The organism is Streptomyces sp. NPDC090119 (genome assembly GCF_044747085.1).
GTDB lineage: Bacteria > Actinomycetota > Actinomycetes > Streptomycetales > Streptomycetaceae > Streptomyces.
In genome coordinates this window covers 112,251-340,881 of the sequence record NZ_JBIVDK010000002.1, presented here as the reverse complement: position 1 = coordinate 340,881, position 228,631 = coordinate 112,251, and the positions used below count along the sequence as shown (strand labels likewise).

The 228,631-nt window shown below is 72.3% G+C and carries 204 protein-coding genes, 1 tRNA gene, 2 pseudogenes and 2 riboswitches (2 of these 209 only partly in view); of the genes and pseudogenes, 129 read left to right on the top strand and 78 right to left on the bottom strand.

Annotation, left to right across the window (positions count from 1 at the left end; translation table 11 throughout):
* The 3 genes from ACIPPM_RS08910 to ACIPPM_RS08900 form a co-directional block, all read left to right on the top strand.
* Positions 1-978, top strand: partial view of a cytochrome bc complex cytochrome b subunit gene (locus tag ACIPPM_RS08910; RefSeq protein ID WP_401444858.1) — the 3' portion only. Its footprint begins 660 nt before the window's first position; 978 of the gene's 1,638 nt are visible here — the last part of the coding sequence; the start codon falls outside the window, past its left edge; its stop codon occupies positions 976-978.
* 151 nt (positions 979-1,129) lie between these two features.
* Entirely contained in the window at positions 1,130-2,194 is a 1,065-nt protein-coding gene (gene trpD / locus ACIPPM_RS08905) for an anthranilate phosphoribosyltransferase (protein WP_393597050.1), read from the top strand.
* Positions 2,195-2,302: 108 nt separating this feature from the next.
* Positions 2,303-2,419: riboswitch (SAM riboswitch) on the top strand.
* 181 nt (positions 2,420-2,600) lie between these two features.
* A complete protein-coding gene (locus ACIPPM_RS08900) occupies positions 2,601-3,956 on the top strand; it encodes an aminotransferase class V-fold PLP-dependent enzyme (RefSeq protein ID WP_401444856.1) in 1,356 nt (451 codons plus the stop codon).
* A gap of 23 nt (positions 3,957-3,979) precedes the next feature.
* Here the strand turns inward: ACIPPM_RS08900 and ACIPPM_RS08895 are convergent, their stop codons facing one another.
* On the bottom strand, positions 3,980-4,261 hold the full coding sequence (locus ACIPPM_RS08895) for an Lrp/AsnC family transcriptional regulator (protein WP_031179902.1): 282 nt from the start codon (positions 4,259-4,261) through the stop codon (positions 3,980-3,982).
* Complete coding sequence (locus ACIPPM_RS08890) at positions 4,258-5,028, bottom strand: rhomboid family intramembrane serine protease (RefSeq protein WP_393597054.1); 771 nt, start codon at positions 5,026-5,028, stop codon at positions 4,258-4,260. The genes ACIPPM_RS08895 and ACIPPM_RS08890 overlap by 4 nt, the downstream gene beginning before the upstream one ends.
* Before the next feature lie 162 nt (positions 5,029-5,190).
* Here ACIPPM_RS08890 and ACIPPM_RS08885 point away from each other — a divergent pair, with 162 nt between their 5' ends.
* The 5 genes from ACIPPM_RS08885 to ACIPPM_RS08865 all read left to right on the top strand — a co-directional run bounded on the left by ACIPPM_RS08885 (position 5,191) and on the right by ACIPPM_RS08865 (position 10,552).
* Positions 5,191-5,430: a hypothetical protein gene (locus ACIPPM_RS08885; RefSeq protein ID WP_361655176.1), complete on the top strand. Its 240-nt coding sequence runs from the start codon at positions 5,191-5,193 to the stop codon at positions 5,428-5,430.
* Between the two features lie 67 nt (positions 5,431-5,497).
* A complete protein-coding gene (locus ACIPPM_RS08880; protein WP_401446380.1) occupies positions 5,498-6,841 on the top strand; it encodes an NYN domain-containing protein in 1,344 nt (447 codons plus the stop codon).
* A gap of 210 nt (positions 6,842-7,051) precedes the next feature.
* Positions 7,052-8,092, top strand: coding sequence for an NlpC/P60 family protein (locus ACIPPM_RS08875; RefSeq protein ID WP_393597056.1), 1,041 nt, complete (start codon positions 7,052-7,054; stop codon positions 8,090-8,092).
* 238 nt (positions 8,093-8,330) lie between these two features.
* Entirely contained in the window at positions 8,331-9,335 is a 1,005-nt protein-coding gene (locus ACIPPM_RS08870) for an NlpC/P60 family protein (protein WP_401444852.1), read from the top strand.
* Between the two features lie 29 nt (positions 9,336-9,364).
* Positions 9,365-10,552, top strand: a complete 1,188-nt coding sequence (locus ACIPPM_RS08865; protein ID WP_401444850.1) for a hypothetical protein — start codon at positions 9,365-9,367, stop codon at positions 10,550-10,552.
* A 3-nt stretch (positions 10,553-10,555) separates the two neighbouring features.
* Here the strand turns inward: ACIPPM_RS08865 and ACIPPM_RS08860 are convergent, their stop codons facing one another.
* Positions 10,556-11,791: a glycosyltransferase 87 family protein gene (locus tag ACIPPM_RS08860; RefSeq protein ID WP_401444848.1), complete on the bottom strand. Its 1,236-nt coding sequence runs from the start codon at positions 11,789-11,791 to the stop codon at positions 10,556-10,558.
* 128 nt (positions 11,792-11,919) lie between these two features.
* Here ACIPPM_RS08860 and ACIPPM_RS08855 point away from each other — a divergent pair, with 128 nt between their 5' ends.
* Complete coding sequence (locus tag ACIPPM_RS08855) at positions 11,920-13,062, top strand: glycosyltransferase family 4 protein (protein WP_401444846.1); 1,143 nt, start codon at positions 11,920-11,922, stop codon at positions 13,060-13,062.
* Between the two features lie 50 nt (positions 13,063-13,112).
* Here the strand turns inward: ACIPPM_RS08855 and ACIPPM_RS08850 are convergent, their stop codons facing one another.
* Positions 13,113-14,921, bottom strand: a complete 1,809-nt coding sequence (locus ACIPPM_RS08850) for an AMP-dependent synthetase/ligase (RefSeq protein WP_401444844.1) — start codon at positions 14,919-14,921, stop codon at positions 13,113-13,115.
* Positions 14,922-15,172: 251 nt separating this feature from the next.
* Between ACIPPM_RS08850 and ACIPPM_RS08845 the strand changes: the two genes are divergently transcribed.
* The 6 genes from ACIPPM_RS08845 (at position 15,173) to ACIPPM_RS08820 (ending at position 20,235) form a co-directional block, all read left to right on the top strand.
* Positions 15,173-15,970, top strand: coding sequence for a metallophosphoesterase (locus tag ACIPPM_RS08845; protein ID WP_401444842.1), 798 nt, complete (start codon positions 15,173-15,175; stop codon positions 15,968-15,970).
* A gap of 138 nt (positions 15,971-16,108) precedes the next feature.
* A complete protein-coding gene (locus ACIPPM_RS08840; protein ID WP_388992523.1) occupies positions 16,109-16,549 on the top strand; it encodes an SRPBCC family protein in 441 nt (146 codons plus the stop codon).
* 49 nt (positions 16,550-16,598) lie between these two features.
* Positions 16,599-17,771 (top strand): ArsA family ATPase, encoded by a 1,173-nt coding sequence (locus tag ACIPPM_RS08835; RefSeq protein ID WP_401444839.1) that lies wholly within the window; start codon positions 16,599-16,601, stop codon positions 17,769-17,771.
* Between the two features lie 56 nt (positions 17,772-17,827).
* Entirely contained in the window at positions 17,828-18,334 is a 507-nt protein-coding gene (locus ACIPPM_RS08830) for a DUF5304 domain-containing protein (RefSeq protein WP_401444836.1), read from the top strand.
* A 67-nt stretch (positions 18,335-18,401) separates the two neighbouring features.
* Positions 18,402-19,355, top strand: coding sequence for an ROK family glucokinase (locus ACIPPM_RS08825; protein ID WP_401444834.1), 954 nt, complete (start codon positions 18,402-18,404; stop codon positions 19,353-19,355).
* A gap of 127 nt (positions 19,356-19,482) precedes the next feature.
* Positions 19,483-20,235, top strand: coding sequence for an endonuclease/exonuclease/phosphatase family protein (locus ACIPPM_RS08820; RefSeq protein ID WP_401444832.1), 753 nt, complete (start codon positions 19,483-19,485; stop codon positions 20,233-20,235).
* A 9-nt stretch (positions 20,236-20,244) separates the two neighbouring features.
* Here ACIPPM_RS08820 and ACIPPM_RS08815 read toward each other — a convergent pair whose 3' ends face one another.
* Both ACIPPM_RS08815 and ACIPPM_RS08810 read right to left on the bottom strand, forming a co-directional pair.
* A complete protein-coding gene (locus tag ACIPPM_RS08815; RefSeq protein ID WP_401444830.1) occupies positions 20,245-20,847 on the bottom strand; it encodes a hypothetical protein in 603 nt (200 codons plus the stop codon).
* Positions 20,840-21,619: an alpha/beta hydrolase gene (locus ACIPPM_RS08810; RefSeq protein WP_401444828.1), complete on the bottom strand. Its 780-nt coding sequence runs from the start codon at positions 21,617-21,619 to the stop codon at positions 20,840-20,842. The genes ACIPPM_RS08815 and ACIPPM_RS08810 overlap by 8 nt, the downstream gene beginning before the upstream one ends.
* A gap of 173 nt (positions 21,620-21,792) precedes the next feature.
* On the opposite strand from ACIPPM_RS08810, the gene ACIPPM_RS08805 reads away from it, so the two are divergent.
* The 4 genes from ACIPPM_RS08805 to ACIPPM_RS08790 all read left to right on the top strand — a co-directional run bounded on the left by ACIPPM_RS08805 (position 21,793) and on the right by ACIPPM_RS08790 (position 25,544).
* Positions 21,793-22,533 (top strand): lysophospholipid acyltransferase family protein, encoded by a 741-nt coding sequence (locus ACIPPM_RS08805; RefSeq protein ID WP_388994421.1) that lies wholly within the window; start codon positions 21,793-21,795, stop codon positions 22,531-22,533.
* Positions 22,534-22,590: 57 nt separating this feature from the next.
* Positions 22,591-23,757 carry a MacS family sensor histidine kinase gene (gene macS / locus ACIPPM_RS08800; RefSeq protein WP_401444826.1) on the top strand — a complete coding sequence of 389 codons (1,167 nt, stop codon included), beginning with the start codon at positions 22,591-22,593 and terminating at the stop codon, positions 23,755-23,757.
* The gene (locus ACIPPM_RS08795) at positions 23,754-24,428 is read left to right on the top strand and encodes a response regulator (protein WP_401444824.1); all 675 of its coding nucleotides are present in this window, start codon (positions 23,754-23,756) and stop codon (positions 24,426-24,428) included. Before macS ends, ACIPPM_RS08795 begins: the two co-directional genes overlap by 4 nt.
* 87 nt (positions 24,429-24,515) lie before the next feature.
* Entirely contained in the window at positions 24,516-25,544 is a 1,029-nt protein-coding gene (locus ACIPPM_RS08790) for a 6-phosphofructokinase (protein ID WP_401446376.1), read from the top strand.
* A 7-nt stretch (positions 25,545-25,551) separates the two neighbouring features.
* Here the strand turns inward: ACIPPM_RS08790 and ACIPPM_RS08785 are convergent, their stop codons facing one another.
* Both ACIPPM_RS08785 and ACIPPM_RS08780 read right to left on the bottom strand, forming a co-directional pair.
* A complete protein-coding gene (locus ACIPPM_RS08785) occupies positions 25,552-27,423 on the bottom strand; it encodes an anthranilate synthase family protein (protein WP_401444822.1) in 1,872 nt (623 codons plus the stop codon).
* Between the two features lie 128 nt (positions 27,424-27,551).
* Complete coding sequence (locus tag ACIPPM_RS08780) at positions 27,552-27,608, bottom strand: trp operon leader peptide (protein ID WP_350749699.1); 57 nt, start codon at positions 27,606-27,608, stop codon at positions 27,552-27,554.
* A 122-nt stretch (positions 27,609-27,730) separates the two neighbouring features.
* Between ACIPPM_RS08780 and ACIPPM_RS08775 the strand changes: the two genes are divergently transcribed.
* Together ACIPPM_RS08775 and ACIPPM_RS08770 are read left to right on the top strand one after the other, a co-directional pair.
* Positions 27,731-29,086 (top strand): class II 3-deoxy-7-phosphoheptulonate synthase, encoded by a 1,356-nt coding sequence (locus ACIPPM_RS08775; protein WP_401444819.1) that lies wholly within the window; start codon positions 27,731-27,733, stop codon positions 29,084-29,086.
* Between the two features lie 155 nt (positions 29,087-29,241).
* Positions 29,242-29,493: a bacterioferritin-associated ferredoxin gene (locus ACIPPM_RS08770; protein ID WP_393597088.1), complete on the top strand. Its 252-nt coding sequence runs from the start codon at positions 29,242-29,244 to the stop codon at positions 29,491-29,493.
* 9 nt (positions 29,494-29,502) lie between these two features.
* On the opposite strand, the gene bfr is transcribed toward ACIPPM_RS08770, so the two are convergent.
* Positions 29,503-29,997, bottom strand: a complete 495-nt coding sequence (bfr, locus tag ACIPPM_RS08765) for a bacterioferritin (protein ID WP_401444816.1) — start codon at positions 29,995-29,997, stop codon at positions 29,503-29,505.
* A gap of 171 nt (positions 29,998-30,168) precedes the next feature.
* Here bfr and ACIPPM_RS08760 point away from each other — a divergent pair, with 171 nt between their 5' ends.
* Entirely contained in the window at positions 30,169-30,801 is a 633-nt protein-coding gene (locus tag ACIPPM_RS08760) for a sulfite oxidase-like oxidoreductase (protein ID WP_401444814.1), read from the top strand.
* A gap of 2 nt (positions 30,802-30,803) precedes the next feature.
* Here the strand turns inward: ACIPPM_RS08760 and ACIPPM_RS08755 are convergent, their stop codons facing one another.
* The 5 genes and pseudogenes from ACIPPM_RS08755 to thiO all read right to left on the bottom strand — a co-directional run bounded on the left by ACIPPM_RS08755 (position 30,804) and on the right by thiO (position 35,992).
* Positions 30,804-31,706: a deoxyribonuclease IV gene (locus tag ACIPPM_RS08755; RefSeq protein WP_401444812.1), complete on the bottom strand. Its 903-nt coding sequence runs from the start codon at positions 31,704-31,706 to the stop codon at positions 30,804-30,806.
* Positions 31,707-31,763: 57 nt separating this feature from the next.
* A complete protein-coding gene (gene pknB, locus ACIPPM_RS08750; protein ID WP_401444809.1) occupies positions 31,764-33,716 on the bottom strand; it encodes a Stk1 family PASTA domain-containing Ser/Thr kinase in 1,953 nt (650 codons plus the stop codon).
* Between the two features lie 91 nt (positions 33,717-33,807).
* Positions 33,808-34,608: pseudogene (locus ACIPPM_RS08745) on the bottom strand (thiazole synthase); the annotation flags it as partial.
* Positions 34,609-34,610: 2 nt separating this feature from the next.
* Entirely contained in the window at positions 34,611-34,811 is a 201-nt protein-coding gene (gene thiS, locus ACIPPM_RS08740; RefSeq protein ID WP_030810212.1) for a sulfur carrier protein ThiS, read from the bottom strand.
* Positions 34,808-35,992 (bottom strand): glycine oxidase ThiO, encoded by a 1,185-nt coding sequence (gene thiO, locus ACIPPM_RS08735; RefSeq protein ID WP_401444806.1) that lies wholly within the window; start codon positions 35,990-35,992, stop codon positions 34,808-34,810. Before thiO ends, thiS begins: the two co-directional genes overlap by 4 nt.
* Positions 35,989-36,101, bottom strand: a riboswitch (TPP riboswitch). (Overlaps the previous gene by 4 nt.)
* 194 nt (positions 36,102-36,295) lie before the next feature.
* Here thiO and ACIPPM_RS08730 point away from each other — a divergent pair.
* The 5 genes from ACIPPM_RS08730 (at position 36,296) to ACIPPM_RS08710 (ending at position 40,681) form a co-directional block, all read left to right on the top strand.
* Entirely contained in the window at positions 36,296-37,483 is a 1,188-nt protein-coding gene (locus ACIPPM_RS08730) for an NAD(P)/FAD-dependent oxidoreductase (RefSeq protein ID WP_401446372.1), read from the top strand.
* A 66-nt stretch (positions 37,484-37,549) separates the two neighbouring features.
* The gene (locus tag ACIPPM_RS08725) at positions 37,550-37,915 is read left to right on the top strand and encodes an Rv2175c family DNA-binding protein (protein WP_401444803.1); all 366 of its coding nucleotides are present in this window, start codon (positions 37,550-37,552) and stop codon (positions 37,913-37,915) included.
* Positions 37,916-38,013: 98 nt separating this feature from the next.
* The gene (gene thiE / locus ACIPPM_RS08720) at positions 38,014-38,661 is read left to right on the top strand and encodes a thiamine phosphate synthase (RefSeq protein ID WP_401444800.1); all 648 of its coding nucleotides are present in this window, start codon (positions 38,014-38,016) and stop codon (positions 38,659-38,661) included.
* A 95-nt stretch (positions 38,662-38,756) separates the two neighbouring features.
* Positions 38,757-39,680: a methylenetetrahydrofolate reductase [NAD(P)H] gene (gene metF, locus ACIPPM_RS08715; RefSeq protein WP_401444799.1), complete on the top strand. Its 924-nt coding sequence runs from the start codon at positions 38,757-38,759 to the stop codon at positions 39,678-39,680.
* A 56-nt stretch (positions 39,681-39,736) separates the two neighbouring features.
* A complete protein-coding gene (locus ACIPPM_RS08710; protein WP_401444797.1) occupies positions 39,737-40,681 on the top strand; it encodes a hypothetical protein in 945 nt (314 codons plus the stop codon).
* Between the two features lie 7 nt (positions 40,682-40,688).
* Here ACIPPM_RS08710 and ACIPPM_RS08705 read toward each other — a convergent pair whose 3' ends face one another.
* From ACIPPM_RS08705 to ACIPPM_RS08690, 4 genes are all read right to left on the bottom strand, one after another.
* Positions 40,689-42,179 (bottom strand): phytoene desaturase family protein, encoded by a 1,491-nt coding sequence (locus ACIPPM_RS08705; RefSeq protein WP_401444795.1) that lies wholly within the window; start codon positions 42,177-42,179, stop codon positions 40,689-40,691.
* A 377-nt stretch (positions 42,180-42,556) separates the two neighbouring features.
* Positions 42,557-43,183 carry a TetR/AcrR family transcriptional regulator gene (locus ACIPPM_RS08700; protein WP_393603834.1) on the bottom strand — a complete coding sequence of 209 codons (627 nt, stop codon included), beginning with the start codon at positions 43,181-43,183 and terminating at the stop codon, positions 42,557-42,559.
* A 56-nt stretch (positions 43,184-43,239) separates the two neighbouring features.
* Positions 43,240-45,324, bottom strand: coding sequence for a YhgE/Pip family protein (locus ACIPPM_RS08695; protein ID WP_401444792.1), 2,085 nt, complete (start codon positions 45,322-45,324; stop codon positions 43,240-43,242).
* Positions 45,296-46,111 (bottom strand): ATP-binding cassette domain-containing protein, encoded by an 816-nt coding sequence (locus ACIPPM_RS08690; protein ID WP_401444789.1) that lies wholly within the window; start codon positions 46,109-46,111, stop codon positions 45,296-45,298. Before ACIPPM_RS08690 ends, ACIPPM_RS08695 begins: the two co-directional genes overlap by 29 nt.
* Positions 46,112-46,338: 227 nt before the next feature.
* Here ACIPPM_RS08690 and ACIPPM_RS08685 point away from each other — a divergent pair, with 227 nt between their 5' ends.
* The 3 genes from ACIPPM_RS08685 (at position 46,339) to ACIPPM_RS08675 (ending at position 48,478) form a co-directional block, all read left to right on the top strand.
* Positions 46,339-46,812: an SAV_6107 family HEPN domain-containing protein gene (locus ACIPPM_RS08685; protein WP_388992444.1), complete on the top strand. Its 474-nt coding sequence runs from the start codon at positions 46,339-46,341 to the stop codon at positions 46,810-46,812.
* A 214-nt stretch (positions 46,813-47,026) separates the two neighbouring features.
* Entirely contained in the window at positions 47,027-47,815 is a 789-nt protein-coding gene (locus tag ACIPPM_RS08680; RefSeq protein WP_401444787.1) for a methyltransferase, read from the top strand.
* 276 nt (positions 47,816-48,091) lie between these two features.
* Entirely contained in the window at positions 48,092-48,478 is a 387-nt protein-coding gene (locus ACIPPM_RS08675; RefSeq protein WP_401444784.1) for a DUF3040 domain-containing protein, read from the top strand.
* A gap of 79 nt (positions 48,479-48,557) precedes the next feature.
* Here the strand turns inward: ACIPPM_RS08675 and ACIPPM_RS08670 are convergent, their stop codons facing one another.
* The 4 genes from ACIPPM_RS08670 to ACIPPM_RS08655 all read right to left on the bottom strand — a co-directional run bounded on the left by ACIPPM_RS08670 (position 48,558) and on the right by ACIPPM_RS08655 (position 54,093).
* Positions 48,558-50,915, bottom strand: a complete 2,358-nt coding sequence (locus ACIPPM_RS08670; RefSeq protein WP_401444781.1) for a DUF3488 and DUF4129 domain-containing transglutaminase family protein — start codon at positions 50,913-50,915, stop codon at positions 48,558-48,560.
* Complete coding sequence (locus ACIPPM_RS08665; RefSeq protein ID WP_401444779.1) at positions 50,912-52,225, bottom strand: DUF58 domain-containing protein; 1,314 nt, start codon at positions 52,223-52,225, stop codon at positions 50,912-50,914. The genes ACIPPM_RS08670 and ACIPPM_RS08665 overlap by 4 nt, the downstream gene beginning before the upstream one ends.
* Positions 52,225-53,295, bottom strand: coding sequence for an AAA family ATPase (locus ACIPPM_RS08660; protein ID WP_401444777.1), 1,071 nt, complete (start codon positions 53,293-53,295; stop codon positions 52,225-52,227). Before ACIPPM_RS08660 ends, ACIPPM_RS08665 begins: the two co-directional genes overlap by 1 nt.
* Positions 53,296-53,520: 225 nt before the next feature.
* Positions 53,521-54,093 (bottom strand): beta-class carbonic anhydrase, encoded by a 573-nt coding sequence (locus ACIPPM_RS08655; RefSeq protein ID WP_401444774.1) that lies wholly within the window; start codon positions 54,091-54,093, stop codon positions 53,521-53,523.
* 419 nt (positions 54,094-54,512) lie between these two features.
* Here ACIPPM_RS08655 and rsmH point away from each other — a divergent pair, with 419 nt between their 5' ends.
* The 16 genes from rsmH (at position 54,513) to ACIPPM_RS08575 (ending at position 72,419) form a co-directional block, all read left to right on the top strand.
* A complete protein-coding gene (gene rsmH, locus ACIPPM_RS08650; RefSeq protein WP_401444771.1) occupies positions 54,513-55,469 on the top strand; it encodes a 16S rRNA (cytosine(1402)-N(4))-methyltransferase RsmH in 957 nt (318 codons plus the stop codon).
* A 43-nt stretch (positions 55,470-55,512) separates the two neighbouring features.
* Positions 55,513-56,097: a septum formation initiator family protein gene (locus ACIPPM_RS08645; RefSeq protein WP_401444769.1), complete on the top strand. Its 585-nt coding sequence runs from the start codon at positions 55,513-55,515 to the stop codon at positions 56,095-56,097.
* Positions 56,098-56,102: 5 nt separating this feature from the next.
* On the top strand, positions 56,103-58,052 hold the full coding sequence (locus ACIPPM_RS08640) for a peptidoglycan D,D-transpeptidase FtsI family protein (protein ID WP_401444767.1): 1,950 nt from the start codon (positions 56,103-56,105) through the stop codon (positions 58,050-58,052).
* Between the two features lie 46 nt (positions 58,053-58,098).
* A complete protein-coding gene (locus tag ACIPPM_RS08635; RefSeq protein WP_401444764.1) occupies positions 58,099-59,793 on the top strand; it encodes a UDP-N-acetylmuramoyl-L-alanyl-D-glutamate--2,6-diaminopimelate ligase in 1,695 nt (564 codons plus the stop codon).
* A gap of 4 nt (positions 59,794-59,797) precedes the next feature.
* Positions 59,798-61,213, top strand: coding sequence for a UDP-N-acetylmuramoyl-tripeptide--D-alanyl-D-alanine ligase (murF, locus tag ACIPPM_RS08630; protein ID WP_401444762.1), 1,416 nt, complete (start codon positions 59,798-59,800; stop codon positions 61,211-61,213).
* Positions 61,210-62,283 carry a phospho-N-acetylmuramoyl-pentapeptide-transferase gene (gene mraY, locus ACIPPM_RS08625; RefSeq protein ID WP_401444760.1) on the top strand — a complete coding sequence of 358 codons (1,074 nt, stop codon included), beginning with the start codon at positions 61,210-61,212 and terminating at the stop codon, positions 62,281-62,283. The genes murF and mraY overlap by 4 nt, the downstream gene beginning before the upstream one ends.
* Positions 62,265-63,707: a UDP-N-acetylmuramoyl-L-alanine--D-glutamate ligase gene (gene murD, locus ACIPPM_RS08620; protein WP_401444757.1), complete on the top strand. Its 1,443-nt coding sequence runs from the start codon at positions 62,265-62,267 to the stop codon at positions 63,705-63,707. The genes mraY and murD overlap by 19 nt, the downstream gene beginning before the upstream one ends.
* A 71-nt stretch (positions 63,708-63,778) precedes the next feature.
* Positions 63,779-65,137 carry a putative lipid II flippase FtsW gene (gene ftsW / locus ACIPPM_RS08615; protein ID WP_401444754.1) on the top strand — a complete coding sequence of 453 codons (1,359 nt, stop codon included), beginning with the start codon at positions 63,779-63,781 and terminating at the stop codon, positions 65,135-65,137.
* 6 nt (positions 65,138-65,143) lie between these two features.
* Positions 65,144-66,232, top strand: a complete 1,089-nt coding sequence (gene murG, locus ACIPPM_RS08610) for an undecaprenyldiphospho-muramoylpentapeptide beta-N-acetylglucosaminyltransferase (protein ID WP_393911201.1) — start codon at positions 65,144-65,146, stop codon at positions 66,230-66,232.
* 27 nt (positions 66,233-66,259) lie between these two features.
* Positions 66,260-67,054: a cell division protein FtsQ/DivIB gene (locus tag ACIPPM_RS08605; protein ID WP_401444750.1), complete on the top strand. Its 795-nt coding sequence runs from the start codon at positions 66,260-66,262 to the stop codon at positions 67,052-67,054.
* Between the two features lie 276 nt (positions 67,055-67,330).
* Positions 67,331-68,551: a cell division protein FtsZ gene (gene ftsZ, locus ACIPPM_RS08600; protein ID WP_401444747.1), complete on the top strand. Its 1,221-nt coding sequence runs from the start codon at positions 67,331-67,333 to the stop codon at positions 68,549-68,551.
* Positions 68,548-69,276: a peptidoglycan editing factor PgeF gene (gene pgeF, locus ACIPPM_RS08595; RefSeq protein ID WP_401444745.1), complete on the top strand. Its 729-nt coding sequence runs from the start codon at positions 68,548-68,550 to the stop codon at positions 69,274-69,276. The genes ftsZ and pgeF overlap by 4 nt, the downstream gene beginning before the upstream one ends.
* A gap of 6 nt (positions 69,277-69,282) precedes the next feature.
* Positions 69,283-70,002, top strand: a complete 720-nt coding sequence (locus ACIPPM_RS08590) for a YggS family pyridoxal phosphate-dependent enzyme (RefSeq protein WP_401444743.1) — start codon at positions 69,283-69,285, stop codon at positions 70,000-70,002.
* 129 nt (positions 70,003-70,131) lie between these two features.
* Positions 70,132-70,773 carry a cell division protein SepF gene (gene sepF, locus ACIPPM_RS08585; protein ID WP_161146522.1) on the top strand — a complete coding sequence of 214 codons (642 nt, stop codon included), beginning with the start codon at positions 70,132-70,134 and terminating at the stop codon, positions 70,771-70,773.
* A 49-nt stretch (positions 70,774-70,822) separates the two neighbouring features.
* On the top strand, positions 70,823-71,113 hold the full coding sequence (locus ACIPPM_RS08580; RefSeq protein WP_030347861.1) for a YggT family protein: 291 nt from the start codon (positions 70,823-70,825) through the stop codon (positions 71,111-71,113).
* Between the two features lie 52 nt (positions 71,114-71,165).
* A complete protein-coding gene (locus ACIPPM_RS08575) occupies positions 71,166-72,419 on the top strand; it encodes a DivIVA domain-containing protein (protein ID WP_401444739.1) in 1,254 nt (417 codons plus the stop codon).
* 264 nt (positions 72,420-72,683) lie between these two features.
* Here the strand turns inward: ACIPPM_RS08575 and ileS are convergent, their stop codons facing one another.
* Entirely contained in the window at positions 72,684-75,821 is a 3,138-nt protein-coding gene (gene ileS / locus ACIPPM_RS08570; RefSeq protein ID WP_401444736.1) for an isoleucine--tRNA ligase, read from the bottom strand.
* Positions 75,822-76,379: 558 nt separating this feature from the next.
* On the opposite strand from ileS, the gene ACIPPM_RS08565 reads away from it, so the two are divergent.
* The 5 genes from ACIPPM_RS08565 to ACIPPM_RS08545 all read left to right on the top strand — a co-directional run bounded on the left by ACIPPM_RS08565 (position 76,380) and on the right by ACIPPM_RS08545 (position 81,233).
* A complete protein-coding gene (locus tag ACIPPM_RS08565; protein WP_401444734.1) occupies positions 76,380-77,381 on the top strand; it encodes a TraR/DksA family transcriptional regulator in 1,002 nt (333 codons plus the stop codon).
* A gap of 112 nt (positions 77,382-77,493) precedes the next feature.
* The gene (lspA, locus tag ACIPPM_RS08560; protein ID WP_401444732.1) at positions 77,494-78,066 is read left to right on the top strand and encodes a signal peptidase II; all 573 of its coding nucleotides are present in this window, start codon (positions 77,494-77,496) and stop codon (positions 78,064-78,066) included.
* Between the two features lie 67 nt (positions 78,067-78,133).
* Entirely contained in the window at positions 78,134-79,078 is a 945-nt protein-coding gene (locus ACIPPM_RS08555) for an RluA family pseudouridine synthase (RefSeq protein ID WP_401444729.1), read from the top strand.
* Complete coding sequence (locus tag ACIPPM_RS08550; RefSeq protein ID WP_401444727.1) at positions 79,075-79,551, top strand: GNAT family N-acetyltransferase; 477 nt, start codon at positions 79,075-79,077, stop codon at positions 79,549-79,551. Before ACIPPM_RS08555 ends, ACIPPM_RS08550 begins: the two co-directional genes overlap by 4 nt.
* A gap of 95 nt (positions 79,552-79,646) precedes the next feature.
* Positions 79,647-81,233 carry a Na+/H+ antiporter gene (locus tag ACIPPM_RS08545; protein WP_401444725.1) on the top strand — a complete coding sequence of 529 codons (1,587 nt, stop codon included), beginning with the start codon at positions 79,647-79,649 and terminating at the stop codon, positions 81,231-81,233.
* Between the two features lie 26 nt (positions 81,234-81,259).
* On the opposite strand, the gene ACIPPM_RS08540 is transcribed toward ACIPPM_RS08545, so the two are convergent.
* On the bottom strand, positions 81,260-82,366 hold the full coding sequence (locus ACIPPM_RS08540; protein WP_393597165.1) for a mechanosensitive ion channel family protein: 1,107 nt from the start codon (positions 82,364-82,366) through the stop codon (positions 81,260-81,262).
* Between the two features lie 113 nt (positions 82,367-82,479).
* Between ACIPPM_RS08540 and ACIPPM_RS08535 the strand changes: the two genes are divergently transcribed.
* Complete coding sequence (locus ACIPPM_RS08535) at positions 82,480-83,049, top strand: dienelactone hydrolase family protein (protein ID WP_401444722.1); 570 nt, start codon at positions 82,480-82,482, stop codon at positions 83,047-83,049.
* A gap of 4 nt (positions 83,050-83,053) precedes the next feature.
* Here ACIPPM_RS08535 and ACIPPM_RS08530 read toward each other — a convergent pair whose 3' ends face one another.
* The 4 genes from ACIPPM_RS08530 to ACIPPM_RS08515 form a co-directional block, all read right to left on the bottom strand.
* Complete coding sequence (locus ACIPPM_RS08530; RefSeq protein WP_401444720.1) at positions 83,054-84,724, bottom strand: alkaline phosphatase D family protein; 1,671 nt, start codon at positions 84,722-84,724, stop codon at positions 83,054-83,056.
* Positions 84,725-84,818: 94 nt separating this feature from the next.
* On the bottom strand, positions 84,819-85,643 hold the full coding sequence (locus ACIPPM_RS08525) for a thioredoxin domain-containing protein (RefSeq protein ID WP_401444718.1): 825 nt from the start codon (positions 85,641-85,643) through the stop codon (positions 84,819-84,821).
* A gap of 81 nt (positions 85,644-85,724) precedes the next feature.
* On the bottom strand, positions 85,725-86,414 hold the full coding sequence (locus tag ACIPPM_RS08520; RefSeq protein WP_401444716.1) for a hypothetical protein: 690 nt from the start codon (positions 86,412-86,414) through the stop codon (positions 85,725-85,727).
* 82 nt (positions 86,415-86,496) lie between these two features.
* Entirely contained in the window at positions 86,497-87,825 is a 1,329-nt protein-coding gene (locus tag ACIPPM_RS08515) for a DUF2252 domain-containing protein (RefSeq protein ID WP_401444714.1), read from the bottom strand.
* A gap of 208 nt (positions 87,826-88,033) precedes the next feature.
* Between ACIPPM_RS08515 and dnaE the strand changes: the two genes are divergently transcribed.
* Entirely contained in the window at positions 88,034-91,573 is a 3,540-nt protein-coding gene (gene dnaE / locus ACIPPM_RS08510) for a DNA polymerase III subunit alpha (RefSeq protein WP_401444712.1), read from the top strand.
* 111 nt (positions 91,574-91,684) lie between these two features.
* On the opposite strand, the gene ACIPPM_RS08505 is transcribed toward dnaE, so the two are convergent.
* Positions 91,685-91,858, bottom strand: coding sequence for a hypothetical protein (locus ACIPPM_RS08505; protein ID WP_401444710.1), 174 nt, complete (start codon positions 91,856-91,858; stop codon positions 91,685-91,687).
* 226 nt (positions 91,859-92,084) lie between these two features.
* Between ACIPPM_RS08505 and ACIPPM_RS08500 the strand changes: the two genes are divergently transcribed.
* The 4 genes from ACIPPM_RS08500 (at position 92,085) to ACIPPM_RS08485 (ending at position 96,011) form a co-directional block, all read left to right on the top strand.
* A complete protein-coding gene (locus tag ACIPPM_RS08500) occupies positions 92,085-93,302 on the top strand; it encodes an NYN domain-containing protein (protein WP_401444707.1) in 1,218 nt (405 codons plus the stop codon).
* Between the two features lie 79 nt (positions 93,303-93,381).
* Positions 93,382-94,395 carry an ABC transporter ATP-binding protein gene (locus ACIPPM_RS08495; RefSeq protein WP_388992342.1) on the top strand — a complete coding sequence of 338 codons (1,014 nt, stop codon included), beginning with the start codon at positions 93,382-93,384 and terminating at the stop codon, positions 94,393-94,395.
* A gap of 76 nt (positions 94,396-94,471) precedes the next feature.
* Complete coding sequence (locus ACIPPM_RS08490) at positions 94,472-95,293, top strand: ABC transporter permease (protein ID WP_388992339.1); 822 nt, start codon at positions 94,472-94,474, stop codon at positions 95,291-95,293.
* A gap of 34 nt (positions 95,294-95,327) precedes the next feature.
* Positions 95,328-96,011, top strand: a complete 684-nt coding sequence (locus tag ACIPPM_RS08485) for an AAA family ATPase (protein WP_401444703.1) — start codon at positions 95,328-95,330, stop codon at positions 96,009-96,011.
* Between the two features lie 6 nt (positions 96,012-96,017).
* Here the strand turns inward: ACIPPM_RS08485 and ybaK are convergent, their stop codons facing one another.
* From ybaK to ACIPPM_RS08465, 4 genes are all read right to left on the bottom strand, one after another.
* Complete coding sequence (gene ybaK / locus ACIPPM_RS08480) at positions 96,018-96,527, bottom strand: Cys-tRNA(Pro) deacylase (protein ID WP_401444701.1); 510 nt, start codon at positions 96,525-96,527, stop codon at positions 96,018-96,020.
* Positions 96,528-96,550: 23 nt separating this feature from the next.
* Positions 96,551-97,291, bottom strand: a complete 741-nt coding sequence (locus ACIPPM_RS08475) for an LON peptidase substrate-binding domain-containing protein (RefSeq protein ID WP_401444698.1) — start codon at positions 97,289-97,291, stop codon at positions 96,551-96,553.
* Positions 97,292-97,402: 111 nt separating this feature from the next.
* Positions 97,403-98,419 (bottom strand): hypothetical protein, encoded by a 1,017-nt coding sequence (locus tag ACIPPM_RS08470; protein ID WP_401444696.1) that lies wholly within the window; start codon positions 98,417-98,419, stop codon positions 97,403-97,405.
* Positions 98,420-98,573: 154 nt separating this feature from the next.
* The gene (locus tag ACIPPM_RS08465) at positions 98,574-100,085 is read right to left on the bottom strand and encodes an oxidoreductase (RefSeq protein WP_401446369.1); all 1,512 of its coding nucleotides are present in this window, start codon (positions 100,083-100,085) and stop codon (positions 98,574-98,576) included.
* Between the two features lie 311 nt (positions 100,086-100,396).
* Here ACIPPM_RS08465 and hisD point away from each other — a divergent pair, with 311 nt between their 5' ends.
* From hisD to ACIPPM_RS08415, 10 genes are all read left to right on the top strand, one after another.
* Positions 100,397-101,722, top strand: a complete 1,326-nt coding sequence (hisD, locus tag ACIPPM_RS08460; protein ID WP_401444693.1) for a histidinol dehydrogenase — start codon at positions 100,397-100,399, stop codon at positions 101,720-101,722.
* The gene (locus ACIPPM_RS08455; protein WP_401444690.1) at positions 101,719-102,825 is read left to right on the top strand and encodes a histidinol-phosphate transaminase; all 1,107 of its coding nucleotides are present in this window, start codon (positions 101,719-101,721) and stop codon (positions 102,823-102,825) included. Before hisD ends, ACIPPM_RS08455 begins: the two co-directional genes overlap by 4 nt.
* Positions 102,822-103,415, top strand: coding sequence for an imidazoleglycerol-phosphate dehydratase HisB (gene hisB / locus ACIPPM_RS08450; RefSeq protein WP_393597194.1), 594 nt, complete (start codon positions 102,822-102,824; stop codon positions 103,413-103,415). Before ACIPPM_RS08455 ends, hisB begins: the two co-directional genes overlap by 4 nt.
* 5 nt (positions 103,416-103,420) lie before the next feature.
* Positions 103,421-103,585: a hypothetical protein gene (locus ACIPPM_RS08445; protein WP_401444687.1), complete on the top strand. Its 165-nt coding sequence runs from the start codon at positions 103,421-103,423 to the stop codon at positions 103,583-103,585.
* A complete protein-coding gene (hisH, locus tag ACIPPM_RS08440) occupies positions 103,576-104,223 on the top strand; it encodes an imidazole glycerol phosphate synthase subunit HisH (RefSeq protein ID WP_401444685.1) in 648 nt (215 codons plus the stop codon). The genes ACIPPM_RS08445 and hisH overlap by 10 nt, the downstream gene beginning before the upstream one ends.
* A 4-nt stretch (positions 104,224-104,227) precedes the next feature.
* On the top strand, positions 104,228-104,953 hold the full coding sequence (gene priA, locus ACIPPM_RS08435) for a bifunctional 1-(5-phosphoribosyl)-5-((5-phosphoribosylamino)methylideneamino)imidazole-4-carboxamide isomerase/phosphoribosylanthranilate isomerase PriA (RefSeq protein WP_401444682.1): 726 nt from the start codon (positions 104,228-104,230) through the stop codon (positions 104,951-104,953).
* Positions 104,950-105,345 (top strand): RidA family protein, encoded by a 396-nt coding sequence (locus ACIPPM_RS08430; protein ID WP_401444680.1) that lies wholly within the window; start codon positions 104,950-104,952, stop codon positions 105,343-105,345. The genes priA and ACIPPM_RS08430 overlap by 4 nt, the downstream gene beginning before the upstream one ends.
* Complete coding sequence (gene hisF / locus ACIPPM_RS08425) at positions 105,342-106,097, top strand: imidazole glycerol phosphate synthase subunit HisF (protein WP_401444678.1); 756 nt, start codon at positions 105,342-105,344, stop codon at positions 106,095-106,097. The genes ACIPPM_RS08430 and hisF overlap by 4 nt, the downstream gene beginning before the upstream one ends.
* 87 nt (positions 106,098-106,184) lie before the next feature.
* The gene (locus ACIPPM_RS08420; RefSeq protein ID WP_401444676.1) at positions 106,185-106,775 is read left to right on the top strand and encodes an ArsR/SmtB family transcription factor; all 591 of its coding nucleotides are present in this window, start codon (positions 106,185-106,187) and stop codon (positions 106,773-106,775) included.
* Between the two features lie 13 nt (positions 106,776-106,788).
* The gene (locus tag ACIPPM_RS08415) at positions 106,789-108,048 is read left to right on the top strand and encodes an MFS transporter (RefSeq protein WP_401444674.1); all 1,260 of its coding nucleotides are present in this window, start codon (positions 106,789-106,791) and stop codon (positions 108,046-108,048) included.
* Between the two features lie 7 nt (positions 108,049-108,055).
* Here ACIPPM_RS08415 and ACIPPM_RS08410 read toward each other — a convergent pair whose 3' ends face one another.
* On the bottom strand, positions 108,056-108,454 hold the full coding sequence (locus ACIPPM_RS08410) for a VOC family protein (protein WP_401444672.1): 399 nt from the start codon (positions 108,452-108,454) through the stop codon (positions 108,056-108,058).
* Between the two features lie 25 nt (positions 108,455-108,479).
* Entirely contained in the window at positions 108,480-109,115 is a 636-nt protein-coding gene (locus ACIPPM_RS08405; RefSeq protein WP_401444670.1) for a TIGR03085 family metal-binding protein, read from the bottom strand.
* An 82-nt stretch (positions 109,116-109,197) separates the two neighbouring features.
* On the opposite strand from ACIPPM_RS08405, the gene hisI reads away from it, so the two are divergent.
* The 11 genes from hisI (at position 109,198) to lgt (ending at position 118,116) form a co-directional block, all read left to right on the top strand.
* The gene (gene hisI, locus ACIPPM_RS08400; protein ID WP_401444667.1) at positions 109,198-109,578 is read left to right on the top strand and encodes a phosphoribosyl-AMP cyclohydrolase; all 381 of its coding nucleotides are present in this window, start codon (positions 109,198-109,200) and stop codon (positions 109,576-109,578) included.
* A gap of 5 nt (positions 109,579-109,583) precedes the next feature.
* Positions 109,584-111,065 (top strand): anthranilate synthase component I, encoded by a 1,482-nt coding sequence (locus ACIPPM_RS08395; RefSeq protein WP_401444664.1) that lies wholly within the window; start codon positions 109,584-109,586, stop codon positions 111,063-111,065.
* Positions 111,066-111,114: 49 nt separating this feature from the next.
* Positions 111,115-111,753 carry a TIGR02234 family membrane protein gene (locus ACIPPM_RS08390; RefSeq protein ID WP_401444662.1) on the top strand — a complete coding sequence of 213 codons (639 nt, stop codon included), beginning with the start codon at positions 111,115-111,117 and terminating at the stop codon, positions 111,751-111,753.
* A 188-nt stretch (positions 111,754-111,941) separates the two neighbouring features.
* The gene (locus ACIPPM_RS08385) at positions 111,942-112,199 is read left to right on the top strand and encodes an HGxxPAAW family protein (RefSeq protein ID WP_401444659.1); all 258 of its coding nucleotides are present in this window, start codon (positions 111,942-111,944) and stop codon (positions 112,197-112,199) included.
* Between the two features lie 92 nt (positions 112,200-112,291).
* Entirely contained in the window at positions 112,292-112,753 is a 462-nt protein-coding gene (locus ACIPPM_RS08380; protein WP_401444657.1) for a DUF2752 domain-containing protein, read from the top strand.
* 134 nt (positions 112,754-112,887) lie between these two features.
* The gene (gene trpC / locus ACIPPM_RS08375) at positions 112,888-113,697 is read left to right on the top strand and encodes an indole-3-glycerol phosphate synthase TrpC (RefSeq protein ID WP_401444655.1); all 810 of its coding nucleotides are present in this window, start codon (positions 112,888-112,890) and stop codon (positions 113,695-113,697) included.
* Positions 113,698-113,718: 21 nt separating this feature from the next.
* Complete coding sequence (gene trpM, locus ACIPPM_RS08370) at positions 113,719-113,922, top strand: tryptophan biosynthesis modulator TrpM (RefSeq protein WP_401444652.1); 204 nt, start codon at positions 113,719-113,721, stop codon at positions 113,920-113,922.
* A gap of 78 nt (positions 113,923-114,000) precedes the next feature.
* Positions 114,001-115,284, top strand: coding sequence for a tryptophan synthase subunit beta (gene trpB / locus ACIPPM_RS08365; protein ID WP_393597222.1), 1,284 nt, complete (start codon positions 114,001-114,003; stop codon positions 115,282-115,284).
* Complete coding sequence (gene trpA, locus ACIPPM_RS08360) at positions 115,281-116,099, top strand: tryptophan synthase subunit alpha (RefSeq protein ID WP_393597224.1); 819 nt, start codon at positions 115,281-115,283, stop codon at positions 116,097-116,099. The genes trpB and trpA overlap by 4 nt, the downstream gene beginning before the upstream one ends.
* Positions 116,100-116,190: 91 nt before the next feature.
* Positions 116,191-116,967 carry a DsbA family protein gene (locus ACIPPM_RS08355; RefSeq protein ID WP_388992269.1) on the top strand — a complete coding sequence of 259 codons (777 nt, stop codon included), beginning with the start codon at positions 116,191-116,193 and terminating at the stop codon, positions 116,965-116,967.
* Between the two features lie 84 nt (positions 116,968-117,051).
* Positions 117,052-118,116, top strand: coding sequence for a prolipoprotein diacylglyceryl transferase (lgt, locus tag ACIPPM_RS08350; protein WP_401444647.1), 1,065 nt, complete (start codon positions 117,052-117,054; stop codon positions 118,114-118,116).
* A 62-nt stretch (positions 118,117-118,178) separates the two neighbouring features.
* Here the strand turns inward: lgt and ACIPPM_RS08345 are convergent, their stop codons facing one another.
* The 7 genes from ACIPPM_RS08345 to ACIPPM_RS08315 are packed head-to-tail and all read right to left on the bottom strand — an operon-like array spanning position 118,179 to position 125,923.
* Positions 118,179-118,985, bottom strand: a complete 807-nt coding sequence (locus ACIPPM_RS08345) for an HpcH/HpaI aldolase/citrate lyase family protein (RefSeq protein ID WP_401444644.1) — start codon at positions 118,983-118,985, stop codon at positions 118,179-118,181.
* Entirely contained in the window at positions 118,982-120,196 is a 1,215-nt protein-coding gene (locus tag ACIPPM_RS08340; RefSeq protein ID WP_401444641.1) for a CaiB/BaiF CoA transferase family protein, read from the bottom strand. The genes ACIPPM_RS08345 and ACIPPM_RS08340 overlap by 4 nt, the downstream gene beginning before the upstream one ends.
* Positions 120,193-121,086: a ribokinase gene (rbsK, locus tag ACIPPM_RS08335; protein ID WP_401444639.1), complete on the bottom strand. Its 894-nt coding sequence runs from the start codon at positions 121,084-121,086 to the stop codon at positions 120,193-120,195. The genes ACIPPM_RS08340 and rbsK overlap by 4 nt, the downstream gene beginning before the upstream one ends.
* Positions 121,083-122,447 carry an ADP-ribosylglycohydrolase family protein gene (locus ACIPPM_RS08330; protein ID WP_401444636.1) on the bottom strand — a complete coding sequence of 455 codons (1,365 nt, stop codon included), beginning with the start codon at positions 122,445-122,447 and terminating at the stop codon, positions 121,083-121,085. The genes rbsK and ACIPPM_RS08330 overlap by 4 nt, the downstream gene beginning before the upstream one ends.
* Complete coding sequence (locus tag ACIPPM_RS08325) at positions 122,435-123,619, bottom strand: ADP-ribosylglycohydrolase family protein (RefSeq protein WP_401444634.1); 1,185 nt, start codon at positions 123,617-123,619, stop codon at positions 122,435-122,437. Before ACIPPM_RS08325 ends, ACIPPM_RS08330 begins: the two co-directional genes overlap by 13 nt.
* A 7-nt stretch (positions 123,620-123,626) precedes the next feature.
* Positions 123,627-124,739: an ADP-ribosylglycohydrolase family protein gene (locus ACIPPM_RS08320; protein ID WP_401444631.1), complete on the bottom strand. Its 1,113-nt coding sequence runs from the start codon at positions 124,737-124,739 to the stop codon at positions 123,627-123,629.
* A complete protein-coding gene (locus ACIPPM_RS08315) occupies positions 124,736-125,923 on the bottom strand; it encodes an ADP-ribosylglycohydrolase family protein (protein WP_401444628.1) in 1,188 nt (395 codons plus the stop codon). Before ACIPPM_RS08315 ends, ACIPPM_RS08320 begins: the two co-directional genes overlap by 4 nt.
* A gap of 263 nt (positions 125,924-126,186) precedes the next feature.
* On the opposite strand from ACIPPM_RS08315, the gene ACIPPM_RS08310 reads away from it, so the two are divergent.
* The 3 genes from ACIPPM_RS08310 (at position 126,187) to ACIPPM_RS08300 (ending at position 133,386) form a co-directional block, all read left to right on the top strand.
* On the top strand, positions 126,187-126,918 hold the full coding sequence (locus tag ACIPPM_RS08310) for a VIT1/CCC1 transporter family protein (RefSeq protein WP_401444625.1): 732 nt from the start codon (positions 126,187-126,189) through the stop codon (positions 126,916-126,918).
* Between the two features lie 416 nt (positions 126,919-127,334).
* Positions 127,335-131,930, top strand: a complete 4,596-nt coding sequence (gene gltB / locus ACIPPM_RS08305) for a glutamate synthase large subunit (RefSeq protein ID WP_401444623.1) — start codon at positions 127,335-127,337, stop codon at positions 131,928-131,930.
* Positions 131,923-133,386: a glutamate synthase subunit beta gene (locus ACIPPM_RS08300; RefSeq protein WP_401444621.1), complete on the top strand. Its 1,464-nt coding sequence runs from the start codon at positions 131,923-131,925 to the stop codon at positions 133,384-133,386. The genes gltB and ACIPPM_RS08300 overlap by 8 nt, the downstream gene beginning before the upstream one ends.
* A gap of 100 nt (positions 133,387-133,486) precedes the next feature.
* On the opposite strand, the gene ACIPPM_RS08295 is transcribed toward ACIPPM_RS08300, so the two are convergent.
* Positions 133,487-134,404 carry a rhomboid family intramembrane serine protease gene (locus ACIPPM_RS08295; protein WP_401444618.1) on the bottom strand — a complete coding sequence of 306 codons (918 nt, stop codon included), beginning with the start codon at positions 134,402-134,404 and terminating at the stop codon, positions 133,487-133,489.
* A 246-nt stretch (positions 134,405-134,650) separates the two neighbouring features.
* On the opposite strand from ACIPPM_RS08295, the gene ACIPPM_RS08290 reads away from it, so the two are divergent.
* Complete coding sequence (locus ACIPPM_RS08290; protein ID WP_401444615.1) at positions 134,651-135,862, top strand: esterase/lipase family protein; 1,212 nt, start codon at positions 134,651-134,653, stop codon at positions 135,860-135,862.
* A 24-nt stretch (positions 135,863-135,886) separates the two neighbouring features.
* On the opposite strand, the gene ACIPPM_RS08285 is transcribed toward ACIPPM_RS08290, so the two are convergent.
* Positions 135,887-136,795, bottom strand: coding sequence for a hypothetical protein (locus ACIPPM_RS08285; protein WP_401446366.1), 909 nt, complete (start codon positions 136,793-136,795; stop codon positions 135,887-135,889).
* Between the two features lie 95 nt (positions 136,796-136,890).
* On the opposite strand from ACIPPM_RS08285, the gene ACIPPM_RS08280 reads away from it, so the two are divergent.
* The 4 genes from ACIPPM_RS08280 to ACIPPM_RS08265 all read left to right on the top strand — a co-directional run bounded on the left by ACIPPM_RS08280 (position 136,891) and on the right by ACIPPM_RS08265 (position 142,795).
* Positions 136,891-137,229: a chorismate mutase gene (locus ACIPPM_RS08280; protein WP_388992228.1), complete on the top strand. Its 339-nt coding sequence runs from the start codon at positions 136,891-136,893 to the stop codon at positions 137,227-137,229.
* Positions 137,230-137,318: 89 nt separating this feature from the next.
* Positions 137,319-139,799 carry an aminopeptidase N gene (gene pepN, locus ACIPPM_RS08275; protein ID WP_401444611.1) on the top strand — a complete coding sequence of 827 codons (2,481 nt, stop codon included), beginning with the start codon at positions 137,319-137,321 and terminating at the stop codon, positions 139,797-139,799.
* A gap of 207 nt (positions 139,800-140,006) precedes the next feature.
* Positions 140,007-141,365, top strand: a complete 1,359-nt coding sequence (locus ACIPPM_RS08270; RefSeq protein ID WP_401444609.1) for a pyridoxal phosphate-dependent decarboxylase family protein — start codon at positions 140,007-140,009, stop codon at positions 141,363-141,365.
* Complete coding sequence (locus ACIPPM_RS08265) at positions 141,362-142,795, top strand: lysine N(6)-hydroxylase/L-ornithine N(5)-oxygenase family protein (RefSeq protein ID WP_401444607.1); 1,434 nt, start codon at positions 141,362-141,364, stop codon at positions 142,793-142,795. Before ACIPPM_RS08270 ends, ACIPPM_RS08265 begins: the two co-directional genes overlap by 4 nt.
* Here the strand turns inward: ACIPPM_RS08265 and ACIPPM_RS08260 are convergent.
* Positions 142,792-144,615 (bottom strand): bifunctional metallophosphatase/5'-nucleotidase, encoded by a 1,824-nt coding sequence (locus ACIPPM_RS08260; RefSeq protein ID WP_401444605.1) that lies wholly within the window; start codon positions 144,613-144,615, stop codon positions 142,792-142,794. The two genes, ACIPPM_RS08265 and ACIPPM_RS08260, sit on opposite strands and share 4 nt — an antisense overlap.
* 150 nt (positions 144,616-144,765) lie before the next feature.
* On the opposite strand from ACIPPM_RS08260, the gene ACIPPM_RS08255 reads away from it, so the two are divergent.
* Positions 144,766-145,449 (top strand): SIMPL domain-containing protein, encoded by a 684-nt coding sequence (locus ACIPPM_RS08255; RefSeq protein WP_401444602.1) that lies wholly within the window; start codon positions 144,766-144,768, stop codon positions 145,447-145,449.
* A gap of 159 nt (positions 145,450-145,608) precedes the next feature.
* A complete protein-coding gene (pyk, locus tag ACIPPM_RS08250) occupies positions 145,609-147,033 on the top strand; it encodes a pyruvate kinase (protein WP_401444600.1) in 1,425 nt (474 codons plus the stop codon).
* Positions 147,034-147,036: 3 nt separating this feature from the next.
* On the opposite strand, the gene ACIPPM_RS08245 is transcribed toward pyk, so the two are convergent.
* Entirely contained in the window at positions 147,037-147,681 is a 645-nt protein-coding gene (locus ACIPPM_RS08245) for a hypothetical protein (protein ID WP_401444597.1), read from the bottom strand.
* Between the two features lie 21 nt (positions 147,682-147,702).
* Positions 147,703-147,777: transfer RNA gene (locus ACIPPM_RS08240), tRNA-Leu, on the bottom strand.
* A 101-nt stretch (positions 147,778-147,878) separates the two neighbouring features.
* Here ACIPPM_RS08240 and ACIPPM_RS08235 point away from each other — a divergent pair.
* Positions 147,879-148,541, top strand: coding sequence for an ANTAR domain-containing response regulator (locus ACIPPM_RS08235; RefSeq protein ID WP_393597261.1), 663 nt, complete (start codon positions 147,879-147,881; stop codon positions 148,539-148,541).
* Between the two features lie 77 nt (positions 148,542-148,618).
* On the opposite strand, the gene ACIPPM_RS08230 is transcribed toward ACIPPM_RS08235, so the two are convergent.
* Entirely contained in the window at positions 148,619-149,035 is a 417-nt protein-coding gene (locus tag ACIPPM_RS08230; protein WP_401444595.1) for a carboxymuconolactone decarboxylase family protein, read from the bottom strand.
* Positions 149,036-149,087: 52 nt separating this feature from the next.
* Here ACIPPM_RS08230 and ACIPPM_RS08225 point away from each other — a divergent pair, with 52 nt between their 5' ends.
* Positions 149,088-149,639, top strand: a complete 552-nt coding sequence (locus ACIPPM_RS08225; protein ID WP_401446363.1) for a MarR family winged helix-turn-helix transcriptional regulator — start codon at positions 149,088-149,090, stop codon at positions 149,637-149,639.
* 73 nt (positions 149,640-149,712) lie between these two features.
* Here ACIPPM_RS08225 and ACIPPM_RS08220 read toward each other — a convergent pair whose 3' ends face one another.
* From ACIPPM_RS08220 to ACIPPM_RS08185, 8 genes are all read right to left on the bottom strand, one after another.
* Positions 149,713-150,429: an ABC transporter ATP-binding protein gene (locus ACIPPM_RS08220; protein ID WP_393597262.1), complete on the bottom strand. Its 717-nt coding sequence runs from the start codon at positions 150,427-150,429 to the stop codon at positions 149,713-149,715.
* Entirely contained in the window at positions 150,426-151,334 is a 909-nt protein-coding gene (locus ACIPPM_RS08215; protein ID WP_401444593.1) for an ABC transporter ATP-binding protein, read from the bottom strand. The genes ACIPPM_RS08220 and ACIPPM_RS08215 overlap by 4 nt, the downstream gene beginning before the upstream one ends.
* A 5-nt stretch (positions 151,335-151,339) precedes the next feature.
* Positions 151,340-153,172 (bottom strand): branched-chain amino acid ABC transporter permease, encoded by a 1,833-nt coding sequence (locus tag ACIPPM_RS08210; protein ID WP_401444591.1) that lies wholly within the window; start codon positions 153,170-153,172, stop codon positions 151,340-151,342.
* Between the two features lie 5 nt (positions 153,173-153,177).
* The gene (locus tag ACIPPM_RS08205; protein ID WP_350749461.1) at positions 153,178-154,110 is read right to left on the bottom strand and encodes a branched-chain amino acid ABC transporter permease; all 933 of its coding nucleotides are present in this window, start codon (positions 154,108-154,110) and stop codon (positions 153,178-153,180) included.
* Positions 154,111-154,225: 115 nt separating this feature from the next.
* Positions 154,226-155,458, bottom strand: coding sequence for a branched-chain amino acid ABC transporter substrate-binding protein (locus ACIPPM_RS08200; RefSeq protein ID WP_401444588.1), 1,233 nt, complete (start codon positions 155,456-155,458; stop codon positions 154,226-154,228).
* Between the two features lie 253 nt (positions 155,459-155,711).
* A complete protein-coding gene (locus tag ACIPPM_RS08195; protein ID WP_401444586.1) occupies positions 155,712-156,314 on the bottom strand; it encodes a Tat pathway signal sequence domain protein in 603 nt (200 codons plus the stop codon).
* A gap of 89 nt (positions 156,315-156,403) precedes the next feature.
* Complete coding sequence (locus ACIPPM_RS08190) at positions 156,404-156,883, bottom strand: PaaI family thioesterase (protein WP_401444584.1); 480 nt, start codon at positions 156,881-156,883, stop codon at positions 156,404-156,406.
* Positions 156,884-156,940: 57 nt separating this feature from the next.
* Complete coding sequence (locus ACIPPM_RS08185) at positions 156,941-159,241, bottom strand: FdhF/YdeP family oxidoreductase (RefSeq protein ID WP_401444581.1); 2,301 nt, start codon at positions 159,239-159,241, stop codon at positions 156,941-156,943.
* Between the two features lie 160 nt (positions 159,242-159,401).
* Between ACIPPM_RS08185 and polA the strand changes: the two genes are divergently transcribed.
* Positions 159,402-162,125 (top strand): DNA polymerase I, encoded by a 2,724-nt coding sequence (gene polA, locus ACIPPM_RS08180; protein ID WP_401444579.1) that lies wholly within the window; start codon positions 159,402-159,404, stop codon positions 162,123-162,125.
* A 102-nt stretch (positions 162,126-162,227) separates the two neighbouring features.
* A complete protein-coding gene (locus tag ACIPPM_RS08175) occupies positions 162,228-162,635 on the top strand; it encodes a hypothetical protein (RefSeq protein ID WP_401444577.1) in 408 nt (135 codons plus the stop codon).
* A 182-nt stretch (positions 162,636-162,817) separates the two neighbouring features.
* On the opposite strand, the gene ACIPPM_RS08170 is transcribed toward ACIPPM_RS08175, so the two are convergent.
* A complete protein-coding gene (locus ACIPPM_RS08170) occupies positions 162,818-163,699 on the bottom strand; it encodes a DUF4184 family protein (protein ID WP_401444575.1) in 882 nt (293 codons plus the stop codon).
* Positions 163,700-164,012: 313 nt separating this feature from the next.
* On the opposite strand from ACIPPM_RS08170, the gene ACIPPM_RS08165 reads away from it, so the two are divergent.
* Positions 164,013-165,767, top strand: a complete 1,755-nt coding sequence (locus tag ACIPPM_RS08165) for a lytic murein transglycosylase (protein WP_401444572.1) — start codon at positions 164,013-164,015, stop codon at positions 165,765-165,767.
* 40 nt (positions 165,768-165,807) lie between these two features.
* Here the strand turns inward: ACIPPM_RS08165 and hrpB are convergent, their stop codons facing one another.
* Positions 165,808-168,327 carry an ATP-dependent helicase HrpB gene (gene hrpB, locus ACIPPM_RS08160; RefSeq protein WP_401444569.1) on the bottom strand — a complete coding sequence of 840 codons (2,520 nt, stop codon included), beginning with the start codon at positions 168,325-168,327 and terminating at the stop codon, positions 165,808-165,810.
* Between the two features lie 26 nt (positions 168,328-168,353).
* The gene (locus ACIPPM_RS08155; protein WP_401444567.1) at positions 168,354-169,175 is read right to left on the bottom strand and encodes a class I SAM-dependent methyltransferase; all 822 of its coding nucleotides are present in this window, start codon (positions 169,173-169,175) and stop codon (positions 168,354-168,356) included.
* Between the two features lie 386 nt (positions 169,176-169,561).
* On the opposite strand from ACIPPM_RS08155, the gene rpsA reads away from it, so the two are divergent.
* The 4 genes from rpsA to ACIPPM_RS08135 all read left to right on the top strand — a co-directional run bounded on the left by rpsA (position 169,562) and on the right by ACIPPM_RS08135 (position 173,309).
* A complete protein-coding gene (gene rpsA, locus ACIPPM_RS08150; RefSeq protein ID WP_401444565.1) occupies positions 169,562-171,067 on the top strand; it encodes a 30S ribosomal protein S1 in 1,506 nt (501 codons plus the stop codon).
* A gap of 223 nt (positions 171,068-171,290) precedes the next feature.
* On the top strand, positions 171,291-172,229 hold the full coding sequence (locus tag ACIPPM_RS08145; protein WP_401444562.1) for a PAC2 family protein: 939 nt from the start codon (positions 171,291-171,293) through the stop codon (positions 172,227-172,229).
* Positions 172,230-172,260: 31 nt separating this feature from the next.
* A complete protein-coding gene (gene coaE, locus ACIPPM_RS08140; protein ID WP_401444559.1) occupies positions 172,261-172,878 on the top strand; it encodes a dephospho-CoA kinase in 618 nt (205 codons plus the stop codon).
* 50 nt (positions 172,879-172,928) lie between these two features.
* Positions 172,929-173,309: a tetratricopeptide repeat protein gene (locus ACIPPM_RS08135; RefSeq protein WP_388992158.1), complete on the top strand. Its 381-nt coding sequence runs from the start codon at positions 172,929-172,931 to the stop codon at positions 173,307-173,309.
* Positions 173,310-173,319: 10 nt separating this feature from the next.
* Here ACIPPM_RS08135 and ACIPPM_RS08130 read toward each other — a convergent pair whose 3' ends face one another.
* On the bottom strand, positions 173,320-173,646 hold the full coding sequence (locus ACIPPM_RS08130; RefSeq protein WP_401444555.1) for a DUF6343 family protein: 327 nt from the start codon (positions 173,644-173,646) through the stop codon (positions 173,320-173,322).
* Between the two features lie 128 nt (positions 173,647-173,774).
* On the opposite strand from ACIPPM_RS08130, the gene ACIPPM_RS08125 reads away from it, so the two are divergent.
* Positions 173,775-174,458 carry a class I SAM-dependent methyltransferase gene (locus ACIPPM_RS08125; RefSeq protein ID WP_401444552.1) on the top strand — a complete coding sequence of 228 codons (684 nt, stop codon included), beginning with the start codon at positions 173,775-173,777 and terminating at the stop codon, positions 174,456-174,458.
* A gap of 32 nt (positions 174,459-174,490) precedes the next feature.
* Here ACIPPM_RS08125 and ACIPPM_RS08120 read toward each other — a convergent pair whose 3' ends face one another.
* Entirely contained in the window at positions 174,491-175,042 is a 552-nt protein-coding gene (locus ACIPPM_RS08120; protein ID WP_401444550.1) for an RNA-binding S4 domain-containing protein, read from the bottom strand.
* 134 nt (positions 175,043-175,176) lie between these two features.
* Between ACIPPM_RS08120 and ACIPPM_RS08115 the strand changes: the two genes are divergently transcribed.
* Entirely contained in the window at positions 175,177-176,697 is a 1,521-nt protein-coding gene (locus ACIPPM_RS08115; RefSeq protein WP_401444547.1) for a YfcC family protein, read from the top strand.
* Positions 176,698-176,721: 24 nt separating this feature from the next.
* Complete coding sequence (locus ACIPPM_RS08110; protein WP_401444544.1) at positions 176,722-177,420, top strand: uracil-DNA glycosylase; 699 nt, start codon at positions 176,722-176,724, stop codon at positions 177,418-177,420.
* A 4-nt stretch (positions 177,421-177,424) separates the two neighbouring features.
* Here ACIPPM_RS08110 and ACIPPM_RS08105 read toward each other — a convergent pair.
* A pseudogene (locus ACIPPM_RS08105) lies at positions 177,425-177,586 on the bottom strand (histone acetyltransferase); the annotation flags it as partial.
* A gap of 47 nt (positions 177,587-177,633) precedes the next feature.
* A complete protein-coding gene (locus ACIPPM_RS08100) occupies positions 177,634-178,044 on the bottom strand; it encodes a RidA family protein (protein WP_401444542.1) in 411 nt (136 codons plus the stop codon).
* Between the two features lie 126 nt (positions 178,045-178,170).
* On the opposite strand from ACIPPM_RS08100, the gene ACIPPM_RS08095 reads away from it, so the two are divergent.
* The 4 genes from ACIPPM_RS08095 (at position 178,171) to ACIPPM_RS08080 (ending at position 182,004) form a co-directional block, all read left to right on the top strand.
* Positions 178,171-178,992, top strand: coding sequence for a nucleotidyltransferase domain-containing protein (locus ACIPPM_RS08095; protein WP_401444539.1), 822 nt, complete (start codon positions 178,171-178,173; stop codon positions 178,990-178,992).
* A gap of 56 nt (positions 178,993-179,048) precedes the next feature.
* Positions 179,049-180,908 (top strand): FUSC family protein, encoded by a 1,860-nt coding sequence (locus ACIPPM_RS08090; protein ID WP_401444536.1) that lies wholly within the window; start codon positions 179,049-179,051, stop codon positions 180,906-180,908.
* Positions 180,909-181,000: 92 nt separating this feature from the next.
* Positions 181,001-181,645, top strand: a complete 645-nt coding sequence (locus ACIPPM_RS08085) for a DUF899 family protein (RefSeq protein ID WP_401444534.1) — start codon at positions 181,001-181,003, stop codon at positions 181,643-181,645.
* Between the two features lie 140 nt (positions 181,646-181,785).
* Positions 181,786-182,004: a hypothetical protein gene (locus ACIPPM_RS08080; protein ID WP_401444532.1), complete on the top strand. Its 219-nt coding sequence runs from the start codon at positions 181,786-181,788 to the stop codon at positions 182,002-182,004.
* Here ACIPPM_RS08080 and ACIPPM_RS08075 read toward each other — a convergent pair.
* The 3 genes from ACIPPM_RS08075 to ACIPPM_RS08065 all read right to left on the bottom strand — a co-directional run bounded on the left by ACIPPM_RS08075 (position 181,970) and on the right by ACIPPM_RS08065 (position 185,220).
* Positions 181,970-183,931, bottom strand: coding sequence for an ABC transporter ATP-binding protein (locus ACIPPM_RS08075; protein WP_401444529.1), 1,962 nt, complete (start codon positions 183,929-183,931; stop codon positions 181,970-181,972). The genes ACIPPM_RS08080 and ACIPPM_RS08075 overlap by 35 nt on opposite strands.
* Positions 183,932-184,057: 126 nt before the next feature.
* Positions 184,058-184,480 (bottom strand): hypothetical protein, encoded by a 423-nt coding sequence (locus ACIPPM_RS08070; RefSeq protein WP_401444527.1) that lies wholly within the window; start codon positions 184,478-184,480, stop codon positions 184,058-184,060.
* Positions 184,477-185,220, bottom strand: a complete 744-nt coding sequence (locus ACIPPM_RS08065; RefSeq protein ID WP_401444525.1) for an ATP-binding protein — start codon at positions 185,218-185,220, stop codon at positions 184,477-184,479. Before ACIPPM_RS08065 ends, ACIPPM_RS08070 begins: the two co-directional genes overlap by 4 nt.
* Before the next feature lie 241 nt (positions 185,221-185,461).
* On the opposite strand from ACIPPM_RS08065, the gene ACIPPM_RS08060 reads away from it, so the two are divergent.
* Positions 185,462-186,322 (top strand): helix-turn-helix transcriptional regulator, encoded by an 861-nt coding sequence (locus ACIPPM_RS08060; RefSeq protein WP_393597317.1) that lies wholly within the window; start codon positions 185,462-185,464, stop codon positions 186,320-186,322.
* Entirely contained in the window at positions 186,322-186,576 is a 255-nt protein-coding gene (locus tag ACIPPM_RS08055) for a DUF397 domain-containing protein (RefSeq protein ID WP_388992113.1), read from the top strand. Before ACIPPM_RS08060 ends, ACIPPM_RS08055 begins: the two co-directional genes overlap by 1 nt.
* 88 nt (positions 186,577-186,664) lie before the next feature.
* On the opposite strand, the gene ACIPPM_RS08050 is transcribed toward ACIPPM_RS08055, so the two are convergent.
* Together ACIPPM_RS08050 and ACIPPM_RS08045 are read right to left on the bottom strand one after the other, a co-directional pair.
* Complete coding sequence (locus ACIPPM_RS08050; protein WP_401444523.1) at positions 186,665-188,152, bottom strand: glutamate synthase subunit beta; 1,488 nt, start codon at positions 188,150-188,152, stop codon at positions 186,665-186,667.
* Positions 188,153-188,431: 279 nt separating this feature from the next.
* The gene (locus ACIPPM_RS08045) at positions 188,432-189,193 is read right to left on the bottom strand and encodes a DUF2293 domain-containing protein (RefSeq protein ID WP_401444521.1); all 762 of its coding nucleotides are present in this window, start codon (positions 189,191-189,193) and stop codon (positions 188,432-188,434) included.
* Between the two features lie 122 nt (positions 189,194-189,315).
* Between ACIPPM_RS08045 and ACIPPM_RS08040 the strand changes: the two genes are divergently transcribed.
* A complete protein-coding gene (locus tag ACIPPM_RS08040; protein WP_401444519.1) occupies positions 189,316-189,948 on the top strand; it encodes a uridine kinase in 633 nt (210 codons plus the stop codon).
* A gap of 29 nt (positions 189,949-189,977) precedes the next feature.
* Here the strand turns inward: ACIPPM_RS08040 and ACIPPM_RS08035 are convergent, their stop codons facing one another.
* Entirely contained in the window at positions 189,978-191,105 is a 1,128-nt protein-coding gene (locus tag ACIPPM_RS08035; protein ID WP_401444517.1) for a magnesium and cobalt transport protein CorA, read from the bottom strand.
* 178 nt (positions 191,106-191,283) lie between these two features.
* Between ACIPPM_RS08035 and ACIPPM_RS08030 the strand changes: the two genes are divergently transcribed.
* Positions 191,284-192,078: a methyltransferase domain-containing protein gene (locus ACIPPM_RS08030; RefSeq protein WP_401444515.1), complete on the top strand. Its 795-nt coding sequence runs from the start codon at positions 191,284-191,286 to the stop codon at positions 192,076-192,078.
* A 12-nt stretch (positions 192,079-192,090) separates the two neighbouring features.
* On the opposite strand, the gene ACIPPM_RS08025 is transcribed toward ACIPPM_RS08030, so the two are convergent.
* The 4 genes from ACIPPM_RS08025 to ACIPPM_RS08010 form a co-directional block, all read right to left on the bottom strand.
* Entirely contained in the window at positions 192,091-193,074 is a 984-nt protein-coding gene (locus tag ACIPPM_RS08025) for a carbohydrate kinase family protein (protein WP_401444512.1), read from the bottom strand.
* The gene (locus ACIPPM_RS08020) at positions 193,059-193,967 is read right to left on the bottom strand and encodes a pseudouridine-5'-phosphate glycosidase (RefSeq protein ID WP_401444510.1); all 909 of its coding nucleotides are present in this window, start codon (positions 193,965-193,967) and stop codon (positions 193,059-193,061) included. The genes ACIPPM_RS08025 and ACIPPM_RS08020 overlap by 16 nt, the downstream gene beginning before the upstream one ends.
* A 90-nt stretch (positions 193,968-194,057) precedes the next feature.
* The gene (locus tag ACIPPM_RS08015) at positions 194,058-194,612 is read right to left on the bottom strand and encodes a methylated-DNA--[protein]-cysteine S-methyltransferase (protein WP_401444506.1); all 555 of its coding nucleotides are present in this window, start codon (positions 194,610-194,612) and stop codon (positions 194,058-194,060) included.
* 48 nt (positions 194,613-194,660) lie between these two features.
* Positions 194,661-195,530, bottom strand: coding sequence for a glycerophosphodiester phosphodiesterase (locus ACIPPM_RS08010; RefSeq protein WP_401444503.1), 870 nt, complete (start codon positions 195,528-195,530; stop codon positions 194,661-194,663).
* 278 nt (positions 195,531-195,808) lie between these two features.
* Between ACIPPM_RS08010 and ACIPPM_RS08005 the strand changes: the two genes are divergently transcribed.
* The 7 genes from ACIPPM_RS08005 (at position 195,809) to aroQ (ending at position 204,410) form a co-directional block, all read left to right on the top strand.
* Positions 195,809-196,684 carry an MHYT domain-containing protein gene (locus tag ACIPPM_RS08005; RefSeq protein ID WP_401444500.1) on the top strand — a complete coding sequence of 292 codons (876 nt, stop codon included), beginning with the start codon at positions 195,809-195,811 and terminating at the stop codon, positions 196,682-196,684.
* A gap of 41 nt (positions 196,685-196,725) precedes the next feature.
* Entirely contained in the window at positions 196,726-198,873 is a 2,148-nt protein-coding gene (uvrB, locus tag ACIPPM_RS08000; RefSeq protein ID WP_401444498.1) for an excinuclease ABC subunit UvrB, read from the top strand.
* Between the two features lie 155 nt (positions 198,874-199,028).
* Positions 199,029-199,607 (top strand): TerD family protein, encoded by a 579-nt coding sequence (locus ACIPPM_RS07995; RefSeq protein WP_393597337.1) that lies wholly within the window; start codon positions 199,029-199,031, stop codon positions 199,605-199,607.
* 78 nt (positions 199,608-199,685) lie between these two features.
* The gene (locus ACIPPM_RS07990; RefSeq protein WP_401444494.1) at positions 199,686-201,455 is read left to right on the top strand and encodes a TerD family protein; all 1,770 of its coding nucleotides are present in this window, start codon (positions 199,686-199,688) and stop codon (positions 201,453-201,455) included.
* A gap of 221 nt (positions 201,456-201,676) precedes the next feature.
* Positions 201,677-202,672, top strand: coding sequence for a TerC family protein (locus tag ACIPPM_RS07985; RefSeq protein ID WP_401444491.1), 996 nt, complete (start codon positions 201,677-201,679; stop codon positions 202,670-202,672).
* 50 nt (positions 202,673-202,722) lie between these two features.
* Positions 202,723-203,823: a calcium:proton antiporter gene (locus ACIPPM_RS07980; protein ID WP_401444488.1), complete on the top strand. Its 1,101-nt coding sequence runs from the start codon at positions 202,723-202,725 to the stop codon at positions 203,821-203,823.
* Positions 203,824-203,936: 113 nt separating this feature from the next.
* Positions 203,937-204,410 (top strand): type II 3-dehydroquinate dehydratase, encoded by a 474-nt coding sequence (aroQ, locus tag ACIPPM_RS07975; RefSeq protein ID WP_401444486.1) that lies wholly within the window; start codon positions 203,937-203,939, stop codon positions 204,408-204,410.
* A gap of 27 nt (positions 204,411-204,437) precedes the next feature.
* Here aroQ and ACIPPM_RS07970 read toward each other — a convergent pair whose 3' ends face one another.
* Both ACIPPM_RS07970 and ACIPPM_RS07965 read right to left on the bottom strand, forming a co-directional pair.
* Positions 204,438-205,094: an MBL fold metallo-hydrolase gene (locus ACIPPM_RS07970; protein WP_401444484.1), complete on the bottom strand. Its 657-nt coding sequence runs from the start codon at positions 205,092-205,094 to the stop codon at positions 204,438-204,440.
* A 46-nt stretch (positions 205,095-205,140) separates the two neighbouring features.
* On the bottom strand, positions 205,141-205,827 hold the full coding sequence (locus ACIPPM_RS07965) for a maleylpyruvate isomerase family mycothiol-dependent enzyme (RefSeq protein WP_401444481.1): 687 nt from the start codon (positions 205,825-205,827) through the stop codon (positions 205,141-205,143).
* A 225-nt stretch (positions 205,828-206,052) separates the two neighbouring features.
* Here ACIPPM_RS07965 and uvrA point away from each other — a divergent pair, with 225 nt between their 5' ends.
* Positions 206,053-209,094 (top strand): excinuclease ABC subunit UvrA, encoded by a 3,042-nt coding sequence (gene uvrA, locus ACIPPM_RS07960; RefSeq protein WP_401444478.1) that lies wholly within the window; start codon positions 206,053-206,055, stop codon positions 209,092-209,094.
* A 76-nt stretch (positions 209,095-209,170) separates the two neighbouring features.
* On the opposite strand, the gene ACIPPM_RS07955 is transcribed toward uvrA, so the two are convergent.
* A complete protein-coding gene (locus ACIPPM_RS07955; protein ID WP_401444476.1) occupies positions 209,171-210,082 on the bottom strand; it encodes a carbohydrate kinase in 912 nt (303 codons plus the stop codon).
* Entirely contained in the window at positions 210,079-211,194 is a 1,116-nt protein-coding gene (locus ACIPPM_RS07950) for a LacI family DNA-binding transcriptional regulator (protein ID WP_401444474.1), read from the bottom strand. The genes ACIPPM_RS07955 and ACIPPM_RS07950 overlap by 4 nt, the downstream gene beginning before the upstream one ends.
* A gap of 260 nt (positions 211,195-211,454) precedes the next feature.
* Between ACIPPM_RS07950 and ACIPPM_RS07945 the strand changes: the two genes are divergently transcribed.
* Entirely contained in the window at positions 211,455-211,880 is a 426-nt protein-coding gene (locus tag ACIPPM_RS07945; RefSeq protein WP_401444472.1) for a Rieske (2Fe-2S) protein, read from the top strand.
* Positions 211,881-211,950: 70 nt separating this feature from the next.
* Here the strand turns inward: ACIPPM_RS07945 and ACIPPM_RS07940 are convergent, their stop codons facing one another.
* Complete coding sequence (locus ACIPPM_RS07940; RefSeq protein ID WP_401444469.1) at positions 211,951-212,898, bottom strand: hypothetical protein; 948 nt, start codon at positions 212,896-212,898, stop codon at positions 211,951-211,953.
* A gap of 336 nt (positions 212,899-213,234) precedes the next feature.
* Between ACIPPM_RS07940 and uvrC the strand changes: the two genes are divergently transcribed.
* The 12 genes from uvrC to pgi all read left to right on the top strand — a co-directional run.
* Entirely contained in the window at positions 213,235-215,334 is a 2,100-nt protein-coding gene (gene uvrC, locus ACIPPM_RS07935; protein WP_401444466.1) for an excinuclease ABC subunit UvrC, read from the top strand.
* Positions 215,331-216,332 (top strand): RNase adapter RapZ, encoded by a 1,002-nt coding sequence (gene rapZ, locus ACIPPM_RS07930; protein WP_401444463.1) that lies wholly within the window; start codon positions 215,331-215,333, stop codon positions 216,330-216,332. Before uvrC ends, rapZ begins: the two co-directional genes overlap by 4 nt.
* A complete protein-coding gene (gene yvcK / locus ACIPPM_RS07925) occupies positions 216,329-217,423 on the top strand; it encodes a uridine diphosphate-N-acetylglucosamine-binding protein YvcK (RefSeq protein ID WP_401444461.1) in 1,095 nt (364 codons plus the stop codon). Before rapZ ends, yvcK begins: the two co-directional genes overlap by 4 nt.
* On the top strand, positions 217,414-218,403 hold the full coding sequence (gene whiA / locus ACIPPM_RS07920; RefSeq protein ID WP_388992036.1) for a DNA-binding protein WhiA: 990 nt from the start codon (positions 217,414-217,416) through the stop codon (positions 218,401-218,403). The genes yvcK and whiA overlap by 10 nt, the downstream gene beginning before the upstream one ends.
* 177 nt (positions 218,404-218,580) lie before the next feature.
* A complete protein-coding gene (locus ACIPPM_RS07915) occupies positions 218,581-221,559 on the top strand; it encodes a M14 family zinc carboxypeptidase (protein WP_401444458.1) in 2,979 nt (992 codons plus the stop codon).
* Between the two features lie 297 nt (positions 221,560-221,856).
* Positions 221,857-222,867: a type I glyceraldehyde-3-phosphate dehydrogenase gene (gene gap / locus ACIPPM_RS07910; RefSeq protein WP_388992030.1), complete on the top strand. Its 1,011-nt coding sequence runs from the start codon at positions 221,857-221,859 to the stop codon at positions 222,865-222,867.
* A gap of 144 nt (positions 222,868-223,011) precedes the next feature.
* Positions 223,012-224,223, top strand: coding sequence for a phosphoglycerate kinase (locus ACIPPM_RS07905; protein WP_401444455.1), 1,212 nt, complete (start codon positions 223,012-223,014; stop codon positions 224,221-224,223).
* 6 nt (positions 224,224-224,229) lie between these two features.
* Positions 224,230-225,006 (top strand): triose-phosphate isomerase, encoded by a 777-nt coding sequence (gene tpiA, locus ACIPPM_RS07900; RefSeq protein WP_401444453.1) that lies wholly within the window; start codon positions 224,230-224,232, stop codon positions 225,004-225,006.
* A gap of 122 nt (positions 225,007-225,128) precedes the next feature.
* Positions 225,129-225,365 carry a preprotein translocase subunit SecG gene (gene secG, locus ACIPPM_RS07895; protein WP_393597368.1) on the top strand — a complete coding sequence of 79 codons (237 nt, stop codon included), beginning with the start codon at positions 225,129-225,131 and terminating at the stop codon, positions 225,363-225,365.
* Positions 225,366-225,618: 253 nt separating this feature from the next.
* On the top strand, positions 225,619-225,954 hold the full coding sequence (locus ACIPPM_RS07890) for an RNA polymerase-binding protein RbpA (protein ID WP_003957010.1): 336 nt from the start codon (positions 225,619-225,621) through the stop codon (positions 225,952-225,954).
* A gap of 123 nt (positions 225,955-226,077) precedes the next feature.
* Complete coding sequence (locus ACIPPM_RS07885; protein ID WP_401444450.1) at positions 226,078-227,346, top strand: MFS transporter; 1,269 nt, start codon at positions 226,078-226,080, stop codon at positions 227,344-227,346.
* A 76-nt stretch (positions 227,347-227,422) separates the two neighbouring features.
* Positions 227,423-228,631, top strand: the 5' portion of a protein-coding gene (pgi, locus tag ACIPPM_RS07880; RefSeq protein ID WP_401444447.1) for a glucose-6-phosphate isomerase. Its footprint extends 438 nt past the window's final position; only the first 1,209 of its 1,647 coding nucleotides appear in the window; its start codon is at positions 227,423-227,425; the stop codon falls past the right edge of the window.

Sequence of the window (228,631 nt, the reverse complement as noted above, 5' to 3'; positions counted from 1 at the left end):
CTGCTGCTGCCGGGCATCATGCTCGGCCTGATGGTGGCGCACCTGATCCTGGTCTTCTACCACAAGCACACGCAGTTCGCGGGTCCGGGGAAGAAGGAGACCAACGTCGTCGGCATGCCGCTGCTGCCGGTGTACATGGCGAAGGCCGGAGGCTTCTTCTTCCTGGTCTTCGGTGTCATCGCGGCCATCGCGGCGATCGCGCAGATCAACCCGATCTGGGCGATGGGCCCGTACCGGCCCGACCAGGTCTCCACCGGCGCCCAGCCCGACTGGTACATGGGCTTCGCCGAGGGTCTGGTCCGCTACATGCCGGGCTGGGAGATCAACTTCTGGGGCCACACGCTGGTCCTGGGCGTGTTCATCCCGCTGGTCCTGTTCGGTCTCGTGCTGATGGCCATCGCCGTCTACCCGTTCATCGAGTCCTGGGTCACCGGCGACAAGAGCGAGCACCACATCCTGGACCGCCCGCGCAACGCCCCGACGCGTACCGCGTTCGGTGTCGCCTGGGTCACGGTGTACATGATCGGTCTGGTCGGCGGTGGCAACGACCTGTGGGCCACCCACTTCCACCTGTCGATCAACCAGGTCACCTGGTTCGTCCGGATCTTCTTCTTCGCCGGACCGGTGATCGCGTTCATCGTCACCAAGCGGATCTGCCTGGGCCTCCAGCGCCGGGACAAGGACAAGGTGCTGCACGGCCGCGAGACCGGCATCATCAAGCGCCTGCCGCACGGTGAGTTCATCGAGGTGCACGAGCCGCTCAGCCAGGAGCAGCTCCACACCCTGACGGCGCACCACCAGTACGAGCCCGCCGAGATCGGCCCCACGGTCGACGAGAACGGGGTCGAGCGCAAGGTCAAGCCCGCCGAGCGGCTCCGGGTCAAGCTGTCCAACGCCTACTACGGCGAGGACAACCAGATCCCGAAGGCGACCGTCGACGAGTACAAGGAGATCACGAGCGGCCACGGCCACCACTGATCCCCGCGTCGCCACACCACGGCCGAAGGGCCCCGTCCGGAACACCGGCGGGGCCCTTCGCCCTGTTCAGGCTGGATAAGGTGGGACCGGGCACCCCACGTGCCCGCAGGACGCGTACGACCTGTCTTTCTCACACACCCAGGAGCGGCTGATGAGCGCTGTGACCCCCGCTGGAGGCGACACCGCGGCGGGCCGTTCCTGGCCCGAGGTACTGAACGCCCTGCTGGAGGGCCGGGACCAGAGCGCGGACGCCACCGCCTGGGCGATGGACCGGATCATGCGCGGCGAGGCCACGGACGCCCAGATCGCGGGCTTCCTGGTGGCGCTGCGGGCCAAGGGCGAGACGGTCGAGGAGATCACCGGGATCGTCCGGGCGATGTATGAGCACGCCAACGTGATCGAGGTGCCCGGCCGGACCGTGGACATCGTCGGCACCGGCGGGGACGGCGCCAAGACGGTGAACATCTCCACGATGTCCTCCATCGTGGTGGCGGGCACAGGTGCCAAGGTCATCAAGCACGGCAACCGGGCCGCGTCCTCGGCCTCCGGTTCCTCGGACGTGCTGGAGCGGCTCGGGGTGAACCTGGAGCTGACGCCGAAGCGGGTGGCGGAGGTCGCGGAGGAGGCGGGGATCACCTTCTGCTTCGCGGTCAAGTTCCACCCGGCGCTGCGTCACGTCGGCGCCGCCCGCGGCCAGCTGGGCATCCGTACGGTCTTCAACGTCATCGGTCCGCTGACCAACCCGGCGCGGGTGCGGTCCCAGGCGGTCGGCGTGGCGAACCTCGCCATGGCACCGATCGTGGCGGGCGTCTTCGCCGAGCGCGGCAACTCCTCCCTCGTCTTCCGGGGCGAGGACGGCCTGGACGAGCTGACCACCACCGCGCCCTCGCGGGTGTGGATCGTGCGCGACGGCAAGGTCACCGAGGAGGTCTTCGACCCGCGGGACGTCGGCATCGAGCTGGTGCCGGTGGAGGCGCTGCGCGGCGGCGACCCGGCATACAACGCGATGGTGGCCCGGCAGGTGCTGGAGGGCGAGCGCGGGCCGGTGCGGGACGCGGTGCTGCTGAACTCGGCGGCCGCGCTGGTCGCGCTGGACCCGACCGGGGAGCCGCTGGCCGACCAGCTACGGGCGGGCATGGCGCGGGCCGCCGAGTCCATCGACTCCGGCGCCGCGGCGCGCACGCTGGAGCGCTGGGTGGCCGCGAGCAACCGGTAGCGGGTGTCGTTTCGGCGCGGCGGGGAGCGGTGGCTCTCCGCCGCGCCGGCGTTCCGGCATCCGGACGCCGGTTGCGCCGGGTGATCCGTCCGGATAACTTGCGTGTCAGGTCATGAGCGACAGCCATGCGGCCCCGGCCGGCTGTCCGGCAACCCTCCGTCCGTGGCGGGGTGCTCCGGGTGAGGACCAGGCCGTGGTCCAGAAGGTCCACGGCAAGCGCGGACCCCTCGAAGAGCCAGGGGTCCTGGTCGTACGAGGGAGCCTTCTTCCGTGAGCAAGCGAATGCGCTAGGGCCGCCGAGCCCCGCCTCCGCACACCCCTTTTCTCTCTTTTCCGCGCCTTCCGGTGCCGCGCCCGCATGCCCTGCGCCCGCGGTGACTCCGGCCTGCCTCACGGGAGTTCAGCCATGTCCGTCTCCACCGCCTTCGCCCCCGCCCCCGCCGCCACCGAGACCCTGCCCGCCCCGCTGCCGGTGCTCGGCCGGGACGTCACCGTGCCGCTCGTCACCGGCGGCGAGGTGGGCTACGCCGCGCTCGACTACGCCGCCAGCGCCCCCGCCCTCCAGCGGGTCTGGGACGACATCGCCGCCTACGTCCCCTACTACGGCAGCGTGCACCGGGGCGCCGGGCACCTCTCGCAGCTCTCCACCGAGCTGTTCGAGAACGCCCGCCGCACGGTCGCGGAGTTCCTCCACTGCCGGGACGACGACCAGGTGGTCTTCACCCGGTCCACCACGGACTCGCTGAACCTGCTGGCCCGCGCGCTGCCCGCCGGGTGCGAGGTGTACGTCTTCGAGACCGAGCACCACGCCGCGCTGCTGCCCTGGCGCGCGGCCGACGTGACCTTCCTGGACGCCCCGCGCACTCCCGAGGCGGCCGTGCGCACGCTGGAGCGGGCCCTCGCCGCCCGGGACACCGCGCGCCCCGCGCTGGTCTGCGTCACCGGCGCCTCCAACGTCACCGGCGAGCTGTGGCCGGTGCGTGAACTGGCGGCGGCCGCGCACGCGTCCGGCGCGCGGATCGTCCTGGACGCCGCCCAGCTGGTGCCGCACCGGCCGGTGAGCGTGCGGGAGCTGGACGTGGACTGGATCGCGTTCTCCGGGCACAAGCTGTACGCGCCCTTCGGCTCCGGGGTGCTGGCCGGGCGGGCCGACTGGCTCACGGCGGCCGAGCCGTACCTCGCGGGCGGCGGCGCCAGCCGCACGGTGGCCCGGCGCGCGGACGGCTCGGTGGAGGTGGAGTGGCACGAGGGCGCCGCCCGGCACGAGGCGGGTTCCCCCAACGTCATCGGCGCCTACGCGGTCGCCTCGGCCTGCCGGGCGCTCGCCGAGGCCGGTCCCGAGGCGCTGGCCGCCCGTGAGGAGCGGCTGCTCGGGCTGCTCCGCGCGGGTCTCACCGAGGTGCCCCAGGTGCGGGTGCTCTCCCTCTTCGGTGACGACGCCCCGCGGGTCGGTGTGCTGTCCTTCGTCGTCGACGGCTGGAACAGCTCCCATCTCGCCGCAGCGCTCTCCGCCGAGTACGGCATCGGCGTCCGCGACGGCCTGTTCTGCGCCCACCCCTTGGTGCACGCGCTCCTGGGCACCGGCCCCGCCGAGCAGAGCGGCTGCGGCACCGGGACCCTGAACGCCCTCCGCGTCAGCTTCGGCGCGGGCACCCCGGACGAGGACGTCACCCGCTTCGTGACGGCGGTACGCGAACTGGTCACCCAGGGTGCGAAGTGGACCTACCGCACGGAGAACGGCCGCTGCGTCCCGGAGAACTGAGGCTCGTCAGGAGTCCGGGCGGGTCAGGAGTCCAGGCCGATCGCGAAGGCCGCTTCCAGGTCGTGCTGGGAGTAGGTGCGGAAGGCGACGTGGGTGTCGGTGCCCTCCACGCCCTGGATCTTGCTGATGCGGCCGGGGATGACCTCGGCGAGATCCTCGTGGCGGGCCACGCGGACCATGGCGATCAGGTCGTAGGTACCGGTGACGGAGAAGACCTCGCTCACGCTCTCCAGCGCGGCGATCTGTTCGGCGATCTCCGGAATCCGGTCCACGCTGGTCTTGATCAGGACGATCGCGGTGATCACGGCTGGTTCTCTCCCTTGGACGCCGGAGCCGGGGCGGGCCCAACTCTAGCCTCGCCCGGACCGTCCTTCTCGCCCTGCTTGCGCCCGTACCGCAGCCAGGCGTAGCCGAAGCCCAGGCAGAAGCCGATCACATGGGCGAGGTAGGCGACGCCGGGGCCCTCGGGCGCGCGGCCCGCCGCGTACCACTGGAGGGCGGCCCAGAAGGGCAGCACCACCCAGGCCGGGAAGCGCAGCGGGAGGAAGAACAGGAACGGGAGGAGACTGGTGACACGGGCCCGCGGAAAGAGGTGGAGGAACGCGCCGAGGACCGCCGAGATGGCGCCCGAGGCACCGACCAGGGACTGCTCGGAGTCCGCGTTGGCGAGCGCGTACCCGAGCAGGGCGAGGTAGCCGCAGCCGACGTAGAACAGGGTGAACTCGACGCGGCCCATCCGTTCCTCGGTCAGCACGCCGAAGACGAAGAGGAAGAGCATGTTGCCGAGCAGATGCACCCAGCTGCCGTGCACGAACAGCGCGGTCACCGGGGTGAGCGCCTCGCGCACCGGCTCCGCGAAGAGCCCGGCCGGGATCACCCCCCAGTGCCGGAAGTACGCCCGCTGCGCCGCGAGCAGCGTCTCCCCGGTGCCGTACGCGCGGGTGAAGCCGGAGGCCGGGCCCAGCAGGAAGATCAGGCAGCACAGGGCGATGAGGCCGTACGTCAGCGGCGCCGGGGTGGTCCGGACCGCCCTGACGGTCCGGGCGGCGGTCGTGCTCCACTCTCTGATCATGAATACAGAGCATGACGTAACCGGACGCACTGGTACAGACCGCCTCGCCGCTTCGGACAGGCGGGCGGCGAACACCCGGCAGGCCGTAGGGTTACGGCCACACGCGCCGGGACCCGGCGCGCGACCGGCCACCCAAGCGACGAGAAGGAAGCGAGCTGCACCATGACGGTTCCTCCGCCGACCGCCACGACACGCTGGCGCTGCACCCTGTGCGGCAACCTCACCCGATTCGACGTGACCCGCTCCTCCAAGGCCGTCGAGTACGTCCACCTCGACCTGGCCGGAGAGCCGACCGTCGAGGAACGCGAGGTGGTCAGTGAGACCATCGAGTCGGTCCGCTGCCGCTGGTGCAACGCGGTGGACCAGGTGGAACTCGTGGACAGGCCGGGCACCGCCTCCTAGGAGAGCGGGGCGCGCCGCGCGGGACGGAACAGGTGGGTCGGGCATGTCGGGCATTGGGGTGTGACGGATTATGGAGACCGCGGACGGGGGGCCGGAGGACGGCACCGCCGAGGTGCTTGACCGTCCGCTGCCCGACGGCGTGCGCCGCCGGGTCGTGCAGATCGTCTCGGACGCCTTCGGAGCCCTGACCATGGCCGAACTGCCCGCCCAGCTGCGGCAGTACGCCCGGTTCACCCCGAACCGGCGGGCCAAGTTCGCCGGGACCGCGATGGCGGCCGCGCTGGAGACGGAACGCCTCTTCCGGCAGCGGATCGGCGAGCGCTACAAGGAGACCCAGCCGGAGCTGTGCGGCGCCCTGGAAGCGGGCTCCCCGCCCCCGGCCGCCGACCCGCTGGACGTCGCGGCCGCCGCCTATGTGCTGCGCCCGACGGGCTGGGCCAAGCTGGTCGCCGCGGCCGGTGAGGAGGCCCAGCGCGCGGACGCCGAACGCGCGGACGACGAGAGCCGGGCCGAGCTGGAGCGGCTGCGCGAGGAGCTGGCCCAGGCCCGCGAGCACGCCCGTACCGAGACCGGTCGGTTTCGCGCCGAACTGGACGCGGCCAAGAAGGAGACCGACGCGCTGCACCGCAAGCTGCGCTCGGCCCTGAGCGACGTCAAGCGCGGTGAGGCCGCGCTGCGCAAGGAGCGCGCCGAGACCGAGTCGGTGCGCGCCGAGGGGCAGGTGGCCGTGTCGGCCGCCGAGAGCGAGTCCCGTCGGCTGAAGACCCGCCTCGGCGAGTCGGAGGCCGCCCTGGAGGCGACCCGCCGCGCGGTCCGCGAGGGCCGCAGCGTGGAGGACATGCGGGTACGGCTGCTGCTCGACACCGTGCTGGAGGCGGCCCAGGGGCTGCGCCGCGAACTCGCGCTGCCGCCGGTGTCGGTGCGCCCGGCCGAGACCGTGGACGCGGTCGAGCCGGGCCGGATGAGCCCCAAGGACATCGCCGCCCGCGCCCTGTCCGAGCACGACCCCGCGATCCTGGACCAGTTGCTGGCCCTGCCGCAGGCTCATCTGGTGGTCGACGGCTACAACGTCACCAAGACCGGCTATCCGCAGATGCCGCTGGAGAAGCAGCGGCTCAGACTCCTCGGCCAGCTCTCCGCGCTCGCCGCGCAGACCGGCGCCGAGGTCACCTGTGTCTTCGACGGCGCCGAACTGGTCGCGCCGGTCCTGCTCGCGCCGCCGCGCGGGGTCAGGGTGCTGTTCTCCAAGCCCGGGGTGACGGCCGACGAGCTGATCCGTCAGCTGGTGCGCGCCGAACCGCCCGGCCGTCCGGTCATCGTGGCCTCCACCGACCGCGAGGTGGCGGACGGGGTCGCACGCGCCGGAGCGCGCCCGGTGGCCTCTGCGGTACTTCTCAAGCGCCTGTCCTGAACGCCCAACGGACGTGTCACATGCCCGGATTGATGGAGTCTGTGGACGACGGAGAGTCAACCTGACGTCACGTGTGGTGCGTTGAGTGCAAAATATGCAGCGAGTGACTGGATTTTTTGCTGTGAGGATTTGAACTGATCACAACTAGGTCACTAGGGTCGGTTCGAACCTCCGAGCGGGTGATCACTCACAAGAAGGAGTTCGTCCTCCGTGGCGTCCCATCGTCGACCCAAGCAGCCGAGCCGCACGCGTGTCACCGTGCTGACCACCGCGGCCGCCGCCGCCGTCGCGCTCAGCGCGAACGCGGCCAACGCAGCCCCGAGCGAGAAGCCCGGCAAGACCGAGGTCAAGGCGCAGGTCGACAAGCTCTACGAGCAGGCCGAGCAGGCCACCGAGAAGTACAACGGCGCCAAGGAGAAGCAGGAGAAGCTCCAGAAGGAGATCTCCACCATCCAGGACAACGTCGCCCGCGGCCAGCAGGACCTGAACAAGCTGCGCGACGGCCTCGGTTCGCTCGCCACCGCCCAGTACCGCAGCGGCGGCATCGACCCCTCGGTGCAGCTCTTCCTCTCCGCCGACCCGGACGACTACCTCGACAAGGCGTCCACGCTCGACCAGTTGAGCGGCCAGCAGGTCGAGGCGCTGAAGAAGATCCAGGACAAGCAGCGCGAACTCGCCCAGGACCGCGCCGAGGCCACCGAGAAGCTCAAGGACCTCGCCGCCACCCGCACCGAGCTGGGCAAGAAGAAGAAGGAGGTCCAGGGCAAGCTGGGCGAGGCGCAGCGCCTGCTCAACACCCTGACCGCCAAGGAGAAGCAGGCCCTGGCCGCCGAGCAGTCGCGCGCCGACCGCTCCTCCAGCGAGCGCGTCCAGCTCGGCAACGCCGTCCCCGCCTCGGGCCGCGCCGGAGCCGCGTTCTCCGCCGCCCAGAGCAAGATCGGCACCCCGTACGTCTACGGCGCCACCGGCCCCTCCTCGTACGACTGCTCGGGTCTGACCTCCTGGGCCTACGCCCAGGCCGGTGTCTCCATCCCGCGCACCTCCGAGTCCCAGGCCAACATCGGCACCCGGATCTACTCCCAGGGCGACCTCCAGGTCGGCGACCTCGTCTTCTTCTTCAACGACATCCACCACGTCGGTCTCTACGCGGGCAACGGCCAGATCCTGCACGCCCCGCGCACCGGCACGGTCGTCCGCTACGAGTCGATGAGCACCATCGGCGGCCCGTTCATGTTCGGCGTCCGCGTCTGACCGAGGCTCCGGCCCCCTCGCCACACCCGCCCGAACGGGCGAATCACGGCATCGCGCGACCCCTGGCGCCCCGCCGCTGACCTGCGTCGGCGCCGGGGCGTCACCGTGTGTGCGCACGGCGGTCGTTGGCCGGTGGGTGCCGCTGCGGCTACTGTCTGGCGCGTTTCCCCGGCACCGAGGGCCCCCGCCCGTCCGCGCGTCGGGGGGACGGTTCCCGTCGTCCAGGGGAAGGACCGCCGTGGCGTCCCATCGCCGTCCCGCAACATCCGGCTGCGACCGGGGTGCCGCCGCCCTGTGCGTGCTGTCGGCCGCGGCCGCCGCCCTCGGCGCCGTACCCGCCGCGCACGCGTCGCCCCGGGACGGCGCCCGCGCCGAACTGGACCGGCTCTACGCGGCGGCCGAGCGCGCCACCGAGGACTACGACCGGGCCGACGAGCACGCGGACCAGCTCCGCCGCGAGGTCCGCGACGCCCAGGACCACATCGCCCGCACCCAGCAGCGGGTCAACTCCCTGCGGGAGCGGCTCGGTTCGCTCGCCGGTGCCGAATACCGCTCCGGCGGCATCGACCCGGCCGTCGCCCTGCTCTTCTCCGCCGACCCCGACGACTACCTCGACAAGGCGTCCGTCGTCGACCGCATCGACACCCGCCAGGCCGGCCAGCTGCGCGAACTGAGCGGCGCGCTGCGCGACCTCGCCCAGGAGCGGGCCGAGGCGGAGGCCAAGCTCGGCGACCTGGAGCGCGGCCGCAAGGCGGTCGCCGCGCACAAGCGGAGCGTGCGGGAGAAACTCGCCCGCGCCCGCAGGCTGTTCGACTCGCTGCCCGGCGCCGACCGCGCCGACTACAACCGCGCCTCCCGCTCCGGCCGGGCCGACCTGACCGGCCTCACCGGCCTGGACCCCCGTGCCACGGCCGCGCTCGCCGCCGCCCGCTCCGCGCTCGGCCGACCCTATGTGTGGGGCGCCAACGGCCCCTCGGGGTTCGACTGCTCGGGCCTGATGCAGTGGTCGTACGCCCGGGCGGGCGTCCAGCTCCCGCGCACCTCGCAGGCCCAGCGGAACGCCGGGCACCACGTCCCGCTCTCCCAGGCCCGCCCCGGCGACCTGGTGATCTACCGCTCCGACGCCAGCCATGTCGCGATGTACGTCGGCAACGGCCAGGTCATCCACGCGCCCCACCCCGGCGCGCCGGTGCGCTACGACCGGGTCGGCATGCTCCCGATCTCCGCCGTGACCCGGCCCTGAGCCCTCCCCGCACCCCGTACGATCGGACGGTGGCCGGCCGGAGCGGAGCGTGGCGAGCAGCGGCGGCGGGACTCTGCCTGCTGCTCCTGCCGGCGTTCGCCGGATGCGGCCACCCGCCGCCCGGCACCGGCGCGCGCGCCGAGGTGCAGCGGGTCCTGGACCACCGGGCCGCCGCCCTGCTCGGCCACGACGAGGCCGCGTACGCCACCACCGGCACCCGGACCCCCTACACCCGGCTCCGGGCGCTCCCACTGGCCTCCTGGGCCTACCGGATCACCTCGCTGCGCGCCGACGGCACCAGCGCCGACGCCGAACTGCGCTACCGGGTCGCCGGTCAGGACACCGCCCCCGTCGTCGCCCGCCGCACTCTCACCCTGAGCCACACCGCCGACGGCGGCTGGTACGTCACCGCCGAGGGGCCCGCGCACGGCGCCGGACAGCAGCTCTGGGACCAGGGCACGGTCACCGCCGTCACCGGCGCGCACAGCCTGGTGCTGGGCACCGGGCGGAGCACCGACGAGCTGCGCGGCTACGCCCGGCTCGCCGACCGCGCCGTCCCCGCGGTCTCCCGCGCCTGGGGCGCCCGCTGGGCCCGGCGGGTGGTCGTCCTGGTGCCCCGCTCGCTGGACGGCATGGCCGCGCTGCTCGGCTCGCCCGCCGCCCAGTACCGGGGCATCGCCGCCGTCACCACCGCCGAGACACCGGGCGCCGACCGGGCCCCGGCGGACCGGGTGGTCGTCAACCCGGAGGCGTACGCCATCCTTGGTGACCTGGGCAAACAGGTCGTGCTCACCCATGAGACCACCCATGTCGCCACCCGCTCCGCGACCACCGCCGCCACCCCGCTGTGGCTCTCCGAGGGGTACGCGGACTGGACCGGCTACCTCGGCACCGGCCGTACCCCCAGCGAGGCCGCCCCCGAACTCACCCGCGCCGTCGCCGACGGGCACGTCCCGGCCGCGCTCCCCGCCGACAAGGACTTCGGCTTCACCGGCGACCCCGCCTCCCTGGCCCGGTCCTACGAGTCCGGCTGGCTGGCCTGCCGGATGATCGCCGACCGCTGGGGCGAGGAGGAGCTGCGCGCCTTCTACCGGGCCGTCGGCGCCCACCGCACCCGGGCTGGCGCGGTGGAGGGCGCGCTGAAGCAGGTACTGGACACCACCCCGGAGGAGTTCACCGCCCGGTGGCAGGACTACGTCCGGGACCAGCTGGGCTGAGCCTCAGCGCGACACGGGCGACTCGTCCGCGCGGCCCGCCGGAGCGGGGGCGGACGCGAGAGGCGCCGAGGACACGGTGGAGCGCCACAGGCGGCGGCCCGCCACCAGGGAGGCGGCGACCAGCAGGCCGTTGCGCACCACCATCAGCGTCACGCCGTACCAGTCGCTGGTCACCACGTGGATGAAGCCGATCGGGAACTCCAGCAGCGTGACCAGGGACGCCACCGCCACCATCAGCGCGGGTGCCGTCATCCGGGACGCGCGGTGGGTCAGGCACACCGCGGCCAGCCCGATCAGCCACACCAGGTACTGCGGGCTGATCACCCGGCTGGTCACCGTGAACAGCAGTATCGCCGTGAACGCGGCCTCGGGGAGCGTCAGTTCGTCGGTCCGGACCACCCGCAGCCGCCACAGCACCAGCCAGCCGAACGCGGCCCCGGTCAGCACCAGCGCGGCCGTGCTCACCACGTCGACGTACGGGCCGAGGAATTCGATCGAGCCGTAGTTCAGCAGCACCTGGCCCTCCCAGCCGAAGTGCCGGGCCACATGGAAGACCAGCGCGCCCAGCGACTCCACCTCGGTGCCCCGGTCCCGCTGGAAGGTCAGGAAGGCGAAGGCGCCCGGCATCGACACCGCGAACAGCGCCGCGAGCCCGGCCGCCGTCACGGCCGCCGACGCCCACGGGCGGCGCCGGAAGGACCCCGTCAGCAGCAGCGCGGGCCACACCTTCACCATCGCCCCGAGCGCGGTCAGCACCCCGAAGACGCGCGGGTGCCGGGCGGCCACCAGCAGGGCCGCCACGGCCAGGGCGGTCACCATCACGTCGTAGCGCGCGTACACCGTCGGCCCGAGCAGCGGGACGGCCGCCGTCCACAGCCACGCCCCGCGCGGGGACCGGCCCGCGCCCCGGCCGTGGCGCAGCAGCAGGCCGAGCACCGCGAGGTCGGTGAGGCAGCACAGGACGAAGAACGCGTGCGGGTAGTCCAGGAACGGCAGCAGGCCGGGGGAGAGGACCGCGAGCGCGGCGGCGGGCGGGTACTGCCAGGTCACGTCGTCCAGCGGAAACGTTCCTTGACGCAGGACCTCGTACCAGCCGCGGTAGATCACCGACACGTCCGAGGTGACGTCCGGGCCCGTGACGGTGATCACCTTGAACACGGTCAGCAGCAGCACGGCACGGCTCGCCGCCCACACCGCCGCGAGCCACGCCGGGGACCGCCCGGCGCCCTTCGTGTCCACGTGATCCCCTGCCGTTCGGTCGTGTCTCGTCCGCGTCGAAGTGCTCATGATGTCCTTTACGGCCGTGTCCCTGCCACCGACTCCGCCCGGCCGGGCCCGGGGCGGGCCACCCGGTAGGGTCGGCGGCGATGCACAAGACCCTGATCGTGACCAACGACTTTCCGCCCCGCCCCGGTGGCATCCAGGCGTTCCTGCACAACATGGCGCTGCGCCTGGACCCGGACCGGATCGTCGTGTACGCCTCCACCTGGAAGCGCGGCCGCGAGGGCGCCGAGGCCACCGCCGCCTTCGACGCCGAGCAGCCCTTCACCGTCGTACGCGACCGTACGACGATGCTGCTGCCCACCCCGGGGGCGACCCGGCGCGCGGTCGGGCTGCTGCGGGAACACGGCTGCACCTCGGTGTGGTTCGGGGCGGCGGCGCCGCTCGGGCTGATGGCACCCGCGCTGCGCCGGGCCGGTGCCGAGCGGCTGGTGGCCACCACCCACGGTCACGAGGCGGGCTGGGCCCAGCTGCCCGCCGCCCGCGGGCTGCTGCGCCGGATCGGGGAGTCCACGGACACCCTCACCTACCTCGGCGAGTACACCCGGTCGCGGATCGCCGCCGCGCTCACCCCGGAGGCGGCCGAACGGATGGTCCAGCTGCCGCCCGGCGTGGACGAGAAGACCTTTCACCCCGGCTCCGGCGGGGACGAGGTGCGCGCCCGGCTCGGGCTGACCGACCGGCCGGTCGTGGTGTGCGTCTCCCGGCTGGTGCCGAGGAAGGGCCAGGACACCCTGATCCGGGCCATGCCCCACATCCTCGCCGCCGAGCCGGACGCCGTGCTGCTCGTCGTCGGCGGCGGCCCCTACGAGGCCGACCTGCGCCGTCTGGCCGCCGAGACCGGCGTCGCGGACTCCGTACGGTTCACCGGCGCGGTGCCCTGGGCCGAGCTGCCCGCGCACTACGGCGCCGGGGACGTGTTCGCCATGCCGTGCCGCACCCGGCGCGGCGGTCTCGACGTGGAGGGGCTCGGCATCGTCTACCTGGAGGCGTCCGCGACCGGGCTGCCCGTCGTCGCCGGGGACTCCGGCGGCGCCCCGGACGCCGTGCTCGACGGCGAGACCGGCTGGGTGGTCCGGGGCGGCGAACCCGCCGAGGCCGCCGAGCGGATCACCGTCCTCCTCGCCGACGAGGCCCTGCGCCGCCGGATGGGCGAGCGCGGCAGGCAGTGGGTCGAGGAGAAATGGCGCTGGGACCTGCTGGCCGAACGGCTGAAGGTGCTGCTCTGACACGACGGCGCCGGGGAATCCCCGGCGCCGCTCGAATCTGTGACGGTGCGTCAGGAGACGGGCTGCTTGGCGTAGATGGCCTCGATGTCGGCCGCGTAGTCCTTCGCCACCACGTTCCGCTTCAGCTTCAGCGAGGGCGTCAGGTGCCCCGACTCCTCGGTGAACTGGATCGGCAGGATACGGAACTTGCGCACCGACTCCGCCTTGGAGACCGCCGCGTTGCCGTCGTCCACGGCCGCCTGGATCGCCGCGTTCAGCTCCGGGTCGTCGCGCAGCGAGTCGGCCGTCGCGCCCGCGGGCTTGCCGTTCTCCGCGGCCCACCGGCCGAGGAACTCCTCGTCGATGGTGACCAGCGCGCCCACGAACGGCCGCCCGTCGCCCACCACCATGCACTCCGCGACCAGCGCGTGCGCGCGGATACGGTCCTCGATCACCGCCGGGGCGACGTTCTTGCCGCCCGCCGTGACGATGATCTCCTTCTTGCGGCCGGTGATCCGGAGGTAGCCGTCCTCGTCCAGGGTGCCGATGTCCCCGGTGTGGAACCAGCCGTCGGCCAGCGCCTCGGCGGTCGCGTCCGGGTTGTTCCAGTACTCCTTGAACAGGTGCTCGCCGTGCAGCAGCACCTCGCCGTCGTCCGCGATCCGCACGACCGAGCCGGGCAGCGGCTGGCCGACCGTGCCGATCTTCTGCCGGTCCCACGGGTTGAACGCCGTCGCCGCGCAGGACTCGGTCAGGCCGTAGCCCTCCAGCACCGAGAAGCCGATGCCTCGGAAGAAGTGGCCGAGCCGCTCGCCCAGCGGGGCACCGCCGGAGATCGCGAACTCGCCCCGGCCGCCGAGCACCGCCCGCAGCTTGCCGTAGACCAGCTTGTCGAAGACCTTGTGCTTCAGCTTCAGCTTCAGCGATGGGCCCGCCGGGGTGTCCAGCGCCTTGCTGTACGCGATGGCGACGTCCGCGGCCTTGTCGAAGATCGCGCCCTTGCCGTCGGCCTGCGCCTTGGCCCGCGCGGTGTTGTAGACCTTCTCGAAGACGCGCGGGACGCCCAGGATCATCGTCGGCCGGAACGAGGACAGCTCGTCGGTGAGGTTCTTGATGTCCGGGACACAGCCCAGCTTGATCGGCGCCATCATCGGCGCGACCTGCACCAGCCGCCCGAAGACGTGCGCCAGCGGCAGGAACAGCAGCACCGAGCACTCACCGGTACGGAACAGCGGGCGCAGCCGCTCCACGATGTTCCCGCACTCCGCGAAGAAGCTGCGGTGGGTCAGCACACAGCCCTTGGGGCGGCCGGTGGTGCCGCTGGTGTAGACGATGGTCGCCGGGTCGTCCGCCTTGGCGAGCGAGCCGCGCTCCGCGACCGTCGCGTCGGAGACGTCCTGCCCGAGCCGCGTCAGCTCCTCCAGGCCCCCGGCCTCGATCTGCCACACGTGCTTCAGCGCGGGCAGCGACTCACGCACCGAGTCCACGGCGGCCGCGTGGCCGTCCAGCTCCACGAAGGCGGCGGTCGCACCCGAGTCCGACAGAATCCAGCGGACCTGCTCCGGCGAACTCGTCTCGTACACCGGCACGGTGACCGCGCCCGCGCTCCAGATGGCGAAGTCCAGCAGCGTCCACTCGTAGCGGGTGCGGGACATCAGGCCGACCCGGTCGCCCGGCTGCACACCGGCGGCGATGATGCCCTTGGCGGCGGTGTGCACCTCGGCGAGGAACTGCCGGGCCGTCACGTCCTGCCAGGCGCCGCCCACCTTGCGGGCGATGACGGCGACGTCCGGGTGCTGGGCGGCGTTTCTGCGGACGATGTCCGTCAGATTGCCGTCGGCGGGGACCTCGTACAAAGCCGGAAGGCTGAACTCGCGCAAAACTGCTGCTCCTCGGGGCGGGTGCTCGGGGGTCCCGCCTGCCGGGGTGTTCTCCGGAGCACGACCGGACTGCCCGGACGTTACCCGCCGGTATGACCTCTGGGACAGGGGGTCCGTGCCAGATGTTCGCTGCGTCACACGGGATAACCCGCTTGGGCGCACAGTAGTCCACCTCTTGACCAACGGGCGAGTAACCGCAGGCCAGACGGGCCACTGTTCACTTAGACCGCACACCTCTACCCTTGATCGCCATGGCTTCCACACCCACCCGGGGCACCCGGAACCGCGTACACGTGGTCAGCGACGTGCACGGGAACGCCCGTGACCTCGCGCGGGCCGGGGAAGGCGCCGACGCGCTGATCTGCCTCGGTGACCTCGTCCTCTTCCTCGACTACGCCGACCACTCGCGCGGCATCTTCCCCGACCTGTTCGGCGAGGAGAACGCCGACCGGATCGTCGAGCTGCGCACCGCCCGCCGCTTCGAGGAGGCCCGCGCCCTCGGACGGCGACTGTGGGCCGGGATCGGCGCCGACCGGGACGCCGCCATCGAGCAGGCGGTACGCCGCCAGTACGCCGAGCTGTTCGCCGCCTTCCCCACCCCGACCTACGCCACCTACGGCAACGTCGACATGCCGCCCCTCTGGCGGGAGTACGCCGGACCCGGCACCACCGTGCTGGACGGCGAGCGGGTGGAGATCGGCGGCCGCGTCTTCGGCTTCGTCGGCGGCGGCCTGCGCACCCCGATGCGCACCCCGTACGAGATCGACGACGAGGAGTACGCGGCCAAGATCGAGGCCGTCGGCGAGGTCGACGTGCTGTGCACCCACATCCCGCCCGAGGTGCCCGAACTGGTCTACGACACCGTCGCCCGCCGCTTCGAGCGCGGCAGCCGCGCCCTGCTGGCCGCCATCCGGCGCACCAAGCCCCGCTACTCCCTCTTCGGCCACGTCCACCAGCCGCTCGCCCCCCGGATGCGGATCGGCGCGACCGAGTGCGTGAACGTGGGCCACTTCGCCGGTACGGGCACGCCGTGGGCGCTGGAGTGGTGACCGGCGCGCGCGCAGCGGCCACGCACGCGGCACCGGGGTGACGGCGGGCCGGGAGCGGCGCGGTAGCCTTCACGCTGCACACACGTGCGCACCCCGCGCGTGAGAGAACGTCCGGCCGCATCTGGAGGAGCCACGGCGATGGCGGAACACACCAGTTCGAGCATCACGATCGAGGCGGCCCCGGCCGACGTCATGGCGGTGATCGCCGACTTCTCCCGCTACCCGGACTGGACCGGCGAGGTGAAGGAGGCCGAGGTCCTGGAGACCGACGGCCGCGGCCGCGCCGAGGAGGTCCGCCTCGTCATGGACGCGGGCGCCATCAAGGACGACCAGACCCTCGCCTACACCTGGACCGGCGAGCACGAGGTCTCCTGGACCCTGGTGAAGTCCCAGATGCTCCGCTCCCTGGACGGCAGCTACCTGCTCAAGCCCGCGGGCGCCGCGGCCACCGAGGTCACCTACCGCCTCACGGTCGACGTCAAGATCCCCATGCTCGGCATGATCAAGCGCAAGGCCGAGAAGGTCATCATCGACCGCGCGCTGGCGGGCCTGAAGAAGCGCGTCGAGACGGGTTCCTGACGCCGCGCACCGCTCCGGCCGCGCCACGGCTCCGTTACCGTTCAGCCTCATGCGCACCCTCCTGATCACCGGGCCGGGCGGCAGTGGCCGCACCAGCGTCGCCGCCGCCACCGGGCTCGCCGCCGCCCGCACCGGCGCCCGCGTGCTCGTGCTCGGCGCCGACCGGGCCGACACGCTCGGCGCGGCCCTCGGCACGGTGACGGGACCCACGCCCACCGAGGCCGCCGAGAACCTCACCGTCTGGCGTCCCGACGCCGGGGCCCGCTTCCGCGAGGACCTCACCGCCTTCCAGGACCGCGCCGCCACCGTCCTCGACCTGCTCGGCGCCTCCCGGCTGGACGCCGAGGAGGTCACCCCGCTGCCCGGCGCCGAGGAACTCTCCCTGCTGCGCGCCCTGCGCGACGCCGCTCTCTCCGAGCGCTACGACCTCCTCGTCGTGGACCTCCCCCCGCTGCCCCGCGCCCTCGACCTGCTCGCCCTCCCCGAGGAACTCCGCCGCTACCTGCGCCGCCTCCTGCCGCCCGAGCGCCAGGCCGCCCGCGCGCTGCGCCCGGTCCTCGGCCGCCTCGCCGGGGTCCCCATGCCCGCCGACTGGCTGTACGAGACGGCCGCCCGCTGGGACCTCGAACTCGCCGCCGTCGAAGCCGTCGTCGCCGACAAGGGCACCACCGTCCGCCTGGTCGCCGAACCCGGCCCGGCCGGGGACGACGCCGTCCGTACCGCCACCCTCGGCCTCGCCCTGCGCGGACTGCGCGCCGAGACCCTGATCGCCAACCGGGTGCTGCCCGAGTCCGCCGACGGCACCTGGCTCGCCGGACCCTTCGCCCAGCAGCGCAAGACCCTCGCCGACTGGGCCGAGGCGTACGACGTGCACAGCGTCCCCCACCTCGGCCGTGACCCGCGCGGTACCGACGACCTCACCGCGCTCGCCCCGCCCGGCGCCGACCCCGCGCCCGCTCCCGTCGAGTGGCCGGTCACCGACCGCCTCGCCGAGGACGGCACCCTCGTCTGGCGCCTCCCGCTGCCCGGCGCCGTACGCGGCGACCTCGACCTGATCCGGCGCGGCGACGAACTCCTCGTCACCGCCGGACCCTTCCACCGGATCGTCGCCCTCCCCTCCGCCCTGCGCCGCTGCACCGTCGCCGGAGCCGCGCTGGCCGACGGCGAACTGTGTGTCCGGTTCACGCCCGACCCCGCCCTGTGGCCCGGCACGGGACGGTGAACGGACACCCCCGTTCGGGTAACGTCGAAGACGCGAACCGTAGTCAGGAGCCCGCCATGAGCGAAGAGCGTCCCGCACCCCAGCCCCCCGAGGAGCCCGAAGCTCCCGAAGCGCCGCGCGTGGGCGACGCCGACGCCTGGGCCACCGCCACCGCCGAGGACCTGGCCGCCGAGAAGGCCCGCCGTCGCGGCACCAACCCCCCGCCCCCCGGCACCGCCGCGGAGGAGCTGCGTCGGCTCATGGACTCGGTGGCCGACCGGATCTCCGGGCTGCAGTCCCCGCTGCTCGGCGCGGTCGCCGGGCCCGCCGCCCAGCAGGCGGTGCGCCAGATGGTCCAGCAGGCCAAGGCCGCCGTCGAACCGGTCGTCGAGCGCAACCCCCAGGTCTTCGACCACCTCGCCGCCGCCGGGACCGAGCTGCTCGCCGCCTACCGCTCGGCCGTCCAGGCTCAGGAACGGCGCTGGACCACCGGCCCCACCCCGCCCCCGGCCGACACCCCGCCGCCCGGCCGCCGCGACCCAGGTGAGGGCACCGGACCGGGCGAGCGCATCGACCTGGACTGACCGTCTGTCCCGGTGGGGCCTCGGGTACCGTTGGCGGTAGCGGGGCTCGACCGGAACTGAGGGATTCATGGGACTCACCATCGGCGTCGACATCGGCGGCACCAAGATCGCGGCCGGCGTGGTCGACGAGGAAGGCAACATCCTCTCGACCTTCAAGGTGCCGACCCCCAACACGCCCGAGGCCATCGTGGACGCCATCGCCTCGGCCGTGGAGGGCGCGCGTGCCGGACACGACATCGTCGGCGTGGGCATCGGCGCGGCCGGTTACGTGAACCGGCAGCGCTCGACCGTGTACTTCGCGCCCAACATCGACTGGCGCCAGGAACCGCTAAAGGAGAAGGTCGAGGCCCGCGTGGGTCTCCCGGTCGTCGTGGAGAACGACGCCAACGCGGCCGCCTGGGGCGAGTACAAGTTCGGCGCGGGCAAGGGCCACCGCAACGTCATCTGCATCACGCTCGGCACCGGCCTGGGCGGCGGCATCATCATCGGCAACAAGCTGCGCCGGGGTCACTTCGGCGTGGCCGCCGAGTTCGGCCACATCCGGATGGTCCCGGACGGCCTGCTGTGCGGCTGCGGCTCGCAGGGCTGCTGGGAGCAGTACGCCTCCGGCCGCGCCCTGGTCCGCTACGCCAAGCAGCGCGCCAACGCCACCCCCGAGAACGCCGACATCCTGCTCGGTCTCGGCGACGGCACGCCCGACGGCATCGAGGGCAAGCACATCTCGGTGGCCGCCCGCCAGGGCGACCCGGTGGCCGTGGACTCCTACCGCGAGCTGGCCCGCTGGGCGGGCGCCGGTCTCGCGGACCTGGCCTCGCTGTTCGACCCGTCCGCGTTCATCGTGGGCGGCGGCCTCTCCGACGAGGGCGAACTGGTCCTCGACCCGATCCGCAAGTCGTACAAGCGCTGGCTGGTCGGCGGCAACTGGCGCCCGGTGGCCGACGTCATCGCGGCCCAGCTCGGCAACAAGGCGGGCCTGGTCGGCGCGGCCGACCTGGCACGGGAGCCCGACCCGGTCATGTAGACACGGGGTGCACCTACTCAGGGGCGCGGGGAACTGCGCGACAGACCACGACGGACCGGCAAGTCGCCCACGAATCCCGCGCCCCGAGTCATTAGGCGCCCCCGCCCGCCCCGCGTAGGTTGATCACATGCCAACCCCGTTCCCCAACTCCCGTACGGAGTCAGACGGTTCCGCGGTCATCAGGGTGCTCAGCTACAACGTCCGCTCGCTGCGGGACGACACCGAGGCCCTGGCGAGGATCATCACGGCCTGCGCCCCGGACGTCCTCCTCCTCCAGGAGGCCCCCCGCTTCTTCCGCTGGCGCAAGAAGCTGGCCCGCCTGGCCAACGCCACCGGCCTGGTCTATCTCACCGGTGGCGCCCCCGCGGCGGGTCCCGCCATCCTCTGCTCCATGAGGGCCACGGTCGAACGCGCCGAGGACACCCTGCTGCCCCTCACCCCCGGCCAGCACCGGCGTGGTCTCGCCACCGCGGTCGTCCGCTTCGGCACGGCCCGGCTGGGGCTCGTCAGCTGCCACCTCGGGCTCCAGAAGGCCGAACGGCGCGCGCACGGCGGCCTGCTCCTGGAGCGGCTCGGCGCGCTGGGCGTGGAGCACGCGGTGGTCGGCGGCGACCTGAACGAGGGCCCCGGCGGCCCCGCCTTCGCGCTGCTCGCCGACGCCCTCCAGGACGGCGCGGCCGTCGCACCCCGGGGCGGCACGGACACCTTCCCCGCCACCGGCCCCGACCGCCGTATCGACGCCGTGCTCGCCACCCGCGGCATCGAGGTACTGGCCTGCGGGGTCCCCACCGACCTGCCCGGCGTCACCGGGAGCGACCTGAGGGCGGCCACGGACCACCTTCCGGTCCTGGCCGCCCTCAGCATCCCGGCGAACTCCTGAGCGGGTGTCTCAGACGACGGCGCCCCGGCCCGGGTCGTCGTCGCCGTCGTCGTCCGGGCGCATCCGGGTCACCAGGGTGACGAAGCCGCCGAGGAAGCCGCCGATGGAGGCGGTCGTCAGCCACCAGGTCATCTCCCAGCCCAGCAGCACGGCGAGCAGCAGCAGGATGGGACCGCCGACCACCCCGAGCCAGGCGAACTTGGCGGTGGTGTCGGCGACGGGCAGCGGCGGCGGCTCGGGCGGTTCGAAATGGCCCTCGCCGTCGTCGTCGCCGTCGTCGGGCTCGGCCGGGGTGTGGTCGCGGGGGCCGATACCGGGCGCGAACGTGACCGAGCTGCCCAGAGGCCGTACGGGCGCGGCCTTCGGCGCCTCGTCCTCGGCGCGGTCCCCGGCGTCCTCGGCGTCACCGGCCTGTCCGGCGTGGTCGTCCGGCTCGGGGTCGTGTTCCGGCAGGGCGAGATCCTCGACGGACCGGAAGGGCCTGGCGCCCGGCGGGTCCGGCGGCTCGGCGCCGTACCCCGCGACGATGGCCCGCCAGACGGCGTCCTCGTCGAGGGGCACGCCCTGCTCGTCCGGCTCGCGACCCTCGCGACCGGAGTCCTGCTCAGCCAACGGAGGCCGTCCCTTCCTTGCCGACACGGGGAGCGAGCCGGTCGATGAAGGCGAGGCTCTCCTCGACGATCCGGTCCGCGTCATGGTCCAACGTCGCCACGTGGTAGCTCTGTTCCAGCACGCTCTCGGTCACGTCCGTGGAGGACACCCGGCTCAGCACCCGCGCCGAGTCGGCCGCCGGGACCACATGGTCCACGGCACTGCGCAGCAGCAGCAACGGCTGGGTGACCTGCGGCAGCTCGCCGTCCACCAGGCGCAGGAACTTCCGCAGGGAGTGCGCCGCGTGCAGCGGGACCCGGTCGTAGCCCAGCTCGGTGGTGGCGCCCTTCGCGATGTCGCTGGCGATGCCCTTGGTGGAGGGCACCAGGTGCCGGACCACGGGCAGGGCGTGCGCGGCGAGTCCGTGCACCCGGTTCGCCGGGTTGACGACGACCACTCCGGCGACGCGTTCGCCGTGCTTCGCCGCCAGCCTGAGCGCCAGCGCGCCGCCCATCGACAGACCCGCGACGAACACCCGCTCGCAGCGCTCGGAGAGCTGCCACAGCGCGCGGTCGAGGTGCGCGTACCAGTCCTGCCAGCCGGTGGCCCGCAGGTCCTCCCAGCGGGTGCCGTGACCGGGCAGCAGGGGCAGCGACACCGACAGGCCGTGCGCGGCGAGGTGCTCCGCCCACGGGCGCAGCGACTGGGGCGAGCCGGTGAAACCGTGGCAGAGGAGAACCCCCACCTCCCCGCCGTCATGGCGGTACGGCTCGGCTCCGGGAAGGACCGGCACCTTGGGTGCTCCTGTTCCGGTATGTGGATCTACGGGGAGTGCGGCACGGGCGGACGGGACGGGCGGATGTGCTTCACCGTACGCGACCGCACCGCCACCGACCAGGGTCGTCGGAGCCATTGGCGGCGGTCCGGGTTAAGGTCTGTTCGACGGAAACGGGAGGCACGCGGGTGTTGTACGGCACGATGAAGGTTGCCATCGGGGGGCCGCTGAAGGTCGCCTTCAGACCCTGGGTCGAGGGACTGGAGAACATCCCGGCCGAGGGGGCCGCCATTCTGGCGAGCAATCACCTGTCCTTCTCGGACTCGTTCTTCCTGCCCGTGATGCTGGACCGCAAGGTCACCTTCATCGCCAAGGCCGAGTACTTCACCACCCCTGGAGTCAAGGGACGGCTGACGGCCGCCTTCTTCAAGGGCGTCGGGCAGCTCCCCGTCGACCGCTCCGGCGCGCGCGGTGCGGGCGAGGCCGCGATCAAGAGCGGCATAGAGGTGCTGAAGCGCGGTGAGCTGTTCGGCATCTACCCCGAGGGCACCCGCTCGCCCGACGGCCGCCTCTACCGGGGCAAGCCCGGCGGTCTGGCCCGCGTGGCGCTCGCGACCGGGGCGCCGGTCATCCCGGTGGCGATGATCGACACCGAGAAGATCCAGCCGCCCGGCAAGGTGATGCCCAAGCTGATGCGGCCCGGCATCCGGATCGGCAAGCCGCTGGACTTCAGCCGCTACCAGGGCATGGACCACGACCGGTTCGTGCTGCGGGCGGTGACGGACGAGGTCATGTACGAGATCATGAAGCTCTCCGGCCAGGAGTACGTCGACATCTACGCGACCGCCGCCAAGCGGCAGTTGGCGGAGGCGGCGAAGGCGGCGAAGGAAGCCGGCAAGGCCGAGAAGGAAGCGGAGAAGACCGGGGCCTAGCGGACCCGGCTCGGGGGAGGCGGGGGCGCCGTGGCCAGGGGTGGACGAGTTCTGCGGATGTCGGTCGAGCTGCCGCTGTGGCGCGCGCTCACCGGCTACCGCGTCCTGACCATGCTGTACGCGATCGGCCTGGGCGCCACCGCGTACGGCCACTTCGTCCGCCCCTGGCTGGCCCTCGGCTACTACGCGCTGCTGGTCCTCTGGACGCTCGCCACCGTGACCCGGGTGACGAGCGCGGCCCGCTGCACCCGGTGGTTCCTCGCGGCCGACCTGGCCGTCGCGGTCCTCGGCATCCTGCTCACCCCGCTCGCCGACGACCCGCACCGGATCGCGGGCGGCGGTCCCACCCTGCCGTCGATATGGACGGCGGGCGCGGTGCTCGCCTTCGCCCTGAAGGGCGGCTGGCGCTGGGCGGCCGTCGCCTCCACGGCGGTCGCCGTGGCCAACCTGGTCGAGCGGGGCGCCCCGGCGCGGGACACCGTGCACAACGTGATCCTGGTCTGGGTCGCCGCCATCGCCATCGGCTACGTCGTGGAGGTCGCCCGCGCCTCCGAGCGCACCCTCGCCCGCGCCCTGGAGATCGAGGCCGCCACCCGCGAGCGGGAGCGCCTCGCCCGCGACATCCACGACAGCGTGCTCCAGGTGCTGGCCATGGTGCAGCGGCGCGGCGCGGTCATCGGCGGCGAGGCGGCCGAGCTGGGACGGCTCGCCGGGGAGCAGGAGATCGCCCTGCGCACCCTGGTCGCCGGTGGACTGCTCCCCGCCGCCCGCACCCCGGCCGGTTCCGTGCCGGACGACGACGGCCCGCTGGACCTGCGTACCCTGCTCGCCCCCTACGCCGGGTCCCGGGTGAGCCTGGCCGAACCGGGCGCGCCCGTACGGCTGGCCCCGGCCGCGGCACGCGAGCTGGCGGCCGCCGTCGGAGCCGCCCTGGACAATGTGCGTCGGCACGCGGGCGAGACGGCCCGCGCCTGGCTCCTGGTCGAGGACGAGCCCGACGAGATCATCGTCACCGTCCGCGACGACGGCCCCGGCATCCCCGAGGGCCGGCTCGCCGTCGCCGAGGGCGAGGGCAGGCTCGGGGTGGCCCAGTCGATCCGGGGACGGCTGCGCGACCTCGGCGGCAGCGCCGAGGTGATCTCGGTGCCCGGCCAGGGCACCGAGGTCGAGTTGAAGGTACCGAAGAGCGCCGACGCGGCGCGGGGGAAGGCGGAGCGGCGATGACCGAGCAGGACCCGATCAAGGTGATGGTGGTCGACGACCACCCCATGTGGCGCGACGCGGTCGCCCGCGACCTGGCCGAGTCCGGGCTGCGGGTGGTCGCCACCGCGGGCGACGGCGAGCAGGCGGTGCGCCGGGCCAAGGCCGCCGCCCCCGACGTGCTGGTGCTCGACCTGAACCTGCCCGCCAAGCCCGGTGTGCAGGTGTGCAAGGAACTCATCGCCCACGACCCGGCCCTGCGTGTCCTGGTGCTCTCCGCCAGCGGCGAGCACGCGGACGTGCTGGAGGCCGTGAAGTCGGGCGCCACCGGCTATCTGCTGAAGTCGGCGTCCACCGGCGAACTGCTGGACGCGGTCCGCCGTACCGCCGTCGGCGACCCGGTCTTCACCCCCGGCCTCGCCGGACTGGTCCTCGGCGAGTACCGGCGGCTCGCCGCCGAGCCCGCGCCCGCCCCGGAGGCCGGAGCACCCGGCGCGCCCCGGCTCACCGACCGGGAGACCGAGGTGCTGCGGCTGGTCGCCAAGGGCCTCAGCTACAAGCAGATCGCGGAACGCCTGGTCATCTCGCACCGCACGGTCCAGAACCACGTCCAGAACACCCTGGGCAAGCTCCAGCTGCACAACCGGGTGGAGCTGGTGCGGTACGCGATCGAGCGCGGCCTCGACGACGACTGATTCACCGGATTCGCCCTTCCACCTCGTTGTGTGACCTGTACCACCCTTACCGTGGCTGAGTCGGTCATCGCGGCGAAGGGACGGACCATGCGCGTCGGAGTACTGACCGGGGGCGGCGACTGCCCGGGCCTCAACGCCGTCATCCGGGCCATCGTCCGCAAGGGCGTCCAGGAGTACGGCTACGAATTCACCGGCTTCCGGGACGGCTGGCGCGGCCCCCTCGAAGGGCGCACCGTCCCGCTGGACATCCCCGCCGTGCGTGGCATCCTCCCGCGCGGCGGCACCATCCTCGGCTCCTCCCGCACCAACCCCCTCAAGGCCGAGGACGGGGTGCGCCGGGTCCGGGAGAACCTCGCCGAACAGGGCGTCGACGCGCTGATCGCCATCGGCGGCGAGGACACCCTCGGCGTCGCCGCCACCCTGTACGAGGAGCACGGCGTGCCCTGCGTGGGCGTGCCCAAGACCATCGACAACGACCTGTCCGGCACCGACTACACCTTCGGCTTCGACACCGCCGTCAACATCGCCACCGAGGCCATCGACCGGCTGCACACCACCGCCGAGTCCCACATGCGGGTGCTGGTCTGCGAGGTGATGGGCAGGCACGCGGGCTGGATCGCGCTGCACTCCGGGCTCGCCGGGGGCGCCAACGTCATCCTCATCCCCGAGCACCGCTTCGACCTCGACCAGGTGTGCGCCTGGATCACCTCCCGCTTCGAGGCGGCGTACGCCCCGATCGTCGTCGTCGCGGAGGGCGCGATGCCGCGGGAGGGCGAGATGGTGCTCAAGGACGAGTCGCACGACTCCTTCGGGCACGTCCGGCTGTCCGGGGTGGGGGAGTGGCTCGCCAAGCAGATCGAGCAGCGCACCGGCAAGGAGGCCCGCACCACCGTGCTCGGACACGTGCAGCGCGGCGGCACCCCGAGCGCCTTCGACCGCTGGCTCGCCACCCGCTTCGGACTGCACGCCATCGACTGCGTCCACGACAGTGACTACGGCAAGATGGTCGCCCTCCAGGGCACCCGCATCGTCCGCATCCCGATCTCCGAGGCGACCGCCGAGCTGAAGACGGTCGACCCGGAGCTGTACGCGGAGGCCGGGGTGTTCTTCGGCTAGCGCCCCGCTACGATCCGGTGGGCGCCGTGAGCAGGCCGGAGACCAACTCCCGCACCAGGTCCGCCCCGTTCACGGTCAGCACCGACTCCGGGTGGAACTGCACCGAGGCGAACCGGCCGGAGCGCAGCGCGTGCACCTCACCGTCCGGCGTGCGGCTCACCTCCACGCCGTGCGCGGCCAGTTCGCGCGCCGCCCCGTCGGCGCAGCGGGCCACGAAGCTGTTGTAGAAGCCGACCGTCTCCGCCCGCCCGAACAGGTCGATCACGGTCTGCGCCCCCTGGTACGGCACCCGCTTGCGGACGATGTCCAGCCCCAGCTCCGCCGCGATCAGCTCGTGGCCCAGGCACACCCCGAGCACCCCGTGCCGGTGCTCCCGCAGCACCGTGGCCGTCAGCTCGCGCAGCCGCCGCATCCTCGGGTCGGCCGCGTCGGAGGGGTCGCCGGGGCCGGGACCCAGCACCACCGGGCCCTCGTGCGCCCGCACCGCCCCGGTCAGCCCCGGCTCGTCGAAGCGCCGTACGGTCACCTCCAGGCCGCCCGAGCGCAGCACATGCGCCAGCATCGCGGTGAAGGTGTCCTCGCCGTCGACCACCAGCGCGTGCGCGCCCAGCGGAGCGGCGGGCTCCCGCATCCGCAGCCAGAACGGCGCCAGCGCCGCGCGACGGCCGTCCAGCGCGGCCCGCACCCGCGGATCGTCCGCCAGCCGGGGCCGCTCCCGCTCCGCACGCGGCCGGGCGGGCCGTACCCCGAGCGCGGCCAGCACGCCCGCCGCCTTCGCGTGGGTCTCGGCCACCTCACCGGCCGGGTCCGAGCCGCGCACCAGCGTCGCGCCGACCGGCACGCTCAGGTGTCCGTCGGCGGCGATGTCGGCGGTACGGATCAGGATGGGGGAGTCCAGGGTGCGAGCGCCCCCGGCGTCCCGGCCGAGCAGGGCCAGCGCGCCCGCGTAGTAGCCGCGCCCGGTGGGCTCGTACCGCTCGATCACCCGGCAGGCGTTCTGCACCGGGGAGCCGGTGACGGTCGCGGCGAACATGGTCTCGCGCAGCACGTCACGGACGTCCAGCGAGGTCTTCCCGCGCAGCTCGTACTCGGTGTGCGCGAGGTGGGCCATCTCCTTGAGCCGGGGGCCGACCACCACCCCGCCCCGGTCGCCGACGGTGCACATCATCTTCAGTTCCTCGTCGACCACCATGGACAGCTCCTCGGTCTCCTTGGCGTCGGCGAGGAAGTCCAGCAGATGGTCCGGGGTCGGCCCCTCGGCGGGATAGCGGTACGTCCCGCTGATCGGGTTCATCACCACCGTGCCGCCGGACATCCGCACATGGACCTCGGGACTCGCCCCGACCAGCACGCGGTCCCCGGTGTGCACCACGAACGTCCAGTACGCGCCCCGCTCGCCCGCCAGCAGCCGCCGGAACAGCGCGAGCGCGTCGGCCCGGGAGAAGCCGGGGATCTCGCCCCGGTAGGTCCGCCGGATCACGAAGTTGGCGCCCTCGCCCCGCCCGATCTCCTCGCGCAGCACCCGGCCGACGATCTCCCCGTACTCCTCGTCGGGCACGTCGAAGCCGCCGTCCGTCACCCGCACCGGGTGCGCGGGCAGGGTGTCCAGCGCCGTCGCGAGCGGGACCTCGTACGACTCCTCGGGGTGGAGGACCAGCAGCGGGGTGCCGTCGTCGCGGACGTCGAAGCCGCGCTCGCGGATCTGCCGGAACGGGATCAGCGCCAGGCCCTCGTCGGGCAGTTCGGCCAGTTCCCCGTGGGCGGTGACCGGGCCGAGCAGCACCTCCACCGAGGCGGTGTCCCGGCCGGGGGTGCGGCGGTGCAGCAGGGCGAAGGGGCGGTCGCCGTCGGCGAGACGGGCCAGGTCGGGCTGGTTCATGGGGGTCCTCTTGCGTCGGGCGGTCCGGAAGAGCGGGGGAGGCGGACGCCGGTCGTGGGACGGACCCCGGAAACACCGAAGGCCGCCCCTCGGGCGGCCTTCGCGGAAGTCTGGGTGGTGCGCGCGAATCAGTGGGCCGCCGGAAGAGCGGTCCACCACCAGTTCTGGATCTGCTGCGCGAACATGGCGCCGACCCTACCGCATCGGCGTGGCCCGGCGCGGGGAAAGGCGTCCAAGGGGCAGTCACCCCGTCTCATCTTTCGAGCGGGGCCGAGAGCACCCGGTACGACCCCGTAATGTTGAGAGCGTGACCGTGAACGCTGATTCCCGAGCCGTGGCCGCCGAGGCGACCTGGCGAGACCTGCCCGCGGCGCAGCAGCCCGAATACCCGGATACCGAGGCTCTGCGCGAAGTGATCGCGGAGCTTTCGACCTATCCGCCGCTCGTCTTCGCGGGCGAGTGCGACCAGCTGCGCGCCCGGCTGGCGGCCGTCGCCAAGGGGGAGGCGTTCCTGCTCCAGGGCGGCGACTGCGCCGAGTCCTTCGACGGCGTGGGCGCCGAACACATCCGGGCCAAGGTCAAGACGATCCTCCAGATGGGCGCCGTGCTGACGTACGCCGCGTCCGTCCCCGTCGTCAAGGTCGGCCGGATCGCGGGCCAGTACTCCAAGCCGCGCTCCAAGCCCACCGAGACCCGCGACGGCGTGACCCTGCCGGTGTACCGGGGCGACTCCGTCAACGGCTTCGACTTCACCGAGAAGAGCCGCTACCCGGACCCCGAGCGCCTGAAGCGGATGTACCACGCCTCCGCCTCCACCCTGAACCTGGTGCGCGCCTTCACCACCGGCGGTTACGCCGACCTGCGCCAGGTGCACGCCTGGAACCAGGACTTCGTGAAGTCGTCCCCCTCCGGCCAGCGCTACGAGCAGCTCGCCCGCGAGATCGACCAGGCGCTGAACTTCATGCGGGCCTGCGGCGCGGAGCCGGAGGAGTTCAAGACCGTCGAGTTCTTCGCCTCGCACGAGGCGCTGCTGCTGGACTACGAGTCGGCGCTGACCCGCGTCGACTCCCGCACCGGCAAGCTGTACGACGTCTCCGGGCACATGGTGTGGATCGGCGAGCGCACCCGGCAGATGGACGGCGCGCACATCGAGTTCGCGTCCAAGATCCGCAACCCGATCGGCATCAAGCTCGGCCCGACCACCACGGCCGAGGACGCGCTGCGCTACATCGACCGTCTCGACCCCGACCGGGAGCCGGGCCGGCTGACGTTCATCGTCCGCATGGGCGCCGACAAGATCCGTGACCGGCTGCCCGAGCTGGTCGAGAAGGTCACGGCGTCCGGCGCCACGGTGGCCTGGGTGACCGACCCGATGCACGGCAACACCTTCGAGGCGGCCTCCGGGCACAAGACCCGCCGCTTCGACGACGTGCTGGACGAGGTCAAGGGCTTCTTCGAGGTCCACAAGGGCCTGGGCACCCACCCCGGCGGCATCCACGTGGAGCTGACCGGCGACGACGTCACCGAGTGCGTGGGCGGCGGCGACGAGATCTTCGTCGACGACCTGCACCAGCGCTACGAGACGGCCTGCGACCCCCGGCTCAACCGCAGCCAGTCGCTGGACCTCGCCTTCCTGGTCGCGGAGATGTACCGGGACCAGTGAGGCCGAAGCGGCGTCGAGCGTGAAGTAGGGCGCGGATCACATGAGATCCGCGCCCTTCCGCTTTCCCGGCCCCCGACCACTGGGTTAGGTTAGGTTTGCCTCACCGAAATCCGGCGATGGCGGCAATACGGCGATCTCGTCGGGAGGTGGACCGGGTGTTCGTCTGCAGTTGCTTCGGCATCACCGAACAGCAGGTCAAGCAGCACGCCCAGGACGGCGCCTGCACCCCGCGCCAGATCGCCTCCGCCTGCAAGGCCGGCACCGACTGCGGCGGCTGTGTCCGCCGCATCCAGGCCCTGCTGGGCCGGGGCGCCTGCCCCCGCCGCGAGCAGATCGCGCAGCGCCCGCCGGTGCTGGTCACCGCCGCCGCCGAAGCGCCCGTACGACGGCTCGGCGACGCCGCCTGACGGTCCGGCTCAGCCGCCCGCCACGTCGGGCTGGACCTGCTCGATCGTGGTCGACAGGTAGAGCGCCTCGCCCAGCTTCTCGATCAGGTCGAGCTGGGTCTCCAGATAGTCGATGTGGTGCTCCTCGTCGGCGAGGATCGACTCGAAGACGTTCGCCGAGGTGATGTCACCCTTGGCGCGCATGATCTCCACGCCCCGGCGCAGCCGGTCGATGGCCTCGACCTCGATCTGCCGGTCCGCCCGGAACATCTCGGTCACCGTCTGGCCGACCGAGACATGGAAGAGCCGCTGGTAGTTGGGCAGGCCGTCCAGCATCAGGATGCGGTCGGTCAGCGCCTCCGCGTGCCGCATCTCGTCGAAGGACTCGGCCCTCGTGTACGTGGCGAGCTTCGTCCACCCCTTGTGGTCCTGGAGCTTGGCGTGCAGGAAGTACTGGTTGATCGCGGTGAGCTCGGCGGTGAGCTGTTCGTTGAGCAGCTCGATGACCTCGGGGTCGCCAGACATCGGAATGGACTCCTTCCGGGCGTTCTGCGCATGCTGCACATTCAGGGCTGATGCTGCCGCATGATTTCACCGGCGCCCCGAGCCGTCCAGTAAGCGCACACTTAGTAGTCAATGCCGGAAATGTCCCTGTGCTGGTCGGATGCACCCCGCCCGGTCTGTCAGGATGGAGTCATGGGTCATCCGGTGGAACGCGCGTCTGGAACGGGGGCAGCGGCAGATCTTCCGCCGGGGCAGCGGCTCCAGCGCGGCTGGCCGGTCACGCACTACGGGCCCGTGCCCAAGTTCCGCCCCGAGCGCTGGGACTTCCGGGTCTTCGGCGCCACCGCCGACGGCGACAAGCGGTCCTGGACCCACGAGGAGTTCACCGCGCTGCCGTACGCCACCGTCGTGGCCGACCTGCACTGCGTGACGAAGTTCAGCATGCTCGACGCCGAGTGGGGCGGCGTGCCCGCCCGCGCGATCCTCGACCTGGCACCGCCCGCGCCCGAGGTCACCCATGTGATGGTGTGGGCCGAGTACGGCTTCAGCGCCAACCTGCGGCTGGCCGACTTCGCCGACGACGGCGCGATCTTCGCCTTCCACAAGGACGGCGAACTCCTCACCGCCGAGCACGGCTTCCCGGCCCGCCTGGTCGTCCCGCACCTGTACGCCTGGAAGGGCCCCAAGTGGGTCCGGGGCGTGGAGTACATGACCGCCGACCGCAGGGGCTTCTGGGAGCAGCGCGGCTACCACAACGTCGGCGACCCCTGGAAGGAACAGCGCTACTCCTACCAGGAGGAGCCGGGCGACGGTCCGGAGCTGTAGCGCTAGCCGTCCCGCAGGCGCTTCAGCCGGGCCACGTCCGCCGCGTGGCCCTCCTTGCCGCCCGGGGTCTCGATGACCAGCGGCACGCCCGCCGTGGCCGGGTGAGCCATCAGCGCGCGGAACGGCTCCTCGCCGATGTGTCCCGAGCCAATGTTCTCGTGACGGTCCTTGTGTGCGCCGACCACATCCTTGGAGTCGTTGGCGTGGATCAGCTTCAGCCGTCCCTCGCCCACCGTCTCCACCAGCAGATCGAGGGTCTGCCGCATGCCCTCCGGGCCGGTCAGGTCGTGCCCGGCCGCGTAGATGTGGCAGGTGTCCAGGCAGACGCCGAGCTTCGGATGGGCGTCCAGCGCCTCGAAGTACGGCCCGAAGTCCCAGGTCCGCGAGCACAGCGAGGAGCCCTGCCCGGCCGTCGACTCCAGCAGCAGGAACGGGTCGTCGTCGTGGGTCAGCTCGTCCAGCAGCGGAAGCAGATGCTCGCGCACCTGCTTCAGGGCCACCTCGCGCGGGCGTCCGCCGGTCGCGCTGCCGGTGTGCACGACCACCCCGAGCGCGCCGATCTCCCGCCCGCGCCGCAGGGAGTGCCGCAGCGACTCCACCGACCGCTCCACCGTCGCCTCGGTGTGCGAACCGAAGTTGATCAGATAGGGCGCGTGCACGTACGCCGGTACCGACTCCGCCGCGCAGGCCGCCCGGAACGCCTCGTCCTGCGCCGGATTCCCCACCGGGGTGGCCCAGCCGCGCGGGTTGGCCACGAAGACCTGCACGGTCTCCGCCTTCAGCTCACGGGCGTACGGCAGTCCCGTCGTGTGCAGTCCGCCCGCGACCGGCACATGGGCGCCGACGGGGTTGCGGAGGGCACCGGGGAGGGTCGGGGAAGCTGCGGGGGACGGCTGGAGTGTCACCCGTTCAGGGTGTCACGCCGTCCCGCGCCCCCGGACCGGCGGCCGCGGTGAGACCGGTCACCGGATGGTGATCGTCACCTTCGAGCCCTTGGGCGCCTCGTCGCCGCCCTTCACCGACTGCTTCTTCACCTTGTCGCCGAACAGCCCCAGCAGTCCCCGGTCCTCGTGGACCTCGAACCCGGCCGCCTCCAGCTTCTGGTGCGCGTCGTCCACACTGGCCCCGACCACGTCCGGGACCTCGACCATCTCCGGGCCCTTGGACAGCGTCAGCGTCACCGTGTCGCCCTCCGCGCCCTGGCTGCCCGCCTCCGGCGACTGGAAGGCGACCTGACCCTTGTCGAAGTCGGATTCGACCCGCTCGGTGGCGATCTTCACCTTGAGTCCCGCGTCGGTCAGGTCCTGGCGCGCGCTCTCCGCGTCCTCGCCGCTGACGTCCGGGACGTCGACCGGGGCGCCCTTGCTGACGACCAGCGCGATCGCCGAACCGGCGTGCATCTCGGTGCCCGCCTCCGGTGTCGTACGGCTCACCGAGCCCCGGGCGACCTCGTCGCTGAACTCTCGGGTGACCATGCCCGGCTCCAGACCGGCCGACTTCAGCCGCTCCCGGGCCCGCTGCAGCGGCTGGCCCGTCACCCTGGGCACGGAGACCGTGCGCGGGCCGAGCGAGATCGTCAGCCCCACCGAGGCGTTGCCCCGGACCCGGGAACCGGACGACGGGTCGGAGCTGATGACCGTGCCCCGGTCCACCGTGTCGCTGTAGGCGCGCTTCACCTCGCCCACGTCGAGCCCCGCCGACCTCAGCCGCTGCTCGGCCTGGTCCTGGGTGCGCGACAGCACCGGCGGCACCTTGGTGAACTGGCCCGAGTTGATGTACCAGACCCCGCCGCCCACACCGAGGAACACCAGCAGCGCGGCCAGCAGGGTGAGCAGTCCGCGCCGGGGCCGCCGGGACCGTCCGGTGCCGCGCCGGGTGGGCGGGGGCTCGATGTCGGTCGTGTGCAGCACGCTCGTGACGTCGCGACCGTCCTCGCCGTCCCCGTTCACCGGGAGCGGCCGGACCATCGTCAGGGCGCGCGGCAGCACGCTCGTACGGTCGCCCGCGTTGTCGTGGTGCTCGTGGTGCCCGTGCGACAGCTCCTGCGGCGGCATCGCGTCGAGCTGCTCCTCGGTGAGCGAGCCACGGACCCGCAGCACCTCGCCGAGCAGCGCGGCCGCGTCCGCGGGCCGGACCGCCGGGGTGCGCGCGGTCGCGGCGGCCACCAGCTCGTCCAGCTCGTACGCCAGCCCCGGCACCAGCGCCGAGGGCGGGGGCACGTCGTCGTTGAGGTGCTTGTAGATGACCTGGGCGGGGGAGTCGCCGGAGTGCGGCTTGGCGCCGGTCAGCATCTCGTAGAGCACGACACCGCAGGCGTACACGTCCACCCGCGGGTCGGCGGTGCCCTGCTCGATCTGTTCCGGGGCCAGGTAGGAGACGGTGCCGAGGACCGAGCCGGTGGTGCTGGTGACCGTGTCGACCGAGCGGACCAGACCGAAGTCGGCGACCTTGACCCGGCCGTCGTCCCCGATCAGCACGTTCTCCGGCTTCATGTCCCGGTGCACGAACCCGGCCCGGTGGGCCGCGCCCAGCGCGGCGAGCACCGGCTCCAGGATGTCCAGGGCCGCCCTCGGCCGCAGTGCGCCCCGCTCCCGCAGCACGTCCCGCAGGGTGCACCCGGCGACGTACTCCATCGCCAGGTACACGTAACCGCCGTCGGTGCCCTGGTCGAAGACCTGCACCACGTTGGGGTGGGAGAGCCGGGCGACCGACTTGGCCTCGCGGATGAACCGGTCCACGAAGGCGCCGTCGGCGGCCAGCGCCGGATGCATCACCTTGAGCGCCAGGACCCGGTCCAGCCGGATGTCCAGGGCCCGGTAGACGGTCGCCATCCCGCCGACGGCGATCCGCGCCTCGACGCGATAGCGGCCGTCGAGCACCTGGCCGAGGAGGGGGTCCTGAAGCGTCGTATCCACGCGGGCGAGTCTACGAGGGGTGCGCGGGGGCGGCGCCCGCTGCGCCGTCCGGGTGAGCGACCGCAGCAGAGCTGTGACCGTCCCGCGAAGTGAACGCGGGGCGCTCCGGATCGAGGTCCGCGCGCCCCTCGGCGGGGGACGACGCCCGCGCGAAATGGCGGCGGGGGATGCGTCCGGCCCGCCGCGCCAGGTACCCCGCGTGCACGGCGTGCCGCATGGCCGTGGCCATCGTCTCGGGGTCCTGCGCCCGGGTGACGGCCGAGGCGAGCATCACACCCGCGCACCCCAGCTCCATCGCCAGCGCCACGTCGGACGCCGTACCGGCACCCGCGTCCAGGATCACCGGGACGTACGACTGCTCCATGATCAGCTCGAAGTTGTGCGGGTTGCGGATGCCGAGCCCGGAGCCGATCGGGGAGCCCAGCGGCATCACGGCCGCGCACCCCACGTCCTGGAGCCTGCGGGCCAGCACCGGGTCGTCGTTGGTGTACGGCAGCACGGTGAAGCCGTCGTCCACCAGGGTCTCGGCCGCGTCCAGCGTCTCCACCGGGTCGGGGAGCAGCGTCCGCTCGTCGGCCACCACCTCCAGCTTCACCAGGTCGGTGCCGAGCGCCTCGCGGGCCAGCCGGGCGGTCAGCACCGCCTCCCCGGCGGTGAAGCAGCCCGCGGTGTTGGGCAGTACGCGGATGCCCAGCTTCTCCAGCACCGACAGCACCGAGCCGTGCGCGCCGGGGTCGACGCGGCGCATCGCCACCGTGGTCAGCTCGGTGCCGGACGCGACCAGCGAGCGCTCCAGCACGTCCAGGCTGGGGGCGCCGCCGGTGCCCATGATCAGCCGGGAGTCCAGCGTCAGGTCGCCGAGGACCAGGGGTTCGGTGGTTCCGGTAGTCACGGTCAGCCTCCCTGCACGGCGGTGAGGACCTCGACCCGGTCGCCCTCGGCGAGGCCGGTCTCGGCCCACCGGGTGCGCGGGACCACGGTCTCGTTCACGGCGGCGGCCACCCCGGAGGGCGCCGGGGTGAGGACGCGTACGACCGCGTCCAGGGCGGTGCCCGGCGCCACCTCGCGGCGCTCGCCGTTGACGGAGATGTTCATGCGGAGTGCTCCAGGGTGGGGGAGGGGGCGGCGAACCGGTGCGGCGAGAACGGGCGGGCCACCTCGGGCAGCCCCGCGCCGCACAGCACGTCGGCCATGACGTCCCCGGTGACGGGCGTGAGCAGCACGCCATTGCGGAAGTGCCCGGTGGCCAGCAGCAGGCCGTCCAGGCCCGAGGGGCCGAGCAGCGGGGCGTTGTCGGGGGAGCCGGGGCGCAGTCCGGCCAGGGTCTCGGTGAGCGGCAGCTCGGTGATGCCGGGCACCAGCTCATGGGCGTCGCGCAGCAGCTCGTACACCCCGCCCGCGGTGACCGTGGTGTCGTACCCCAGCTCCTCGCTGGTCGCGCCGATCACCAGCTCGCCGTTCTCGCGCGGCACCAGGTACACCGGCCCGCCACGCACCACGGCCCGCACGGTACGGCTGAGGAACGGCCGGTACCGGGGTGGCACCGTCAGCCGCAGCACCTGCCCCTTCACCGGGCGCACCGGCGGTACGAGCGCCTCCGGCACCCCCTCCAGCCGCCCGCTCAGGCTGCCGCCCGCCAGCACCACCTGCCCGCCGGCCAGCGCGGTGCCGTCCGCCGTGGTGACCCCGGTGGCCCGGTCCCCTGTCGTGTCGAGCCGCGCGGCCCAGGAGCGATGGAGGACCACCCCGGCTCGCTCGCACGCGGTCAGCAGCGCGGCCGCCAGCCGCCGGGGGTCGATCTGATGGTCCCCGTCGGCCCGCAGCCCGCCCCGCACACCGGGCGCCAGCATCGGCTCCAACCGCCTGCACTCCCGCCCGGACAGCCACTCCGAGTCCAGTCCGCAGCGGAGCTGCAGCTCGTGCACCTCACGGAGCTGGGCGCGGTCGTCGGTGTCGAAGGCGACGGCCAGGGTGCCCGAGCGGCGGTAGCCCAGATCGTGACCGGTGGCCTCGGCCAGCTCGGCGGCGAAGTCGGGATAGCGGTGCGCGGAGGCCAGGTTGAGGGCGAGCAGCCCCTCCTCGCCGTGGTGCAGCTCGGTGACCGCGGCCAGCATCCCGGCCGCGACCCGCGCGGCCCCGCCACCGGGATCGGGGTCCACCACGGCCGCGGTGAGTCCCCGCCCGGCCGCGCGCCAGGCGGTGACCAGGCCGATGATCCCGCCCCCGACGACGAGGACGTCCGGGGCACCGGGTCGTTCGGACGTACGTGACGGCATGGGCGTCTCGCCCCTCCCTTCGCCGGCATGACCCGGATCAGGTTCGTACGGTCGGAGGCCGCCAGCCTCCCTCTCAGCCCGGTGCGTCCGGGCTCCCGCGAGTGCAGTTACGGTGGCCAGCCTAGCCGCCCGCCCAGCTCAGCCGTAAGGGAGCACCGGCCCCTCCGGTACGACGGCCGGGCGGGGGCATCAGCGTGGGTGAAGAGGTCGGTGCGACGCGCACTGACTGACGATGAGTCAGTGACCTAAGGTGACCATGTGACTGAGCAGAGATCTCCGGAGGCCGCGGGGCAGGAACGGCGCGTGGTCGTCGTCGGGGCGGGCATGGCCGGGGTGCAGACCGCCGTCGCCCTGCGCGAACAGGGCTTCACCGGGCCCGTCACCCTGATCGGCGCCGAGCCGCACCAGCCCTACGACCGGCCCCCGCTGTCCAAGGCCATCCTGCTGGGCACCGCCGAGGGTTCCGCCTTCGACGTGGACTTCGCCTCGCTCGACATCGACCTCCGGCTCGGCTGCGAGGCGCTCGGCGTCCGCCCCGCCGACCACGAACTGGACACCGCCGCCGGTCCCGTCCCGTACGACGTGCTGGTCCTCGCCACCGGCGCCGTACCCGTCCGGCTGCCCGGCACCGACGAGACGCCCGGTGTGCATCTGCTGCGCACCCTGGACGACGCCGAGCGGCTGCGCCCGGTGCTGGCCGCGCGGCACGACGTGGTGGTGGTCGGCGCGGGCTGGATCGGCGCCGAGTTCGCCACCGCCGCCCGGGAGGCGGGCTGCGCGGTGACCGTCGTCGAGGCCGCCGACCGCCCGCTGGCCGGTGCCCTGCCCGCCGAGGTCGCCGCCCCGATGGCCGCCTGGTACGCCGACGGCGGCGTCTCCCTGCGCACCGGCGTCCGCGTGGCCGCCGTCGAACCCGGCGCGGTCGTGCTGGACGACGGCGCCCGGCTGCCCTCCGACGCCGTCGTGGTCGGCATCGGCGCCCACCCCGCCACCGCCTGGCTGGCGGGCTCGGGCATCGCCCTCGGCCCGCACGGCGACGTCCTGGCCGACGACCGGCTGCGCACCTCCGCCGCGGACGTGTACGCGGTCGGCGACTGCACCTCCTTCCCCTCGGCCCGCTACGCCGAGCGGCTGCTCGTCCACCACTGGGACAACGCCCTCCAGGGCCCCCGTACGGTCGCCGCCGACATCCTGGGCGAGGAGGCGGCGCCCTACGACCCGGTGCCGTACTTCTGGTCCGAGCAGTTCGGGCGGTTCGTGCAGTACGCGGGCCACCACGCGGCCGCCGACCGCACGGTGTGGCGCGGGGACCCGGCCGACCCCGCCTGGACCGTGTGCTGGCTGCGCGAGGGCCGTCTGGTGGCCCTGCTGGCGGTGGGCCGCCCACGCGACCTCGCCCAGGGCAGGCGGCTGATCGAGGCGGGCCGCCTGATGGACGCCGAGGCCCTCACCGACCCCGCGCTCCCGCTGAAACAGGCCGTCGTCGAGTAGGCCGGGCACCCGCGCGCGGAGTGGCCCGACTACCGGCTGTCGGTGGGGGATGGCAGGCTAGGTGTCGTGACCGAGATTGACACCAAGATCGACGCTCTTGTCCCCGCCTGGCTCACCCTCCCCGACATCGCCGAAATGCTCGATGTCGAGGTGACGCGTGTGCGGCAGCTGGTCAAGGAGGGCCAAATCATCGCCGTACGCCGAGGTGAGAACCGGGCGCTGCACGTCCCCGCCGCCTTCATCGACGAGGACAAGGTCGTCAAGGGCCTCACCGGCACCCTGACGCTCCTGCGGGACAACGGGTTCACGGATGAAGAGATGATCGAATGGCTCTTCACCCCCGACGCCTCCCTGCCCGGCACCCCCGCGCAGGCCCTCAGCGAGAACCGCGGCACGGAGGTGAAGCGCCGGGCCCAGGCACTGGCCGGCTGACCCGACCGGGCCCGTGACAGGGCCCAGGGCGGCGCCCGGCCGGGCGCCGCCCCCACGCAAAGCCGACCCGCACACCGAACCACCGGGGGACCCACCGCATGCCCGACACCGCCCGCGCCCGCCTCGCCGACGCCCGGCTCTACCTCTGCACGGACGCCCGCAGGGAGCAGGGCGACCTCGCCGAGTTCCTGGACGCGGTCCTGGCCGGCGGTGTCGACATCGTCCAGCTGCGCGACAAGGGCATGGAGGCCGCCGAGGAGCTGGCCCACCTGGAGGTGTTCGCCGACGCCTGCGCCCGGCACGGCAAGCTGCTCGCGGTCAACGACCGGGCCGACGTGGCCCACGCCTCCGGAGCCGACGTGCTCCACCTCGGCCAGGGCGACCTGCCGGTGCCCGCCGCCCGGGCGATCCTCGGTGACCGCGTCCTCGTCGGCCGCTCCACCCACTCCGAGGCGGAGGCCGCCGCGGCCGCCGTCCAGGACGGCGTGGACTACTTCTGCACCGGCCCCTGCTGGCCCACCCCCACCAAGCCCGGCCGCCACGCCCCCGGCCTCGACCTGGTCCGGTACACCGCGGGCCTCGGCACCGAGCGGCCCTGGTTCGCCATCGGCGGCATCGACCGGACCAACCTGGACCAGGTGCTCGACGCGGGCGCCCGCCGGGTCGTCGTGGTCCGCGCGCTCACCGGGGCGGACGACCCCGGCGCGGCGGCGGCCGAGTTCGCCGAGCGGCTCCGGCAGATCTGAGCGGCCTGTCCCAAGGGATGGACAAGGGCCCGGCAATTCGGCCAAATCGCCGGTGCCCGGTTGGGCAGCCGCCCACCCGTGGCTAACCTGCGGGTATGGCCCTCGGAACCGCATCCACCAGGACTGATCGCGCCCGGACCGTCCGGGACATCCTCGCCACCGGCAAGACGGCGTACTCCTTCGAGTTCTACGCGCCGAAGACCCCGCAGGGTGAGCGCAGTCTGTGGAACGCGCTGCGCAGGGTCGAGGCCGTGGCTCCCGACTTCGTCTCCGTCACCTACGGCGCGGGCGGCACCACCCGTGCCACCACGGTCAAGGAGACCCAGCAGATCGTCGTCGACACGACGCTCACCCCGGTCGCCCACCTCACCGCCGTCGACCACTCGGTGGCCGAACTGCGCAACATCATCGGCCAGTACGCGGACGCGGGCATCCGCAACATGCTCGCCGTGCGCGGCGATCCGCCCGGCGACCCGATGGGCGACTGGGTCGCGCACCCCGAGGGGCTGACGTACGCGGCCGAACTGGTGCGCCTCATCAAGGAGTCGGGCGACTTCTGCGTGGGCGTCGCCGCCTTCCCGGAGATGCATCCGCGCTCCGCCGACTGGGACACCGACGTCGCCCACTTCGTGGACAAGTGCCGCGCGGGCGCCGACTACGCGGTCACCCAGATGTTCTTCCAGCCCGAGTCCTACCTCCGGCTGCGCGACCGGGTCGAGGCCGCGGGTTGCGAAACCCCCGTCATTCCGGAGATCCTTCCGGTCACCAGTGTGAAGATGCTGGAACGGCTGCCGAAGCTGAGCAACGCGCTGTTCCCGCCCGAGCTGAAAGACCGCATCCTCGCGGCGAAGGACGACCCGGCGGCGGTACGCTCCCTGGGCATCGACTTCGCCACGGAGTTCTGCGCTCGGCTGCTCGCCGAAGGAGTGCCCGGACTGCACTTCATCACGCTGAACAACTCCACGGCGACGCTGGAGATCTACGAGAACCTGGGCCTGCACCACCCCCCGCGGGCCTAGACCGGCCGCACCGCGATGCGACACACTGCGTAACGGTCATCGGGAGAGGGGCGTACATGGGCTGGACGGTCCTCTACATCGCGTTCGGCATCGTCGCGCTGTGGTTGCTGGGCGAGGTGCTGCTGCAGTACAAGGCACGGCTGCGCTGGCGGCTGCTCGCCTTCACCGGGTTCCTCGGTGTGGTGGTCGGCGTGCTGATGCCGTCGGTCGTCGTCATCGGGCTGGGCGCCATCGCGTTCGCCGTCGGGCAGACCTACGTCACGCTGTCGTTCCGCAAGGGCTTCGCGGCGGGCTGGGCGGTCAAGCGCCCCGAGGACGAGGAGGCGGGCCCGGTCACCCGGCGCCGCCGCAACCGCGCCGAGCGCCAGGACCCGGTCCTCGGCGCCCCCGACCCGGACGAGTCCGCCGACTTCGGCCAGGACCACCCCGGCCCGGAGACCGCGGCCTACACCACGGACGGCTACGACGCCTACGACGGGGACGACGCCTACGACCGCGACGACGTGTTCACCCCGGTCCGCCCCGACCCCACCACCGCCGAGACGACCTCGGTCTACGAACCCCAGCCCATGCCCGACGACACCGGCAGCTACGGCGTCTACGGCGACGGCACCCCCGCCCAGCCCCAGCCCCAGCAGACCGACCAGGCGTACGCCTACGACTACTCGGGCTACGACCAGCAGGGCTACGCCCAGAACGGCTACGACACCGGCGCCCAGCAGGCGTACCCCGCCTACGCGGACCCGTACGCCACGCAGAGCTACGAGGGCGGCTACCAGAACACCGGTTACGCGCAGCAGGGTTACGCCCAGCAGACCTACGGGCAGGACGCGTACGGCACCGGTGCCCAGGGCGAGACCCCTGCGGGCGGGGTGTGGGTGCCGCAGCAGCGCACCGACGAGACCTACGACGGCGAACTCCCGCCGGAACAGCAGCAGTACCCCTACCAGGGGCAGAACCAGCAGCAGAACACCGGCTACGACGAGCAGTACCGCTACTGAGAGCGGCTCACGTCGACCCCCGGAACTCCGGCCCCTCCACGATGAGTCCGGCCACCATCGCCCCCGACATCCCCGCGTGCGGCAGCCCGCCGCCGGGGTGGGACCAGCCACCGACCCGGTACAGGCCCGGCAGCCGGGTGGAGTTGGCCGGGTGCAGGAGGCCGCCGTCGGCCGCCGCGAGTGAGGGGGCCGGGACCGCGCCGTGACGGGCGCCCGTCTCGGCGGAGTTGTGGTCCGGGGTGCGGATCTCGTGCCAGAGCAGGCGGTCGCGCAGACCCGGGACCGCCTTGGCTGCCGCGTCGAGCAGGATCTCCGCGTGGCCCGCTGCCACGTCCGGCCCGGCGGGCAGGGTCGCCCACACCACGGCCGACTCATGGGCGTCGTCCGGGCGCAGCGCCGGGTCGTCGGGACGCAGCACGGTGACCGTCGGGACGGGCAGAGGATCGCCGCCCGGGTTCGCCAGGAAGTCCAACTCGGCCTCCGCGTCCGGGGCGTGGACGACCGTCCGGTGCGCGGCACCCGCCTCCCGGGCGCCCTTCAGCGCCAGCAGCAGGGTGAGCCGGGCGGCCCCGCGCTCACCGGGGCGCACATCGCCGGTGCCGTCCAGCGGGCGGTCCGTCAGGCGGGCCAGCAGCGCCGGGTCCACGTCGGCGACCACATGGTCGGCGTCCGCCACCGTGCCGTCGGCCAGCTCGACGCCCGCCGCTTGGCCGTCCTTCACCGTGATCCCGGTGACCTCGGCGCCGAACACGAACCTTACCCGGCGTTTCACACAGCGCTCGTACACCGCGCGGGCCAGCTCCCGGACGCCGCCGCGTACGTACCAGGTGCCGAAGGCGTGCTCCAGGTACGGCAGGACGGCCGCGCTCGCGGGGGCGGTGCGCGGGTCCAGGCCGTGGGCCAGGGCATGGCCGGTCAGCAGGGCCCCCAGGCGGTCGTCGCGCAGCTCCCGGTCGGCGACCTCGGCGAGGGTGGTGGCCCGGCGGGTGCGCAGCAGCCGCTTGTGCGGGACGGCCGGGTAGGGCTCGCGCTCCGCCAGCACCTGCCAGTTGGGCCACAGCGGCTCCTCCAGCAAGGGGCGCCGGGTGCGGTCCCAGGCTTCGCGGGCCCGCACCAGGAAGTCGCCCCAGCGGTGTCCCACCCCGGCGCCCAGTGCCTCGTCCAGCGCCGAGACGACGCCCGCGCGCGAGGCGTTGGGGACGGCGACCGAGGTGCCGTCCGCGAAGACGTGCCGGGCGGAGGGGTCGACCTGGACCAGCTCGACCAGGTCCTCCAGCGGCTCCTTGCCGGTCTTCAGGAACAGGTCCCGCCAGACCGCGGGCAGCGGCAGCAGACCGGGGCCGGTGTCGAAGGCGAACCCGTCCCGCTCGAAGCGGCGCACCGCGCCGCCGTACGTGTCCGTCCGCTCGTACACCGTCACCCGGTGGCCCGCGACGGCCAGCCGGGCGGCCGCCGCCAGCGCGCCCATCCCGGCGCCGATCACCGCAATCCGTGCCATGACCGCGACTTTACCGACCACCACCGACAGTGCTTCCCCGGGCCCGAACGCGGGGCGGTGAGTACCCGTACCTAGACGCACAGATGAGTAGCCGCGCGGATGGGCCGGGGGCGGCCCGGAGGAGAGAGTGGAGACACGGCCAGGGGGCGCGGCCCGGCACCGCCGACACGGGGCGGCGGAACGGGCCCGCCCGCCGGCCGCTCCTTCCGCCGATCCGTCGGCGGAAGCGAGACACGGGGCCCGTGGCCGAACGGTCACGGGGGACCGCGGTGGGAACCGTACGGGGGAGCACGGGGGAGTACGGGGGAGAGCGAGGGCGCCGGACCTGCTTGACGCGGTCCGGCGCCCTTCGCACGCCCGGTGTCCCGAACCTCGGGTCAGCCCCCGCTGACCCGCCCCTGGAGCAGCCGGGACAGCGCGGAGTGCACGTCGTCCAGCGAGCGCTCCGGCTGGAACGCCTTCCAGTCCAGCGCGGCCACCAGCACCATGCCGACCAGCGCGGCCGCCGTCAGCTGCACGTCGATCTCGTCGCTGAACTCCCCGGCCGCCACGCCCTCGCGCAGCACCTCCTCGACCACCGCCACGGCCTGCTGGCGTACCACCATCAGGGTCGACTGCCAGGCCCGGTTGGTGCGCCACAGCTCGGCCACGTACAGCTGGGTGAAGGCCGGGTAGCGGTCGATGAAGACCAGGCCCGCGCGGACCATCGCGTCCAGCGCGTCCACCCCGCCGCCGCCCTCGCGGGCGGTCCGCTCGGCGGCCTCCCGCAGCGAGGCGGTGAGCAGTCCGACGCCGTGCCGCAGCAGCTCCTCGAAGAGCACCGACTTGCTGGCGAAGTTGTAGTAGACGGTGCCCTTCGCCACCCCGGCGCGCTCGGCGATCTCGTCCACCGTGGTCGCGGAGAACCCCTGCTCGGCGATGAGGGTGACGGCCGCCTCGTAGAGCTTCTGCCGGGTGGCCTCGCGGCGCGTGCTGCCCGCGGGCGTGGCGCTGGTGCTTTCCATGGCACCGATTCTCACAGGTGCGCCGGGCCGCCGGGCCGCCTCCGCCGCCCCCGCGCTCACAGGCTCAGCTCCGGGTGCAGCCGCTGGAGCGTCCACACCTGGCGGCGCCGGGCCGTGAGCGCGGTCAGCGCGAGGGCGCCCGCGGTGAACGCCGTCAGCACCAGGCACGCCTGCCACACCGGGCCCAGGCCGCCGCCGGTGATCAGCCTGCGCAGCGCCGACACCACGTAACTCATCGGCAGATACGGGTGGATGGCGTTGAAGAAGCCCGGACTGGTCTGCACCGGGTAGGTGCCGCCCGCCGAGGTGAGCTGGAGCATCAGCAGGGCCAGCACGAGGATGCGGCCGGCCGCGCCGAAGCGGGCGTTGAGCCACTGCACGATCGCCGTGAAGCAGGCCGTGACCAGGAACAAAAACATGGTCGTCCCGGCCGCCCGGGCCATCTCCAGCCCGATGCCGAAGTGCAGTACGGACATCAGTGCCGCCGTCTGGAGCACGCCCACCGCCAGCACCGGCAGCCATCCGGCCAGCGCGATCCGCCAGGACGGGGCGCCCGCCGCCAGGGCACGCCGGTTCAGCGGCGGGATCAGCATGTAGGCCACCATCGCGCCGACCCACAGGGACAGCGGGATGAAGTACGGGGCGAACCCCGTGCCGTAGTTCGGCGCCTGGTGCAGGTCGGCGGAGGAGAGCCGGACCGGGTCGGCCATGACGCCGGTCCGCCGGTCGCGGGCCCGCTCGTCGTAGTCGGGGATCTTCCCGGCGCCCTCGTGCAGGCCGTCCGCCAGCCGCCCGGAGCCGTCCACCAGCTTGTACAGGCCGCTGTCCAGGGTCCGGGCGCCCGACTCGGCGGTGCCGATGCCCTGGTGCAGGGTGGCCGCGCCGGACCGGGCGGTGCCGAGCCCGGTGTGCAGCTTCTCCGCCCCGGTGGCGACGGCGTTCGCGCCCGCGTTCAGCTTGTCGATCCTGGCCACCGCGTCGGCGACGTCCTGGTGCAGGTGCGGGGCGCGCTCGGCCAGGGCGTCGGCCTGTTGGCGCAGGGTGGTGAGGTTCTTCCGCATGGTCGTCAGGTCACCGCCCTGGGCGGCGACGACCTTGTTCAGGTCGTCGGCCACTTCCGCCACGTCGTCCGCCGCCCGCTGGGCCTTCGCCAGGTCGGGGCAGGCCGGGTCGGGCACGGGCGGGGTCTCGCAGCGGGCCTTGTGGACCTGGTCCAGTACGGCGGCGGAGGCGTGCGCGGTGCGCGCGGCGCCGGGGGCGAGCCGGACCAGGGTGTCGAGGTTGTCCTGCACCGTGCGGGCCGAGTCGGAGACCAGGCGGGCGGTGGCGCCGATCGTCTTCCCGTTCTTCTCCAGGAAGGGCTCGGCCTTGGCATACGCCCCGTCGACCTTGTCCGCCAGGGTCTGAGTGCCGGCCGCGACCTGGCGTGAACCGTCCTCCAGGTCGCCCGCGCCCTTGTCGAGCCGGGTGAGGCCCTTGGCGAGCTTGCCGCTCCCGCTGTTCGCCTCCTTCAGCCCGTCCGCGAGCTTCCGGGCGCCCTTCTCCGCCTTGCCCAGGCCGTTCTTCAGCTTGTCGGCGCCCTGGGCGGCGGTCTCGGTCTTGTCGTGCAGCGTGGAGAAGTCGATGAAGATCCGGTCCAGGAAGGTCCGGGAGGTCTTGGTGGACGCGGCCGAGCGGACCTCGGCGAACACGGTCCGGGAGATCTGGCCGACGATGTAGTTGTTCGCGTCGTTGGTGCGCACCTGGAGCGCGCCGGTCTCCGGGGAGTCACCGGAACTGGAGGCGACACGGCGGCTGAAGTCGGCCGGGAGGGTCAGGGAGAGGTAGTAGGTGCCGTCCTCCACGCCCCGACGGGCCTCCGCGGCGTCGACCTCGTGCCATTCGAAGGTCCGCCGCCCGCGCAGGCCCTTGACGATGTCGGCACCGGCGTGGATCTTCTTCCCGCCCGCCGTCGCCCCCTGGTCCTCGTCGACGAGGGCCACGGGGACGCGGTCCAGGCGGCCGTACGGGTCCCAGAACGACCACAGGTACAGGGCGCCGTAGAGCAGGGGCAGCACCAGCAGCGCGACCAGCGCGGCGCGGGGCAGTCGGCCCCGGCCGAACCGGCGCAGCTCAAGCGCGGCCAGCCTCGGTGAGCGCATCGGGGGCCTCCTCTCGGGGGGCGTCCTGGGTGTCTTCGGCCGGCTGGTCCTCGGTGGGTCCGTCCTGCGTGGGCTGGTGGTCCTGGGTGGGTCCGGCCTCGGCGGGCTCCGTGGAGACGGTGACGCAGTCGCCGGGGGCGGTGCGGCACACGGCCAGGACGGTCGTCCCGGCGCGGGTCAGCGAGCGCAACAGGTCCCACACCTCGGCGCGTTCGGCCGCCGACAGCTTCAGCTCCACGTCGTCCACCGCCAGCAGCCGGGGCCTGCCGATCAGCGCCAGCGCCACGGACAGCCGCAGCGCCTCCAGCCGCTCCAGGTCCCGTACGGCCGTACGCGAGCCCTTCGGCAGCGCGTCCAGGTCGAGCCCGGCGGCGGCCAGGGCCGCGTCCGCGCGCAGCCGGGCCTCGTGCCTGCGCTGCGGACGCGGATGCAGCGCCTCGCGCAGCGAGTCGCCGAACCGGCGCTGCAGCAGGGCCCGTTCACGCAGGTGCTCGCCCACGGTCAGCGCGGGCTCCAGGTCGGTCACCCCCGCGACATTGGCCACCGCGCTGAACCGGCGCACCGCCCCCATGCGCCGGGGGAGCGGGAGACCGCCGACGGCCGCCTCGCCCCCGGTCGGCTTCATCCGCCCGGTGAGCGCCAGCAGCAGGCACGTACGGCCGGAGGCGGACGGTCCCTCCACGGCGATCAGCGAACCCGGCCCGGCCTCGAAGCCGATGTCCCGGAAGGCCCACCCCCGTGGCCCCTTGAGCCCGAACCCCCCGGCCGTGACGTCCACGCCGCGCACAAGCCCCCGCCTCTCCCCGGAACCGCTTTTGAACTGACTGGTCAGTTCAAAAGTATGCCCGAACAGGCGTGCGCGACCAAGCCCGGATGCCCCACAGGTGTTCCCCGATGCCCCCGAAACCGGCCGCAGTTGGGGTGAAACAGCAGGTCGGAACGGATTGTCAGTGGCATACCGCACGATGTGGGCATACGGCATCCGTGCCGTCACCGGACGACAGGAGGCTCGTCATGACCAGCACGTCAGCGGCTGCCGCCGCGAGCGACGTCCACCCCGTGCTCCGCCGGTCCACGGCACCGCCCGCCGCCGTCGCCCTGCTCGCCCAGGCCCACACCACGCTGGACGAGGCCACCGCCATGGAGACCGCGAACGAGCGGTACGCCCTGGCCCACCTCGCCGCCCTCCGCGCGGCCGCCGCCGTCCTCGCCGTCCGGGGGCGGCCCGAGGCCACCGCGCGCCGCCGGGCCCGCATCCGCCCCGCCTGGGAGGTGCTGCCCGAGCTGGCGCCCGAGCTGACCGAGTGGAGTGCCCTGTTCGCCTCCGGCGCCGACCGCCGCGCCCGCGCCGAGGCCGGCATCCGGGGCGCGGTGGGCGCCCGCGACGCCGACGACCTGATACGCGACGTGGGCATGTTCCTGCGCCTGGTCGAGCGGCTGCTCGCCCTCCGGCCGGTGGCGCCCCGGCCGCGGGCGGAGACCCCGTGACGCGCGCCGACAGGCGGCGGACCGCGGCGTTCCCGTCCGCTGGGCGAGACGCCAGGCGCCGCGACCGGCGGGGGTGACCGGGCGCGGCGGGCGAGGCCATAGGGTGGGAACGCCTTACGCCTCCACCCGCCGCGCACCTCCCCGTGACCGGCCGGGGGAGGCCCCCATCGCGCCGCCGGGCAACGGGCGGTGCCGTGCCGAGGAGTCAACAGCCGTGCCGGACCCGACGCGCCCCCGCGCCTCTCTCCGTACCGCCGTGGTGTGGGACGTCCTCCAGGACGCCCTGGACCGCCGCGTCAAGGCCACGGGGCGGGACTCGCTGGACGTGCTCGACACCGGCGGCGGCAGCGGCAACTTCGCCGTGCCCGTCGCCCGGCTCGGCCACCAGGTCACCGTCGTCGACCCCAGCCCCAACGCCCTCTTCGCCCTCGAGCGCCGGGCCGCCGAGGCAGGCGTCGCCGACCGGGTCCGGGGTGTCCAGGGCGACGCCCACGGCCTCTTCGACGTGGTCGAGCGCGGCGGCTTCGACGCGGTTCTGTGCCACGGGGTGCTGGAATACGTGGACGACCCCGCCGAGGGCGTCGGCAACGCGGTGGCCGCGCTGCGCCCCGACGGCGTGCTCAGCCTGCTCGCGGCGGGCCTCGGCGGCGCCGTGCTGGCCCGCGCCCTCGCCGGTCACTTCACCGAGGCCCGGCAGGCCCTGGCCGACCCGGACGGCCGCTGGGGCGACGGCGACCCGGTGCCGCACCGCTTCACCCCCGGACAGCTCACCGAGCTGGTGGAGAACGCGGGCCTGCGCGTCGGCGCCGTGCACGGCGTACGCGTCTTCGCCGACCTGGTGCCCGGCGTCCTGGTGGACACCGAGCCGGGCGCGCTGGACGCGCTGCTGCGGCTGGAGGCCGCCGTCGCGGAGCTGCCCGCCTTCCACTCCGTGGCCACCCAGGTCCATGTGCTCGGCGAGACCCGGGTGACCGAAGGGCCCGCCGAGGGCACCGGAGACTGAACCCGCCCCGTGGCACACGCCGCTGATCAGGGGCGCGGCGGCAGATGGAGTACGCCACAAGCCCCCCGATCGAGGGGTTTGCGCCGTATGATCGAGGTACACCGACCGGCATGACGGGTCGGCCGCCGGGGAATGACAGCCTCAGCGAGCCGGGACGCCCTGACGGACCGGTTGGCCAGATGGCGCAGAGGGGCGGGTTTCACGGGGGCGATTCCCTGCCTATCCTGAAAGGACCCCCCGGAGTCGCCCCGGCGACTGCACGATGAGGAGGACTCCGTGCCGCTCTCGGAGCACGAGCAGCGCATGCTCGAGCAGATGGAACGAGCGCTGTACGCCGAAGATCCCAAGTTCGCGTCGGCGCTCGAGGGAAACGGGCTGCGGACGTACACCCGGCGCCGGGTCTACCAGGCGGCCGCGGGCTTCCTCGTCGGTATCGCGCTCCTCATCGCCGGCATGGCCGTGCTGCAGATCTGGATCAGCGTCGTGGGTTTCCTGGTGATGCTCGGCTGTGCCGTGCTCGCCGTCACCGGCTGGCGCAAGGCACCCAAGCCGGGCGAGCATCCCAAGAGCCACACCAAGCGCCGCCCCGTCCGGCGGAAACGTACCGTCATGGAACGCATCGAGGACCGCTGGCAGCGCCGCCGCGACGAACAGGGCCACTGAGCCCCCGGACTCCCAAGGTTTCGTACGAGGGGGTGACCACCGATTCCGGTGGTCACCCCCTCGGCCGTGTCCGGCTCCGTCAAGCCTCCCCGCGCACCGGCCGCAGCGCCGCCGCCCGGACCCGTACGGCAGCCCAGCGGTCCTGGGCCGACCACAGCACCCGCCGGGCCGAGCGCGGCGCGAACAGGGCCCGCAGCCGGGTGCCCCGGCTCACCGGGACCGCCAGCCCGGCGATCACCCGGCGCACGTCCCTGCCGAGGTCCGGCGCCGGTCCCGGCTCCGGGGCGTACAGCACCTGCTCCAGGGCGGCCGCCACCCGGTGCACCGCGGCCCCGGCCTCCCCGTCCAGGCGGCCCAGCCGCACGATCCGGGCCGCCGAGCCGCGCGGGGTCAGTGAGTCGTCCGGTACCACCCCGAAGTCCCAGGCACTGTCGGTCAGCTCCCGCCAGGCCGCCAGCGTCCGCCCGGCCGGGGCGGGGGAGTGCCCGTCCAGCCGCCGCGCACGCACCCGCGTCCGCCACAGCATCGGCGCCAGCGGGAGCACCAGCAGTGCCAGCGCGCCCAGCACGACCAGCGCGGCCCACAGCCCGCCCGACGGGCCCCCGCCGCCGCCCGGCGCCGCCACGGCCGCCGACGGACCGGCACACGCGCCCGACCGGTCCCGCGCCGCGCAGCTCTCCCCCTGCGTCGCCGCCGCCGAAGGCTCCCTGGACGCCCCGCGCGAGGGCAGCTCCCGGTCCGGAAGCGCGCTGCTCGGTGTGTCCGACCGGGTGTACGCCGGGGTCGTGCCCCGCGTGGGCGTCGGCTCGAAACGGGTCCAGCCCACGCCCTGGAAGTACAGCTCCGGCCAGGCGTGCGCGTCCTTCAGGCTCACCGACACCGAACCGTCGCCCTGCGGAGTGCCCGGCGCGAAGCCGACCGCCACCCGGGCCGGAATCCCCAGCGTGCGGGCCATCGCCGCCATGGCGAAGGAGAAGTGGACGCAGAACCCCTCCTTCTTCTCGAGGAAGGTGGCGATCGCGTTCGCGCCCCGGCCCACCTGCACCTCGGTGTCGTACCGGAAGCCGCCCTCCACCGAGAACCAGTCCTGGAGCCGTACCGCCTCCTCGTAGTGGTTGCGCGCGCCGGAGGTGACCTCCTCGGCGGTCCGCGCCACCACGTCCGGCAGCCGGGCCGGTACCCGGGTGTACTCCCGCTCCAGCGCGGCCGGCGGCTTCGGGGCGTCGGCCAGCTGCCGCGCGGTCGGCCGCAGATCCAGGCTGGTCACCTGGTACGTCTTGCCCCGCGTGGTCTGGCCGTGGTCGCCCACCAGCGTCATCCCGACCGGCTCGTAACGCCAGTTGCCGTCGATCCTGACCCCGCTCGGCGGATACGGCATCGGCAGCCAGTCCTGCGCGTACCAGTCCGCGGCCGTGATCACCGTGCGCAGCGTGGTCCGCCGCACCTCGTCGCTCAGGCCCGCCGGGGCCGGGAAGACCCCCGGCACCTCCGCGATGTGCCGCTGGGACGGCTTCCAGTCGGTGCCGTCGAAGTCGTCCAGGGACACTATCCGCACATACATGTCCGGCACCTCGCCGGAGCTGGGCCGCAGGGAGAGCACCTGACGGTCGTCCTGCACGTTCAGGCTGTCCCGCAGCGACACCAGCGGGTTCACGGCCGAGATCGTGCCGCCCCGGCCGTTGCCCGCGCCGACGCCCGACCCCGCCTCGCCCAGCAGGCCGCCGTGCAGCGTCGGCAGGGCCAGCGGCACCACCAGGGCCACCCCCAGCGCCAGCGCGCCGATCCGGCGGCCGGTGCGCGCCGGAGCCGTCACCCCGGCCGCCGGGGCACCCGCGCGGGGGGCGCCGCCGAACACCCGGCCCCACTGCGCGAGCCGCTCCCGTCCCTCCGCGAGCAGCAGCATCAGATATCCGGCCGCCGCCACCAGGAACCACAGCCAGTCCGCGCCCCCGTCCGACAGCCCCGCCGCCACCGAGTACAGCGCCAGCAGCGGCAGCCCCGCCGGAGCCGCCCGCCGGAAGGTCACCGCGAGGGTGTCCACCAGCAGATGCACCAGCAGCACCCCGCCGACCAGCAGCAGCCGGATGCCGTCCGTGAGCGGCGCCGGGATCGCGTAGTGGTTCACATCGTCCGCGCCCTGCCCGAACAGCGCCCCGAACCGCCGGAACGCGTCCGGCCCCGGCAGCAGGCTGCCCAGCGCCGAGCCCCGCGCGAAGAGCAGCGTCAGCAGCACCAGGGTCACCAGCAGCTGCGCGGGCAGCGTCAGCGACCGGGACACCGGAATCCGCCGGGCCGCGATGCCCACCCCCGTCTGCACGGCCACCAGCAGCGCCGACAGCAGCAGCCAGGTGGGCCTGTCGACCAGCGGCAACAGGGCGCAGGACGCCATCAGTGTGGCCGCCGCCGCGCACAGCGCCAGTCGTGCCCGCCCGCTCATCCCCGTGCCTTCCCGCTCAGCGCGGCCGGACCCGGCCGCTCCCGGTCCGCCTGCCGCCACAGCTCCGCCGGTGACGCCCCGCCCGGCACCCCCAGCGCCGTCCAGCCCGCCTCGCGCAGCACCCGCAGCCGCTGGGGCAGCGGGTCGTCCGGCTCCGGCACCGCCGTCGGCTCGCGCGTCCAGCCGTCCGGGTCGAGCACGAAGGCGACCGCGCCCCCGCGACGGCGCATCCGCGCCACCGACGCCGCCTGCCCGGCGTCGAGATCACCGAGGAAAGCGACCAGCAGCCCGTCGTGCCCGTCGCGCAGCACGTCGTACGCGCCCGCCAGGTCGGTGCCGTCGGAGTGGTCGATCACCGCGAGGGTGTCCATCATCAGCGCGGCCGCCGCCGCCCGTTCATGCCCCGAACCGCCCTCACCGGACACCGTGACACCGAAATCCGTCAGCAGCCGCACCGAGAACCCCCGCTCCAGCAGATGCGTCACCACCGAGGCGGCCCCCGACACCGCCCACTCGAAGGCCGAGCCGGGGCCCGCGCCCTCGTAGGCCACCCCGCGGGTGTCCAGCAGCACCGTGCAGCGCGAGCGGCGGGGCTGCTCCTCGCGGCGCACCATCAGCTCGCCGTGCCGGGCGGTGGAGCGCCAGTGCACCCGGCGCAGGTCGTCGCCGTGCCGGTAGCCGCGCGGGATGAGGTCGTCCTCCCCGGCCAGCGCCAGCGAACGCTGCCGCCCGTCGCCGTGCCCCAGCGCCTCCCCGCCGAACCGGACCGGCGGGAGCGGCTCCACGCGCGGCAGCACCGTCAGCGTGTCGTACGCCGAGAACGACCGGGTCAGCTCGCACATCCCGAACGGGTCGCTCAGCCGCACCTGGAGCGGCCCGAGCCGGTATCTGCCGCGCAGGTCCGAACGCACCCGGTAGGACACCTCCCGATGACCGCCCGGCTCGATCCGGTCCAGCACGAAACGCGGCCGGGGCCCGAGCACGTACGGCACCCGGTCCTGGAGCATCAGCAGGCCGGTGGGCAGCCGGGAGACGTTGTCCACCCTGAGCCGCACCCGCGCCTCCCCGGCCGCCGGTACCCGCGCGGGAGCCAGGCTCCGCTCGGCGGTCACCCGGTGCCGCGTGCGGTGCAGCACGGTCGCGCAGATCAGCGGCAGCCCGGCCAGCAGCAGGCCCACCCGGAGCAGATCGTCCTGGCCCAGCACATAGGCGCAGATCGCGGCCGCGATCCCGGCGGCCAGGAAGGAACGCCCGCGGGTGGTGAGCCCCGACAGCGTCGCGCGCACCCCGCCCCGCCCCCCGGCGGACATCACAGACCCCGGGAACGCCGCGGGGGATACGCCGCCGAGACGTCCAGGCCGTCGTAGCCGCTCTGTCTTCCGGTGGTGGGCACGGGGGTGTGCTGGATGATCTCCCGCACCACGTCCTCGGCCGTCCGGCCGTTCAGCTGCGCCTCCGAGGTGGGCAGCAGACGGTGGGCCAGGACGGCGGGGGCGAGCGTCTGGAGGTCGTCCGGCAGTGCGTACTCCCGGCCCTCCAGGGCGGCGGACGCCTTCGCCGCGCGCAGCAGATGCAGCGTCGCGCGCGGGGAGGCGCCGAGTCTGACATCGGGGTGGACACGGGTGGCGGCGACCAGCTCCACCGCGTACCGCCGCACCGCCTCCGAGACGTGTACCGCGCGCACCGTCTCGATCAGCTTCACGATCTCGTGGGCGTGCGCCACCGGCTCCAGGTCCTGGAGCGGGGAGGCCCCGCCGTGCACGTCCAGCATCCGCAGCTCGGCCTCGACACTGGGATAGCCGACGGAGACACGGGCCATGAAACGGTCGCGCTGGGCCTCGGGCAGCGGATACGTGCCCTCCATCTCGACCGGGTTCTGCGTCGCCACCACCATGAAGGGGCTGGGCAGTTCATAGCTGTGGCCGTCGATGGTGACCTGCCGCTCCTCCATGGACTCCAGCAGCGCCGACTGGGTCTTGGGCGAGGCGCGGTTGATCTCGTCGCCGATCACGATCTGCGCGAAGATCGCCCCCGGCTTGAACTCGAAGTCACCGCCCCGCTGGTCCCAGATGGACACCCCGGTGATGTCCGAGGGCAGCAGATCGGGCGTGAACTGGATGCGCCGCACCGAGCAGTCGATGGACCGCGCCAGCGCCTTGGCCAGCATGGTCTTGCCCACGCCGGGGACGTCCTCGATCAGCAGATGCCCCTCGGCGAGCAGCACGGTCAGCGCGAGCCGCACGACCTCGGGCTTGCCCTCGATCACGTCCTCCACCGAAGCGCGGACACGCTCCGCGGTGGCGGTCAGATCCCGCCCCGCCCCCGACTCCGTTCGAGCGGGGACGCCCCCCTGGCTCGCCCGATCGTCATAGGTCGTCACCCGGCCCTCCTCGGCCCTCATCACCCAGGGCCTGTGCACGCGAGCGCGACCGGCCCACCCCGGAACTGCGACGCCGCGCGGACCAGGCCGCGCGCCGTCACACCCGCATTCTTGCCGCCGTTACGGATTCGTGTCACCGCCTGTGGACAACTGCCGCCGCGATGCCGGGCTTGCGGCCCTTTCGCCCCCCCGTCCACAGGGCTGGACAGGGGGCCCGCCGAGGTGTCAGGCCGACGCGGCGGCGCCGTCCCCGGCCGGGTCGATCTCGCGCAGCAGACCGGTCCGCACGTCGAAGACGAAGCCGCGCACGTCATCGGTGTGCAGCAGGAAGGGCGAGGTCCGCACCCGCTGCATCGACTGCCGTACGTCCTGGTCCACGTCCCGGAACGCCTCCACCGCCCACGCCGGGCGCTGGCCCACCTCCATCTCCAGCTCGTGCCGGAACTCCTCGGTGAGGGATTCGAGGCCGCATCCGGTGTGATGGATCAGGACCACGCTGCGGGTGCCGAGCGCGCGCTGACTGATGGTCAGCGAACGGATCACGTCATCGGTGACCACGCCGCCCGCGTTGCGGATGGTGTGACAGTCGCCCAGCTCCAGGCCGAGCGCGGCGTGCAGGTCGAGGCGGGCGTCCATGCACGCGACCACGGCCACCTGAAGCACCGGACGCGCGTCCATGCCGGGGTCGGTGAAGGCGTTCGCGTAACTCTCGTTGGCGCCGACCAGGCGGTCCGTCACGCTGCCGCCGCCCGCTATGGCGCCGTCGGACCCGGTGGGAACTGCTGCGGAAGTCGTCATGGTCCCGACGTTACTGGTCACCGGTGTCCCCGGCCTGCTGTGGACGGCCACAAAGAACCACATTGTGGCTTGTTGTGAGCCAACCCACACGGAGCGCCAACCTCCGCCGGACGGGTGAATCCCGGCGAATCGCCGGGCGGTCCCGGAAGCCGTACGCGACGCGCAGGCCGGTTGATTGACCGCGACACGGGGTGGACTAAAGTGACGCGAAGCGGGAGGCGCGGCTCTTCCCGCTGGTGAAACCCCCGAAGATCCCGGCATCCGCCCGGACCGTCTTCCCCGCGTGCGCGGCGCGTACGTGCGGCTCGGCCTCCTCCCGCTCCCGGCCGGCCGACGCTTCCGGCGCCGGCGGGCCTCCCCTTCACGGAGCGGGCGGGGACCCGGCGGTGCGTACCGCCCGCCGGAACTGAGAGGCCCCCTTGACCGAGAGTCGACACGTCCCGGTGATGCTCCAGCGGTGCCTGGACCTGCTGGCGCCCGCCCTGGAGCGGCCGGGAGCGGTGGTCGTCGACTGCACCCTGGGCCTCGGCGGCCACAGCGAGGCGCTGCTGGCCCGCTTCCCCGAGGCCCGGCTGATCGGCCTCGACCGGGACAAGGAAGCCCTCCGCCTCTCCGGCGAACGCCTCGCCCCCTACGGCGACCGCGCCACCCTCGTGCACGCCGTCTACGACGAACTCCCCGAGGTCCTCGACCGCCTGGGCATTCCGTCCGTCCAGGGCATCCTGTTCGACCTCGGTGTCTCCTCCATGCAGCTGGACGAGGCCGACCGCGGCTTCGCCTACGCGCAGGACGCCCCGCTCGACATGCGCATGGACCAGACGACCGGCATCGGCGCCGCCGAGGTCCTCAACACCTACCCGGCCGGTGAACTGGTCCGCATCCTGCGCGCGTACGGCGAGGAGAAGCAGGCCAAGCGGATCGTCTCGGCGATCGTCCGCGAGCGCGACAAGGAGCCGTTCACCAACAGCGCCCGCCTGGTCGAGCTGATCCGGGACGCCCTGCCGCAGGCCGCCAAGCGCACCGGCGGCAACCCGGCCAAGCGCACCTTCCAGGCCCTGCGCATCGAGGTCAACGGCGAACTCTCCGTACTGGAGCGGGCCGTGCCGGCCGCGGTGAAGGCCCTCGCGGTCGGCGGCCGCATCGCGGTGCTGTCGTACCAGTCGCTGGAGGACCGGCTGGTCAAGCAGGTGTTCGCGGCCGGTGCCGCCAACACCGCCCCGCCCGGGCTGCCCGTGGTGCCCGAGCGCTACCAGCCCCGGCTCAAGCTCCTCACCCGTGGTGCCGAACTTCCCACCGAGGAGGAGATCGCCGAGAACCGCCGGGCCGCCCCGGCGAGGTTCCGCGGTGTCGAGCGCATCAGGGAGGACGCCGAGTGAACGAACGGGACCGGCCGGGCACCCGCACCCGCCGGGAGGGACAGTGAGCAGCAAGCCCGCACCTCGGGGGAGGGCGGCCCGGCTCGCCCGGCTCATCCCCGCGGGCCGCGCCCGCGCGGCCCGTACCCCCTTCGTCCTCCTCGTCGTCCTGCTCCTCGGCGGTGGACTCCTCGGTCTGCTGGTGCTCAACTCCGCGCTCAGCGCAGGATCGTTCGAGCTGGACGACATACAGCGCAAGACCAAGAGCCTCACCGACGAGGAACAGGCCCTCCAGCGGGACATCGACGCCTACTCCGCGCCCGACGCCCTCCAGCGCCGCGCCCGCGAACTCGGCATGGTCCCCGGCGGCGACCCCGCCTTCCTCGGCCCCGACGGCAGCGTCAAGGGCGTCCCCAGCGCCGCCCCCCGCTCCGCCGCGCTCACCGGCCCCCGCGCCCCCGAGGCGCTGACCGCCGCCCCGACCACCACCCCGGTGACGCCGAGCGGCACACCCGCCCGCACCCCGGCGAGCCCCGCCGCCACGTCTCCGGCCGTCAGGACTCCGGCCGTCACGTCTCCGGCCGTCACGACTCCCGCGCCGGGCGGCGCCCTCCGGTCCGCCCCCACCACCCCGACCCCCGGCAGGTGACGGAAGTGTCCGACAGGGAAGCGCCGCGCCGCCGTGTGCCCGGACCCGCGAGGCCGCCCCGTCCCCGAGGCGCGGCCCCCCGCCGTCCCGGTCCCGGAGCCCGCCCCGTCCGCCGCCCCTCCGGCGGCCGCCCCCCGGCCAAGCCCGCGCTGCGGCTCGGCAGCCCCCGGCCCCGGCTCCGCCTGGTCGGCCTCGCCCTCGCCCTGGTGCTGACCGCCTTCACCGTGCGCCTGCTCCAGGTGCAGGCCGTGGACGCCAGCACCTACTCCGCCAAGGCCGAGCAGAACCGCTATGTCGCGCACACCCTGACCGCCGAACGCGGCGGCATCACCGACCGCAACGGCGTCGCCCTCGCCGTCAGCGAGGACGCGTACGACATCACCGCCGACCCGATGATGTTCAACAGCGAACAGCTCAAGATCTCCGACGGGCCCGAGCAGGCCGCCGCGCTGCTCGCGCCGATCCTCGGCCAGGACCAGGAAGCGCTCGTCAAGAAGCTCCGCCCGGCCAACAGGCAGTCCCGCTACGCCCGGATCGCCTCCCGGCAGACTCCGCAGGTCTGGAAGCAGATCAAGGACCTGAAGGCCGCCTTCGTCAAGAAGGGCGCCACCAACGTGCTCGCCGGGGTCTTCGCCGACCCCAGCAGTCAGCGGGTGTACCCCAACAAGGAGCTGGCCGCCGGGATACTGGGCTGGGTCAACAGCGAGGGCCGGGGCGGCGGCGGCATCGAGCAGCAGCTGAACAAGCAGCTCTCCGGCAAGGACGGCAAGATCCGCTACGCCCAGTCCGGCGGCCGTGAGGTGCCCACCGCGGGCTCCACCGAGACGCCCGCGGTGCCCGGCAGCGACATCGAGCTGACCATCGACCGCGACATCCAGTGGGCCGCGCAGAACGCGATCTCCGACCAGGTGAAGAAGTCCAAGGCGGACCGGGGCTACGTCATCGTCCAGGACACCGCCACCGGCCAGATCCTCGCCATGGCCAACTCGCCCGGCTTCGACCCCAACGACCTGTCCAAGGCCGACTCCGCCGCCATGGGCAACCCCGCCCTCCAGGACGCCTACGAACCCGGCTCCACCGCCAAGGTGATGTCCATGGCGGCCGTGCTGGAGGAGAACGCGGCCACCCCGCTCACCCATGTCGTCGTACCCAACCGGCTGCACCGGGGCGACCGGCTCTTCCAGGACGACGTCGACCACGCCACCTGGTACCTCACCCTCAACGGCGTGCTCGCGAAGTCCAGCAACATCGGCACCATCCTCGCCACCGGCCAGCTCGGCAAGACCCAGCGGGCGGCCAACGACACCCTCTACTCCTACCTGCACCAGTTCGGCATCGGCCGCTACACCGGGCTCGGCTTCCCCGGCGAGACACCGGGCATCCTCGCGCCGTCCGCCAAGTGGTCCACCTCGCAGCAGTACACGATCCCTTTCGGCCAGGGCTTCTCCATCAACGCCATGCAGGCGGCGTCCGTCTACTCCACGATCGCCAACGGCGGCGTCCGCGTCGCGCCCACCCTGGTACGCGGGACCAAGGGCGCCGACGGCCGCTTCACCCCCGCGCCGGGGCCCGCGAAGACCCGTGTGGTCAGCGAGAAGACCGCGAAGACGATCGCCCAGATGCTGGAGTCCGTCGTCGACGACGAGCAGGGCACCGGCGTCAAGGCCCGCATCCCCGGCTACCGGGTCGCGGGCAAGACCGGCACCGCCAACCGCGTCGATCCGGCCACCGGGAGATACCACGGCTACACCTCGTCCTTCGCCGGATTCGCCCCCGCCGACAAGCCCCGCGTCACCGTCTACTGCGCCATCCAGAACGCCACCTCCGGCAGCTACTTCGGCGGCCAGATCTGCGGTCCGGTCTACAAGCAGGTGATGGAGTTCGCGCTGAAGACCCTGCAGGTCCCGCCGACCGGAGCGAAGGCCGCCGCCCTGCCCGTCTCGTACAAGCCCTGAACCGCCCCCCCACCGGCACCAGGCAACGACCACCAGGAACGAGCCCGTGACAACGATCACCCCCGACGACGGGAACCGAGGGACCCCCCGCGCCGCCCGCGAGCCCCGTTTTAGCTCCGGAGCGGGTACTCCCGGTACGCTCACCGCCGTGCCACACGCCGATCAGTCCCAAACCACTCAGAAGGGCGCTTCCGTGACAAATCCGGGACCGCCGCGACCGGTTCAGGTCTCCGCCACCTCCCTCGCGGAACTGGCCGGTCAGCTGGGTACCGCCGCGCCCGCAGAGAACACCGCGCCCGCCGAATCCGGTCCTGTCGGGGTCACCGGTATCACCCACGACTCGCGGGCCGTCCGCCCCGGCGACCTGTACGCCGCCCTGCCCGGTGCCCGGCTGCACGGCGCCGACTTCGCCACCCAGGCCGCGGGCCTCGGCGCGGTCGCCGTGCTCACCGACCCGGCGGGCCGCGACCGCGCCGCCGCGACCGGACTGCCGGTCCTGGTCGTCGAGGACCCGCGCGCGGAGATGGGCGAACTGGCCGCCACCATCTACGGCCGGCCCGGCCGGGACATGCTCCAGATCGGCATCACCGGCACCTCCGGCAAGACCACCACCGCCTACCTGGTCGAGGGCGGCCTCAAGGCGGCCGACCGCGCCACCGGCCTGGTCGGCACCGTCGAGACCCGCATCGGCGAGACGCGCATCAAGTCCGAGCGCACCACCCCCGAAGCCACCGACCTCCAGGCCCTGTTCGCCGTCATGCGCGAGCGCGGCACCGACGCCGTCGCCATGGAGGTCTCCAGCCACGCCCTGGTCCTCGGCCGGGTCGACGGCTGCGTCTTCGACATCGCGGTCTTCAACAACCTCAGCCCGGAGCACATGGAGTTCCACTCCGGCATGGAGGACTACTTCCAGGCCAAGGCGAGCCTGTTCACGCCCGAGCGCAGCAGGCTCGGCGTGGTCAACGCCGACGACGAGTACGGCCGCAGGCTCGTCACCGAGGCCGGTGTCCCGGTCGTCACCTTCTCCGCCGAGGGCCACCCGGACGCCGACTGGCGCGCCGAGGACGTCCAGATCGGGCCCATGGACTCGACGTTCACCGCGCTCGGCCCGGACGGCGTGCGGGTGCACGCCCGTTCGCCGCTGCCCGGCCCGTTCAACGTGGCCAACACCCTCGCCGCGCTGGCCGCCCTCGCCGCCGCCGGGATCGACCCGCAGACCGCCGCCGACGGCATCGCCGCCGTGCCCGGCGTCCCCGGCCGCCTGGAGCGCGTCGACGCCGGACAGCCCTACCTCGCCGTCGTCGACTACGCCCACAAGACCGACGCCGTCGAGTCGGTGCTCAAGGCGCTGCGCAAGGTCACCAAGGGCCGGCTGCACCTGGTGCTCGGCTGCGGCGGCGACCGCGACCGCACCAAGCGCGGCCCGATGGGCGCGGCCGCGGCCCGGTACTCCGACACGGCCGTACTGACCTCCGACAACCCCCGCTCCGAGGACCCGCTCGCGATCCTGGCGGCCATGCTCGAAGGCGCCGCCTCCGTCCCCGCGCACGAGCGGGGCGAGGTGCTCCTGTTCGAGGAGCGGGCCGCCGCCATCGCCGCCGCCGTGGGCCGCGCCGCCGCCGGTGACACGGTGCTGGTCGCGGGCAAGGGTCATGAGCAGGGCCAGGACATCGCCGGTGTGATCCGTCCCTTCGACGACCGCCAGGTGCTCCGCGAAGCTATCCAGAACACCCAGGGATGAACTTGTGATCGCCCTCTCCCTCGCCGAGATCGCAGCTGTCGTCGGCGGGCAGACACACGACATACCGGACACGTCCGTCCAGGTCACCGGACCGGTCGTCCGGGACTCCCGCGAAGTGGTGCCCGGCACCCTGTTCGTCGCCTTCGTCGGCGAGCGGGTGGACGGCCACGACTTCGCCGCCTCGGTGGTCGAGGCGGGCGCGGTCGCCGTGCTGGCGTCGCGCCCCGTCGGCGTGCCCGCGATCGTCGTGGACGACGTCCAGGACGCGCTGGGCGCCCTCGCCCGGCATGTCGTCGAACGGCTCGGCGCGACCCTCGTCGCCCTGACCGGCTCGGCGGGCAAGACCAGCACCAAGGACCTCATCGCGCAGGTGCTCGGCGGCAAAGCGCCCACCGTGTTCACGCCCGGCTCGCTCAACAACGAGATCGGGCTGCCGCTGACCGCCCTGTCCGCCACCGAGGAGACCAGGTTCCTCGTCCTGGAGATGGGCGCCCGCGGTATCGGGCACATCCGCTACCTCGCCGAACTCACCCCGCCGAAGGTCGGGTTGGTCCTCAACGTCGGCAGCGCCCACATCGGTGAGTTCGGTGGCCGCGAGCAGATCGCCCAGGCCAAGGGCGAGTTGGTGGAGAGCCTGCCCTCGGCGGCGGACGGCGGCGCGGCGATCCTCAACGCCGACGACCCGCTGGTGCGCGCGATGGCCTCCCGTACCCAGGCGAAGGTGGTCCTTTTCGGAGAGTCGGCCGAAGCGGACGTACGGGCCGAGAACGTACGACTCACGGACAGCGGACAGCCCGCGTTCAGGCTTCACACACCCTCCGGTGCAAGCGATGTGACCATGCGCCTGTACGGTGAGCATCACGTGTCGAACGCGCTCGCCGCGGCCGCCGTCGCCCATGAGCTGGGCATGTCCGCAACCGAGATCGCGACCGCGCTCTCCGGGGCGGGCACCCTCTCCCGCTGGCGCATGGAGGTCACCGAGCGCCCGGACGGCGTGACCATCGTCAATGACGCCTACAACGCCAACCCCGAGTCCATGCGGGCCGCCCTCAGGGCGCTCGCGGCCATGGGCAAGGGGCGCCGCACGTGGGCGGTGCTCGGCAAGATGGCCGAGCTGGGGGACGAGGCTCTCGCCGAGCACGACGCGGTCGGACGGCTCGCCGTCCGGCTCAACGTCAGCAAGCTCGTCGCGGTCGGTGGCATCGAAGCCTCCTGGCTGCAACTGGGCGCATACAACGAGGGTTCGTGGGGTGAGGAGTCGGTGCACGTGTCCGACGCACAGGCGGCGATCGACCTTTTGCGCAAGCAGTTGCGTCCGGGGGACGTCGTGCTGGTGAAGGCGTCCCGGTCGGTGGGGCTGGAGAGGGTCGCCCAGACGCTCGCCGAGGCCGGTACCGAGGGTGAGGTCGCCGCCCGATGATGAACCAGGTCCTGTTCTCGGGCGTCATCGGTCTCTTCCTGACGCTGATCGGCACCCCGCTGCTGATCAAGCTCCTCGCCCGCAAGGGCTACGGCCAGTACATCCGCGACGACGGCCCGCGCGAGCACGCCAGCAAGCGCGGTACGCCGACCATGGGCGGTATCGCCTTCATCCTGGCCACGATCGCCGCGTACTTCCTCAGCAAGGTGATCACCGGCAAGCCGCCGACGTACTCCGGCCTGCTGGTGCTGGGCCTGATGACCGGCATGGGCATCGTCGGCTTCCTCGACGACTACATCAAGATCGTCAAGCGGCGCTCGCTCGGTCTGCGCGCCAAGGCGAAGATGGCCGGCCAGCTGATAGTCGGCATCGGGTTCGCGGTGCTCGCCCTGATGTTCCCGGACAACCGGGGCAACACCCCGGCCTCCACCAAGCTGTCGTTCATCACCGACTTCGGCTGGACCATCGGCCCGGTGCTGTTCGTGGTCTGGGCGCTGTTCATGATCCTCGCCATGTCCAACGGCGTGAACCTCACCGACGGTCTGGACGGCCTCGCCACCGGCGCCTCCGTCCTCGTCTTCGGCGCCTACACGTTCATCGGCACCTGGCAGTTCCAGGAGTCCTGCGCCAACGCCATGACCCTGACCAACCCGGCCGCCTGTTACGAGGTGCGCGATCCGCTGGACCTCGCGGTGGTCGCCTCCGCCCTGATGGGCGCCTGCCTGGGCTTCCTGTGGTGGAACACCTCCCCGGCGAAGATCTTCATGGGCGACACCGGCTCGCTCGCCCTCGGCGGTGTCCTCACCGGCCTGGCCATCCTCTCCCGCACGGAGCTGCTGGTGGCCATCATGGGCGGCCTGTTCGTCCTCATCACCATGTCGGTCGTCATCCAGGTCGGCTCCTTCCGGCTCACCGGGAAGCGCGTCTTCCGGATGGCACCGCTCCAGCACCACTTCGAACTCAAGGGCTGGTCCGAGGTCCTTGTCGTGGTCCGCTTCTGGATCATCCAGGGCATCTGCGTCATCGTCGGACTGGGCCTCTTCTACGCGGGATGGGCAGCGGACAAGTGACCTCCTCGGTGCCTTCGGGGCCCAGCGAATTCCAGGGCAAGCACGTCACCGTCGCCGGACTCGGCGTCTCCGGCCTCCCGGCCGCGAAGGCGCTGCACGCGCGCGGGGCGATCGTCACGGCCGTCAACGACGGCGACGACGCCCGCGCCCGCGAACAGGCCGCGGAACTGGAGGCGCTCGGCATCACCGTCCGCCTCGGCGACGGCGCCACCCTCCCCGAGGGCACCGAGCTGATCGTCACCGCGCCCGGCTGGCAGCCCGACAAGCCGCTGTTCCTGGCGGCCGAGCAGGCGGGCGTCCCCGTCTGGGGCGACGTCGAGCTGGCCTGGCGCCTGCGCGGGCCCGACGCGGCCCCCTGGCTCGCCGTCACCGGCACCAACGGCAAGACCACCACCGTGCAGATGCTCGCCTCCATCCTGAAGGCGGCGGGCCTGCGCACGGCCGCGGTCGGCAACATCGGCGTCTCCCTGCTGGACGCCGTCCTCGGCGACGAGAAGTACGACGTGCTCGCCGTCGAGCTGTCCAGCTACCAGCTGCACTGGGCGCCCTCCCTGCGCGCGTACTCCGGCGCGGTCCTCAACCTCGCCCCGGACCACCTCGACTGGCACGGCTCCATGGACGCCTACGCCGCCGACAAGGGCCGTATCTACGAGGGCAACAAGGTCGCCTGCGTCTACAACGTGGCCGACCCGCGCACCGAGGACCTGGTGCGCGAGGCCGACGTCGAAGAGGGCTGCCGGGCCGTCGGGTTCACCCTGAACGCCCCGGCCGTCTCCCAACTCGGCGTCGTGGACGGCATCCTGGTCGACCGCGCCTTCGTGGAGAACCGGCAGAAGAACGCCCAGGAACTGGCCGAGGTCTCCGACGTCGACCCGCCCGCCCCGCACAACATCGCCAACGCCCTGGCGGCGGCGGCCCTCGCCCGCTCCTTCGGGGTGCCCCCGCAGGCGGTACGCGACGGACTGCGCGCCTTCAAGCCCGACGCCCACCGCATCGCGCACGTCGCCGACATCGACGGCGTGGCCTGGGTGGACGACTCCAAGGCCACCAACACCCACGCCGCGGAAGCCTCGTTGGCCGCCTACGAGCCGATCGTGTGGATCGCGGGCGGACTGGCCAAGGGCGCCGAGTTCGACGAGCTGGTGGCCAACTCCGCGAAGCGGCTGCGCGGGGTCGTCCTGATCGGCGCCGACCGCGCGCTGATCCGCGAGGCCCTCGCGCGACACGCCCCGGAAGTACCCGTCGTGGACCTCGACCGGACCGACACTGGGGCGATGCTCCAGGCGGTGACGGAGGCGAAGCGGCTGGCCCGGCCCGGCGACACGGTTCTGCTGGCCCCGGCCTGCGCCTCCATGGACATGTTCACCAACTACAACGAGCGCGGCGACGCGTTCGCGGCCGCCGTCCGCGAACTCGGCGCCTGACCCCGGCCGCCCCGTGCCGGGCGGACCTTGGGAGGGACGCGTGGGACGGTCGACGTTCAGCGGAGGCGTTGATGCCCAGTAGCCGTACCGGACGGCCGCCCGTACAGCGGGCGGCCCGTCCCGCACCCCCGAGGATCGCGCGGGACAACCCCCTGCGGCGCCTGCGCACCCGCGCGAACAAGGCGTGGGACCGGCCGCTGACCGCCTACTACCTGATCCTGGGCGGCAGCATGCTGATCACCGTCCTGGGCCTGGTGATGGTCTACTCGGCCTCCCAGATCACCGCGCTGCAGCTCTCGCTGCCCGGCTCGTTCTTCTTCCGCAAGCAGTTCCTCGCCGCGCTCATCGGCGGCGCGCTGCTGTTCGCCGCCTCCCGTATGCCGGTCCGGCTGCACCGGGCGCTGGCCTACCCGATCCTGGCCGCCGCGGTGTTCTCCATGGCCCTGGTGCAGGTGCCGGGGATAGGGATGTCGGTCAACGGCAACCGGAACTGGATCTCGCTCGGCGGCTCCTTCCAGATCCAGCCCAGCGAGTTCGGCAAGCTCGCCCTGGTGCTGTGGGGCGCCGACCTGATCGCCCGCAAGCAGGACAAGAAGCTGCTGACCCAGTGGAAGCACATGCTGGTCCCGCTGGTGCCGGTCGCCTTCCTGCTGCTCGGGCTGATCATGCTCGGCGGGGACATGGGCACCGCGATCATCCTCACCGCGATCCTCTTCGGCCTGCTCTGGCTCGCCGGAGCCCCGACCCGGCTCTTCGCCGGGGTGCTGTCGGTGGCGGCGCTGATCGGTGTGATCCTCATCAAGACCAGCCCCAACCGGATGGCCCGGCTCGCCTGCATCGGCGCCACCGAGCCCAAGGCGGGCGTCGCCGACTGCTGGCAGGCGGTACACGGCATCTACGCCCTGGCCTCGGGGGGGATCTTCGGTTCCGGGCTGGGCGCCAGCGTGGAGAAATGGGGCCAACTACCCGAAGCCCACACGGACTTCATCTTCGCCGTCACAGGTGAGGAACTGGGTCTGGCGGGCACGCTGTCGGTACTGGCCCTGTTCGCGGCTCTAGGCTATGCGGGTATCCGCGTGGCCGGACGCACGGAGGACCCCTTCGTGAGGTATGCCGCGGGAGGCGTGACGACGTGGATCATCGCCCAGGCGGTGATCAACATCGGTGCGGTGCTCGGCCTGCTGCCGATCGCCGGCGTCCCGCTCCCGCTGTTCTCCTACGGAGGGTCCGCCCTGCTGCCGACCATGTTCGCCATCGGACTGCTGATCGCCTTCGCGCGTGACGAGCCCGGTGCGCGGGCGGCACTCGCGATGCGGCAGCCCCGCTTCGGAAGGAAGCGGGCGGCAGGCTCCCGTGCCGAGCGGGTGCCACGGAGATGGAACACGATGCGACGGCGTGCCTCGGCGGCGCGTTCGTCCGGAGAGCGGTGAATTTCGGTGCATGTCGTACTCGCCGGCGGGGGTACCGCGGGCCACATCGAGCCCGCGCTCGCCCTCGCGGACGCCCTGCGCAGGCAGGACCCCACCGTGGGGATCACGGCCCTGGGCACGGAGCGCGGCCTGGAGACCCGGCTCGTCCCGGAGCGCGGCTACGAGCTGGCGCTGATCCCGGCCGTGCCGCTGCCGCGCAAGCCCACCCCTGAGCTGATCACCGTGCCGGGGCGGCTGCGCGGCACGATCAAGGCCGCCGAGCAGGTCCTGGAGCGCACCAAGGCGGACGCGGTCGTCGGCTTCGGCGGCTACGTCGCGCTGCCCGGCTACCTGGCCGCCAAGCGCCTCGGCGTGCCGATCGTGATCCACGAGGCCAACGCCCGCCCCGGCCTGGCCAACAAGATCGGCTCCCGCTACGCGGCCCGGGTCGCCGTCTCCACGCCCGACAGCAAGCTGCGCGACGCCCGCTACATCGGCATCCCGCTGCGCCGCTCCATCGCCACGCTGGACCGCGCGGCCGTACGCCCCGAGGCCCGCGCCCGCTTCGGCCTGGACCCCAACCTGCCCACGCTGCTCGTCTCCGGCGGCTCCCAGGGCGCCCGGCACCTCAACGAGGTCGTCCAGCGGGTCGCGCCCTGGCTCCAGCAGGCGGGCATCCAGATCCTGCACGCGGTCGGCCCGAAGAACGAACTGCCGCAGGTGCAGCAGATGCCGGGGATGCCCCCGTACGTCCCGGTAAGTTATCTGGACCGGATGGACCTCGCGTACGCCGCGGCCGACATGATGCTCTGCCGCGCGGGCGCGATGACCGTCGCCGAACTCACCGCCGTCGGGCTCCCGGCCGCCTACGTCCCGCTGCCCATCGGCAACGGCGAACAGCGGCTGAACGCCCAGCCGGTGGTCAAGGCGGGCGGCGGACTCCTCGTGGACGACGCGGAACTGACGCCGGAGTGGGTGCAGCAGAACGTGCTCCCCGTCCTCGCCGACCCGCACCGTCTCTACGAGATGTCCCGCGCCGCCGGTGAGTTCGGCCGCCGGGACGCCGACGACCTGCTCGTCGGCATGGTCTACGAGGCCATCGCCTCCAGCCGTTAGGCACGTCACGACGAAGGGACAGCGAGCGTGGCCGGTTCGACCACCGCCGAGCGCGGTGAACGCCAGCGGGAGTCGGCCGGCCCGCCGCTCGTCCGTCAACTTGGGCGCCCCCGGCTCCGTATGATCATCGCATCGGCCGTGTTGCTGGTTCTGGTGGGCGCCGGTTCCGTCTGGGTGCTCTACGGCTCCGAGTGGCTGCGCGTGCGGTACGTCTCGGTCTCCGGCACCGGGGTGCTCACCCCCGCCGAGGTCCGCGACGCCGCCGCCGTGCCGGTCGGCGGCCCGCTCGCCTCGGTCGACACCGACGCCGTCCAGGCGCGCCTGCGGGGGAAGTTGCGCCGGATCGACACCGTCGAGGTCGCCCGGTCCTGGCCGCACGGCATCACGCTGAAGGTGACCGAGCGTGTTCCGGTGCTGCTCGCGCGGGAGAAGGGCGAGTTCACCGAGATCGACAAGGAGGGCGTACCTTTCGCCACCGTGGGGAAGGCGCCCAGGGGTGTACCGATGCTCGAACTCGCCGCGTCCCGCAAGGGATCGGGTGCCGCCAGCCTGCGCCGCTTCGGCACCGGACGCCTCGTGCGCGAGGCGGTCCGGGTGGCGGGCAGTCTCCCGCCCGCCGTCGCCCGGGACACCGGGACCGTCAAGGTCGCCTCGTTCGACGCCATCACCCTGGAGTTGGGGCACGGCCGTACCGTGGAGTGGGGGAGCGGGGAGCAGGGGCGCGCCAAGGCACGGGCCCTCACAGCTCTCATGAAAGCAGCTCCGGGCGCCCGGCACTTCGACGTGACCGTGCCCACCGCCCCCGCGTCAGCGGGGAGTTGACGCACATCAGCGCAGGCCAGCACCCTGGTTGGGCACTGCTACGGCTGATCACATAGGGTGAAAAGAAAAACGGGAGGTTCGGCGTGTTCGTTGAACGGGCGCCGCTTGTCGACTTAGTGTCCTGTTCAGAAGACTCCAGGGAACAGACACACTGGTAACCCTAAACTTCAGCGTTAGGGTTCGGGTCGGCGTTCGGACCGTCCCAATTCGGCATCCGTCGTCCCGGTCGGGAACCGCCCGGCGCGACAACGTAATTCGAGGCGAGAGGCCTTCGACGTGGCAGCACCGCAGAACTACCTCGCAGTCATCAAGGTCATCGGTGTCGGCGGCGGTGGTGTCAATGCCATCAACCGGATGATCGAGGTCGGCCTCAAGGGCGTCGAGTTCATCGCCATCAACACCGATGCCCAGGCGCTGTTGATGAGCGACGCCGACGTCAAGCTGGACGTCGGCCGTGAACTCACCCGCGGACTCGGCGCGGGCGCCAACCCGGCCGTCGGCCGGAAGGCCGCCGAGGACCACCGCGAGGAGATCGAAGAGGTCCTCAAGGGGGCCGACATGGTCTTCGTCACCGCCGGTGAGGGCGGCGGCACCGGTACCGGCGGCGCGCCCGTCGTGGCCAACATCGCCCGCTCGCTGGGCGCCCTCACCATCGGCGTGGTCACGCGCCCGTTCACCTTCGAGGGACGGCGCCGCGCCAACCAGGCCGAGGACGGCATCGCGGAGCTGCGCGAAGAGGTCGACACCCTCATCGTGATCCCCAACGACCGGCTGCTGTCCATCTCGGACCGCCAGGTCTCGGTCCTGGACGCGTTCAAGTCCGCCGACCAGGTCCTGCTCTCCGGTGTCCAGGGCATCACCGACCTCATCACCACCCCCGGTCTGATCAACCTCGACTTCGCCGACGTCAAGTCGGTCATGTCCGAGGCCGGTTCGGCCCTCATGGGCATCGGCTCGGCCCGCGGCGACGACCGCGCGGTGGCCGCCGCCGAGATGGCGATCTCCTCGCCGCTGCTGGAGGCGTCCATCGACGGCGCCCGGGGTGTCCTGCTCTCCATCTCCGGCGGCTCCGACCTCGGCCTCTTCGAGATCAACGAGGCGGCCCAGCTGGTCAGCGAGGCCGCCCACCCCGAGGCCAACATCATCTTCGGCGCGGTCATCGACGACGCCCTCGGCGACGAGGTGCGGGTCACCGTGATCGCGGCCGGCTTCGACGGCGGCCAGCCCCCGGCCCGCCGGGACAACGTCCTCGGCTCGTCCTCGGCGTCCTCCGCCAACTCCTCGTCCCAGCGCCGTGAGGAGCCCGCTCCGCCGCGTCAGCAGCAGCCGGAGAGCCGCCCGAGCTTCGGCTCGCTGGGCAGCGTGACCCCGAAGGAGGAGCCGGAGCCGACCCCCGAGCCGGTGGTCGAGATCCCGGTGGCCCCGCCGGTGCCGCAGTCCCGTACCTACGCGGACAGCGCGGCCGAGGAGCTGGACGTGCCGGACTTCCTGAAGTGATAGGACAGCGCGAACACGTGAGCGGCGCGCACTTCGCCTTCACCGACAGGTGGGGCGGGGTGAGCGCCGCTCCGTATGCGGAGCTCAACCTCGGCGGCGCGGTCGGCGACGACCCCGACGCCGTACGCACCAACCGCGAACTCGCCGCCAAGGCGGCGGGCATCGACCCCGCGCGGGTGGTCTGGATGAACCAGGTGCACGGCGCCGAGGTGGCGGTCGTGGAGGAGCCCTGGGGCGAGCACCCGGTGCCGGAGGTCGACGCGCTCGTCACCGCCCGGCGCGGACTCGCCCTCGCCGTCCTCACCGCCGACTGCGTACCGGTCCTGCTGGCCGACCCCGTGGCGGGCGTCGTCGCGGCGGCGCACGCGGGACGGCCCGGCATGCTCGCCGGGGTCGTCCCGGCCGCCGTACGCGCCATGACCGCACTGGGCGCTGAGCCCGGCCGGATCGTCGCCCGCACCGGACCCGCCGTGTGCGGCCGGTGCTACGAGGTGCCGGAGGCGATGCGCGCCGAGGTGGCCGCCGCCGAACCGGCGGCGCACGCCGAGACGAGCTGGGGCACTCCGGCCGTCGACGTGAGCGCCGGAGTGCACGCGCAGCTCGATCGGCTCGGCGTGCGCGACCGGGAGCAATCCCCGGTGTGCACAAGGGAGTCGGACGATCACTTCTCGTACCGCCGCGACCGTTCCACCGGACGGCTCGCCGGCTATGTGTGGCTGGACTGATGGGGCATGACGGACCGTAGGACCGAACTCGCCGGGAATCTGGCGAAGGTTGAGGAGCGCATCGCCGCCGCCTGCGCGGCCGCGGGGCGGGCACGGGAAGAGGTGACCCTGATCGTGGTCACCAAGACCTACCCGGCCGACGACGTAAGGCTGCTGGCGGAGCTGGGGGTGCGTCAGGTCGCCGAGAACCGGGACCAGGACGCCGCCCCGAAGCACGCCGAGTGTGCGGAACTGCCGCTGGAATGGCACTTCGTGGGTCAGTTGCAGACCAACAAAGTGCGCTCCGTGGCCGGTTATGCCGATGTCGTGCAGTCGGTCGACCGGGACCGGCTCGTCACCGCGCTGTCGAAGGAGGCCGTGCGGGCCGGGCGCGAGATCGGCTGCCTCATCCAGGTCGCACTGGACGCGGGGGCGAGCGGCCGCGGCGAGCGCGGCGGGATCGCGCCGGACGGGATCGGCGAGTTGGCCGACCTGATCGCCCGTTCGCCCGGACTGCGGCTGGACGGCCTGATGACCGTCGCGCCGCTCACCGGGGAGTACGCGGGACGCGAACGCGCCGCCTTCGAACGCCTCGTGGATTTGTCGACCGACCTGCGCCGGACCCATCCTGCTGCGACCATGGTGTCCGCAGGGATGAGCGCGGACCTCGAGGAGGCCGTCGCGGCCGGGGCGACACATGTACGCGTCGGCAGCGCGGTACTCGGAGTCCGTGCCAGGCTCGGGTAACGTCGCCAAGAAGTCGGACCACAGCAGAAAATATGGTCAATGTCCGCCGAAAGCGGATGCAACGACCGAGTGGATCGCGGGCACTTGGCAGTCGTCACCCGATCCACCACAGAGCGGAGGACTCAGAGCATGGCCGGCGCGATGCGCAAGATGGCGGTCTACCTCGGCCTCGTGGAGGACGATGGGTACGACGGCCGGGGTTTCGACCCCGATGACGACTTCGAGCCCGAACTGGACCCGGAGCCCGAGCGGGACCACCGACGGCACGAGCCGACACACCAGTCGCACAGTGCACATGTGTCCCAAAGGGATGAATCGGTGCGAGTGGTGCAGCCTCCGGCGCAACGCGAACCGGTGTCCCATTCCCCGGCGCTGACCGCGGAATCGGGGCGCCCGGCGCGTATCGCGCCCGTGGCGTCCATCACACAAGAACGTCAGTCCCTGGAGAAGAACGCACCGGTGATCATGCCCAAGGTCGTGTCGGAACGAGAGCCGTACCGCATCACCACCCTGCACCCGCGGACCTACAACGAGGCCCGTACCATCGGGGAACACTTCCGCGAGGGCACCCCGGTGATCATGAATCTGACCGAGATGGACGACACCGACGCGAAGCGACTTGTCGACTTTGCGGCGGGTTTGGTGTTTGGACTTCACGGCAGTATCGAACGGGTGACGCAGAAGGTCTTCCTGTTGTCTCCTGCTAACGTCGATGTCACGGCGGAGGACAAGGCCCGCATCGCAGAGGGCGGGTTCTTCAACCAGAGCTGAAGACGTACCACCGGAAGACGCACGGAACAGGGGAGAGGGAAGCACAACCATGAGCGTGTTCGCGCAGGTGATCTACATCGCGCTGATGGTGTTTCTCGTCGTCCTGATCTTCCGGCTGGTCATGGACTACGTCTTCCAGTTCGCCCGCTCGTGGCAACCCGGCAAGGCGATGGTGGTCGTACTGGAGGCCACCTACACTGTCACCGATCCACCGTTGAAGCTTCTGCGGCGGTTCATCCCGCCGTTGCGGCTCGGGGGCGTGGCACTCGACCTGTCCTTCTTCGTTCTGATGATCATCGTCTACATCCTCATCTCCGTGGCGGGGAGCTTCGTGCGATGAGGGTGGACGATACGGTCTTGCCGACTGCCGATGACTACGTTGAGGTGAAGAGATGCCGTTGACCCCCGAGGACGTGCGGAACAAGCAGTTCACGACCGTCCGCCTCCGAGAAGGCTATGACGAGGACGAGGTCGATGCCTTCCTCGACGAGGTCGAAGGCGAACTGACCCGTCTTCTCCGCGAGAACGAGGATCTGCGCGCCAAGCTGGCCGCCGCCACGCGGGCCGCCGCGCAGAACCAGCAGAACATGCGCAAGCCTCCGGACCAGCAGGACCAGCAGCAGCAGGGCATGCGCGGTCCGGGCGCTCCGGTACCCGCCGGGATATCGGGCCCGCCGCAGCAGCAGATGGGTGGCCCCATGGGTGGCCCGCCCCAGCTGCCGAGCGGTGCCCCGCAGCTCCCCGCCGGTCCCGGCGGACAGGGCGGCCCGCAGGGTCCCGGCCCCATGGGCCAGGGCCAGATGGGCCCCGGCCCGATGGGCCAGGGTCAGGGACAGATGGGCCAGGGCCCGATGGGTCCCGGTCCCATGGGCCAGGGTCCGATGGGCCAGGGACAGATGGGCCAGGGCCCCGGCCCCATGGGTCAGGGTCCCGGTCCGATGGGCCAGGGTCCGATGGGTGGTCAGCCGCCCATGCCGCAGCAGATGGGCGGCCCCATGGGCGGTCCGATGGGCGGCCCCGGCATGCCCGGTCAGGGTGGCCCCGGCGGCGACAGCGCCGCGCGTGTCCTCTCGCTGGCCCAGCAGACCGCCGACCAGGCGATCGCCGAGGCCCGCTCCGAGGCCAACAAGATCGTCGGTGAGGCCCGCAGCCGCGCCGAGGGTCTGGAGCGCGACGCCCGTGCCAAGGCCGACGCCCTGGAGCGGGACGCGCAGGAGAAGCACCGCGTGGCCATGGGCTCCCTGGAGTCCGCGCGCGCCACGCTGGAGCGCAAGGTCGAGGACCTGCGTGGCTTCGAGCGCGAGTACCGGACGCGTCTGAAGTCGTACCTGGAGTCGCAGCTGCGTCAGCTGGAGACCCAGGCCGACGACTCGCTCGCTCCGCCGCGTACTCCGGCCGCCCCGTCCCTCCCGCCGTCCCCGGCGCCCTCGATGGCTCCGGCAGGCGCGAGTGCCCCGTCCTACGGGGGTGGCAACCAGGGCATGGGTGGCCCCCAGTCGCCCGCCGGTCCGTCGTACGGCGGCCAGCAGCAGATGACGCCGGCCATGACCCAGCCGATGGCTCCGGTCCGGCCGCAGGGCCCGTCCCCGATGGGTCAGGCTCCCTCGCCGATGCGCGGGTTCCTGATCGACGAGGACGACAACTGACGGCGGCGCACGGCCTGTAGTACGCCACAGGCGTCGGCAGCGTTCAGGGCGGCCCCCGGACTTCGGTCCGGGGGCCGCCCTGTTTTACGCGTGTTGAGCAGGGTTGCCGATACAGCCGACGGGGCGCGTGCCAACCCGAGGGGCCTGGGGCTGTATCGGATATGCGGCTCCGCCGCGTGAGCGCGACCAGCCACGGGGCGCCCGCAGCCTCGAAACAACAACGGCGGCCCCCCACAGGGAGCCGCCGTTGCTGAATGCGGAGCCTTACGCCTTACGCAGACGGAACGTCAGGGAAAGCCCCTCGTCCACGAAAGCCTCGCCGAAGCTCTCGTCCGCCTCGCCCTGGGCGAAGTCCGTGGCGAGCACCTCGTCCGCGATGAGCCCCGAGTGCTCGGACAGGGCGGCGACCACCGCGGGGTCGGCAGCCGACCATCGCAGCGCGATCCGGTCCGCCACGTCGAGCCCGCTGTTCTTGCGGGCCTCCTGGATCAGCCGGATGGCATCCCGAGCGAGCCCCGCCTGTCGCAGCTCCTCGGTGATCTCCAGGTCCAGCGCGACCGTGGCGCCGGAGTCGGACGCCACGGACCAGCCCTCACGCGGGGTCTCCGTGATGATCACCTCGTCCGGGGCGAGAGCGACCGTCTCCCCGTCGACCTCGACCGAGGCGGTGCCCTCGCGCAGCGCCAGCGACAGCGCGGCGGCGTCCGCGGCGGCGACCGCCTTGGCCACGTCCTGCACCCGCTTGCCGAACCGCTTGCCGAGCGCACGGAAGTTGGCCTTGGCGGTGGTGTCCACCAGGGAGCCGCCGACCTCGGACAGCGAGGCCACGGACTCGACGTTCAGCTCCTCGGTGATCTGCGCGCGCAGCTCCGGGCCGAGGGTGTCGAAGCCCGCCACGCCGACCAGGGCGCGGGACAGCGGCTGACGCGTCTTGACGCCGGACTCGGCACGCGTGGCGCGGCCCAGCTCCACCAGCCGCCGGACGAGCACCATCCGCTGGGACAGCTCCGGGTCGACCGCCGACAGGTCGGCCTCCGGCCAGGTGGAGAGGTGGACCGACTCCGGGGCGTCCGGGGTCACCGGCACGATCAGGTCCTGCCAGACCCGCTCGGCGATGAACGGGGTGATCGGCGCCATCAGCTGGGTGACCGTCTCGACCACCTCGTGCAGCGTGCGCAGCGCGGCCTTGTCGCCCTGCCAGAACCGGCGGCGCGAGCGGCGCACGTACCAGTTCGACAGGTCGTCGACGAACGCGGAGAGCAGCTTTCCGGCCCGCTGGGTGTCGTACGCCTCCAGTGCCTTGGTCACCTGGTCGGTGAGGGCGTGGAGTTCGGACAGCAGCCAGCGGTCGAGCAGCGGGCGGTCGGCCGGGGCCGGGTCGGCGTCGCTCGGCGCCCAGCCGGAGGTGCGGGCGTACAGCGCCTGGAAGGCGACGGTGTTCCAGTACGTCAGGAGCGTCTTGCGGACGACCTCCTGGATGGTGCCGTGGCCGACCCGGCGGGCCGCCCACGGCGAGCCGCCGGCCGCCATGAACCAGCGCACCGCGTCCGCGCCGTGCTGGTCCATGAGCGGGATGGGCTCCAGGGTGTTGCCCAGGTGCTTGGACATCTTGCGGCCGTCCTCGGCGAGGATGTGGCCGAGGCACACGACGTTCTCGTAGGAGGACTCGTCGAACACCAGGGTGCCGATGGCCATCAGGGTGTAGAACCAGCCGCGGGTCTGGTCGATGGCCTCGGAGATGAACTGGGCCGGGTACCGGCTCTCGAACAGCTCCTTGTTCTTGTGCGGGTAGCCCCACTGCGCGAACGGCATCGAACCCGAGTCGTACCAGGCGTCGATGACCTCGGGCACGCGCGCGGCGGTGTCGCCGCACTCGGGGCACGGGAAGGTCACCGCGTCGATGTACGGGCGGTGCGGGTCCAGGCCGGACTGGTCGGTGCCGGTCAGCTCGCTCAGCTCGGCGCGGGAGCCGACCACGGTCAGGTGGTCGTTGTCGCAGCGCCAGACGGGGAGCGGGGTGCCCCAGTAGCGGTTGCGGGAGAGCGCCCAGTCGATGTTGTTGCTCAGCCAGTCGCCGAAGCGGCCGTGCTTGACCGTCTCCGGGAACCAGTTGGTGCCCTCGTTCTCCGCGAGCATCCGGTCCTTGACGGCGGTGGTGCGGATGTACCAGGACGGCTGGGCGTAGTACAGCAGCGCGGTGTGGCAGCGCCAGCAGTGCGGGTAGCTGTGCTCGTAGGGCAGGTGGCGGAAGAGCAGGCCGCGCTCGTCCAGGTCCGCGGTGAGCTTCTCGTCGGCCTTCTTGAAGAAGACGCCGCCGACGAGCGGGATGTCCTCCTCGAAGGTGCCGTCGGGGCGGACCGGGTTGACCACGGGCATGCCGTAGGCGCGGCAGACCTTGAGGTCGTCGTCACCGAAGGCGGGGGCCTGGTGGACCAGACCGGTGCCGTCCTCGGTGGTGACGTACTCCGCGTTGACCACGTAGTGCGCGGGCTCCGGGAACTCGACGAGCTCGAACGGGCGCTGGTAGGTCCAGCGCTCCATCTCGGCGCCGGTGAAGGACTGGCCGGTGGGCTCCCAGCCCTCGCCGAGGGCCTTGGCGAGCAGCGGCTCGGCGACGACGACCTTCTCCGTGCCGTCGGTGGCGACGACGTAGGTGACGTCGGGGTGGGTGGCGACCGCCGTGTTGGACACCAGGGTCCACGGGGTCGTCGTCCACACCAGCAGGGACGCCTCGCCCGCGAGCGGGCCGGAGGTGAGGGGGAAGCGGACGTAGACGGAGGGGTCGACGACCGTCTCGTAGCCCTGGGCCAGCTCGTGGTCGGAGAGGCCGGTGCCGCAGCGGGGGCACCAGGGGGCCACGCGGTGGTCCTGGACCAGCAGGCCCTTGTCGAAGATCTGCTTCAGCGACCACCACACCGAGTCGATGTACTCGGGGTCCATCGTGCGGTACGGGTCCTCGAGGTCCGTCCAGTAGCCCATGCGGGTGGTCAGCTCGGCGAAGGCGTCCGTGTGCCGGGTCACCGACTCGCGGCACTTGGCGTTGAACTCGGCGATGCCGTACGCCTCGATGTCCTTCTTGCCGGAGAAGCCCAGCTCCTTCTCGACCGCCAGCTCGACCGGCAGGCCGTGGCAGTCCCAGCCCGCCTTGCGGCCGACGTGGTAGCCGCGCATGGTGCGGAAGCGGGGGAAGACGTCCTTGAAGACGCGGGCCTCGATGTGGTGGGCGCCCGGCATGCCGTTCGCGGTCGGCGGGCCCTCGTAGAACACCCACTCGGGGCGGCCCTCGGACTGCTCCAGGGTCTTGGCGAAGATCTTCTGGTCGCGCCAGAAGTCGAGCACGGCGTGCTCAAGCGCGGGCAGGTCGACCTGGGCGGGCACCTGGCGGTACGTCGGCGCTGTCATCTGCGAGCATCCTCCAACGGAACTTGCTGCCTTCCGTCGGAGGGACGAGAGCGTTCTTCCTGTTCACGCCATGTGCGGCGCGCTCCCGCGGTACCACCCTCCTTGGCCCCCGTCGTGCGCCCGCACGGCGATGAGCCCCCTCATTGGGGTCGCGAAGCCGGTTCTACTCGCTCCCGCCCAGTGGCAGGGGCTTTCCTCCGGCGGCTCCGGGGTGATCTTCACATCGCGCTCGCCACCGGGCTTCCACCGACCCCGGCTCGCTCTGGGCTGCGATACGACGCTACTCGTCCCCATCCACGCTTCTCGCTCCGCCCAGTGTACGGCGCCGGGCGGACAGCGGCCGACCGCTTTTTCCGCGCGGACTCCGACCCGAATGGCGGTGAGGCCGGGGTGACGGGTTACGGGCCGGGGAGGTGGGCACAACGGATGCAGGTCTGCTGCGCGGGGGGCGCGGGGCGGGCGAATCGGGCGGCGTGCCCCGTTGCCGCGGGACCCAAGTCGATTTATCGTCCCAGCACGATTCGCCTGCAATCTCACGTATGTGAAGGGGCCGCGGCCATGGTGGCGAAGAAGACCTCCGGCGGTTCGGCGGAAAGGGGGAGCGGGCGGGCCAGGGCGGCTTCCGCCGGGAAGAAGAAGGCGGCTGCGGGCGAGAAGAAGGCGGCCGTCGAGAAGGCCGTGGCCAAGAAGGCTCCCGCCGAGAAGAAGACGGCGGCGGCCGCCAAGGCCCAGAAGAGTTCCGCGCCGGTCCGTGAGGGCGGCGCGGGGAAGACCACTGCCAGGAAGGCGTCCGCTGCGCGGGCGGCCGGTGAGAAGACGGGCGGCGAGACGGTGACTCCCAGAAAGACGGCCGCCGAGGCCACCGCCGCCGAGGCGGCGACCCCCCGGGGCACGACGGCCGGGAAAGCGGCCACCAGGAAGACCAGCACCACGAAGGCGAGCACCAAGAAGACCGTCGCCAAGAAGGCGGCCACCAAGAAGGCGGTCGCCGAGAAGACGGCCGCCAAGAAGACAGCTGCCCGGAAGGCCGCCCCCAAGAAGGCGGCCGAGAAGAGCACGGCCAAGAAGACGGGAGCCACGAGGGTGGTTGCGAAGAAGACCCCTGGCACGGCCACGGCGGAGCAGGGCGCCCTGCCCAAGGCGCGCCTGGCCGCCGCCGAACCCGGCGATCTGGCCGTACGCCCCGGCGAGGACCCCTGGACCCCCCAGGAGGTCGCCGAGGCCCGCGCGGAGCTGGCCGCCGAGGCGGACCGGCTGGACACGGAGATCACCTCCTCCGAGGCGTCCCTGGTCGGCATGATGCGCGACTCGGCGGACGGCGCGGGCGACGACGAGGCCGACACCGGCAGCAAGAACATCACCCGCGAGCACGAGCTGGCCCTCGCCGCCAACGCGCGCGAGATGCTCACCCAGACCGAGCGCGCCCTCGAACGGCTGGACGCGGGCACCTACGGCCTGTGCGAGAGCTGCGGCAACCCCATCGGCAAGGCCCGCATGCAGGCGTTCCCCCGGGCCACCCTGTGCGTGGAGTGCAAGCAGAAGCAGGAACGCCGCTCCTGACCTCCGGGTCCGCTCTCCGCCGCCCTTCCTGATCCGGCCCGACCGACAAGACACCCCCTGGGGGGCGTGCCGTACTCTCTCCTCAGTCAGGCACCTAGGTTGAGGGACTCACGTGGCAGAGGCGGAGCGCATCATCGGTACGCCGGACACTCCGGAGGACAGTGGGGCGCGGGCCGAGGCCCCCGCGGGGCGGACCGGGCGCGGGCGCCGGATCGCCGTGCTCTTCGCGGTGGCCGTGTTCGCCTACGCCCTCGACCTCGGCAGCAAGCTGCTGGTGGTGGCCAAGCTGGAGCACAACCCCCCGATCCAGCTCGTCGGGGACCTCCTGGAGCTGCACGCCATCCGCAACCCCGGTGCCGCCTTCGGCTTCGGGGCGGCCTTCACGATCATCTTCACGGTGATCGCGGCCGCCGTGATCGCGGTGATCATCCGGCTGGCCCGCAAGCTCTACAGCACCCCCTGGGCCATCGCGCTCGGCCTGCTGCTCGGCGGTGCCCTCGGCAACCTCACCGACCGGATCTTCCGCGCCCCCGGTGTCTTCCAGGGCGAGGTCGTCGACTTCATCGCGCCCCGCGGCTTCGCCGTGTTCAACCTGGCGGACTCCGCGATCGTGTGCGGCGGCATCCTGATCGTGCTGCTGTCCTTCCGCGGCCTGGACCCGGACGGCACCGTCCACAAGGACTGACGCCCTCCCGCACCGGTTTTCCACAGGCTCGTTCGGCGCCTTCTCACCCGTCCGGCATACTCGACGGGTGAGCACGATTCCCGAGATCCGAACCCTGCCCGTGCCCGACGGCCTGGAGGGCGAGCGTGTCGACGCCGCCATCTCCCGGATGTTCGGCTTCTCCCGCACCAAGGCGGCGGAGCTGGCCACGGCCGGCAAGGTCCAGGTCGACGGCGCCGTGGTCGCCAAGTCCGAGCGGGTGCACGGCGGAGCCTGGCTGGAGGTGGAGATGCCGCAGGCACCCGCCCCGGTGCAGCTGGTCGCCGAGCCGGTCGAGGGCATGGAGATCGTGTACGACGACGATGACCTGGTCGTCATCGTCAAGCCGGTCGGCGTGGCCGCGCACCCTTCGCCCGGCTGGACCGGCACGACCGTCATCGGCGGTCTCGCCGCCGCCGGGTACCGGATCTCCACCTCCGGCGCGGCCGAGCGCCAGGGCGTCGTGCACCGGCTGGACGTCGGCACCTCCGGGCTGATGGTGGTCGCCAAGTCGGAGCGCGCGTACACCTCGCTCAAGCGCCAGTTCAAGGAGCGCACGGTCGACAAGCACTACCACACCCTGGTCCAGGGCCACCCGGACCCGATGAGCGGCACCATCGACGCCCCCATCGGCCGCCACCCCCAGCACGACTACAAGTGGGCCGTGATCGCCGAGGGCAAGGCGTCGGTGACGCACTACGACCTCATCGAGGCGTTCCGCTCCGCCTCCCTGCTGGACGTGAAGCTGGAGACGGGCCGCACCCACCAGATCCGCGTCCATATGTCCGCCCACCGCCACCCCTGCGTCGGCGACCTGACCTACGGCGCCGACCCCACGCTCGCCAAGCGGCTGGGGCTGGAGCGCCAGTGGCTGCACGCGGTCCGGCTCGGCTTCGAGCACCCGGCGGACGGCCGGTGGGTGGAGTTCGAGAGCGACTACCCCGAGGACCTCAGCCGGGCCCTCGACCGCGTCCGGGAGGAGACGTACGCGTGAGCGCGCCGTACACCGTCCGCGTCGCCGAGGACCCCGCCGACCGTGAGGCGTGCTTCACGGTCCGCAAGGACGTCTTCGTCGCCGAGCAAGGCGTCCCGCAGGACATCGAGTACGACGCGTACGACGCCACCGCCGTGCACGTCCTGGCGATGGGCGAGGACGGCGTGCCGCTCGGCACCGGCCGGCTGCTGCACGGAGCGGCGGCCGCAGCCAAGACCGGCGGGGACGCCTCGGTGGGCTCGCTGGGACGGCTCGCGGTGACCCGGCGGGCGCGCGGCCTCGGCGTCGGCGCGGCCCTGGTGCGGGCCATCGAGGACGCGGCCCGCGAACTCGGCCTCACCGCCGTCGACCTGCACGCCCAGACCCAGGCCCTCGGTTTCTACGAGCGCCTCGGCTACACGGCGTACGGCCCCGAGTTCCTGGACGCCGGGATCGCGCACCGGGCGATGCGCCGCCCGCTCGGGCCCGCGTAGGACTGCCGTACGAGGGCGGGCCGCTGACCGGCCCGCAGCAGCCGACGTGGCAGGCTGGAGGCTTGCGGTGATCGTTTACCTCCGGAGAGCGCTACGTGGATCAGCTGGCCCTGTTGTTCGTGATCCTGCTCGCCGCCCTGGTGAGCGTCCCGGTGGGCGAATACTTCCGACTGCCCGCGCCGGTGCTGATGACGCTGTTCGGCGGGGTGCTCGCCGTGCTGCCCTTCGTGCCCAACGTCGACATCCCGCCCGACCTGATCCTGCCCGCCCTGCTGCCGCCGCTGCTCTACGCGGCGGTGCGGCGCACCTCCTGGCGGCAGTTCGCGGCGAACGTCCGGCCGATCTTCCTGCTGGCCGTCGCCCTGGTCTTCGTGACCACGATCTGTGTCGCCGCGGTCGCCCACGCCATAGTGCCGGGCCTGCCGGTCGCCGCCGCGGTGGCGCTCGGCGCGCTGATCGCCCCGCCCGACCCGGTCGCCGCGACCGCCGTCGCCGGGCAGCTCGGGCTGCCGCGCCGCCTGGTCTCCATCCTGGAGGGCGAGGGGCTGTTCAACGACGTCACCGCGATCGTGCTCTACCACGTGGCCATCGCGGCCGCGATCAGCGGTGAGTTCTCGCCCTGGGAAGCAGGTCTCGACCTGGTGCTCTCCGCGGTCGTCGCCGTCGTCATCGGCCTGGCCCTCGGCTGGGGCGCCAACAAGCTGATGTCCCTGCTGGGCGACGCCACCCTCCAGATCGGCCTGACCCTGCTGGTGCCCTACGCCTCCTACGTGCTCGCCGAGGAGCTGCACGGCTCGGGCGTGCTCGCGGTGCTCACCACCGCCCTGTTCCTCTCCGAGTACGCCAGTGACGCCGACGACGTGATGACCCGGCTGGCCGGGCACACCTTCTGGGACATCATCGACACCCTGGTCACCGGTGTCGCCTTCGGGCTGATCGGCCTCGAACTGCACAACGCCGTCCGCACCGCCTCCGGCCGCTGGAGCGAGCTGGTCGGCTGGGCGGCGGCGGTCGCGGCCGTCGTGATCCTGGTCCGGCTGCTCTGGCTGCTGCCCGCGACCTGGCTGACCAAGCGGCTGCACGCCCGGCGGGACATCGACGAGGAGATCCCGGTCGGCTGGCGCGAGACCGTGGTGATGTGGTGGTCCGGGATGCGCGGGGTGGCCTCGGTGGCGCTGGCCCTCGCCGTCCCGCTCACCACCGAGGACGGCGGGCCCTTCCCGGACCGGGACATCATCGTCTTCATCGCCTTCGGAGTGATCATCGCCACCCTGGTGCTCCAGGGGCTGACCCTGCCCCGGCTGGTGCGCAAGCTCGGGGTGAAGGCCGACTCCGAGCGGGAGAAGGAGTTCGAGAAGGATCTCGCCGTCCGCGCGACCAAGGCCGCGCGGCGCAAGCTGCGGGAGATCGAGCAGGTCGAGGACCTCCCCGAGGAGCTGTCCGAGCAGATGCTGCGGCGCGCCTTCGACATCGGCATCCGCATCAGCCCCGACATGGGCGAGGAGGAGCGCAAGGAGGCCCACCAGAAGCGGGCCCGGCGCCTGAAGCGGGTGCGGCAGATCCAGTCGGAGATGATGAGCGCCGCCCGCCACGAGGTGCTCGCGGCGCGCAGCGAGCCGGGGGCGGACCCGGAGATCGTGGACCGGGTGCTGCGCCATCTCGACGTACGCAGCCTGCGCTGAGCCGCCCCCGGCTCGTCGGAATCCGGCTACACGCGGCCGGTGCGCGGGAACTCGTACGCCTTGCGCAGGGTGGCGCGGTCGGGGGACGGGATCTGGTACGGGGCCTGGGCCGCGTCGGAGGTGTTGACGCGGGGGAGCGCGTACGGGTGCTCGGTGGACAGCCACGCGATCATCTGCTCGCGGACCGTGACCCGGACCGTCCAGATGTCGTCCGCGTCCTTCGCGGTCACCAGGGCCCGCACCTCGATGGTGTTGGCGGTCGTGTCGGTCACCACCAGGCCGTAGGAACGGCCGTCCCAGGCCGCGCAGTGGCGCAGGATGTCGCGGAGCTTCTCCCGCATCGCCTCCACCGGCGCGCTGTGGTCGAGGTACCAGAAGACGGTGCCGGTCATCTGCGGGGTGCCCCGCGACCAGTTCTCGAACGGGCGCGAGGTGAAGTACGAGACCGGCATGGTGATCCGGCGCTCGTCCCAGGTCCGCACGGTCAGGAAGGTCAGGGTGATCTCCTCGACGGTGCCCCACTCGCCGTCCACCACCACGGTGTCACCGATGCGCACCATGTCGCCGAAGGCGATCTGCAGCCCGGCGAACAGGTTGGACAGCGTCGACTGGGCGGCGACACCCGCCACGATGCCGAGGATGCCCGCGGAGGCCAGCAGCGAGGCACCGGCCGCGCGCATCTCCGGGAACGTCAGCAGCATCGCCGCCACCCCGACCACCCCGACCGTCGCGGACACCACCCGCATGATCAGCGTCACCTGGGTACGCACCCGGCGCACCCGCGCGGGGTCCCGGTGCATGCGCGCGTAGCGGCTGTACGAGGTCTCCACGACGGCGCCCGCGATGCCGATGATCAGCCAGGCGGTCGATCCGATCAGCACCAGGGTCAGGGTCTGGCCGATGCCGACCCGGTGGTCGCGCAGCCAGGGCACCTGGGCGTAGGACCCTCTGAGCAGGGCGGCGAGCAGGACGAGCTGATAAGGGATGCGGCAACGGCGCAGCAAGCCCCAGAGCGGGGTCTCGCCGTGCCGTTCGTCGGCCTTGCGCAGCAGCAGGTCGGTGGCCCAGCCGAGCAGCACGGTGAGCGCGACGGCACCGCCGACCACGGCCAGGGGCCGGATGACGTTCTCCATGAGGGGGAACGTAACCGCCCTGTGCCGTCATGAACCTGTGTGTTCGGCCACCGCCGGGGTAGACGGGCCGCGCCGGTAACGCCCTGACCTGGTGCGGCTGGCACCATGGGCGCATGAACATCATGCTCTTTCACTCCGCCTACGGGCTCACCCCCGCGGTGCGCGACGCGGCGGACCGGCTGCGCGCGGCCGGTCACGAGGTGTGGACGCCGGACCTCTTCGAGGGCCGCACCTTCGACTCGGTCGAGGAAGGCATGGAGTACCAGCAGTCGGTGGGCACGGAGGAACTGCTCAAGCGGGCCGTGCTGGCCGTCGCCCCCTACTCCGACCGCGGGCTGGTCTACTCGGGGTTCTCGCTCGGCGGCTCCATCGCGCAGACCCTCGCCCTCGGCGACGACAAGGCCCGCGGGCTGCTGCTGCTCCAGGGCACCTCGGACATCGCGGCCAACGCGCACGTGGACGAACTGCCGGTGCAGCTGCACGTGGCCGAGCCGGACCCGTTCGAGACGGACGACTGGCTGAGCGCCTGGTATCTCCAGATGGGCCGCGCGGGCGCGGACGTGGAGGTCTACCGCTACCCCGGCGCCGGTCACCTCTACATGGACCGGGACCTGCCCGACTTCGACGCCGAGGCCGCCGAGGCCACCTGGCGGGTGGCGCTCGGCTTCCTCGACAGCCTGTGAGCCGCTACACCGGCGTGTAGCTCCGCTCGACCTTCTGGGTGCCGCTGCGGGTGCGGTACGAACGCGCCCACGCCGAGGTGGCGTTCGGGTTCCTGCGGTCGGAGATCACGTAGTAGTCCATCTGCGCCCGCTCGGCGGTGATGTCGAGGACGCCGTAGCCGTGGCGGTCGGTGTCGACCCAGTGGACGTGCCGGTTGGCGGCCTGGATGACCGGCGCGGCGACCGCCGAGACGCTGCCCTCGGGCACCTTCACGATGTCGTCGAGGTTGTCCGAGGTGAGCGAGGTGACCACGAACTCCGTGGCCGCCGACGCCGACAGCGGGTAGGTGCCCGCGTCGTACGGCACGTCGTTGGCCCACGCCATGTGGATGTCACCGGTGAGGAAGACGGTGTTGCCGATGGCGTTGGCCTTGAGGTGGGCGAGGAGTTCGCGCCGGTCGTCGGTGTAGCCGTCCCACTGGTCGGTGTTGACGGCGATGCCCTCCTGCGGCAGCCCGAGGAGCTTCGCCAGCGGCCGGAGCAGGTCGGCGGAGAGCGCGCCCACCGCGAACGGCGAGATCATCACCGAGTTGCCGACCAGCCGCCACTTGGTGTCCGACGCCTTCAACCCGGCCTTCAGCCAGTCCAGTTGGGCCCGCCCGGTGAGGGTACGGTCCGGGTCGTCGACCGCGCCGGAGGCGGTGGCCGCCTGCTGGGAGCGGAACGAGCGCAGGTCCAGCAGCGACAGATCGGCCAGCTTGCCGAAGCGCAGCCTGCGGTACGTGGTGCCCGCCAGCGCCGGGCGGACCGGCATCCACTCGAAGTACGCCTGCTTCGCGGCCGCCTGACGGGCCGCCCACGCGCCCTCGGCGCCCTCGGTGTGGTTGGCCGCGCCGCCCGACCAGGCGTTGTCCGCGAACTCGTGGTCGTCCCAGATGGCGACGACCGGCGCGGCAAGGTGCAGCGCCTGGAGGTCGGGGTCGGTCTTGTAGGTGGCGTGCCGGACGCGGTAGTCGGCCAGGGTGAGGATCTCGTGCGCGGGGGAGTGCGGGCGGACGACGGTGCCCCGGGTGCCGTACTCGCCGGTGCCGTACTCGTAGATGTAGTCGCCCAGGTGCAGCCAGGCGTCCAGGTCGCCGCGGGCCGCGAGGTGGCGGTAGGGGCTGAAGTGGCCCGCCTCCCAGTTGGCGCAGGAGACCACGCCGAAGCGGAGACCGGGCACGGCGGCGTCGGCGGCGGGCGCGGTGCGGGTGCGGGCCACGGGGGACTCGGCGCCGCCGCTGGTGAAGCGGAACCAGTAGTCGGTGCCCGGCTGCAGGCCGCGGATGTCGGCCTTCACCGTGTGGTCGGTGGCCGCCGCGGCGGTGGTGGAGCCGGTGGCGACCACGGAGGTGAACGCCTTGTCGCGGGCGACGACCCAGCCGACCTCGGTGTCCGGGCCGACCCCGGAGCCGGGCAGCGCCTCGGGTACCGGGGTCACCCGTGTCCAGAGCAGGACGCCGTCGGGCAGCGGGTCGCCGGAGGCGACACCGTGCCGGAAGACGGGGACGGCGCTGGCCGCGCGGGCCGGGAGGGCGGCGGCGAGCGGCCCGGCCAGGACGGCGGTGGCCGCGGCGGCCTTGACGACCGTACGGCGGCTGGGCGCAAGGGTGTTGCGGGCCGGAGCGGCCTCGAGGGATCTGTGTGGACTGGTCACGGCCGATCAGGTTACTGATCGGTATGCGCCAAGAGCGGGCGAACTCCGAAAGTTCGCCCGCTCTTCACGCGGTGACCGGCACTCCGGCCGGGGCTCAGCCCTTGAGGGCCTTGTTGATCGCGGTGACGAACTCGGGCTGGGTCATCGGCGCGTTCTTGCCGTCGGAGCCCGTGACCTTCTTGCCGTCCATGATCAGCGTCGGCGTGCCCTGGAAGCCGTACTTCTTGCCGTCCACGTCGAACTTCTCGCTCATGACCAGCGCCCACTTGTCGTAGGTGCCGTCCTTCACGGCCTTCTGGAAGGTCGCGTTGCCCTTGAGCGCGGGCACGGTGTCCGCCACCTTGATCAGGTAGTCGTCGCTCTTGAACTTGTCGTCCTGCTCGTCGGGGTGGTACTTCGCCGAGTAGAGCGCCGACTTGTACTTCAGGAACGCCTCCGGGTCGACGTTCAGGGCCGCGCCCAGCGCGCTGAGCGCGTTCTTGGAGCCCTCGCCCGGGATGCCGTTGTCGATGAAGGTCGCGCCGATGTACTGGACCTTGTACTTGCCCGCGGCGACGTCCTTGTCCACGGTGGCGCCGGACGCCTGCTCGAACTGGGCGCAGACCGGGCAGCGCGGGTCCTCGTACATGGCGAGGGTCTTCTTGGCGCTGTCCTTGCCGACGACGACGGTGGTGCCGTCCTTGCCCGTGGTGTGCGCGGGCTTGACCAGGGTGGCCTTCTTGGCGGCCTCCCAGCCGCTCGGCTTGTTGCCCTGGACGACCGCGTAACCTATGCCGCCCGCGGCGGCGAGCACCGCCACCACCGACAGGCCGACGATCGCCTGCCGCTTCACCTTGTCCCGCTTGGCCTGGCGCTCGCGCTCCTGACGCAGCCGCTCACGCGCCGCCGTCTTCGCCGCCTGGGTGTTCCGCTTGCTCATAGTGGTGATCTCCATAGGGGACGCGCACATGCCGTACCCGAGGTAGGTGTGCGCGGGATATGTGTGGGGAGCTGTGCCCCGTCAGGGGCGGGCGAGGGCGACGGAGCACGGCGGTCCGCGCCGTCCCAGGGAGTGCGCGAGGAGCAGGGTCCGCGCGGTGGCCGGACGCGGGGTGCGGCGCGGCATCCGGCGGGCCGGGGCCGTCCGGACCGCACCGGCGGCCACCGCGAGCAGCAGCGGCCGGAACGTGGTCGCGGCGACCGCCCGTACCAGCTCGGACAGGGCCCGTTCGCCCCGGCGCAGCCAGGCGGCGGCCAGCAGCCCCACCCCGATGTGCGCGGCGAGCAGCAGCCAGGAGGCGGCCGGGTCGGTGGGCGCGAGCAGCGCGCCCGCGCGGTCCGGGCCGCCGGAGACGCGGGCCAGCGGGCCGCCCAGGGCGCCGCCCCGGCACAGCAGGTCCAGGCCCACCGCGTGCAGCGGACCGGTGACCGGGCCCCCGGCCCGGCCGTAGCAGGCGTGCTGGCCGGTGGTGAACACCGTGTCGGCGGCCAGCTCCAGCGGGATCAGCAGGGCCGCGACGGAGCCGAAGCCCCGCTCGCGGCCCGCCAGCGCGTACGCGGCGGTGAACACCGCGGCGGCGACCGCGAGCACGGTCGCCACCGGCAGCGGGGACCGGGACAGCAGGACGTGCGACGCGGTGCTGAGCGTCACGGTGAAGGCCGTGAACAGCGCCGCGCGCACGGTTCTGAGCTGGGTCCCGGATATGTCCATGGCGAGAGGAGAGTGTGTCACGGACCCCTGTGAGGCACCCGTAAGGGGTTCGCGCGGGGGTCCGTACACGGTCCGGTGGCGGCTACAGCCCCGGAATCCGGCCGTTGCGGAACAGGTCCAGGAAGATCTGGTGGTCGGCACGCGCACGGGCGCCGTACGTGTGCGCGAAGTTCACCAGCAGGGGCGCGAAGCCCTCCTCGTCGGCCGCGAGCGCGGCGTCGATGGCCCGCTCGGTGGAGAACGGCACCAGGGACTCGCCCGAGGTGGTCTCGTCCGCCGCCGCGTGCATGGTGGCGGTGGCCCGGCCGAGGTCGGCGACGACGGCCGCGATCTCCTCCGGGTCGTCGATGTCACCCCAGTCCAGGTCGACCGCGTACGGCGAGATCTCGGCGACCAGCTGACCGGCGCCGTCCAGCTCGGTCCAGCCCAGCCACGGGTCGGCGTGCGCCTGCAGGGCGCGCTGGGAGATCACCGTGCGGTGGCCCTCGTGCTGGAAGTAACCGGCGATGGCCGGGTCCGTGATGTGCCGGGAGACGGCCGGGGTCTGCGCCTGCTTGATGTAGATCACCACATCGTTCTCCAGGGCGTCGGTCGCCCCCTCCAGCAGGATGTTGTACGAGGGCAGCCCGGCCGAGCCGATGCCGATGCCCCGCCTGCCCACCACGTCCTTCACCCGGTACGACTCCGGGCGGGCCAGCGAGGTGTCCGGGAGCGTCTCCAGGTAGCCGTCGAAGGCGGCCAGCACCTTGTACCGGGTGGCCGCGTCCAGCTCGACCGAGCCGCCGCCCGGCGCGAACCGGCGTTCGAAGTCGCGGATCTCCGTCATCGACTCCAGCAGCCCGAACCGGGTCAGCGAGCGGGCGTCGCGCAGCGCGTCCAGCAGCGGGCCCTGCGCGGTGTCCAGGGTGAAGGGCGGCACCTCGTCGTCCTTGGCGCCGGTGGCCAGGGCGCGGATCCGCTCGCGGTAGGCGACCGCGTAGACCGTCACCAGCTCGCTGATCTGCTCGTCGCTGAGCGCCTTCGCGTACCCGATCAGCGCGATGGAGGCGGCGAAGCGCTTGAGGTCCCAGGTGAAGGGGCCGACGTACGCCTCGTCGAAGTCGTTGACGTTGAAGACCAGGCGGCCGTTGGAGTCCATGTAGGTGCCGAAGTTCTCGGCGTGCAGATCGCCGTGCACCCACACCCGCGAGGTGCGCTCGTCCAGGTACGGGCCGCCCCGCTTCTCGGCGTCGAGGTCGTGGTAGAAGAGGTTCGCCGTGCCCCGGTAGAAGGCGAAGGCGGTCGCGGCCATCTTGCGGAACTTCACCCGGAACGCGGCCGGGTCCGCGGCCAGCAGTTGGCCGAAGGCGGTGTCGAAGACGGCGAGGATCTCCTCGCCGCGCTGCTCGTCGCTGAGCTGGGGAACCGACATCGCGGGATGCCTCCTGGTGCGGATCGTGCGTGAGCGATGGGAAATACGGCGGAAGCGGTGCGGCGGCGCTCCCGCCGTCCACAACGGGTGACGCCGCGCCGGAGTGCCCGGTTCCCCCACGAAGGTACGTGGACGGAGCCCGGGGGTGTCAGTGCCGGGGCATAGACTTCTTCGCTGTCCCCTTCTTGTTCATCTGGAGGCCGAAACCGTGTCGAAGCCGCCCTTCACGCACCTGCACGTCCACACCCAGTACTCGCTGCTGGACGGTGCCGCGCGGCTCAAGGACATGTTCGATGCCTGCAATGAGATGGGCATGACACACATCGCCATGTCCGACCACGGCAACCTCCACGGGGCGTACGACTTCTTCCACTCCGCGAAGAAGGCCGGGATCACCCCGATCATCGGGATCGAGGCGTATGTCGCCCCTGAGTCCCGGCGCAACAAGCGCAAGATCCAGTGGGGCCAGCCGCACCAGAAGCGGGACGACGTCTCCGGCTCCGGTGGCTACACCCACAAGACGATGTGGGCGGTGAACCGGACCGGCCTGCACAACATCTTCCGGCTCTCCTCCGACGCGTACGCCGAGGGCTGGCTGCAGAAGTGGCCCCGGATGGACAAGGAGACCATCTCCAAGTGGTCCGAGGGCGTCGTCGCCTCCACCGGCTGCCCCTCCGGCGAGGTCCAGACCCGGCTGCGGCTCGGCCAGGACAAGGAGGCACTGCAGGCCGCCTCCGACTACCAGGACATCTTCGGCAAGGACCGGTACTTCCTGGAGCTGATGGACCACGGCATCGACATCGAGCACCGGGTCCGCGACGGCCTGCTGGAGATCGGCAAGAAGCTCGGCATCCCCCCGCTGGTCACCAACGACTCGCACTACACCTACGCGCACGAGGCGGCCGCCCACGACGCCCTGCTCTGCATCCAGACCGGCAAGAACCTCTCCGAGCCCGGCCGCTTCAAGTTCGACGGCACCGGCTACTACCTGAAGTCCACGGACGAGATGTACGCCATCGACTCCTCGGACGCCTGGCAGGAGGGCTGCGCCAACACCCTCCTGGTGGCCGAGATGGTCGACACCACCGGCATGTTCGAGGCCAAGAACCTCATGCCCAAGTTCGACATCCCCGAGGGCTACACCGAGGTCACCTGGTTCAAGGAGGAGGTGCGCCGCGGCATGGAGCGCCGCTTCCCCGGCGGCGTCCCCGACGACCGGCAGAAGCAGGCCGAGTACGAGATGGACGTCATCATCTCGATGGGCTTCCCCGGCTACTTCCTCGTGGTCGCCGACTTCATCATGTGGGCCAAGAACAACGGCATCGCGGTCGGCCCCGGCCGAGGCTCCGCGGCCGGTTCGATCGTCGCCTACGCCATGGGCATCACCGACCTCGACCCGATCCCGCACGGCCTGATCTTCGAGCGGTTCCTCAACCCCGAGCGCATCTCGATGCCCGATGTCGACATCGACTTCGACGAGCGCAGGCGCGTCGAGGTGATCCGGTACGTGACCGAGAAGTACGGCGCCGACAAGGTCGCCATGATCGGCACCTACGGCAAGATCAAGGCGAAGAACGCCATCAAGGACTCCGCGCGCGTCCTGGGCTACCCGTACGCGATGGGCGACCGCCTCACCAAGGCGATGCCCGCCGACGTCCTCGGCAAGGGCATCGACCTCAACGGCATCACCGACCCCTCGCACCCGCGGTACGGCGAGGCGGGCGAGATCCGGGGGATGTACGAGAACGAGCCCGACGTGAAGAAGGTCATCGACACCGCCAAGGGCGTCGAGGGCCTCGTCCGCCAGATGGGTGTGCACGCCGCGGGCGTGATCATGTCCAGCGAGACCATCACCGAGCACGTCCCGGTGTGGGTGAGGCACACCGACGGCGTGACCATCACGCAGTGGGACTACCCGAGCTGTGAGTCGCTCGGCCTGCTGAAGATGGACTTCCTGGGCCTGCGCAACCTCACGATCATGGACGACGCCGTCAAGATGGTGAAGGCCAACAAGGGGATCGACATCGATCTCCTGAGCCTCCCGCTCGACGACCCGAAGACCTTCGAACTGCTCCAGCGCGGCGACACCCTCGGCGTCTTCCAGTTCGACGGCGGCCCCATGCGCTCGCTGCTGCGCCTGATGAAGCCGGACAACTTCGAAGACATCTCCGCCGTCTCGGCGCTCTACCGTCCCGGCCCGATGGGCATGGACTCGCACACCAACTACGCCCTGCGCAAGAACGGCCTGCAGGAGATCACGCCGATCCACAAGGAGCTGGAGGAGCCCCTCGAAGAGGTCCTCGCGGTCACCCACGGCCTGATCGTGTACCAGGAGCAGGTGCAGAAGGCCGCCCAGATCATCGCCGGCTACTCGCTCGGCGAGGCCGACATCCTCCGCCGCGTGATGGGCAAGAAGAAGCCCGAGGAACTGGCGAAGAACTTCGTCCTGTTCCAGGGCGGCGCCCGCAAGAAGGGCTTCAGCGACGAGGCGATCCAGGCCCTGTGGGACGTGCTGGTCCCCTTCGCCGGATACGCCTTCAACAAGGCGCACTCCGCCGCGTACGGCCTGGTGTCCTACTGGACCGCCTATCTGAAGGCCAACTACCCGGCCGAGTACATGGCCGGACTGCTGACCTCCGTCAAGGACGACAAGGACAAGTCGGCGGTCTACCTCAACGAATGCCGCCGCATGGGCATCAAGGTGCTCCCGCCGGACGTCAACGAGTCGGAGTCCAACTTCGCCGCCCAGGGCGACGACGTGATCCTCTTCGGCCTCTCCGCCGTGCGCAACGTCGGCACCAACGTGGTCGAGGCGATCATCCGGGGCCGCAAGACCAAGGGGAAGTACCTCTCCTTCCCGGACTACCTCGACAAGGTCGAGGCGGTCGCCTGCAACAAGCGCACCACCGAGTCGCTGATCAAGGCCGGCGCCTTCGACTCGATGAACCACACCCGCAAGGGCCTCACCGCGCAGTACGAGCCGATGATCGACAACGTGGTCGCGGTCAAGCGCAAGGAGGCCGAGGGACAGTTCGACCTCTTCGGCGGCATGGGGGAGGAGGCCAGCAGCGAGCCCGGCTTCGGACTGGACGTCCAGTTCACCGACGAGGAGTGGGAGAAGACCTATCTCCTCGCCCAGGAGCGGGAGATGCTCGGCCTCTACGTCTCCGACCACCCGCTCTTCGGCCTGGAGCACGTGCTCTCCGACAAGGCAGACGCGGGCATCTCCCAGCTGACCGGCGGCGAGCACTCCGACGGCGCGGTGGTGACCATCGGCGGCATCATCTCCGGCCTCCAGCGCAAGATGACCAAGCAGGGCAACGCCTGGGCCATCGCCACCGTGGAGGACCTCGCGGGCTCCATCGAGTGCATGTTCTTCCCGGCGACCTACCAGCTCGTCTCGACCCAACTGGTCGAGGACGCCGTGGTGTTCGTCAAGGGCCGGCTCGACAAGCGCGAGGACGTGCCCCGGCTCGTCGCCATGGAACTCCAGGTCCCCGACCTGTCCAACGCGGGCACCAACGCCCCCGTCGTGCTCACCATCCCGGCGGTCCGGGTCACGCCGCCCATGATCAGCCGCCTCGGTGAGATCCTCACCCACCACAAGGGCGACAGCGAGGTCCGCATCAAGCTCCAGGGCCCGCACAAGACGACCGTGCTGCGCCTGGACCGGCACCGGGTCAAGCCGGACCCGGCGCTCTACGGCGACCTGAAGGTGCTGCTCGGCCCGTCCTGCCTGGCCGGCTGAGCCCGGCGGCAGGCAGAGCAAAAGGGGCGCACCCCGCGGAGGTGCGCCCCTTTTCGTGTGCTCACTGCGTCCCGCTGTGTGCTCCGGGGCTCACATGCCCTTTAGCAGCACTCAGTTGTGGCCGAAGCGCTTGTTCTGCTTGTGTGCGTAGTCCGGCCGGCCGCCCGCGATCTGGGCGGTGGCCTCCTGCGCCTCCGACGCCTGCTCGCCGGAGCGCTGGGACTGCTCGGCCTGCGAAGCGCGGTTCTTCGGGCCGGTCTGCTTGCGGTTCTTGTTCTTGGCCATGGGGATCTGCCTCCTGAAGGGGGTCTAGGGGCCAGGGCCGAAATTAGATTCACATACGCTGACATCAAGCGCATGTCGGATAATTACCGTGTGTGACAGGGCTGGTGGGCACACCGGCTCCCGGAAACGCCACGCCGAAGATCGAGTTCCGGCCGTTAACCCCCGCGCGGTCGGGCAGACTCGAAGGAACGCCGAAGCAATACCTCCCGGAAAGAGGGTGAGTCGCGTGGACCGTTGCATCGTCCTGGTGGACGCCGGGTATCTGCTGGGAGCCGCCGCGAGCCTCCTCGCCGGTGAGCCCTCGCGGTCCCGGATCATCGTCGACCACACCGCGCTCATCCAGGCGCTGCGCGAACGGGCCGAGTCCGAGACCGGCCGCCCGCTGCTTCGGATCTACTGGTTCGACGGCGCCCCCGACCGGGTCCCCCAGCCGGAGCACCGCAGACTCCGGGTGATGCCCCGCGTGACCGTCCGCCTCGGCGCCCTGACCAGAAGCGACGGCCGCTGGGCGCAGAAGGGCGTCGACGCGGCCATGCACGCCGAGCTGACCGAGCTGGCCCGTAACCGTGCCTGCTCCGACATCGTCCTCGTCACCGGCGACGGCGACCTGCTGCCCGGCATGATGGCCGCCAAGGAACACGGCGTCGCCGTCCACCTGTGGGCCGTCCAGGCCGCCGACGGCGACTACAACCAGTCCGAGGACCTGGTCGCCGAGGCCGACGAGCGGCGGGTGCTGGACCGCGCCTGGATCATCAAGGCCGTCCGCGCCAAGGAACTCACCGGCGTCTGCGCCCCGCCCCTGGTGCCCCGCCCCGAGATCGCCGCGATCCTCTCCGCCCCGCTGCCCGAGTCCGCGCTCTCCGGGGGCGGCCGGACCGCCGAGGAGGACACCCACCGCCAGGCCGCCGACGCGCCCGAGAACGGCAGCCAGGAGCGGGCGGCCGCCCACAAGGGCGTCCCCACCCCCAAGGACCTGGCCGCGCTGCGCACCCCTGGCGCACCGCCCGCCCAGCACCCGGCCAACGCCACCCTGCGCTGGTCCTCCGACAAGGGCTGGGTGGACCGGCCGGGCACCGCCGCCGAGCCGCCGGAGGCCGCCTCCATGCCGACGCTCGCCCAGCTCACCACCGCCGAGCAGCGCTGGGCCGACCGCGAGGAGGACATCACCACGGTCGGCGGCGACCCCTACGAGGTCGGCCAGGTCTTCGCCCGCCGCTGGATGTCCCGGCTCGGCGACCAGGGCCACCTCCAGCGGCTCGCCGCGATGTACCCCCGCGTCCCGCACCGCATCGACGGCGAGCTGCTGCGCTACGCGGCCCGCTTCGGCCTGCTCGCCCACAAGGACGACCAGATCGACGAACACGACCGTTACGCCATCCGGGCCGGGTTCTGGCGCGAGTTCGACGTACCCGCCGCCGCGGAGAGCGCCTCCGCCGGGGAGTGAACGGGCCCTGACCGGCGGACGCCGTGATGAGGTGACCCAAAGGCGAGTAAAGGGCCCGCACCGCGTACTCTCGTCCCTTGTGACTACGCGCGCGGGACAGGCACTTCGGTACGACGACGTCGTACGCGTGCGCGCGCTCACCAAGACCTATCCGCCCGTCAAGGGGCGGCGCGGAACGCCGGGCGCGCCCGAGGTACGGGCCACCGACCAGGTGACGCTGGACGTGCGCCACGGCGAGATATTCGGGCTCCTCGGCCCGAACGGCGCGGGCAAGTCCACCCTGGTACGGCAGCTCACCGGGCTGCTGCGCCCCGACTCCGGCGGCGTCGAGATCCTCGGCCACGACATCGTGCGCCACCCCGAGCGGGCCGCCCGCATCCTCGCCTACCTCGGCCAGGAGTCCTCCGCGCTGGACGAGCTGACCGTCGCCCTCGCCGCCGAGACCACCGGACGGCTGCGTGGCCTGGACGTACGCGCCGCCCGCGCCGAACGCGACGCCGTGCTGGACGAGCTGGGGCTCGCCCCGATCGCCGGACGCCCGCTGAAGAAGCTCTCCGGCGGCCAGCGGCGGCTCGCCTGCCTCGCCGCCGCGCTCGTCGGCAGGCGCCCGCTGCTGGTGCTGGACGAGCCCACCACCGGGATGGACCCGGTGGCCCGGCGCGCCGTCTGGGCCGCCGTCGACCGGCGCCGCGCCGAGCACGGCGCGTCCGTGCTGCTGGTCACCCACAACGTCATCGAGGCCGAGACCGTCCTGGACCGGGTCGCCGTGCTCGACCAGGGCCGGGTGATCGCCTGCGACACCCCGGCCGGGCTCAAGGAGCGGGTCTCCGGCGAGGTCCGGGTCGAGCTGGTCTGGCGGGAGCGGGCGCCGCTGGACGTGCCCGAGGTCGCCGTGCTGCGCGAGCGGGCCGTGGAGGCCGGGCGCCGCTGGACGCTCCGGCTCGCCCCCGAGGAGGCGCGGGCCGCCGTCGCCACCGTCACCGGCGGGGCCGCGTTCGCCGCGCTGGACGACTTCACCCTGGCCACGCCGAGCCTGGAGGACGTCTACCTGGCTCTCGGCGGGGCGGCCCGGCAGGGTCTGGTGAAGGCGTGAGCGCGGGCCTCGTCGCATCCGTATCGTCCCTGAAGGACTGCTGTCCGGCCGCCGTCGGGAAGAGGAGCAGCGCGTCGTGAGTGTCGTACCCGCCGAGGTGCTGCCGAGTGCCGCGAAGAGCGCGCCGGGGCAGGCGCGACGCGCGGCGGAGCTGGGGCCGCCCGTGCGGCTGTGGCCGTCGCTGGCCGCCGTCTACCGCGCCCAGCTGTCGCGGGCCCGGGTGGCGCGCATCCCGCTGCTGTTCGTGGCGACGTTCCAGTCGGTCGGCATCGCCGTGATGATGCGCGGTGTCGTGGACAGCGGGCCGGAGGCCCAGGCGGTGGTCGCCGGATCGTCCGTGCTCGTCGTCGCCTACGTGGCGCTGAACCTGCTCTCGCAGTACTTCGGCCAGCTGCGCGCCAGCGGCGGGCTCGACCACTACGCCACGCTGCCGGTGCCGCCCGCCGCCGTGGTGCTGGGCGCGGCCGCCGCGTACGCCTCCTTCACCGTGCCGGGGACGCTGGTGACCGCCGTGGTCGGCTGCGCGCTGTTCGGGCTGCCGCTGTCCAACCTGTGGGTGCTGCTCGCGGTGATCCCGCTGGCCGGGGCCGCGCTGTCCGGGCTCGGCGCCGCCTGCGGGCTGCTCGCGCCGCGCCCCGAACTCGCCACGCTGCTGGGCCAGCTCGGCATGTCGGCGGCGCTGCTGCTGGGTGTGCTGCCCGCCGACCGGATGCCGGGCATCGTGCTCCTCGCCCGCGATCTGCTGCCCTCCACCTACGGGGTGGAGGCGTACGCGCGGACCTTCGGTCCCGACCCGGACTGGGCGGTGGTACTCGCTGACCTGGGGGTGTGCGCGGGCGTCGGGGTGATCTCGCTGGCCGTGGCGACCCGGGCGTACCGCCGGGCCGCCGTCCGGTGACGCGGCGCGCGGCGCGACCTGGCACGATGTCAGGGTGACCGCACCCCTGACTCCGCCACCGCCGCCGCACGACGACTTCGCGCATCAGCACGGAGGGGGCCCCTCGGGCGGGACACCGGTCGCGGACCCGTACGGACAGGACGGCCCCGGTATGAAGACCGAAGTACGCGAAGCCGTGGCCGTGGCCGTGGCGGTGGCGCTCTCCGGGGTGCTGCTCGGGCTGCTGTGGTGGTGGCTGGCCCCGCACGTGCCGCTCGTCGGCGAGCAGACCGACCGGAGCTGGGTGGTCTACCTCAAGGACACCGAGGGCGAGCAGGCAGCCGGGGTGGACGGCACGTTCGCCCTGCTGGGCCTGGCCTTCGGGCTGATCAGCGCGGGCCTGGTGTTCCTGCTGCGGCGACTCGGGGGCGTGCCGCTGGTGGTGGGCCTGGGCGTCGGCGGCCTGCTCGGCTCGCTGCTGGCCTGGCGGCTCGGGGTGTGGCTCGGCCCGACGTCGGACGTCATCGCGCACGCCAAGGCGGTCGGCGCGGGCGTCACCTTCCCGGCCCCGCTCCGGCTCGGCGCCAAGGGCGCCCTGCTGGCCTGGCCGCTGGGCGCCCTCCTGGTCCACCTCGGCCTGACGGCCCTCTTCGGCCCCCGCGACCCCGACCCGTACGAGCCCCGCCGGTACGAGGAGGAGCCCCACGGCCAGGGCCCCTACGGGCCGCCTCCCGCCTAGCGCTCGTCAGGCGCGGCCGATGGGGGCCAGTACGGCCTTCGTCAGGGTGGCGAGGTCGGCCGGGGCGAGCTCGACCTCCAGGCCGCGTCGGCCCGCGGAGACGCAGATCGTGGGGTGCGCCCCGGCCGACTCGTCCAGCACCGTGGGGAGCTTCTTGCGCTGCCCCAGCGGGGAGATGCCGCCGCGGACGTAGCCGGTGGTGCGCTCGGCGAGCGCGGGGTCGGCCATCGCCGCCCGCTTGCCGCCGACGGCCGCGGCCAGCGCCTTCAGGTCCAGCGTGCCGGAGACCGGGACCACGGCCACCGTCAGGGTGCCGTCCACGTCGGCCACCAGCGTCTTGAAGACGCGGTCGGGGGAGACGCCCATCGCCTCGGCGGCCTCCTCGCCGTAGGAGGGGTGGGCGGGGTCGTGCTCGTAGGAGTGGACCGTGTGGCCGACGCCCGCCGCGGTGAGGGCCACCGTGGCGGGCGTGCCGCCCGCTCCTGACGTCTGCTGCTTCTTGGACTTCTTCGCCATCGCGGGTGTCGGCCTCGGTTCCCTCAGTTCAGACTGGTACGCGCCCGCGTCAGCTCGAACGCGGGCAGTGAGGGCAGACTACGGATGATCGCCGTCTCCGAGCGAAGCAGTTTCAGCTCGTCCCGCAGCCGGGAGGCGGTGTCCGGGGCCTGGAGGAGACGCTGCTTGGTAGGGGTGTCCAGCACCATCGCGGCCGCCACCAGGTAGGAGATCACGCTGGGGTCGTCCGGCAGGTCGGAGTCGGCGGAGATGGAGCGCTCATGGGCGCCCGCCAGCCGCTTCTGGTACTGCTGGAAGGAGCGGAGCACGCCCTCGGCGAGCGCGCCCGCCTCGTCGCCGGGGTCCTCCTCCAGCTCCTCCACCTCGGCGGTCAGGAACGACCCCGAGCCGTCAACCGAGAGCAGCCGGACCCGGGTGGTGCCCGTGCACAGCACCTCGAAGGTGCCGTCGGTCCGCTCCCGGATGGTCGCGGCCTCCGCCACACAGGCCACTCGGTGCAGCGCCTTCAGCGGGTCCGGGCCGAACCCGGCCGCCGGGCCTTCGTCGGTCGCGGTGTCGGGGTCCGGCAGGCCCATGGCGCTCGGCGCCAGCTGATGGCCGTCACGGATCGCCACGATGACGAACCGGCGCGGCTCGTCCTCCGGGGTCTTCAGCAGCTCGCGCATCATGGCGCGATACCGCTCCTCGAAGACGGACAGCGGCAGGACGAGTCCCGGGAACAGCGCCGTGTTCAGCGGGAAGAGGGGCAGGCGGGCGGTGGTCACGACGCCCCAGCCTAATGGTCGGGTCCGCGGGAGCGTCCGCGGCGCCAGCGGTTGCCTCACCGATCTTGGCCCGCCGGGCCGCTGCCGGGCCCCCGTCGGGCCCCATCGGGCTCAGGGACGGGGGCGCCGCGGGGTCGGGAGCAGGGCGGCCAGCGCGGCGGGCGGGGCGCCGGTCAGCAGGGCGTCGCGCAGCCGCAGGAAGTGGCCGAGCGGGTCCTCGGAGACCCGGTTCCACGGGTACGAGGTGGCGTACGGGCCGATCAGCGCCAGCTGGGCGCGGGCCTCCTCCCAGCGCTCCAGGCGCAGCAGGACGTACAGGAGCTTGTTGCGGACCTCGGCCGTGCGGGGGTCGGCCGCCGGGAAGCGGGCGGAGAGGGCCACCGCGCGGTCGGCCGCGGCGAGCAGCCGGTCGCGGGGCACCACGGGGCCGCAGACGTCGGTCAGATAGCCGAAGGCGGCCCGCAGCGGCAGCGCCTGGACCAGCGAGCCGGGCGGCGCGTCCTGGGCGGCGGGCTCGGCGAAGTCGAAGCACTCGCGGTGCGAGCCGTGCCAGAAGGTGGCCAGATAGCGCAGCGCGGCCACATGACAGCCGTAGTGGTGCGGGGAGCGCCGTACGGCCGCCTCCCACAGCTCCTCGAAGTACTTGTGGCCCGCCCGGGAGCCGCGCGCGTGGTCCAGCGCGATCCGCCAGGGCACCGGGTCGCGGTCGTCGGCCCGGGCGGCGGCCGTGATCAGCGGGCTGACCTCGCGCAGCAGCTCGGCGCGGCCCGGCGAGGGCCAGGCGCGGTCCACCGCCAGCTGGGCGCCGACGAGCACCACGCCGGGGTCGCCGGGATCGGCCGCGCGCCACGCCTCGAACCACTCGGGGCGGGAGCGGGCGAAGGCGGCGAGCCGGGTGGCGTAGGCGTCGCGCTCCTCCCACTGGCCCGCCGCGCGGGTGGCCGCGAGCAGGGCGGCGGCGACCGGGAACTCGCCCTGCCCGGCCGCGACCAGGGCGGGGGAGAGGCGGTCGTCGGGCGCGTCGAGGATGACGTCGTCGGCCGGTGCGGGGGAGTCCGGGCGCGAGGCGCGTCGTGTCTTCCGGGTGGGGCGGAAAAACGCCGGCAGCAGAACCATGGTGTCGACCATTGAAAGTCCGCAGGTCGGGCCCGCGCCAGAGGGTTCGGGCAAGTCGTGGAAGGTTGTGCCCCCGAAGGTCAAGGAAGCGCAAAAAGGTAACTTTTCCACCATTGTCAGGCCCCTGCCACCGCGCTTGCCCCATGCACCCCTCCCGCCCCGCGCGTCAGCTCCGCCGCAGCAGCCGCGTGGCGCCCGCCGCCACCGCCGTGGCCAGCACCCAGCCCAGGATGATCAGCACCGCCGCGAGCCACGGCCACGCCCCGCGCAGCCGCCACTGGTCCAGCTGCCCCAGGTCGATCACCGGCAGCAGCAGATCCAGGGTGAGCAGCGCCGGACTCCACGCCGGACGGTCCTCCGGATGCACGGGCGGCGGATCGGCGTGCGCGAACGCCAGGGTGCCCGCCGCCCACAGCACCGCCATCCACACCGCGGCCCGGCCCGGCCGGTAGCCGTAGGCGACCGCCCAGTCCTGCGCGTACCCCCACAGCTTCAGCGCCGGGGGCAGCGTCTCCCTGCGTCTGCGGTGCTTGGCGAGCAGCACCTCGCGGGCGTCCTCGTCCTCCCCGGCCGCGCGCAGCACGGCGGCCAGCCGCTCGTACGGCTCCGGGTGGTACTCGGCGGTCGCCGCCGCCACCCAGTCCAGCCGGTGGGCCAGCGGGAACGGGCCGCGCGGCACCAGGTTCTCGTACGCGAAGCCGCTCATCTGGAGGTTGCCCGGCTCCGGCCAACTGCCCGCGTGGTCCACCAGGTTGACCGTCCGGGCGCCGGACAGCACCACCCGCCCTGACGGCGGCCGGTCCCCGAGGAAGCGCAGCTCGGGCGTATGTATCCGGCGCAGCGACAGCTCCTGGTCGTCGGTGAGCACGAACCGCGCCCCCTCCAGGTCCACCGCGTCCCCGAACCGGCCGTCGTCCAGCCGCAGCCCGCCCCGGCACTCGAACCGCTGCACCCGCGTCCCGCGCGCCGGGGTCGTCCCGCTCAGCAGCGGACTGCCCACCGCGGCCGGGGTCAGGTACAGGGTCCGCTCCACCGTGAGCTGCGGGGCGTTCAGCGCGAGCCGGGCGTACGGGTTGGACAGCCGGGCCCCGCGCAGGCTCAGCGACACCCCGACCTGGGCGCCGCGCAGCCGCAGCTCGCCGTACGACTCCAGCATCTCCGCCTGGAGGTCCTGGCCGACCGTCATGCCGTCCGCCGTGATGGACCGCCCGCTGCGGTCCCGGTGCGCCACCGCCTGGTTGAGCATCAGGTCGGTGCCGATCCGGGCGTCGGTCAGCCGGACGCCGGTACGGAACCGGCAGCGCGCCAGATGCAGATCGCCCTCGGTGCGCACCCGCGCCGCCTCCAGCCGGGGTATCGCGCAGTCCACCAGCCGCACGGTGGTGAAGTGCGCCTCCGGCACCCGGACCTCCTCGTCGAACCGGCAGCCGCGCAGCTCCACGTACGGCGTGACGGTGCCGCCCGCCAGGTCCACCGTGCCGGTGATCCGCACCCCGGTCAGCTTCAGCGAGGAGACCCGGCCCGCGAGCGCGGGCGGCCCGTCCAGCAGCAGCCAGCACACCACCCGCGCCCGCACACTGCGCTCCGCGCCCCAGGGGACGCCGCCGTGCGGATCGTCCACGGCCGTCTCGCCGCCGCTCAGGTCGTACACGCTGCCGTTGCGGAACGCCTGCCACATGCCCGCCTCGGCCGGGGTCAGATCGTCCGGCAGCTCCGCGGCGCCCGGACCCGCCGTCAGTGCTTCGGTCACCGCGGCTCCTCTCCCGTCTCCCGCGAGTCGGCCACGGGCGTCCACGCCCGGCCCGCCGCCCACGTCCGTCCCATCCGTCGTTTCCCGGCTCATGCCCGCTGAGTGACGGGTTCGACACACAAAGTGAGGGTGAATTCGCGAGTTCCGGCCACGCTCTGTCGCAGTGCTTGTCTTACGTTCTGTATCAGCCATTGATACGCGCGGACAGGCCCCGGCGGCGGTCTGAGAGAATTGGGACTGTGATCTCCCGAATCGATCTGCGCGGCGACGCCCTCCCCGAGGGCCCCGCCCTGCGCGACCTGCTGCCCCGAGCCGACTTCGACGTCTCGGCCGCCCTGGAGAAGGTGCGTCCGATCTGCGAGGCCGTGCATCATCGTGGCGACGCGGCACTGATCGACTTCGCGGAGAAGTTCGACGGAGTACGGCTGGAATCCGTCCGTGTCCCGGCCCAGGCGCTCACCGACGCGCTTCAGGCCCTCGACCCGGCCGTGCGCGCCGCCCTGGAGGAGTCCATCCGCCGGGCCCGCCTGGTCCACCGCGCCCAGCGCCGCACCACCCACACCACCCAGGTCGTCCCCGGCGGCACCGTCACCGAGAAGTGGGTCCCCGTCGACCGGGTCGGGCTGTACGCGCCCGGCGGCCGCTCGGTCTACCCCTCCTCCGTGATCATGAACGTGGTGCCCGCGCAGGAGGCCGGGGTCGAGTCCATCGCGCTCGCCTCGCCCGCGCAGGCCGAGTTCGCCGGACTCCCGCACCCGACGATCCTCGCCGCCTGCGCCCTGCTCGGCGTGGACGAGGTGTACGCGGCCGGCGGCGCCACCGCCGTGGCGATGTTCGCGTACGGCACCGAGTCCTGCGCGCCCGCCAACATGGTCACCGGCCCCGGCAACATCTGGGTCGCCGCCGCCAAGCGCTACTTCACCGGCAAGATCGGCATCGACGCCGAGGCCGGTCCCACCGAGATCGCCGTGCTCGCCGACGAGACCGCCGACCCGGTGCACGTCGCCTCCGACCTGATCAGCCAGGCCGAGCACGACCCGCTGGCCGCCGCCGTCCTCGTCACCGACTCGGTCGCGCTGGCCGACGCGGTCGAGGAGGAGCTGAAGACGCAGGTCGCCGCCACCAAGCACATCGACGACCGGATCGTGCCCGCGCTGAACGGGCAGCAGTCCGCGATCGTCCTCGTCGACGGCGTCGAGGAGGGCCTGCGGGTGGTCGACGCGTACGGCGCCGAGCACCTGGAGATCCAGACCCGCGACGCGGCCGCCGTCGCCGACCGGGTGCGCAACGCGGGCGCCGTCTTCATCGGCCCCTGGGCGCCCGTCTCCCTCGGGGACTACGCGGCCGGTTCCAACCACGTGCTGCCCACCGGCGGCTGCGCCTGCCACTCCTCCGGCCTGTCCGTCCAGTCCTTCCTGCGCGGCATCCACATCGTCGACTACACGAAGGACGCGCTCGCCGAGGTCGCCCACCACGTGGTGACCCTCGCGGAGGCGGAGGACCTGCCCGCGCACGGCGCGGCGGTCAAGGCCCGCTTCGACTGGAAGGTACCGGGGACCAAGTGACCGGCATCGACGATCTCCCCGTCCGGGACGAGCTGCGCGGCAAGTCCCCCTACGGCGCGCCCCAGTTGGACGTCCCCGTCCGGCTGAACACCAACGAGAACCCCTACCCGCTGCCCGAACCGCTGGTCGAGCGGATCGCGGAGCGGGTGCGCGAGGCCGCGCGGAACCTGAACCGCTACCCCGACCGGGACGCCGTCCAGCTCCGCACCGAACTGGCCGAATACCTCACCCGGACCGGGCGCCACGCCCTCGGCATGGCGAACGTCTGGGCGGCCAACGGCTCCAACGAGGTCATCCAGCAGCTCCTGCAGACCTTCGGCGGCCCCGGCCGCACCGCGATCGGCTTCGAGCCGTCGTACTCGATGCACGCGCTGATCGCGCGCGGCACCGGCACCGGCTGGATCTCCGGGCCGCGCGGTGCGGACTTCACCATCGACCTGCCCGCCGCCGTGCACACCATCACCCGGCACCGGCCCGACGTCGTGTTCATCACCACCCCCAACAACCCCACCGGCAACGCCGTCCCGCCCGAGACGGTCCTCGCGCTGTACGAGGCCGCGCAGGCGGCGAAGCCGTCCATGGTGATCGTGGACGAGGCGTACATCGAGTTCAGCCACGGCGACTCGCTGCTGCCGCTCCTCGAGGGCCGCCCCAACCTGGTGATCTCGCGGACCATGTCCAAGGCGTTCGGCGCCGCCGGACTGCGCCTCGGCTACCTGGCCGCCGACCCCGCCGTGGTGGACGCCGTCCAGCTGGTCCGGCTGCCCTACCACCTGAGCGCCATCACCCAGGCGACCGCGCTGGCCGCGCTGGAGCACACCGACACGCTGCTCGGCTACGTCGAGCAGCTCAAGGCCGAGCGGGACCGGCTCGTCACCGAACTGCGGGCCATCGGCTACGAGGTGACCGAGTCCGACGCCAACTTCGTGCAGTTCGGCCGCTTCGAGGACACCCACGGCGCGTGGCAGCGCATCCTCGACAAGGGGGTGCTGGTCCGGGACAACGGCGTGCCCGGATGGCTGCGGGTGTCCGCCGGAACCCCTGAAGAGAACGACGCGTTCCTCGACGCGGTACGGGACTTGAAGAAGGAGCTTGACGCATGAGCCGCACAGGACGCGTGCAGCGCACCACCAAGGAGACCTCGGTACTGGTCGAGATCGACCTCGACGGCACCGGCAAGACCGACATCGCCACCGGCGTCGGCTTCTACGACCACATGCTCGACCAGCTCGGCCGGCACGGTCTGTTCGACCTCACCGTGAAGACCGAGGGCGACCTGCACATCGACACCCACCACACCATCGAGGACACCGCCCTCGCGCTCGGCGCCGCCTTCAAGCAGGCGCTCGGCGACAAGGTGGGCATCTACCGCTTCGGCAACTGCACGGTCCCGCTGGACGAGTCCCTCGCCCAGGTCACCGTCGACCTCTCCGGCCGCCCCTACCTCGTGCACACCGAGCCCGAGAAGATGGCGCCGATGATCGGCGAGTACGACACCACGATGACCCGGCACATCCTGGAGTCCTTCGTCGCCCAGGCCCAGATCGCGCTGCACGTGCACGTGCCCTACGGGCGCAACGCGCACCACATCGTGGAGTGCCAGTTCAAGGCCCTGGCCCGCGCCCTGCGCTACGCCAGCGAGCACGACCCGCGCGCGGCGGGCATCCTCCCCTCCACGAAGGGCGCGCTGTAAATCCCATGACCGGACTGTCCACCATCCTGATCGTCGTCGGCCTCTTCCTGGTCGGCGGCATCATCTCCTTCGTCAAGCAGAAGATGCCCACCAGCCTGATCGTGCTGGTTTCCATCGGCGCGGCCATGTGCCTGGTCGCGGGCGTCATGCGGCTGGAGGTGTGGAGTTGAGCGACGTGAAGAAGGTCGTGGTCTTCGACTACGGCTTCGGCAACGTCCGTTCCGCCGAGCGCGCGCTGGCCCGCGTGGGCGCCGAGGTCGAGATCACTCGCGACTTCGACAAGGCGATGAACGCCGACGGCCTGCTGGTGCCCGGCGTCGGCGCGTTCGCCGCCTGCATGACCGGCCTGCGCGAGGCCCGCGGTGACTGGGTCGTCGACCGGCGCCTGTCCGGCGGCCGCCCGGTGCTCGGCATCTGCGTCGGCATGCAGATCCTGTTCGCGCGCGGCATCGAGCACGGCGTGGAGACCGACGGCCTGGACGAGTGGCCCGGCACGGTCGGCCCGCTCCAGGCCGAGGTCGTGCCCCACATGGGCTGGAACACCGTCGATGCCCCGGCCGACTCGCGCCTGTTCGCGGGGATGAGCCCCGAGGACCGCTTCTACTTCGTGCACTCCTACGCGGTGCAGGACTGGGACTTCGAGCAGCTCAACGCGGCCATGACCCCGCCCGCGGTGACCTGGTCGACCTACGGTGGGCCGTTCGTGGCCGCCGTGGAGAACGGCGCGCTGTCCGCCACCCAGTTCCACCCCGAGAAGTCCGGCGACGCCGGTGCCCAGCTCCTCACCAACTGGATCGGAACCCTCTAAGACCATGGCCAAGCTCGAACTGCTCCCCGCCGTCGACGTCCGCGACGGCCAGGCCGTCCGTCTCGTGCACGGCGAGTCCGGCTCCGAGACCTCCTACGGCTCCCCGCTGGAGGCGGCCCTCGCCTGGCAGCGCGCGGGCGCCGAGTGGCTGCATCTGGTCGACCTGGACGCCGCGTTCGGCACCGGTGACAACCGCGCCCTGGTCGCCGAGGTCGCGGGCGCGATGGACATCAAGGTGGAGCTGTCCGGCGGCATCCGCGACGACGACACCCTCGCCGCCGCCCTCGCCACCGGCTGCACCCGCGTCAACCTCGGCACCGCCGCGCTGGAGACCCCCGAGTGGGTCGCCAAGGTCATCGCCGAGCACGGCGACAAGATCGCGGTCGGCCTCGACGTACGCGGCACCACCCTGCGCGGCCGCGGCTGGACCCGCGACGGCGGCGACCTCTACGAGACCCTCGCCCGCCTGGACCAGGAGGGCTGCGCCCGCTACGTCGTCACCGACATCGCCAAGGACGGCACCCTCCAGGGCCCCAACCTGGAGCTGCTGCGGAACGTCTGCGCGGCCACCGACCGCCCGGTCGTCGCCTCCGGCGGCGTGTCCTCGCTGGACGACCTGCGCGCCATCGCCGACCTGGTGCCGCTCGGCGTCGAGGGCTCCATCGTGGGCAAGGCGTTGTACGCCGAGGCGTTCACCCTGGAAGAGGCGCTCGCGGCGGTGTCCCGGTGAGTGACGTCCGCCGGGTGAGTACGGGCGCGCCCTGGGAGGACCAGTTCGGCTACTCCCGCGCCGTCGAGCTGCCCAACGGCCTGGTGCTGGTCTCGGGCTGCACCTCCATCGTGGACGGTCAGATCGCCGGGGGCGGCCCGTACGAGCAGGCCGTGAACGCCTTCGCCGTCGCGCTGGGCGCGCTGGAGCAGGTGGGCCTCGGGCGCGACGATGTGGTGCGCACCCGTATGTACATCACCCATGCCCGGGACGTGGAGGAGGTCGGACGCGCACACAAGGAGCTGTTCGACTCCGTCCGGCCCGCCGCATCCATGATCATCGTCTCTGGTTTCGTGGACCCCAGCCTGGTCGTCGAGATCGAGGTGGAGGCGTTCCGAGGAGTGTCCGCATGACCCTGGCCGTACGAGTGATCCCCTGCCTGGACGTGGACAACGGCCGGGTCGTCAAGGGCGTCAACTTCCAGAACCTGCGCGACGCGGGCGACCCGGTGGAGATGGCCAAGGTCTACGACGCCGAGGGCGCCGACGAGCTGACCTTCCTGGACATCACCGCCTCCTCCGGCGACCGGGAGACCACCTACGACGTGGTGCGCCGCACCGCCGAGCAGGTCTTCATCCCGCTCACCGTGGGAGGCGGCGTCCGCACCGCCGAGGATGTGGACAAGCTGCTGCGCGCGGGCGCCGACAAGGTGGGCGTCAACACGGCCGCCATCGCCCGGCCCGACCTCATCCGGGAGATCGCCGAGCGGTTCGGCCGCCAGGTGCTGGTCCTCTCGGTGGATGCCCGCCGCACCCCGTCCGGCTCCTTCGAGGTCACCACCCACGGAGGCCGCAAGGGCACCGGCATCGACGCGGTCGAGTGGGCGCACCGGGCCGCCGAGCTGGGCGCGGGCGAGATCCTGCTCAACTCGATGGACGCGGACGGCACCAAGGACGGCTACGACCTCGACATGCTCGCGGCCGTCCGCAAGCACGTCTCCGTCCCGGTCATCGCCTCCGGCGGCGCGGGCGCCCTCTCCCACTTCGCACCCGCCGTGGACGCGGGCGCGGACGCGGTCCTGGCCGCCTCCGTCTTCCACTTCGGCGACCTCCGCATCGGCGAGGTCAAGCAGACCCTGCGGGACGCGGGCCACCCGGTCCGCTGACCACCTCGCCCTCACCCGGACACGATACGCAAGGAAAGTTGCGCAAGAAATGTTGTGCAACTTTCCTTTCGTATCTACCGTGGGGGCATGCCGGACAAGGAACGGGACCTCCCGATCACCGACGTGGGCACCCTCAAGGCGCTCGCCCACCCGCTGCGCATGAAGCTGTACCGCGCGCTGTGCGTCGCCGACCGGGCGACCGCCTCCCAGCTGGCCGAGCAGGTCGACGAGGCGGTCTCGCTCGTCAGCTACCACCTGCGCAAACTCGCGGAGCACGGGCTCATCGAGGAACCGGCGGCCCAGGGCGCCGACGGCCGCGAACGCTGGTGGCAGCCCGCCTCCGCGGGGGTCAGCGTCCGCGACCGGGACTTCCGGGACGCCCCCGAGAAGGCCGCCGCCCACCTGGCCGCCACCCGGCTCTTCCACGAGCAGCGCGCCGAGCTGTACCGCCGCTACCTGGACGAGCGGCCCCTCTGGAGCGCCGAGTGGAACGCGGCCGCCCCCGACAGCGAGTCCCTGCTCCGGCTGACCGCCGGGGAACTGGACGGCCTCCGCGCGGAACTGACCGCGCTGGCGAAGAAGTACGACGAGAAGGGACGGGCCGCCGTGGCCGCCGGAGACACCGAGGGCCGCGAACACGTCGCCCTCCACATCTACGGATTCCCGTTCCGTGTCTGAGGGGGCCGGGCCGGTGACCGCCACCACCGTCATACCGCCGGGCGGCACAGACGCCGACGCCGTCCGCGCGGCGCACCGCGACCCCAACGTGCTGCGCTGGCTGGGGGCGTACACCGCGTCCATGCTCGGGGACAACGTCTACTACATCGCGCTGTCCTGGGCCGCCGTGCGGGCGGGTAGTCCTTCGGAGGCGGGGGCGGTGATGGCGGCCAGTGCGGTGCCCAGGGCGTTGCTGCTGCTGGGCGGCGGGGTGATCGCGGACCGGTTCGGGCCGCGCCGGGTGGTCGTCGGGAGCGATGCCGTGCGCTGCGCGGCCGTGCTCGCCGTCGCCGTGCTGCTCTTCGTCAGCACGCCCGGACTGTGGCCGCTCGCCGCGCTGGCGCTGGTCTTCGGCGCCGTCGACGCCGTCTTCATGCCTGCCGTCGGCGCGCTCCCGGCCCGCATCACCGCACCCGGCCAGCTCGCCCGGGTCCAGGGACTGCGCGGGCTCGCCATCCGGGTCGCCGGTGTCGTCGGCGCGCCGCTCGGCGGACTCGGTGTGGCCATGGGCGGCGCGGCCACCGCGTTCGGGCTGGCCGGACTGCTCATCGCGCTCTCGCTGCCCCTGCTGATCACCGTCCGGATCAGGCCGCTGCCCGCCGAGGAGACCGCCCGCGAGACGGGCACCGCCTGGGCAGGGCTGGTGGACGGCCTGCGCCACGTCCGCCGCCACCGCGTGCTCGGCCCGCTGATGCTGGCCATCGCGCTCGGCGACTTCGGCTTCGTCGGCCCGCTCAACGTCGGGCTCACCCTGCTCGCCGACCGGCGCGGCTGGGGCGCGACCGGCATGGGCTGGGTGCTCGCCGGGTTCGGCGTCGGCGCGGGCGCCGTCTCGGCTCTGCTCGCCGTACGCGGCCGGATACCGCGCGCCGGGCTCACCGCCGCCTGCTCGATCCTCGCCGGGTCCGTCGCCATCGGCGCCCTCGCCTATGTGCCGGTGCTCCCCGCCGCGGTCGGCGTGGCCCTGCTGGTCGGGCTGCTCGCCGGGCTCAGCGGCGCGATGTGCGGGGCGCTGCTCCAGACCCAGGCCGACCCCGCCTACCTGGGCCGGATCACAGCCGTCGCCAGCCTGGTCAGCTTGGGGCTCGCCCCGCTGAGCATGCCGTTCGCGGCCGCCGCGATCGGACTCTGGGGGCTCGGGCCGGTGTTCGTGGCCAGCGCCGCGGTGTGCGGGCTCGGCGGGGTCGTCGTGCTGTGCTTCCCGCACCTCAGGCGGGCCGAACTCCCGGCCTGAGGCGCGGTCAGTGCAGCCGCTGGGTCAGCTGCACCAGGTTGCCGACCGTGTCGTCGAACACGGCCGCCAGCACCGGCCCCTGTTCCTGCGGGGGATGGGTGAACCGGACACCGGCGGCGCGCAGCCGCTCGTACTCCACCCGCATGTCGTCCACCTCGAACACGATGGTCGGCAGGCCCGCCTCGTACAGCGCGGTGCGGTACGGCTCGGCGATCGGGCCCCCGCCGGGCTCCAGCAGCAGCTGGAGGTCCGGCTGGGCGCCGTCGGGCGCGCCGACCGTCACGAACAGCACGCCGTCACCGAGGTCCATGTGCAGCCTGGTCTCGAACCCCAACACTTCCGTGTAGAAGGTGTGGGCCCGCGCCACGTCGTCCACGTACACCCCGGTCATGGCGACCTTGATCATGGCGGTGCCCCGCTCCCGTCGGACGTCAGAGACCCAGCTGATGGGACTCGTGCAGGGCGGTGATCGCGTCCGCGTCGCCCTCCAGCGCCACCTTGGCCACGTCCTGCCGCCCGTAGGCGAACATCAGCAGCTCCGAGGGCTCGCCGGTCGCCGTGACCACCGGCGTGCCCCGGTGCGCCACCGCCGTACGGCCGTCCGGGCGGCGCAGCACCAGACCGGTCGGCGCGTGCCGTCCGGTCATCCGGGCCGTACGCTCCAGCCGCGTCCACAGCGAGTCCTGGAACACCGGGTCCAGTTCCCGCGGGCTCCAGTCCGGCTGGGCGCGGCGCACGTCCTCGGCGTGGATGTAGAACTCGACGGTGTTCGCCGCCTCGTCCACCTGCTTCAGCCGGAACGGGGAGAACTTCGGGGGACCGGTGCGGATCAGCCGGATCAGCTCGTCGTAGGGCTTGGCCGCGTACTCGTCCATCACCCGGTCCAGCCGGGAGGCCAGCGGCTTGGCGAGCATCCCGGCCGCCGCGTCGGGGCGCCGTTCACGCACCACCACATGTGCGGCCAGATCACGGGTCGTCCAGCCCTCGCACAGAGTCGGTGCGTCCGGGCCGGCGGTTTCCAAGAGGTCTGCGAGCAGGAGCCGTTCACGCTTGGCGAAGGTCGACATGACTTCAGCCTACGGCCACCGCCGAGGACCACGCAGCGGACACGGAACGTGGCCCCGGACACCGCACGGCACAATGGCACCCATGACCCGTACGACCGGCAGCCCCCGTCCCAGCGGCCTCGACCCCGAGATCGCCGCCCGCCTCAAGCGCGACCCGGACGGCCTCGTCCCCGCCGTGGCCCAGCAGTACGACACCGGCGAGGTGCTGATGCTCGGCTGGATGGACGACGAGGCGCTGCACCGCACCCTGACCACCGGCCGCTGCACGTACTGGTCCCGCAGCCGCCAGGAGTACTGGGTCAAGGGCGACACCTCCGGCCATGTCCAGCAGGTCAAGTCGGTCGCGCTGGACTGCGACGCCGACACCCTGCTGGTCAAGGTCGACCAGACGGGCGCCGCCTGCCACACCGGCGACCGCACCTGTTTCGACGCCGACGTGCTGCTCAAGGACGGGGACCGCTGAACGCCATGGATCTCGACACCTTCCGCAAGCTCGCCGCCGACCGGCGTGTCATCCCGGTCACCCGCAAGCTCCTCGCCGACGGCGACACCCCCGTCGCCCTCTACCGCAAGCTCGCCGCCGAACGCCCCGGCACCTTCCTGCTGGAGTCCGCGGAGAACGGCCGCTCCTGGTCGCGGTACTCCTTCGTCGGCGTCCGCTCCGCAGGCACCCTCACCACGCGCGACGGCGAGGCCCACTGGCTCGGCACCCCGCCGGTCGGCGTCCCCACCGACGGCGACCCGCTCGCCGCGCTGCGCGCCACCCTCCAGGCCCTGCACACCCCGCACCAGGAAGGCATGCCGCCCTTCACCGGCGGCATGGTCGGCTACCTCGGCTACGACATCGTCCGCCGCCTGGAGAAGATCGGCTCCGGCGAACGCGACGACCTGAAGCTGCCCGAACTGACCATGCTCCTGACCAGCGACCTCGCCGTGATGGACCACTGGGAGGGCTCGGTCCTGCTGATCGCCAACGCGATCAACCACAACGACCTCGACACCGGCGTGGACGAGGCGTACGCCGACGCGGTCGCCCGGCTCGACGCCATGGAGGCCGACCTCGCCCGCCCGGTCGCCCAGCCCCCGGCCGTACTGCCGCCCTCCGAGCTGCCCGAGTACACCGCGCTGTGGGGCGGCCCCGACTTCCGGGCGGCCGTCGAGGACGTCAAGGAGCGCATCCGCGCGGGCGAGGCGTTCCAGGTCGTCCCCTCCCAGCGCTTCGAGACGCCCTGCACCGCGAGCGCCCTCGACGTGTACCGGGTGCTGCGGGCAACTAACCCGTCCCCGTACATGTACCTGTTCCGCTTCGACGGGTTCGACGTGGTCGGCTCCTCGCCCGAGGCGCTGGTCAAGGTCGAGGACGGCCGCGCCATGGTGCACCCCATCGCGGGCACCCGGCACCGGGGCGCCACCCCGCAGGAGGACCAGGCCCTCGCCGACGAGCTGATGGCCGACCCCAAGGAGCGCGCCGAGCACCTGATGCTCGTCGACCTCGGCCGCAACGACCTCGGCCGGGTCTGCGAACCCGGCTCGGTGGAGGTCGTCGACTTCATGTCGATCGAGCGCTACTCGCACGTCATGCACATCGTCTCCACGGTCACCGGCACGGTCTCCGGCGGCCGCACCGCCTTCGACGTGCTCACCGCGTGCTTCCCGGCGGGCACCCTCTCCGGCGCCCCCAAGCCCCGCGCCATGCAGATCATCGACGAACTCGAGCCCTCCCGGCGCGGCCTGTACGGCGGCTGCGTCGGCTACCTCGACTTCGCGGGCGACTCCGACACCGCCATCGCCATCCGCACCGCCCTGCTGCGCGACGGCACGGCGTACGTGCAGGCCGGAGCCGGGATCGTCGCGGACTCCGACCCGGTCGCGGAGGACCAGGAGTGCCGCAACAAGGCGGCGGCCGTGCTGCGCGCCGTGCACACCGCCAACCGGCTGGGCACGGTGTGACCCGTTCGCGGCAACCCCGGATGACACTTCGTCCGGGGTTCAGGCGATAGTGGAGTACGTGACTGCCGTACCGCACCCCCGTTCCGAGGCCGCCGCGCCCGCCCGCTCCGGCAGGCGCAGCCTGGCCGCCGCCCTGCTGTTCGGCGCGCTCGGCGCGGCCGTGGCGCTGCTGGCGACCCGGCAGCGCTGGTCCGAGGGGACCGCGACGGTCGCCGGAGGCGCCTTCCCGCTGACCGCCAAGGGCAGCGACGTCACCGGCGTCCCCGCCGCCCTGGCCGTCGTGGGGCTGGCCGCGCTGGTCGCCGTGTTCGCCGTGCGCCGGGCGGGCCGGTTCGCCGTCGCCGCGCTGCTCGCGCTCTCCGGCGCGGGCATCGTCGTCGCCGCCCTCACCGGGGTCGCCGACGGCTCAGCGCTGGACGAGAAGGCGGCCGAGACCACCGGCGACACCTCGGCCACCGTCGAGGCCCTCACCCACACCGCGTGGCCCTACGCCGCGGCGGCGGGCGGAGTGCTGATCCTGCTCGCCGGTCTCCTCGCGCTGCGCTACGGCTCCCGCTGGCCCGCCATGTCCGGCCGGTACGAGCGCGGCACGGACCGCCCCCGGCGCGCCTCCCGCCCGGTCGACCCGGAGCGCCCGGAGGAGATCTGGAAGGCCCTGGACCGGGGCGAGGACCCCACCGGCGCCTGAACCACCGCCCCGCTTCCGACCCGGTGTGGCCAACCAGACTCCCACCCCCGCGTCGATCGCCCGTCGGCGTACGGGACAATGGACCGCGAGCGACCCGGCTCGGACAGTGACGGGCGGGCTCGGACCGTACGACCCGTACGACCCGTACGACAGGTACGCGATACGTACACAGCAACGAGGAGCAAGTCATGGCGGGCAGCAGCCACGGTCACACCCCGGCCGCCTGGACCGGTGTCATCATCGCCTTCATCGGTTTCTGCGTCTCGGGCGCCTTCACCGTGATGGCCCAGCCCGTCGGCTTCTGGGCCGGCCTGGTGATCGTGGTCCTCGGTGGCATCGTGGGCTGGATCATGCGCTCCATGGGCCTCGGCATGCCGAAGGCGAGCGCCATCCCGGCCCGCCCTACCGCCGCCGCCACCCGTGAGCCGGTCGGCGCCGAGAGCTGAGCGAATCGCCCGAAGGGGCGTCCCGGAGCCGTACGGACGGCTCGGGGGCGCCCCTTCGCGCGTCCGTACCGGGGTCACGGCACAATGCCAGGGTGAACGCCGACAGCGGTGCCGCCCCGCGCCCTTCCTCGCTCGTGGAGCCCTCGCCCGCGCGGACCCCGCTGTGGCGGCGCCTGGCGACCCCGGCCGGAGTCCTCGCCGCGGTGGCCGGAGCCTTCGCCTACGTCGGCGCCGTCGACCCCAACCAGCCCGGCCACTACCCGGTCTGCCCGCTGTACGCGCTCACCGGGCTGTACTGCCCCGGCTGCGGCGGGCTGCGCGGTGCGCACGCCTTCGTGCACGGTGACCTCCTCGGCGCCCTGCACGACAACGCGGCCGGAGTCGCCGCCTACCTCGCCTTCGCCGCGCTGTGGACCCTCTGGACGGTCCGGGCCGCCCGGGGTCTGCCGGTGCGTCTGGTGCTCGGCCGCACCCCGCTGTGGGTCCTCGGCTCCGCGCTGCTGCTCTTCACCGTCGTCCGGAACCTGCCGTTCGGTGGCTCGATCCGTCCTTGATCAACAAGGAATGTCCAGGTAATGGGACCGCCGACCGTCGGATGCGAGCCCTGGCACCGCCTCCGGATACCATCGCAGTGACCACGGGTTTTCGAACCCGCCGCATGACCAACGGGTGAAAGGGGGCCGCTCGCGTGAGTGTGCTCGACGAGATCATCGACGGAGTCCGGGCCGACCTCGCGGAGCGGCAGGCCCGCGTCAGCCTCGACGAGCTCAAGGAGCGCGCCGCGCAGGCCGCGGCGGCCAAGGACGGCGTGGCCGCCCTCAAGGGTGACGGCGTCAAGGTGATCTGCGAGGTCAAGCGCTCCAGCCCGTCCAAGGGCGCGCTGGCCGCCATCGCCGACCCCGCCGCCCTCGCCGCCGACTACGAGGCGGGCGGCGCCGCCGTCATCTCCGTCCTCACCGAGGAGCGCCGCTTCGGCGGCTCGCTGGCCGACCTCGAGGCCGTCCGCGCCCGCGTCGACATCCCGGTGCTCCGCAAGGACTTCATCGTCACCTCGTACCAGCTGTGGGAGGCCCGCGCGTACGGCGCCGACCTCGTGCTGCTCATCGTGGCCGCGCTGGAGCAGCCCGCGCTGGAGTCGCTGATCGAGCGTGCCGTGTCCATCGGGCTGACCCCGCTGGTCGAGGTGCACGACGAGGACGAGATCGAGCGCGCCGTGGACGCGGGCGCCAAGATCATCGGCGTGAACGCCCGCAACCTGAAGACCCTGGAGGTCGACCGGGGCACCTTCGAGCGGATCGCCCCGGAGATCCCCGACGAGCTGGTCAAGGTCGCGGAATCCGGCGTACGCGGCCCGCACGACCTGATCGCCTACGCCAACGCGGGCGCCGACGCCGTCCTGGTCGGCGAGTCCCTGGTCACCGGCCGCGACCCCAAGACCGCGGTGGCCGACCTGGTGGCCGCGGGCGAGCACCCCGCGCTCCGGCACGGCCGCGGCTGATCCCCCGGTAGGCTTGACCCCGTGACCCTCACCCTGACCGCCACCGTGGACCGCCACGCCCGCCTCGCGCGCGGCTGCCGTCCCCGTGGCTGCCGAGCCCCGGCCCGCCGGGTCCACGGCCGCAGGGTGAGGTACCACATCGGCGCGGAGCCGGGTCAAGTGAATGGCAGACGATGGCAGCAGCCGACCTGTAGGGGCGCGGGGAACTGCGCGACCGGCCACTAGCGGCTCGCAGTCGACGACGATTTCCCGCCCCCACGGCGAACAGTGTCTTTTCACACGCACTACCCGTGAGGTATCGGCATGCCCAGCAACTACTTCTTTCCCGACTCGCAAGGCCAAGTGCCCAGCGGAGAGGGTTACTTCGGCGCCTTCGGCGGCAAGTTCATCCCGGAGGCCCTCGTCGCCGCCGTGGACGAGGTCGCCGTCGAGTACGACAAGGCCAAGGCGGACCCCGAGTTCGCCCGCGAACTGAACGACCTCATGGTCGACTACACGGGTCGGCCGAGTTCGCTCACCGAAGTCCCGCGTTTCGCCGCGGAAGCCGGCGGAGCCCGCATCTTCCTCAAGCGCGAGGACCTCAACCACACCGGCTCGCACAAGATCAACAACGTGCTCGGCCAGGCCCTGCTCACCAAGCGCATGGGCAAGACCCGCGTCATCGCGGAGACCGGCGCCGGTCAGCACGGCGTCGCCACCGCCACCGCCTGCGCCCTGTTCGGCCTCGACTGCACCATCTACATGGGCGAGATCGACACCGAGCGCCAGGCCCTCAACGTGGCCCGGATGCGGATGCTCGGCGCCGAGGTCGTCGCCGTGAAGTCCGGCAGCCGCACCCTGAAGGACGCCATCAACGAGGCGTTCCGCGACTGGGTCGCCAACGTCGAGAACACCCACTACCTCTTCGGCACCGTCGCCGGACCCCACCCCTTCCCGGCGATGGTCCGCGACTTCCACCGCGTCATCGGCGTGGAGGCCCGCCGCCAGATCCTGGAGCGCGCCGGGCGCCTCCCGGACGCCGCCATCGCCTGCGTCGGCGGCGGCTCCAACGCCATCGGCCTCTTCCACGCCTTCATCCCCGACGCGGACGTCCGCCTGATCGGCTGCGAGCCCGCCGGGCACGGCATCGACACCGGCGAGCACGCGGCCACGCTGACCGCGGGCGAGCCCGGCATCCTGCACGGCTCCCGCTCCTACGTCCTCCAGGACGACGAGGGCCAGATCACCGAGCCGTACTCGATCTCGGCCGGTCTGGACTACCCCGGCATCGGCCCCGAGCACTCCTACCTCAAGGACTCCGGCCGGGGCGAGTACCGCGCGGTCACCGACGACGCCGCCATGCAGGCACTGCGCCTGCTGTCGCGCACCGAGGGCATCATCCCGGCCATCGAGAGCGCCCACGCGCTGGCCGGTGCCCTGGAGGTCGGCAAGGAACTGGGCCCGGACGGGCTGATCGTCGTCAACCTCTCCGGACGCGGTGACAAGGACATGGACACCGCCGCCCGGTACTTCGGGCTCTACGACACCGACGCCGAGGTCGCGGCCGACGAGGCCCACACCGCCGAGATCGAGGGGGACGCCAAGTGAGCGGCAACATCAACCTGCTGTCGGACACCCTCGCCGCCGCCAAGGCCGAGGACCGCGCCGCGCTGATCGCCTACCTTCCGGCCGGGTTCCCGACCGTGGACGGCGGCATCGAGGCGATCAAGGCCGCCTTCGACGGCGGCGCCGACGTCGTCGAGGTGGGCCTGCCGCACAGCGACCCGGTGCTCGACGGCCCGGTCATCCAGACCGCCGACGACATCGCCCTGCGCGGCGGCGTCCGCATCGCCGACGTCATGCGCACGGTCCGCGAGGCCCACGCGGCCACCGGCAAGCCGGTGCTGATCATGACCTACTGGAACCCCATCGACCGCTACGGCGTCGAGCGGTTCACCGCCGAGCTGGCCGAGGCGGGCGGCGCGGGCTGCATCCTGCCCGACCTGCCCGTGCAGGAGTCCGCGCTGTGGCGCGAGCACGCCGAGAAGCACGGTCTCGCCACCGTCTTCGTCGTCGCCCCCAGCAGCCGGGACGCCCGGCTCGCCGACATCACCGCGGCGGGCAGCGGCTTCGTCTACGCGGCCTCGCTGATGGGTGTCACCGGCACCCGCGAGTCCGTGGGCGCGCAGGCCGAGGACCTGGTGACGCGCACCCGCGCCACCCGTGCCGACCTGCCCGTCTGTGTCGGCCTCGGCGTCTCCGACGCGGCCCAGGCCGCCGAGGTGGCCGCCTTCGCCGACGGCGTCATCGTCGGCTCGGCCTTCGTCAAGCGCATCCTGGACGCCCCCGACGAAGCCTCCGGTGTCGACGCGGTCCGCGCGCTCGCCGCCGACCTGGCGAAGGGCGTCCGCCGGGGCGCCTGACCCGTATCGCTCCACGTCACCGCCCGTCACTCGAACGGGTGGACCTCCGGCCGGGGAGGCGCAATGCGCCTCCCCGGTTCGTTCAGGGGGTGTGAGCGAGAAGAACCGTGACGGAAAGCGCAACGCCCGCCAGCGCCTGGCCGCCGAGCGCGAGAAGCAGAAGTCCGCGGAGAAGCGCCGGCGCGCGCTGATCGTCGGCGTCAGTGTCGTCGGCGTGCTGGGCCTCGCCGCGGTGATCGGGGTCATCGCGGCCAACGCGGGCAAGGACAAGGGCAGCAAGAACGCGGGCCCGGTCGTGGCCCCCTCCGGCGCCCAGGGCAAGGACAGCCTGGCGATCCCGGTCGGCAAGGAGGGCGCCAAGTCCACGCTCACGATCTGGGAGGACTTCCGCTGCCCCGCCTGCCAGTCCTTCGAGACGCGGTACCGCTCCACGCTGCACGAACTGACCGACGCGGGCAAGCTCCGGGTCGAGTACCACCTGGTCCGCCTGATCGACGGCAACATGGGCGGCACCGGCTCCCTGCACTCGGCCAACGCCGCGGCCTGCGCCCAGGACGCCGGAAAGTTCCGCGAGTACCACGACGTGCTGTACGCGAACCAGCCCCCGGAGACCGACGACGCCTTCGCCGACAACGGCAAGCTGATCGACCTCGCGGGCAAGGTCAAGGGCCTCGACACGCCCACGTTCCGCTCGTGTGTGAACGACGGCACCCACAACACCTGGGTGGACCGCTCCCAGCAGGCGTTCGCCTCCGGCGGCTACGGCGGCACACCGACCGTGCTGTTCGGCGGCAAGAACATCTACCAGGACCAGTCCATGACCCCCGAGAAGCTCAAGGAGATGGTGGAGAGCGCCGACCGCGGATGAGGGGATTTCTCACCTCCCCGTTATGGACCCGTAGCCCGGCCGCGCGGCGACCGCGCGGCCCGGCACGGTAGCGTCGTCCTTGCCATGGAACTTGCCTACATTCCCAGCCCGTCGCACGGGGTGCTGTACCTCGGCCCCGTCCCGCTGCGCGCTTACGCCTTCTGCATCATCATCGGTGTCTTCCTCGCCGTCTGGCTCGGCAACAAGCGCTGGGTCGCGCGGGGCGGGCGCCCCGGCACGGTCGCCGACATCGCGGTGTGGGCCGTGCCCTTCGGTCTCGTCGGCGGCCGGCTCTACCACGTGATCACGGACTACGAGCTGTACTTCAGTCCGGGCCGCAACTGGGTGGACGCCTTCAAGGTGTGGGAGGGCGGCCTGGGCATCTGGGGCGCCATCGCGCTGGGCGCGGTCGGCGCCTGGATCGGCGCCCGGCGCATGGGCGTGGCCCTGCCCGCCTACGCCGACGCCGTCGCCCCCGGCATCGCCTTCGCGCAGGCCGTCGGCCGCTGGGGCAACTGGTTCAACCAGGAGCTGTACGGCCACGAGACCCACCTGCCCTGGGCCCTGCACATCACTTCCTCCGAGGGCGGCCGGGTGCCGGGCTACTACCACCCGACGTTCCTCTACGAGTCGCTGTGGTGCGTGGGCGTCGGCTTCCTGGTCATCTGGGCCGACCGCCGCTTCAAGCTGGGCCACGGCCGCGCCTTCGCGCTGTACGTCGCCGCCTACTGCTCGGGCCGCGCCTGGATCGAGTACATGCGGGTGGACGACGCCCACCACATCCTGGGCGTCCGGCTGAACGTCTGGACCGCCGTCGTGGTGTTCCTGCTGGCGGTGACCTACCTGGTGCTCTCCGCCCGGCGCCGTCCGGGCCGGGAGGCGGTCGTCGAGCGGGGTGTCTCCGAGGGTTCGGCTGAGGACGACGCGGACGCCGGTGACGAGCCCGCCGAGAAGGCCGAGAAGGCCGACAACGCGGAAAAGGCCGAGGACGGGGCGAAGGCCGACCTGACCAAGGGGGACAAGGCCGAGAAGGCCGGACCCGAGGACGCCGCGACCGAGCCCGACGCGAAGTCCGAGACCGAGTCCGAGACCGAGACCGAGTCCAAGGCCGGTCTCAAGGACACCGCCGAGTCCGGCAAGAAGGGCTGATCCCAGCCTCGTAAGCACGGCCGAAGGGCGCCCGGAGCAGCTCCGGGCGCCCTTCGCCGTGTTCAGGCCCCGTCGGCCATCGACAGCGTCCGCTGGGCCTGCGCCACCGCCGCCGCGTCGATGAAGCTGCCGTCCGGCAGGGCCAGGGCGCCCTGCTCGGTGGCCGCAGCCTTCAGTACCGTCTCCGCCTCCGCGACCTCCTCCGGGGTGGGGAGGTAGGCCCGCGCGATCACCGGGAGCTGGCGGGGATGGATCGCCGCGCGGCCCACGAAGCCCAGCGCGCGGCCCCGGGCGCAGGACGCGGCGAGCCCGTCCAGGTCCCGTACGTCGGGGTGCACCGACTGGGGCGGCGGGGCCAGCCCGGCCGCCCGGGCGGCCACCACCACCCGTGCCCGGCACCAGTCCAGGCCCGCGTCGGCCCGTACCCCGAGGTCGGAACGGAGGTCGGCCTCGCCGAGGGAGAGGCCGCGCAGGGACGGGTGGGCGGTGGCGATGGCGTAGGCGTGCTCGATGCCGAGGGCGGACTCCAGCAGCGCGTACAGCGGCAGCGCGGTGGCCTCGGCGGTACGGCGGACCTGCTCGGGAACGGCCACCTTGGGCAGCCGCAGCCCGGACACGCCCGGCAGGTCGGCCAGAGCGGCGAGGTCGGCCGCCGCCCAGGGGCCGTCGGGGCCGTTGAGGCGGACATGGACCGGGACCGGCTGGGGGTCCGCGAGCCGGTCGGCGGTGGCCGCGCGGGCGTACTCCTTGCGGTCCGGGGCGACCGCGTCCTCCAGGTCGATCACCACCACGTCGGCGCCCGCCGTGAGCGCCTTGTCCACCACACGCGGCCGGTCGCCGGGGACGTACAGCCAGGTCAGCGGGGTCACAGCGCACCCTCCTCGCGCAGCGCGCCGATCTCGGCCGGGCCGAGGCCCAGCTCGGTGAGGACCGCGTCGGTGTCGGCGCCGTGTCCGCGCCCGGCCCAGCGGATCGCGCCGGGGGTCGCGGAGAGCCGGAAGAGCACGTTCTGCATGCGCAGCGGGCCGAGGTCCGGGTCGGCCACGGTGGTGACCGTGTCCAGCGCCTGGTACTGCGGGTCCTCGAAGACGTCCCGTACGTCCTGCACCGGGGCGATGGCCGCCTCCGCCTTCTCGAAGGCGGCGAGCACCTCGTCGCGGGGGCGGGCGGCGATCCAGTTGCCGACCGCCTCGTCCAGTTCGTCGGCGTGCGCGGCCCGCTGCACCCCGGTGGCGAACCAGGGCTCGTCGATCAGCTCGGGTCGGCCCACCAGGCGCATCACCCGTTCCGCCACCGACTGCGCGGAGGTGGAGACCGCGACCCAAGAGCCGTCCAGGGTGCGGTAGGTGTTGCGCGGGGCGTTGTTCGCGGAGCGGTTGCCGGTGCGTTCCTGGACGTAGCCGAGCTGGTCGTACCAGGTCGGCTGGGGGCCCAGCATCGCCAGCATCGGCTCGATGATTGCCATGTCCACCACCTGCCCGGCGCCGGTGCGCTGCCGGGCGGCCAGCGCGGTGAGCACGGCGTACGAGGTGGCCAGGGCGGCGACCGAGTCCGCGAGCCCGAACGGCGGCAGGGTCGGCGGCGCCTCCGGCTCGCCGGTGAGGGCCGCGAAGCCGCTCATCGCCTCGGCCAGGGTGCCGAAGCCGGGCCGGTGCGCGTACGGGCCGAACTGGCCGAAGGCGGTGACCCGCGCCAGCACCAGCCGGGGGTTGGCCGCCGAAAGCTCCGGCCAGCCCAGGTCCCACTTCTCCAGGGTGCCGGGGCGGAAGTTCTCGATCACCACGTCGGCGGTGGCGGCCAGCCGCAGCAGGGTGTCCCGGCCGCCGGGGCGGGACAGGTCCAGGGTGATGGTCCGCTTGTTGCGGCCGAGCGTCTTCCACCACAGGCCGATGCCGTCCTTCGCCGGGCCGTGCCCGCGGGACGGGTCGGGCCGCAGCGGATGCTCCACCTTGATCACCTCGGCGCCGAAGTCACCGAGCATCGTGGCGGCCAGCGGACCGGCGAACAGGGTGGCCAGGTCCAGCACCCGCAGGCCGTCCAGCGGCGGGCGGGTCGCGTTGTCGGGGCGGTCGGCGCTCATGCGGTGTACTGCACCTCGATCTCGGGGCGGTACGGCATCGACGCCGACGCACCTTCCCGCTGCACCGACAGCGCGGCCGCGGCCGCCGCCCAGGACAGCGCCTCCCGCAGCGGCTTCTCCTCGGCGACGGCGACCGCGTACGCCCCGGCGAAGGTGTCGCCCGCGCCCGTGGAGTCCACCGCCGCGACCTGGTGCGCGGGCACCGCCAGCGGCTCGGTGTCCCGCGACACGTACAGCACCCCCGCCTCGCCCAGGGTGAGCACCACCTCCGGCACCAGGTCGAGCAGGCCCACGGCCGCGTCGAGCGGGTCGGTGCGGCCGGTGAGGGTGACCGCCTCGTAAGCATTGGGGACCAGCACGTCGGTCACGCTCAGCAGCTCCTCCGGCAGCGGCTGCGCGGGGGAGGGGGTCAGCACCGTACGGACGCCGTGCCGCCGGGCCGCCTCCGCGCCCGCGATCACCGCCGGGAGCGGCACCTCCAGCTGGAGCAGCAGGGCGTCGGCGGAGGCGATCAGGCCCTCGTCGCCGGGGGAGAGATGGTCGACGGTGCCGTTGGCGCCGGGGATCACGACGATGGAGTTGCCGCCCTCGTCGTCCACCACGATGTGTGCGGTGCCGGACGGCCCCTCGACCGTGCGCAGGAAGTCGGTGTCGACGCCGGAGTGTTCGAGGGTCTCGCGGAGCCGGGTGCCGTACGCGTCGTTGCCGACCGCGCCGATCAGCGACACCACGGCACCGGCGCGGGCGGCGGCGGTGGCCTGGTTGGCGCCCTTGCCGCCGGGAATGGTGCGGAACTCCCGGCCGGTGACGGTCTCGCCGCGCTGCGGTGCCTTGGCGACATAGGTGACGAGGTCCATGTTCGTGCTGCCGAGCACGACGATGTGGGTCATGGGCGGGTCGCCTCCAGGTGGGTGAGTCGGGCGAGGGTGTCGAAGCCGGTGCCGTCGAAGTCGGCGACCGAGGTGGCGAGCCGGTTCTTGAGCGGGGCCCGCCAGCGCTCCGGCAGTGCGTCGGGGGCGCCCGCGAGGAGGCCCGCGACGCAGCCTGCCGTCGCGCCGTTGGAATCGGTGTCCCAGCCGCCCGACACCGCCCGGCAGACCGAGCCGGTGAAGTCGCCGTCGGCGTGGGTGAGCGCGGCGGCGATCAGGGCGGTGTTGGGCAGTGCGTGCACCCAGTGGTGGGTGGGGCCGAACCACATGTGGAGCGCATCCACCACGTCGTCGAAGTCCGTGTGCTCCTGCGCCAGTCGGACCGCGTCGGTGACGGCGCGGGCCAGCCGGGAGGCGGGCGGGACCACGGTCAGGCCGGTACGCAGACAGGCGTGCACGTCCTGGGTGCCGGAGGCGGCCGCGGCGATGACGGCGGCCGCGAACATCGCCGCGTGCACGCCGGTGGCGGTGTGGGTGAGGACCGCGTCCCGGTGCGCCTGCGCGGCGGCGGCCGCCGGGTCGCCCGCGTTGGTCCAGCCGTGCACATCGGCGCGGATCAGGGCGCCGATCCACTCCCGGAACGGGTTGCGGTACCGGGCGGTGTGCGGGGGCTCCACCCCGGCGAGGAGGTTGCGCAGGGCGACGCGTTCGGCGGTGAAGGCGCGGCCGGGCGGGAGTTCGTCCAGCCACAGCCGGGCCACCTCGTCGGTGGTGAAGGCGCGGCCGTGGCGGGCGAGGAGCAGCAGGCCCAGCAGGGGGTAGTTGAGGTCGTCGTCCTCCGGCATGCCGTCGATGTTCTCGGCCAGCGAGGTCGGGGCGGAGCGGCGGTTCCAGGGGTGCCGGGAGAGCAGCTCCCCGGGCACGCCCTTCGCGGTGAACCACGTGGTCAGCGGCCAGTTGCCGGTGGCGCGGGCCAACTCGCGGATGCCGTCCAGCGGGAGTTTCTCCACCGGCTTGCCGAGCAGGCAGCCGATGGCGCGGCCCAGCCAGGCGGCCTCCAGCGCGTCCGGGTCGGGGGCGGTGCGCGCGGCGGGGGAGGCGGGCCAGTCGGGGCACAGGGCGGTGATCCGGTCCAGCGCGGTCGGCTCCAGCTCGGTCGACTCGCTGGGCAGCTCGGCCAGTTCGTCGAGCAGGTCCTCGGCCAGCAGGCGCAGGTAGCGGGAGGCGGGCTCCGGTGAGGCACCGGCCCGCTCGGGGGCGTCCGCGCCGCCCGCCGCGCGCCAGCGCGCCTCGATCCGGGTGGCGTTGCGGCCGTCCAGGCGGGCCTGGCGCAGCTCATGGCCGACCAGGTCCTCGGGCTGCACCCAGGTCAGTCGCAGCATGCGGGGCCTCCCAGCGCGGCGAACGCCCGCTCGTGCGCCCGGCGCCGCCCGGTGTCCCGGACGAAGACCTCACGGGCGACCTCGGTCAGCTCGCGGGCCGGGGCCCACAGGTCCAGGCGGCTCGCCTCCGCCACCGTTTTCGCCCACTCCTCGGGCACCGGCGAGCCGAGCGCCCCCGCGAGAGCGCCGGCCATGGTGGCGATCGAGTCGCAGTCCCGCCCGTAGTTCACCGAGCCCAGCACCGCGTGCCGCAGATCACCGCCCGCGACCACCAACATGCCGAGCGCGACGGGGAGTTCCTCGATCGAGTGCAGCCGGGACGGGCGGCGGGCGCCCAGCGAGGGGGCGCGGTACTCGGGGCCGACCGTGTCGTACGGGGCGACCGCCGCGCGCAGCGGGAGGAGCGCCGACTCGAAGTCGCTGTGCCTCGCGGCCACTTCGCACACCTTCTCGATGGCCTCGCGGGTGCCGTCCTTGGCCAGGGCCAGGCTCGCGGCCACCACCGAGTCCGGGGTCGCGCCCGGCGCGCACGCGGCGGCCACGGCGGCCGCGAACACCCCGGCCGCCTCCCGGCCGTACGACGACTGGTGGGCGCCCGCCACATCCAGCGCCTCGGCGTACGCGCCCGCCGGGCTGGCCGCGTTGACCAGGCCGACCGGCGCCATGTACATCGCCGCCCCGCAGTTGACGATGTTGCCGGTGCCCGCCTCACGCGGGTCCACATGTCCGTACGCGATCCGGGCCACCAGCCACTTCTCCGCGAGGAAGATCCGCTGCAGCGGCAGCGCCTCCGCCTCCAGCTCGGGAATCCAGCGGGGCTCGGTCATCAGGTCCGGCACCAGGTGCTCCGCGACGGCGTACGCGTCGAGGTGGTCCCGGACGCGGGCGTAGACCCGGATCAGGGCGTGCGTCATCAGGGTGTCGTCCGTGACGTGCCCGTCGCCCTTGTGGTACGGCGCGATCGGGCGGGCGGTGCGCCAGTCGTCGCCGTTCCAGGGGCCGACGATCCCGTGCACCCGGCCGCCGTGGCGCTCGACGATCTGGTCGGGGCTGTACCCCTCGACCGGCCCGCCGAGGGCGTCCCCCACGGCGGCGCCGAGCAGGGCACCGGTGATCCGCTCGTCCAGACCGGTCCCACCAGGGCCGGAGATTTCGTCACTTTTGGGCATCATGCGCGCATCATCCCCCTGGCCGGGTCCGTTGGGCCGCTTCCAGCAGCCCGGCGAGTTCCACCAGATCGGTGCCGGTCAGCCGGGGCAGCGCACAGCCGGAGAGGGTCCGGCAGGAACGCCGCCACGCCTCCGGCACGCACTCCCCGCCGCCCAGCGCGCCGCAGAGCGCCCCGGCGAGCGCGGGCGCGGAGTCGGCGACCCGGGACAGACAGGCGGCCGCGGGCACCGCCTCGGCGATCCGCCCGGCGGCCGCGAGGGTCAGCGCGAGGGCCACCGGGACGGTCTCGGCGGCGGCGATGCCATAGCTGTACACGTGATCCACGATCTGGTGCTCCAGCAGCGGGACCAGGGCGAACGCGGTGTCGGTGTCGGTCACCAGGGCCAGCGCGTGCCGGGCGTTGCGGCCGATCTCGGTGCCCTCGGGCAGCTCGTCCAGCGCGGCCGCCACACACGCGTTCGCGCCCGCGCCGGACAGCGCGGTGGCCACCGCCGCCGCCATGGCCCGCGCGCCGTGCACCCCGTCGCCGTCCTGGGTGTAGCGGGCGTCGAACTCCGCCAGGTCCGCCGCGCGGGCCGGGTCGCCGGGGTGGGCGACGGCCAGCACACAGGCGCGTACGCAGGCCGCGTCGTCGAAGTAGTGCGGGTTGTCATGGCCGGTGGCGGGCGGGCGGAGTCCGGCCGCGAGGTTGCCGAGGCCCGCGCGGACCGAGATGCGGGCGCGCAGCGGGAGTACGGCCGACTCGATCTCCGGCGCCCGCTCGGCCGCCGCGGCGACCTCGGAGGCCACGGCGGTCCAGGTCAGGTCGATCGCGGCACGCATCCGGCGGTCCCGGCTGAGGTCGCCCAGGACGTCGTCCCCGGCCCGCAGCACCGCCTCCGCCGCGAACGCCGCCCACTCCGCGTCGTCGGAGGGGCCGAGCCGCAGCGGTTCCGGGGGCTGGTTCAGCGCGATGGGCACCGGCAGCGTGGTGGTCGCGTTCTGCTCCGCGAAGGTGTCCAGCTCGCGGGTCAGCCGCCGCGTCCACTCCGGCATCCGGGCCGCCCGGTGCCGTGCGGCGGGCCAGCCCGCCGCGTCCCCGGCGGCCAGCCCCAGCAGCAGCCCCTCGATCCGCCGGGTCACGACCGGGCCTCCGGGTCGGTGTCCCGCACGGCCGGCGGGAGCGGGAACGGTGTCTCCGCGGCCGTGCCCGTCAGGGTGAGCGGCGGCTCCCCGGCCGCCATCGCGGCGGGCCCCGGCTCCCTCCCGAGCGCCAGCCGCACCCCCTCCGGCAGCAGGTCCGGCAGGACCACCCCCTCGCCCCACTTGCCGCCCTCCTCCGGTGTCAGGAGTTCGGCCACGTCGAGGATGTGGTGGCCCGACATGGCGGGCAGACACCTGCCGCGGGCCGGACCAATGGCCGCGGCCCATATGGCGGGGATCGCGGCGATTCCGACGGTGGCGCCCGCCAGGGCGCCCGCGACCGCCGCCGTGGTGTCGGCGTCCCGGCCCATGTTGACGGCCGTCAGCACCGCCTCCCGGAAGTCGCCGTCGGCCGCCGCGTACGCCCCGAAGGCGAGGGCGACCGCCTCGGGGGCCAGGTCGGTCCAGGGGTAGCCGCCGATGACCACCGCGGAACGGACCGCGCGTTCACCCCGGTGGGCGACGGCGACCGCGCGGCGCAGCGAGCGGGCGGTCCAGGAGTCGTCCGGTACGACGGCGAGGGCGGCCGCGATCACCACGGCCGGTTCCGCGCCCGCCATCGCGGCGGCCACCCCGGCGGCGACCGCCTGGCCGCCGTAGATGCCCTCGCCCTCGTGGCTGACCGAGCCGTCGATCGCCACCAGCCGGGCCGCCTCCGCGGGCCGCCCCGCCGCGAACACCCCGAACGGCGCCGCCCGCATCGCCAGCCCGTCGCTCCAGGCGTGCCGGTGCTGGGCGGAGATGGGCGCCGCCAGCCCCCGGCGCAGGTTCTCCAGCGTGCCCCGCTCGCTGAACCCCGCGCCCCGGAAGGGACCCTCGGCCCGGTCCGCGATCCACTGGTGCCAGGCCACCTCCACATGCGCCGGGGTGAGCGCGGAGCCGTGCCGGGCCAGCAGCAGCCCGGAGAAGATCGCGTACTCGGTGTCGTCCGTGCCGCACGGCCGGTCGGTGACGTACCCGGTGATGCGGCCCCAGCGGGCGCGGATCTCGGAGGGCTTCAGGTTCTCGGCGGGGGCGCCCAGCGCGTCGCCCACGGCCAGGCCGAGCAGCGCGCCGCGCGCCCGGTCACGGAGTCCGGGTCCGGCGGGGACGGGCAGCGGGGAAGCGGGTGCGTGCGACTCCATGGGCGGGACCCTCCTTCGCCAGGACCGCGTGGCCCTTTGCGGATGTGTCCCACCCGAGGGGCGGCGCCCTAGCCTCCGGGCCCCCGCCATCACCCGCTCGGTACCGGGAAATCTCCGGCACGGGCGTCTGAACAGGGAAGTAGCAGCGGGTTAGCTCAGCCTCGCCTTGCTGGCGGTGGCGCTCCGATCGCCGTAGATTGAGGGTCTTCGAAAAATAGAATCAGTCCAAAGTTAGCTTTGGCTCAGCTTACCCGGGGGTCCTCATGGCCATCATCGAGACCGAGGCCGCGCTGCACGAGGCGCACCGCGACAACCACACGCACCGCGACGTCAACGGCGGCTGGCTGCGCCCCGCCGTGTTCGGCGCGATGGACGGCCTGGTCTCCAACCTCGCCCTGATGACCGGGGTCGCGGGCGGCTCGGTGGGCCACCAGACGATCGTGATCACCGGCCTCGCCGGGCTCGCGGCCGGTGCCTTCTCGATGGCGGCGGGCGAGTACACCTCCGTCGCCTCGCAGGCCGAACTCGTCCAGGCCGAGCTGGACGTCGAGCGCCGTGAGCTGCGCAAGCACCCGCAGGCCGAGGAGGACGAGCTGGCCGCGCTGTACGCCTCCCGCGGGGTCGAGCCCGCGCTCGCCCGCGAGGTCGCCCGGCAGCTGTCGAAGGACCCCGAGCAGGCCCTGGAGATACACGCCCGGGAAGAACTGGGCATCGACCCCGAGGACCTGCCCTCCCCGCTGACCGCCGCCGTCTCCTCCTTCGGCGCCTTCGCGCTGGGCGCCCTGCTGCCCGTACTGCCCTACCTGCTGGGCGCGACCGCCCTGTGGCCCGCCGTCCTGCTGGCGCTCGCCGGACTGTTCGCCTGCGGCGCCGTGGTGGCCCGGGTGACGGCCCGCAGCTGGTGGTTCAGCGGCCTGCGCCAGCTCGCGTTGGGTGGCGCTGCGGCGGGCGTCACCTTCGCGCTGGGCAGCCTCTTCGGCACAGCTGTGAGCTGAGAGACCCTGGACATATGCCGGGGCACGCATAAATAATTGTTACTCGCGGGTTTCGCACGCTTGAGCGTCGGGCATGAGCCGTAAGCACTGCGGGCAACGGCGCCCGCGGTGCACTCGCGGGACGGGCGACGACGCCTCCCCGCCCCTGGGTCCGACCGGTCACCACCCGTCCGGCCCAGCCGCAGGACCCCGCTCGCAACAGCTGAGAACCCCCGCTTTTCCCGCCGCTCGGAGCGGCGCCCGCCGCACCCCACGGCACCCCGACGCGCCCCCCTGTGGCGTCCGCATGGTGGAACGGAGTATCCGGTTCCCGACAAGCGTTCCATCATGTAACCTGCACGAAATTTTGCACCAGCAGAGGGCCAGCGTCGTCCCTCGGCACCTGTTATATGCCACTGACGACGACGGGAGAGCCGATGCGTACGACGCGCCAGCCGTCCCCGCATTCCGTGACCGACCGAGCCTGGTCCTTCATGGATGCCCGCCCTGCCGCGCAGGGCATGTACGACCCCCGCGACGAGCACGACGCCTGCGGCGTCGGCTTCGTGGCCACCCTCACCGGTGAGGCGAGCCATGCGCTGGTCGAGCAGGCGCTGACCGTCCTGCGCAATCTCGAACACCGCGGCGCGACCGGCTCCGAGCCCGACTCCGGGGACGGCGCGGGCATCCTCTCCCAGGTGCCCGACGCGTTCTTCCGCGAGGTGGCCGGATTCGACCTCCCGGCCGCCGGTTCCTACGCCGTCGGCATCGCCTTCCTGCCCGAGGACGGCACCGCCGAAGTAGTCTCACGGATCGAGACGATCGCCGCCGAGGAGGGCCTCACCGTCCTCGGCTGGCGCGAGGTCCCGGTCGCCCCCGAACTGCTCGGCGCGACCGCCCGCTCGACCATGCCGGCCTTCCGCCAGCTCTTCGTGGCCGACGGAAACAGCGAGGGCATCGCGCTGGACCGCAAGGCGTTCGTGGTGCGCAAGCGCGCCGAGCGGGAGGCCGGGGTCTACTTCCCGTCCCTGTCCGCCCGGACGATCGTCTACAAGGGCATGCTGACCACCGGCCAGCTCGAGCCCTTCTTCCCGGACCTGTCCGACCGCCGCTTCGCCTCCGCGATCGCGCTGGTGCACTCCCGCTTCTCCACGAACACCTTCCCGTCGTGGCCGCTGGCGCACCCGTACCGCTTCGTCGCCCACAACGGTGAGATCAACACCGTCAAGGGCAACCGCAACTGGATGCGCGCCCGCGAGTCCCAGCTCGGCTCCGACCTGTTCGGCACCGACGACAACCTCGCCCGCACCTTCCCCGTCTGTACGCCGGACGCCTCCGACTCGGCGTCCTTCGACGAGGTGCTGGAACTGCTCCACCTCGGCGGCCGTTCGCTGCCGCACGCGGTGCTGATGATGATCCCGGAGGCGTGGGAGAACCACGACTCCATGGACCCGGCCCGGCGCGCCTTCTACCAGTTCCACTCCACGATGATGGAGCCCTGGGACGGCCCCGCCTGCGTCACCTTCACCGACGGCACCCAGGTCGGCGCCGTGCTCGACCGCAACGGCCTGCGCCCCGGCCGCTACTGGGTCACCGACGACGGCCTGGTCGTCCTCGGCTCCGAGGTCGGCGTCCTCGACATCGACCCCGCCCGCGTGGTCCGCAAGGGCCGCCTGCAGCCCGGCCGGATGTTCCTCGTGGACACCGCCGAGCACCGCATCATCGAGGACGACGAGATCAAGGCGCAGCTCGCCACCGAGCAGCCCTACAGCGACTGGATGGAGACGGGCGAGATCGAGCTGGGCGACCTGCCCGAGCGCGAGCACATCGTCCACACCCACGCCTCCGTCACCCGCCGCCAGCAGACCTTCGGCTACACCGAGGAAGAGCTGCGGATCATCCTCGCCCCGATGGCCAAGGCAGGCGCCGAGCCCATCGGCTCCATGGGCACCGACAGCCCCATCGCGGTGCTCTCCGAGCGCCCCCGGCTGCTCTTCGACTACTTCACCCAGCTCTTCGCCCAGGTCACCAACCCGCCGCTGGACGCCATCCGCGAGGAACTGGTCACCTCCCTGCGCAGCTCGCTGGGCCCCCAGGGCAACCTGCTCGACCCGAGCGCCGCCTCCTGCCGCTCCGTCCTGCTGCCCTTCCCGGTCATCGACAACGACGAGCTGGCCAAGCTCATCCACATCAACGCCGACGGCGACATGCCCGGCTTCAAGGCGGCCACCCTCTCCGGCCTCTACCGGGTCTCCGGCGGCGGCGACTCCCTCGCCGCCCGCATCGAGGAGATCTGCGCCGAGGCCGACGCCGCCATCGACAACGGCGCCCGGCTCATCGTGCTCTCCGACCGGCACTCCGACGCCGAGCACGCCCCGATCCCCTCGCTGCTGCTCACCGCGGCCGTCCACCACCACCTCATCCGCACCAAGGAGCGCACCCATGTGGGCCTCCTGGTCGAGGCCGGAGACGTCCGCGAGGTCCACCACGTCGCCCTGCTGATCGGGTTCGGCGCCGCCGCGGTCAACCCGTACCTGGCGATGGAGTCCGTCGAGGACCTGGTCCGTGCGGGCACCTTCCTGCCCGGCATGGAGCCCGAGACGGCCATCCGCAACCTGATCTACGCCCTCGGCAAGGGCGTGCTGAAGGTGATGTCCAAGATGGGCATCTCCACCGTCGCCTCCTACCGCGGCGCCCAGGTCTTCGAGGCCGTCGGCCTGGACGACGCCTTCGTGGCCAAGTACTTCGACGGCACCACCTCCAAGATCGGCGGCGTCGGCATCGACGTCATCGCCCGCGAGGTCGGCGCCCGGCACGCCAAGGCGTACCCGGCCAGCGGCATCGCGCCCGCGCACCGCACCCTCGACATCGGCGGCGAGTACCAGTGGCGCCGCGAGGGCGAGCCGCACCTGTTCGACCCGGAGACGGTCTTCCGCCTCCAGCACTCCACCCGCAGCGGCAGCTACGACATCTTCAAGAAGTACACCGACCGGGTGAACGAGCAGTCCGAGCGTTTGATGACGCTGCGCGGCCTGTTCGGCTTCGGCTCCGGCCGCGCCCCGATCCCGGTGGACGAGGTCGAACCGGTCTCCGAGATCGTCAAGCGCTTCTCCACCGGCGCCATGTCGTACGGCTCCATCTCCCAGGAGGCGCACGAGACCCTCGCCATCGCCATGAACCAGCTGGGCGGCAAGTCCAACACCGGTGAGGGCGGCGAGGACCCGGAGCGGCTGTACGACCCGGCCCGGCGCAGCGCCATCAAGCAGGTCGCCTCCGGCCGCTTCGGCGTCACCTCCGAGTACCTGGTCAACGCCGACGACATCCAGATCAAGATGGCCCAGGGCGCCAAGCCCGGCGAGGGCGGCCAGCTCCCCGGCCACAAGGTGTACCCGTGGGTGGCCAAGACCCGGCACTCCACGCCCGGTGTCGGCCTGATCTCCCCGCCGCCGCACCACGACATCTACTCCATCGAGGATCTCGCCCAGCTGATCCACGACCTGAAGAACGCCAACCCCGCCGCCCGCATCCACGTGAAGCTGGTCTCCGAGGTCGGCGTCGGCACGGTCGCGGCCGGGGTGTCCAAGGCGCACGCCGACGTGGTGCTGGTCTCCGGCCACGACGGCGGCACCGGCGCCTCCCCGCTCACCTCGCTCAAGCACGCGGGCGGCCCCTGGGAGCTGGGCCTCGCCGAGACCCAGCAGACCCTGCTGCTCAACGGGCTGCGGGACCGGATCGTCGTCCAGACCGACGGCCAGCTCAAGACCGGCCGGGACGTGGTCATCGCCGCGCTGCTCGGCGCCGAGGAGTTCGGCTTCGCCACCGCGCCCCTGGTGGTCTCCGGCTGCGTGATGATGCGCGTCTGCCACCTGGACACCTGCCCGGTCGGCATCGCCACCCAGAACCCGGTGCTGCGCGAGCGCTTCGAGGGCAAGGCCGAGTACATCGTCAACTTCTTCCGGTTCATCGCCGAAGAGGTCCGCGAACTCCTCGCCGAGCTGGGCTTCCGCTCCATCGAGGAGGCCGTCGGCCACGCCGAGGTGCTCGACGTGGAGCGCGCCGTCGACCACTACAAGGCCCAGGGCCTGGACCTGGAGCCGCTGTTCCACGTGCCCGAGCTGGCCGAGGGCGCGGTCCGCCACCAGGTCGTCTCCCAGGACCACGGGCTGGAGAAGGCGCTCGACAACGAGCTGATCAGGCTCGCCGCCGACGCGCTCGCCGCCACCGACGCCACCGAGGCGCACCCGGTGCGCGCCCAGGTCGCCATCCGCAACATCAACCGCACGGTCGGCACCATGCTCGGCCACGAGGTGACGCGGAAGTTCGGCGGCGCGGGCCTGCCCGACGACACCATCGACATCACCTTCACCGGCTCGGCCGGGCAGTCCTTCGGCGCGTTCCTGCCGCGCGGCGTCACGCTGCGCCTGGAGGGCGACGCCAACGACTACGTCGGCAAGGGCCTCTCCGGCGGCCGGATCGTGGTCCGCCCCGACCGGGCCGCCGACCACCTCGCCGAGTACTCCACCATCGCGGGCAACACCATCGGCTACGGCGCCACCGGCGGCGAGCTGTTCCTGCGCGGCCGTACCGGCGAGCGGTTCTGCGTCCGCAACTCCGGGGCCCTGGTGGTCTCCGAGGGCGTCGGCGACCACGGCTGCGAGTACATGACCGGCGGTCACGCGGTCGTCCTGGGTGAGACCGGCCGCAACTTCGCGGCGGGCATGTCCGGCGGCATCGCGTACGTCATCGACCTCGACCCGGACAACGTCAACGCGGGCAACGCCGGCGCGGTCGAGCCGCTCGACGACGCCGACCGGACCTGGCTGCACGACGTGGTGCGCCGCCATGCCGAGGAGACCGGGTCCACGGTCGCCGGGAAGCTCCTCGCGGACTGGGACCGGTCCGTCGAGCGCTTCAGCAGGATCATCCCCAGCACGTACAAGGCAGTGCTCGCCGCCAAGGACGCCGCCGAGCGAGCCGGTCTCTCCGAGACCGAGATCACCGAGAAGATGATGGAGGCGGCGACCAATGGCTGATCCCAAGGGCTTTCTGAACCACGGCCGCGAGGTCGCCCGGACCCGTCCCGTCGGCGAGCGCGTCAAGGACTGGAACGAGGTCTACGTCCCCGGCGCCCTGCTGCCGATCATCGGCAAGCAGGCCAGCCGGTGCATGGACTGCGGCATCCCGTTCTGCCACAACGGCTGTCCGCTCGGGAACCTGATCCCGGAGTGGAACGACTACGCCTACCGGCAGGACTGGGCGGCCGCCTCCGAGCGGCTGCACGCGACCAACAACTTCCCCGAGTTCACCGGGCGGCTCTGCCCCGCGCCCTGTGAGTCGGCCTGTGTGCTCGGCATCAACCAGCAGCCGGTCACCATCAAGAACGTCGAGGTCTCGATCATCGACCAGGCGTGGGAGACCGGGGACGTCGCCCCGCGCATCCCCGAGCGCCTCTCCGGCAAGACGGTCGCCGTCATCGGCTCCGGCCCGGCCGGGCTCGCCGCCGCCCAGCAGCTCACCCGCGCCGGTCACACGGTCGCCGTCTACGAGCGCGCCGACCGCGTCGGCGGCCTGCTGCGGTACGGCATCCCCGAGTTCAAGATGGAGAAGCGGCACATCAACCGCCGTATCGAGCAGATGCGCGCGGAGGGCACCCGGTTCCGCACCGGCGTGGAGATCGGCCGCGACCTCAAGGCCGGTGACCTGAAGAAGCGGTACGACGCGGTCGTCATCGCCGCCGGGTCCACCACCGCCCGCGATCTGCCCGTCCCCGGACGGGAGTTGAACGGCATCCACCAGGCGATGGAGTACCTGCCGCTGTCCAACAAGGTCCAGGAGGGCGACTACGTGGCCCCGCCGATCTCGGCCGAGGGCAAGCACGTCGTCGTCATCGGCGGCGGCGACACCGGCGCCGACTGCGTGGGCACCGCCCACCGCCAGGGCGCGGCCTCCGTCACCCAGCTGGAGATCATGCCCCGCCCCAACGACGAGCGGCACGCCCTGAACCAGCCCTGGCCGACCTTCCCCATGCTGTACAAGGTCACCAGCGCCCACGAGGAGGGCGGCGAGCGGGTCTACGCCGTCTCCACCACCCACTTCGAGGGCGACGAGGACGGCAACGTCCAGGCACTGCACCTGGCCGAGGTCGAGTTCATCGACGGCAAGCTCACCCCGAAGCCGGGCAGCGAGCGGAAGATCCCGGCCCAGCTGGTCACCCTCGCCATGGGCTTCACCGGCACCGACCGGGAGAACGGCTTGGTGGACCAGTTCGGCCTGGAGCTGGACGAGCGGGGCAACATCGCCCGCGACACCGACTTCCAGACCAACGTGCCCGGTGTGTTCGTCGCCGGTGACGCGGGCCGGGGCCAGTCCCTGATCGTGTGGGCCATCGCCGAGGGCCGCTCCGCCGCCCGCGGCGTGGACCGCCACCTCACCGGGGTCAGCGACCTGCCCGCCCCGATCCGCCCCACCGACCGCTCCCTGGCGGTCTGACACCCTCACACCCGGTGTGCCGTACAACGGCGTACGGAACATCAGACGGCGCCTGCCCGACAGTCCCCGACCGGACGCCCGGGCAGGCGCCGCCGCCTTCTCAGCCGGTGCCGCCGGTCAGCGTGGCCACCTTCACGGCGGCGAGGCCCAGCAGCAGGACCAGCAGGCCCGCGCACGCGGCCCACTGGATCAGCGTGCGGCGGTCGCCGCGCGGCGCGTAGGCGAAGGCCAGGCTCACCACGGCGCCCGCCAGCAGGCCGCCGAGGTGACCCTGCCAGGACGTCGCGAAGGCCGAGACCACCAGCCAGATCAGCAGCCCCGTCATGTACTGGTTGACCGCCCGCATGTCGTAGCCGAGGCGGCGCCCCATCACCCAGTACGCCGCGCCCAGGCCGAACACCGCGCCCGAGGCGCCCACCGTCGGCGCGTCCGGCGCGATCAGCAGGACCAGGACCGAGCCGCCGAGCGCCGAGAGCAGATACAGCGCGAGATAGCGGGCCCGGCCGAGCTGGGTCTCCACCACCCGGCCGACGTTCACCAGCGCCACCATGTTCAGCGCGATGTGCACCACGCCGATCCCGTCGTCCGGCGGCATGTGCAGGAACGCGCCGGTCAGCAGCCGCTCCCACTGCCCGCCGACCACCCCCTCCGGGCTCAGCGCCGGGTCGTACGGGTACTGCCACAGATAGTGCGCCCCGTCCGGGCCGACCAGGCCCGCGCCCAGCATCCCGAACCGGTCCACGACCGACGGCCGGGCCAGCTCCGCGAGGTAGGCGAGTACGTTCAGCGCCACCAGCACCCAGGTGACCAGCGGAAACGTACTGATCCGGCCGCCGAACGCGGTCCGCGCCTGCCGTATCGAACGGGCGCCCTCCCGTACGCACTCCACGCACTGGTGGCCGACCGACGCCTCCCGCATGCAGTCCGGGCAGATGTAGCGCTCGCAGCGGGTGCAGCGGACGTGCGACTCCACCTTGGGATGACGGAAGCACGTGGTCACGGCGGACTCGGCGGTCACGGCCGGCTCCTTCGGAAAAAGGGTTTCGGGACGACCCGGTGGGGACGGCGGCGAACAAAGTATCGGATCACCGGGGGAGGGGGATGGCCGAGGCTGTGATCACCTGATTTCCCGACGTCACGTCACCGTCCCGCCCCTGCCGCACTCTTAGGAATGAACCCCCCGGTGAGGTTCCCCTCGCAGGTCAGAGGGGCGTGCTGATGATGTTCCGACCATCGCGCCCGCGTGGTTCGGAAGGAGACGGCCATGTCCGAGCAGAACGAGCAGGCGGAGCAGAGCGTCGGGGAGTTCACCCTCGCCGGTCCGCTGACCACCGCGCCCCCGGCCGGGTACACCGCGCCCGAGCCCGACGAGAAGTGGTCCCTGCCCGGCGGCTTCGCCCACGTCCACTACGGCCAGGGCAACCGGGGCATCGTCCGGCCCGTCGTCATGGCCGACGGCTTCAACCTCGGCAAGAGCGACCTCGCCTGGCTGTACGCGGGTCTCGACAGCAGCTACCCGCTCCTGACCGAGCTGCGCCGCCGGGGCCGCGACGTCATCCTGGTCGGCTTCGACGAGCGCAGTGCCTCCATCCTCGACAACGCCCGGACCGCGACCGCCGCCATCCACCGGGCCGTCGCCGAACGGCTGGGCGGCACCCGCCTCACCGTCGGCGGCTTCAGCATGGGCGGCCTGGTCACCCGGTACGCGCTGGCCCTGATGGAGACACAGCGCACGGACCACCAGACCGGCATGTACTTCTCCTGGGACACCCCGCACCGCGGCGCCTACATCCCCATCGGCCTCCAGGCGTTCGCGCACTTCATCCCGGTGCCCAACGACTTCGCCCGGCAGATGACCAGCCCGGCCGCCCGGCAGATGCTCTGGCGCCACTACGACCCGATGACCGGCCAGAACGGCATCGCCCCCGAGCGCCGCGAGTTCCTGGAGCATCTGACCCGCGTCGGCGGATGGCCGCGCATCCCGCGCCTGCTGGCCCTCGCCAACGGCCGCGGCGACGGCACCGGCATCGCCGTCCCGCCCGGCGAGACCGTGCTGAAGTCGGAGCGGGTCTACCCCGGCACCACCTTCTACGCCCAGGCCCAGGGCCGCGAGGTCACCGTCGCCGAGCTGAAGCGCCGCTTCCCCGAGTCGAAGAAGACGATCACCACCGGCGACCTCCCCGAGATGGACGGCGCCCCCGGCGGCACCCTCCGCTCCTACGGCATCCTCGCCGACGCGCTGAAGAAGGCCGGCGCCCAGGTCGACCTGCGGCACCCCGAGGTCTGCTTCGTGCCCACGGTCAGCGCGGTCGCCCTCCGCGACCTGGACCAGCAGAAGGACCTCTACGCGAACCTGGACGACATCGCCCCGGACGAGAGCGAGGTCGACGACTACCTGTGGTCCGCCACCACGACCCCGCACACGGCCGTCACCGAGGAACTCGCCACCTGGCTGATCGACCGCCTCCCCGACTGACCCGGCCCGGACCGCCCCGGCCCCCTAGGTGTCGCACTCCAGCACCGTCCGGCACAGCCCACAGCGGACCTTGACCGCGCCCCGCACCGGCACCCGGATGCGCTGATGGCACACCGGGCAGGGGAACGACACCTTCAGCCCGGCCCCGTCGGGGGTGAACTCGTAGGGGGAACCCGGACGGGGCCGGGCCGAGTGGTGCCGGTCCTCGCCGTGCCGGGCGGTGTCGCGCCGGTCGTGGGCGTACCGGCGCCGCTCCGCCCAGCCCGCCCCGCTCAGCGGCGCCCGCCGCTCGTCCGCCCGCGCCCGGTCCCGCCCCGCTACGTACGCCGTGTACGCCTGCGGGCTGGTGAACCACACCGCCGGGTCCTCCCCGAACACCGCGGCCCGCTTCGCCAGGACCCAGCCGAACTCCTCCGGGGTGAGATAGCCCAGCTTCTGCGACGCCTCGCCGTGCTCCCGGTACGCGTCCAGCAGCAGCCAGCCCGCGCCGAGATACGTGGTCACCGTGTCGGTGAGGATCTCGTTCTCCGCCGTCGTAGGGAACTCCAGGCCCAGCCGGTGCAGATACACATGGGCCACCTCGTGCGCGAGGGCCGCGCCGATGTCCTGCCGATGGGTGCGGAAACGGTCGTTCAGCTCCACGAAGTACTCCGGGCCCGCCGCCAGTTCCACATCGGCCGCGTGCGTCATCTCCCGGAAGCAGACGATCAGCCGCGCGTCCGGCAGCCGGAAGTGCCGCACCAGCTCCCGCGCCACCCGCTGCGCGCCCAGATGCAGATCGTCGCCGTCGCCGAACGCCACGTCGGCCGGGGCCACGCTCGCCGCGAAGGTCCGCAGCCCCTCGTACGACAGCCGCCGGTACAGCGCCGTGACCGCCGACCGCACCGTCTCCAGATGCGGGAAGCCGTGCTCCACCGGTCCGCCTGCCGCCACGCCCGCACCCCCGAAGGTCGCCCGGAACACCCCCTCCCACTGTAGGACCGCCCACCGCCACCGCACCCCGCCCGCGACCCGTAGGGTGGACCCCCATGACCATCAGCAACACCGGCACCGGTGACGTCGACCCCGAGGCCCGCGAGGAACTGGAGCGGCTGCGGGCCAGCATCGACAACATCGACGCGGCCGTAGTCCACATGCTGGCCGAACGCTTCAAGGCCACCCAGCAGGTCGGCCGCCTCAAGGCCCGCCACCACCTGCCGCCCGCCGACCCCGGCCGCGAGGCCCGCCAGATCGAGCGGCTGCGCAGCCTCGCCGAGGACGCCCGCCTCGACCCCGCCTTCGCCGAGAAGTTCCTGAACTTCATCGTCGCCGAGGTGATCCGGCACCACGAACGCATCGCCGAGGACACCGCCCGCACCCGCCCCTGACCGGGGTGAGCCGGGCGCACCGCCGGACATAAGCCGCGTACCGAATCCGCCCCTGTCCGCTGCCGGGGCGATCGGGCAGCATGGCATCCATGTCCGTACTGACGCGCGACGAAGCGCACGCCCGAGCAGAGTTCCTCGACGTCCACCGCTACACCGTCGATCTCGACCTCACCACCGGTGACGAGACCTTCGGCTCCCGTACCGCGGTCCGGTTCACCGCGCGTACGGACGGGGACACCTTCGTCGAGCTGAAGCCCGCCGAGCTGCGCGCCGTCACCCTCGACGGACAGCCCCTGGACACCGGAACCCTCGACGGCAACCGGCTGCCGCTGAAGAACCTCACCGCTGGCGAGCACGAACTCACCGTCGACGCGGCCATGCGCTACTCCCGCACCGGCGAGGGCATGCACCGCTTCACCGACCCCACCGACGGCGAGACCTACGTCTACACCCAGCTCTTCCTCGACGACGTCCAGCGCGTCTTCGCCGCCTTCGACCAGCCCGACCTCAAGTCCGTCTTCGACGTCACCGTCACCGCCCCCGACGGCTGGCAGGTGCTCGCCAACGGCATCACCGAGCACCTCGGCGACGGCCGCTGGCGCGCCGCCACCACCCCGCTCATCTCCACCTACCTCGTCGCCGTCGCCGCCGGACCCTGGCACTCCGTACGCACCGAGCACCGCGGCCTGCCCTTCGGCATCCACTGCCGCCGCTCGCTCGCCCCCCACCTCGACGCCGACGCCGACGAGATCCTGGACATCACCCGCGCCCTGTACGACCGGTACCACGAGAAGTTCGAGGAGCCCTACCCCTTCGACTCCTACGACCAGGCGTTCGTCCCCGAGTTCAACGCGGGCGCCATGGAGAACCCCGGACTCGTCACCTTCCGCGACGACTTCGTCTTCCGCTCCGCCGTCACCGACACCGAGCGGCAGACCCGCGCCATGGTCATCGCCCACGAGATGGCCCACATGTGGTTCGGCGACCTCGTCACCCTCAAGTGGTGGGACGACATCTGGCTCAACGAGTCCTTCGCCGAGTACATGGGCTACCAGACCACCCTGGAAGCCACCCGCTTCACCCAGCCCTGGGTCGAGTTCGGCGTCACCCGCAAGTCCTGGGGCTACGACGCCGACCAGCGCCCCTCCACCCACCCCGTCGCCCCCGAGTCCGTCGACGACACCGCCGCCGCCCTCCTCAACTTCGACGGCATCTCCTACGCCAAGGGCGCCTCCGCCCTGCGCCAGCTCGTCGCCTGGCTCGGCGAGAAGGACTTCCTCGCCGGGATCAACGTCCACTTCGCACGGCACCGGTTCGGCAACGCCACCCTCGCCGACTTCATCGACTCCCTCGCCTCCGCCACCGAACGCGACGTACCCGCCTGGGCCGACGCCTGGCTGCGCACCACCGGCGTGGACAAGCTCACCCCCCGCCTCACCACCACCGACGGCACCCGCACCCTCACCGTCGACCACGACGGCAGCCGCCCGCACCGCGTCACCGCCGGACTCTACGACCACGACCTCACCGAAGAGGGCCGCCTCGTCCTGCGCGAACGCGTCGGACTCGACATCCCGCAGACCGCGCCCCAGCCGCTCGGCAAGCGGCCCGCGCTGCTCCTCCTCAACGACGGCGACCTCACCTACGCCAAGGTCCGCTTCGACCCCGAGTCCTTCCAGACCCTGCGCACCAGCCTCTCCGGCCTGCCCGACCCGCTCACCCGCGCCGTCGTCTGGAACGCCCTGCGCGACGCGGTGCGCGACGGCGAACTCCCGCCCGCCGCCTACCTGGAGACCGCCCGCGCCCACCTGCCGCTGGAGACCGACCTCGCCCTCGTCCAGGGCGTCCTGGCCTTCGCAGGCACCCACGTCGCCGACCGCTACCTCACCCCCGAGCAGCGGCCCGCCGCCCTCGCCACCCTCGGCTCCCTCTGCCGCGACCTGCTGCGCCGCACCGAGGACGGCGACAACCCCGGCCTGCGCCTGGTCGCCGTACGGCACTTCATCGACGTCGCCGCGCACCCCGACACCATCGCCGCCTGGCTCGCCGACGGCACCGTGCCCGGCGGACCCGAACTCGACCCCGAGCTGCGCTGGCGCATCCTCGGCCGACTCGCCGTGCTCGGCGCCACCGACGAGGCCGCCATCGCCGCGGAACTGGAGCGCGACCCGTCCGCCAACGGCCAGGAGGGCGCCGCCCGCTGCCGCGCCGCACTGCCCGACCCGGAGGCCAAGCGGCGGGCCTGGGACGCGATGTTCGCCACCGACGACCTCTCCAACTACCTCTTCAAGGCCACCGCCCAGGGCTTCTGGCAGCCCGAACAGGCCGACCTCGTCGGTGAGTACGTACCCCGCTACTACGAGGACGCGGTGGCGGTGTCCGCCCGGCGCGGCCCCGCCATCGCCGCTGCGGCCGGTGCCTGGGCCTTCCCGCACCACGCCGTCGACCCCGAGAACCTGGCACTCGGAGAGGCGTGCCTGCGCGACGCCGACCCGGTACCCGCCCTCCGCCGCAGGCTCGCCGACGAACTCGACGACCTGGCACGGGCGTTGCGGGTGCGGGGGGAGTAGCTCCGGCACGCCGGGCGGTGTGGGCCGGGACCACATGTCCCGCGGCCACACCGCCCGGCTGCGACACCCGTGCCACCCCCACACACTGTTCCAACGCGTTTTCCCCGTACGGCAGTACCCATTTCCCGCTCCCGCTCGTTGTGCAGCGCGGACACCCGGCTCCCGAACCTGAGCGCCGGTGCGTGTCCCCGCCCCGCAGGAGAGCCCATGAGCACCCCGCCCCTCGCCTCAGGACCCCACGGCCCGGACGCCCTGCGCCCGCTCCTGGAGACCGTCCTCGGCGCCCTCGCCACCGGCACCGCGGCCCGCGGCGGCCCCCTGCCCGCGGGCGGGCCCGACGCCGTCGCCGCCCGCGTCACCGACGCCCTCGGCGACGTCCTCCCCGAACACGGCGACCCCGACGCCCTGCGCGCCCTCGTCCACGCCCTCGCCGCGGGCGCCGCCGACCCCGCCGACCCGCTCTGCGCCGCCCACCTGCACTGCCCGCCGCTCGCCGTCGCCACCGCCGCCGACCTCGCCGTCAGCGCCCTCAACCCCTCGCTGGACTCCTGGGACCAGGCACCCGCCGCCTCCGCCCTCGAAGCCCGCGTCACCGGCGCCCTGGCCGCCCGGATCGGCCTCGCCGACGCCGTCGTCACCACCGGCGGCACCGAGGCCAACCAGCTCGCCCTGCTGCTTGCCCGCGAGGCCCACGGCGCCCACGTCCGGCTCGTCTGCTCCGCCGCCGCCCACCACTCCCTGCCCCGCGCCGCCTGGCTGCTCGGCCTGCCCGACCCCGTCGTCCTCCCCGCCCCCAGCGGCACCCTGGACCCCGCCGCGCTGGACGCCGCCCTCACCGAGCTGACCGGCCCCCTCCTCGTCGCCGCCACCGCGGGCACCACCGACGCCGGGCTCATCGACCCGCTCCCCGAGATCGCCGCCCGCTGCGCCGCCCACCGCGTCCGGCTGCACATCGACGCGGCCTACGGCGGCGCCCTCGCCCTCAGCGACCGCCACCGCGCCCTGCTCACCGGACTCGACGCCGCCCACACCGTCGCCCTCGACCTGCACAAACTCGGCTGGCAGCCCGTCGCCACCGGCTTCCTCGCCGTCGCCGACGCCACCGAACTCGACGCCCTCCATCAGCGCGCCGACTACCTCAACGCGGGCGACGACACCGAGGCCGGCCTCCCCGACCTCCTCGGCCGCTCCACCCGCACCACCCGCCGACCCGACATCCTCAAGGCCGCAGTCACCCTGCGCACCCTCGGCCGCACCGGCCTCGCCGACCTCATCGACCAAGTCCTCACCCTCGCCCAGGACTTCGCCGACCGCATCGAGGCACACCCCGGCCTCGAACTGTACGACCGGCCCACCCTCGCCACCGTGCTGTTCCGGCCCGCCCACGCCGGCGACGACGCCGTCGCCGCCGTCCGCCGCACCCTGCTGCACGAGGGCCGCGCCGTCCTCGGCCGGGCCCACGCCGACGGCCGCCTCTGGCTCAAGGCCACCCTCCTCAACCCCCACACCGGGCCCGACGACCTGGCCCACCTCCTGAAACTCGCCGAAGGAAACACCCCCGCATGAGCCACCCGCCCCACCCCCCACACCCGGAGCCCGAGTCCCCCCGCGACCTCGTCGGCATCGGCATCGGCCCCTGCAACCTCTCCCTGGCCGCCCTCGCCGCACCCCTCGCCGAACTCGACGCCGTCTTCTACGAACAGCGCCCCGGCTTCGACTGGCACCCCGGCCTCCTCATCGACGGCGCCACCCTCCAAGTCCCCTTCCTCGCCGACCTGGTGACCCTCGCCGACCCCACCAGTCCCTGGAGCTTCCTCAACTGGCTCCGCACCCGCGAGCGGCTCTTCCCCTTCTACTTCGCCGAGCACTTCCACATCCAGCGCGCCGAGTACGACGCCTACTGCCGCTGGGTCGCCGGACAACTCCCCGGACTCCGCTTCCGCCACCAGGCCGACGCCGTCCGCTGGAACCCCGAACGCGACGTGTTCGAGGTCGACTTCACCCGGCTCGACGCCGACGGCCACGCAGAAGCCCTCGGCCGCACCCGCACCCGAAACATCGTCGTCGGCACCGGCAGCGCACCCCACGTCCCCGAACCCCTGCGCCCCCTCGCCGCCGCCCCAGGCGTCCCCGTCCTGCACGCCGCCGACTACCTCGCCCACCGCGACACCCTGCTCGCCGCCCGACACATCACCGTCGTCGGCTCCGGACAGTCCGGCGCCGAGGTCTTCCTCGACCTGCTCCGCCACCGCCCCGCCGGACGCGAACACCTGCACTGGATCGGCCGCACCGCCGCCTTCGCCCCCATGGAGTACTCCAAGCTCGGCCTGGAACACTTCACCCCCGACCACACCCGCTACTTCCACGACCTCGCCGAACCCGTCCGCGACCGGCTCGTCGCCGCACAGTGGCAGCTCCACAAGGGCGTCGACGCGGGCACCCTCGCCGCCATCCACGACGAGCTGTACCGGCGCACCCTGCACGGCGGCTGGCCCGAAGCCGTCCTCACCCCCGGCGTCCAGGTCCGCACCGCCGGACGCCTCGGCACCGGACAGGTCGAACTCCACCTCGAACACCTCGACCAGGGCAGCCGCACCCGCCTCGCCACCGACGCCGTCGTCCTCGCCACCGGCTACCGCACGCGCCCCCTGGACGGCCTCCTCGCCGGACTCGACCCCCACCTGCGCCGCGACAGTGCCGGACGCCCCCTCATCGACGACGAGTACAGGCTCGTCCTCGACCCCGCCGTCGGCGGCTCCGTCCACGTCCAGAACGCCGAACTCCACACCCACGGCGTCGGCGCCCCCGACCTCGGCCTCGCCGCCTGGCGCAGCGCCACCATCCTCAACTCGCTGACCGGCAAGGAGCAGTACCCGCTCCCCACCCGGACCGCCTTCACCACCTTCGGCTTGCACCCACAACGCCGAAGCCCCGGTGACGGCGCGACCGGACCGGTCCGCACCGTCACCGGGGCCTCACCCGGACGGGCGTACTAGAACACCGGCGTGCCGTCCCGCGTCAGCTTCCAGTCCACCGACGCGAAGTCCTTCGGGTCCAGCACACCCTTCGCGGTCACCCACTCCGCGATCCGGGTCCGGATCTCCGTCGACTCCGACCACAGCTCCTTCGCCGACGCCACATGCGGGAACGCGCCGCCACCGTTCGCCCGGTAGTTGTTCACCGCGAACACGAACTGGGCCGCGTCGTCCAGCGGAGCCCCGCCGAAGGTGAGGTTCTTGATCCGCGAACCGGCGGGCTGCGCGATGTCGATGTCGTACGACAGCCCCGACACGTAGTCGTAGTTGTAGTCGGGGCGGTCGCCCGCGTTCGTCAGCTTCGCCACGTCCACCGGCGCGCCCGGCGCCGTCTGCGTGTAGTACTGCGCCGAGTACTCCAGGTACGCCCGCACCTGCGCACCCGTCAGCAGCTTCGCCACCAGCGTGTTGTCGTACACGTACAGCCCCGACAGGTCCCGGATGGTCACATCGCCCGCCGGGATCTGGCTCGTCCGGGAGAACGGCGACGCCTGCGCCAGCACCGGCAGCGAGGCGTACTCGGTGCCCGCCAGCGCGGCCTTGACCACGTCCTCCTGCACCTTGGTGATCAGGTCGATGATCGGGGCGTCCTTGTACCGCGCCTCCACCGTGGTCAGCGTCTCGGTCGCCCGGCCCACCACCTGGTTGACGTACGCCACCACCTTCGCGTGCTCCTTCGAGAGCAGCTTGGTGATCCTCGGGTCGTCCGCCACCGTCCGCGAGTCCTTCAGCGACGCCTTCACCGACTCCACCTGCCAGCGGCCCCGCGTGAAGACCAGCTCGAAGTCGAACAGGGTCAGCCGCTCGGCGAAGCACAGCGGCTCCGACAGCACGACCGTCTTCCCCGACTTCTCGTTGACGACCCGCAGCTCCGCGATCTCCTGATGCGCGTGCCCCACCAGGATCGCGTCGATCCCCGGCACCAGCCGCGCCACGTTCGCCGCCGCGTTCTCCACGTACGGCACCTGGTCACCGTAGGACGACGTGCCCGACGTGCCCGAGTGCGCCGAGACCACCACGATGTCCGCGCCCATCGAACGCAGCTTCGGCACCCACTTCGCGGCCTGCTCCTCCAGACCCTCGAACGCGAGCTTGCCCTGCACCAACGCCTTGTCCCAGATGGCGATGCCGGGGTTGGTCAGCCCCAGCACCGCGACCTTCACCGGCGGCGCGCCCGGCACATGGAACCGCTTCATGTAGTACGGCGCGAACGCCGGCTTCAGCGTCTTGGCGTCCACCGCGTTCGCGCCCAGCAGCGGGAAGTCGAGCTGGTGCTCGAAGCGGCGCAGCGTCTCGATGCCGTAGTTGAACTCGTGGTTGCCCAGCGCCGCCGCGTCATACCCGATCGCGTTCATCGCCTTCGCCATCGGGTGCACCGGACCGCCCTTGGCGGTGATCGGGTCCACCTTCGCGTAGTAGTACGTCAGCGGGGTGCCCTGGATGGTGTCGCCCGCGTCCAGCAGCAGGGTGTTGCGGCGGCCCTTCTCCGCGCGGACCTGGTTCACCAGCGTCGAGATCCGGGCCAGGCCCTGCGCGTTGCCCGCCGCGTCGGTGTAGTCCGCGTTCTTGAAGTAGTCCCAGTTGAAGACGTGACCGTGCAGGTCGGTGGTGCCCATCACGGTCAGCGCGTACCGCTTCTCGTGATGCCCGTGGTTCTCGTGGTGGCGTGCCGTGACGGCCCCGGCCGCCTCCGCCGCCGGGGCTCCCGCCCCGCCCGCGATCGCCACGCCCGCCCCGGTGACGGCGGACTGCTTCAGGAACTTCCGGCGGTCGAACGGCATCTCTCGGTCTCCTCGGCAAGGGGTCGACAACGCGCGTAGATTGTGTCCCGACCATGACAGGTCGCAACAGACCCCCCAGGTTGCGATCCGGTGACCGATTCCCGTCAACTCCCCCCACGGGCACACCGGACACATGACACAGTGGGACGTATGACCCCTGAGGCGAACCCCGCGTACGGCACCCCCGACGCCCCCCTCCTCGCCGTCCGGGGCGAGGCCGAGTTCCAGACCGAGGCCGAGATCGCCCGCATCGGCGTCATCGTCACCGCCCGCGGCCGCGACCGCCGCGCCACCCTCGACGACCTCACTCGCCGCAACACCGCCGCCCTCGACGTCCTCAAGTCCTACGGCGACGCCGTGCCCGACCTCACCACCGGCGCCCTCAGCGTCACCCCGGAACTCAGCGAACGCGGCCGGGGCGAGCGAGTGCGCAGCCATCAGGGAGTCGTCCGCATCGACGCCGAGATCACCGACTTCGGCATTCTCGGCGAACTCACCTCCAGGCTTGCCGAGTTGGAGCTGACCGAGCTGGACGGCCCCGGGTGGTCGCTGCGCCCCGACTCCCCGGCCCACGCCGAGGCCCGCCGCCGCGCCGTCGCCGACGCCCTCCAGCGCGCCCGCGAGTACGCCGACGCGCTCGGCACCTCCCTCGCCGCGCTGACCGAACTCGCCGACACCGGCGCCGACCGGCCGCGCAACGTCTCCGCCTTCGGCCGCTCCGCCCGCCGGGCCGACGCGGCCGAATCCGCCGAGCCGTTCGATCTCCAGCCCGCGCAATTGTGGGTCTCCGCGCAGGTCACCGCGCGATTCACGCTGGTACCGCCCCGGCTTTAGCGGAACTTCTTGATCGAAAGGTCTATTGCGCGAAAAACATCGCTCATAGGAGCGGGTCATCGCACAATTCAACACTTGTCAATAAGCCTTTCCCCAAAGGTCGTTGAACGGCCATGGAGCCCGAATTCTCTACCCGTCGGTAAGCCATAGGCTCGACCCATGCGCCGAGCAAAGATCGTCTGCACCCTGGGGCCCGCCACCGACTCGTACGACCAGATCAAGGCACTGGTCGAGGCCGGAATGGACGTCGCCCGGTTCAACCTCAGCCACGGCACCCACGCCGAACACGAGGCGCGTTACCAGCGCGTTCGCCAGGCCGCCGACGAAACCGGCCGCAGCGTCGGAATGCTCGCCGATCTTCAAGGCCCGAAGATCCGGCTCGGCACCTTCACCGAAGGACCCGTACTCCTCGAACGCGACGACACCTTCACCATCACCGTCGAAGAGGGCGTCCAGGGCGACCGCCACCAGTGCGGCACCACCTACGCCGGTCTCGCCGAGGACGTCCGCCCCGGCGAACGCGTCCTCGTCGACGACGGCCGCGTCTGCCTGGAGGTCACCGCCGTCGACGGCCCCCGTGTGCGCACCCGCGTGCTGGAGGGCGGCATGATCTCCGACCACAAGGGACTCAACCTTCCCGGCGTGGCCGTCTCCGTCCCCGCCCTCTCCAAGAAGGACCAGGACGACCTGCGCTGGGCGCTGCGCACCGGCTTCGACGTCATCGCCCTCTCCTTCGTCCGCAGCGGCCGCGACGCCGCCGAGGTGCACCGGATCATGGCCGAGGAGGGGCGCCGGCTGCCCGTCATCGCCAAGGTGGAGAAACCGCAGGCGGTCGAGAACATCGAGGACGTCGTCGACGCCTTCGACGGGCTCATGGTCGCCCGCGGCGACCTCGGTGTGGAAATGCCGCTGGAGCAGGTGCCGATCGTGCAGAAACGCGCCGCCAAGCTCGCCAAGCGCAACGCCAAGCCGGTCATCGTCGCCACCCAGATGCTCGACTCGATGATCGACAGCGCCCGGCCGACCCGCGCGGAAGCCTCCGACGTGGCCAACGCGGTGCTCGACGGCGCGGACGCGGTGATGTTGTCCGGCGAGACCAGTGTGGGGCGGTATCCCGTGGAGACCGTGTGCACCATGGCGAAGATCGTCGCCGCGGCGGAGGAGGAGATGCTCGCGAAAGGGCTGCCGCCGCTGACCGAGCGGAACAAGCCCCGCACCCAGGGCGGTGCCGTCGCCCGCGCGGCCGCCGAGATGGGTGACTTCCTCGGGGCGCGCTTCCTCGTCGCCTTCACCCAGTCCGGCGACACCGCCCGCCGCCTCTCCCGCTACCGCTCACCCATCCCCGTCCTCGCCTTCACCCCCGAACCGGCCACCCGCTCCCAGCTCAGCCTCACCTGGGGCGTCGAAACCTTCCTGGGCCCCCACGTCGACTCCACCGACGCGATGGTCGACCAGGTCGACGAACTCCTCCTGAAATACGCCCGCTGCGAGAAGGGCGACACCGTCGTCATCACCGCCGGCTCCCCACCCGGAGAGACCGGCACCACCAACCTGGTCCGCGTCCACCACATCGCGGAGGACTGAGGCTCAGTACTTCGCACCTACGTGGGCGTCCATGAGGGCTACTGAGGCTTTGCGGGCTACGGAGATGTTTTTTCCGTTCGCGCGCTTCCATTCGACCCCGACGCGGTCGAGCGCGGCCGTGAAGAGGCCCGTGATGTCGTCCGACAGGTTGGTGAAGAAGTACCGCGGATATTCGTAGCGCCGTAGTTCACCGCCCACGGTCCGGGTCGTCCAGTTGATGACCCGGCAGCCGTCGGAGTGGATCAGGCCCCGGATGAACTCCCAGGGGTGCGCGTCGACGATCTCCTGTTGCCAGGGCTCCAGGGCGATCGGCCGCTCGTGCTTCTTCCCCGGGCCGTGCTGCGGGAAGAGGCACGGCCAGTGCTTGCTGCACGAAGTGACCTGCCGACAGCCCTGCTGCCGCACCTGACAGACCTTGTTGCCCGGCATGACGGCCCGCATGGCCTCGGCGCAGGCGTCGATCAGCCCCGGCCACGCGTCGGCGCAGGCGATACGGAGCGAGTGGACGCCGCGCTTCAGCGGGCTGACGCAGCCGTCGCCGAGGTAGAGGCCCAGGAGGTAGGCGTAGGCGGCCGGGTCGCCGGGCTGGCCCGGAACCGCACGGCAGCGGGGGCAGTCGACGTTGCGCAGCGGGGCACTCCGGGTCAATCCTGCGAATCGAAGGAAAAGTGCCCCGAGTCGGATTCGAACCGACACTGTATGGGTTTTGAATCCATTGCCTGCTGCCAATTGGGCTACCGGGGCTCGCAGATTCCAAGGTGTCCCTTGACCCTCCGCGCGTCCACCATACCGTAGCTAGGTAGGCTCTTGTCAGCAGCACCCCTGCCCTGAACGGAGAGCCCCCAGTGACGACCCCCGAGTCGCCCCAGCCCGCAGACGTGTCCGATGACGACAAGTCGCATGTGCCCCCGCTGACGACCCGGGTCGTCATCGCCGAGGACGAGGCGCTGATCCGGCTCGACCTCAAGGAGATGCTGGAGGAGGAAGGGTACACGGTCGTCGGTGAGGCCGGGGACGGCGAGCAGGCCGTGGAGCTGGCCCGTGAGCACAAGCCGGACCTGGTCATCCTGGACGTGAAGATGCCCAAGCTGGACGGCATCTCCGCGGCCGAGAAGATCGCCGAGGAGTCCATCGCCCCGGTCCTGATGCTCACCGCCTTCTCGCAGCGCGACCTCGTGGAGCGGGCCCGCGACGCGGGCGCGATGGCGTACCTGGTGAAGCCGTTCAGCAAGACCGACGTGGTCCCGGCCATCGAGATGGCCGTCTCCCGCTTCACCGAGCTGAAGCAGCTGGAGCAGGAGGTCGCCGACCTCAGCCTGCGCCTGGAGACCCGCAAGCTGGTCGACCGCGCGAAGTCGATCCTCCAGACCGAGTACGGCCTGAGCGAGCCCGCCGCGTTCCGCTGGATCCAGAAGACCTCGATGGACCGCCGCCTGTCGATGCAGCAGGTCGCGGAGGCGGTCATCTCGGACGACCAGGAGAAGAAGTCGGCCAAGAAGAAGGACTGAGCCGTAGCGGGTGAGCAGTGCGGGCAGCGGCCCGGCCGGGAACCCCGGCCGGGCCGCTGTCGCGTTGCCGGGGTGTTCTACGCGGCGCCCACGAGCCGGTTGCTGAACGTCGAGAGGGTGTACGCGCCGATGCCGAGGACGACCTCCAGGGCGTTGCGGCGGGTGTAGCCGTGGGCCTGGAAGGCGGTCAGTTCCTCCTCGCTGACCGCGCCCGAGGAGGCGAGGACCTGGAGGGTGAACCGGTGGACGGCGTCGAGGCGTTCGGGGTTCTCGGCGGGGCCGAGGGCGGTCAGCCGGTCCTGGTGCATGTCGACGCACAGGTGGCACTGGTTGCGCGTGGCGACGGCGAGGACGACGGTCTCGCGGGAGTGCGGGTCCAGGGTGGTGGACTCGAACATCTCGTTGAGCAGGAGGAAGCCGTCCAGGTTCGCCGGGGATGCCTCCCGGAGCAGGGCGATGGCGTGGGAGGTGCGGGCGGGCAGGTCGGTGGTCATGAGGCTCCTGACGGGCTGGCACGAGGATGACGACGGCACTAATATCGACAACATGGTTGACCATGTCGACGCAGAAAACGTAAACCAGGTTGTCGATTCCGGCAAGGGTCCCCGTGCGGGTCTTGGCGACGGGCGTGACGACGCGCCCGGTTTCGAGCTGCCGCTCCTCCTCTTCGGCGGCTTCCGCACCCTCATCGACCGCCTGCACGCCCGGCTCGCCGAGGAGGGGCACCCCGAGCTGCGCCCCGCGTACGGCTTCGCCATGCAGGCCATCGGCGTCGACGGCGCGACCGCGAGCGACATCGGACGGCGCCTCGGGGTGTCCAAGCAGGCCGCGGGCAAGACGGTCGACCGGCTGCTCACCCTCGGCTACGCGGAGCGCGCCGACGATCCCGACGACGCGCGCCGCAAACTCGTCCGGCTCACCCCGCGCGGCCGTGCCGCCCTCGGTCGCTCGGCCGCCCTCTTCGACGAGCTGCGGGCCGAGTGGGCCGCGGTGCTGGGGGCGGACCGGGTGCGGGGGATGGAGGCCGCCCTGCGCGAAGTCGTCCCCGGGGACACCGCGTTCCGCCTCGACGCCACGAGCTGGCTCGGCGGGGCCTGAGACCGCGCGGACGGCACGACGAAGGCCCGCGTCCCCCGGGTTGGCGGGACGCGGGCCTTCGGCGTCGTGTTGCTCAGTCCTCGCCGAGGTACGCCTTGCGCACCGACTCGTCGGTGAGCAGGTCCCGTCCGGTGCCGGAGAGCACGATGCTGCCGACCTCCATGACGTGTCCCTGGTCGGCGAGCGAGAGCGCGGCCTGGGCGTTCTGCTCGACCAGGAGGATGGTCGTACCGCTCGCCTTCAGCTCGGCGATCGTCGCCATGATCTTCTGCATCATGATCGGCGAGAGGCCCATCGACGGCTCGTCCAGCATCAGCAGCTGCGGTCGGGACATCAGCGCCCGCCCCATGGCCAGCATCTGCTGCTCACCGCCGGAGAGGGTGCCCGCGGCCTGCTTCCGGCGTTCCCCGAGGATGGGGAAGAGGTCGTAGGCGCGCTGGATGTCCTTCTCGATGCCGGGCTTGTCGTTGCGCAGGAAGGCACCGAGGCGGAGGTTGTCCTCGATGGTCATGCGCGGGAAGATGTGCCGCCCCTCGGGGGAGTGGGCGAGCCCGAGGGAGACCACCTGGTGGGCGGGGACCTTCTTCAGCGACTTGCCGTTGAAGCGGATCTGTCCGCCGACCGGCTTGAGCAGCCCGGACAGGGTGCGCAGTGTGGTGGTCTTGCCCGCGCCGTTGGTGCCGATGAGGGTGACGACCTGGCCGGCCTCGACCTTGAACGAGATGCCCTTGACGGCCTCGATCTTGCCGTAGGCGACCCGCAGGTCCTCGACTTCGAGCAGTGCGGTCATCGGTCGTTCTCCTTGCCGTTCTCCGTGCCGGGCACGGCGTCCGCCGGTGCCTCGGCCGCCTCGACCTCGGCGGCCTCCTCGGCGCCGGGGGCGTCCTCGTAGGGTTCGCCGAGGTAGGCGGCGACGACGCGTTCGTCGCCCTGGACGGTGGCGCTGTCGCCCTCGATGAGCTTCTGGCCCTGGACGAGGACGGCGACGCGGTCGCAGAGGTTGAAGATGAAGCGCATGTCGTGCTCGATGACGAGGACGGCGATGCCCTGGTCGCGGATGGCGAAGACCAGCTCCTCGGTGGCGCGTGTCTCCTGCGGGTTCATGCCCGCGGTGGGCTCGTCGAGCAGGAGCAGGCCGGGCTCACTGGCCAGCGCGCGGGCGATCTCCAGCTTGCGCTGCTCGCCGTAGGGGAGGTTGCGGGCGAGGTGTTCGGCCTTGGCGTCCAGGCCGACGAACTCCAGGAGTTCCATGGCGCGGGCGCGGGAGGCGGCTTCGGCCTTGTGGAAGCCGGGGCCGCGCAGCAGGGCGGACCAGAGTCCTTCCTTGGTGCGGGTGTGGCGGCCGACGAGGACGTTCTCCAGGACGGTCATGTTGGCGAAGAGCCGGATGTTCTGGAAGGTGCGGGCGATGCCTGCCGCGGTGACCTTGAAGGACTTGGGCGGCAGGACGGTGCCCTTGTAGCGGACCTCGCCCTCGGTGGGGACGTAGAGGCCGGTGAGGCAGTTGAAGAAGGTGGTCTTCCCGGCGCCGTTGGGGCCGATGAGGCCGACGATCTCGCCGCTGTTGACGGTGAGGTTCACGTCGCGGACGGCGGTGAGGCCGCCGAAGCGCATGGTGACGCCGCGGGCGTCGAGGACCGTCTCGCCGGGGGTGGTGCCGGGTGCGGCTTCCTTGGTGGTGGTGTCGGTGGTCATGGTGGTCAGGCCCCTGCCTTGCTGAGGACGGCGGGCGTGGCGGCGTCCTCGTGGAACTCGAGTTGGCGGCGCCGGTTGGGGATGAGGCCCTCGGGGCGGAAGCGCATCAGCAGGACGAGCGCGACGCCGAAGGCGAAGAGCTGGTATTCGCCCAGGAACTGGAGCTTGGCCGGGATCAGGTAGAGCAGTGAGGCGCCGACGAGGGGGCCGGAGATGGTGCCCATGCCGCCGAGGACGACGGCGGCCAGCAGGAAGGCCGAGTTGGGCGGCACGACGTGCGCGAACTGGTACTGCTCCGGGGTCACGGTGTAGGTGACGTGGGCCTGCACGGACCCGGCGAGTCCGGCGAGGGCGGCGCCGAGCGCGAAGGCGATGAGCTTGACCCGGAAGCCGTTGATGCCCATGGCGAGCGCGGCGGTCTCGTCCTCGCGGATGGCGATCCAGGCGCGGCCGATGCGGGAGTCGCTGCTGCGCCGGAAGACGACGACCACGACGAGGGTGATGAGGAGCATCAGCAGGAAGTAGTTGGCGAACCGCCCGATGGTGGCGCCGAACAGCTGGTGTTCCTGGCCGAAGTCGAAGCCGAGTATGTTCAGGTTCGGCACGGAGGAGATGCCGTTGGAGCCGTTGGTGACGTCGGGTCCGGAGGTGCCGTCCATGTTGAGGACGGTGATGCGGAAGATCTCGCCGAAGCCGAGGGTGACGATGGCGAGGTAGTCGCCGCGCAGCCGCAGGGTCGGGGCGCCGATGAGGACGCCGAAGATCATGGCGACGAACGCGCCGAGCAGGGCGGAGGCCCAGAAGGGCCAGTGCACGTGCAGCGGCGAGGAGGGCGAACCGGAGACGAGGGCGGCGGTGTAGGCGCCGACGCCGAGGAACGCGACGTAGCCGAGGTCGAGCAGGCCGGCGAGGCCGACGACGATGTTCAGGCCGAGGGCGACGGTGGCGAAGATGAGGATGTAGACGCCGATGGTGGCGTACTGGTCGTCGGACTGGGTGAAGGGGAAGGCCGCGGCGGCGACGAAGGCGCCGGTCATGGTGACCGTGCGGTGCCGTGCGGTGATCGCCGAGATCCGGGCCACGAGTCCGGCCTTGGCGAGTGCGGCGAAGCCGAAGCCCGCGGTGATGAGGAAGCCGATGAAGAGCTCGTCGTACTCGGTGCCGATGCCGTAGGTGAAGACGAGCAGGCCGAAGGCCATGACGCCGGTGATGACGAGGATCTCCGCCCAGGCCGGCAGGGTGCGGCCGGGGGCGGGGGACGCCGCGGCGAAGGCGGCCTTGAAGCTCTGCCAGTTCTGCCGGGCGCGGTGCCGGAAGGCTTCCCAGCCGGTGTCGTCGGGGTCGGCCGGGTCGGGCTCGGGCCGCTGGTAGGGCAGCGCGAGGGCGCCGAGCAGGGCGGCCAGGGTGGCGAGGGCGACGAGGTAGCCGCCGGGTTCGAGGTTGACGACGCCGCCGAGTTCGACGCTGATCGCGAGGACGGTGTACCAGGCGGTGGCGAAGGTGCCGAGCGCGGCGAGCTTGAGGGCGCTGTCGGCGTTGCCGGGGGTGAGGACCTGCAGGCCCTTGACGCCGTAGGAGGCGAGGCCGAACAGGGTGGTGAGCAGGCCGCCGATGAGGACGAGGACCTGGAGGCCGCCGGGGTAGCCGTAGACGGTGAGGTCGCCGGGGAAGGCGGAGGTCCAGGTCCAGGCCAGGAAGGTGGAGACGACGGCGAGGGCGCCGCCGCCGGTGGCGAGGGCCCGGCCGAGGGTGGCCGGCAGGCCGATCAGGCCGGTGGCGGCCGGGGTGGCGGTGGCCGGGGTCTCCGGGGTGCCGGGTGCGGTGGTCTGAGTGGTCATCGGTGTCACGCCCTGTCCGCGACGCGCTCGCCGAGCAGGCCCTGTGGCCTCAGCAGGAGCACGAGGATGAGGAGTACGAACGCCCAGACGTCTGCCCAGGACTGGCTGCCGAACTTGTCCATGCCGGGGATGTCGGCGATGTAGGCGGTGGACAGGGCTTCGGCGACGCCGAGGACGAGGCCGCCGAGCATGGCGCCGTAGATGTTGCCGATGCCGCCGAGGACGGCCGCGGTGAACGCCTTGAGGCCGAGGATGAAGCCCATGCGGAAGTCGATCTGGCCGTACTTGAAGCCGTAGGCGACGGAGCCGACGGCGGCGAAGGCGGCGCCGAGGGCGAACGCGATCACGATGATGCGGTCGGTGTTGACGCCCATCAGCTTGGCGGTGTCCGGGTCCTGGGCGGTGGCCTGCATGCCGCGTCCGGTGCGGGTGCGCATCACGAAGTAGGCGAGGACGGCCATGCTGAGCGGGGCGGCGGCGACGAGGAAGACGTCTCCGGTCTGGATGGTGACGTCGCCGATCTCGAAGGGTCCGCCGGGGATGCTCGGGAAGGTGCGCGCCGACTTGGCCTCGGGGTACCAGGCCCACACCGCCTGCTGGAGGGCGAGGGAGAGGCCGATGGCGGTGATCAGCGGGGCGAGCCGGGGCGCGCTGCGCAGCGGCCGGTAGGCGAATCGTTCCGCTCCGACGGCGACGGTGACGGCGACCACGATGGCGCCCACCAGCATCAGCGGCAGCGCGATCCACATGGAGGTGCCGTCGGGAAGGATGTACACGTAGACCGTGAGGGCACCGAAGGCGCCGGTCATGAATATCTCGCCGTGGGCGAAGTTGATGAGCTGGACGATGCCGTAGACCATCGTGTAGCCGATGGCGACCAGCCCGTACATGGAACCAAGTAGCAGGCCGTTGACCAGCTGCTGCGGCAGTTCGTTCACCGCATGTCCTCCGAGCGTTCGGATAAGCGACGGATGTGGCCGGAAGTGGCCGGATGCGAGTCCGCGCGGGGCGCCTCTTGAGCGCCCCGCGCGGCTCGGCTGGTGCGGGTGTGGGTCAGGAGCCGTTGTAGGTGCCGGACTCCACGGCCTTCCAGGCCCCGTCCTTGACGGAGTACACGGTCAGCTGCTTGTTGGTGGCGTCGCCGTACTCGTCGAAGGAGACCTTGCCGGTCACGCCGTCGAAGGAGACGCCCTGGAGGGCGGCGGTGACCTTCGCGCGGGCGTCGTCGGGGAGCTTGCCGTCGTTGTCGTCCACGGCCTTCTTGACGGCCTCGATGATGGCCCAGGCGGAGTCGTAGGAGTAGCCGCCGTAGGCCGCGTACTCCTCCTTGTAACCCTCGGCCTTGTAGTCCGCGACGAACTGCTTGGCGGAGGGGAGGGTCTCCACCGGGGCGCCGACGGAGGTGGCGAGGTCGCCGGTGGCGGCGGCGCCGCCGAGCTTGATGAAGTCGGCCGCGTAGATGCCGTCACCGCCGACCAGCGGGACCTTGGCGCCGGCCGCCTTGATCTGCTTGCTGAGCGGGCCCGCCTGCGGGTACTCGCCGCCGTAGTAGACCACCTCGGCGCCGGAGTTCTTCACCTTGGTGGCGACCGCGGAGAAGTCCTTGGTGTCGGGGTTGATGTGCTCGGTGCCGACGACCTTGCCGCCGAGCTTCTTGAACTCGGCGGAGAAGGTGGCGGCCAGACCGGCGCCGTAGGTCTTCTTGTCGTCGATGACGAAGACCTTGGTCTTCTTGGCCTTGTTGTAGACGTACTGGGCGGCGAACGGGCCCTGGATGGCATCCGTGGTCGCGGTGCGGAAGTACGACTTGTACGTGCGGGCCTTGGTCTTCTGCCAGTTGACGCCCTGGGTCAGCGCCGGGTTGGTGTTGGCCGGGGAGACCTGGGCCAGCTTGGCGTCGTCGAGGACCTTCTGCATCGACTCGGCGACGGAGGAGTTCAGCGGGCCGACGACACCGAGGACACTCTTGTCGGTGACGAAGGCGGTGGAGTTCTGCTGGCCGGACGAGGGCTGGGCCTGGTCGTCCTTGGCGTCGATCTTGAAGGTGACGCCCTTGACGTACTCCTTCTTGTTCGCCGTCTTGACCGCGAGGTCCACCGAGTTCTTGATGCCGAGGCCCAGCGCGGACAGGTCGCCGGTCAGCGGGGCGTCGACGCCGATGGTGACGGTGGTGCCGCCCTTGGCGTCGGAGCCGTTGTCGCCGCTGTCGCGCGAGCCGCAGGCGGTGAGGGTGAGCGCTCCCGCGGACAGCGCGGCGGTGATGGCGATGAGCGAACGTTGACGCACGATCAGTCCTTTCCCTGGACGACCGCATCCCCATGGAAACGGTCGAGCCGCGCGCCTGGCCGAAAAGCGAATCCGGGACGCGGTGACTGGCCGTGACTCTAAGCGTGTGATGGGAACGTGGAGGAGAGCTTGACCAAGGCTGTGACGCTCTTGTTATGACACGAGGTAATGCAGAGCGGTACCGCCTGGGTGGAACGCCGGAATTCCAGCCGATTCGCCCTGTCCACATGCTGAGAACCCGCAGGACCGACCCTCAACTGTTCAGGCGTCTCGGGGGTTTTGGTGATGACGGCGAACTTTGGCCGCAGGCTTCGCCAAGTGCGTGGGAGAGGTATTGGGCGTAGCGCGGACCGAGGATGAAACTCTGGGTTTGTATTGCGCGCGCATTACGCAGTGTTACTTCCAGGAAAGGCAATGCGGCGTTTTTGGGCACCCTTCCGCATTCCGTGACACGCATGGTCACGGTGATCACACGCGAGGAACCGGGGTCGGTCCGGAACGGGGCGTGGGGCTCGGATTCGGCCGCCAGCCCGGCGTAGGGCTGGCTCACCCGGGTCACGGTGACCGGGGGGCCGGACTCCACGGCGAGCCGCACGTCGAAGGCGAGACGGTGGGGCGCGGTGGTACGGCCGGCCAGGAAGGTCACGGTCACCGTCTGTGCGGGGAAGGGGAGTTCGGGAGGCGGTGCCGGACGCGGACGAGTGGCCCAGAGGGCGGCGCCGACCGCCAGCGCGGCGCAGAGGGTGGCCGGAATCAGTAGGGTGCGGCGGCGCCGGGTGCGGGGCGCAGGGCGGGCCTCGGCGGGCTCGCGCGCCCAGGTGTCCTCGCCGGGCTCCAGCGGGCCGATGCCGGTCATCGCCGGAGTCCGGGCCGTCCGGGAAGTGCCCCGCCCCGTCCCATGCGCCGAAAGCTACGGCGTGGGGCGGGGCGGGGCAATGCTGAGCGTCAGTCCTTCGCCGGGTTCTCGTTAGCGGGGAGGTCGCGCAGCAGGCAGGTCAGGCGGGCCGTGCAGACGCGGCGGTCCTGCTCGTCGGTGATGACGATCTCGTACGTCGCCGTCGAGCGGCCCCGGTGGACGGGGGTGGCGACGCCGGTGACCAGGCCGGAGCGGGCGCCCCGGTGGTGGGTGCAGTTCAGGTCGACGCCGACGGCGACCTTGGAGCTGCCGCCGTGCAGCATCGAGCCGACCGAGCCGAGGGTCTCGGCGAGCACCGCGGAGGCGCCGCCGTGCAGCAGTCCGTACGGCTGGGTGTTGCCCTCCACCGGCATGGTGCCGACCACGCGCTCCGGCGCCGCCTCCAGGATCTGCACGCCCATCCGCGTCCCCAGGTGACCGGCGGAGAACAGTGCGGGGAGGTCCACGCCGAGCGCCGCGTACTCGTCGATGATCTCCTGCGGGAACTTCACCTGCTGCTGCTCACCCATGCCCGGCTCCGATCTCGTGCGCCTGTCCGGCGGCGTTCCGTATCACTGAGCGAACGCTCAGTCGGTCGCCGATTGTTCCAGACGGCCTTCCGGGCGCGCCTCCAGCCGGACCACCACGGACTTGCTCGCCGGGGTGTTGCTGGTGTCGGCGGTGGCGTCCAGCGGCACCAGCACGTTGGTCTCCGGGTAGTACGAGGCCGCGCAGCCCCGTGCGGTCGGGTAGTGCACCACGCGGAAACCGGGCGCGCGCCGCTCCACCCCGTCGCTCCACTCGCCCACCAGATCCACGTAACTCCCGTCCGCCACGCCCAGTTCGCGGGCGTCCTCGGGGTGGACCAGCACCACCCGGCGGCCGTCGGTGATGCCCCGGTAGCGGTCGTCCAGGCCGTAGATCGTGGTGTTGTACTGGTCGTGCGAGCGCAGCGTCTGGAGCAGCAGCCGGCCCTCGGGCAGTTCCGGGTGCTCCACCGGGGCGGCCGTGAAGTTGGCCTTGCCGGTGGCGGTGGGGAAGCGGCGCTCGTCGCGCGGGGCGTGTGGCAGGGTGAAGCCGCCGGGGTGGGCTACGCGGGCGTTGAAGTCCTCGAAGCCGGGGACCACCCGCGCGATCCGGTCACGGACGCTCGCGTAGTCCCGCTCGAACTCCGCCCACGGCACGTCGCTGTCCGGCAGCACCCGCCGGGCCAGCCGGGCCACGATCGCGGGCTCGGACAGCAGCTGGCCGCTCGCGGGCGCCAGCCGTCCGCGCGAGGCGTGCACCATGCCCATGGAGTCCTCGACGGTCACGAACTGCTCGCCGCCACCCTGGACGTCGCGTTCGGTGCGGCCGAGGGTCGGCAGGATCAGCGCGCGGGCGCCGGTGACCACGTGCGAGCGGTTCAGCTTGGTCGACACGTGCACGGTCAGCCGGGCCCGCCGCATGGCCGCCTCGGTCACCTCGGTGTCCGGGGAGGCGGAGACGAAGTTGCCGCCCATCGCGAAGAACACCTTCGCCTCACCGTCGCGCAGCGCGCGGATGGCCCGTACGACGTCGAAGCCGTGCTCGCGCGGCGGGGCGAACCCGAACTCCCGCTCCAGCGCGTCCAGGAAGGCGGGGGCGGGCCGCTCGAAGATGCCCATCGTGCGGTCGCCCTGCACGTTGGAGTGGCCGCGCACCGGGCACACCCCGGCGCCGGGACGGCCGATGTTCCCGCGCAGCAGCAGGAAGTTGACCACCTCGCGGATGGTCGGCACGGAGTGCTTGTGCTGGGTGAGGCCCATGGCCCAGCAGACGATGGTCCGCTCGGAGGCGAGCACCATCTCCAGGGCCCGCTCGATGTCCGTGCGGGTGAGGCCGGTCGCCGCCAGGGTCTCGTCCCAGTCGGCCTTGGCCGCGGCTTCCGCGAACTCCTCGTACCCGTGGGTGTGTTCGCGGACGAACTCCTCGTCCACCGCGCCGTCCGTCTCCAGGATCAGCTTGTTCAGGAGGCGGAACAGGGCCTGGTCGCCGCCCAGGCGGATCTGGAGGAACAGGTCGGTGAGCGCGGCGCCCTTGAGCATGCCCTGCGGGGTCTGCGGGTTCTTGAACCGCTCCAGGCCCGCCTCGGGCAGCGGATTGACGCTGATGATCTTCGCGCCCTCCGCCTTGGCCTTCTCCAGCGCGGAGAGCATGCGCGGATGGTTGGTGCCCGGGTTCTGCCCGGCGACGATGATCAGGTCGGCCCGGTACAGATCCTCCAGCAGGACGCTGCCCTTGCCGATGCCGATCGTCTCCGAGAGCGCCGAACCGGACGACTCGTGGCACATGTTGGAGCAGTCGGGCAGGTTGTTCGTGCCCAGCTCGCGGGCGAACAGCTGGTACAGGAACGCCGCTTCGTTGCTGGTGCGGCCCGAGGTGTAGAAGACGGCCTCGTCGGGCGAGCCGAGGGCCGCGATCTCCTCGGCGATGATGTCGAAGGCGCGCTCCCAGGTGACCGGTTCGTAGTGGTCGGCGCCCTCGGGCAGATACATGGGGTGCGTGAGGCGGCCCTGCTGGCCCAGCCAGTAGCCGCTGCGCCCGGCGAGGCCGGTCACCGGGTGCGCGGCGAAGAACTCGGGGGTGACCCGGCGCAGGGTGGCCTCCTCGGCCACCGCCTTGGCGCCGTTCTCGCAGAACTCCGCCATGTGCCGGTGCTCCGGCTCGGGCCAGGCGCAGCCGGGGCAGTCGAAGCCGTCCTTCTGGTTCACCCGCAGCAGGGTCAGCGCGGTGCGCCGCACCCCCATCTGCTGCCGCGCGATCTTCAGGGAGTGCCCCACGGCGGGCAGTCCTGCCGCCGCGTGCTTCGGCTCCCCTGTCCGCGGCGCGTCCTGCACCGGATCGCCCTTGGGCGGCTTCGTCGCCATCGCCCGCTCCCCTTCGATCGTTCTTCTCACATCCGGGTTGCCCCCGTCGACAAGCATGCCCCGCGAGCGCCCGCAACGGGAGCCCTGTGGACAACGGGTGATCTTCCGGCACAACGGTTCGCGGACTCGGCTGTCAGTGGGGCGTGGCAGGATCGGGGGCGTGGCAGAGACAGCATCGAAGAAGACCGACACTCCTCCCGGCGGCCGACCCCGCCTGATGCTCATGGACGGGCACTCACTGGCGTACCGCGCGTTCTTCGCGCTGCCCGCGGAGAACTTCACCACCGCGACGGGCCAGCCCACGAACGCGATCTACGGTTTCGCCTCGATGCTGGCCAACACCCTGCGTGACGAGGCGCCCACGCACTTCGCGGTCGCCTTCGACGTGTCCCGCAAGACCTGGCGCTCGGAGACGTTCACCGAGTACAAGGCGAACCGCTCCAAGACCCCGGACGAGTTCAAGGGCCAGGTCGAGCTGATCGGCGAGTTGCTGGACGCGATGCACGCGCCGCGCTTCGCCGTGGACGGCTTCGAGGCGGACGACGTGATCGCCACCCTCGCCACCCAGGCCGAGGCCGCGGGCTTCGACGTGCTGATCGTCACCGGCGACCGGGACTCCTTCCAGCTGGTCAGCGAGCACACCACGGTGCTCTACCCGACCAAGGGCGTCTCCGAGCTGACCCGCTTCACCCCGGAGAAGGTTCTCGAGAAGTACGGGTTGACGCCCGCGCAGTACCCCGACTTTGCCGCCCTGCGCGGCGACCCGTCCGACAACCTGCCCGGCATCCCCGGCGTCGGTGAGAAGACCGCCGCGAAGTGGATCAACCAGTTCGGTTCGTTCGCGGAGCTGGTCGAGCGGGTCGAGGAGGTCAAGGGGAAGGCCGGGCAGAACCTCCGCGACCACCTGGAGTCGGTCAAGCTCAACCGCGTCCTGACCGAGCTGGAGCGCGCGGTCGAGCTGCCGAAGACGGTCGCCGACCTGGGCCGTGAGCCGTACGACCGCAAGACCGTGGCGGCGTTCCTGGACACCCTGGAGATCCGCAACCCCTCGCTGCGCGAGCGGCTCTTCGCCGTCGACCCCGGTGCCGAGGAGGCCGAGACCACCCCGGTCACGGCGGACGGCGTCGAGGTGGACGGCACGATCCTGGGCACCGGCGAGCTGGCCGGCTGGCTCGCCGAGCACGCCGCCGAGCCCCTCGGCATGGCCACGGTCGACACCTGGGCGCTGGGCACCGGCTCGGTCGCCGAGGTCGCGCTCGCCGCCGCCGGGGGAGCGGCCGCCTTCTTCGACCCCGCCGAGCTGGACGAGGCCGACGAGCGGGCGTTCGCCGCCTGGCTGGCCGACGCCGAGCGGCCCAAGGTGCTGCACAACGCCAAGGCCGCCATGCGGGTGCTGGCCGAGCACGGCTGGCGGGTGGAGGGCGTGTCCATGGACACCGCGCTCGCCGCCTACCTGGTCAAGCCCGGCCGCCGCTCCTTCGACCTGGACGCGCTGTCCCTGGAGTACCTGCACCGCGAGCTGGCCCCGGCCGCCGCGGCCGACGGCCAGCTGGCGTTCGGCACGGACGACGGTGCCGAGGCCGAGGCCCTGATGATCAAGGCCCGCGCCATCCTCGACCTGGGCGAGGCACTGGAGACCCGGCTCGCCGAGGTCGGCGCCGCCGACCTGCTGCGGGACATGGAGCTGCCCACCTCCGCCCTGCTCGCCCGCATGGAGCGGCACGGCATCGCGGCCGACCGCTCCCACCTGGAGACCATGGAGCAGACCTTCGCGGGCGCCGTGCAGCAGGCCGTGAAGGAGGCGCACGCCGCCGCCGGGCACGAGTTCAACCTCGGCTCGCCCAAGCAGCTCCAGGAGGTCCTCTTCGGCGAGCTGGCGCTGCCCAAGACGAAGAAGACCAAGACCGGGTACACCACCGACGCCGACGCCCTGGCCTGGCTCGCCGCGCAGACCGACAACGAACTGCCGGTCATCATGCTGCGCCACCGGGAGCAGGCCAAGCTGCGCGTCACGGTCGAGGGCCTGATCAAGACCATCGCCGCCGACGGCCGTATCCACACCACCTTCAACCAGACGGTGGCCGCGACCGGACGGCTGTCCTCCACGGACCCCAACCTGCAGAACATCCCGGTCCGCACCGACGAGGGCCGCGCGATCCGGCGGGGCTTCGTGGTCGGCGAGGGCTTCGAGTCGCTGATGACGGCCGACTACAGCCAGATCGAGCTGCGCGTCATGGCCCACCTCTCCGAGGACGCGGGCCTCATCGAGGCGTTCACCTCCGGCGAGGACCTGCACACCACGGTCGCCTCCCAGGTGTTCTCCGTCGGCCGGGACGCGGTGGACGCGGAGATGCGCCGCAAGATCAAGGCCATGTCCTACGGCCTCGCCTACGGCCTGTCCGCCTTCGGCCTCTCCCAGCAGCTGAACATCGACGCGGGCGAGGCCCGCGCCCTGATGGACACCTACTTCGAGCGGTTCGGCGGCGTACGGGACTATCTGCGCCGCGCGGTCGACGAGGCGCGGGCCACCGGCTACACGGCGACCCTCTTCGGGCGCCGCCGCTACCTGCCCGACCTCAACAGCGACAACCGTCAGCGCCGCGAGGCCGCCGAGCGGATGGCGCTGAACGCCCCGATCCAGGGCACCGCCGCCGACATCGTCAAGATCGCCATGCTCAACGTCGACCGGGCGCTGCGCGAGGCGGAGCTGAAGTCCCGCATGCTGCTCCAGGTCCACGACGAAATCGTGCTGGAGATCGCCCCCGGCGAGCGCGCGGCCACCGAGGAGATCGTCCGCCGCGAGATGGCGAACGCGGTCAGCCTGCGCGCCCCGCTGGACGTCTCGGTGGGCGTCGGCCCGGACTGGGAGTCGGCCGCGCACTGAGCCGGCGGAAACCCCGCGGGCCGGACGGCCGTCCCGCGGGGTTTCACTCACGTGGCCCCCGCCGACACGCAGCCCCGGCCCGCCACCCGCGAGACTGCGGGCATGGGTATACGCATGCTGCACCGCCTGAGGCCCGCCCCGCGGCACGGCAGTACGGAGCGGGCGGACACCGGCCCGGCACCGGACGCGTCCAGGACGGCGGTGCCCGTCGTCGCCGCCGACGCGAGCGCCGCCCGCCACCCCGCGAACCCGTGGACCCGGCTCCGCGGCGCGGGCACGGTCGCCGGACGGGCCCTGGCCGCCCAAGCCCACCGCCTCCCCGACTGGCGCACCTGGGCCGACCTCGCGCGCGGCTACCTCGCGCTGCTGCTGACCCACCTGCCGAAGGCCCGCCCCCGGCACACGCTCACCGTCTTCGTGGCCTCCCTCACCGACCGCCCCGCCCCCGCCGCCCGACGCCGACCGGCACCGGGCCTTCAGCGGACTCCACGCCGGAGGCGGCGGTCATAGCGCTGCCGACGGGGCGTCGCGCCCGCACGGCTCCCGTGCACGGCGCTGCCCTCACCGACCGCCCCGCCACCGTCGGCCCACGCCCACTGGCACCGGGCCTTCAGCGCACTCCACGCCGGAGGCGGTCATAGCGCTGCCGACGGGGCGTCGCGCCTGCACGGCTCCCGTGCACGGCGCTGCCCTCACCGACCGCCCCGCCCCCGCCGCCCCGCGCCCACCGGCACCGGGTCCGCTGCGGACTCCACGTCCGCAGCGGCCGTAGCCGCCCCGGCGGGGCGCCACGCCCGTACCGCGCCCGCGTACAGCACCACCCCGAGGAGCAGGCCCGCGCCCGCGCCGAAGCACACCGTGGGCACCAGCTCCCAGGGCCGGGCGACCGCGCCCCAGTACACCCACCAGCGCGCCGCCCGCAGCAGCGCCGCGACCAGCGCGCAGCCGCCGAGCAGGATCAGCGCCCAGCACCGGTCCCGTACCGAGAGCCGGGCCACGCCCGTCGGGTCCACGGCCGGGGCCGACCGGACCGCCCGTACCAGGAAGACGGCGATCCCGACGGCGGCCAGCGCCGAGGTGCCGTACTGGAGCCACTGGAAGAGGGGAATTCCGGCCACGGCGCGGGCGAGCACCGGGACCAACTCCGTGCCCCAGCGGTCGTGGTGGGTGAAGGCGTCCCAGACCACGTGCGTCAGGCTGCCGAGCACCGCCGAGACGTAACCCCACACCGCGAGCCCGGCGCGGACCCGCGCCCGGGGCGCCCCGCAGCGCAGCAGGGCGGCGGGCCTCGGCTGCCAGGACCGGGGCAGCAGCGCCACCAGCGGCTCGCGCACCAGCAGCCAGAGCGCCACCAGCGCCCAGGAGATCAGCACGTCCACGGTGAGCACACCGGCCAGGGAGTGCGTGAAGGTTCCGAACTCCATGGCCTCCGGGCGGACGCTGGCCGCGTAATAGGTCAGGTCCGGCGCGAAGGAGCCCGCGACGAGCACCGACGGCACCAGCGCCCCCCGCCCGGTCCCGTCGCGGCGGACGGCGGGCAGCACGGCCGCGGCATGGCTGAGTGTGAACGGCAAGGGTCCTCCCGGAACGGCCGGGCGCGAGCCGCGCCGGTGATCGCGCGCCCAGTATGCGTGATCCACCCTCATCGGCCGGGCGAGCGACGGGAGTCGGCCAAGTCCGGAAAACGCGGGCGTCACGGGTGTTTGGGGGCAGCGGTGTTGACGTAGGGTCGGCCGGGGCGCATCTGTCGTGCACACGGTCAGGTGACCCACCACACAGACCTCGGTACGGCACTCCGGGCAACCGTGGCAACGGCTCGGCCGTCACACCTTCAGTCGGGACAGGCGCAGACGGACGTCGAGGGCGTCCATGGGAGGGGTTCACTCTATGGCGGCGCACAAGGTCAGGCGGCTGCGCAAGGGAGCGGCGACAACCGCGGCGGCCGCCCTGGCGGTGGCAGCACTCTCCGCGTCACAGGCACCGGGCGCGACCGGCGCCCCCGACACCCTCCAGGCGAGCGCGGGCCTCAACGCCCCCGCACCCGAGGCGTCGGCCGACGGCGGCACCACCGGAAACGCCACCGGCAACTCCCCGTACTACACGGACCTTCCGCCGCTGGACAGCCCCGCCCCGAGCCCGTCGGCGGTCATCGGCACGCCCGTCTCCCGGGGCGAGGGCGAGGCGGGCATCCCCGCGACCGTCCTCGACGCCTACAAGAAGGCCGAGGCCGAACTCCGCGCCACCAAGCCCGGCTGCAACCTGCCCTGGCAACTCCTCGCCGCCATCGGCAAGGTGGAATCCGGCCAGGCCAGAGGCGGCAACGTCACCGCCGACGGCACCACGATCGACCGGATCATCGGCCCCCAGCTCGACGGCAACGGCTTCGCCCTGATCAAGGACACCGACCACGGTGTCTACGACGGCAACAGCTCCTACGACCAGGCCATCGGCCCCATGCAGTTCATCCCGTCCACCTGGGCCTGGGCGGGCCGCGACGGCAACGGCGACGGCAAGGCCGACCCGAACAACGTCTACGACGCCGCCCTCGCCGCGGGCCACTACCTGTGCCGCAGCGGTCGGGACCTCTCGCAGGACCGCGATCTGCACAGCGCGATCCTCAGCTACAACAACTCCAGCGACTACCTCGCCCTCGTCCTGAACTGGGTGGAGTACTACCGCAAGGGCACCCACTCCGTCCCGGACGGCAGCGGCGGCGTGCCCGCGCACCGGAGCGACGACGACCTCCCGCGTACGAGCGTGCCCGCCACCCCGCCCCCGGCCGGGACGAAGCCCACCAAGCCCACGAAACCGACCAACCCGCCCAAGGGCGACCCGAGTCCGGACCCCACCACGCCCGGCAGCCCCTCGCCCGAGCCGACCCCGCCGGCCGGGAAGCCCACCCCGTCCGACACGGTGGACCACCTCGTCTCCCCCGACCTGGACGGCACCCAGCTGACCGCCACGGCCGGGGACACCTTCGACCGGCGGATCGGCGCCCGCGCGGTGACCAAGGGCGGCGGGTCCGTGGCCAAGGTCCGGGTGCGGTTCACCATCACCGGCGACACCGACGCCACCTTCACCGGCGGCGAGAAGGTGGCCACCATCGCCACCGACGCCAAGGGCGTCGCCCTCGCGCCGGAACTCCGCGCGGGGGAGAAGACCGGCACCTTCAAGATCACCAGCATGGTCGTGGGGCATCCGGTCAAGGGCGTCGACCACACGGCCACCGTCACCGCGCGCCCCGCCGACAAGCTGGTCCGCACCGACGCCACCGTCCTGACCGCCACGCCGGGCGGCGAGTTCGCCGGGCAGGTCAAGGTGAAGGCGACGTACCGGGGCGCCCCCGCGGCCAAGGTCGGCGCCACCGCCACGCTGGCCAGGTCCGCCGACAGCACCGCCGCGAACATCGCCGGGCCCTACTTCAAGGACGCGAACGGCCAGCCCGTGCGCACCCTCACCGGGCTCACCACCGACGCCGACGGCATGCTGACGCTGCCCAAGCTGTACGCGGACCTCTTCAGCGGCACCTACCTGCTCCGCGTCACCACGCCGGGCGGCGGGAGCGTCACCGTCGAGCTGAAGGTCGCGGTCGCGACGACGGCCTCCGCCGACCCGTCGCCTAGCCCGTCGGCCAGTTCCTGAGGCCGTTCACCGCCTGAGGCCGTTCACCGCCTGAGGTCGTTCACCGCCTGAGCCGGGCCGTCGTGTGGCGGGTCGGCTCGGCGGTGGCCGGGTCCTCCGGCCAGGGGTGCTTCGGATACCGCCCGCGCAGCTCGGCCCGGACCGCCCGGTAGCCGTCCCGCCAGAACGAGGCGAGGTCCGCCGTCACGGCGGCGGGCCGCCCGGCGGGCGACAGCAGATGCACCAGCAGCGGCACCCCGGCCACCTCCGGGGTCTGCCGCAGCCCGAACATCTCCTGCAACTTCACCGCCAGCACCGGCCGTTCGGGGTCCGCGTAGTCGACCCGGACCCGCGATCCGCTCGGTACGGCGATCCGCTCGGGCGCCAGCTCGTCCAGCCGGGCCGCCTCCCCGCCCGCCCACGGCAACAGCCGCGCGAGCGCCTGCCCGGCATCGATCCGCCCCAGGTCCGCCCGGCGTCGCGCCCGGCCCAACTCCGGCTCCAGCCAGGCGTCCACGCGGGCGAGCAGCGCCTCGTCCGACACGTCCGGCCACGGCTCCCCGAGCCGCTCCCGCAGGAACGCCAGCCGCTGCCGCAGGAGTTGGGCGTGCTCCGACCAGCGCAGCAGCCCCAGCCCGTCCCGGGCCAGCCCGTCGAGCAGCGCGGCCCGCACCCGTTCGGGGTCGGCGTCCCGGATCGGCCGCACGGCCAGCTCGACGGCCCCCAGCCGCTCGACCCGCCGCGCCACGACGTCCCCGTCCGCCCAGCCCACCTCGTCCCGCTCCGTGAGCAGCGGGGCGGCGGCCGCCCGCGCGACGTCCTCCCGCACGGCGGCCCCGAGCCGCACCCGCCCGTGCCCCTTCCCCACCGGCCGGTCGGCCACGGCCACCACGATCCAGGGCGCCCCGCGCAGCGCCGACCCTTCCGCCAACTCGACCCGCGTCCCGGACACCATCAGATACGAGCCCCCGTCCAGCCGGGCCACCCGCTCGGGGAAGGCGAGAGCGGCAACCCGCCCCACGGTGGCGTCGTCGCCGGGGCCCGGGTGCCGACCGGTCGGGGCGCGCGTGCCGGACGCGGCCGGTCGGGCGTCGCCGCCCGACACCCCCCGCAGCCGCCGCACCTCCGCCTTCCACCGCCCCGCGTACGCGTCGCCGCCCCGACGGGCCCGGCGCAGCGCGGCGGCGAGGTCGTCGCCGTACTCACGCGGCACCTCCTCCGACAACAGGGCGACGGTTTCCGCGGCGCTCTCCGGGGCGTCCAGGAGGGCGCGGCCCAGGCGCGGGTGCACACCCAGGCGGGACAGGCGGGTGCCCCGGCGCGTGGCCCGGCCGGACGGCTCGACCGCGCCCACCGCGGTCAGGACGTCCCGCGCCGCCGCCATCGCCCCGGCGGGCGGCGCGTCCAGCAGGGCCAGGCCCGTGGCGTCCGGGTCGCCCCAGCAGGCGGCCTGGAGGGCGAAGGCGGTCAGGTCGGCGACCTTGATCTCCGGGGCCGGGAAGGCGGCCAGCCGGGTGTCCTCGGCCTCGGCCCAGCACCGGTACACCGCGCCGGGCGCCTCCCGTCCGGCCCGGCCCGCGCGCTGGGCACCGGCCGCGCGGGACGCCCGTACCGTCGCCAGGCCGCTCAAGCCCCGCGCGTGGTCCACGCGGGGCTCCCGTGCCAGGCCCGAGTCGACCACGACGCGGACACCCGGCACCGTCAGGGAGGACTCGGCCACCGAGGTCGCCAGGACCACGCGGCGCCGTTCGCCGGGGGAGAGCACCGCGTCCTGCACGGCGGCCGGGGCCCGGCCGTGCACCTGGAGCACATCGACGCCCGGCAGCTGTCCCAACCGCCCGGCCACGCGGGCGATCTCGCCCACACCGGGCAGGAAGCACAGCACGTCACCGGTGCGCTCGGCCAGCGCCCGCCGCACCACCGAGGCCACGTGCGCGAGCAGCTCCGGGTCCACCCGCATGCCGTGCGGCGGCCGTACCGGACGCGTCGGCGGCGCCCACACCACGTCCACCGGATGCGACACCCCGGCCGCCTCCACCACCGGCGCGCCGCCGAGCAGCCGGGACCAGCCCTGCGCGTCGGTGGTCGCGGAGGCGGCCACCAGGCGCAGGTCGGGCCGCAGGGTCCCCCGTACGTCCCAGAGGAAGGCGGCCGCCGTGTCCGCGTCCAGATGCCGCTCATGGCACTCGTCGAGCACCACCACGTCCGTGCCCGCCAGTTCCTGGTCCCGCTGGAGCCGCTGAAGGAGGACACCGGTGGTCACGACCTCCACACGGGTATGGGGGCCAACCACACGTTCGCCGCGCACCGTGTGGCCGACGCTGACACCCGGCTGCTCGCCGAGCAGCCACGCCATGCGCCGGGCGGCGGCCCTGGCCGCGATCCGCCGGGGTTCGGCCACCACGACCCGCCGCGCGGGACCCCCGCCGACCAGCCCGGCCAGCACCAGCGGCACCAGTGTCGTCTTGCCGGTGCCGGGCGGCGCCACCAGCACGGCGGTGCCCCGCCCGTCCAGCGCGGCGGTCAGGTCGGGCAGGGCGGAGCGCACGGGCAGCGCGGCGAGGGCGTCGTCACGGATCACGCCCCCAGTGTCGTACGCCGGGCTCGTCAGTCCCGTTCGCAGACGAAGATCGCGGTGCCGGGGATCAGGTTGCCGCGCAGCGGGGACCAGCCGCCCCACTCGGAGGTGTTCCAGGCCGGCCACTCCGGCTCCACCAGGTCCACCAGCCGGAAACCGGAGGCCGCGATGTCCCGCACCCGGTCACCGATGGTGCGGTGGTGCTCCACATAGACGGCGCGCCCATCGTCGTCCTGCTCCACATAGGGAGTGCGGTCGAAGTAGGACGCCGCCACCGACAGACCCTCCGGGCCCGGCTCGTCCGGGAACGCCCAGCGGATCGGATGCGTCACCGAGAACACCATCCGGCCGCCCGGCCGCAGCACCCGGCGCACCTCGCGCAGCACCAGCCGGGGATCGGCGACGAACGGCAGCGCGCCGTACGCCGAGCACACCAGGTCGAAGGAGGCGTCCGCGAAGGGCAGCGCGCCCGCGTCGGCGCACACCAGCGGGAACTCCGATCCGATGCGCAGCGCGTGCTGGAGCTGCCGGTGGGAGAGGTCGAGCGCGACCGGACGGGCTCCCTGGGCGGCCAGCCAGCGCGCGCACTGCGCCGCGCCCGCGCCGATCTCCAGGACGTCCCGGCCCTTCAGCTCCTCGGCCGGACCGAGCAGCTCGGCCTCCACCTCGTCCAGGCCCTCCGGGCACCACACGAAGCGGTCGTCACCGAGGAAGGTGCCGTGCTCGACCTGGTACTCGTCCGCGTTGCGGTCCCACCAGCCCCGGTTGGCGCTGCTGCTCTCCGCGACCCCCGCGTCACGGCGGGTCGCTTCCGGCTCGGATTCTTCCGGCCCCTCGGGCTCGTGTCCCACAGACTCTTGGATGATCGGCTCCCTCGTCGTACTCTTCCGTCCAACCGGCTCCCGGACGAGTGTCACGGAAGGGATCGCACGGTCACGAGTGCCCAGTTGGGACGATTCCCGCGCCGGGTATGCGGTGATCCGTCCGCGCTGTGCGCCTTCGCGCATTGACCCTGCCCGGCTGCCCCCGTATGCTACAAGTTGCGCTGCGGGCCTGCGCACCTCAGACGTAGCAGGTCGCGCTCGCATCTGTATGTATCCCTCGGTTCTCGAGGCGCCACCGGGCACCCGGTGCTCAAGTGGCGCTTCCTTGGCTGTCCGGCATCTGCAGAGCGAAACCGGCTCCCGGCGTAAGCAGTACCTACGACTTCAATGTCCGTACCGGAGCCCTTTCCCACATGACGAGCAGCACCGAGACCACCGCCACCACCCCGCAGGTTGCGGTCAACGACATCGGTAACGAGGAAGCCTTCCTCGCCGCGATCGACGAGACGATCAAGTACTTCAACGACGGCGACATCGTCGACGGCGTCATCGTGAAGGTCGACCGGGACGAGGTCCTGCTCGACATCGGTTACAAGACCGAAGGCGTCATCCCGAGCCGCGAGCTCTCGATCAAGCACGACGTCGACCCGAACGAGGTCGTCAAGGTCGGCGACGAGATCGAGGCCCTGGTCCTCCAGAAGGAGGACAAGGAAGGCCGCCTGATCCTCTCGAAGAAGCGCGCCCAGTACGAGCGCGCCTGGGGCACCATCGAGAAGATCAAGGAAGAGGACGGGATCGTCACCGGCACCGTCATCGAGGTCGTCAAGGGTGGTCTCATCCTCGACATCGGCCTCCGTGGCTTCCTGCCGGCCTCTCTCGTCGAGATGCGCCGCGTCCGCGACCTCCAGCCCTACGTGGGCAAGGAGCTCGAGGCGAAGATCATCGAGCTGGACAAGAACCGCAACAACGTGGTCCTGTCCCGCCGTGCCTGGCTGGAGCAGACCCAGTCCGAGGTTCGCCAGACGTTCCTCACGACCCTGCAGAAGGGTCAGGTCCGCTCCGGCGTGGTCTCCTCGATCGTCAACTTCGGTGCCTTCGTGGACCTGGGTGGCGTCGACGGTCTCGTGCACGTCTCCGAGCTGTCCTGGAAGCACATCGACCACCCGTCCGAGGTTGTCGAGGTCGGCCAGGAAGTCACCGTCGAGGTCCTCGACGTCGACATGGACCGCGAGCGTGTCTCCCTGTCGCTGAAGGCGACCCAGGAGGACCCGTGGCAGCAGTTCGCCCGTACGCACCAGATCGGTCAGGTCGTCCCGGGTAAGGTCACCAAGCTCGTTCCGTTCGGTGCGTTCGTCCGCGTGGACGAGGGCATCGAGGGTCTGGTCCACATCTCCGAGCTGGCCGAGCGCCACGTGGAGATCCCGGAGCAGGTCGTCCAGGTCAACGACGAGATCTTCGTCAAGGTCATCGACATCGACCTCGAGCGTCGCCGCATCAGCCTCTCGCTGAAGCAGGCCAACGAGGCGTTCGGCGCCGACCCGGCCTCGGTCGAGTTCGACCCGACCCTGTACGGCATGGCCGCGTCCTACGACGACCAGGGCAACTACATCTACCCCGAGGGCTTCGACCCCGAGACCAACGACTGGCTCGAGGGCTACGAGACCCAGCGCGAGGCGTGGGAGGGCCAGTACGCCGAGGCGCAGCAGCGCTTCGAGCAGCACCAGGCCCAGGTCATCAAGTCCCGCGAGGCGGACGAGAAGGCCGCTGCCGAGGGCGTCGACACCCCGGGTGCGGCTCCGGCCGCGTCCGGTGGCGGCGGCGGTTCGTACTCCTCCGAGGGTGCGGACACCTCCGGTGCCCTGGCTTCGGACGAGGCGCTTGCCGCGCTGCGCGAGAAGCTGGCGGGCGGCCAGAGCTGAGCGCTCACCGCTGAGGTTTAGCCGGTAGTAAGGCTGAGGGACTCGTACCTTTCGAGGTGCGGGTCCCTCAGGCGTTTCTGGTGCGTCGTCAGGTGACTGGCCGTGGGGGTTGAGCGCGCAGTTCCCCGCGCCCCTTCACGGCCGGACCCGGTTTTGGTGATCTTGGGAATGGGGGCGGGTGCCCTGGTGTTGGAGGAATTGGACACTAGGAGGGGCGGTCATCGTGGTTGATCCGCAGGGTTTGTTCGCTTGGGAGCCGAAGGGGCTCGCCGTGGTCGACATGGCGTTGGCCCAGGAGTCGGCCGGGCTGGTCATGCTCTACCACTTCGACGGATACATCGACGCGGGCGAGACGGGCGACCAGATCGTCGAGCGCGTTCTCGACACGCTGCCGCACCAGGTCGTGGCCCGCTTCGACCACGACCGGCTGGTCGACTACCGGGCCCGCCGCCCGTTGCTGACCTTCCAGCGGGACAGCTGGACCGACTACGAGGTGCCCGCTATCGAGGTGCGCCTCGTGCAGGACGCCACCGGTGCCCCGTTCCTGGTGCTGTCCGGACCCGAACCGGACGTGGAGTGGGAGCGGTTCGCGCTCGCCGTGCAGCAGATCGTCGAGCGGCTCGGCGTCCGGCTGTCCGTCAACTTCCACGGCATCCCGATGGGCGTGCCGCACACCCGCCCCGTGGGCCTCACCCCGCACGGCAACCGTGTCGACCTGGTCCCCGGCCACCGCAGCCCCTTCGAGGAGGCCCAGGTGCCGGGCAGTGCCGCCGCGCTGCTGGAGTACCGGCTCACCGAGGCCGGGCACGACGTCCTCGGTGTCGCCGCGCACGTCCCGCACTACCTCGCCCGGTCCGCCTACCCGGACGCGGCACTGACCGTGCTGGAGGCGATCACCGGCGCCACCGGCCTGGTGCTGCCCGGCGTCGCCCACGGTCTGCGCACCGAGGCCCACCGCACGCAGACGGAGATCGACCGGCAGATCCGCGAGGGCGACGAGGAACTGACCTCGCTGATCCAGGGCCTGGAGCACCAGTACGACGCGGCGGCCGGGGCGGAGACCCGCGGCAACATGCTCGCCGAGCCCGTCGAGATCCCCTCCGCCGACGAGATCGGCCGCGAGTTCGAGCGGTTCCTCGCGGAGCGGGAGGGCGAGGCGTAGGCCCCGCCGGTCAGGCCTTAAGCTGCCCCGCATGTTGAAAGTGGGGCTGACCGGCGGCATCGGGGCCGGTAAGAGTGAGGTGTCGGGGCTGCTCGTGGAGCACGGGGCCGTGCTGGTCGACGCCGACCGGATCGCGCGGGAGGTCGTGGCGCCGGGAACGCCGGGGCTGGCGGCCGTGGTGGAGGCGTTCGGGCCGGAGATCCTCGCCGAGGACGGCTCGCTGGACCGGCCCCGGCTCGGCTCCATCGTCTTCGCCGACCCCGAGAAGCTGGCCGTCCTCAACGCGATCGTGCACCCCCTGGTGGGCGAGCGGTCCCGTGAACTGGAGAGCGCCGCGAGCGCCGACGCCGTGGTCCTGCACGACGTACCGCTCCTCACCGAGAACGGGCTGGCGCCGCTGTACGACCTGGTCGTGGTCGTGGACGCGAGCACCGAGACCCAGCTCGACCGGCTGGTCCGGCTGCGCGGGATGTCGGACGACGACGCCCGCGCCCGGATGGCCGCCCAGGCGAGCCGCGAGCAGCGCCGCGAGATCGCCGACATCGTGATCGACAACGACGTGCCGCTGGACGCGCTCCGGAAGCGGGTCGCGGAGGTCTGGGCCGAGCTGACGCGGCTCGCGGCCTCGCGGAGCGGTGGCGCGGAATAGCCCTTGGGCTCCGAGGCGTTGGAACGGCGAAGTGAGGGAAGGACTTCGCCGTGCCCGAGATCAATGGTTCCGCCGGACGTACGCCGGAGACGGATGTCATCGACTTCCGCGCAGCCGAGCATCTGCTCGACGCGCGGGACCCCCGAGGCGCGGTGAAGCTGCTCGACGAAGTGATCGCCGCCCACCCCGAGAACACCGCCGCCCGGCTGCTGCGAGCGCGCGCCTTCTTCGCCGCCGCGCAACTGCGGCCCGCCGAGCTCGAGTTCACCGTGGTGCTGGAGCGCGAGCCGGACAACGCCTTCGCCCACTTCGCACTGGGCCGCACCTATGAGCGCCAGGGCCGCCCCGCTCAGGCCCGGCGTCACTTCCGGCTGGCCGCCGCGCTGGACCCCAACCCGGACTATCTCCGGGCGGCCCGCTTCGACTCCTGAGCCCCGTCCGTCAGGGGTGATGGTGCCGGGGCGCCGGCAGGCGGGGGAATCCGCGCCGCCGCCCGGGCCGTACCGGAGGCGCGTCGCGCACCGGCTCGTACGGGGGTACGTCGCGGCCGGGCTGGTAGTGCGGGCCCTGGCGCAGATGGCGGACGACCAGGACCAGGTCGGTGGTGACCACCAGCCACAGCACGGCGCACGCCACCGCCCAGCCGGTCCGCCCGGTGAGGGCGAAGGCCACCGTGCCGAAGACGGTCCAGGCGAGTCCCCACAAGCTCAGCCACAACCGCGCCCGCAGCGCACTGCGCGCGGTCGCCGGTTCACTGCCGGTACGCATCCGATCACCGCCTCTCTGGCAACGTACTCCGGTTCCCGAGACGGTGTGAATTGACTCGAACGAGTGATTCGGGGCGGGACGGGAACGGCTGAGCGAAGATCGTCCGTTGTTCCGGCATGACGGTCGAGATGCGTGAAGGACATCAGGGCACGGGCCCCGGAGCGATCACCCCGGACGGCTGTGCGGTCGAGCTGTACACCCGCTTCCCACCGGGCGACGAACCGGATGTCATCGCCGCGGCGGTGCCTGCCGGGGCGCACATCCTGGAGCTGGGCAGCGGTGCGGGCCGGATCACCCGCCCCTTGTCGGAGCGCGGCTTCCGGGTGACCGCGGTGGACGAGTCCGCCGAGATGCTGGAGCGGGTGCGCGGGGCGGAGCGCACCATACGCACGCCGATCGAGGACCTGGACCTGGGCGAGCGGTTCGACGTGGTTCTGCTCGGCTCGTTCCTGGTCCACACCGCCGACCCGCGGCTGCGCCAGGACCTGCTCGACACCTGCGCCCGGCATGTGGCCCCGGACGGCTGCGTGCTCATCCAGCGGGAGGGGGCGGACTACCACGAGAACATTCCGCGGGAACGCGTCGACCCCCGCGGCTTCACCGTCCGGATCGCCTCGGCGGAGCCGGTGGGCGACGGGGTGTACTCGGTCCGGGCCGAGTACACGTTCCCCGACGCCCACTGGACCCAGACGTTCCGGAGCCGCCCTCTGACGAAGGAACAGTTCGAGGTCGCGCTCGGCGAGGCGGGGCTGCGCGTGGACGCTGAGCTGACCGACGACGGGACGTGGGTGCGGGCGGTGCCGGAGGGCTGAGGGCGCTCGGCGGGGTGCCGGGGTCGGGCGGCTCAGCGGCCCGGCCGACGCCTGCCGGTGTCCGGGGCGTCGGCAGCACCGGGGGCGTCCGGGGCGCCCAGGCCCCGCAGACGTTCCAGTTCGCGGCGGTCCCGCTTGGTGGGGCGGCCGGTGCCCCGGTCGCGGATGCCGACGGGGGCCACCGCCTCACGGGGCGGCGGAGGAGGCGAGTTGTCGATGTAGCACTGCGCGGCCACCGGGGCGCCGACCCGCTTGCGGATCAGCCGCTTGACGATCACGACGAGCTCCCGGCCCTCGTGCCGCAGCCGCACCTCGTCGCCGATCCGCACGGAGTACGCGGGCTTCACCCGCTCGCCGTTCACCTGGACATGGCCGCCCCGGCACGCGGTCGCGCCCAGCGAACGCGTCTTCACGAGCCGCACGGCCCAGACCCAGCTGTCGATCCGCACCGTCTCCCCGGCGCCGAGCCCGGCGGCCTCGGCGGCGGCCACCGCGGCGGCGGTACCGGGGTCGGGCGCCGGTGCCTCGGGGGCGGCGGCGTCCTGGGTGCCGTCGGCGTCCGGGTCCTGCGAAGCGAGTGCCATGCAGCCGACCCTAACGCTCCGCCACGCCGCGCCGGTACGGCGTTTCCCACCACTCCCACGCCCCGCCCCGGATGCGGCCCGCCCGCGCACCCCGGAGGCTGTTGCCGAGATCGCGCCGGGAGCGAGGAGGGGACATGGAGACGGAGGCCGAGGTCGAGGAGCCGCCCCGGCACCGGCGGACGTTCACCTTCCCCAGCGCGCTCACCGTCCTCGCCGTCGTCACGATCGCCGTCTGGCTGCTCGCCTTCCTCATCCCGCCGGGCCAGTACGACCGGGACGCGTCCGGCGCCCCGGTGCAGGGGACGTACCACCGGGTCTCCTCCGGGGAGTCCTTCGTCGACCGGCTCAACGATCTCTTCCTGTCGCCGGTCAACGGGCTGTACGGGCTCCGCGACGCGAAGACCGGTCTGGTCGGGCCGGACCTCGCGGGGGAGCTGTACGGCGCGGCGGGGGTGTTCCTGTTCGTGCTGGCCATCGGCGCGTTCATCACCGTCGTGTTCGCCACCGGCGCGCTGGACCGGGGCATCGCCCGGCTGGCCCACCGGCTGCGGGAGCGCGGGGCGCTGCTCATCGCCGGGATCATGGTGGTCTTCTCGGTGCTCGGCACCGTCGAGGGCTTCGCCGAGGAGACCCTCGGCTTCTACGGCCTGATCGTGCCGCTGATGCTGGCCCTCGGCTACGACCGGATGGTGGCCGTCGGCACGATCATCCTCGGCGCCGGCATCGGCGTGCTGTGCTCGACGGTGAACCCCTTCGCCACCGGGGTGGCCTCCTCGGCGGCCGACGTCTCCCTCGGCGACGGCATCGCGCTGCGCTTCGTGATGTGGGTGGTGCTCACGGCGGTGACGGTCGCCTACGTCATCCGGTACGCCCGACGGGTACGGCGGGACCCGGACCGCTCCCTCACCGGCTTCCTGCCCGGCGACCGTGAGCACGCCACCGAGGCGCCGGACGCGGAACCGGAGCTGACCGGGCTGCACCGGGCGGTGCTGGCCACGATGGTCCTGGTCTTCGCGTTCATGATCTTCTCGGTGGTGCCCTGGTCCAGTGCGCTCACCGGAGACGCGGACGCCACCCCGTACGGCTTCGAGCTGGACTGGTCGTTCCCGCAGCTCGCCGCGCTCTTCATCTGCGCGGCCGTGCTGGTCGGGCTGGTGGCGCGGATGGGGGAGCAGCGGCTCAGCTCCACGATCGTGCAGGGCGCGGCCGACTTCATCTCGCCCGCGCTGGTCATCGTGCTGGCCCGCGGCGTCACCGTGATCATGAACAACTCGAAGGTCACCGACACCGTGCTGCACGCCATCGAGGGCGTGGTGCGGGGCACCTCGTCCGGTGTCTTCGCGGTCATCGTGTTCGTGGTGAACCTGCCGCTGGCCTTCCTGATCCCCTCCACCTCGGGCCACGCCACGCTCGCCATGCCGATCCTCGCCCCGCTCGCCGACTTCGCCGGGGTGTCCCGCGCGGTCGTCGTCACCGCCTGGCAGGCGTCCAGCGGCTGGATGAACCTCTGGGTGCCGACCACCGCCGTCGTCATGGGCGGCGTCGCCCTCGCCAAGGTGGGGTACGACAAGTACCTGCGCTTCGTATGGCCGCTGCTGGCCGTGCTGGCGGTGCTGATCTGCGGGTTCGTCGCGCTGGGCGCGGCGTTCACCTGACCGGCCCGGTCTACCGTGAGGGGCATGGACGACAGCGGTGCCCTCGCCCGGCTGGACCGGCGCCTCACCGGGTGCCGGGCCTGCCCGCGCCTGGTGGAGTGGCGCGAGGAGGTGGCCCGTACCAAGCGGGCCGCGTTCGCCGACTGGACGTACTGGGGGCGCCCGGTGCCCGGCTTCGGGCCCGCCGACGCCCGGCTGGCGATCATCGGGCTCGCCCCCGCCGCGCACGGCGGCAACCGCACGGGCCGCATGTTCACCGGCGACCGCTCCGGGGACGTCCTCTACCAGGCCCTGTACGACCTGGGCCTCGCCTCCCAGCCGACCTCGGTCGGCATCGACGACGGGCTGGAGCTGTACGGGGTCCGGGTGACCGCGCCCGTGCACTGCGCGCCGCCCGCCAACAAGCCGACGCCCGGCGAGCGCGACACCTGCCGACCCTGGCTGGTGCGGGAGCTGACGCTGCTAAGGCCGACGCTCCGGGCCGTCGTCGTGCTCGGCGCCTTCGGCTGGCAGGCCGCGCTGCCCGCGCTCACCGAGGCGGGCTGGACCGTACCCCGGCCCCGCCCCGCCTTCGCCCACGGCACCCACGTCCCCCTCGAAGGCGGCCTGGACCTCTACGGCTGCTTCCACGTCAGCCAGCGCAACACCTTCACCGGCCGCCTCACCCCCGAGATGCTCCGGGAGACGCTGGGCACGGCGGCTCGGGCGGCGGGCCTGCGCTAGCGGCTCACGGCCGCCAGACGTACCGCACGTCCGGCTCGCGTTCCTCGTTGTCGTGGCCGTCGGTGCGCTCCACGGCGACGAAGCCGTGGCGCTCGTAGAAGCGGTGCGCGGGCCCGTTCACCTGGAACGTCCACAGCGTCAGCTCACCCGGCACGCGCTCCACGTCGGCCGCGGCGCGCGCGTCCGCCGGGGCCGCCCGGCGCAGCAGGACCGTCACTCACCCGCCTCCGGGATCGCGGCGGTGGCCGTGATCTCCACCAGCTGGCCGGTGTAGCCGAGGCAGGTGACGCCGAGCAGGGTGGAGGAGTGCGGGCCCTTGCTCAGACCGGACGCCTCCACCACCTCCCACACGGCCGAGAGCACCGAGGGCTGGTCGCTCACCACATACACCTCGGTCACCAGGACGTGCTCCAGATCGCTGCCCACCGCCCGCAACTGCTCCCGCAGGTTGGCGATCACCTGCCCCGCCTGGCGCACCGGGTCTCCCGGCCCGACCAGTTCGCCCCGCTCGTCCAGCGGGACCGCGCCCGCGAGGAACGCGAGCCGGGTGCCCGTCTCGACGACGGAGGCATGGGAGTAGGTCGGCGGCGGGAAGAGACCGGGGACGGTGACACGGCGGATCATGGCGACTCCCTGGATGCGCGGGCGGACGACCACCCATCATTGAGGCCCCGGAGCCGCCCGCGCACCCGAATAACGACGCCCCGGTCAGTCCGCACATCCGATTGACGACGATCCCGAGGAGCCGCCGTGCCCGCCCTCTCCGACGCCGACTTCCTCTCCGTCACCGCCGACCGCCTCGCCGGACTGCCCACCGTGCGGGCCGTCGCGCTCGGCGGTTCACGGGCCCAGGGCACGCACACCGAGGACAGCGACTGGGACCTCGCCGTCTACTACCGGGGCGGCTTCGACCCCGGTGACCTGCGCGCCCTCGGCTGGGAGGGCGAGGTCTCCGAGGTCGGCGGCTGGGGCGGCGGGGTGTTCAACGGCGGAGCGTGGCTCACCATCGACGGCCGCCGGGTCGACGTCCACTACCGGGATCTCGACAGCGTCGAGCACGAGCTGGCCGAGGCGGAGCAGGGCCGCTTCCGGGTCGAGCCCCTGCTGTTCCACCTCGCCGGGATTCCCACGTATCTGATCGTCGCCGAGCTGGCCGTCAACCAGGTGCTGCGCGGCACCCTGCCCCGCCCCGCCGCCTACCCGGACGCACTGCGCCGCACCGCCCCCGAGCGCTGGCGGGGCACCGCCCGCGCCACCCTCGGCTACGCCGGGGCCAACCACGCCCCGCACGGCCGCCTCACCGAGGTCGCCGGTGCCCTCGCCACCGCCGCCGCCCAGGCCGCGCACGCGGTGCTCGCCGAGCGCGGGGAATGGATCACCAACGAGAAGCGGCTGCTGGAACGCGCCGGACTGCGCCGGATCGACCAGGTGACCGCCGCCCTCACCCCCGAGACCCTCGTACGCGCGGTGACCGAGGCGGAGGAGATCCTGCTCACGCAACCGGGGCATCTTTCACCTCCCCGAAACCCGGGCGTCGCATCGGACACCGCGCCACGCTCTACCCTGGAGTGACCCCCACTCGGCCACCGTCGTCCGAAGGCCCCCGCCCTCGTACGAACAGGAGCCCCGTGTCGCGCCCCGCCGTCCGGTCACTTCCGCCCTGGCTCGCCCACGCCTTCCGCGCCCAGCGCGGCCCCGTGCCCTGGAACGCCGTGCTCCGGGGCACCCTCGCCGCCGGACCGCTGCTGCTCGCCGGGGTCCTCACCGGACTCGTCGCCGAGGGCGTCCTCGCCGCGATCGGCGCCATGCTCGCCGGGATCAACGACCGCCCCGGCAGCAGGCGCGCCTCCGTCGACCGGCTCGGCACGCCGGCCCTGGCGGGCGCCGTCGGCCTGCTCGTGGGCACCTACGGCGGACAGCACCTGTCGGCCGTACCGCTCACCCTCGCGCTGACCGTGCTCGGCCTGGCCGCGGGCTCGATCAGCGCCATCGGCCCCGTCGCCTCCGCCGCCGGCACCCAGCTCCTCGTCACCGCCGCGGTCGGCGCGGGCACCCCGGCCGGACCACCCGCCTGGCAGGGCGCCCTCGCCTTCCTCGCCGGCGCGCTCTGGCTGCTCCTGCTCCGCCTCGCGCTGCCCACCCCCGGCTCACTCGCGGGCGACTTCCGCTTCGACGGCGAACGCCAGGCCGTGGCCGACGTGTACGACGCCGTCGCCGCCCTGCTCGACGCGGCCGGAACCGACAGCGCGGCCGCCCGCCGGGCCGCGCTCACCGCCGCACTCGACCACGCGCAGGACGCGCTCGCCGGACCCCGGCTGCGCCGCCACGCCGCCTCCGCCGCCGAACGGCGCCTGCACGCCCAGTACCGGGCCGCGCTGCCCCTGGCCGAGGCCGCCACCGCCCTCGCCTGGGCGGGCGACCCGCTCTGCGCACGGGCCTCGGCGGGCCCCCGACGGCTCGCCGCCGCCGTCCGGGACAACACCGCCGCCGGGCCGCTGCCCGCCCCCACCCGCGCCGCGCCCGCCCTGCGCGCCCTCGACGACGCCCTGCTGCGCGCCGCCGAGGCGTTCGACCGCGTGGCGAGCACCCGCGGCGCCCGCCACCTCACCGTCGGCCGACGCGGCGGCGTACGCGGCGCGCTGCGGGCCATGTTCGGCACGGCGGGCCGCGAGTACGGGCTGCGCGTCGCCCTCTGCTTCGGCGCCGGAGCGGGCATCGCCCAGGCCCTGCACCACACCGGCTGGTACGGCAGCCACCCGCACTGGTACTGGCTGCCGCTCACCGCCGTCTTCCTCGTCAAGCCCGACCTCGGCCCGCTGGTCTCCCGGGTGCTGTGCCGGGCCGCGGGGACCGTGCTCGGCGCGCTGGTGTTCGCCGGTCTGGCCGCGCTGCTGCCCAGCCCGGCCGGGCTGATCGTGCTGGTCACGGTGTGCGGCGCGCTGCTGCCCGTCTCCACCCGGCACTTCGCCGCGCTGACCGCCGTCGTCACCGTGCTCGTGCTCGCCCTGATCATGGTCGGCGGGGAACCGCAGGCGTGCCTCGGCCGGATCGCGGAGACGCTGGTGGCCTGCGCGCTCGTCCTGATCGTCGGCCACCTGCCGATGCCGGGCCGCCAGGGCGCCGGGGTCCGGGCCCGGCTCTCCGCCGCCGGGGGCGCCGCGCACGCCTACCTCGAACACGTCCTCGCCGGGACCGGCGACCACACCGAACGCTGGGCGCTGCGCCGCGAGGCGTACCGCGCGCTCGCCGAGGCCCGTACCGCCATCGCCGTCTCCGCCGCCGAACTGCCCACCGTCGCCCGGCACACGCGGGGCACCGACCAGGTGGCCGCCGTGCTGGAACGGCTCGTCGACACCACCACCGCCTGCGCGGTCCACCTCGACGACACCGGCCGCCTCACCCCCCGGCACACCGGCCAGCTCCAGTCCGCGCTCAAGGAACTGGAGGCCGGGGGCCGGGACTGGACCGGGCTCCGCACCGCCGCGTAGCCCCCCGCCGGAAAAAAGCCCGCCGCACGCCGATGAGTTGTGCCCCCGCCCACGGTCAGCACCCCGAACTGACCGTCGGAACAGGAGGGCTCATGTCGCTTCCGGAGATCGCCGGCCGCGAGCGGTGGCGGGCGGCGCGCGAGGAGTTACGGCGCAAGGAGGAGGCCGTCGAGCGGGCACGGGCCGCGCTCGCCGCCGAACGACGACGGCTGCCCCTGGTGGAGGTCTCCACCGAGTACGTGTTCGAGGGCGGCGACGGCAAGGCCACCCTCCTCGACCTCTTCGAAGACCGCGCCCAACTCGTCGTCCACCACTTCATGTTCGCGCCCGGGCAGGAGACGGGCTGCCCCTGCTGCGCGGCCTTCCTCGACCAGCTCGGCCACCTCGCCCACCTCCGGGCCCGCGACACCGCCTTCGCGGCCGTCTCGCTCGCCCCCTTCACCCGCCTGCTGCCCTTCAAGGCGCGGATGGGCTGGACCGTGCCCTGGTACTCCTCCGGCCACAGCGACTTCAACCGCGACTTCGAGGCCACCGTGGACCGCGACGGCACCCCCGCCGAACGCCCCGGCCTGAGCTGCTTCCTGCGCGACGGCGACCGGATCTTCCACACCTACTCGGTCTACGACGACGCCCTCGACGGCCTCGGCACCCTCTCCGGGCTGCTAGACCTCACCGCGCTCGGCCGCCACCCGCACGGCAGCGACCGGCTCCGCCTGCACGACGAGTACGAGCACTGAGCGACGACCTTCGGTGAGCGGACGCTCACGTTCGGCTGTGAACCGGTGTCGGCTATGTCTCAGTCCCGTCACCGGGCGAGCCGATCACCCCCTCCGGCGCGTTGACTCCGTTGAGTACGACGCAAGACTGGAGGTGCGAGATGGTGAACGGGCGGACGGTGCTCGAACGCTTTCCCGCAGGGGGCCCGCGCGGCTCGTGGCCCGCGGAGGAGTTCGCGCACGCGCGACGACAGGAAGGCGTACCCGCCGAGGTCGTGATGGACCTGGCGAGCGACACCTTCCTGGTGATCCTGCGCGGCGCCGACGGCGTGGAGCGAACCGGACTCAGCCGGGCCTACGCTCCGGGACGGCGGCCGTGAACTGCCCGGCCTGGAGCGCGTACAGCTCCGCGTAGACCCCGCCCCGCGCGAGCAGCTCGTCCGGGGTGCCGGACTCCACCACCCGGCCCCGCTCCAGCACGTGCACCAGATCGGCGTGCCGGACCGAGGCGAGCCGGTGCGTGATCAGCACGACGGTCTGCCCGCCCGCGGCCAGCGCCCGGATCTTCTCGAACACCGCCAGTTCGGCTCGCGCGTCCAGCGCCGCCGTCGGCTCGTCCACGATCAGGATGTCGCCGCGCCGGTACGCGGCCCGCGCGATCCCGAGCCGCTGCCACTGGCCCCCGGACAGCTCGTGGCCACCGGTGAAATTACGGGCCAGCAGCGTGCCCAGACCGCGCGGCAGACCCGCGATCATCTTCTCGGCACCGGCCTCCGCGACCGCCGCCGCCAGCCGCTCCTCGCTCAGCGGCACGGAGGAACGGCCCACCGCCACGTTCACCCGCGCGGTGAACGGCCACCGCTTGAAGTCCTGCGCCACCATCGCCACCCGCTCGGCCAGCAGCCGCCGGTCCGCCCGCGCCGCGTCGACCCCGTCCCACAGCACCCGCCCCCGGTCCGGCGTGTACAGGCCCGCGAGCAGTTTGACCAGGGTCGTCTTGCCCGAACCGTTCTCCCCGACCAGTGCGATGATCCGGCCCATGGGCAGGCTGAGGCTCACCCCGTCCAACGCGGGCCGCGCCGACTCGCCCGGATAGCTGAAGGTGACGTCCTCGAACCTGATCTCCTTCGGCTCCTCCGGCAGCGCCTCACCGCCCACCGGGATCGCCCGCTCGGCCGCCTCCACGTACAGCCGTTGCAGATCCCCGACGAACAGCGCCTCCTCGTGCAGCTGGTTGATCTCCAGCACCAGCGTGTCCAGGCTTCCCGAACCGGTCCGGATGGCGATCACCGCCGTACCCGCCACCGACAACGCCATCGCCCCCGCCAGCAGCAGCGCGCCCAGGGTGGCGTACGTGGCGAGGGTCGCCAGGCCCGTCCACGCGGCCGCCGCCAGCCCGGTGCGCGCGGCCAGCCGGGACAGCCGGGCCTGCTCCGCCTCCGCCGTCTCCGACATCGCCCGGAAGTGCCGCAGCAGGAACGGGCCGACCCCGTGCACCCGGATCTCCGGCGCCGCTCCGGGCTCGGTCAGCAGACCGCCGATCAGCTGTCCGGCCCGCACGTGCTGCACCCAGGTGAGGAACGACTCGTAGCGCCGCCGCGCGTTGGTCAGCGCGCTCCAGGCGCTGGGCAGCGTCATGGTGATCAGCAGTGGCAGCAGCGCGGGATGCAGCACGGTCAGCACACCGGCCGCCGCGATCAGCGAGATCAGCGCGTTGATCACCCGCGCGCTGTACGAGATCATGTGGCGCGCCGAACGGGCGCCGTGCTGCGCGGTGTCCAGCAGTTTGTGGAAGGCGTGGTCCTCGATCGCGGCCAGCTCCACATTGGCCGCCCGCTCCAGATACAGCTCCGTCGCCACCCGCTCCACCTTGGGCTCCAGGCGCCCGGTGGCGTACGTCGAGGCGGCCCGCAACAGCGCCGCGACCAGCATCATCGCGGCCATCACCGCGAGGGCGGGTACGGCGGCGCGCAGCCGGTGCCCGATGTCCGGGCCGGTGAGCAGGCTGCCGAGCGCGCTGTTCACGGCCAGCAGGCTGACCGCCTGGGCCACACCCCGGCCCACCTCGGCGGCGAGCACGGTCCGGGCGGCCCGCGGGTCCGCCTGCCGGGCCAGCCGCAGACTGGACGCCAGCATGCCCGGCAGCCGCCGCACCATCGACCGGAAACTCAGCTCCAGGAACGCGTCGGCGTGCTCGTTCCACCCCACGTCGTACCGGAGAGGGCCGCCGAACAGCAGCCGCTCCGACTCCGAGACCTCCGGGCCGCCCTGTTCAGGCGGCTTGTCCTGCCTCCGTCGCTGCCGCACCGCGAACCTCCCCCTCGCCGTGACCGAAACGGCCACTATCCCCGCGGGCGCGCCGAACGGGCAGAGCGCGAGCGGGGGTGACGGGGGCGTACGGGGGTGCGCGGGGCCGGGCCGGCACGGGTGCCGTCAGGCCGATATGGGCCGGGACCAGTCCGGGGTCGTGCCCGTGACCCGGCACAGGGCCAGGTACAGCGGGATCGGCGGGGTGTAGGGGATCGTGCCCGCGGGGCGGTGCAGCAGACGCGCGGTGCCGGGGACCGGGGCGCCCGCGGCGTACTCGGCGGGGGCCGGCCAGGGCAGGGCGTAGTCGGAGTCCGCCGGGACGAGCCACCACCAGCGCCCGCCGTCGGCGTACACACAGCCCACCCGAGGCAGCCGGGGGACGATCAGCGCGGCCAGGCGGTCGGGCATGGCGACGGCGTCGCAGCCGAGCGGGGCGGTCATGCCCTCGGGCACCGGCGACCCGGTGGCCCGGCCGGAGGCGGGGCGGCCACGCCCGAGGCGGACCAGGGTGTCCAGGCCGAGCGGCAGCCCGGCGGCGCCGGTCACGGCCGCCTCCAGGTGTCGTCGGGCCCGGCGGTGCGGGCGTACTGCTCCGGCACCCGTGCGTGACGTGGGGTGTCGGCGCGTTCGCCCTCGCCGGGGGCGCGGGCCGGGTCGGGCTTGCCGCGCGCACCCCAGCCGAGGTCGTGGCGGGGCTCGGTGGTGGTGCCCCAGCCGAGGTCGTGGCGTGGCTCAACGGTGGTGCCGGTGCCGGTGCTGGTGTCCTTGTGCGACGGGGCGCGTGTGTGGCCGTCCGTCGCGGGGCCCCGCTCCAGCTCGGCCCAGACCAGCAGGCCGGTCCCGTGCTCCTGTGCACCCCAGGCCCGGCACAGCGCGGCGACGAGAAGCAACCCCCTCCCGTGCTCCTCGTCGGGCCGCTGCTGTGCCGGGTGGGGCTCGCCGGGGGCGCATCCCTCGTCGCGCACGGCGATGCGCACCAGGCCGTCGTGGTCGAGCAGTTCACACACCACACGACCGCTCGCGGTGTGCACGATCGCGTTGGTGACCAGCTCGGACATGACCAGGACCGCGCTGTCGCAGGTGTCCGCGCACACCGACCAGCCGGTCAGCCGGGCCCGTGCCAGGTGTCTGGCCTGGGCCGGAGAGCCTGGATGCGCGGCCAGCTCGAAGCGGAACCGGCGGCCGGCTCCGGCCGGAGCCACTGCCGATGCCGTTGCGACGCCGAGACGGGAACGGTCTGCGACGGAGTCTGTTCCTAAGGGCGCGGACGGAATCACGCTTGCCACTATCTCCCCGCCGTGAACACTTGGCAAGTGTCACTCTGAAAAATGCAGAGTGCTGTATGACGCGGTGAACGGCCGTGGCACACTGCTCGCAACAGCACCTCGCGCGGCGCCAATTGGGACCGTCGGCGATCCACCCGGATCATCGAATGCGTCTTCGAACGGCGCCGCAGGGCTGTCGGGGTTCCTTCACCAGGTATCCCCGCCCTGGCAAACCGGTATCCCTTCCGTCGGAGGTGGCAACGTGAGCGAACCGCGGTCCGCGCCGACCGTGGGTCAGGTGGTCCTCGGCCGCCGCCTGCTGGACCTGCGGGAGCGCGCCGGGCTCAAGCGCGAGGAGGCCGCCCGCGTCCTGCGCGTCGCCCCCGCCACCGTGCGGCGGATGGAGATGGCCGAGGTCTCCCTCAAGATCCCGTACCTGCAACTGCTGCTGAAGTCCTACGGCGTTCCCGAGGACGAGGCCGAACTCTTCGTCCAACTGGCCGAGGAGGCCAACCGACCCGGCTGGTGGCAGCGGTTCCACGACATCCTGCCGGGCTGGTTCTCCATGTACGTCAGCCTGGAGGGTGCCGCCGCGCTCATCCGTTCCTACGAGCCGCACTTCGTCCCCGGACTGCTCCAGACCGAGGACTACGCGCGCGGGGTGCTCAGATCCGGCGCCATCGGCCAGACCAGCCCCGACGACATCGAGCGCCACGTCGCCCTCCGGATGCGCCGTCAGGAACTGCTCACCCGACCCGACGCGCCCCGCTTCTGGGCGGTGATGGACGAGACCGCCCTGCGCCGCCCGGTCGGCGGGCCGGAGGTCATGCGCGCCCAGCTCGACAGACTCCTGGAGGCGACGGAGCTGCCCGGCGTCACCCTCCAGGTGGCCCCGTTCGCCAACGGGCCGCATCCGGGCACGTACGGCCCCTTCGTACTGTTCCGGTTCGCCATGCCCGAACTCCCCGACATGGTCTACAGCGAGTACCTGACCGGCGCCGTCTACCTCGACGCGCGCTCCGAGGTGGCGACCCACCTGGAGGTCATGGACCGCATGGCGGCACAGGCCGCCACGGCACAACGCACGAAGGAGATCCTGCGGGATCTCCGCAAGGAGCTGTGATGGATCGCATCAATCCGCGCCGCCGCGTCTACAACGGCATGCCCGCGCGGGAACTGGGCGCCGTGGGCTGGCACAAGCCCTGGAGCGGCGGCAACGGCGGCAACTGCCTGGAGGCCATGAAACTGGCCGACGGCCGCATCGCCCTGCGCCAGTCCACCGACCCCGACGGCCCCGCGCTGATATACACCTCCGCCGAGATGACCGCCTTCATCGCGGGCGCGAAGGCGGGAGAGGCGGACTTCCTGCTGTCCTGAACCGCTGTCCCTGTTTCTGACTCATGCGCACCACCCTTGCCGGCAAACGCACCTGACTCCCCGCCCCCTCCCTCCTCCCGGCCGATGGCTACACCGCCATCGGCCGGTCGTGCGGAGAGATCGGCGCCTCCAGCCACGACTCGCCCATCAGATAGCGGTCCACGGCCGCCGCCACCGCCCGGCCCTCCGCGATCGCCCACACCACGAGCGACTGCCCGCGCGCGGCGTCCCCGGCGGCGAACACCCCCGGCACGTTCGTGCCGAAGTCCCCGTCCCGCGCGATCGTGCCGCGCGGCTCCGTCACCAGCCCCAGCTGGTCGATGAGTCCGTCCGCGCGATCCGGGCCGGAGAAACCGAGCGCCAGCAGCACCAGGTCGGCGGGCAGCACCCGTTCCGTGCCCGCCACCGGCCGCCGTCCTTCGTCCACCTCCACCAGGTGCAGCTCCTTCACTCGTCCCTGCTCGTCCCCGGAGAACCGGAGCGTGGACGCCGCGAACAGCCGGGCGTCCGCGTCCGCCGCCGGAGCCGTCCGCAGCTCACCCGCCTCCTCGTGCGCGCCGGAGAGACGGTAGAGCTTCGGGTACGTCGGCCAGGGCTCCGCCTCCGCGTCCCGCGCCTCGCCCGGCCGGGCGTAGATGTCCAGCTGGGTCACGGACGCGGCACCCTCGCGCACCGCCGTCCCCAGACAGTCGGCCCCGGTGTCCCCGCCGCCCACGATCACCACGTGCCGCCCCGCCGCCGAGAAGGGGTTGGCCTCAAGGTCGCCCGCACACACCCGGTTGGCGGGCGGCAGATACTCCATCGCCTGCTGAACCCCGGCCAACTCCCGCCCCGGTACATCCAGTTCCCGCCAGGCCGTCGCTCCCGTGGCGATCACCACCGCGTCGTACCGCGACCGCAGCTCCGGTGCGGGCACGTCCCGCCCGACCGCCGTCGATGTACGGAACCGAGTCCCCTCCGCCCGCATCTGCTCCAGCCGCCGGTCCAGACAGCCCTTCTCCATCTTGAACTCGGGGATGCCGTACCGCATCAGCCCCCCGATCCGGTCGTCCTTCTCGTACACCGCCACGGTGTGCCCCGCCCGCGTGAGCTGCTGCGCGGCGGCCAGTCCGGTCGGACCCGACCCGATCACCGCGACCGTCTTCCCGGAGAGCCGGTCCGGCGGCCGGGGCGGCACGAAGCCCTCCTCCCAGGCCCGCTCGGCGATCGCCCACTCGACGTTCTTGATCGTGACGGCGGGCTGGTTGATGGCCAGCACGCACCCTGCCTCGCACGGCGCCGGGCACAGTCTGCCGGTGAACTCGGGGAAGTTGTTCGTCGCGTGCAGCCGCTCGCTCGCCGCCCGCCAGTCCGACCGGGCCACCAGGTCGTTCCACTCGGGGATCAGGTTCCCCAGCGGGCAGGCGTCGTGGCAGAAGGGGACCCCGCAGTCCATGCACCGGTTCGCCTGAGCGCTGACGATCGGCAGCAACGCCCCCGGCACATAGACCTCGTGCCAGTCCCGGACCCGCTCCACCACGGGCCGCCGCGGCCACTCCTGGCGCGGCGTGCTCATGAACCCCTTGGGATCGGCCATGGGCGTCTTCCTCGCGGACGTGTACCGGGGTATGGGGGCGCCGCGGGTACCACGGGCCGGTGCGGCATCCCGGGCGGGAGTCACTCGGCGGTCGCCCGGCACGGGCGCGTCCCCGTCCCGGTGTTCTTCCGGCCACGATACGTCGCCACCGAGCCCCGCGCAGGGCGGCGGACGGCACCTTTTCCCGCTTTTCGCGGCGCACGGGATCTCCCACCTTTCCGCACCGCACGGGCCGCCGATCCGTGCCGGTGAACCTCCCCTCCCGTCACCCTTCTCACGTCACTCATCTCCCTCTACTTGGACCGCCTCCGTCGCCGCCCGCCGGGCCGGTCCCCGCCACTCCCGCAGTACTCCTTCCACGGCCCCGGCGATCCGGTCACGCGCCTCGCGCCTGGGCACCCCGCTCATGAGCAGCTCGTCGTACGGCGTGTCCAGGTGCCGTACGGACGCCACCACCGCCGAGGTCACCGCCGCCTCCGACAGCGCCTGTCCCGCCGCGCTCCGCCCGACCCGACCACTGCCCCGAAGCCCCGCGTGCCCGGCGATCTCCCGCGCCCGGCCGTTCGGACAGCCCGGGAACAGCCGCCCGATCTCCGCCGCGAACTCCGCGACGAAGCGCTCGTCCACCTCACCCCTCCGCCGCGCGTCCCGCGTCCGCCTCCGCTGCCGGACCTCGGCGTCGGCCAGGCACCGCTCCTCGGCCCGCGCCAGCGCGGCCTCCTCCACCAGCAGACCCTGGCGCTCGTACCGGCCGCGGCGCCGCGCGAACCGCACGACCACCGCCGACAGCGTGCTCTCCTCCCGAGCCCTGCGGGTCAGCGCGGCATCCCCGCGCGGCAGGAACACCAGGTGCCCCAGATCCGCGCAGTCGAGGCAACGTGGCACCCCGCTCTCCAGCACCAGCAACACCAGCGGACCCTGCTGACAGGCCGCGCAGTGCTTGCGCCGCTGCGGTTGGACCACCACCGGGCCGCCTCCGGCGTCGGGCGGTGCGGGGGAGCGTGGCTCCACGGGTCGGCTTGCGCTCGCGGGACGTGCCATACGCGGTTCATTCCCCGCCACCAGCTCGCCCTCCCGCACGGCGCCGGGCCACTCCTCCTTTTCTGCCCTCCCTGCTGTTCTGGCCTTTTCCGCTTCCTCCGGCTTCCCGGCATCATGGGCCTGTGCGACTCGAAGCGATCACCTGGGAGCGGCTGGCCGAACGGCTCGCCGACCGGATTCTCGCGCTGGAGCCCGCCGACGGCGGTCCCTGGCCGCGTGTGGGCCTCGACGGTGCGCCCGCCGCTCATCCGGGAGACCTCGCCGCCCGGATCGCCGAGGCACTCCGGGTACGCGGCCGGCCCTCACTGGTCGTCGGCGCCGAGGACTTCCTGCGTCCGGCCTCCCTCCGCCTGAAACATGGCAGGCGGGACGAGGAGTCGTACTACAGCGGCTGGTTCGACACCGGCGCGCTGTGGCGCGAGGTCCTCGGGCCCCTGGACCCCGGAGGCGACGGGCGGGTGCTGCCCGACCTGTGGGACCCGATCACCGACCGAGCCACCCGCAGCACCTACGTCCAGCTCCCGCCCGGCGGGGTACTGCTGCTGCACGGCCCCCTTCTCCTACGGCACTGGTTCCCCTTCGACCTGGCCGTCCACGTCCTCCTGTCATCCGGCGCCCTGCGCCGCCGCACACCCGAGACCGACCACTGGACGCTCCCCGCATTCGCCCGGTACGAGACGGAGACCGACCCCGCCGAGACCGCCGACGTCCTGGTGCGCGCCGACGACCCACGGCACCCCGCCTGGAACGGCTGACCCCACCGGTCCGGGACCCGCCCGGCCTGTCAGAACCAGCCGTTGCGCCGGAAGCCCCGCCAGAGCACGGCACAGGCCAGCGCGGTGATCCCCATCATGAGCGGGTAGCCGTACTGCCAGTGCGCCTCGGGCATGTACTCGAAGTTCATGCCGTAGACACCGCAGACCATCGTCGGCACCGCGACGATCGCGGCCCAGGCGGTGATCTTGCGCATGTCCTCGTTCTGCGCGACCGTCACCTGCGCGAGGTGCGCCTGAAGGATCGAGTTGAGCAGCTCGTCGAACGCGGCGATCTGGTCCTTGGCCCTTATCAGATGGTCCATCACATCCCGGAAGTACGCCTGTATTTCCGGGTTGACCACCTTCATCGGCCGGGTGGCCAGGTCCTCCACCGGGCGCACCAGCGGCACCGCGGCCCGTTTCAGTTCGAGCAGTTCGCGCTTGAGCTGGTAGATCCGTCCCGGATCGGCCCGCGCGCCCTCCTCCGAGAACACATCCGTCTCGACCTGTTCGACATCGCCCTGGACCGCGTCCGTGACGTTCAGATACTCGTCCACCACATGGTCCGCCACGGCGTGCAGCACCGCGGAAGGGCCCTTGGCCAGCTGACGCGGACGTGACTCCAACTCCTCGCGCAGCGGGCCCAGCGAGCCATGGTGACCGTGCCGCACGGTGATGACGAAGTCCTCGCCGACGAACACCATGATCTCGCCGGTGTTCACCACCTCGCTCGTCGCCGTCAGCTTCTCGTGCTCCACGTAGCAGACCGTCTTCAGCACCGCGAAGAGCGTGTCCCCGTACCGCTCCAGTTTCGGGCGCTGGTGGGCCTCCACCGCGTCCTCCACCGCGAGTGGGTGCAGGTCGAACAGCTCGGCGACATCCGTGAACTCCTCGGCCGTCGGCTCGTGCAGACCCAGCCAGACGAAACCGGCGCCGGTGTTGCGGACCGTCTTCACGGCGTCCACCACATCGGCGGCGCCCGGCACGCGTATGCCGTCCTGATACGTCACGCAGTTCACTACCGAGGAACCCAGCGGCGACCTGGCCGGGTGGCTCAGGTCCACACGCGGCCGACGCCGGGCCAGACCGGCCACCTTGCGCAGGCCGCCGACCTTGCTCAGCTTTGTTACTTTCCGCAGATTCCCCGCCATCGACATCTGGATCTCCTTGCCTGGATCTCCGCAGCTGACACCTCTCGTGTCCTGCGCGGTCAGTTTGCCAGTCCTGCGGGAAAGTCGGGGAAGCCTGTGGGAATCACGGATTCCGCTTGGTTCCCGCCTGTGGACAAAGGATCGGCCGCCCCTGCCACGGCGCCAGGCTGGGACGATGCGGAACATGACCAGTTCCGACGGATACCTCCTGGACAACCGGCAGACCGAGGCGGGCGAACGCTTCGACGCCTTCGCCTCGCTCTTCGACCCCACCACATTCCGCCACCTCGAACGCCTCGGCATCGGCCCCGGATGGCGCTGCTGGGAGGTCGGCGCCGGAGGCACCTCCGTCGTCTCCTGGCTCGCGCGGAAGGTGGGTCCGACCGGCAGCGTCGTCGCCACCGACATCGACACCTCCCGCCTGGACTCCGTGGCCCGGCCCCCGGTGGAGGTCCGCACCCACGACGTGGGCGCCGAGGAGGCACCGGGCCGGGGCTTCGACCTCGTGCACGCCCGGCTCGTACTCGTCCATGTCCCGGACCGGGAACGGGCGTTGCGCTCCATGATCGACGCGCTGCGGCCCGGCGGTTGTCTGCTGATCGAGGACGCCGACCCGGCCCTGCAGCCCCTGACCTGCCCCGACGAACACGGCCCCGAGCAGCGGCTCGCCAACCGGCTCCGCCAGGGCTTCCGTCGGCTCCTCGCCGAGCGCGGCGCCGACCTCTCCTACGGCCGCCGCCTGCCGCGCCTGCTCCGCGAGGCAGGACTGCTGCAGGTCGAGGCCGACGCGTACTTCCCGCTCACCTCACCGGCGTGCACCGCGCTCGAACTGGCCACGGTCCGTCAGATCCGGGGCCGCCTGGTCGAAGCGGGGCTGGCCACAGACGAGGACATCGACCGGCATCTCGCCAACGTCGCGGCGGGCGGCATGGACCTCGCCACCGCGCCGATGATCTCCGCATGGGGGCGCAAGGGCTGAGCAGCGCGCGTCTCAGGGGGTGGGCGGGGAAGGTGCAGGCGGGGCGGGTGTCCGCCGCGCCCGTCCGTCGTCGTCCGGGCACGGCGGCCGACCGCCCACCCGCTCCACCGCCCGCGCCCCGGCCCGGCAGCCCCACTCTGCCGCGACCTCCGCACTGGCGCCCGCCACCAGCGCCGCGAGGAACGCGCCGGTGAACGCGTCCCCGGCACCCGTGCTGTCCGTCGCGCGGGCCGGTACCGCGGGAACCCGGGCGCACACGACCCCCGACCGGGCCACCAACGCCCCCTCCGCCCCCGACTTGGCCACCACCACGGGCCCGAGCCCGCTCAACTCCGCCGCCGCCCCGGCCCAGTCGGAGATCCCCGTCAGCAGGCATGCCTCGTCCCGGCTGGGCAACAGCACGTCCAACCGCTCGGCGAACTCCAGGAACCGGTCCGTGCCGAACCGCGCGAGGAACCCCGCCGAAGCCGGGTCCAGACTGACCGGCACCCCACGCGCGCGTGCCGCCGCCAGCGCCGCCTCGGCCAATGCCCGGCTGGACTCGGCGAACAGCAGGTAGCCCGACAGATGCAGCCGGGCCACGCCGTCGAGCAACTCCTCCGACCAGTCGGCCGGTTCGAGCCGGAGCGACGCCCCGCTGGAGGTGAGGAACGTGCGCTCGGCCGCCGCCTCACCGTCGACGAGGCAGATCACCGTGCCGGTCGGCGCCACCGGGTCCACCACCAGCCGCGGACGCACCCCGGCCGCCAGCAGCTCCCGCTCGTGCCAACGCACCGCGTCCGCACCCACGCGCGCCAGCAGCCGCACGTCCGGACACCCCGCGTCGGCGGCCCAGCACGCCACGTTGGCGCCCGCCCCGCCCGGCAGGGTCCGGATCACGGCGACGGTGTCGGTGCTCGCGGCGAGCGGGCCCCGATGCCGGGCCACCACATCGGTGATCACGTCCCCGACGACCAGCAGCCCACCCCGCGGGCCGCCGGTCACCTCATCGCCCACGCCGTGGCGATCCGCGCCGCCAGCTCCACATTGCCGCGCACCGCGGCCAGGTTGGCGCGCAGCGAGGCCCCGTCCGTGTGCCGGACCAGATGATCCAGCAGGAACGGTGTGACGGCCTGACCGGTGACGCCCTCCTCCTCGCAGGCCCGCAGCGCCCCGGCGAGCACGCGCGCGTGCAGCCCGGGGTCGAGCTGCTGCTCCGGCGGGACGGGATTGGCGACGATCAGCGCCGATTCCAGGGTGCCGAGGGCGTCCTGCGCCCGCATGACCTCGGCGACCTGCTCCGGATCGCGCAGCGTCCAGTCCACCGGGTGGCCCGAGTCGGACAGATAGAAGCCGGGGAACCGCTCGGTGCGGTAACCGGCGACGGCCACGCCCAGCGTCTCCAGCCGCTGCAGGGTGGCCGGAACGTCGAGGATCGACTTCACGCCCGCGCACACAACGGTGATCCGGGTCCGGGCCAGCAGCCCCAGATCGGCCGACTCGTCCTGGGTCACCGTCCACTGCCGGTGCACACCGCCCAGGCCGCCGGTGGCGAACACCCGGATGCCCGCCAGCGCGGCCAACTGGGCCGTCGCCGACACCGTGGTCGCCCCGCTCGCCCCCGCCGCCATGGCCAGGGGCAGATCCCGGTGGCCCAGCTTGCGGATGCCGTCCTCGTTGGCGACCCGCTCCAACTGGTCCTTGTCCAGTCCGACATGCGGTCGTCCGTCGAGCACGGCGATCGTCGCGGGGACGGCTCCCTCGTGCCGGACCACGTCCTCCAGCTCCAGCGCCACCTGGAGATTGCGCGGGCGCGGCAGCCCGTGCGCGATGATCGTGGACTCCAGGGCCACCACCGGCCGTCCGGCGGCCGTCGCCTCCCGGACCTCCTCGGACAACACCAGCACCACGCGCCCGCCTCCCGTCAGTCGCCTCCCCTCATCTCTGGCGGGCGCGACCCCCGGCCAAACGCCCGGACCCGGAATCGGCAGGAGGCGCCGTCAGAACAGCGGCTCGGGCAGCACGCCCTCCAGCGCCAGCAACTGCCGCTTCGTCTCCAGCCCGCCCCCGAACCCACCGATCCCGCCGTCGCTCTCCACCACCCGGTGACACGGCACGACGACCGGCAGCGGATTGGCGCCCATCGCCGTGCCCACCGCCTGCGCCCCGCCCGGCTGTCCGACCCGCCGGGCCAGATCGCCGTAGCCCACCACGGTGCCGTACGGGACGCCGTCGGCCAGCTCGCGCAGCACCGCCCGGTTGAAGCCCGAGATCAGCGACCAGTCCAGTGGCAGATCGAAGTCGTGGCGCTCACCCGCGAGATAGGCCTCGATCTGCCGTATCGCCTCGGCCAGCACCGGCGCGCCCGGCTCCTGGACCGGCTCGGTGCCGTACCGCCCCGCCAGCCGCCGCAGCGCGCGCTCGCACACCGGGCCGGTGGCGTGGAAGACGACGTTGACCAGTCCCTGGCGGCTCGCCGCCAGCATCAGCGGGCCGATGCGGCTGTCCACGACCGCCCACACGACCCGCTGCTCGTCCTGCCCCTGACTGTCCATGCCGACCACGCTACGACCCGCCACTGACAACGGGCCCCGCCGCCCGGCTCAGGAGGCGCTCAGCGCCGTCCGCACCACGTCCGGCTTGTTGGTGATGATCCCGTCGACGCCGAAGCCCCTGACCTTCCGGGCCGTGGCCGCGTCGTTCACCGTCCAGGTGAACACCCCAAGAGGTTTGCCGTGCGGCCCCTTCAGCGCGTGCACGGTCGAGACGTAGCTCGCGGAGATGTCCGCGTACGAGGGGTTGATCAGGTCGGCGAACCGGGCGTACCCGGTCAGCTCGGCGATCTTCGGGCGGCCCAGGTAGCCGGTGGTCAGCGCGGGCTTGAGCTGGTGCACGGTACGGATGCTCGCCGCGCTGAAACTCTGCACGATCAGACGGCTCCGGTGCGCGCGGTCCAGCCAGCCCTCGTTGCTCAGGGTCTTGAGGATCTGCTGCTCGATGCCGGGGTACAGCTCGGGGTTCTTGACCTCGAGCAGCAGTTTCTCGTGGTTGTGCTCGACCCGGCGCATGTACCGCTCCAGCGTCGGCACGCGCGCGCCCGCGAAGACGGGGGAGAACCAGCTGCCCGCGTCCAGCCGGGCGATCTCGGCCGCCGTGAAGTCCTTCACCTTCCAGGGCGCCCGGCCGGGGAACACATCCTCGACGTTCGTGGTGCGCGCCAGGCTGTCGTCGTGGATGACGACCAGCTTGCCGTCCTTGGTGCGCTGCACGTCGTTCTCCACCCAGGAGAAGCCGAGCCTCGCCGCCTTGTCGATCGAGGCCAGCGTGTTCTCGGGCGCGTACGCGGAGGCCCCTCGGTGAGCGACCACCGTGGGCTGGGCCGCCCGGACCGGCCGGCCGTCGGAGGCGGGGCTCAGCAGGACCGTCGCCCCCAGGGCCGCGGTGGCCGCGGCGGCGACTGCGTGCGCGTGCATGCGTACTCCTCACGTCCGGCGAATACCAACAGCACCAGAGTGACAGCAGAGCGTCAACGGCACACGGGCGCAGAACGGCCACACGATGAACGGCGGAGCCCAACTCCGCACACCGGTGCCGCACAAGTGGGGTAAGGCCGTGTTTCTTTGTCGGAAAATCATTCGACCATTCCGGTGGCGGCCATACTCTCTGCGACAGCCCCGACCGCCACAGCGGTGCTGGGCAGGGGGAACATCGTGTCCGTCACAGGACGCGAGAAGGCGAGGGACAACCGCGCATGCGAGGCACGATCGACGGATTCAGCTACGGGGTCGTCACCCCCCTCGTGGGTTATGTGATGGCCTGCCTGGGCGGCGCCCTCGGTTTGCGCTGCACCACCCGGGCCCTGCTGGTCACCCACTCCTGGCGGCCCGCGTGGCTGGCCCTCGGATCGACCGCGATCGGCTCCGGCATCTGGACCATGCACTTCATCGCCATGATGGGCTTCTCCATCGACGAGACACCGGTCCGCTTCGACAAACCGATGACCTTCGCGAGCCTCGGCCTGGCCATCGTCATGGTGGGCGTCGGGATCTTCATCATCGGCTATCGGGGCGCCACCGGCACCTCGCTCGTCACCGGCGGCACGATCACCGGTCTGGGCGTCGCCTCGATGCACTACCTCGGCATGGCCGGCATGCGCTTCGACGGACGGTTCACCTACGACATCGCAGGCGTCGTCGCGTCCGTCGTGATCGCCGTCGTGGCCGCCACCATCGCCCTCTGGGCCGCCGGAAACGTCCGGGGTCTGCGGGGCAGCATCGGCGCCGGCCTCGTCATGGGCCTCGCCGTCAGCGGCATGCACTACACCGGCATGGCCGGACTCACCGCCCACCTCCACGGCACCCCCGGCACCGCCACCAGCGGCTCACCGGCCGCCGTGCTCGCCCCGATCCTCATCGGACCGCTCGCCCTCCTCGTCCTCGTGGCCGCCGTCGTGCTCTTCGATCCGCTGATGGTCAAGGACGCGCCGCGGAGCGTCCCCGAGGAGTCCAAGCCGGGCGTCCCGGCCGCTGCCGTAGCCTCCCACCAGCGCGTCCGTCCGCCGCAGGGCCCGAACCGCCACCCGGTCCACGCCGACGCCCACGGCTTCCGCACCCCCCAGCGCCACTGACTCCCGACCCGTTGTCAGTGCGGGGTCGTACGGTTGACTCCATGCGGCCCGTTTCAAAGATCGAACGCACGGTGGCGCCCATCGAGGTCGTCAGCCCCTTCCAGCCCAGCGGCGACCAGCCGACGGCCATCGCCGACCTGGCCAAGCGCGTGCGGGGCGGCGAGAAGGACGTCGTACTGCTCGGCGCGACCGGCACCGGCAAGTCCGCCACCACCGCGTGGATGATCGAGCAGCTCCAGCGCCCCACCCTGGTGATGGCGCCGAACAAGACGCTGGCCGCTCAGCTGGCCAACGAGTTCCGCGAGCTGCTCCCGAACAACGCGGTCGAATACTTCGTCTCGTACTACGACTACTACCAGCCCGAGGCGTACGTCCCGCAGTCGGACACCTACATCGAGAAGGACTCCTCGATCAACGAGGAGGTCGAGCGCCTGCGCCACTCGGCGACGAACTCCCTGCTCACCCGGCGTGACGTGGTCGTGGTCGCCTCCGTCTCCTGCATCTACGGCCTGGGCACGCCGCAGGAGTACGTGGACCGCATGGTGCCGCTGAAGGTCGGCGAGGAGATCGACCGCGACGACCTGCTGCGCCGCTTCGTCGACATCCAGTACACCCGCAACGACACGGCCTTCACCCGGGGCACCTTCCGGGTGCGCGGCGACACCATCGAGATCTTCCCGGTCTACGAGGAGCTGGCCGTCCGCATCGAGATGTTCGGCGACGAGATCGAGGCGCTGTCCACGCTGCACCCGCTCACCGGCGAGATCATCAGCGACGACCAGCAGCTCTACGTCTTCCCCGCCTCCCACTACGTCGCCGGACCGGAGCGCATGGAGCGCGCCGTCAACGGCATCGAGAAGGAGCTGGGGGAGCGCCTGGCCGAGCTGGAGAAGCAGGGCAAGCTCCTGGAGGCCCAGCGCCTGCGGATGCGCACCACCTACGACATCGAGATGCTCCGCCAGATCGGCACCTGCTCCGGCGTGGAGAACTACTCGATGCACTTCGACGGCCGCCTCCCCGGCTCCCCGCCGAACACCCTGCTCGACTACTTCCCGGACGACTTCCTGCTGGTCATCGACGAGTCGCACGTCACCGTGCCGCAGATCGGGGCCATGTACGAGGGCGACGCCTCCCGCAAGCGCACCCTGGTCGACCACGGCTTCCGGCTGCCCTCCGCGCTGGACAACCGCCCGCTGAAGTGGGAGGAGTTCCAAGGGCGCATCGGTCAGACCGTCTACCTGTCGGCGACTCCGGGCGCCTACGAACTGTCCCGGGGCGACGGCGTGGTCGAGCAGATCATCCGCCCCACCGGCCTGGTCGACCCGGAGGTCGTGGTCAAGCCCACCGAGGGCCAGATCGACGACCTGGTGCACGAGATCCGGGAGCGCACCGACAAGAACGAGCGCGTCCTGGTCACCACGCTCACCAAGAAGATGGCCGAGGACCTCACCGACTACTTCGTCGAACTCGGCATCCAGGTCCGCTATCTGCACAGCGACGTCGACACCCTGCGCCGCGTGGAGCTGCTGCGCGAGCTGCGGGCCGGCGAGTTCGACGTCCTGGTCGGCATCAACCTGCTGCGCGAGGGCCTCGACCTGCCCGAGGTGTCCCTGGTGGCCATCCTGGACGCCGACAAGGAGGGCTTCCTGCGCTCCGGCACCTCGCTGATCCAGACCATCGGCCGCGCGGCGCGCAACGTCTCCGGCCAGGTCCACATGTACGCCGACAGGATCACCCCGGCGATGGAGAAGGCCATCGACGAGACCAACCGGCGCCGCGAGAAGCAGGTCGAGTACAACAAGGCCAACGGCATCGACCCGCAGCCGCTGCGCAAGAAGATCAACGACATCGTCGCGCAGATCGCCCGCGAGGACGTCGATACCGAGCAGCTCCTCGGCACCGGCTACCGCCAGCAGAAGGACGGCAAGGCGCCCAAGACGCCGGTGCCCAGCCTCGGCGGCAAGGCGACCGCGGACGCCAAGGCGAAGGCGGCCAAGAGCAAGGCCAAGGGCAAGACACAGCCCACCGACCAGCCGGCCGCCGAACTCGCCGGGCAGATCGAGGAGATGACGGAGCGGATGCGCGCGGCCGCCGCGGAACTCCAGTTCGAGATCGCCGCCCGGCTGCGCGACGAGGTGTCCGAGATGAAGAAGGAACTGCGCCAGATGCGGGAGGCCGGTATCGCCTGACCCTCCAGGCTCGTCCAACCTCGGCCTGCGCGCCCAGTGTTGCAACACCGACACAAAGCGCGGGCCGGGGTTCGGCACGGTCGGTGGCGCTGCGTAGGGTTCTGGGCAACCGCGCGATGCGCGGCAACAGGGGAACATCGAGAGGGGATTCAGCCGTGACCGTCAACATGACCAAGGGCCAGGCCATCAGCCTGGAGAAGAAGGACGGGGCCACCCTGACCGCGGTCCGTATGGGTCTCGGCTGGCAGGCGGCGAAGCGACGCGGACTGTTCGGCTCCCGCACCCGCGAGATCGACCTGGACGCCTCGGCGGTCCTCTTCGCGGAGAAGCAGCCGGTCGACGTCGTCTTCTTCCGTCATCTGGTGAGCGACGACGGTTCCGTCCGGCACACCGGCGACAACCTCGTGGGCGGTGTCGGGCAGGGCGGCGACGACGAGGCCGTCCTCGTGGACCTCCAGCGGGTCCCGCCCCACGTCGACCAGATCGTCTTCACCGTCAACTCCTTCACCGGGCAGACCTTCCAGGAGGTGCAGAACGCGTTCTGCCGCCTCGTGGACGAGACCAACGGTCAGGAACTCGCGCGCTACACGCTGGCGGGCGGCGGCGAGTACACCGCGCAGATCATGGCCAAGGTGCACCGCGCGGGCACCGGCTGGACGATGACCGCGCTGGGCGAGCCCGCCAACGGGCGCACGTTCCAGGACCTGATGCCCGCGATCCTTCCGCACCTGTAGGACCGCGCCCGCAGGACAGCACCCATAGGACCGCACCCGCCGGGCGCGCACGACGACACGACACAGGGGGCGACGGCGATGGGGACCGAACTGGTGCGGGGGCAGAACCATCCGCTGCCCCGGACCCGGCTGGAGATCCTGATCTCGGCCGAGGTCCCCGTGCTCGTGGCGGCCGCCCTCGGTGACGAGGGCGGCCGTGTCCATGACGGCGACCGGATCGCCCATCCCGGCGCCGCCGCCCCACCCGGCATCGAAGTACCCCGCGCCACGGCCGCCGCGCACCGCCTCGCTGTCGACCTGGGCGCGCTGCCGGAGGCCGTGCACCGCGTCACCGTACTGCTGGCCATGCCCGAGCAGCCGGGTGCGGGCCGACGGTTCGGCGCGACCGCCGCCCCGCGGGCGACCGTCACCGATGCCGACGGCACCGAGATCGCCCGCTTCACCCTCACCGGGCTGGACGCCGAGTCGGCCGTCCTCGCGCTGGAGCTGTACCGCCGCCAAGGCGGCTGGAAGGTGCGCGCGGTCGGCCAGGGGTACGCGGACGGCCTCCCCGCGCTCCTCGCGGACCTGGGGCTGCCCCGGCCGCGCGAGATCGCCGAGGCGATGTGGGAGGCGGAGCGCCCCGCCGTTCCGGAGGGCGTCGTTCCGGAGGCGCGCCCGTCAGGTGGCGGACCGGTCGACTACACCCACCCCGGACGGCAGGCCGTCGCGGCCTCCGGGGAACCGCCGCGCCCCGTCGCAGGTGACGCGGCAGGGTGGTCCATGGACGAACGGCTGTACAACCAGGTCTGGGGCATGTTCGAGGACCTGGCCCGAGCCACTGCCGCCTACCGCAGCGCCACCGAGTTCGCCGCCGCGCGCCTGGACCGCGAGCTGGACGAGGTCCTCGCCGACCCGCGCGCCAGGATCGGGGGCGCGGGGGACGCAGCACGGCGGGCGGCCCAGGCCAAGCACGACGAACTGGTGGGCCGGGCGCAAGCGGCTCACGACCGCGACCTGGCCCAGCTCATGGCCGAGGCAGAGGTGGTCGAGCCCGCCCTGCCGCCCGCGTACGCCCGCTGGTCCAGCCCGGTCTGGCAGGGGCACCGGATGCCGACCGAGCCGCCCCAGGCCGTCCGGCTGGGCGATCTCCACCTCCCCGAGAGCGCGCTTCTGCGTATCCCGATGCTGGTCAGGCTGCCGCTGGACCGGGGCCTGTGGGTCGACAGCGGCGCCACCCCGGCCGACCTCGCGGACTCGGCCGAGCGTCGTCGGCTGGCGCTGGAAGTCGCCGTGGCCCTCGCCGCCCGACTCCTCGCCGTCCACCCGGTGGGGGAGTTCTCGGTCCAGGTCATCGACCCGGCCGGTGCCGGAGCCGGGCCGCTCGGGGACCTCACCCGGACGGGTGCGCTGACGGGACCGCCCGCGACCGGCGCGGCGGGGGTGGCGCAGGCGCTGGAGTCGCTCACCCGGCGGGTCGATCTGGTGCGCATGGCGATCAACGGCGGCGCGACCGAGGCCCTGCCGGACGGCTTCGACACTGCGCGGCGGCTGCTGATCGTCAACGACTTCCCGCAGGGCTTCGACGACCGCGCCGTGACCCGGCTCCGCTTCCTCGCGGACGAGGGTCCGGCGGCCGGGGTCCATCTGCTGCTGGTCGCGGACCGCGCCGACGCCGAGGCGTACGGGCCGTTGCTCGACCCGTTGTGGCGTTCACTGATGCGACTCACCCCGTCGCCCGACGACCATTTCGCCGATCCCTGGGTCGGCCATGCGTGGACCTTCGAACCAGCCCTCCCGCCGCACGTCAGCGCGGTCGTCCAGCAGGTGCTCAGCGTGGTCTCCGCGGCCAGGATCAAGGGGAAGTAAAGAACCTCTGAGCTGCTCACTTGGTCTTTACTTTACCTTTCTCTTTACTCTTCCTTGGTAATTGCGCTACCGTGTTCGTGCGGAGGGGAGTACTCCCTGATGCGGCGCACCCGTCAGTACGGATCCCCATGGATTCCGGGGCGCCGGCCCGTCCCTCGGGTGGAAGAGACCTCCGGCAGCGACAACGCTGATGTTTGCCGTGACGTAATGCCGGAGGTGCAGTGGACGTCTCGATGACCCTGTGGGTCCTGACCATCGTGGGGCTGGCCGCCCTGATCGCGGTGGACTTCTTCATCGGCCGCAAGCCGCATGAGGTGTCCATCAAGGAAGCGGGCATCTGGACCGCCGTATGGATCGCCCTGGCCGGGCTCTTCGGCCTCGGACTGCTCTACTTCGGCGGCGGACAACCCGCCGGGGAGTTCTTCGCCGGCTTCATCACCGAGAAGTCGCTGAGCGTCGACAACCTCTTCGTCTTCGTCCTGATCATGACGAAGTTCGCGGTGCCCGCGCAGTACCAGCAGCGGGTGCTGCTCTTCGGTGTGCTCATAGCCCTGGTCCTGCGGGCCGTCTTCATCGCGGCCGGCGCGGCGATCATCGCCAGCTTCTCCTGGGTGTTCTTCATCTTCGGCGCCTTCCTGATCTGGACCGCCTGGAAGCTGATCCAGGAGGCCCGCGCCGATCACGAGGACGAGGAGTACGAGGAGAACAAGCTGCTCAAGGCCGCCGAGCGCAGGTTCGGTGTCGCCGACCGGTACCACGGCACCAAGCTGTGGATCGAGGAGAACGGCAAGCGGGTCATGACCCCGATGCTGGTCGTGATGCTCGCCATCGGCACCACCGACGTGCTGTTCGCGCTGGACTCCATCCCCGCGATCTTCGGCCTGACGCAGGACCCGTACATCGTCTTCACCGCGAACGCCTTCGCCCTGATGGGTCTGCGCCAGCTGTACTTCCTCATCGGCGGCCTGCTGAAGAAGCTGGTCCACCTGTCGTACGGCCTGTCGGTCATCCTCGGCTTCATCGGCGTCAAGCTGGTGCTGCACGCCCTGCACGAGCTCGGGGTGCACGTCCCGGAGATCAGCATCCCGGTCTCCCTGGCCGTGATCTGCGGCGTGCTGGTCATCACCACGATCACCAGCCTCATCGCCTCCCGGAAGCAGGCCGCCGCCGAGGCGGCCGGGGGCGACGGCGCCTCCAAGGACAGCATCGACGTCTGACACGAGACGAACGGAATGCGAACCCTGTACGCCTCTGCCACCATCACTGCATGATCACTCGGCTCAGGTCGCTCGCCGCGCGGTGGACGCTCCTCGTGCCGGTGCTCGCGGTCGTCCTCCTCGTCCTCACCTGGGGCCGCGGCCTGCCCGGCGCGGTCGTGGCCCTGGTCACCCTCGTCCTCGCCGGGGCCGTCCTGGCCGCCGTGCACCACGCCGAGGTCGTCGCCCACCGGGTCGGCGAACCCTTCGGCTCCCTGGTGCTCGCCATCGCCGTCACCATCATCGAGGTGGCGCTGATCGTCACCCTCATGGTCGACGGCGGGGACAAGAGCTCCACCCTGGCCCGCGACACGGTCTTCGCCGCCGTGATGATCACCTGCAACGGCATCCTCGGCATCTGTCTCCTGGTCGCCTCCCTGCGCCACGGCACCGCCGTCTTCAACCCCGAGGGCACCGGAGCCGCCCTGGCGACGGTCGCCACCCTGGCCACCCTCAGCCTGGTGCTGCCCACCTTCACGACCAGCAAGCCCGGCCCCGAGTTCTCCACCGTGCAACTGACGTTCGCGGCCCTGTCCTCCCTGATCCTCTACGGCCTCTTCGTTGCCACCCAGACCCTGCGGCACCGCGACTACTTCCTGCCGGTCACCAAAGAGGGCGACATCATCACCACCGCGGACCACGCGGCACCCCCGTCCGCCCGCCATGCCTATACCAGCCTCGGCCTGCTCGGCCTCGCCCTCGTCGGCGTGGTCGGCCTGGCCAAGGGGGTGTCGCCCACGATCGAATCCGGGGTGGAGGGCGCGGGCCTGCCCCAGGCGGTCGTCGGTGTGGTCATCGCCCTGCTCGTGCTGCTGCCCGAGACCATCGCCGCGCTGCGCGCCGCCCGCCGCGACCGGGTGCAGACCAGCCTCAACCTCGCGCTGGGCTCCGCCATGGCCAGCATCGGCCTGACCATCCCGGCCGTCGCGCTGGCCTCGGTCTGGCTGTCCGGACCGCTCGTGCTGGGCCTCGGCTCCACGCACATGCTGCTGCTCGCGCTCACCGTGGTCGTCGCCTCGCTCACGGTCGTGCCCGGCCGCGCCACCCCGCTCCAGGGCGGCGTCCACCTGGTCCTCTTCGCCGCCTACCTGGAGCTTGCCCTCAACCCCTAGGTTCCGAAAGTCGCGCCCCGTACTGCCCGAAGGGCGCCCTGGCAGCCCGTGATAGACCGGGTGCGAACAGTGGCCGCCGACCGGCCGCCCCCGACGCACCGGAGGAACCCACCGTGCCCCGCACCCTGGCCAGCGCCCCGATCATGATCCTCAACGGGCCCAACCTGAACCTCCTCGGCCAGCGGCAGCCCGACATCTACGGCAAGGACACCCTGGCCGACGTCGAGGCGATGTGCGCCGGGGCGGCAGCCGCGTACGGCGGCACGGTGGACTGCCGGCAGTCCAACCACGAGGGCCAGCTGGTGGACTGGATCCACGAGGCGCGGCTCGACCACGCCGGGATCGTCATCAATCCCGGCGCCTACTCCCACACCTCGGTGGCGATCCTGGACGCGCTCAACGCCTGCGACGGCCTGCCCGTGCTGGAGGTGCACATCTCCAACATCCACCAGCGCGAGTCCTTCCGGCACCACTCGTACGTCTCGCTGCGCGCCGACGGGGTGATCGCGGGCTGCGGGGTACAGGGATACGTCTTCGCGGTCGAGCGGGTCGCCACGCTGCTGGGATCGGCACGAGCCGACGCCTGAACGCGGCCCCGGCTCACCTCCGCTTGCTCACCATCCGCGCGCGTGCCACTCCGGCAGCTGCGGGCGCTCGGCGCCCAGGCTGGTGTCGTCGCCGTGGCCGGGGTAGACCCAGGTCTCGTCCGGCAGCGCGTCGAAGATCTTCGTCTCCACGTCGCTGATCAGGCTGGCGAACGCCTCGGGGTCCTGATGGGTGTTGCCGACACCGCCGGGGAAGAGGCAGTCACCGGTGAAGACGTGCGGGTGGCCGTGCGGGTCGTCGTAGACCAGCGCGATGGAGCCCGGCGTGTGCCCGACCAGGTGGCGCGCGGTCAGCTCGACCTGGCCGACCCGGATGACGTCCCCGTCGTCGACCGGCACATCGGTGGCGACTGGGATGCCGGAGGCGTCCTCCCGCCCGGCGTACGTACGGGCCCCCGTGGCGCCGACGACCTCGCCGAGCGCCTGCCAGTGGTCGCCGTGCTGGTGCGTGGTGACGACGGCGGCGATGCCGTCCCGGCCGATCATGGCGAGCAGGGTGTGCGGCTCGGCGGCCGCGTCGATCAGGAGCTGCTCGTCGGTGGCCCGGCAACGCAGCAGATAGGCGTTGTTGTTCATCGGGCCGACCGCGACCTTCGTGATCATCAGGTCCTTCAGCTCGTGCACGTCCGCCGGACCGCCGACCCTGACCTCGCCGCTGTACGTCATGACGATCAGCCTATAGCGGGACGGGCGTTGGCGGCCCGGCGCCGTGTCACAGCGGGGGGAGCGCGGGCAGCTCGCCGCCCTTCACCTCCAGCGCGGTCCCCTCGCGGCGCCCGGCGAGCCACCCCAGCAGGTCGGCCGGGGTGCCGGTGACGGTGACCTCGGGCTCGGTGGCTTCCCGCCCGGTGCTCCAGGTCCGCGTGCCGTCGCTCAGCAGCGTCGCGGGCACCTCGGCGTGGCCCAGGAAGCGCTGGGCCAGGAACTCGGTCTCCCGCTCGGTGAACTCGGCCGGGAGATCCTCCAGCTCGTAGCTGGTACCGAGGTCGACATGGTGCAGCTCGACCTCCGCCCAGCGCCGGAACGGCAGCCGGGCCGCGACATCGGTGACGCCGTTGCGCAGTTCCACCACACGGTTCCAGTCGCCCGGCGCCGCACCGGCCGCGTCGAACCGGGCGGCGCTGTCGCGCACGTCGGCGAGCTGGGTCTCCGGGAGACGCGGCGCGTCCCGCTCGATGTCGGCGTCGCGGGCCTCGGCGCTCACGTACATCGGGCGGCCGCCGAGGACGTTCACCAGCGCGTCGGCGTTGCGGGCGAGGTGGGCGAGGACATGTCCACGCGTCCAGCCCGGAAGCCGTGACGGCTCGGCCAATGCCGCGTTGTCCAGTACGGCGGCCGCGCTGAGCAGCCGTTCCGTCGCTTCCCGTACACGGGCCAGGTCATGAGCGTGATCGGTCATGGGGCCCGACCCTAGCCGCACCACTCATTCGGGTGAAGGTGGCGAACATCCTCCGTTATTCGAAAGCGCGTGCTATATCGTCGAAGGCGGCGTCGGGCATGCTGGATAGCTGGGGATTGTTATGCATCCGGGAATCCGACCGGCGTTGTCAGTGGCTCCCCCTAGGCTCGAAGAAGCACGGGGCCTCGGCCCCTGTCACTTCTCTGAAGAAAGGTGCGGACCGGCGTGGCCGACCGTCTCATCGTCCGTGGCGCGCGCGAGCACAACCTGAAGAATGTCTCGCTCGACCTGCCGCGTGACGCGCTCATCGTCTTCACGGGCTTGTCCGGGTCGGGCAAGTCCTCCCTGGCCTTCGACACCATCTTCGCCGAGGGCCAGCGTCGCTACGTGGAGTCGCTCTCCTCGTACGCCCGCCAGTTCCTCGGGCAGATGGACAAGCCCGACGTCGACTTCATCGAGGGCCTCTCGCCCGCGGTCTCCATCGACCAGAAGTCGACCTCGCGCAACCCGCGCTCCACGGTCGGCACCATCACCGAGGTCTACGACTACCTGCGCCTGCTCTTCGCGCGCATCGGCAAACCGCACTGCCCCGAGTGCGGCCGCCCGATCGCGCGCCAGTCGCCGCAGGCCATCGTGGACAAGGTGCTGGAGCTGCCCGAAGGCAGCCGCTTCCAGGTGCTCTCCCCGCTCGTGCGCGAGCGCAAGGGCGAGTTCGTGGACCTCTTCACCGACCTCCAGACCAAGGGCTACTCCCGCGCGCGGGTCGACGGCCAGACCATCCAGCTGTCCGAGCCGCCCACCCTGAAGAAGCAGGAGAAGCACACCATCGAGGTGGTCGTCGACCGCCTCACGGTGAAGGACTCCGCCAAGCGCCGCCTCACCGACTCCGTGGAGACCGCCCTCGGCCTCTCCGGCGGCATGGTCGTGCTCGACTTCGTCGACCTCCCCGAGGACGACCCCGAGCGCGAGCGCATGTTCTCGGAGCACCTGTACTGCACGTACGACGACCTGTCCTTCGAGGAGCTGGAGCCGCGCTCCTTCTCCTTCAACTCGCCTTTCGGCGCCTGCCCCGAGTGCACCGGCATCGGCACGCGCATGGAGGTCGACGCCGAGCTGATCGTCCCGGACGAGGACAAGTCGCTCGACGAGGGCGCCATCCACCCCTGGTCGCACGGCCACACCAAGGACTACTTCGGCCGCCTGATCAACGCCCTCGCGGACGCGCTCGGCTTCCGCACGGACATCCCCTTCGCGGGTCTGCCCCAGCGGGCGAAGAAGGCCCTGCTGTACGGCCACAAGACCCAGATCGAGGTCCGCTACCGCAACCGGTACGGCCGGGAGCGGGTGTACACCACGCCGTTCGAGGGCGCTGTGCCCTTCGTCAAGCGGCGGCACGGCGAGGCCGAGAGCGACGCCAGCCGTGAGCGCTTCGAGGGCTACATGCGCGAGGTGCCCTGCCCCTCCTGCGAGGGCACCCGCCTGAAGCCGATCGTCCTCGCGGTCTCCGTCATGGGGAAGTCGATCGCCGAGGTCTCCGCGATGTCGATCAGCGACTGCGCGGACTTCCTGGGCGAGCTGAAGCTGAACGCCCGCGACAAGAAGATCGCCGAACGCGTGCTGAAGGAGGTCAACGAGCGGCTCCGCTTCCTGGTCGACGTCGGCCTGGACTACCTCTCCCTCAACCGCGCGGCGGGCACCCTCTCCGGCGGCGAGGCCCAGCGCATCCGCCTGGCCACCCAGATCGGCTCCGGCCTGGTCGGCGTGCTCTACGTCCTGGACGAGCCGTCCATCGGTCTGCACCAGCGGGACAACCACCGGCTGATCGAGACCCTGGTCCGGCTGCGGGACATGGGCAACACGCTCATCGTGGTCGAGCACGACGAGGACACCATCAAGGTCGCCGACTGGATCGTGGACATCGGCCCGGGCGCCGGTGAGCACGGCGGCAAGGTCGTCCACAGCGGTCACCTCAAGGAGCTGCTCGCCAACACCGAGTCGCAGACCGGCCAGTACCTCTCCGGCCGCAAGTCGATCCCGCTCCCGGACATCCGCCGTCCCCTCGACCCGTCCCGGCAGCTCGTCGTACGCGGCGCCCGCGAGAACAACCTCCAGGACATCGACGTGTCCTTCCCGCTGGGTGTCTTCACGGCCGTCACCGGTGTGTCCGGCTCGGGCAAGTCGACCCTGGTCAACGACATCCTCTACACCCACCTGGCCCGCGAGCTGAACGGCGCGCGGAACGTCCCCGGCCGCCACACGCGGGTGGACGGCGACGACCTGGTGGACAAGGTCGTGCACGTCGACCAGTCGCCCATCGGCCGCACCCCGCGTTCCAACCCGGCGACGTACACCGGCGTCTTCGACCACGTCCGCAGGCTGTTCGCCGAGACCACCGAGGCGAAGGTGCGGGGCTACCAGCCCGGCCGCTTCTCCTTCAACGTCAAGGGCGGCCGCTGCGAGAACTGCTCGGGCGACGGCACAATCAAGATCGAGATGAACTTCCTCCCGGACGTGTACGTCCCGTGCGAGGTCTGCCACGGCGCCCGGTACAACCGGGAGACCCTGGAGGTCCACTACAAGGGCAAGTCCATCGCCGACGTGCTGAACATGCCGATCGAGGAGGCCACCGACTTCTTCGAGGCGGTGCCCGCGATCTCCCGGCACCTGCGCACCCTGAAGGACGTCGGCCTCGGATATGTCCGGCTCGGCCAGTCCGCGACCACCCTGTCCGGTGGTGAGGCGCAGCGCGTCAAGCTCGCCAGCGAGCTGCAGAAGCGCTCCACCGGCCGCACGGTCTACGTCCTGGACGAGCCGACCACCGGTCTGCACTTCGAGGACATCAGCAAGCTGCTGACGGTCCTGACCGGTCTGGTGGACAAGGGCAACACGGTCGTCGTCATCGAGCACAACCTCGATGTCATCAAGACCGCCGACTGGGTCATCGACATGGGCCCCGAGGGCGGCGCGGGCGGCGGTCTCGTGGTCGCCGAGGGCACCCCCGAGGAGGTCGCGGCGGTTCCGGCCAGCCACACCGGCAAGTTCCTGCGCGAGATCCTCGGCGCCGACCGCGTCAGCGACTCGGGCCCGGTGAAGTCGCCGCGCGCCACGGGTGCGCGGAAGACGGCCAAGTCCGCCGCCACCAAGGCGACGGCGAAGAAGACGGCGGCGAAGGCGGTGACGGCCAAGGCCAACAGCACCGCGACCGCCAAGGCCCCCACGGCCAAGAAGACCGCGGCGAAGAAGACCACTCGGACCCGCAAGGTCTGACACCGGTTCGCCGGAGGCCCGTACGAGCGGCGCCCCACGGAATGTCTCCGTGGGGCGCCGCGCGCCGTTCATCCGGTCACAGTGCGCCCAGCTCGGCCGCGAAAGGGGGCTCCGCGCCCGCGCGCGAGCAGGTGATCGCCGCCGCGCGCGCGGCGAAGCCGAGCAGCCGCCGCCAGGAGTCCGGACCGAGGGCGGCCAGGGCCCGCGCGGACAGCGCGTCCAGGGTGGACAGCCCGTGCAGCAGGGCCGCGTTCACCGTGTCCCCGGCGCCGATGGTGTCCACGACGTCGACCTTCTCGCCGGGTACCCGGTGCTCCGAGCCGTCGGCGGTGAAGACCGAAAGGCCGTCGCCGCCCCGTGTGACCACCACGGCGGAGGGGCCCGCGGCCAGCCACTCGCGCGGGGTGCCGCCCAGCCACCGGGCGTCCTCCTCGGACAGCTTCAGCAGCGTCACCGAGGGCAGCCAGCCCCGGAACCGCTCGCGGTAGGCGTCCGCGTCCGGGATCAGTCCCGCCCGGATGTTGGGGTCGAGCGCGGTGAACAGCCCCTGCTCCGCGGCCGACCGCATCAGCTCCTCGTAGGCGCTCGCCCCCGGCTCCAGGGCCAGTGAGCAGGTACCGAAGGACACCGCGCGAGTGCCCTCGGGCAGGGCGGCCGGGGTGGTGAAGAGGCGGTCGGCGGTGCCCTCGACGTAGAAGGAGTAGGCCGCCGAGCCGCCGGAGTCGATGGTGGCCACCGCGAGCGTGGTCGGCTCGGGGCCGCGCTGTACGGCGGACACGTCCACCCCGGCCTGCCGCAGGCCGTCGAGCAGGGCCTCGCCGAAGGCGTCATGGGAGGCGCGGGAGGCGAAGGCGGTCGGTGAGCCCAGCCGGCCGAGGGCCACGGCGGTGTTGAACGGGCCGCCGCCGAGCGCCGGTTGGAGGTCGGCCAGGGCGCCACGGCCCTGCGGTACCAGGTCGATCAGTGCCTCACCGGCGACGACGATCACGGGGTGGTTCCCTTCTCGGACTGCGAGGTTGGTTCCGTTCTCCGCCCGGCGTCCGCCGGGGGAGGGATGTCGGCTTCGCCCGGCCCGGGCTCCGGGCAGCCGCAGGAGGCGCGATGGACGAGGACACAGGGCAGCCGTACGGTCGTGGCCGCCCGGTCGGGCGCCGCAAGCCGGTCCAGGAGCACCCGGACGGCCCGGGCGCCCAGCTCCCGGCTGGGCTGGGCGATCGCGGTGAGCCGGGGTGCGAACAGGTCGGCCCACGCGAAGTCGTCGAAGCAGCACAGGGCGATGTCGCCGGGCACGTCCAGACCGCGCCCTCGCAGGGCCCGCAGGGCGCCGATGGTCATCGCGTTGTTGGCGGTGACCAGTGCCGTGGGCGGGGCGGGCAGGGAGAGCAGCGCGGCCGTGGCCCGCTCGGCACCCGTGGCCTCGGAACTGCCGGACACCACGAGCTCCTCGTCGAGGGGGAGCCCGGCCGCGGCGAGCCCCTGCCGGTAGCCCGCGATCCGCTCACTGGTGGTGCTGAGCCCCGGCAGCCCGGCGACCAGACCGATCCGCCGGTGCCCCAGCGCGGCGAGGTGAGTGACCAGTTCGGCCATGGGCCCGGCGTTCTCGGCACAGACCTGATCGAAGGCACCGGCGAGGCCGCCCTCGGGACCGGTGGGCTCCAGCACCCGGTCCAGCAGCACCGTCGGCACGGCCTGGCGACGGAGGTACGCGACGAGGCCGCCCGGCTCGGCCGAGGGCGCCACGATCATGCCGTCCACCCGGCGCTCGTGCAGCAGCTGGACGACCTTCAGCTCGTGCCCGGGGTCGTCGTGCGGGTCCGCGATGAGCAGGCTGTAGCCAGCCTCCAGCGCGGCCGCCTCCACGCCCTGCAGGATCTCCGTGAAGTACGGGTTGCTGATCGCCGACACCGCGAGCCCGATGGAACGGGTCCGGGAGGTCACCAGGGAGCGGGCGAGGGAGTTGGGCGTGTAGCCGAGGGCGTCGACGGCGTCCAGCACGGCCTGCCGGGTGTGGGGGAGCACTGGGCGCGTGCCGTTGAGGACGTGGGACACGGTCGCCACCGAGACACCGGCGCTCCGGGCCACGTCGGCCATGGTGGACATCGCGCTTCCCCTCCCACGTGATCCCGTCCACCGGCCGGGGCGCGGCCGACGGATGCGGGCCACGGCGACCACCGTCGGTCCCACGGGCGGGAAGGTATCCCATCGTTCACCCGTGCGTAAACGCTTGCGCAAGCGCTTGCGAGTGTTCTGTCACCCGGAAACGCGCGCTCGCGCCCCGCGCCCGGTCCACCCCGCCCCGATTCCGCCCCGTCCGCCCGGATAAGGTCGCCCTGCACGCCCTCTGACCTGTGGAGACACCGATGCCCGCCCGATCGTCCGCGAGCCGCCGTACCGTCCTTCGAGGAGCCGCCGTGGCGCCGGTCGCCGGACTCGGTCTGGCCGCCTGCGCCGCTCCCCAGGACCACCAGGCCGCGTCGGCGGCCACCTCCGCCGTCGACCTGGGGGCCGAGAGCGAGGTCGCCAAGGGCGCCGCGAAGCTCTACCGCGAGCACAACGTGGTGGTCGGCCGGGACGGCGAGGGCGGCCTGAAGGCGCACAGCCTGGTCTGCACGCACGCCGGGTGTGTGATCAACAAGCTGCGCGGTACGACCCTGGTCTGCCCTTGCCACGGCAGCGAGTTCGACGCCGTCACCGGCAAGGTGCTCCAGGCACCGGCGACCGAGCCGCTGGCGGAACTGCCGGTGAAGGTGTCGGACGGCCGGATCGTGGCGGGCCCGGCCGCCTGACCGCGCCTGTCGGCCCGGCTCAGGACCCCTGAGCCACCTGAGCCCCCTTAGCCCTCTCGGTCCCCGCAGCTCACTCCCACTCCCAGGCGATCCCGACCGTCCCCGGCCGGACCCGTGGCTCCACCACATGGACACTGCGGTGCGGCTCGCTGACCGCCAGTTCCTGCCGTCCGGCGCGGGGCGCGGCGGGGGAGAACTGGGTGAAGCGGTGGCAGCGGGCCGGGAGCGCGGACGCGTCGAAGCGCACCTGGAGCGCGTACTGGCCACCCGGTGAGCCGAAGCGGTGGACGTACTCGTGCGAGGCGCCGGCGGTGCCGTCGGTGATGCCGTACCGGAACAGGAAGGTGTCGCCGGAGCGCAGCCGGGTGCCGAAGAGCAGCTCGGCCACGAGGACGCCGGTCTCCCGGTCCAGCCGGACGCGGCCGGTGCGGCAGTTCTCCAGCGCCTGGACGGCCATGTCGTCCGGACTGCAGCCGGGGTCGCCGTGGTGGACGGCGACGAAGCGGTCCACACCGTCGCGGTGGGCCCGCACGATGTGCTCGGACTCGCGGCTCGCCAGTTCGCGCCTGCCCCCTATGCGGACGCGTTCGTGGTGGCCGAGCGTGTGCATGCCGCCGTCCGGTGTCCAGTCCAGCTCCGCCCGGAGCCGGTCCAGCGTGTCGGACGCCTCGATCAGGGAGCGGTAGGAGCGAGGTGCGGGGCGGTCGCTGTCGGTCATCTCCGGCGCCTCGGCGAGCAGCCTGATGAGGGACTCCTCGGGCAGCCGGAGGATCTCCTCCAGTGCGCGCACGGCACGCAGCGACTCCGGGCGCTGAGGACGGCGGGCGCCCTGCTGCCAGTAGCTGAGGCTGGTCACGCCCACCTTCACCCCGTGGCGCGAGAGATGGTGCTGCACGCGCTGGAGCGGCAGTCCACGGGCGGCTATCGCGGCGCGCAGCGCCACATGGAAGGGGCCGCCCCGCAGGGCCGTCTCCAGCTCGGCGGAGGCGAGATCCGGGTGCTCTGTGACATGTGGCATGCACAGAAGCCTTTCTGTGAGGTGTCACCACGGCTGGTCAGACCGCGGTGCGGGGTCGTGTGCCACCCCGTGGGGCGCCCGGGGGCGTGCTCGCGGGCGGGCACGCCGTTCGCGTGCGCCGAGTGCGCGGCCCCGAGTTCCCCCGCATTGAAGCGTGTTGACCAGACCCCGACAACACCCTGGGTCACGTCATGGCCTGGATCGTGACGCCCCGGCACTGCGTCGGCACGGCCCGGCACCGCGTCGGGACGGTTGTCCACAGGTCGGTCCGGCGCCTCTGCCACCGTTGTCCACAGGCCCGGCGCGGTGTCCTTGCTCGCCAGTAGGGTGTGAGTCATGGCCGACCCCTCCAGCTACCGCCCCAGGCCGGGCGAGATCCCCGACTCTCCGGGGGTGTACAGGTTCCGTGACGAGCACCGCCGGGTGATCTACGTCGGAAAGGCGAAGAGCCTGCGCCAGCGCCTGGCGAACTACTTCCAGGACCTGGCGAACCTGCACCCCCGCACCCGCTCCATGGTCACCACCGCCGCGTCCGTGGAGTGGACCGTGGTGTCCACGGAGGTCGAGGCGCTCCAGCTGGAGTACTCCTGGATCAAGGAGTACGACCCCCGGTTCAACGTCAAGTACCGCGACGACAAGAGCTACCCGTACCTCGCGGTCACCATGAACGACGAGTTCCCGCGCGTGCAGGTGATGCGCGGTCACAAGAAGAAGGGCGTGCGGTACTTCGGCCCGTACGCCCACGCCTGGGCGATCCGGGACACCGTCGACCTGCTGCTGCGCGTCTTCCCCGTGCGCACCTGCTCGGCCGGTGTCTTCAAGAACGCCGAGCGGACCGGCCGCCCCTGCCTGCTCGGGTACATCGGCAAGTGCTCCGCGCCCTGCGTCGGCCGGATCTCGCCGGAGGATCACTACGAACTGGCCGAGGAGTTCTGCGACTTCATGGCGGGCCGCACCGGCACCTACCTCCGCCGCCTGGAGAAGCAGATGGCCGAGGCGTCCGACGAGATGGAGTACGAGCGGGCCGCCCGCCTGCGCGACGACGTCGGCGCCCTGAAGAAGGCCATGGAGAAGAACGCGGTCGTGCTCGCCGACGCGACCGACGCCGACCTCATCGCCGTCGCCGAGGACGAGCTGGAAGCCGCCGTCCAGATCTTCCACGTGCGCGGTGGCCGGGTGCGCGGCCAGCGCGGCTGGGTCACCGACAAGGTCGAGGAGATCACCACCGCCGCCCTGGTCGAGCACGCCCTCCAGCAGCTGTACGGCGAGGAGACCGGGGACGCCGTCCCCAAGGAGGTGCTGGTCCCGGCGCTGCCCGACCCGGTGGAGCCGGTCCAGGAGTGGCTGACCGGCAGGCGCGGGGCGAACGTCTCGCTGCGCATCCCGCAGCGCGGCGACAAGAAGGCGCTGATGGAGACCGTCCAGCGCAACGCCCAGCAGGCCCTCGTCCTGCACAAGACCAAGCGCGCCTCCGACCTCACCACCCGCTCGCGCGCGCTGGAGGAGATCGCCGACGCCCTCGGCCTGGACAGCGCCCCGCTGCGGATCGAGTGCTACGACATCTCCCACCTCCAGGGCGACGACGTGGTGGCCTCCATGGTCGTCTTCGAGGACGGCCTCCAGCGCAAGAACGAGTACCGCCGCTTCCAGATCAAGGGCTTCGCGGGCCAGGACGACGTCCGCTCCATGCACGAGGTGATCACCCGCCGCTTCCGCCGCTACCTGGCGGAGAAGGAGAAGTCCGGCGAGTGGGCGGGCGCCGACGGCACCCCGGTGAACGGCACGCCCGCCGCCGCCGTCCCGACGGCCGAGGACGACGGCGTCATCGGCGGCCCCAAGGACGACGACGGCCGCCCCCGGAAGTTCGCCTACCCGCCCCAGCTCGTCGTGGTCGACGGCGGACGTCCGCAGGTCGCCGCCGCCCGGCGCGCGCTGGACGAGCTGGGCATCGACGACATCGCCGTCTGCGGCCTGGCCAAGCGCCTGGAGGAGGTCTGGGTGCCCGGCGAGGAGGACCCCCTGGTGCTGCCCCGCAGCAGCGAGGGCCTCTACCTCCTCCAGCGCGTGCGCGACGAGGCCCACCGCTTCGCCATCACCTACCAGCGCGCCAAACGCGCCAAGCGGCTGCGCAGCGGCCCGCTGGACGAGGTGCCCGGCCTCGGCGAGACCCGCAAGCAGGCCCTCATCAAGCACTTCGGCTCGGTCAAGCGGCTGCGCGCCGCGACACTCGAGCAGATCCAGGAAGTACCCGGCATAGGCCGGAAGACGGCCGAGACCATCGCGGTGGCGCTCGCCCGTTCGGCCCCGGCCGCACCCGCCGTGAACACGGCGACCGGAGAGATCATTGAGGAAGAGGAACCCGACACGACGGGCGGTTCCTCCGGAGAGTCCGTGAGCGCGGGCCTCCCGGACGACCGACGGGGGCAGGAGACATGACCGAGCACGAGACACGGCCCACGGCCCAGCGGCCGGGCACACACGCGGCGGCGGACGACACCCCGCCACGGGCAGCGGAACAGGACAACGGAGCACAGGTGAGTCAGGACGTCACGCCGGCAGCGGCCAACGAAGCGCCCATCCCCGAGCTGGTGATCATCTCCGGCATGTCCGGGGCGGGCCGCTCGACGGCCGCGAAGTGTCTGGAGGACCTCGGCTGGTTCGTCGTCGACAACCTCCCGCCCGCCCTGATCCCCACCATGGTGGAGCTGGGCGCCCGCTCCCAGGGCAACGTGGCGCGGATCGCGGTCGTCGTGGACGTGCGCGGCCGCCGCTTCTTCGACAACCTCCGTGAGTCACTTGCGGACCTCGACAGCCGGGGCGTCACCCGGCGGATCGTCTTCCTGGAGTCCTCCGAGGACGCCCTGGTGCGCCGCTTCGAGTCGGTGCGCCGCCCGCACCCCCTCCAGGGCGACGGCCGCATCGTGGACGGCATCGCCGCCGAACGCGAACTGCTGCGCGAGCTGCGCGGCGACGCCGACCTGGTCATCGACACCTCCAGCCTCAACGTACACGAGCTGCGCGCCAAGATGGACGCCCAGTTCGCCGGGGACGAGGAGCCCGAGCTGCGGGCCACCGTCATGTCCTTCGGCTTCAAGTACGGCCTGCCGGTCGACGCCGACCTGGTCGCGGACATGCGGTTCCTGCCCAACCCGCACTGGGTCCCGGAGCTGCGCCCCTTCACCGGGGTCAACGAGGAGGTCGCCTCCTACGTCTTCAACCAGCCCGGCGCCAAGGAGTTCCTCGACCGGTACGCCGAACTGCTCCGGCTGATCGCGGCCGGATACCGCCGCGAGGGCAAGCGGTACGTGACCATCGCCATCGGCTGCACGGGCGGCAAGCACCGCTCGGTCGCCATGTCGGAGAAGCTCGCCGCGCGCCTTGCGGCGGAGGGTGTGGAGACGGTGGTCGTGCACCGGGACATGGGACGCGAATGACGGAGCGTGCACGGCGGCTGCGCGCCCTGCGCCGCGTGGTCCCCGAGGGGCGCCTGAGCCGCGCCGCCGCCGAGGCCCGCGCGACCCGCCCCGTGGAGCCCCGCGGCGCGCGGCCCCGCAGGCGGGGGGCCCAGCCCAAGGTGGTCGCGCTCGGCGGTGGCATGGGCCTGTCCGCTTCGCTCGCCGCGCTGCGCCGGATCACCGGTGACCTCACCGCCGTGGTCACGGTCGCCGACGACGGCGGCTCCAGCGGACGCCTGCGCGACGAGCTGGGTGTGCTGCCGCCCGGCGATCTCCGCAAGGCGCTCGCCGCGCTCTGCGGGGACGACGACTGGGGCCAGACCTGGGCCCGGGTCATCCAGCACCGCTTCCAGTCCCAGGGCGACCTGCACGACCACGCGGTCGGCAATCTGCTGATCGTCGCCCTGTGGGAGCAGCTCGGCGACCATGTGATGGCGCTGGACCTGGTCGGCAGGCTGCTCGGCGCGCACGGCCGGGTGCTGCCCATGTCGGCGGTGCCGCTGGAGTTGCAGGCCCTGGTCAGGGGGCACGACCCGGAGCGCCCGGAGGACGTGGACACCGTCCGCGGGCAGGCGACGGTCGCGCTGACGCCGGGCGAGGTGCAGTCGGTGCACCTGGTGCCCTCCGACCCGCCCGCCGTGCCGGAGGCGGTCGACGCGGTGCTCGACGCGGACTGGGTGGTGCTCGGGCCGGGCTCCTGGTTCTCCTCGGTCATCCCGCATCTGCTCGTGCCCGAACTGCTGGACGCGCTCGTCGAGACCAAGGCGCGCCGGGTGCTCCCCCTGAACCTCGCCCCGCAACCCGGCGAAACAGAGGGCTTCTCCCCGCAGCGTCATTTGGAGGTTTTGGGGCGACACGCCCCTAAACTCGCCCTGGACGTGGTGCTGGCCGACGAGGCGGCCGTGCCCGACCGCGATTCGCTCACCGAGGCCGCCAAGCGGCTGGGAGCCGCGGTCGAGCTGGCGCCGGTGGCCCGGACCGACGGAACTCCCCGGCACGATCCGGAGCTGCTGGCCGCCGCGTACGACCGTATTTTTCGGATGCATGGAAGGATCGGCCCATGGCGATGACGGCAGCGGTGAAGGATGAGATCTCCCGGCTCCCCGTCACCCGGACCTGCTGCAGAAAGGCGGAGGTCTCCGCCATTCTGCGGTTCGCCGGCGGCCTCCACCTGGTGAGCGGGCGCATTGTGATCGAGGCGGAGCTGGACACCGCGATGGCGGCCCGGCGCCTCAAGCGGGACATTCTGGAGATCTTCGGCCACAGTTCCGAGCTGATCGTGATGGCGCCCGGCGGGCTGCGGCGCGGCTCGCGCTATGTGGTGCGGGTCGTGGCGGGCGGCGACCAGCTGGCCCGGCAGACCGGGCTCGTGGACGGCCGGGGCCGCCCCATCCGGGGCCTTCCCCCGCAGGTGGTGTCCGGCGCCACCTGTGACGCCGAGGCCGCCTGGCGCGGAGCCTTCCTGGCGCACGGTTCGCTGACCGAGCCCGGCCGGTCCTCCTCGCTGGAGGTGACCTGCCCCGGCCCCGAGGCCGCGCTCGCGCTGGTCGGCGCCGCGCGCAGGCTGTCGATCGCGGGGAAGGCCCGCGAGGTGCGGGGCGTGGACCGGGTCGTCGTCCGGGACGGCGACGCGATCGGTGCCCTGCTCACCCGGCTGGGCGCGCACGAGTCGGTGCTGGCCTGGGAGGAGCGCCGGATGCGGCGCGAGGTCCGCGCGACCGCCAACCGGCTCGCCAACTTCGACGACGCCAACCTGCGCCGCTCGGCGCGGGCCGCCGTGGCCGCCGGGGCGCGGGTGCAGCGGGCGCTGGAGATCCTGGGCGAGGAGGTGCCGGAGCACCTCGCGGCCGCCGGGCGGCTGCGCATGGAGCACAAGCAGGCGTCCCTGGAGGAGCTGGGCGCGCTCGCCGACCCGCCGCTGACCAAGGACGCGGTGGCCGGCCGTATCCGCCGGCTGCTGGCGATGGCCGACAAGCGTGCCTCCGACCTGGGCATCCCCAGCACCGAGGCCAACCTCTCGGAGGAGCTGGCGGACAACCTCGTGGGCTGAGCCGCGGGAGCCGTGGAAGCACCGCGCCGACGCCGGTGCCGCCGCCCGTTCGGGTGGTCGGCACCGGCGTTTCGCGTGTCCATGGGGCGCTCTTGACTCGATCATGCAGTGACATGAGCCTGGCAACCTGTTCGCCACTGTGGCGGACCACCGCGAGGGGGGTTCATGAGACACCGAGTGAGACCCGCATCCCGATCCGCCGCCAGATCCGCATCCCGACCCGCCGCCAGGGCGGTCCTCGCCGTCGGCGTGCTGCTGGCCGGAGCGGCCTGCCTCACGCCCGTCGCCCAGGCGCGGGGAAGCGCGCCCGCCGACAGCGGCAACGAGGTCAAGGTCTTCCGGGCCGAGGTGACTCGCGCCCAGGTGCCCCTGCTGCTCAGGGCCGGGCAGGACGCCCATGAGCTGGGAGAACGGGTGGCCGCGCGCGGCCGGACCGCAGTCGAGGTCTACCTCACCGACCGGCAGGCCCGCGGGCTGGAGGAGCAGGGCGTCCGCCTCACCGAGCACTCCCTGCCGACCGGCGCGAACAAGCGGATCGCGGCAGCCGCCCAGGGCGTGTTCCGCCCGTACAGCGGCAGCGGCGGGCTGAAGGAGGAGATCCTGCGGACCGCCCAGGAGAACCCGGGCCTCGCCAAGGTCGAGTCCATCGGCCGCACGGTGGGCGGCCAGGACATCCTCGCGCTCAAGGTCACCAGGAACGCCCGGACCTCGAAGGACGGCTCCCGCCCCGCCGTGCTGTACCTGTCCAACCAGCACGCGCGTGAGTGGATCACCCCGGAGATGACCCGGCGCCTGATGCACCACTATCTGGACAACTACCGGTCGGACAAACGGATCAAGAAGCTCGTCGACACGACCGAGCTGTGGTTCGTCCTCTCCGCCAACCCCGACGGCTACGACTACACCTTCAAGGACGCCGGCACCCGGCTCTGGCGGAAGAACCTGCGCGACATCAACGGCGACGGTGTCATCGGCACCGGGGACGGCGTCGACCTCAACCGCAACTTCGGCTACAAGTGGGCCTACGACGACGAGGGTTCGTCCCCCAACCCCGCCAGCGAGACCTACCGCGGTCCGAGCGCGCAGTCCGAGCCGGAGACCAGGGCGCTGGACGGGCTGGAGAAGCGCGTCCGGTTCGCGTACGGGATCAACTACCACTCCGCCGCGGAACTCCTCCTCTACGGCGTCGGCTGGCAGGTCGCCACCGACACCCCCGACGACGTCCTCTACAAGGCGCTGGCCGGAACCCCCGACAACCCGGCGATCCCCGGCTACCGCTCCCAGGTGTCCTCCGAGCTGTACACCACCAACGGCGAGGCGGACGGCCAGGCCGCCAACGTCAACGGCATGGCGATGTTCACCCCCGAGATGTCCACCTGCGCGACCGCCTCCGAGTCCGACCCGGACGACGCCTGGAACCCCGACGACTGCCGCTCGGTCTTCACCTTCCCGGACGACGAGAAGCTGATCCAGCGGGAGTTCGAGAAGAACGTGCCGTTCGCGCTGTCCGTGGCCGAGACCGCCGCGCACCCCGACCGGCCCGTCTCCACCGTCGGCCTGAGCGCTCCCGACTTCACCCCGGCCACGTTCACGACCTCCTACGCGCGAGGCCGTGGCCAGCAGGTCGCCGTCGTCGCCCGCAAGTCGGTACGGAACAAGCGGCTGGTGTACCGCGTCAACGGCGGACGCGCGCACGAACGGACCCTGCGCCCCTGGAAGGGCGGCGAGACCTACGGCGGCGACGACAACCTGCACTTCGACCAGTACCGCGCCGAGGTGCCCGGCGGGAGGGCCGGTGACCGGGTCGAGGTCTGGTTCACGGGAGCGGACCATGCGAAGGCGAGTCGCCACTTCACCTACACCGTCGCCGACCGCGGCACCGCCGACACCCTCGTCGTCGCCGAAGAGGGCGCGACGGCGACCCAGACCCGCGCCTACACCGACGCGCTGAAGGCGGCCGGGCGCAGGCCCCTGGTGTGGGACACCGCCCGGCGCGGCGCACCCGACGCCCTCGGCGTGCTCGGCCACTTCCGCACCGTCGTCCACTACTCCGGCCCCGCCGGACCCGGCAACGCCACCCAGCTCCAGCTGCGCGCCCACCTCAACGAGGGCGGCAAGCTGATCGAGGCCGGTGAGGGCGCCGGAGGCGAGGTGGACCTCGGCGGCGGCAACCTCTCCGACGACTTCAGCCAGTACTACCTGGGCGCCTACAGCCGGACCTCCACCCCGGGCGTCACCGGCATCACCGGCACCGGCAGGCTGACCGGCGTCTCCGCCGTGCTCGGGGACGCGCCCGGCAACCCGCTCGACGCGGCCGGTGCCTACGGCGTCACCTCGGACGAGCTGCCCGCCGCGAAGTACCCGCAATTCCGCAGCGCGGGCGCGGGCCGCTTCGCCGGTGCCGTCAGCCCGTACGGGCCGTACGCGGGCTCGTACATGGCCGCCGCGGTGCACACCGACGACGCCTACAAGCGCCTCACCCGCACCATCGACCTCACCGGGGTGAGCGCCGCCGAGAAGCCCGCGTTCGGCACCCGGCTGCTGTGGGACACCGAGCGCGGCTACGACCACGCGGTGGTGGAGGTCCACACCGTCGGCGCCGAGGACTGGACGACCCTGCCGGAGGCGGGCGGGGCGACCAGCGACGCCGTGCCCGCCGAGTGCGGGGCCGGGTTCCTCGTCCAGGAGCACCCCTGGCTCAAGCACTACCTGACGCTCACCGGCAACGCCTGCACCGCCACCGGCAGCACCGGCCGGTGGCACAGCCTCACCGGCCGGTCGGCGGGCTGGCAGCGGGTGGACTTCGACCTGAGCGCCTACGCGGGCAAGCAGATCGAACTCTCCGTCTCCTACATCACCGACCCCGGCACCGGCGGCCACGGGGTGCTCGCCGACGACGCCTCCCTCGTCATCGGCGGCAACGCGAAGGAGACGGAAGGGTTCGAGTCCTCCCTCGGCCCCTGGCGCGCCTCCGGGCCCCCGGCCGGGAGCCCGGCGGTGCTGAAGGACTGGACCCGCACCGGCACCCTCTTCCAGACCTACGGAGCGATCACCACCGACGACACCGTGCTGCTCGGATTCGGCCTCGAACAGGTCCCGTCGGCGGCCGGACGGACCGCCCTCGTCCGCAAGGCGCTGGCCGCACTCGACAGGTGAGCGGGACCCCCTCTCAGGGGTGCGCGGAACGGCCCCGCATCAGGTGAGCCAACCCGCTCACGAACGAGTGAAAAGCGCGTCGGCGGTGCCCGTCATTCTCTGACAAAGAGGGGCTAAATCACCGCCGTTCCGAGGCGTTCCGTACCCTACTGACGGGTACGGAACGCCTGCCCTTTTATGCGCCATCTCGATGTCACCCACGGGGCCCGGGAGGGGTAGGGTCGGGGTTGGTCGGGGACATCCCAAATACAGCTCGCCGGCACCGCATAGCCGGCGTACCAACGAGGAGATCGGTTCGTGACGATCCGCGTAGGCATCAACGGCTTCGGCCGCATCGGGCGTAACTACTTCCGCGCACTGCTGGAGCAGGGTGCGGACATCGAGGTTGTGGCTGTCAACGACCTGGGTGACACCGCGACCACGGCGCACCTGCTGAAGTACGACACCATCCTGGGCCGCCTCAAGGCCGAGGTGACGCACACCGACGACACCATCACGGTCGACGGTCACACCATCAAGGTGCTCTCCGAGCGCAACCCCGCCGACATCCCGTGGGGCGAGCTGGGCGTCGACATCGTCATCGAGTCGACCGGCATCTTCACCAAGCGCGACGACGCCGCCAAGCACCTGGCCGGCGGCGCCAAGAAGGTCCTCATCTCGGCTCCGGCCAAGGACGAGGACATCACCATCGTCATGGGCGTCAACCAGGACAAGTACGACCCGGCGAAGGACCACGTCATCTCCAACGCCTCCTGCACCACCAACTGTGTGGCGCCGATGGCGAAGGTCCTGGACGAGAACTTCGGCATCGTCAGCGGTCTGATGACCACGGTGCACGCGTACACCAACGACCAGCGCATCCTTGACTTCCCGCACAAGGACCTGCGTCGCGCCCGTGCCGCCGCCGAGAACATCATCCCGACCACCACCGGTGCCGCCAAGGCCACCGCGCTGGTCCTGCCGCAGCTCAAGGGCAAGCTCGACGGCATCGCGATGCGCGTCCCGGTCCCGACCGGCTCGGCCACCGACCTGGTCGTGGAGCTGCAGCGCGAGGTCACCAAGGACGAGGTCAACGCCGCGTTCAAGAAGGCGTCCGAGGACGGCTCCCTGAAGGGCTTCCTGTCCTACACCGAGGACGAGATCGTCTCCTCCGACATCGTCGGCGACCCGGCCTCCTGCACCTTCGACTCGTCCCTGACCATGGTCCAGGACGGCAACACGGTGAAGATCCTCGGCTGGTACGACAACGAGTGGGGCTACTCCAACCGCCTCGTGGACCTGACGACCTTCGTCGGCGAGCAGCTCTGATCCGTCAGATCAGACACAGCAGGACCTCGAAGTGAGAGCAGGGCTCGGGCAGCGCACGGCCGCGCTGTCCGGGCCCTGTGTCACGCACGGACCACGCCCTCTTACGATCAGGGGCACCACGAGCCCTCCTCAGGAGTCCACTCAATGAAGACGATCGACGAACTTCTCGCCGACGGCGTGAGCGGCAAGCGGGTCTTCGTCCGCGCCGACCTCAACGTGCCGCTGGCCGACGGGACCATCACCGACGACGGCCGCATCCGTGCCGTCGTGCCCACCATCAAGGCCCTCGCGGACGCGGGCGCCGAGGTGGTCGTCGCCTCCCACCTGGGCCGCCCCAAGGGCGCCCCGGACCCGGCCTACTCGCTGCTCCCCGTCGCGGAGCGCCTCGGTGAACTCCTCGGCGCCCCGGTCGCCTTCGCCGAGGACACCGTCGGTCCCGCCGCCCACGCCGCCGTCGACGGCCTGGAGCCCGGGCAGGTCGCGGTCATCGAGAACCTGCGCTTCAACCCCGGCGAGACCTCCAAGGACGACACCGAGCGCGGCGAGTTCGCCGACCAGCTCGCCGCCCTCGCCGACGTGTACGTGGGCGACGGCTTCGGCGCCGTGCACCGCAAGCACGCCTCGGTCTACGACCTCCCGGCCCGGCTGCCGCACTACGCCGGGTACCTGATCGCCCGCGAGGTCGGCGTCCTGAAGAAGCTCACCGACGACGTCAAGCGCCCCTATGTCGTCATCCTCGGCGGTGCCAAGGTCTCCGACAAGCTCGCCGTCATCGACGAGCTGCTCGGCAAGGCCGACCGGCTGCTCATCGGTGGTGGCATGGCCTACACCTTCCTCAAGGCGCAGGGCCACGAGGTCGGCATCTCCCTCCTCCAGGAGGACCAGATCCCGGCCGTCAAGGAGTACCTGGAGCGCGCCGAGAAGAACGGCGTCGAGCTGGTCCTGCCCGTCGACGTCCTGGTCTCCCCGGAGTTCCCGGACCTGAAGACCAAGGCCCCCTCCCGGCACACCGTGGTCGACGCGGACAAGATCCCCGCCGACCAGGAGGGCCTGGACATCGGCCCGAAGACCCGCGAGCTGTACGCCTCGAAGCTGGGCGAAGCCGAGACCGTCTTCTGGAACGGTCCGATGGGCGTCTTCGAGCACCCCGACTACGCCGAGGGCACCAAGGCGGTCGCCCAGGCCCTGGTCGACTCCGACGGCTTCACCGTCGTCGGCGGCGGTGACTCCGCCGCCGCGGTGCGTACGCTCGGCTTCGACGAGAACGCATTCGGCCACATCTCGACCGGCGGCGGCGCCTCCCTCGAATACCTCGAGGGCAAGACGCTCCCCGGCCTCGCCGCACTGGAGGACTGACCCCGCATGACCACTCGCACGCCGATCATGGCGGGCAACTGGAAGATGAACCTCAACCACCTCGAGGCCATCGCGCACGTCCAGAAGCTCGCCTTCGCCCTGGCCGACAAGGACTACGAGGCCGTCGAGGTCGCCGTCCTGCCGCCCTTCACCGACCTGCGCTCCGTGCAGACCCTGGTCGACGGCGACAAGCTCAAGATCAAGTACGGCGCCCAGGACATCTCCCAGCACGAGTCCGGCGCCTACACCGGCGAGATCTCCGGCCCGATGCTGGCCAAGCTGAAGTGCTCCTACGTGCTCGCCGGGCACTCCGAGCGCCGCCAGTACCACCACGAGACCGACGACGTGGTCAACGCCAAGGTCAAGGCCGCGTTCCTGAACGGCCTCACCCCGATCCTGTGCGTCGGCGAGGAGCTGGACGTCCGCGAGGCCGGGAACCACGTCGCCCACACCCTGTCCCAGGTCGAGGGCGGTCTGAAGGACGTCCCGGCCGAGCAGGCCGAGACCGTTGTGATCGCCTACGAGCCCGTGTGGGCCATCGGCACCGGCAAGGTCTGCGGCTCCGAGGACGCGCAGGAGGTCTGCGGCGCGATCCGGGGCAAGCTCGCCGACCTGTACTCCCAGGACGTCGCCGACAAGATCCGCATCCAGTACGGCGGCTCGGTGAAGTCCGGCAACGTCGCCGAGATCATGTCCAAGCCGGACATCGACGGCGCCCTGGTGGGCGGCGCGTCGCTGGACACGGACGAGTTCGTCAAGATCGTTCGGTTCCGCGATCAGTGATGAGGGCCGCGAGTAGGCGGTAGCGGCGATACGTCGTACTCTTGCGGGGGCATGGCCATGGTGTCGTGCCCCCGTCGTCCAGCTCAAACCGTCCGTCCGAATCCGAGGAAGTTGGTCCAGCCGTGGTTTTGGGGTTCTCGATCGCCCTGATCGTCTTCAGCCTGCTGCTGATGCTGCTGGTGCTGATGCACAAGGGGAAGGGCGGCGGCCTCTCCGACATGTTCGGTGGTGGCATGCAGTCCTCCGTGGGCGGCTCCTCGGTCGCCGAGCGCAACCTCGACCGCATCACGGTCGTGATCGCCGCGCTCTGGTTCGCCTCCATCATCGTGCTCGGCCTGCTCATGAAGTCGAGCGGCTGACCGAAGCCGAGGCCGGGCGGGGCACGCGTAACAGCCGCGGCGCCCCGCACACCCCACAAGTGCATACATTCCACACGTAAGGCCCCATGTTCGGTACGCGCTCACGAGCGCGGCCTATCATGGGGCTTGCGTCTGGGCGGGGGCGGTACCTCCCATCACTGGACGCGCGTTGGGCCTTACGTAAACTGAGGCGCTCGCGGCGAAGCGATAGGCCGACCTGCTTCGCGGCACCATCACGCAGGGAGTTACGACCGTGGCAAGTGGCAACGCGATCCGGGGAAGCCGGGTCGGTGCGGGGCCGATGGGCGAGGCCGAGCGTGGCGAGTCCGCCCCGCGTCTGCGCATCTCCTTCTGGTGCTCCAACGGGCACGAGACCCAGCCGAGCTTCGCCAGCGACGCGCAGGTCCCCGACACCTGGGACTGCCCGCGCTGCGGCTTCCCGGCCGGTCAGGACCGGGACAACCCGCCGGACCCGCCGCGCACCGAGCCCTACAAGACCCACCTCGCCTATGTGCGCGAGCGGCGCAGCGACGCGGACGGCGAGGCGATCCTCGCCGAGGCGCTCGCCAAACTGCGGGGCGAGATCTAGGAGTTGACACCGGCCGGGACCCGAGAGGGTGTCCGGCCGGAGCTGTCCCGTCCCCTGGTCGGACCCCGTTGTCAGTGGTGCCCCCTACCGTGTGTGAGGTAACTGCGACTCAGGGGGCAGACCATGACGACGGCTCAGGTGGTGGAGGCGGCAACGCCCGCGTGGCGCGGGGGATTCGGGCGGTTGTGGAGCGCCGCCGTGCTCTCCCGCTTCGGCGACGCGTTACGTACGGCCGCGCTGCCGCTGCTCGCCGTGCGGCTCACCGACGACCCGCTGGCCGTCGCCGCCGTGACCGCCTGCGGGTATGTGCCCTGGCTGCTGTTCGGACTGCTGGGCGGCGCCCTGGCCGACCGCGTGGACCAGCGGCGCGCGATGTGGGGCGTGGACGTGGCACGCGGACTGCTCGTCGCCGCGTTCGCCCTCGCGGTGGCCCTGGGACACGCCTCGATCCCGCTGCTGATCGCCCTCGCCTTCTCCCTCACCGCCCTCCAGACCCTGTTCGACAACGCCGCCACCGCCCTGCTGCCCTCCGTGGTCCGGCCGGAGTCCCTGGGCAGCGCCAACGCCCGCCTGATGACCGGTCAGCAGCTCGCCGGGGGGCTGCTCGGCGGACCTCTCGTGCCGCTGCTGCTGACGGCCGGGGCGTTCCTGCCCTACGCGGCGGACGCCGTCACCTACCTCCTGGGCGCCGCGCTCGTGGCCTCCCTGCGCATCGGAACGCCATCCCGTGAACCGCGCCCGCCCGGCGCCACCCTGCGCGCCGACGTGGGGGAGGGGCTGCGTGCCCTGTGGCGGGACCGGGCACTCCGGGCCATCTGCGGAGCCACCCTGCTGTGCAACCTCGGCATGGGCGCCCTGATCGCCACCCTGGTCCTGCCTGTCACCGGCTGGCTGCACGCGGGCAACGCGGGATACGCGGCCGCCATGACCGCCTACTCGGCGGGCAGCATCGCCGGAGGCTTCCTGGCCCAGCGGCTGGCGGGCCGCCTCGGCCGGGTGAGGGCCCTGCTGCTGGGCGGCACCGTGCAGACCGGCGCGCTGCTCCTGCTGGGCTCCGTCCGGGAGCTGGCCGCGCTCGTCGTCGGTCTGCTGCTGCTCGGCGCGATGGGCATGGTGTGGAACGTCAACCAGGTGACGCTGATGCAGGAGCGCGCCCCCGCCGCCATGACCGGCCGAATCTCGGCCGCCTTCCGCACCGCCTCGACCGGCGGTGCCCCGCTGGGCGCCCTGCTCGGCGGCCTCGCTGCCGGTTCCCTCGGCCTCAACGCTCCCGCCCTGTTCACGGCCGCCCTCTTCGCGCTGGCGGTGCTCGCACTGATACCGGCGCGCTCGGCGGACGTATCGGAGGACGAGAAGCGGACCGGTGTCACCACCGGTCCCTGCCCAGGGTGATCAATTAGGTTGGTCCCGCCGTGGGCACACGGGGCAGGACAGGCGACAGGCGCAGAGAGGAAGGCGGAAGCCGGAGATGAACGCAGAAGGCCGTACGGCACTGAACCGGACGCCCGAGTGGGCCGCTCTCGAGGAGCACCGCGCGGGATTCGGCGGGACGAGCCTGCGGGAGCTGTTCGCCGCCGATCCGGAGCGCGGACGGACGTACACGGTCCAGGTCGGGGATCTCTACATCGACTACAGCAAGCAGCTCGTGGACGCCGAGGCGCTGCGGCTGCTGCGCGAACTGGCCGTCGCCACCGATGTGTTCGGGCAGCGGGACGCGATGTTCCGCGGTGACCGGATCAACACGACCGAGGACCGGGCGGTGCTGCACACCGCGCTGCGCGCGCCTCGGGGCGCGGTGGTCGAGGTCGACGGCGAGAACGTGGTCCCGGCCGTGCACGCGGTGCTGGACAAGATGACCGGCTTCGCCGACCGGGTCCGCTCGGGCGAGTGGACGGGTCACACCGGCAAGCGCATCAAGAACATCGTCAACATCGGCATCGGCGGCTCCGATCTCGGTCCCGCGATGGCGTTCGAGGCACTGCGCCCGTTCACCGACCGCGACCTCACGGTCCGGTTCGTGTCGAACGTGGACGGCGCCGACCTCCACGAGGCCGTGCGGGACCTCGATCCGGCGGAGACGCTGTTCATCGTGGCGTCGAAGACGTTCACGACGATCGAGACGATCACCAACGCGACCTCGGCCCGCACATGGCTGCTGGACGCGCTCGGTGACGACAAGGCCGTCGCGAAGCACTTCGTGGCGCTGTCGACGAACGCGGAGAAGGTCACCGGGTTCGGTATCGACGCGGACAACATGTTCGAGTTCTGGGACTGGGTCGGCGGCCGGTACTCCTTCGACTCCGCGATCGGCCTGTCGCTGATGATCGCGATCGGTCCGGAGCGGTTCGGTGAGCTGCTGGACGGTTTCCACACCGTGGACGAGCACTTCCGCACCGCCCCGGCCGAGTCCAACGCCCCGCTGCTGCTGGGCCTGTTGGGGATCTGGTACGGGAACTTCTTCGACGCGCAGTCGCACGCGGTGCTGCCGTACAGCCACTACCTGTCGAAGTTCACCGCCTATCTGCAGCAGCTGGACATGGAGTCCAACGGCAAGTCCGTCCAGAAGGACGGCACGCCGGTGGAGTGGCAGACCGGACCCGTCGTCTGGGGCACGCCCGGTACCAACGGGCAGCACGCCTACTACCAGTTGATCCATCAGGGCACGAAGCTGATCCCG

Coding starts and splice junctions, on each gene's coding strand:
- trpD (WP_393597050.1), top strand. CDS start 1,130: ATGAGCGCTGTGACCCCCGCTGGAGGCGACACCGCGGCGGGCCGTTCC.
- ACIPPM_RS08900 (WP_401444856.1), top strand. CDS start 2,601: ATGTCCGTCTCCACCGCCTTCGCCCCCGCCCCCGCCGCCACCGAGACC.
- ACIPPM_RS08890 (WP_393597054.1), bottom strand. CDS start 5,028: ATGATCAGAGAGTGGAGCACGACCGCCGCCCGGACCGTCAGGGCGGTC.
- ACIPPM_RS08885 (WP_361655176.1), top strand. CDS start 5,191: ATGACGGTTCCTCCGCCGACCGCCACGACACGCTGGCGCTGCACCCTG.
- ACIPPM_RS08855 (WP_401444846.1), top strand. CDS start 11,920: ATGCACAAGACCCTGATCGTGACCAACGACTTTCCGCCCCGCCCCGGT.
- ACIPPM_RS08845 (WP_401444842.1), top strand. CDS start 15,173: ATGGCTTCCACACCCACCCGGGGCACCCGGAACCGCGTACACGTGGTC.
- ACIPPM_RS08840 (WP_388992523.1), top strand. CDS start 16,109: ATGGCGGAACACACCAGTTCGAGCATCACGATCGAGGCGGCCCCGGCC.
- ACIPPM_RS08835 (WP_401444839.1), top strand. CDS start 16,599: ATGCGCACCCTCCTGATCACCGGGCCGGGCGGCAGTGGCCGCACCAGC.
- ACIPPM_RS08830 (WP_401444836.1), top strand. CDS start 17,828: ATGAGCGAAGAGCGTCCCGCACCCCAGCCCCCCGAGGAGCCCGAAGCT.
- ACIPPM_RS08825 (WP_401444834.1), top strand. CDS start 18,402: ATGGGACTCACCATCGGCGTCGACATCGGCGGCACCAAGATCGCGGCC.
- ACIPPM_RS08820 (WP_401444832.1), top strand. CDS start 19,483: ATGCCAACCCCGTTCCCCAACTCCCGTACGGAGTCAGACGGTTCCGCG.
- macS (WP_401444826.1), top strand. CDS start 22,591: ATGTCGGTCGAGCTGCCGCTGTGGCGCGCGCTCACCGGCTACCGCGTC.
- ACIPPM_RS08795 (WP_401444824.1), top strand. CDS start 23,754: ATGACCGAGCAGGACCCGATCAAGGTGATGGTGGTCGACGACCACCCC.
- ACIPPM_RS08790 (WP_401446376.1), top strand. CDS start 24,516: ATGCGCGTCGGAGTACTGACCGGGGGCGGCGACTGCCCGGGCCTCAAC.
- ACIPPM_RS08785 (WP_401444822.1), bottom strand. CDS start 27,423: ATGAACCAGCCCGACCTGGCCCGTCTCGCCGACGGCGACCGCCCCTTC.
- bfr (WP_401444816.1), bottom strand. CDS start 29,997: ATGTCTGGCGACCCCGAGGTCATCGAGCTGCTCAACGAACAGCTCACC.
- ACIPPM_RS08760 (WP_401444814.1), top strand. CDS start 30,169: ATGGGTCATCCGGTGGAACGCGCGTCTGGAACGGGGGCAGCGGCAGAT.
- thiS (WP_030810212.1), bottom strand. CDS start 34,811: ATGAACATCTCCGTCAACGGCGAGCGCCGCGAGGTGGCGCCGGGCACC.
- thiO (WP_401444806.1), bottom strand. CDS start 35,992: ATGCCGTCACGTACGTCCGAACGACCCGGTGCCCCGGACGTCCTCGTC.
- thiE (WP_401444800.1), top strand. CDS start 38,014: ATGCCCGACACCGCCCGCGCCCGCCTCGCCGACGCCCGGCTCTACCTC.
- metF (WP_401444799.1), top strand. CDS start 38,757: ATGGCCCTCGGAACCGCATCCACCAGGACTGATCGCGCCCGGACCGTC.
- ACIPPM_RS08710 (WP_401444797.1), top strand. CDS start 39,737: ATGGGCTGGACGGTCCTCTACATCGCGTTCGGCATCGTCGCGCTGTGG.
- ACIPPM_RS08705 (WP_401444795.1), bottom strand. CDS start 42,179: ATGGCACGGATTGCGGTGATCGGCGCCGGGATGGGCGCGCTGGCGGCG.
- ACIPPM_RS08700 (WP_393603834.1), bottom strand. CDS start 43,183: ATGGAAAGCACCAGCGCCACGCCCGCGGGCAGCACGCGCCGCGAGGCC.
- ACIPPM_RS08695 (WP_401444792.1), bottom strand. CDS start 45,324: ATGCGCTCACCGAGGCTGGCCGCGCTTGAGCTGCGCCGGTTCGGCCGG.
- ACIPPM_RS08685 (WP_388992444.1), top strand. CDS start 46,339: ATGACCAGCACGTCAGCGGCTGCCGCCGCGAGCGACGTCCACCCCGTG.
- ACIPPM_RS08670 (WP_401444781.1), bottom strand. CDS start 50,915: ATGAGCGGGCGGGCACGACTGGCGCTGTGCGCGGCGGCGGCCACACTG.
- ACIPPM_RS08665 (WP_401444779.1), bottom strand. CDS start 52,225: ATGTCCGCCGGGGGGCGGGGCGGGGTGCGCGCGACGCTGTCGGGGCTC.
- ACIPPM_RS08655 (WP_401444774.1), bottom strand. CDS start 54,093: ATGACGACTTCCGCAGCAGTTCCCACCGGGTCCGACGGCGCCATAGCG.
- mraY (WP_401444760.1), top strand. CDS start 61,210: ATGATGAACCAGGTCCTGTTCTCGGGCGTCATCGGTCTCTTCCTGACG.
- murD (WP_401444757.1), top strand. CDS start 62,265: ATGGGCAGCGGACAAGTGACCTCCTCGGTGCCTTCGGGGCCCAGCGAA.
- ftsW (WP_401444754.1), top strand. CDS start 63,779: ATGCCCAGTAGCCGTACCGGACGGCCGCCCGTACAGCGGGCGGCCCGT.
- ACIPPM_RS08590 (WP_401444743.1), top strand. CDS start 69,283: ATGACGGACCGTAGGACCGAACTCGCCGGGAATCTGGCGAAGGTTGAG.
- sepF (WP_161146522.1), top strand. CDS start 70,132: ATGGCCGGCGCGATGCGCAAGATGGCGGTCTACCTCGGCCTCGTGGAG.
- ACIPPM_RS08580 (WP_030347861.1), top strand. CDS start 70,823: ATGAGCGTGTTCGCGCAGGTGATCTACATCGCGCTGATGGTGTTTCTC.
- ACIPPM_RS08575 (WP_401444739.1), top strand. CDS start 71,166: ATGCCGTTGACCCCCGAGGACGTGCGGAACAAGCAGTTCACGACCGTC.
- ileS (WP_401444736.1), bottom strand. CDS start 75,821: ATGACAGCGCCGACGTACCGCCAGGTGCCCGCCCAGGTCGACCTGCCC.
- ACIPPM_RS08565 (WP_401444734.1), top strand. CDS start 76,380: ATGGTGGCGAAGAAGACCTCCGGCGGTTCGGCGGAAAGGGGGAGCGGG.
- ACIPPM_RS08540 (WP_393597165.1), bottom strand. CDS start 82,366: ATGGAGAACGTCATCCGGCCCCTGGCCGTGGTCGGCGGTGCCGTCGCG.
- ACIPPM_RS08535 (WP_401444722.1), top strand. CDS start 82,480: ATGAACATCATGCTCTTTCACTCCGCCTACGGGCTCACCCCCGCGGTG.
- ACIPPM_RS08525 (WP_401444718.1), bottom strand. CDS start 85,643: ATGAGCAAGCGGAACACCCAGGCGGCGAAGACGGCGGCGCGTGAGCGG.
- ACIPPM_RS08520 (WP_401444716.1), bottom strand. CDS start 86,414: ATGGACATATCCGGGACCCAGCTCAGAACCGTGCGCGCGGCGCTGTTC.
- ACIPPM_RS08515 (WP_401444714.1), bottom strand. CDS start 87,825: ATGTCGGTTCCCCAGCTCAGCGACGAGCAGCGCGGCGAGGAGATCCTC.
- ACIPPM_RS08505 (WP_401444710.1), bottom strand. CDS start 91,858: ATGGCCAAGAACAAGAACCGCAAGCAGACCGGCCCGAAGAACCGCGCT.
- ybaK (WP_401444701.1), bottom strand. CDS start 96,527: ATGGCGAAGAAGTCCAAGAAGCAGCAGACGTCAGGAGCGGGCGGCACG.
- ACIPPM_RS08470 (WP_401444696.1), bottom strand. CDS start 98,419: ATGGTCGACACCATGGTTCTGCTGCCGGCGTTTTTCCGCCCCACCCGG.
- ACIPPM_RS08465 (WP_401446369.1), bottom strand. CDS start 100,085: ATGTGGCAGGCGTTCCGCAACGGCAGCGTGTACGACCTGAGCGGCGGC.
- hisB (WP_393597194.1), top strand. CDS start 102,822: ATGAGCCGCACAGGACGCGTGCAGCGCACCACCAAGGAGACCTCGGTA.
- ACIPPM_RS08445 (WP_401444687.1), top strand. CDS start 103,421: ATGACCGGACTGTCCACCATCCTGATCGTCGTCGGCCTCTTCCTGGTC.
- priA (WP_401444682.1), top strand. CDS start 104,228: ATGGCCAAGCTCGAACTGCTCCCCGCCGTCGACGTCCGCGACGGCCAG.
- hisF (WP_401444678.1), top strand. CDS start 105,342: ATGACCCTGGCCGTACGAGTGATCCCCTGCCTGGACGTGGACAACGGC.
- ACIPPM_RS08420 (WP_401444676.1), top strand. CDS start 106,185: ATGCCGGACAAGGAACGGGACCTCCCGATCACCGACGTGGGCACCCTC.
- ACIPPM_RS08410 (WP_401444672.1), bottom strand. CDS start 108,454: ATGATCAAGGTCGCCATGACCGGGGTGTACGTGGACGACGTGGCGCGG.
- ACIPPM_RS08405 (WP_401444670.1), bottom strand. CDS start 109,115: ATGTCGACCTTCGCCAAGCGTGAACGGCTCCTGCTCGCAGACCTCTTG.
- hisI (WP_401444667.1), top strand. CDS start 109,198: ATGACCCGTACGACCGGCAGCCCCCGTCCCAGCGGCCTCGACCCCGAG.
- ACIPPM_RS08395 (WP_401444664.1), top strand. CDS start 109,584: ATGGATCTCGACACCTTCCGCAAGCTCGCCGCCGACCGGCGTGTCATC.
- ACIPPM_RS08385 (WP_401444659.1), top strand. CDS start 111,942: ATGGCGGGCAGCAGCCACGGTCACACCCCGGCCGCCTGGACCGGTGTC.
- trpB (WP_393597222.1), top strand. CDS start 114,001: ATGCCCAGCAACTACTTCTTTCCCGACTCGCAAGGCCAAGTGCCCAGC.
- lgt (WP_401444647.1), top strand. CDS start 117,052: ATGGAACTTGCCTACATTCCCAGCCCGTCGCACGGGGTGCTGTACCTC.
- ACIPPM_RS08340 (WP_401444641.1), bottom strand. CDS start 120,196: ATGAGCGCCGACCGCCCCGACAACGCGACCCGCCCGCCGCTGGACGGC.
- rbsK (WP_401444639.1), bottom strand. CDS start 121,086: ATGACCCACATCGTCGTGCTCGGCAGCACGAACATGGACCTCGTCACC.
- ACIPPM_RS08330 (WP_401444636.1), bottom strand. CDS start 122,447: ATGCTGCGACTGACCTGGGTGCAGCCCGAGGACCTGGTCGGCCATGAG.
- ACIPPM_RS08325 (WP_401444634.1), bottom strand. CDS start 123,619: ATGATGCCCAAAAGTGACGAAATCTCCGGCCCTGGTGGGACCGGTCTG.
- ACIPPM_RS08315 (WP_401444628.1), bottom strand. CDS start 125,923: ATGGAGTCGCACGCACCCGCTTCCCCGCTGCCCGTCCCCGCCGGACCC.
- ACIPPM_RS08310 (WP_401444625.1), top strand. CDS start 126,187: ATGGCCATCATCGAGACCGAGGCCGCGCTGCACGAGGCGCACCGCGAC.
- gltB (WP_401444623.1), top strand. CDS start 127,335: ATGCGTACGACGCGCCAGCCGTCCCCGCATTCCGTGACCGACCGAGCC.
- ACIPPM_RS08300 (WP_401444621.1), top strand. CDS start 131,923: ATGGCTGATCCCAAGGGCTTTCTGAACCACGGCCGCGAGGTCGCCCGG.
- ACIPPM_RS08290 (WP_401444615.1), top strand. CDS start 134,651: ATGTCCGAGCAGAACGAGCAGGCGGAGCAGAGCGTCGGGGAGTTCACC.
- ACIPPM_RS08280 (WP_388992228.1), top strand. CDS start 136,891: ATGACCATCAGCAACACCGGCACCGGTGACGTCGACCCCGAGGCCCGC.
- pepN (WP_401444611.1), top strand. CDS start 137,319: ATGTCCGTACTGACGCGCGACGAAGCGCACGCCCGAGCAGAGTTCCTC.
- ACIPPM_RS08270 (WP_401444609.1), top strand. CDS start 140,007: ATGAGCACCCCGCCCCTCGCCTCAGGACCCCACGGCCCGGACGCCCTG.
- ACIPPM_RS08265 (WP_401444607.1), top strand. CDS start 141,362: ATGAGCCACCCGCCCCACCCCCCACACCCGGAGCCCGAGTCCCCCCGC.
- ACIPPM_RS08260 (WP_401444605.1), bottom strand. CDS start 144,615: ATGCCGTTCGACCGCCGGAAGTTCCTGAAGCAGTCCGCCGTCACCGGG.
- ACIPPM_RS08255 (WP_401444602.1), top strand. CDS start 144,766: ATGACCCCTGAGGCGAACCCCGCGTACGGCACCCCCGACGCCCCCCTC.
- pyk (WP_401444600.1), top strand. CDS start 145,609: ATGCGCCGAGCAAAGATCGTCTGCACCCTGGGGCCCGCCACCGACTCG.
- ACIPPM_RS08230 (WP_401444595.1), bottom strand. CDS start 149,035: ATGACCACCGACCTGCCCGCCCGCACCTCCCACGCCATCGCCCTGCTC.
- ACIPPM_RS08225 (WP_401446363.1), top strand. CDS start 149,088: ATGGTTGACCATGTCGACGCAGAAAACGTAAACCAGGTTGTCGATTCC.
- ACIPPM_RS08220 (WP_393597262.1), bottom strand. CDS start 150,429: ATGACCGCACTGCTCGAAGTCGAGGACCTGCGGGTCGCCTACGGCAAG.
- ACIPPM_RS08215 (WP_401444593.1), bottom strand. CDS start 151,334: ATGACCACCGACACCACCACCAAGGAAGCCGCACCCGGCACCACCCCC.
- ACIPPM_RS08210 (WP_401444591.1), bottom strand. CDS start 153,172: ATGACCACTCAGACCACCGCACCCGGCACCCCGGAGACCCCGGCCACC.
- ACIPPM_RS08195 (WP_401444586.1), bottom strand. CDS start 156,314: ATGACCGGCATCGGCCCGCTGGAGCCCGGCGAGGACACCTGGGCGCGC.
- ACIPPM_RS08190 (WP_401444584.1), bottom strand. CDS start 156,883: ATGGGTGAGCAGCAGCAGGTGAAGTTCCCGCAGGAGATCATCGACGAG.
- ACIPPM_RS08185 (WP_401444581.1), bottom strand. CDS start 159,241: ATGGCGACGAAGCCGCCCAAGGGCGATCCGGTGCAGGACGCGCCGCGG.
- ACIPPM_RS08175 (WP_401444577.1), top strand. CDS start 162,228: ATGGGTATACGCATGCTGCACCGCCTGAGGCCCGCCCCGCGGCACGGC.
- ACIPPM_RS08165 (WP_401444572.1), top strand. CDS start 164,013: ATGGCGGCGCACAAGGTCAGGCGGCTGCGCAAGGGAGCGGCGACAACC.
- rpsA (WP_401444565.1), top strand. CDS start 169,562: ATGACGAGCAGCACCGAGACCACCGCCACCACCCCGCAGGTTGCGGTC.
- coaE (WP_401444559.1), top strand. CDS start 172,261: ATGTTGAAAGTGGGGCTGACCGGCGGCATCGGGGCCGGTAAGAGTGAG.
- ACIPPM_RS08130 (WP_401444555.1), bottom strand. CDS start 173,646: ATGCGTACCGGCAGTGAACCGGCGACCGCGCGCAGTGCGCTGCGGGCG.
- ACIPPM_RS08125 (WP_401444552.1), top strand. CDS start 173,775: ATGCGTGAAGGACATCAGGGCACGGGCCCCGGAGCGATCACCCCGGAC.
- ACIPPM_RS08120 (WP_401444550.1), bottom strand. CDS start 175,042: ATGGCACTCGCTTCGCAGGACCCGGACGCCGACGGCACCCAGGACGCC.
- ACIPPM_RS08115 (WP_401444547.1), top strand. CDS start 175,177: ATGGAGACGGAGGCCGAGGTCGAGGAGCCGCCCCGGCACCGGCGGACG.
- ACIPPM_RS08110 (WP_401444544.1), top strand. CDS start 176,722: ATGGACGACAGCGGTGCCCTCGCCCGGCTGGACCGGCGCCTCACCGGG.
- ACIPPM_RS08100 (WP_401444542.1), bottom strand. CDS start 178,044: ATGATCCGCCGTGTCACCGTCCCCGGTCTCTTCCCGCCGCCGACCTAC.
- ACIPPM_RS08085 (WP_401444534.1), top strand. CDS start 181,001: ATGTCGCTTCCGGAGATCGCCGGCCGCGAGCGGTGGCGGGCGGCGCGC.
- ACIPPM_RS08080 (WP_401444532.1), top strand. CDS start 181,786: ATGGTGAACGGGCGGACGGTGCTCGAACGCTTTCCCGCAGGGGGCCCG.
- ACIPPM_RS08055 (WP_388992113.1), top strand. CDS start 186,322: ATGGATCGCATCAATCCGCGCCGCCGCGTCTACAACGGCATGCCCGCG.
- ACIPPM_RS08050 (WP_401444523.1), bottom strand. CDS start 188,152: ATGGCCGATCCCAAGGGGTTCATGAGCACGCCGCGCCAGGAGTGGCCG.
- ACIPPM_RS08045 (WP_401444521.1), bottom strand. CDS start 189,193: ATGGCACGTCCCGCGAGCGCAAGCCGACCCGTGGAGCCACGCTCCCCC.
- ACIPPM_RS08035 (WP_401444517.1), bottom strand. CDS start 191,105: ATGTCGATGGCGGGGAATCTGCGGAAAGTAACAAAGCTGAGCAAGGTC.
- ACIPPM_RS08030 (WP_401444515.1), top strand. CDS start 191,284: ATGACCAGTTCCGACGGATACCTCCTGGACAACCGGCAGACCGAGGCG.
- ACIPPM_RS08015 (WP_401444506.1), bottom strand. CDS start 194,612: ATGGACAGTCAGGGGCAGGACGAGCAGCGGGTCGTGTGGGCGGTCGTG.
- ACIPPM_RS08010 (WP_401444503.1), bottom strand. CDS start 195,530: ATGCACGCGCACGCAGTCGCCGCCGCGGCCACCGCGGCCCTGGGGGCG.
- ACIPPM_RS08005 (WP_401444500.1), top strand. CDS start 195,809: ATGCGAGGCACGATCGACGGATTCAGCTACGGGGTCGTCACCCCCCTC.
- uvrB (WP_401444498.1), top strand. CDS start 196,726: ATGCGGCCCGTTTCAAAGATCGAACGCACGGTGGCGCCCATCGAGGTC.
- ACIPPM_RS07990 (WP_401444494.1), top strand. CDS start 199,686: ATGGGGACCGAACTGGTGCGGGGGCAGAACCATCCGCTGCCCCGGACC.
- ACIPPM_RS07980 (WP_401444488.1), top strand. CDS start 202,723: ATGATCACTCGGCTCAGGTCGCTCGCCGCGCGGTGGACGCTCCTCGTG.
- ACIPPM_RS07970 (WP_401444484.1), bottom strand. CDS start 205,094: ATGACGTACAGCGGCGAGGTCAGGGTCGGCGGTCCGGCGGACGTGCAC.
- ACIPPM_RS07965 (WP_401444481.1), bottom strand. CDS start 205,827: ATGACCGATCACGCTCATGACCTGGCCCGTGTACGGGAAGCGACGGAA.
- ACIPPM_RS07950 (WP_401444474.1), bottom strand. CDS start 211,194: ATGTCCACCATGGCCGACGTGGCCCGGAGCGCCGGTGTCTCGGTGGCG.
- ACIPPM_RS07945 (WP_401444472.1), top strand. CDS start 211,455: ATGCCCGCCCGATCGTCCGCGAGCCGCCGTACCGTCCTTCGAGGAGCC.
- ACIPPM_RS07940 (WP_401444469.1), bottom strand. CDS start 212,898: ATGCCACATGTCACAGAGCACCCGGATCTCGCCTCCGCCGAGCTGGAG.
- uvrC (WP_401444466.1), top strand. CDS start 213,235: ATGGCCGACCCCTCCAGCTACCGCCCCAGGCCGGGCGAGATCCCCGAC.
- rapZ (WP_401444463.1), top strand. CDS start 215,331: ATGACCGAGCACGAGACACGGCCCACGGCCCAGCGGCCGGGCACACAC.
- yvcK (WP_401444461.1), top strand. CDS start 216,329: ATGACGGAGCGTGCACGGCGGCTGCGCGCCCTGCGCCGCGTGGTCCCC.
- whiA (WP_388992036.1), top strand. CDS start 217,414: ATGGCGATGACGGCAGCGGTGAAGGATGAGATCTCCCGGCTCCCCGTC.
- ACIPPM_RS07905 (WP_401444455.1), top strand. CDS start 223,012: ATGAAGACGATCGACGAACTTCTCGCCGACGGCGTGAGCGGCAAGCGG.
- tpiA (WP_401444453.1), top strand. CDS start 224,230: ATGACCACTCGCACGCCGATCATGGCGGGCAACTGGAAGATGAACCTC.
- ACIPPM_RS07885 (WP_401444450.1), top strand. CDS start 226,078: ATGACGACGGCTCAGGTGGTGGAGGCGGCAACGCCCGCGTGGCGCGGG.